The organism is Enterobacter sp. UPMP701 (assembly GCF_053709515.1).
In genome coordinates, this window is the sequence record NZ_JBSKJN010000008.1 from 1 (window position 1) to 205035 (window position 205035).

Consider the following 205035-nt stretch of genomic DNA (forward strand, 5'->3'; position numbering starts at 1 on the left):
CTTCGGCGGGGTTTTTGCTTTCTGGTCATCTGGCCATGTGGGCAAATGATACCAATTATCAAAATTGCGACACTAAGCACATTTCACTGTTTATGTGGTTAATGAATCAGTTCATTTACCATATACGATCCAAATCACAAAATTTCACGCTAAAAAATAACGATTTCTCAGTGTTGTTAATTTGTTGCTGATGTTGCGGTAATGGTGTTTATAGTTTTCACATTTGATATGTGAATATTGAATTCAAAAACATTCCCAGTGTGGATGTGTGATGTATTCGACCCTTTTGTATATCATTATTGTTCTATTTGATAAAACACAAAAATGTTTTAAATAGAAAATGGTTGTTTATTAGCCGTTAATTGTCTGAAAGATAGTCTTTATTGATATTTCAAAATACAAAAAATCCACCGTGGTTATCACCATAAAATAAATTTATTACCGCCATTTTTGTTGATCAATATCAGCGTATTGGTGTGTTTTTATATTATTAAATAATTGATATTTAAGTATTTTAATTGTGTTTCGTGGAACCCAATAATGATGCGAAAAGTCAAATTGTGAGTAACAGCACATACCCCCTGAAACACTATTAGGTAGAATTCGCTCCGTCATAGGGAAATAAGCGCAGAATATTATGAACACTATTATTCTACCGAAAACACAGCACCTCGTGGTATTTCAGGAAGTCATTAAAAGTGGCTCCATAGGTTCTGCGGCAAGACAGTTGGGCCTGACGCAACCGGCCGTCAGCAAAATCATCAGCGATATCGAGTCCTACTTCGGTGTTGAAGTGATGGTTCGTAAAAACACGGGCGTTAAGTTGACCGCAGCAGGCCAGGTTCTGCTCTCGTATTCAGAGTCGATCACCCGCGAAATGAAAAACATGGTGAGCGAGATCAACAGCCTCAGTTTTAGCACCGTTATGGACGTCTCCTTTGGCTATCCGTCGCTGATAGGCTTCACTTTCCTGTCTGAGATGATCAAAAAATTCAAGGAAGTGTTCCCGAAAGCGCGCGTCTCGATGTACGAAGCACAGCTCTCTTCGTTCCTGCCCGCTATCCGCGACGGCCGACTGGATTTTGCCATCGGTACGTTAAGCGATGAAATGCTGCTGCAGGACCTGCACGTCGAGCCGCTGTTTGAGTCCGAGTTTGTGCTGGTCGCCAGCAAATCACGAACGTGCACCGGCCCGACGACACTGGCATCGCTCACGCACGAGCAGTGGGTGATGCCGCAAACCGATATGGGCTACTACAAAGAACTTCTCACCACCCTGCAAGACAACCACATCAGCATTGAAAACATCGTCCAGACCGATTCCGTCGTCACCATCTATAACCTTGTCCTCAATGCCGATTACCTGACGGTGATCCCCCGCGACATGATTGCACCGTTCGGTTCTGACCAGTTTATTGTCCTGCCGGTGGAAGATGAATTACCCGTGGCGCGTTATGCCGCCGTGTGGTCGAAAAATTACAGAATTAAAAAATCGGCGTCGGTATTAGTTGAGCTGGCAAAACAATATGCCTCAATGACCAGCGAAAGACGACGATGAAATATTAATTCCCTGGAATGTATTTAACCATTTTAAAAAACACCCAGAGTTTGTTTTTTTATGCTCCGATACCCTGACTTTGCCTGAAAACAATGAATTATTATAACGAGGATATTATGCACATTACTTACGATCTCCCGGTAACGATTGAAGATATTCAGGATGCCAGAAAACGCCTGGCAGGAAAAATCTATAAAACCGGTATGCCGCGCTCAAATTATCTCAGCGAACGTTGTAAAGGAGAGATATTCCTGAAATTTGAAAACATGCAGCGCACCGGCTCGTTTAAAATTCGCGGTGCGTTTAATAAGTTAAGCTCGCTGACCGACGCGGAAAAACGCAAAGGCGTGGTTGCCTGCTCCGCAGGGAACCACGCGCAGGGCGTATCGCTTTCCTGTGCCATGCTCGGTATCGACGGCAAAGTGGTGATGCCGATGGGCGCGCCGAAATCTAAGGTCGCCGCCACGCGCGACTACTCCGCTGAAGTGGTGCTGCACGGCGAGAATTTTAACGACACCATCGCCAAAGTGAGCGAAATCGTCGAGATGGAAGGGCGCATATTTATCCCGCCTTATGATGACCCGAAAGTGATCGCCGGCCAGGGCACCATCGGCCTGGAAATTCTCGAAGATTTATACGACGTGGATAACGTGATTGTACCCATCGGCGGTGGCGGATTAATTGCCGGTATTGCGACAGCAATTAAATCCATCAACCCGACCATTAATATTATCGGCGTACAGTCTGAAAACGTTCACGGGATGGCGGCTTCTTATCAGGCTGGAGAAATAACCAATCATCGCGTTTCCGGCACATTAGCCGACGGCTGCGACGTGTCTCGTCCGGGTAAATTAACCTTCGAAATTGTTCGTGAATTAGTTGACGACATTGTGCTGGTCAGCGAAGACGATATTCGCAACAGCATGATCGCACTTATTCAGCGAAATAAAGTGGTCACGGAAGGTGCTGGCGCGCTGGCCTGTGCGGCGTTATTAAGCGGCAAGCTTGACCACTATATTCAGGGCCGTAAAACCGTCTGCATTATTTCCGGCGGCAATATCGATCTCTCCCGTGTTTCCCAAATTACCGGCTTCGTTGACGCATAAAGGTGACCTATGAGCAACACAGAAAGCATTATCGTTGGCCAGACAAAAACGTCCTCCTGGCGTAAGTCTGACACCACATGGACGCTTGGCCTGTTTGGTACCGCCATTGGCGCAGGCGTGCTGTTCTTCCCCATTCGCGCAGGCTTTGGCGGCTTGATCCCCATCCTGCTGATGCTGGCACTCGCCTTCCCGATTGCGTTTTACTGCCACCGCGCGCTGGCGCGCCTGTGTCTGTCTGGCAGTAACGTCTCCGGTAACATCACCGAAACGGTGGAAGAGCACTTTGGTAAGACCGGCGGGGTGGTAATCACTTTCCTCTACTTCTTTGCGATTTGCCCGCTGCTGTGGATTTACGGCGTCACCATTACCAACACCTTTATGACCTTCTGGGAAAACCAGCTCCAGATGCCCGCGCTGAACCGCGGCGTAGTGGCGCTGTTCCTGCTGTTGCTGATGGCCTTTGTTATCTGGTTCGGTAAAGACCTGATGGTGAAGGTGATGAGCTACCTGGTGTTCCCGTTCATCGCCAGTCTGGTGCTGATTTCCCTGTCGCTGATCCCATACTGGAACTCGGCGGTAATCGACCAGGTCAACCTGAGCGATATCGCCTTCACCGGTCATGACGGCATTCTGGTCACGGTGTGGCTGGGGATCTCCATCATGGTCTTCTCCTTCAACTTCTCGCCTATCGTCTCCTCGTTCGTGGTCTCCAAGCGCGAAGAGTACGAGCCGGAGTTCGGGAAAGAATTCACCGAGCAGAAATGTTCCAAAATCATCGGTCGCGCCAGCATGCTGATGGTGGCCGTGGTGATGTTCTTCGCCTTCAGCTGCCTGTTTACGCTCTCTCCGCAGAACATGGCGGACGCCAAAGCGCAGAACATTCCGGTGCTCTCTTACCTGGCGAACCACTTCGCGTCGATGTCAGGCACTAAATCTACCTTCGCGACGGTATTGGAATACGGCGCGTCCATCATTGCGCTGGTTGCTATCTTCAAATCCTTCTTCGGGCACTACCTGGGCACGCTGGAAGGGCTGAATGGTCTGATCCTCAAGTTCGGCTACAAGGGCGACAAGAAGAAAGTCTCTGTTGGCAAGCTGAACACCATCAGCATGGTGTTCATCATGGGCTCCACATGGGTCGTGGCCTACGCCAACCCGAACATTCTGGACCTTATTGAAGCCATGGGCGCGCCAATCATTGCCTCTCTGCTGTGCCTGCTGCCGATGTATGCCATCCGCAAGGCGCCTGCGCTGGCGAAATACAAAGGCCGCACAGAGAACATCTTCGTTACCGTGGTTGGTCTGCTGACCATTCTGAATATCGTTTACAAACTGTTCTAACCCATTGCTCAGGAAGAGCGGAGTCACATGATGATTGAGTTTCCGGTAGTACTGGTTATTAACTGCGGATCGTCCTCTGTTAAGTTTTCGGTGCTTGACGCCAGCAGCTGCGATGCCCTGATGACGGGCATTGCAGACGGGATCAACACCGAGAAGGCCTTTATTTCCGTGAACGGGGGTGAGCCGGTTCGACTGGCTCACCAGGACTACGAAGGGGCGCTGGCTGCCATCGCCCTGGAGCTGGAGAAGCGTAACCTGATGAGCAGCGTGGCCTTAATTGGCCACCGCATTGCGCACGGTGGCGATCTCTTCAGCGAGTCGACCCTGATCACGGAAGAGGTGATTGAGCAGATCCGCCAGGTTTCCCCGCTGGCGCCGCTGCATAACTACGCCAACCTGAGCGGCGTGGAAGCCGCAGAGCGCCTGTTCCCGGGCGTGCAGCAGGTGGCGGTATTTGATACCAGCTTCCATCAGACCATGGCGCCGCAGGCGTATCTGTACGGCCTGCCGTACCGCTATTTTGAAGAGCTGGGCGTGCGCCGCTTCGGCTTCCACGGCACCTCTCACCGCTACGTGGCCGGGCAGGCGCACGCGCTTCTCGGGCTCTCTCCCGATGACAGCGGCCTGGTGATTGCCCATCTCGGCAACGGGGCGTCCATCTGCGCGGTGCGTAACGGCGTAAGCGTGGACACGTCCATGGGGATGACGCCGCTTGAAGGGCTGATGATGGGCACGCGCTGTGGCGACGTGGATTTCGGCGCGATGACGTGGATTGCCCGGCAGACCGGCCAGTCGTTCGAGGATCTGGAGCGCGTGGTCAACAAAGAGTCCGGGCTGCTGGGGATCTCCGGGATTTCTTCAGATCTGCGGGCATTAGAGAAGGCCTGGCACGAAGGTAATGAGCGGGCCGCGCTTGCGATACACACCTTCGTTCACCGCATTGCGCGGCACATTGCGGGGCATGCTGCGTCCCTGCATCGTCTGGATGGCGTGGTGTTTACCGGCGGGATCGGTGAGAACTCCGTGCTTATCCGCGCGCTGGTGGCGGACCACCTGAAGGTGTTTGGCATCATCCTCGACGAGTCCAAAAACGCCCTGCCGGGCAGCGCGGGTGAGCGCGTCATCTCCACCGAGTCGTCCCGCGTGGCCTGCGCGGTTATCCCTACCAATGAAGAAAAAATGATCGCGCTGGATGCCCTCCGTCTTGGGAAGGTTACCCCGGTCGCGGCTTACGCCTGATAAAGCGAGAAACACATGAAAGTAACAATCGATACGGGCGTCGCGCCTTACAGCGACGCATGGGCCGGGTTTCGCGGTGAAGAATGGAAAAACGCCATCAACGTGCGCGATTTTATTCAGCATAACTACACCCCTTATGAAGGCGATGAAACTTTCCTCGCGCAGGCGACGCCAGCAACGACGGCGCTGTGGCAGAAGGTAATGGTCGGCATTCGCCAGGAGAATGCCACCCACGCTCCGGTGGATTTCGACACCAACATTGCCACCACCATTACCGCCCACGGGCCGGGCTATATTGACCAGGCGCTGGAGACGATCGTCGGCCTGCAAACTGACAAACCGCTCAAGCGCGCCCTGCATCCGTACGGCGGGATCAACATGATCCGCAGCTCGTTCGAAGCCTATGGTCGCGAGATGGATCCGCAGTTCGAATACTTTTTTACCGACCTGCGCAAAACCCACAACCAGGGCGTGTTTGACGTCTATTCGCCGGAGATGATGCGCTGCCGTAAATCCGGCGTGCTGACCGGTCTGCCGGACGGCTACGGGCGCGGGCGCATCATCGGCGACTATCGCCGTGTGGCGCTGTACGGGATCGCTTATCTGGTGTGCGAGCGTGAGCTGCAGTTTGCCGATCTGCAGGGCTGGCTGGAGCGCGGTGACGATCTGGAAGCCACGATCCGCCTGCGCGAGGAGCTGGCGGAGCACAGGCGCGCGCTGCTGCAGATCCAGCAGATGGCGGCGAGCTACGGCTTTGATATTTCACGCCCGGCGATGAACGCTCAGGAAGCGGTGCAGTGGCTCTATTTTGCCTACCTGGCGGCGGTGAAATCCCAGAACGGCGGGGCGATGTCGCTGGGACGCACGGCCTCGTTCCTTGATATTTACATCGAACGCGACATGCAGGCGGGACGGCTGAACGAAGTTCAGGCGCAGGAGTTGATCGACCACTTCATCATGAAGATCCGCATGGTGCGCTTCCTGCGCACGCCGGAGTTCGATACGCTCTTCTCCGGCGATCCGATCTGGGCGACGGAAGTGATCGGCGGCATGGGGCTGGACGGGCGCACGCTGGTGACCAAAAACAGCTTCCGTTATCTGCACACTCTGCACACCATGGGGCCCGCGCCGGAGCCGAACCTGACGATCCTCTGGTCTGAACAACTGCCGATCGCGTTCAAGAAATACGCCGCGCAGGTGTCGATCGTCACCTCGTCGCTGCAGTATGAGAACGACGATCTGATGCGCGCGGACTTCAACAGCGACGACTACGCCATCGCCTGCTGCGTCAGCCCGATGGTGATCGGCAAGCAGATGCAGTTCTTCGGCGCGCGCGCCAACCTCGCCAAAACGCTGCTGTACGCGATCAACGGCGGGGTGGACGAGAAGCTGAAGATCCAGGTCGGCCCGAAAACCGAGCCGCTGCTGGATGAGGTGCTGGATTACGACACCGTGATGGCGAGTCTCGATCACTTTATGGACTGGCTGGCGGTGCAGTACATCAGCGCGCTGAATCTCATTCACTACATGCATGATAAGTACAGCTACGAAGCCTCGTTGATGGCGCTGCACGACCGGGACGTTTATCGCACCATGGCCTGCGGCATTGCCGGGCTGTCGGTGGCGGCGGATTCCCTGTCGGCGATTAAATACGCCACGGTGAAGCCGGTGCGCGACCATACCGGTCTGGCGGTCGATTTCGTGATTGAAGGGGACTATCCGCAGTACGGCAACAACGACGATCGCGTGGACAGCATCGCCTGCGATCTGGTGGAGCGCTTTATGAAGAAAATTCAGGCGCTGCCAACCTACCGCAACGCGGTGCCGACCCAGTCGATTCTGACCATCACCTCCAACGTGGTTTACGGCCAGAAGACCGGGAATACGCCGGACGGACGCCGCGGCGGCACGCCGTTTGCACCGGGGGCCAACCCGATGCATGGCCGCGACAGAAAAGGAGCCGTGGCGTCGTTAACCTCGGTCGCCAAGCTGCCGTTCACCTATGCCAAAGACGGGATCTCCTACACCTTCTCCATCGTGCCGCAGGCGCTGGGCAAGGACGAGCTGGTGCGCAAAACCAACCTTGTGGGCCTGCTGGACGGATACTTCCACCACGAAGCGACCATTGAGGGCGGGCAGCACCTGAACGTCAACGTGATGAACCGGGAGATGCTCCTGGATGCCATCGCGCATCCCGAGAATTACCCGAATCTGACGATCCGCGTGTCAGGCTATGCGGTGCGTTTTAATGCGCTGACGCGCGAGCAGCAGCAGGATGTGATTTCGCGAACGTTTACCCAGTCCATCTAAAAGAGAGTTCTCATGCCCCCTCATCGCAGGGGGCTTTTTTTGCCCTCTAAACATACAAAATTGTTTATATAATTATTCAAACATTTTCATCCGCTCCTGAAAAACAATGCTCCTGCTTTTTCCTATAACAAAATGTAAGGACTGTAAGATGATGAAAATGACTCGTATTGTTTTGGTTGTTGCGTCACTGGCGGCGTGCAGTTTTACGGCGCAGGCCGCGAACGTTGAGGCTGCCCCGTCTCCCTCGCAGGATCCGCTGGTACAGCACCTGAAGCTCAGCAATGAGCAGGTTAAGAAGATTAAAGATCTGCATAAGCAGCTGGAACAAAATGTCAGCAAGATCCCGATGACGGGCGTGAAGGACGGCGCGCTGATCGACATGTTCCAGGCGGGTAAATGGGACGAAAGCACGGTGAAAAACCAGCTTGCTGCCTTCAGCAAAATTGAAGAGCAGACCCGCTACTACCGCGTGAAATATTACTTTGACGTCAGTCGGGTATTGACGCCTGAACAGCGTAAGCAGATCAAAAAAGAGATGGCTAGCGCGCTGGCAGAGTGATCCAGGAATCTTTCATCTAAATGAAACCTCACAGAATCGCTTCAATTGGATTCTGTGAGGAATGATCCTGACTTTCATGCTGATGCCAGTTCATTCCATGCATCAGAGAATTGAATATTCCCGTCGCAATAGGTCCAGGTCGCTTTTTCGTAGCGCAATTGAATAGATTCAAGGTGGCCAGTACCAGGACAGTTACGAGTATCGTTAACAATAGGGGAGATAGAGACAACTTTCACACCTTCCAGCTCAGTTCTAAAATATTCAACCTCCCAACCTGCGTCATTAATTCGGTAATATTTAATCTCAACTTTCTTAAGTTTTGCCCTGTTGCTACCGCCTTATAAAGATAAGGAGATGAGCTATCAATTTCCTTCTCGAACAGGAAAGGCGCGTGTTTCCTCGTTCCGGTTAATCTTCCGGAGAGTGGATCGGTTGGAATACTCAAATTATGGGTTAAACCTCTAATTTCAACACTCCCTTCACGATCCTGAACATCACATGAACCTTTAATGAGTGAGCCACCATCGTCATAGAACCAAATGTGAACAGGTACGGCCATGATAAAAACTCCTTCTATAAATCAATCGTGTATCCATTTGCCTGCTTTTACCGCTTCGGCAAACATTCTTACCGTTAATGGCTTTGATATTTGCTTAACCGGTTCTTTAGTAAACCATTTCCTGAAAAACCAGGTTTGAGTCCAGGGGAAATAATTTTCAGTGTTAACTTCGATAAGATACTCTTTTTCGAATCTTTCAATGGCATACACGATATCATCCAGATCGGTGTAATCCTGTAAAACATCATCTATCTCAAGCGGGATTCTCTTGCCCGTAAATGTTCCTTGTTCTGGTAAATTGTCCCTGAAGAATTTTAAAACATCAGCTTCACTGTTCATCTTCACCAAATCCGGTCTTTTGGGTGAGCAATCGAATTATACCTTGAAAGCGTTTTGTAACTTATCATTGCAACATCTGCAGCAAGTATGGTTATCCCTAGTGCAGGTATCCATCGGCCGATGAACGCACCTAAATTTTTGGTATACATTGGTTTTCTGTATTTAAAGCTTGCAAGTGTAATTGTAGGTAATCGGTGTGGTAGCTGTACATTCAGTAGATCTCGCAGGTACTTAGATGCCACAGATGTGCCTATTGTAGCCGTTTCTGGCTTTGTTCTGGTTTCAAGTATAGGTAAACCAAGAATCATAGTGGCCATCATTACTGCATCCTTTAATCCGCCGAACTGTTCATCGGTGGCATCCAGAAAAATCCAAAAAAATAACTCAGATGCGGAGATGTTACATACACCTTTATAAAAGTATGTTCCATTGAGTTCTTCAACGGTGTCCATAGTATAACCATAATCATCAGGTGGTTTGTTGAGATGTCATCCTATAAAAAACAAAAGGTTGAGAGTAGGGCATTCATCTTTATAAATTCCGAAATATTCTTATTTTAAGGGTAATATGATTTTTTGAGCTGTATCACTTTTAGAAAATTTCATCTTCGTTTAAAGATATCATAGAATTTTTTACTCCTCGTAAAGAAAATCCACATAAAACTTGTGACTTTTTTCTCTCTCGCTCCGGCTATGATTTTCTCACACCAACAATAACCACCTGCTGCTCTCTGAATCGCAATCGCTGGCGATCGGAACCTAATAAAAACAACTATTTACCCTACAAAATAAGCGAGTGCCCAATGAATACGGCAACAAACAGCAGTGTGATTGTGAATGATTCCCCTGCGGCAAGGCGGGCGGGAATGAGCGAAAGCGAATGGCGAGAGGCGATTAAATTCGACAGCACCGACACGGGTTGGGTCATCATGAGTATCGGGATGGCTATCGGCGCGGGGATTGTTTTTCTCCCGGTGCAGGTGGGATTAATGGGCCTGTGGGTATTTTTACTCTCTTCAGTTATTGGTTATCCGGCCATGTATCTGTTCCAGCGTCTGTTTATTAATACGCTGGCGGAATCGCCGGAATGCAAAGACTACCCGAGCGTGATTAGCGGTTATTTGGGTAAGAACTGGGGCATCTTATTAGGTGCACTCTATTTCGTAATGCTGGTGATCTGGATGTTCGTCTATTCCACGGCCATCACTAACGACAGCGCCTCGTATTTGCACACCTTCGGCGTGACCGACGGTTTGTTATCTGAAAATCCGTTCTACGGTTTATTCCTGATCTGCATTCTGGTCGCCATTTCGTCGCGTGGTGAAAAGCTGCTGTTTAAAGTGTCCAGCCTGATGGTGCTGACCAAATTATTTGTGGTAGCGGCGCTGGGTCTGTCGATGATTGGTCTCTGGCATTTAGCTCACGTCGGTATGCTGCCGCCGATGGGGCTGCTGATTAAAAATGCCATTATTACGCTGCCCTTTACCTTAACCTCCATTCTGTTTATTCAGACCTTAAGCCCGATGGTGATTTCCTATCGCTCGCGGGAAAAATCCGTTGAAGTCGCGCGCCACAAGGCGCTGCGGGCGATGAATATTGCCTTCGGCGTACTGTTTGTCACGGTCTTCTTCTACGCGGTCTCATTCACCCTGGCGATGGGGCACGACGAGGCGGTTAAAGCCTACGAGCAGAATATTTCTGCCCTGGCGATTGCGGCGCAGTTTATCAGCGGCGACGGCGCGGGCTGGGTCAAAATCGTCAGCGTGATCCTCGACATCTTCGCCGTGATGACCGCGTTCTTCGGCGTCTACCTCGGCTTTCGTGAGGCCACGCAGGGTATCGTGATGAATATCCTGCGCCGCAGAATGCCGGCAGAGAAAATCAATGAAAGCACCGTCCAGCGTGGGATTATGCTGTTTGCCATCCTGCTGGCCTGGAGCGCGATTGTGTTAAACGCGCCGGTGCTGAGCTTCACTTCTATCTGTAGCCCCATCTTCGGCATGGTGGGCTGCCTGATCCCTGCATGGCTGGTCTACAAGGTACCGGCGCTGCATAAATATAAAGGCGTATCTCTGGTGATTATTGTCATTACCGGGCTGCTGCTTTGTGTTTCTCCTTTCCTCGCGTTTTCCTGAGGACACATAAGGTCGTAACGATGTCTGAGCAAACTCATCCTTTATGGAATCAATTTATTCGCGTGGTGCAGGAAGAAGTTAAGCCTGCACTGGGGTGTACCGAGCCGGTATCTCTGGCCCTGGCCTGCGCAATTGCTGCAGAGCAACTGCCTGGCGACGTTACGCAGATTGAGGCGTGGGTATCGCCAAACCTGATGAAAAACGGGCTTGGCGTAACGGTGCCCGGCACCGGTATGGTCGGGCTGCCTGTTGCGGCGGCGCTGGGTGCCATCGGTGGCAATGCGCAGGCGGGGCTGGAGGTGCTGAAAGATGTCACCGCCGATGCGCTGACACGCGCCAAAGCGATGCTGAACGCGGGCCTGGTGCAGGTGAAATTGCAGGAGCCGTGCGATGAGATCCTCTATTCGCGAGCCTGCGTTTACGCCGGAGATGCCTCGGCCATGGTGACCATTGCGGGCGGACATACCCGCGTGGTGGAGGTGGTTTGCCAGGGCGAAACGCGCTTCACGCTGGACGATCGGCAGCGCCAGACAAACGACGATCCGCTTGCCGTGCTCTCCACCGCCACGCTGTCGCAGATCCTGGCGTTTGTCGAGCAGGTACCGTTCGATGCGATCCGCTTTATCCTGGATGCGGGGCGTCTGAACGATGCGCTCTCCCGTGAAGGATTAGGCGGAAACTGGGGGCTGCACATTGGCGCGACGCTCAACAAACAGCGCACACGCGGATGGATAGCGCAGGATCTGGGTTCAGACATTGTGATCCGCACCAGCGCGGCCTCGGATGCCCGCATGGGCGGTGCGACGCTGCCGGCGATGAGCAACTCTGGCTCCGGGAATCAGGGGATTACCGCCACGCTGCCGGTGGTGGTGGTGGCTGAGCACGTTCAGGCTGATGACGGACGGCTGGCGCGGGCGCTAATGCTCTCGCATCTGTCGGCGATCTATATTCATTATCAGCTTCCGCGTCTGTCCGCACTGTGTGCGGCGACAACGGCAGCGATGGGCGCTGCGGCGGGGATGGCGTGGCTGATGGGCGGTTCTTACCAGACCATTTCCATGGCGATCGGCAGTATGATCGGTGACGTCAGCGGAATGATCTGCGATGGCGCGTCTAACAGTTGTGCCATGAAAGTTTCAACCAGCGTCAGCTGCGCCTGGAAAGCGGTAATGATGGCGCTGGATGATACTGCCGTGACGGGCAACGAGGGCATTGTGGCGCACGACGTGGAGCAGTCGATCGCCAACCTGTGCGCACTGGCGTGTCGCTCAATGCAGGCTACCGATCGGCAGATTATTGAGATTATGGCGAGTAAGGTGTTGTGATTTAATCCAACCCGTTATCCCTCACCCTAACCCTCTCCCATAGGGAGAGGGAACCGATCGAGCGAGGGGGCGTGTTGATCTTAAACCGGCAAATCAATCAGCAGCGCGCGCAGCGGCGTATCGGCAACCAGGGTGATATTCGCTTCGTCACGAATAAACGCCCCGTCACCGCAGGTGAGCGCTTCTTTCTCTTCCGTATGCGTGACCGCATGCACCGTACCGTGAATGGACTGTAAATAGGCGCGCGGACCGTGCAGCTGGAAGCTCGCCTGTTCACCTTTCTTCAGTTCGATATGGTGTAACCACACCTGCTGACGCAGCTGCAGGCTGCCTTTGCTGCCGTCAGGCGAGGCGATCAGCTGCTGTTTATCGTCTTTCAGATCGATCTTTTGCACCAGCGGGTTTTCCCGCTCAGGGCAGGCGTCCAGCCACAGCTGCATGCGGGTCAGCGTTTTATCTTTGCTGAGGTTATGCTCGCTGTAGCTGATGCCCGGCTGCGTGGAAATTAACAACGCTTCGCCAGCCTTCGCCTGGACATGATTGCCCTCGCTGTCGCGGTATTCTGCCTCGCCTTCCAGGATCAGGTTCAGGATATCGACTTTCGGATACGTACGCGGCTGGAAGGACGCGCCCGGGGCGAGCACTTCCTGATTCAGTACGCGCAGTGAAGCGTAACCGAGGAGTTTCGGGTCAAAATAGTGTCCAAAGGAAAAGGTGTAGCGGGCCTGCAGCCAGCCGAAATCGGCTTGTCCGCACTGTTTAGCTGTTCTTGTCGTAATCATAAACTTGACCTCTCTTTACACTAAAACAATGGTAAAGGTATGGACGCTGCATTGTTAGCCAGATATTCTGCCCGGTATGTTCAAATTTCCTGAATGAGAACGAGATGGCTAAAGAGAGAGCATTGACGCTTGAGGCGCTTCGCGTCATGGACGCGATTGACCGACGCGGGAGTTTTGCTGCGGCAGCAGATGAGCTGGGGCGCGTTCCGTCTGCGCTGAGCTACACCATGCAGAAGCTGGAGGAAGAGCTGGACGTGGTGCTGTTTGACCGCTCCGGCCATCGAACAAAATTCACTAACGTTGGCCGCATGTTGCTGGAGCGCGGCCGCGTCCTGCTGGAAGCGGCGGACAAGCTGACGACGGATGCCGAAGCGCTGGCCCGCGGCTGGGAAACTCACCTGACGCTGGTCACGGAAGCGCTGGTGCCAACCGAAGCGCTGTTCCCGCTGGTGGATCGCCTGGCGGCGAAGGCCAACACGCAGCTGTCGATCATCACCGAGGTGCTGGCCGGGGCGTGGGAGCGTCTTGAGACGGGCAGGGCGGATATCGTCATTGCGCCGGATATGCACTTCCGCTCATCCTCGGAAATCAACTCCCGCAAGCTTTACAGTGTCATGAACGTCTACGTTGCCGCGCCGGATCACCCGATTCATCAGGAGCCGGAGCCGCTCTCTGAAGTGACGCGCGTGAAGTATCGCGGCGTGGCGGTGGCGGATACCGCGCGTGAACGTCCGGTGTTAACGGTGCAGCTACTGGATAAACAGCCGCGTTTAACCGTCACGTCGCTGGAAGATAAGCGTCAGGCGCTGCTGGCGGGGCTGGGCGTGGCCACTATGCCGTATCCGTTTGTTGAAAAAGATATTGCGGAAGGACGACTGCGGGTGGTGAGCCCGGAGTACACCAGTGAGGTGGATATTATTATGGCGTGGCGACGCGACAGCATGGGCGAAGCCAAATCGTGGTGCCTGCGCGAAATTCCAAAGCTCTTTGCGCAACACAACAAATAAGCGTGTAGGCCCGGTAAGCGTAAGCGCCACCGGGCATGAATTTACGCGCCGATCTTAGGATCCGGCCCAAAGCGGTTTTCGCCCGGCGTCCCGCTCTGACAGTTGAAAATCAAAATCACGATCCAGCCGACAAGCGGGATCAACAGCAACAGCAGCCACCATGCCGAACGATCGGTGTCATGAAGACGTCGGAACAGCACGGCCCATGAGGGCAGCAGAACCAGCAGACCATAAATCGTAGTGAGAACGCCCTCACCGCCCGCCCGTTCCCAGCCGAGAATTTTATCCACAATGCCCAGCACCATAATCAGGACGAAGTTCACCAGAACAAACATCCAGTACTCTTTGCGGCGGGCGCGGCCACCAAATCCAATGTAGTTGCGCAGTACTTTTAAATACCAGTCCATTTTTTCCTTGCCTCTCAGTCAGTCAATCACTTGTTTTCTAAGCGATCGAGGTAAGGATAGATGTATGTTGTGAATTAAAAAAGGGAATCAATAGATTCCCCAAATAATTATCCAAAGCGAACGTCGCGCCCGTGCGGTTCATCCAGGTCCTGCCATGGGCCCGTAGAGATAATGCCCGTCGGGTTGATGGTCTTATGGCTGCGGAAATAGTGGGTGCGAATATGGTTAAAATCGACCGTCTCCGCGATCCCTGGCATCTGATAGATGTCGCGCAGGAAGCCGTGCAGGTTCAGGTAGTCGCTGATGCGATGCTTGTCGCACTTGAAGTGGGTGACGTAAACCGGATCAAAGCGGATCAGCGTGGTCCACAGGCGGATGTCCGCCTCCGTCAGGCGGTCGCCCGTCAGATAGCGATGCTGGCCGAGGATCTGCTCCAGTCGTTCCAGGGATTCAAAGACTTTTCCGACCGCTTCGTCATACGCTTCCTGGCTGGTGGCAAATCCTGCTTTATAGACGCCGTTGTTGACGTTGTCGTAGATCCAGCCGTTCAGTTCGTCAATTTTATCGCGCAACTCGACCGGGTAATAATCCCCGGCGCGGGCACCGTGCGCGTCAAACGCGGTGTTGAACATGCGGATAATTTCCGCTGATTCATTGCTGACAATCGTCTGGTTTTTCTTGTCCCACAGCACCGGCACCGTAACGCGTCCGGTGTAGTGCGGATCGGCGCGCAGATAAAGCTGGTAAAGGAAATCGTGATGATACAGATCATCGCCGGTCGCGGCGGGGAAATCACTGTCGAACGTCCAGCCGTTCTCCAGCATCAGCGGGTTGACCACCGAAACCGGAATCAAGGATTCGAGACCTTTAAGTTTGCGTACAATCAGCGTGCGGTGCGCCCACGGGCAGGCGAGAGAAACGTAAAGGTGATAACGGTCTTTCTCGGCCGCGAAGCCGCCTTCACCGCTCGGGCCGGGAGCACCGTCGGCGGTCAGCCAGTTACGGAAGGCCGAAACAGAGCGCTTGAAGCGTCCGCCGGTGGATTTGGTGTCATACCAGACATCCTGCCAGACGCCGTCTACGAGTTGTCCCATTTTTTTCTCCTCCGTCAGATAGCAAAAGCGAGGAAATATTTCCTCGCTTTGTGTTCAGTCAGTATAGCGTGCTTACCACTTCTTATTCAGAAGGCGGTCGATGCTGTAAGCGCCTGGACCAGTGATAGCCAGCAGCAGGAAGCCACCCGCGATGGTCAGGTTTTTCATGAACATCAGTGAGTTCACGCCTTCAGCAAAGTTGCTGTGGAAGATGAACGCGGTCAGCAGGGTAAAGCCTGCGGTGAACAGCGCGGTAGTGCGGGTCAGGAAACCGAACAGAACCGCCAGGCCGCCGCCGAACTCAAGCAGGATGGTCAGTGGCAGCAGGAACCCCGGAACGCCCATGGCTTCCATGTACTGCTGGGTACCCGCGTAACCGGTGATTTTTCCCCAACCAGCCACGATGAACAGAACTGGCATCAGAATACGTGCGACCAGTACACCAACATCTTCTAATTTTTTCATTTTACTCTCCAGGAAACCACATGAGCGGCTGAACATTATTTGTCTGCAATTCCGGGTAGATACCGCGGCGCTGCTGTCGATGGAGAGGATAATAAACGGGGCGGGTGGCAATTGTTAGCAAGGAAAACTGTCAATCTTCTTCAAAGATATTGAGTAAGGGGGCGTGCGCGCTGGTGCCCTCACCCCAACCCTCTCCCACAGGGAGAGGGCGCAAAAACAAAAAACGGTAACCAGGGTTACCGTTTTGCTTTTATCACCGTAATTGCTGCTGACGGAGCGTCGCTTTCACCAGACGCCAGGCGCTCCAGGCACCAAAACCACGGCGTGCCCAGCGGATCAGCATATTCGGATGACGAACCGTCCAGATAGCCATCACGCTACTGCCGACCAGCGCCCATGAACGCAGGCTGAGGAACGTATTCCAGCCCCGGTCAAACCGCCGCGTCGCGTCAATCCAGTCGCGGCGGCTGGCAGACAAATCCAGCCGTTGCTGCTGGATCTGACTTAACAGGTACGCTTTTCGCTTCTGACGTTCCGCTTTATCGCTCACGGCTTGTCATCCTCCAGCAGGGCGCGATCGTTAGCCAGCTCCTGGCGCGTGTGGCGCAGGAAGGTAGACTTGCGCGCTTTACGCATCGTCCATATGCCGCCAATCAATGCCGCAACCAGCAGAACAACGGTGGTCGCGATCATAGCGTTCAGACGATACTGCGGGTCAATGGCCCAGATGATTAACACCATCAGGCTCATCAAACCAAATGCGGCGAAGAGCATGGTCAGCCCGAGCATCAGCAGCATCTGGAAGAGGTTCGCTTTCTCCTCTTCCAGCTCGACCACTGCAAGCCGGACGCGCGTTTCGGCAATCCCGACCAGCGTCGTTAAAATACGCTGGCCGATGCCGAGGACGTTGTTAGCAGGCCCTTGTGCGTGACGAGGATCTTCCATATCAACGACGCGTCAGAAGGACACCCAGTACCACACCGACTGCGGCACCAATTCCCACACCCGTCCATGGATTATCACGTACATATTCGTCCGCGCGCGCAGCCGCTTCACGGGTCTGCTTCGCCAGCGCATCACCGGTTTCACCCAGGCGATAACGGCTCTCTTTCAGCGCCTGCTCCGCTTTGCTGCGCAGCTTGCTGACTTCTTCTTTCGACTTATCGGCAGAGGAGTTCAGCACCTCTTCAAGGGTATCGGCCAGGGATTTCAGTTCAGCGCGCAGATGTTCAGACGTCGTATCTTTTGACATGATTCTCTCCTGTTGAGATTTCCGTTAACTCAATAATCGCGAGCTTCCAGCGCTTTCAGTTCGTCCTGCGCCTCTTGCAACTTCTTCTCGCGCTTGGCAATTTTTTCCGCATCCCCTTTCTCTTTCGCTTCCTGCAGGTCGTGACGGCGCTCGGCTATCTCGTCCTTCTGTTCAGCGATTTTCTTCTGGTGGTCAGCACGTAGCTTGCTGTCTGAACAGTTCGCCTTCACTTCGCTCAACGCTTTTTTAAGACCATCAACACGGTGCTGATTGTTATGCTTTTCGGCATAACCGATCTCACGCTGAATATCCTGTTCTTTCTCCTGACAGAGAGAGTTTGCGAAGGTCGCTGTGCTTAAAGAAAAAAGGGCCAGAGCCAGAGTCATGCGGAATTTCATTATCGAAACCTTCCATTGTGTTGCGGCGTAAGCCGCTATCCAAAATTATGCGGAGTACATTCGAGGGGTGCTCCGCGTACTTAAGCATAGTAAGTAAACGGGGGATTCACCAAAGTGAGTGAAAAGATTCGGAATCCTGGTAATTATCCAAACCGACGCGACGTATCGCGAATCAATGACAACCACGCGGCTGGCGGGTTGTCATCTTCCTGCTGGGCAATGATGTAGCCGTGCGGCAGCGTACGGTCAAGAACCGCCTTAGCAGCAGCGCTCTGCGCACGGGAATCAAACTTAATCAGTAAAACATCGTCCTGCGGGGTAATGCTTTTAAAGCGAATTCCGTTTGCATCCAGATGATGCCAGACAGAAAAACCGTCAGGCACGCCGATCCCCTGGTTTACCGGACGAATGGCAAGCGTAGCGTCCTGATGCGAAAGCGTATTCCAGGCCAGCAGTACGGTGCTGAGCATCACCAGTGCAACAAAGGCAAAGGCAAAGCGGCGCATGGCGAGCGGTGAGATAACCATCGTTAACCTCGCGCTCCGTATTTTTTCTTCCACAGCACAACCAGAGAGCCAATCAGGCCGAAGACCAGCAGAACAACAGGCAGCAGCATCAGGCAGGACATCAGCTGATCTTCATATTTCATGAAGACCGGCGTTTTACCCAGCGCGTAGCCCAGCGTCGTCAGGATCAGTACCCATAACAGACCGCTCATCCAGTTGAAGAATTGAAAGCGAGTGCTGCTCAACCCGGACAGCCCGGCAATGGTCGGCAGCAGGGTGCGGACAAAGGCGATAAAGCGGCCCATCAGCAGCGCGGAAAGCCCATGCTTATGGAAAAGATGGTGTGCCCGCTGGTGATAGTGTGCAGGCAGATGAGAGAGCCAGTTCTGGACGATTCGGGTATTGCCGAGCCATCTGCCCTGGATATAACTCACCCAGCAGCCAAGGCTGGCCGCGACGGTCAGTAATAAAATGGTCTGTGGGAACGCCATAGCGCCTTTGGCACACAAAACGCCGACAAGCACCAGCAAACTGTCTCCGGGTAAGAAGGCCGCAGGCAGCAAACCATTCTCAAGGAACAGGATCATAAATAAGACGAAGTAGAGCATGCCAATCATGGAAGGGTTGGCCAGCGTTTCAAAATCCTGCGCCCAGAGGGCATGCAGCAGTTGAGTCAAAAGTTCCATTCAGTGTTCCTGGAAATCGGTTAACGTCACGCCTGTTAGCCGGGACAAACAGCACGGCGACATTGTTGTGATTTCATTATGGTCGCTCGCGGACACATTGCGGTGTGGCCAACACTGTTCCCTGTTAATTGGCTGGTTAGCAAGCACTAACTTACAAAATAACGAAGTGAATCCAATTGTAACAAAGCCCAACGTTCTGCGTCACAGAATTTGCTGGGTAAAATGATTTTGGCGGAAGCTATGGAGGGGAGCGAGAGATTTTACAAAGGCTGACACTATATATGTTTTGCTTACCCACTTACGCTGGAAGGCGCAGCGAAGCGCCTGCCAGGCAGTAAGGCCACTTATTTTGCGGCATTCGGGACGGTATCGAGATGAACGACAGGATTATCAGCAAAAAGATAGCGGTCAGCGTTAAATTCGAAGTCGTCGCTGGTTTCATTGAACAGCATCTGTTTGGTGTTTTCCAGGTGCTGCCACATGGCCAGCTTCGCAGCGTGGGGGTCTTTACGAATCAGAGCCTTAAGGATTTGATCGTGGTCGTCACACCAGTTGTCCACGGTACGGGAGTCGATATGGTCATGCAGTTTTTTCCAGTACGGGTTGTGAACGCGCTGAGTCCACATTTTATCAACGATTGCTGCCAGCGCCGTATTTTGGGTTGCCAGGGCGACCTGAACGTGAAACTGCAGATCCCACTCTGAATCGCGGAAACATTTTTCCTTGCGGGCATTCTCCTGGATTTCCATCAATTTCATGATGTCCTGCTTGGTCACCTGCGTCGCCGCAAATTCCGCAATATTACTTTCGATCAGCTGGCGAGCCTGGAGCAGCTCAAACGGACCGTAGCTGGCGAATTCAAGGCTTTCGTCCGCCACCGGAGAGTGTTTCGGCTGATTTGAAATCACATGAATGCCCGAGCCTTTACGAACCTCAACGTAGCCTTCTACTTCCAGCATGATGATCGCTTCGCGTACCACGGTGCGGCTTACGCTTTTTTCATCCGCGATAAAGCGCTCGGCGGGGAGTTTATCACCGACAAGATAGACCCCTTGCTCGATGCGATCTTTCAGCTCGGCAGCAAGTTGTTGATATAAACGACGTGGTTCGGTGATTTCCATATGCGCTCCAGGCAGGGTACGGCAGATGATTTGTTATACCACTTTTGCAGGCTACTCTCCAGATTTTGCCATTAAAAAAGCCGCCCGGAGGCGGCTTCAGTGAAACGCATTTTCGCTAACTCTGCGTTGCCGGTTTCCCGAGCGACTCTTTCGCCAGTTCGTCTGCGGATTTGCTCTTCAGCACCGTCCAGATAACCACCGCACCCATCAGGTCGAAGACTGCCAGCACTGCGAACAGCGGGCTGAAGCCGATGGTATCCGCCAGTGCGCCGACTACCAGGGCAAACATGGTGCTCGCGGTCCAGGCGGCCATCCCGGTCAGGCCGTTTGCCGTTGCCACTTCGTTACGACCAAACACGTCAGAGGAGAGCGTAATTAGCGCGCCGGACAGAGACTGGTGAGCAAAGCCACCGATGCAAAGCAGGGCAATGGCGACGTATGGACTGGTGAACAGGCCGATCATACCCGGGCCGATCATCAGCAGCGCGCCCATGGTGACGACCATTTTACGGGAGACAATCAGATTCACGCCGAACCAGCGCTGGAACAGCGGTGGCAGGTAACCGCCCACGATACAGCCCAGGTCTGCGAACAGCATCGGCATCCACGCGAACATCGCGATCTCTTTCAGGTTAAAGCCGTAGACTTTGAACATGAACAATGGGATCCACGCGTTAAAGGTACCCCAGGCCGGTTCTGCCAGGAAACGCGGCAGGGCGATCCCCCAGAACTGACGAGTCCCCAGGATCTGCCAGACGGACATCTTCTTGCCATTGTTAGTCTGATGCTGCGCTTCCTGACCACCAATGATGTATTCGCGTTCTTCTTCGGAAAGCTTTTTCTGATCGCGCGGGTGTTTATAGAAAATCAGCCACGCCATTGCCCAGGCAAAGCTCAGTACGCCAGAGATGATGAACGCCATCTGCCAGCTGTGCATCACGATAGCCCACACCACCAGCGGTGGCGCAATCATTGCACCGATGGACGAGCCCACGTTGAAGTAACCGACCGCAATGGAACGCTCTTTTGCCGGGAACCACTCAGAGCTGGCTTTCAGGCCTGCCGGGATCATGGCGGCTTCTGCCGCACCGACCGCGCCACGCGCCAGCGCCAGGCCGCCCCAGCTGCCTGCCAGCGCCGTAGCACCGCAGAACACCGCCCAGGCGATAGCGAAGAAGGCATAGCCGATTTTGGTACCGAGAATATCAAGAACATAACCTGCAACAGGCTGCATGACGGTGTAAGCGGCAGAATACGCCGCGATGATGTAAGAGTATTGCTGCGTGGAGATATGCAGCTCTACCATCAACGTCGGCGCCGCGGCTGCCACGGTGTTACGTGTCAGGTAGCCCAGCACGGTGCCTAACGTCACCAGTGCGATCATATACCAACGTAACCCTTTAATTTTACGCATCTAAAACCTCATCGTTATGTTATTTCCGCGCCAGAGCACGGCAACCTCTCAACCGTTGCCGGGAGCAGTTGTGTAACGGGAGGGGCGTCGCCGGAAGTCTGTCCCGGAACGGCCCGAACCTTGCCAAAAGTAAGCGTGCATAAGTCGGTATCCGTACCGTTAAATCCGATGTCTCTCACACCGGTAATGCATTCCGTCGGCTGAGTGTTTACGACGGCGAAAAGATAACTTGTCATACAACTTTAAAAGGTGAGTGACATCACAAATGTATGATTCTTTGTGGGGACATTATTCGTTGCGGGGGAAGCCAGTGCTGGCGCGGCCTGTAGAAGTGTTTACCCCATTCTGGGTAATTTTTTTGTCGACGTTTATTGATCTGACTCACGAAAAAAACGTCGGCTAGTGGAAATTGGTGTGATAACTTTGCAGCATATGAACATACGCTTTCTGACGCTCCCGTAATGAGGAAGACGATAATGACGCCGTTTATGACCGACGATTTTCTGTTAGATACCGAATTTGCCCGCCGCCTGTACCACGACTACGCAAAAGACCAGCCGATTTTCGACTACCACTGCCACTTACCCCCGCAGCAGGTTGCCGAAAATTACCGCTTCAAAAACCTGTATGATATCTGGCTGAAGGGTGACCACTACAAATGGCGCGCGATGCGCACCAACGGCGTGGCCGAGCGCCTGTGCACCGGCGACGCCACCGACCGCGAGAAGTTTGACGCCTGGGCGGCCACCGTTCCGCACACCATCGGCAACCCGCTTTACCACTGGACGCACCTCGAACTGCGCCGTCCGTTTGGCATCACCGGCAAGCTGCTTTCTCCGGCCACGGCGGATGAGATCTGGGACCAGTGCAATGAACTGCTGGCGCAGGATCAGTTTTCCGCGCGCGGCATCATGAAGCAGATGAACGTGAAGATGGTGGGCACCACCGACGATCCTGTCGACTCGCTGGAACACCACGCGGTCGTCGCCAAAGATACCTCTTTCGACATCAAAGTGCTGCCAAGCTGGCGCCCTGACAAGGCCTTCAACATTGAGCAGGCCACCTTTACCGACTACATGGCGAAGCTGGCGGAAGTGTCCGATACCGATATTCGTCGTTTCGCCGATCTGCAAACCGCACTGACCAAACGCCTGGATCACTTTGCGGCGCACGGCTGTAAAGTCTCCGACCACGCCCTGGACGTCGTTCTGTTTGCGGAATCAAACGAAGCGGAACTGGACAGCATCCTGGCGCGTCGTCTGTCCGGTGAATTGCTTAGCGAACATGAAGTCGCACAGTTCAAAACCGCGGTGCTGGTATTCCTCGGCGCGGAATACGCCCGTCGCGGCTGGGTACAGCAGTACCACATCGGCGCGCTGCGTAATAACAACCAGCGCCAGTTCAAACTGCTGGGCGCGGACGTGGGCTTTGACTCCATCAACGACCGCCCGCTGGCGGAAGAGCTGTCCAGACTGCTGAGCAAACAGAACGAACAAAACCTGCTGCCAAAAACCATCCTGTACTGCCTGAACCCGCGCGATAACGAAGTGTTGGGTACCATGGTCGGCAACTTCCAGGGCGAAGGGATGCCGGGCAAGATGCAGTTCGGTTCCGGCTGGTGGTTCAACGATCAGAAAGACGGGATGGAGCGTCAGATGACGCAGCTGGCGCAGCTCGGCCTGCTGAGCCGCTTTGTCGGTATGCTGACCGACAGCCGCAGCTTCCTGTCCTATACCCGCCATGAATACTTCCGCCGCATTCTGTGCCAGATGATTGGCCGCTGGGTGCATGCGGGCGAAGCGCCAGCGGATATCCAGCTGCTGGGCGAAATGGTGAAAAACATCTGCTTTAACAATGCGCGTGACTACTTCGCCATTGAACTGAACTAAGGCCGTTTGAGGTTGATATGCAATACATCAAAATCCATTCGCTGGATAACGTTGCCGTCGCGCTGGCAGATTTAACCGAAGGCACGGAAGTGACCTTCGACAACCAGTCGGTGACGTTGCGCCAGGCCATTGGACGTGGACACAAGTTTGCCCTCATCCCCATTGCGAAAGGGGAGAATGTGGTGAAGTACGGTTTGCCCATCGGCCATGCGCTGGCGGATATTGCACCGGGTGAATACATCCACTCCCACAATACCCGTACCAATCTGAGCGATCTGGACGAGTACAGCTATCAACCTGATTTACAGGCAGAAGAAAGGCAGGCGGCGGATCGCGAAGTGCAGATCTACCGCCGCGCCAGCGGTGAGGTGGGGATCCGCAACGAGTTGTGGATCCTCCCGACCGTCGGCTGCGTGAACGGGATTGCGCGTCAGATTCAGACCCGTTTCCTGAAAGAGACCAACAATGCCGAAGGTACTGACGGCGTACATCTTTTCAGCCATACCTACGGCTGCTCCCAGCTGGGTGATGACCACATAAACACCCGCACCATGCTGCAAAACATGGTGCGCCACCCGAATGCGGGGGCGGTGCTGGTGATTGGCCTCGGCTGCGAGAACAACCAGGTCGATGCCTTCCGCGAGACGCTGGGTGAGTTTGACCCTGAGCGCGTGCATTTTATGGTGTGCCAGCATCAGGACGACGAGGTGGAAGCGGGCGTTGAACAGCTGCACCAGCTGTATGAGGTCATGCGCCATAACAAGCGCGAGCCGGGCAAGTTGAGCGAACTGAAGTTTGGTCTGGAGTGCGGCGGATCGGATGGTCTTTCCGGCATTACCGCCAACCCGATGCTGGGCCGCTTCTCAGATTACGTCATCGCCAACGGCGGCACCACGGTGCTGACCGAAGTGCCGGAGATGTTCGGCGCGGAGCGTATTCTGATGAGCCACTGCCGCGACGAAGAGACGTTTGAGAAGACCGTCACCATGGTGAACGACTTCAAACAGTACTTCATCGCTCACAACCAGCCGATTTACGAGAACCCGTCGCCGGGTAACAAGGCGGGCGGGATCACCACGCTGGAAGAGAAATCCCTCGGCTGTACCCAGAAAGCGGGTGCAAGCCAGGTGGTGGACGTACTCCGCTACGGTGAGCGTCTGAAAACCCATGGTCTGAACCTGTTGAGCGCACCGGGCAACGATGCGGTCGCCACCAGCGCGCTGGCAGGGGCGGGCTGTCACATGGTGCTGTTCAGTACCGGGCGCGGCACGCCGTACGGCGGGTTTGTGCCGACGGTGAAAATCGCCACCAACAGCGAGCTGGCGGCGAAGAAAAAGCACTGGATCGACTTTGATGCGGGCCAGCTGATCCACGGCAAAGCGATGCCGCAGCTGCTGGGCGAATTCGTGGACACGATTGTGGAATTTGCCAACGGCAGGCAGACCTGCAACGAGAAGAACGACTTCCGCGAGCTGGCGATCTTTAAGAGTGGTGTGACGCTTTAATTGGTGCGGGCTGGTGCCCTCACCCCGGCCCTCTCCCCGTGGGAGAGGGTACAAACACTAAAAACGGCAACCTCAGGGTTGCCGTTTTGCTGTTAACCTCGCAGGGCGTTCTTTGCTAAACGCGCGTCTTCCGCCTGACAGGCCGCTGCGGTAAACAGCACGTCGGTAGAGGAATTCAGCGCGGTTTCGCAGGAGTCCTGCAGCACGCCGATGATAAAGCCAACGGCCACAACCTGCATCGCGACCTCGTTCGGGATACCGAACATATTACAAGCCAGCGGGATCAGCAGCAGCGAACCACCCGCCACGCCGGAGGCGCCACAGGCACACAGCGACGCCACCACACTCAGCAGCAATGCGGTTGGCAGATCTACCGGAATACCCAGCGTATGTACCGCCGCCAGCGTCAGCACGGTGATGGTGATCGCCGCACCCGCCATGTTCACGGTTGCGCCCAGGGGAATCGACACCGAATAGGTATCGCGATCCAGATTCAGTTTCTCAGCCAGCGCCATGTTGACCGGAATGTTTGCCGCCGAGCTGCGGGTGAAGAAGGCGTACACGCCGCTCTCGCGCAGGCAGGTCAGCACTAGCGGATACGGGTTGCGGCGGATCTGCCAGAACACCAGCAGCGGGTTGATCACCAGCGCCACCAGCAGCATACAGCCGACCAGGACGACCAGCAGCTGCGCGTAGCCCCACAGTGCGTCGAAACCGGTGGTGGCCAGCGTCGAAGAAACCAGACCAAAGATACCAATTGGCGCAAAGCGAATCACCAGCTTCACCATGAAGGTCACGGCGTTCGACAAATCGTTGACCAGGTTTTTCGTGGTCTCATTACCATGACGCAGCGCGAAGCCAAGACCGATCGCCCAGACCAGGATGCCGATGTAGTTTCCGTTCATCAGTGCGGTGACAGGGTTAGAGACCATGCTCATCAGCAGACCGCGAAGCACTTCCACAATCCCAGATGGCGGAGTGATATCACCGGCCGCGCTGGTCAGGTGCAGCGTGGACGGAAACAGGAAGCTAAACACAACGGCCGTTAAGGCAGCAGAGAAGGTTCCCAGAAGATACAGGAACAGAATAGGGCGAATGTTGGTTTTTTGTCCGTGCTGGTGGTTAGCAATCGACGCCATCACCAGCATCAGAACCAGTACCGGTGCAACGGCCTTCAGTGCGCCCACGAACAGCGTCCCGAGCAGTCCCGTGGCTTCCGCAGCAGGTTTTGACACCATCGCCAGCAGAATACCCAGTACCAACCCGACCAGAATTTGTTTTACAAGACTGCCCTGCGCCAGGCGCGCGAACAGACCGCGTGATTGTGTGCTCATACGTTATTCCTGAGTGAAATTGCGTTCCATCCTGGATGTGCTCTAAGTCACATTTGTGTCCGGATGTAAGTATTTGTTTGCCTGGTTGAGTATCAGGGAAAGCAGCGAAAGGCGGAAGCGTAAAATGCTGGATTTTACGTGTTGCGTCATGTTTTTTAACTATTGGTTAACGAAAATGCCGGGTGGCGCTGCGCTTACCCGGCCTACATTGCATTTCCCCCTCTCCCTGTGGGCTGAGGGATCCCCAGTAATTTGAAAGCAAAAGCTATAACGTTGCCTCACAATAACTGAGGGCTTTCAGCGATGCCTCGGTCCGGCTGTAAATCGCTGAGGCGTTTCCTGTAGGCCGGGGCGAGGCGCAGGGATGCGCCGAGAGGGCGGGCTTTACAGGGATGTTACCTCCGCCCGTCCCCGATAAGCCGGAAGGAATAAGCCGAAGGCACCGCGAAGCGGCGATTTACCGCCGGAAGCCCGGGTCGCCAGGGTGGTGGCGACTGAGCCACCCTGGCACGTTCACCGGTCATGTCGTGACAGAGTAGTAAGGAACATAAAGTGAACGGAATGACCACCAGAGCCGTATGTTCCCCCTCACCCCGGCCCTCTCCCAGTGGGAGAGGGGGCCGTCTGTGCAGGCATTATTTTGTGGGCAACTCTCAGCCCCGTGGGAGAGGGTTGGGGTGAGGGCATCAGCCCGCACCGAACGTTGCACTAAGCCTGCTGCTTCTTATCGTGCTGGCGGTTAACCCAGGTATTGATAATCAGCGTCACCAGCAGAATGCCAAACACCACGCCGAGCGAAATGGCGATCGGAATATGGTAGAAATCGACGATCAGCATCTTGATACCGATAAACACCAGGATCACCGACAGGCCGTACTTCAGCATCGAGAAGCGCTCCGCCGCGCCTGCCAGCAGGAAATACATGGCACGCAGGCCGAGGATGGCAAACAGGTTAGAGGTCAGCACGATGAACGGGTCGGTGGTGACCGCAAAGATAGCCGGGATACTGTCCACCGCGAAAATCACGTCGCTCAGTTCGACAAGAATCAGCACCAGCAGCAGCGGTGTGGCGAACAGCAGGCCGTTCTTACGCACGAAGAAATGCTCGCTCTCAATCTTGTCCGTCATGCGCAGATGGCCGCGGATCCACTTCACCAGCGGCTTATCGCCGATACCGGTATCGTCTTCTTTCGCCAGCGCCATTTTGATACCGGTGAACAGCAGGAACGCGCCGAAGACATACAGCAGCCATTCGAACTGGGTAATCAGCCAGCTGCCGGCGAAGATCATGATGGTACGCAGGACAATGGCACCCAGCACGCCGTACACCAGCACGCGACGCTGCAGGGCTGCAGGCACGGCAAAGTAGCTGAACAGCATCAGCCAGACGAAGACGTTATCAACCGCCAGGGCTTTTTCAATCAGATAACCGGTGAGGAAGGCGAGCGCCTGAGGATCGGCCACCGCACGGCCTTCGGTCGAGGCCAGATACCACCAGAAGGCGGCGCAGAAAAGGAGTGAGAGACTAACCCAGACCAGCGACCAGACGGCGGCCTGCTTAACGCTCATGCCGTGCGCGCCGCGGCGACCCTGCAAAAAGAGGTCGATCGCCAGCATGATGAGCACGACAACCGCGAATCCGCCCCACAGCATTGGAGTGCCGACAGAATGCATACTATTTTCCTTACACATAAAAAACAAAAACGGCTATGGTCAGAAGACGATAGCCGTTAGCTTTTTATGCATAGACCTCGCCTTCCGGCAAGGTCTCACTTACAACCACGAGGGTTGCCCGGCGACCGGATGCGGTTTTGCACGCATCGTAATGACGATCCACCGGCGAAGAAGTTACTCCCCTTTGCAGGTAACAAAATATGTCAGACCATCGGTTTCGTCAATGGTCTGCGCCGTTTCATTACACAGCTTTACGCGATAACTTCCGCGCTCACGCCGTCTGCCGGGAACACTACGCCGGTCTGACGGCGGATCTCCGTTTGCAGCTTCGCCGTGGTGCGGCTTACCGCGAGGCCAGGGTGATTCACTTCATTGTCCTCGACCAGACGGGCAAAGACCTCTGCCTCATAGAGCATAGTGTTAATATGCTGAGGCTGCGTCAGCTCCTGCGCTTTGCCGCCGCGCGGCACGAAGCTCACCTTCTGGCATTCGGAGATTTTCTCGATGACCAGCGACCCGGCTTCGCCCTGAATTTCGCTCGGCAGTACGGAATCGCTCACCTTGGAGTGCTGTAGCGTGACGCTAAAATCACCGTAGTCCAGCACCACGACACCGTGTGCATCCACGCCGCTCTCCAGCAGGCTGGCGGTGGCCGTGACGCCGTGCGGTTCGCCCCACAGGGCCACGGCAGAGGCGAGGCAGTAAAAACCGATATCCATAATCGAGCCGTTCGAGAAGGCCGGGTTAAAGGTATTCGGGTTTTCACCGTCCAGATAGCGCTGATAGCGCGACGAATACTGGCAGTAGTTGATAAAGGCTTTACGCACTTTGCCAATTTTCGGCAGGGACTGCTGCAACACGAGGAAGTTCGGCAGGCTGGCGGTTTTGAACGCTTCAAAAAGCACCACCTGGTTTTCGCGCGCTAACGCAATGGCCGCTTCCACTTCTTCTATGTTCGAGGCTAGCGGCTTCTCGCAAATCACATGCTTTTTATGGCTGAGGAACAGCTTTGTTTGCGGGAAGTGCAGGGAGTTCGGGCTGGCGATATACACCGCGTCAATGGCGTCGCTTTGCGCCATTTCATCCAGGGAGGTGAAGAGATGCTCAACGAGATAGTCGTTGGCAAAACTCTGCGCCTGCTCAAGGCTGCGGGAATAGACTGCGGTAAGTTTTAGTTTGCCGGTTTCGTGGGCGGCGTCGACGAACTGGCGGGTGATCCAGTTCGTTCCAATGACTGCGAAACGTATCATAAACGTTTACGTACTCCGTAGCGGGGAACCTATAGCCACTGTAGCACGTCATCATGACAATTCGCGTGCGCTACTGCGCATTACTCTTTAACGATAAATGCGTCAGCCACAGGCGGGTATCAAACTCCAGCTGGTGGTACTGCGGCTCCATGTGACAGCACAGAGAGTAAAACGCTTTGTCGTGCTCTTTCTCTTTCAGGTGCGCCAGCTCATGTACCACGATCATCCGCAGAAACGCTTCCGGCGCGTTACGGAACACCGTCGCCACGCGGATCTCGGCTTTCGCCTTCAGCTTGCCGCCCTGCACGCGGGAAACGGCGGTATGCAGGCCGAGCGCGTTTTTCAGCACGTGGATCTTGTTGTCGTACATCACCTTGTTGATCGGCGGCGCGCTCTTCAGATATCGGTTTTTCAGATCCTGCGTATACTGCCAGAGCGCCTTATCGGTCGCGAAATCGTGCGTGCCGGGGTAACGTTTTTCCAGCACCGCGCCGAGCTTCTGTTCGGCAATCAGGCTGCGAACCTGGGAAAGTAAATGCTCCGGATAGCCCTGGAGATAAGTAAGTTGGTTCATCAACGCCCCAAATCGACAATAAAACGGGTATACTCACGCACCCTTTTCAGGGATACGCCAAATTTTACCATTCAGGAGGGCCGATGAGCCACTTAGACAACGGTTTCCGTTCACTCAACCTTAAACGTTTCCCGGAAACGGACGACGTTAACCCGCTTCAGGCGTGGGAAGCGGCGGATGAATATCTGCTGCAGCAGTTGGATGAGACTGAAATTCGCGGCCCGGTTTTGATCCTGAATGACGCGTTTGGCGCCCTCGGCTGTGCCCTGGCGGAACACACGCCTTACAGCATCGGCGATTCCTACCTGAGCGAGCTGGCGACGCGTGAAAACCTGCGCCATAACGACATCGACGAGTCCAGCGTGAAGTTCCTCGACAGCACCGCGGACTACCCGCAGGTGCCGGGCGTGGTGCTGATTAAAGTCCCCAAAACCATGGCGCTGCTGGAGCAGCAGCTGCGCGCGCTGCGTAAGGTCGTGACGCCGGAAACCCGCATCATCGCGGGGGCCAAAGCGCGCGATATTCACGCCTCAACGCTGGAGCTGTTCGAGAAGGTCCTTGGCCCAACCACCACAACGCTGGCCTGGAAAAAAGCGCGCCTGATCAACTGCACCTTCAGCGCACCGGAGCTGGCCGACGCGCCAGAGACCCTGAGCTGGAAACTGGAAGGCACCGACTGGACCATCCACAACCACGCGAACGTCTTCTCTCGTACCGGGCTGGATATCGGGGCGCGTTTCTTTATGGAACACCTGCCGGAAAATCTGGAAGGGGAAATTGTCGATCTGGGCTGCGGCAACGGCGTGATTGGCCTGACGCTGCTGGCGAAGAACCCGGACGCCAGCGTGGTGTTCAGCGACGAGTCGCCGATGGCGGTGGCCTCAAGCCGTCTGAACGTGGAAACCAACATGCCGGAAGCGCTGGATCGCTGCGAGTTTATGATCAACAACGCGCTGTCCGGCGTTGAGCCGTTCCGCTTCAACGCGGTGTTCTGCAATCCGCCGTTCCACCAGAAGCATGCCCTGACGGATAACGTCGCGTGGGAGATGTTCCACCACGCGCGCCGCTGCCTGAAAATCAACGGCGAGCTGTACATCGTGGCGAACCGCCACCTGGACTACTTCCACAAGCTGAAGAAGATTTTCGGCAACTGCGTCACCATTGCGACCAATAACAAGTTTGTGGTGCTGAAAGCGGTGAAGCTGGGGCGCCGTCGCTAAATAACCAGTGCAAGCTGGGTGCCCTGCGCAATCGCGCGCCGCGCATCCAGCTCCATCGCCACGTCGCATCCGCCGATCAAATGCACCGTTTTACCGGCCTCGCGCAGCGGATCCGCCAGATCGCGCTTCGGTTCTTGTCCGGCACATAAAATCACATGATCCACGCGCAGCAGCTGCGGCTCGCCGCCGATCGTGACGTGCAGTCCCTCGTCGTCGATCTTTTGGTAGCTCACCGCCGGGATCATCTTCACCCCGCGCGAGAGCAGGGTGGCGCGGTGGATCCAGCCCGTGGTTTTGCCCAGCCCTTCGCCCGGCTTGCTGGCCTTGCGCTGCAGCATCACGATCTGACGCGGGCTTTTCGGCAACTGCGGCCCTTCCGGGCGTAAACCGCCGGACTGCTTCAGGCTGGTGTCGATACCCCATTCCACGCAAAACTCGGCAATGTTCTGGCTGGTGGCTTCACCCGGCTGGCTTAAATACATCGCGGTATCAAAGCCGATCCCGCCGCAGCCGATAATCGCCACTTTCTCGCCAACCGGCGCTTTGTCCCTTAATACATCCAGATAGCTCAATACCTTCGGATGATCGATGCCCTCGATCGCAGGCGTGCGCGGTACGATCCCGCTTGCCAGGATCACTTCATCGAAACCGATCAGATCCGCCGCATTCACCCACTGGCTGAGCTGCAGCTCGACGCCCGTCAGTTCAATCATCCGGCGGTAGTAGCGCAGCGTTTCATAGAACTCCTCTTTGCCAGGGATCTGTTTGGCGATATTAAACTGCCCGCCAATCTCCGCCAGCGCATCAAACAGCGTCACGCTGTGCCCGCGGGAAGCGGCGTTCACCGCGAATGCCAGCCCCGCCGGACCAGCCCCCACTACGGCCAGACGTTTCTTGTTGGTCGCAGGAACGATCGGCATTTTGGTTTCATGGCAGGCGCGCGGGTTAACCAGGCAAGAGGTAACCTTGCCGACGAAGATCTGATCCAGACAGGCCTGGTTACAGCCGATGCAGGTGTTGATCTCATCCGCACGGCCGCTTTGTGCTTTGGACAGCAGCTCGGCATCCGCCAGGAACGGGCGCGCCATCGACACCATATCGGCGTCGCCGCGCGAAATCACATCCTCCGCCACCTGCGGATCGTTAATGCGGTTAGTGGTGACCAGTGGAACAGACACTTTGCCCTTCAGCCTGCGGGTTACCCAGCTGAACGCCGCGCGCGGCACCGGCGTGGCGATGGTCGGGATGCGCGCCTCGTGCCAGCCAATGCCGGTGTTGATAATTGTGGCACCTGCGGCTTCAATCGCCTGCGCCAGCTGCACGGTTTCGTCGAAGGTGCCGCCTCCCTCTACCAGGTCGAGCATCGACAGGCGGAAGATGATAATAAAGTCCGCGCCCGCACGCTCGCGCACCGCGCGCACCACTTCCACGGCAAAGCGCATCCGGCGGGCATAATCGCCGCCCCATTCGTCGTCGCGCTGGTTGGTGCGGGCGGCGAGGAATTCGTTAATCAAATAACCTTCGGAGCCCATCACCTCCACGCCGTCGTAGCCCGCCTCACGTGCCAGCGCAGCGCAACGGGCGAAGTCGTCAATCAACGCCAGAATCTCATCGTGGCTAAGGGCGTGAGGTTTAAAACGGTTAATCGGCGCCTGAATGGCCGAGGGCGCGACCAGGTTCGGCTGATAGCTGTAGCGTCCGGTGTGCAGAATTTGCAAGGCGATTTTACCGCCTTCCTTATGCACCGCGTCGGTCACTATGCGGTGGTGCGGCAGCTGCGACGCATCGTTCAGAACCGCGCCGCCCTCCATCGTCACGCCTGTGGGCGCGGGCGCTACACCGCCGGTCACAATCAGTGCCACCCCGTGGCGTGCGCGTTCGGCATAGAAGGCCGCCAGACGTTCAGCCCCGTCCGGACGCTCCTCCAGCCCGGTGTGCATCGAGCCCATCAACACGCGGTTTTTGAGTGTGGTGAACCCCAGATCGAGGGGGGCGAATAACGACGGGTAGCGGCTCATAGTCTCTTCCAGTGTAAAATTATTGTTATGTGGTCGGATGAGTTACTAATTTAGCCAGCGGCAGCGGAAAGGTAAAAGCGGGATCGAATGATTGTGATAGATCTCAAAGAACTTCGCCCCTCACCCTAGCCCTCTCCCCGGAGGGGAGAGGGGACTGCCTGGTGCGGTCTTAAAGAACTCGCTCGATCTGGTTTTTTCCCTCTCCCCTTAGGGGAGAGGGGCAGGGTGAGGGGTGTGGGTTTTTACCAGCCCCGGTGCCTGCCACATCGACGTGGTCAGACCGCTGTCCACCAGCCCGAGCTGGTCGGCGTACACCGCCTGCCATTTCTGCATCATGCCGTCGTACAGTTCCCGGTGCTGAGGGTCTGGCGTGAACTCGCGGCTCCACTTCACCAGCCGCTCGCCCGTCGAGGCCATATCCGCAAACAGCCCCGCGCCTGTTCCGGCCGCGATCGCGCAGCCGAGCGCCGTTGCCTCTTTGACTTCCGGCACGCGCACCGGCAGCCCGGTAACGTCGCTTAAAATCTGGCTCCACAGGGCGCCTTTGGCCCCGCCACCCGCAAACACCAGGCTCTCAAACGTCACGCCGGAGAAGCGCGAAATCTGCGCCAGGTTGCAGGCCGAAACGATCGCCGCGTTCTCCTCCAGGGCGCGGAACAGCGTCGCTTTGTTGCACTTTTCCGGGTCGATGGAGAGGTTAATAAACGACGGCGCGGCGTGGTACCACTGCTTAAAATGCATCGCGTCGGAGAAGATCGGCATCACCCCATGAGAGCCCGCCGGGACGCGGCTCGCCATTTCTTCGAGCAGGGAGTAGGTGTCCATCCCCATCCGTTCGGCAATCAGTTTCTCCTCGGCGCAGAAGGCGTCGCGGAACCAGCGCATGGTCAGCCCGGTGAAGAAGCTGATCGACTCCGCCTGCGCCATACCGGGGATAACGTGCGGGTTCACGCGGATGTTCATGTCGGGGTCGGTACGCACCTGCGGCAGGTTTACGACCTGCTGCCAGAAGGTGCCGCCCAGCACCGCGGTTTGCCCGGCGCGAACCACGCCCAGCCCCAGACAGCCCAGCTGCACGTCGCCGCCGCCCATCACCACCGGGGTACCTTCGCGCAGGCCGCTCTGCTGTGCGGCCTCTTTGGTGACAGCGCCCAGCACGGTGCCGGTCTCTTTCACCGGGGAGAGGATATCGGCGCGCAGCCCGGCCATGTCCAGCAGCGCCGGGCGCCAGTCGCGGGAGAAGAGATCCAGCATGCCCGTCGTGCCCGCGTTCGACGGATCAACCGCCAGTTCGCCGGAGAGCTTCGCCGCCAGCCAGTCGCTGATCATGGTGATGGTCGCGGCTTTGCGATATATATCCGGGCGATGGTGCGCCAGCCACAGGAGGCGCGGCATCGCGCTCAGGGCCAGCGTCTGGCCGGAGACGTCATATACTTCTGATTCAAAACGAAAGTCGTGGATCTCTTTGAGTTCGGCCACCTCGCGGCTGGCGCGGGCGTCGACGTTGGCGCAGGCCCAGATGGCCTCACCGTTGCGGTCATACAGCACGATCCCTTCGCGCATCGAGCAGCAGGCGACGGACCGAATATCCGCCGCGCTAAGCCGTGCGCGCTCCAGCGCCTGATGAATACACCGGCAGGCCAGCTGCCAGTTGGTCTCGAGGTCGAACTCCATCGACCCCGGCACGTTCTCCACGCTCAGGTGCTTCCACTCGGCCTGGCCGACGGCAACCTGGTTGCCCTGTAAATCGAAAATAACGGCGCGAACGCTGCCTGTCCCTGCATCTAACGCTAAAAGGTAACTCATGAGCTTGCCTCGTTGTTAGCGCAGGGCAACCCCGTTACGTCAGGGCCAGCACCGCGCGGGCTGTCGTCTCTTCCGTCACCAGGCCATTGATACGGCGACCTTTCAGTGCGGCATAAATCGCATCGGCTTTCTCTTCCCCTCCGGCCACGCCGACGATGGTGGGCAGTTGCGCCAGTTCATCGAGCGTGACGCCCAGTAATTCTTTGTGGATCTCCAGCTCCTCAACGCATTCCCCTTCGGCATTGAGGAAATAGCCGAGAATGTCGCCGACCGCGCCTTTACGGGCGTACATCAGCTGTTCACCTTCGCTGATATAGCCGGAGCGCAAAATCGTTGCGTCACGGCGCTGGTTCACCGAACCAATGCCGACCACCGCCACGTCAGCGGCGGTGGCGGCGAGGATCACGTCCCGCACGCTGGTTTCGCGCTTTAAGATCCCGGCGACTTCAGCGGATGACACGCGAAGCGGGGCGGGGATCATGCTCACGCTACAGGCCGCATCCAGCTGGCCGATACCGGTCATATACGGCCCGACACCGCCGGAGAGCGTCACCAGGCGGATCTGCTGCGAGCTGATAAAGCCGCTCAGGTGTTGCAGGCTGCTCATGGTGGTTTCACCAAACCCCACCGCCAGCAGCTGGCCGGGCTCCAGCACGCCCATTAGCGACTGCGCAGCGCCAATGCCGAGCCGCACGTTCATCGGCGGCGTATTCAGAGCGGGCATCACGCGCACCAGCTTCAGGCCAAAGCGCTGCTGTAGCTCGGTTTCCAGCGCCAGGCAGCCCTCGTAGCGGGAGTTGATCTGCACGCGGATCACCCCGGACTGGCGGCCCTTCTCCAGCAGGCGGGAGATCTTCAGGCGCGGCAGCCCGAGCCGCTCGCCAATGTCGTTCTGGGTTAATCCGTCGTGGTAGTAGCACCAGGCCACGCGCGCCACCAGCTCCTCTTCCGCCAGTGCCAGCCCGGCAAACCGTCCTTCTTCCGCAGTGCGTTTATCGCTCATAGTTGAACTCTTATAAAAATTTAGATCATATGTTCGTGATGGCGCGGAGGGAAAGTGTGAGCCACGCGACAAAACGGATCATTTCGATCGTTTCTGGTTTATCTGAATCTCAATCGATAAAACTGTGATCCCTGCACGGTTGTAAATATAGTTCACCGTCTACGCTTTTGAACATTATTAAATCTAAAAATCATTTGTTCAATAGCGGAGCGATGATGACACCACTTCTCGACGCGCGGAATATCAGCAAGCAGTTCTCAGGCGTGCCGGTTCTGAAAGGCATTGATTTCACTTTGCTTGCGGGGCAGGTGCACGCGCTGATGGGCGGTAACGGCGCGGGAAAATCGACGCTGATGAAGATCATCGCCGGGGTGGAAACGCCGGATGGCGGTGAACTTTCGGTCGCGGGGGAGTCTTTTGCACGGCTCACGCCCGCGCAGGCGCATAAGCTCGGCATTTATCTGGTGCCTCAGGAGCCGCTGCTGTTCCCCAACCTGACGGTGCGGGAAAACATTCTGTTTCGTCTGCCGCGAGAGCGCGATCGGGAAAAACACCTGGCGGAGAAACTCCATCAGCTGCAGTGCCAGCTTAACCTCGACGCCGCCGCCAGCACCCTGGAGGTGGCGGACCAGCAGATGGTGGAGATCCTGCGCGGGCTGATGCGTAACGCCAAAATTCTGATCCTTGATGAACCCACGGCCTCGCTGACGCCCGGTGAGACCGAGCGCCTGTTCCGCCAGATCCGCGCTTTGCAGGATCTCGGCGTCGGGATTGTTTTTATCTCGCACAAGCTGCCGGAGATTCGACAGCTGGCGAGTCACGTCTCAGTGATGCGCGACGGCGCGGTGGTGCTCAGCGGCGAAACTGCGCATTTTGACGATAACGCCCTGATCGCCGCCATGACGCCTGTAAGCCGGGAAGCATCCCTGAGCGATACGCAAAAGCTGTGGCTGGCGCTGCCGGGCAACCGCCGCACCCAGGCGCAGGATTTTCCCGTGCTGCGCGTGGAAGCGCTCACCGGGGAGGGCTTTATCGATCTCAGCCTTGAGATTTACGCCGGGGAGATCGTTGGTCTGGCCGGGCTGGTGGGGTCCGGGCGCACCGAGTTTGCCGAAACGCTCTACGGCCTGCGTCCGGTTCGCGGCGGGCGGGTGTGGCTGGAGAGCCAGGAGATCACCGCCGATCCGGTCAGTTCACGCCTGCAAAAAGGGCTGGTCTATCTGCCGGAAGACAGGCAGGTGTCCGGCCTGTTTCTCGACGCGCCGATCCGCTGGAACACCGTGGCGCTGAACGAGCCGTCGCTCTGGCAGCAGCGAAAGCGGGAGTCTGCGGTAGTGGAACGCTATCACCGGGCGCTGGGGATCAAGCTCAACCATGCGGATCAAACCGTGCGCACGCTCTCCGGTGGTAATCAGCAGAAGGTGCTGCTGGCGCGCTGTCTTGAGGCCAACCCGCTGCTGCTGATCGTCGATGAACCGACGCGCGGCGTGGACGTCTCGGCGCGCGCCGACATCTACCAGCTGATTAAAAGCGTGGCGGCGCAGAACGTGGCGGTGCTGATGATCTCAAGCGATCTCGATGAGTTTCCCAGCCTCGCGGATCGGGTGTTGGTAATGCATCAGGGCGTGCTCAGCGGCGAGCTGCCGCGCCACGCCGTCAGCCTCGACCGGATGATGGCGCTGGCGTTTGGAGGGCAATCATGAAGATCTTACTGAAAAATCGCGAGCTGAGCGCGTTTCTCGCCATTCTGGCACTGTTCGCCGTGCTGGTGGCGCTGAACCCGTCCTACCTGAGCTTACAGACGCTGGGGATGATCTTCGCCAGCTCGCAGATCCTGATCCTGCTGGCCATCGGCGCGGCGCTGGTGATGCTGACCCGCAATATCGACGTCTCAGTTGGCTCCACCGTCGGGCTGTCCGCCATCGCCGTCGGCGTGGCGCTCAATAGTGGCTACAGCCTGCTCGTTTCCATTCTCTTCGCGCTGTCGATCGGCGCGCTGGCGGGGGCATTCAACGGTTTTCTGGTGGTGGGGCTGCGCATTCCGGCGATTGTCGCCACCCTCGGCACGCTGGGGCTGTATCGCGGGGCAATGCTGCTGTGGACCGGCGGGAAGTGGATTGAAGGGCTGCCGCCGGGGCTGAAATCTCTCTCCGAGCCTGCCGCCGTCGGCATTTCGCCGCTCGGCATGCTGGTGTTGATTATTGCGGCCACAGGCGCGTGGACGCTGTCGCGCACCGCGTTCGGGCGTGATTTTTACGCCGTGGGGGATAACCTCGCCGCCGCGCGCCAGCTGGGCGTGGCGGTGAACCGCACCCGCATGATTGCTTTTACTCTGAACGGCATGCTGGCGGCCTGCGCCGGGATTGTCTTTGCCGCGCAGATTGGCTTTGTGCCGAACCAGACCGGCAGCGGGCTGGAGATGAAGGCCATCGCCGCCTGCGTGCTGGGCGGCATTTCGCTGCTGGGCGGCACCGGCACGCTGGTCGGTGCCTTCCTCGGCGCGTTCTTCCTCACCCAAATCGACACCGTGCTGGTGCTGTTCAGGCTGCCGGCGTGGTGGAACGATTTTATCGCCGGACTGGTGCTGCTGGGCGTGCTGGTGCTCGACGGGCGCCTGCGCCAGGCGCTGGCGCGCCATCAGCGGGCGCTGAAGTACGGCCGCTTCCAGCCGGGTAACAAAGGGGGAAAGCATGTCACCCCGTTTCCCAAACGCAAAAAAGAGGTGGCGTAAATGAGGCTTAACTGGGAAAGCGCGCTGCTGATTTTACTGGTGCTGGAGATCCTGCTCTTCGGCGCCATCAACCCGCGCATGCTCGACGTTAACATACTGCTTTTCAGCACCAGCGACTTCATCTGCATTGGTATTGTGGCGCTGCCGCTAACGCTGGTCATCATCAGCGGCGGGATCGACATTTCCCTCGGCTCAACCATTGGACTGTGCGCCATCGCGCTGGGGGTGATGATGCAGGCAGGGTGGCCGATGGCGGTCGCTATTCCGCTGACGCTGCTGCTCGGCCTGCTGTGCGGATTATTTAATGCCGCGCTGATCCACTACACCGGCATTAGCCCTCTGGTGATTACCCTCGGCACGCTCTACCTCTACGGCGGCGGGGCGCTGCTGCTCTCCGGCATGGCGGGGGCGACGGGCTACGAGGGGATCGGCGGCTTCCCGGATGGCTTCACGGCGTTCGCTAACCTCACGGTGTTGGGTATGCCGATCCCGCTGGTGCTGTTCGCGGTGATTACGTTTTTTTTCTGGCTGATTACCCACCGCGGGCGCTTTGGTCGTCACCTGTTTTTAATCGGCCAGAATCCTCGCGCGGCGCGCTATGCGGCGCTGTCGGTGAACGGCATGCCCTACGCGCTGTACGGCCTGGTGGGCGTGGCCTCGGCGGTTGCCGCGCTGGTGATGGTCTCCTATTTCGGCTCCGCGCGTTCGGATCTGGGGCGCGATTTACTGATGCCAGCGCTCACTGCCGCCGTGCTCGGCGGGGCCAATATCTACGGCGGGTCAGGTTCGGTTGTCGGTACGGCGCTGGCGGCGCTGCTGGTGGGCTACCTGCAACAGGGTTTACAGATGGTTGGTATCCCTAACCAGGTGTCGAGCGCGCTGTCAGGGGCGCTGCTGGTTGTGGTGGTGATGGGACGTTCGCTGAGTCTGCACCGCGAGTGGGTGCGTTCTCTCTTCAGAAAACTATCCGGAGCGTAAGATGAAAACAAAACTGTTCGTCCTGGCAATGGCCCTCAGCTTCGCCTCGGCGCAGGCGGCGGACCGCATTGCCTTTATCCCGAAGCTGGTAGGCGTGGGCTTCTTCACCAGCGGCGGCAACGGCGCGAAAGAGGCGGGGAAAGATCTCGGCGTGGACGTGACCTACGACGGCCCGACCGAGCCGAGCGTCTCCGGCCAGGTGCAGCTTATCAATAACTTCGTCAACCAGGGCTATAACGCCATCATCGTCTCCGCGGTGTCGCCGGACGGTCTCTGTCCGGCGCTCAAGCGCGCGATGCAGCGCGGCGTGAAGGTCCTGACCTGGGACTCCGACACCAAACCGGAGTGCCGCAGTATCTACATCAACCAGGGCACGCCGGAACAGCTGGGCGGCCTGCTGGTGGAGATGGCAGGCAAGCAGGTCACCAAACCGAATGCCAAAGTAGCGTTCTTCTACTCCAGCCCCACCGTCACCGACCAGAACCAGTGGGTGAAAGAGGCGAAGGCCAAAATCGAGAAAGATCACCCTCAGTGGCAGATCGTCACCACCCAGTTTGGCTATAACGACGCCACCAAATCTCTGCAAACCGCCGAGGGGATCTTAAAAGCGTATCCGGATCTGGATGCGATTATCGCCCCGGACGCCAATGCGCTGCCTGCGGCGGCGCAGGCGGCGGAAAACCTGAAGCGGGAGGGGGTAACGATTGTCGGGTTTAGCACGCCGAACGTGATGCGCCCGTACGTTGAGCGCGGCACGGTGAAAGCCTTCGGCCTGTGGGACGTGGTGCAACAGGGCAAAATTGCGGTCAATGTCGCCGATCGCCTGCTGAAAAAAGGCGATCTTAACGTCGGCGACAGCGTGGATGTAAAAGACATCGGCGCGCTGAAGGTCGAGCCGAACAGCGTGCAGGGCTACCAGTATGAGGCGAAGGGCAATGGCATTGTGCTGCTGCCGGAGCGGGTGGTGTTCACCAAAGAGAACATCAACAAATACGATTTCTGACGGGGGAGAAAATGGCTGATTTAGACGACATCAAAGACGGCAAGGATTTTGGCATCGGTACGCCGCAGCAGAATGTGCCGTACACCCTGAAGGGCTGCGGTTCGCTGGACTGGGGCATGCAGTCCAGGCTTTCGCGCATCTTCAACCCGCAGAGCAACCGCACGGTGATGCTGGCCTTTGACCACGGCTACTTTCAGGGGCCGACCACCGGCCTTGAGCGCATCGACCTCTCCATCGCGCCGCTGTTTGGCGAAACCGACGTGCTGATGTGCACCCGCGGTATTCTGCGAAGCCAGGTTCCCGCCGCGACGAACAAACCGGTGGTGCTGCGCGCCTCCGGCGGTAACTCGATTCTGGGCGAGCTGTCGAACGAGTGTGTGGCGGTGGCGATGGAGGACGCCCTGCGCCTGAACGTCTGCGCGGTGGCGGCGCAGGTCTATATCGGCAGCGAATTTGAACATCAGTCGATCAACAACATCATCAAGCTGGTGGACGCGGGCGCGCGCTACGGCATGCCGACGCTGGCGGTGACGGGCGTCGGCAAGGAGATGGCGCGCGACGCGCGTTATTTCTCGCTGGCCAGCCGCATCGCGGCCGAAATGGGGGCGCAGTTCGTCAAAACCTATTACGTGGACGAGGGTTTTGAAAAAGTGACCGCCAGCTGCCCGGTGCCGATTGTGATCGCCGGGGGCAAAAAGCTGCCGGAGCACGAGGCGCTGGAGATGTGCTGGCGCGCGATCGATCAGGGTGCGTCCGGCGTGGACATGGGGCGCAATATCTTCCAGTCCAGCGCGCCGCTCGCGATGCTGAAGGCAGTGAAAAAAGTGGTACACGAGAACATGAGCGCGCGGGACGCGTTCCAGTTCTGGCAGGAAGAGAAACAAGGAGAAGCAAAATGAACGTGACGTTAGTGGAGATCAACATCAAGCCCGAGCGGGTGGACGAGTTTCTGGAGGTATTTCGCGCCAACCACGAGGGGGCAATCAGGGAGCCGGGGAATCTGCGCTTTGACGTCTTGCAGGATCCAAGGGTGAAAACCCGGTTCTTTATCTACGAAGCCTATAAAGACGAAGAGGCGGTGCTGGCGCACAAGCAAACGCCGCACTATCTGGCGTGCGTAGATAAGCTTGAGGAGCTGATGTCGGAGCCGCGCAAAAAACGCAGTTTTGTGGGATTATTGCCGGAGTAACAGGCTTTTTAGGCCGGGTAAGCGCAGCGCCACCCGGCATTTTTCAGGCAAGTTCCAGAGCCGTAAGTATCCGGGCTAGCGCTTCACGCGGCTCACCCTGAACCGCCTGTAACGGAAATGGCAATGCAGGTGCAGTCACTTTTCCCATCATCTCTGCCGCCGCCGCGATAACCCGTAAGCTGCCGTATCGACGGAACAATTCCCATAGCGGCTCTAACCGCTCGGATTGTGCCGCCTCTTTCGAACGGATAATCGCCAGCGCTGTCTGCGGAAACAACCCGCCAACCACCGAGTACCAGACGTCAAACCCGGCCTGCAGGGCGGAGGCCGCTCGCCAGTCACCGGCGATGCCCAGCGTGACGGTATCAGGAAGACGAGCGCGTACCTGCGACAGGTCCTCCGGCACGCGGCCAAGCTTTATGGACCCTATATTCGGCAGGGCCGAGGCGGCAAATAACAGTTCATCGCTAAACGAAAAACCGGTCGTGGCGGGATTATCGTAAATGCACAGCGGTACGGAGAGCTGGCGGGTCACCGTTTCATACAGATTAAACACTTCGTCTTCCGTTAATAGCTGGTACGACACGGGTGCCAGCAGCACGCCAGAAGCACCTGCCGCTTGCGCGTCGTCAGCCAGACGCAGAATATCGTCCAGCCGTAATGCGCCGATGCTGACGATGACCGGAATGTCATCAGCATGCGCCACCGCGCAGTGTGCGATCCGGCCGCGCTCTTCAACGGTCAGATAGGCATAACTTCCCGTTGAGCCCAAAATGCCCAGTGAATCCACGCCAGCCTCGACTACGGGGCGCAGAAGATTGATAAAGGACTGTTCGTCAAACGTCCCCTCTTTCAGGGGCGTTAACGGAAACGCGCTTAACCCGTGAAACATTTTTTGTCCTCTTACAGTTTCAGCAGCTGCATCTGTGCTGTTGCTCCGGGCATCAGCCGCTGCAGGTTGTTGACCAGCTCTTCTCCTGCCTCTTCCAGTGCCGCAAGCGGCATCGACGGCAGACTTTCAAGAATAAACCACATGGATTGCGCCTGGCTGTCCAGACGAGTCCGTATTCCCTGGCGCCAGTTCCACCGACGGCAGGTGACGCCGAGGGCGTCGCGCCAGATAACCTCGCCAGCATCCGGATATTCCACCACTGGCTCTCCCTCTTTAAAGGTATCAAACGGCTCGCTGCTGTCGGCCAGCGTCAGACGTGGCGCACCCGAATAAGCCGCGATATTTTCACCTCCCACCGGAATGGCATAGCGAATACTCACCGCGTTATAGATATCCACGACCGGATCCAGCGACGGCAGCGAACCGTCTTTCAGTACCCGCTTGCGCAGGGCTGCGGCGGAACAGGGCGTGCGTTTCGGTTTCGCGCCGAAGGCTTTAAACACCTCATCCCAGTCTGAAAGGTGTGCATCAGCCCACGGCACATCATCATTCAACATCTGCTGGCAGGCCTGCGCCAGCGCGGCGGGGGCAACCTCCGGGTGGGTAATCGGCGCGGCTTCAACCAGAATGCTCAGAGCCCGAAAGCCTGGGGCGATTGCGGCAAGTCGCGAATCTATTGACGGCGTAACGAGAGACATAAATAATCCTGTATTGACTGTTTTATACCATGGTAGTGACCAATGACTGATAAAGTCAATATAATGACTGCACAGGGTGCCGATGTTGCCCAGGTAAGCCTGGCCGTGGCGAACCGCATTCGCAACTGGCGGAAAGAGAAAAAACTTTCGCTGGACGAGCTGTCCCGCCGGGCCAGCGTCAGCAAAGGGATGCTGGTGGAGATCGAAAAGGGCGCAGCCAACCCCAGCATTGCCATTTTGTGCAAGCTGGCCGCCGCGCTTGGCATCTCCGTGGCGGATATCGTCAACGTCTCCAGCGAGCCGCTGGTGCACATTATTGAAGAAGCGGCGATCCCGGTGCTGTGGCAGGGCGCACAGGGTGGTTATGCCAGGCTGCTGGCAGGGGCCGCGGGCCCGGACATGATTGAGCTGTGGCAGTGGGAGATGCATCCGGGGGAGTATTTCACCTCGACAGGGCATCCGGCGGGAACCTTTGAGCTGCTGCATGTGAACGAAGGCGTATTAACACTGACGGTGGACGAGACGGTGACGCAGGTGAATGCTGGCGCGTCGGCGGTGGCGAAAACGGAAGCGGCGCACGGCTACGCCAATGAAGGCGATACCGTGCTTCGCTTCACCATGACGGTGGCGGAGTTTCACCGATAAAAAGTAGGCCGGGTAAGCGTAGCGCCACCCGGCGTTGATTACGCCTCTTCCACGCTCACCCGCAGTGCCGCCAGCGCTGTACGCGCCGCCTTCAGCACCTGCTCGCACTGCTCAATCGTCAGCGTCAGCGGCGGTTCTATGCGGATAGTTTTCGAGTTGTTGAGCGTGCCAGCCACCAGCACCCGCTGGCGGAACATCTCGCTCGCGAAGCTGTAGCCGGTTTCGTTATCGACAAACTCAATTGCCATCAGCATCCCTTTGCCACGCGCGTCCTGTACCAGGTCCGGGTACTCACGCCCCAGCTGGCGGAAGCCATCCAGCAGCATGTCGCCTTTCTGCTCCGCCTGCGCAGGCAGGTTTTGCTCCAGCAGCACGTTGATGGTGGCCAGCGCGGCCGCACAGGCCAGCGGGTTACCGCCAAAGGTGGTGGTATGCAGGAACGGGTTGTCGAACAGCACCGAGAACACCTCCTCGGTGGCAATCGTGGCACCAATCGGCATCACGCCGCCGCCGAGCGCTTTCGCCAGACACAGGATGTCAGGCTGAACGTTCTCGTGCTCGCAGGCAAACATCTTGCCGGTGCGCCCCATCCCGGTCTGCACTTCGTCGAGGATCAGCAGCGCGCCAAACTCATCGCACAGCTGACGCACGGCGGGCAGATAGCCCTGTGGAGGCAGGATCACGCCGCCTTCGCCCTGAATCGGCTCCAGGATCACCGCCGCCACGTCGTCGCCGGTTTTACGGCATTCGCTCAGCACGGTGCGCATGGCGTTAATGTCGCCAAACGGCACGTGGCGGAAGCCCGGCAGCAGCGGCATAAACGGTTTTCGGAAGGTGGATTTAGCGGTCGCCGACAGTGCGCCCAGGGATTTTCCGTGGAACGCGCCGCTGGTGGCAATGAAGGTGAATTTCCCGCGCGGCGACTGGTACGCTTTGGCGAGCTTGATCGCCGCCTCGACCGACTCGGTGCCGCTGTTGCTGAAGAAGCTGTATTTCAGCTTGCCGGGCGTTAAGGCTGCCAGCGTTTTTGCGAGCATGGCGCGAAGTGGGTCGAGCAGTTCCTGGCTATGGAGAGGTTGTTTCGCAAGTTGATTCTGTACGGCGGAAACCACTACTGGATTACGGTGCCCCACGTTGAAGATACCAAAACCACCCAGGCAATCGATAAACTCCTGTCCCTGGGTGTCGACAAGCGTGTTCAGACTTCCCGCTTGCCACTCTACGGCTCCGTAATCCCCGCCGGCGGTAACAGATTTGCGATACTCCAGAAAACCAGGATTCACATGCTCTTTAAAGTAATCAATGACCTCTCGGTTAAGTTGTTTCATCTCCTCATGATCGAGCGTTCGCTTCTCAATGAGATTCAGTGCGTGCGCGGTACAGGCAAGAGCCGAGGCGCTGGAAGGTAACCTGTTCAAAATATGCTCCCGGGGATCGCGTATCACATGATACTGAGATAAGTATTGCAGGGATTACGCCACTTCAGATGACTTAACGAAAATCGGGATAAACGCCAGGTTAAAATTATGTTGCGCAATATTTAATCATGCCGGAGCAACCGAAACGGGATTTAGCGGTACAGCGCAAGGGGCACCGGAAAGGGGGATTCGGCTCAGTTGCACTACCGGAGTGCATCGCCTGCTGCTTAAGTGGGCATTAACAGTTCATGCTTTGTAGGTAATTTCTTACCGAAAGTATGTGAAATCAATAGATTATAAAATCTCACAAAAAGTGCGGTTTAAGTGAAATCTGCGATCTCTATCAAGTTTAACAACTAAAGATAAATTGTTTACCGCCGAAAAAACAATAAACCACAAAATTAACATTCGAATAACCTGCAAGGAATGCCCGTCATGTCTTCTCCTTCCTTTGTCACCCAGAATAACTATCCTCTGGACGATGACACCACCTTAATGTCGACCACCGACATCCACAGCTATATGACTCATGCAAACGACACCTTTGTGCAGGTGAGCGGCTATCAGCTTGATGAGCTGATGGGGCAGCCGCACAATCTGGTGCGTCATCCCGATATGCCGAAAGCGGCGTTTGCCGATATGTGGTACACCCTGCAACAGGGTGAGCCGTGGAGCGGGATTGTCAAAAACCGACGTAAAAATGGCGATCATTACTGGGTGCGCGCGAATGCGGTGCCGATGGTGCGAAACGGGCAGGTGACGGGGTATATGTCGATCCGCACCCGGGCCAAAGAGGAAGAGATTGCCGCCGTAGAGCCGCTCTACCGGGCGCTGAATAACGGGAACTGTAAAAAGCGTATCCACAAAGGACTGGTGGTGCGTAAAGGGTGGCTGGGTAAGCTTCCGGGCATGCCGCTGCGCTGGCGCGTACGCAGCGTGATGGCGGCGCTTTTTGCCGTGCTTACCGCGACCCTGGTGACCACCTCCGCAGGCTGGGTGCCGCTCGCAGCCGCCGCAGTGGTGATGCTGCTGGGAACGCTGCTGTTTGAGCAGCAAATTGTCCGCCCGATCGAAAACGTCGCGCGTCAGGCGCTGAAGGTGGCGACCGGCGAGCGCAACAGCGTGCAGCATCTGAACCGCAGCGACGAGCTGGGGCTGACCCTGCGCGCGGTAGGACAGCTGGGGCTGATGTGCCGCTGGCTGATCAATGACGTGTCGAGTCAGGTGGTGAGCGTCCGTGACGGTAGCGACAGGCTGGCGCAGGGGAATGAAGAGCTGAACGATCGCACGCGGCAGACCGTGGCGAATGTGCAGCAAACCGTCGCAACAATGAACCAGATGGCCGCTTCCGTTCAGAGCAACTCTGAAACTGCCGCCGAAGTGGACAAACTCTCCGTGGCCGCGAGCAGCGCGGCCACGAAAGGCGGTAACGCGATGCAGACCGTGGTGAAAACGATGGATGATATCGCCGACAGCACGCAGCGTATTGGTTCGATTACCTCCCTGATTAACGACATCGCTTTCCAGACCAATATCCTGGCGCTGAATGCGGCGGTGGAGGCCGCAAGGGCCGGCGAGCAGGGGAAAGGTTTTGCCGTGGTCGCAGGTGAAGTTCGCCACCTTGCCAGCCGCAGCGCGAATGCGGCGAACGATATCCGCAAGCTGATTGATGCCAGCGCCAGCAAGGTGCAGTCCGGCTCCGAGCAGGTACATGCCGCAGGTCGCACGATGGATGATATTGTCGAGCAGGTGAAAAACGTCACGCAGCTCATCGCGCACATCAGCCACTCGACGTCCGAACAGGCGACCGGGTTGTCTGAGTTAACCCGCGCGGTGGCGGAACTCGACAGTATCACGCAGAAAAATGCCGACCTGGTCGAGGAGAGCGCCCACATTTCTGCGATGGTGAAGCATCGCGCCGGACGGCTTAAGGATGCGGTGACGGTTCTCCACTGAGTCAGTAATGTTCCAGAAAGCCGTTTATTTCGCAGGGAATAAACGGCTTTATCATTTTCTGATTGTAATTATTAATGTATTTTATTGTTAATTTTATATTAAATAACTAAAAAAACTTCCTCAGTTATTTGTTCCTGCCTAAGTCAATTTCCCGCGATGCTATTTTGCAAAACTCTACTCTGGTGGTCTGGTAACGATCAATGGAGCAATATTAATAGCCTGTACCTATCCATTGTGATAATTATGAAATAAAAAAACGATCAAAGTCATAAAGTTAGCGAGTGGGTTACCGATAACAGCGATCGTCTGAGAAATAATCACATCGATGGAGAAAATATGTTCTTACATGACGTAAAGATCGGCACGAAATTATTTCTGGCGTTTGGGTTCTTTATTGTCCTTATGGTGGTCAGCGCCAGTTTATCCTTGCTGAGTCTGAACCGGGCGAATAACGGGATGCAATCCATCATTACCGATGATTATCCCACCACGGTAAAAGCGAACCAGTTAATCGACAACTTCCAGGAATTTATTAGCACTCAGCAGCTCATGTTACTGGATGAACAGGGAACGTACACGGCGCAGTCGCAGCAGAATCTTAAAGCGATAAGCGAGCATATTACGGTGATCCTGGGTGAACTGAACAGTGCGCTGCAGGACCCGAAATCACAGCAGGTCCTTGCCGAGATCCGCGACGTCCGTCAGCAGTATCTGGACTCGCGCTATCGCATTTTGCAGGCGGTTCAGCACAACGATCGTGCGGGCGCTATTCAGGAAATGATGACCAACACTCTGACCGTGCAGCAGGCCTATAAAGCCAAAGTGCAGGAACTGATTGCGATTCAGAACCAGGAGATGCAGAGCGCCGGGGCGCAGGTGGAAGGCGACTTCAAATCTAACCGGCTGATGCTGATCCTGATCACCCTCTTTAGCGTCGCGGCTGGCAGCCTGATTGGCTGGTTTATCGTGCGCGCTATCACTCGTCCGCTCGGCGAGGCGGTGAATTTTGCCAATGCCATTTCAGAGGGGGATCTGACGGGCAGTATCACGCCGCACGGCAAAGACGAAACGGGCCTGTTGCTGCACGCGCTGATGGAGATGAAAAACCGCCTGCTGGACATTGTGCAGCAGGTGCAAACCGGCTCGGAGAATATCTCCAGCGCGGCCGCGCAGATTGTCGCCGGGAACCAGGATCTCGCCGCGCGCACGGAAGAGCAGGCAAGTTCCGTTGAACAGACCGCCGCCTCGATGGAGCAAATTACCGCGACGGTGAAAAACACGGCCTCGCACACCGGGGAAGCGACCAACCTCTCGGCCGATGCCGCCACGGTGGTCAAAAACAACGGCGAGATGATGAAGCAGGTCACCAGCAAAATGCGCCTGATTAACGAAACATCGAACCGGATGTCCGACATTATCGACCTGATCGACGCCATTGCCTTCCAGACCAACATTCTGGCGCTGAACGCGGCGGTGGAAGCGGCTCGTGCGGGCGAACACGGCCGCGGCTTCGCGGTGGTGGCGGGCGAGGTGCGCCAGCTTGCTCAGAAGAGCGCGTCGTCTGCCAGTGAAATCCGCGAGCTGATTGAGAGTTCCACCAGCCAGACACAGGACGGGATGAACCTGGTCGAAAAAGCGAGCGCGTTGATCAACGGCATGGTCGGTAACGTGGAAGAGATGGACGTGATCCTGCGCGAGATCCGCCAGGCCAGCCACGAGCAGACGGAGGGGATCTCGCAGATCAACAGTGCGATTGGCCTGATTGATGCCACCACCCAGCAGAACTCTGCGCTGGTGGAGGAGTCTGTGGCAGCGGCGGCATCGCTTAACGAACAGGCGATGCACCTGAAAGAGCTGGTACGCGTCTTCCGTGTGAATGAGCACGCGCCGGCTTAATCCAGCTGGGAGATCTCCAGCGCCGCGCGGTCGATTACGCCGATAATCTGCTTGAGCTGCGCGTCGCTGAGCTCTCCCTGATTCACCTTCAGGTCTAATACCGCTTTAAAGTTATCCAGCGCCCGCTTCATCTGCGGATTTTTGCGCAGTTGAAAGCCGACGCTGCGCGCTTTAATACGCACCTGGATTTGTTCCAGCTGTTCCCGGTTTTCGTCCAGCCAGCGTTGTCCTTCAGCGGTAATCGCAATCTTCTTACGACCGTTCTCTTCTTCCGTGATGGTGATAAAGCTCTGATCCTGAAGATAATCCAGGGTCGGGTAGATCACGCCGGGGCTAGGGGTGTAGTTCCCCTGAGTCAGGTTCTCGATCTCTTTGATCAGCTCATACCCGTGGCTCGCGTTGCGGGTCAGGATATCCAGAATCACCAGCCGCAGATCGCCGTGACCGAAAAAGCGCGGTCGGCGTCCGCCGCCTTCGTGTTCGTGTCGCATAGTATGCCCTTTGAATTGATATATCTAAACTATATCTAAGATATATTCAGATGCAATCTAAAAGATCTTGCATTTTTACTGATTAGTAATCATTATCATTTAAAAATGAATTTAGATATATCGTAATCATCAGAGAAGAGGCTAAAAATGGCATCTACCCGTTACCCACAGCGCGTGCGTAATGACCTGCGTTTTCGCGAGCTGACGGTGCTCCGCGTTGAGCGCATCAGCGCAGGCTTCCAGCGCATTGTTTTAGGCGGCGAGGCCCTGGAGGGCTTTTGCTCTCGCGGTTTCGACGACCACAGCAAAGTCTTTTTTCCGGCACCTGGCGCCACGTTTGTCCCGCCGGTGGTCACCGATGAAGGCATCGACTGGGGCGACGGCGTGCGCCCACAGGCGCGCGACTATACGCCGCTGTACGATGAAGAGAACCATGAGCTGGCGCTCGATTTCTTCGTTCACGACGGGGGTATTGCCAGCAGTTGGGCGGTCGAAGCGAAAGCGGGGGACAGGCTGACCATTGGCGGCCCTCGCGGTTCGCTGGTGGTACCGGAAGATTACGCCTGGCAGTTGTACGTATGCGATGAATCTGGCATGCCCGCGCTGCGTCGACGTTTAGAGGGCATTGCAAAACTGCCGGTGCGCCCGGACGTTCATGCGGTGGTGACCGTGGCTGATGAATCTTATAAGGACTATCTGGCGCACCTGAGTGAATTCAACATCACCTGGGTGGTGGGCCACAGCGAGCAGGCGGTGGCTGCCCGTCTGGCAGCGTTGACCGTTCCGGCGGAGGATTACTTTATCTGGCTGACCGGAGAAGGGAAGGTGGTAAAAAGCCTGAGCCGCCAGTTTGAAACCGACGCGATTGACCAGCAGCTGGTGCGTGCCAGCGCATACTGGCACGCTAAATAATCAGGCTGCGGAGTCGAGCTGCGCTTCGCTGACCTGATGTTCGAGCGAGGCGCATACCTCTTTCAGCGCTTTCTCCTGCTGGGCAAAGTACGCTTCCATATTGCTAAGCGACGAGACCAGCAGCCAGGACTCTTCTTTTTCCAGCTCCGCCAGCTCGTTCACCAGGGTGTCGATTTGCTCGCGGACCTGCGCCATTTTTTTGCGGATACGCTCCAGATCGTTCAGCCTGTCGCTCGCCATCAGCGGCTCAAAGCCCTGCTGCAGACGGGCCACCAGTGAGCGAATGGCTTTCACATCTCCGCGCTGCTTCGCCTGGTTGAGCTGCACCATCATGCTGTTGGCCTCTTCTTTCAGATCGTCCGCCACCAGATCCGGGTGGCAGAGCTTACTCGCCTGCCGCCAGAGACGCTTCAGCTCGTTCCGATCTTCTTCCGAAAGATCCTTGCCTTTGCGCAATCGCACCTCGGCATCGTAATGCTGCTCGCGATACTTCTCGTACTCTTCGTTGGCCTCGTCGCGCGCCTGACGCGCTGGCTCCTCTTCGCGCGTTAAGCCGCTCTCCAGCTCAAGCGCTTCGGCCAGCAGGTTAGCGATCAGATTGCTTTGCTGCTCCAGATGCTTACGCGCCTCAGCGGCCTGTACGGAGTCAGCCGGGAGATCGCGCCAGCGCTGGGTGAGCGTCGCCAGCACCTCTACCGCCTGCGCCATATAGCGCTGGCAGCGACGGTAATCTTCCTCGCGACGACGCGCTTCCGCCTGCTGACGACGCAGGTTCAGCTCCGCCAGCGTTTTACGCAGGGCGAGGATCTGCTGCATCAGCGGCCCGAGGCGGGAGAAATAGAGATCGTTAAACTCATCAAGCTGCTGCACGCGCGCGTTGCGGCGGTCAATCAGATCGCGCAGACGTTCTTCCAGCGCCTTCAGCTCCAGCTTGCTGGCCGCCACCTGCGGATCGCGCCACGGGGTCACGGCGCGCTGCCCCTGCAGCCAGGCGGTTATAGCCGCCATCGCCGCGGTGTAGTTCTTTTGCTCAAGCGCCACGACGATTGCCTGTAGCTCATCGTCAAACGCTTCATTTTTCAGGCGTGTCAGCTGGCTCTGGATGATGTCGTCATCTTCCAGTTCAATGGCATTTTTAATGATTTCTAGCCGTTTGATCGGTGTGCTCATGATGCCTTTCGCTTTGGCGCTTAAGTATTTGAGTTAAGGGTAGTTGTTGTAAAAGCTACAGGAAATAATACACACGGATGATGATCGGCGCGATGGGGGATTTCTTTAGTTTTGCAATTTGTGAAGACGTGCGGAGGGTGATGGCCTTCGCGCAGCTCGCCGAAAGGGCTCGTTTTAATCTATTGAAATAACGATTAATGACTAAAAAAACAAGACCAATCCCTACGTAAAATTACCAGGTAAAACCCGTAATCGCCCGAATAGTTTGCCTGTGCCGGGCTGCTTATTATCCCTCTCACTGACTGTTTTCCTGACATCGGCGGACGACCGTTCGACGAGCGGAATATTTTTTCAACGGAGTAGAGATGAATATGAAAGCTATTTTAGCCGCCCTGCCGATCGCGATGATTCCGGCTACTGTTCTGGCAGCAAATACTGAGGAAGGGTATTACGGTTCCGCAAAATATCTCCAGGTTGAACAGCGTGCAAAGGAGATGGATACCAGCGCACGTCCTGGGGTAGGGCAGTTTGTCGGCGGTAAAGAGAAAGAGCACTTCGGTGGCGCGGCGATTGCTGCGGGCTATCAGTTTGGTAACGGCTGGCGTACAGAGGGTGAATATACCTTTAAGCAGAAGGCCGAATATACCAGCGGCTCCAGTACCTTTGCCAACAGCTATAACCACCTGAAAACTGAAACCGAGCGCCTGATGGTTAACGTTTATCGCGATTATGAGCTGGGCTATGGCGTTTCCCTGTACGGTACGGCAGGTCTGGGTGTGAGCAAGATTAAAGCCAACGGCTGGCAGGGTAATTCGAGCCGCGAATACGCTTCTACCACGCAAAGCAACCTGACCTACGCTTTAGGGGCTGGCGTGAGCTATACGCCGGTTGAACGCCTGTATGTTGACCTGGGCTACCGTTATATCGATATGGGCAAGATCGAAAGTGGATATAACGACTTCGCTAACGCCCGTGGTTTAAAAGACGAACAGATGAAAGCGCACATCGTGTCTAATGAATTTACCCTTGGCATGCGTTATGTCTTTTAACCTGTTGTAAGTGTCATTTTTTTTAAAAACAGGGCCAACGCCGCAGGAATGCGGGGTTGGCTTTTTTGTGGGGTTTTAAAAATCATGTTTCAGACTCTTGCGGGACTCTAAACTTTAACCCGGAGAGATAAGTACAGACAAGTTGAAGTGCCTATCACTGTATTAATAGCATTTTATGTAAATTGCTGAATAAACAAACAGAATTAATGAACCAACAAAACACCATTTTGAACCAACCGTTAAACGACAAAATAAGGGCATCCCACGATGGCCGAAAGCGTTTAAATCAATGAAGGCCTGACAATTACCGATGAAGTTGCGGAGGCTCTTGAAAAGAGGGGCTTCTGGAGGCATTCCGCAACGCGCTGGCTTGAGGTGATGTATTTGCCTGACCAGACCGACAGTACGCGCGCAGCGGCAGCGATACGCCGCAATAACTGCCAGAGAATGCTTAACAGCATTAAGCATGACTAAAATACCCCAAACGTGTAAGAAGTGCGGAGGGGAGGCTACGTGCTGGCAGACCCGGGGGCGAAAGAATTGGCACTTAAAACAATATAGGGCGGATTAACCGCCCTTTTTTTACGCTGTAACCCGCTCGTTCCACGCATCCGAGTATTGGACGTTCCCATCGCAATACTTCCAGGTGATCCGCTCATAGCGGAGCTGTATTCCCTCATTATGATTGTGTATCTGTAACGCTGGCTCTTTACAGTTATGCATGACGGGGTTAATGCTGATTAGCGGTTTCTCTCCCATGCCGTACAGCTGAAAACGGCGAAGCAGTTATGTGGTTGGGGGTAACGGCGTTTGGAAAGCAGGCCGACGCGCTGGCATGCTACCAGAAAGGCGATCTGATAAGCGTGGCGGGTGTGCTGCAGGTCAATCAGTGGACCGGGCAGAACGGCGGAACACAAAGCGGTTATGCGCTGGTGGCCGACAGTGTGATCGGGGCAAAATCAGCCAGACCAGGAGGAAAGGCGGGGAAGCGCACCAGGAACGGCCAGACAGCACCAGGTGATGAAATACCGTCTTGAAAGTCAGGATGGAACAGGCCCGCTACAGCGCAATGCGGGCTTTTTTATTACGGTGCTAACCGGATGCTATTTTTTCATGTCCTGTAATGCTTGATTTGCTGCACTTCCGATTTTTACGCAGAATTTACCATCACTACCAGGGCATTTATCCGTTGCATTTTTGACAATAATTTCTAAATCTAGATCGTCTACGGTGGTATCAATATGATTAAGCACCCATGATTCAAAAGTCTTATCTTTATCTGTTATTTTCTCCAGTTGGCCAGATGTTTCCCACCGATAGGCGAGAAGGCTTACGACAGTGGCGGAAACTCCCTCAGAGATTGAGCCATCATCACATTGCCTAAAATGGCTGTAAAAAGAGTTAACGTCCGTCCAGTCATGGATTTCACTGATGGCAGCGTCAGCGGCGTCCATTTCTTCAACGGTTTCACATCCAGCGGCATGAGCCACGCCCGATAAAAACACCATTGCAATGAGGGTCGATTTTATTTTCATATTAAATTCATGCCGGGCGGAATATAAATATTTTCGTATTTCTGTGTTGCGCTCAGGGCTTCGCAACCACTGTTATTGGTAACGGTAATTGTTGAAAGTGATGATTTTACCATATTCTCTTTTATCTTTTTCATTGCTTCGTCAGTGGTGCGTATACATCCCTTTGTGGCGTGTTCCGGTCCGGGCTGGTAAGAGGCATGCGCCCGCCCTGAGTGAACACCTACGCCGGGATGTCCTGAATAATTAAAACGGATAATTCCGTACGAACCGTAAGAGCCATCCTCGCTGTCTCCTGGGTGTAGATGCGGTTTTGATTTGTCCTGTATCTCATACGTTCCGTTCTCAACGTGGCTGAAAGTAGCCCGGCGATCAACATGATTGTAGGCGGTCCATGTGCCGATAGTCGAACCATCATCACCCAGCAATTTAAGCGTATGGGCACATCCATCAAAAGAAAGTGTAGACATAGCCTGTCCTTATGCAGTCTTCCGTTCGTTCCATGCATCAGAATGAACTAAATTTCCGTCGAGAAATTTCCAGGTAATTTTTTCATATCTGAGATCGACAATTTCCATATGGTTAAGGTGCTGGCTGTTTGGGTCTTTGCAATTAGCCATCACAGGAGTTACAGAAACCACCCTGACATTTTCCAAAAACATATTAAAATATTCAACTTCCTGCCCGGCATCGTTAATGCGATACCATTTCAACTCGGCAGACTTTAACAATTGACCTGTGGATACAGCCTTGTAGAGATAGGTTGATGAGCTATCGAACTCCTTACCGATAGTAAATGAGCCATGAACGCGTGTTCCGGTTTGCTTTCCTGTATTACCATCAACGGGAATATGTAGGCCATGGCTGAAGCTGATAACTTCTATGCTTCCTTCCCGGTTTTGTACATCGGACGATCCTTTAATCATTGCACCGCCGTCATCAGTCAAAAATAAGTGGGATGGGATAGGCATTCTGGTTGACTCCATTTAGTTGAGAAATTATCCAAACATTACTCCTTCATTGTTTTTCTGTTTGTAATATTTTATTCCACCATTGTTATCTATATTTACCCATTCAATAAATCAATAAAAAATATAAATTCCAAATATGTAAGTGATTTACTTTTGATGTGCGTCATAAGCCCAATCAAAACCGTTACGGCATTGCAATAATTGCAATGTTTTTTGTAGGCGTTGCGTTTTTTGCGATTAAGCTTGCTACTGTGATTACATCCAGTAGGAGACTGGGGACACCATGAAGAAAAATTCTAAAACCCGCGTCATTCTCATAACTGCCGAGCAGTTTCCGCAATTGAGCGCCTGCAGCAGCAGGAGCAGGAGCGCAGCCCACTCGGTACGGCACCAACCATTCACGCTATCGCCCGCGCATTGTTCGACAAAGCGTTATCCACCACCAGCCAGGAGAAAACAGCATGACTACCAATACCGGAGAATTAACAGCGAATATCAACACCGCAGAAGCTGGCGCCACCAGCAGTTCGTCTGAAATCACGCAGAACCAGATCGAGCTGCAGCGCGAAAGTTTCCGCCATGGTTGTGCCGCCCTGTTAAACGACATCAATCACGCCGCACGGGCAGATGATTTATTGCACCGCACCCGCCGGGCAGAGGTTGAGTTAAAAATGCTTGCCAGTTATCTGGAGGGGCAGGTTAACGGGAGCAATATTTCTGAGCTGCTGGCGATGACAGCAGGGGATAAAAAGTTTTTTTTGGTTCGGGCTGAATTATGTCCAGATTGTCCGGCTCGATGCCGCCCCGCATTTTGCGGCTCGCCCGCTATCGCTTTCAGGGAACTGGCACAGAATGCGGCTGGAATCCACGGCAACGGCGTTTAATGGTCAGCGCTGGTGGTACGTCTGCCCGGAATGCGGTAAGCGCAGCGCCGCGATGTACTGGCGCCCGGATAAGTTAGCATGTCGCAAGTGCATGGGGCTGCGTTATCAGAGCCAGTACGAAACGTTTTCGAGCGAGTTCGAGCGGCTTTGTCACCGTATCAGGAAAGAGCGGATCGCAATCTGGGGGCCGAATGAGCCTGATGTCGAATTCCTGATGCGCAAACCCAGCAGCTTTAAACGTCCAAAGGGTATTCGTAAAAAGACCTTTCGCCGGAAGCTGGAACGCCTGCAGACGCTTGAAGTTTTATGGTCTGGGTTAGCGCTCAGGCATCTTAATTCCTGGAAGGATGAGGAGTGAACCAACTTTTACAGGCCTGAACTAACCTCAATTTATCGTATGTTGGTTCGCATAAATCCAGTGCTGGCGCGGCTTACAGAGCCGTGAACCAACTGAACCGACAGTTTTTCTGTGTCTATATATGCGTTTTTATTGTGTCTGAATTGGCTGGTGAGCGGGGAACCACCAGCGCTGGTGGTAAGGGGGGTAGGATAATCCCAGCAGGGTACCGATCGCCATACGGCCAGCTTCATCGAATTTTTACACCCGCGAAAATAAAAAATTGGGGTGAGATGGTGTTATCGGTCATAAATTAACCATAAATCACTATGGCTACCGTTTGAAAGAATCCCCGAACTATCCCCGAAAAAGAAAAGGGCCAGCGCGTATAGCGCCAGCCCTTGCGGTGTCTGGTGGCCCCTGCTGGACTTGAACCAGCGACCAAGCGATTATGAGTCGCCTGCTCTAACCACTGAGCTAAGGGGCCGTGGCGGTGAATTATAAAGTAACTCCCCGCAGCAATCCAGCCATTCACTCCTGCTTGCTGTTTTTATAAACAACGCATAATCAATCCTTTATACTTCCATAACGATGTATTAGTGGGAGTAAAGATGATCAACGATATTCTTGCACCTGGCCTGCGGGTGGTGTTTTGCGGTATCAACCCGGGCAAGTCCTCAGCGCACACCGGTTTTCACTTTGCCCATCCGGGGAATCGCTTCTGGAAAGTGATCTACCAGGCCGGGTTTACGGACAGGTTACTCAAGCCTGAAGAGGAGCAGCACCTGCTGGATACGCGCTGCGGTATTACCATGCTGGTTGAGCGGCCTACGGTACAGGCGAGCGAGGTCAACCTGCATGAACTGCGCAGCGGCGGGCGAGAGTTGATCAGGAAAATTGAAGACTACCAGCCAGCCGCGCTGGCGATCCTTGGTAAGCAGGCCTACGAACAGGCGTTCAGTCAGCGCGGTACTAAGTGGGGTAAGCAGAACATTACTATCGGCGTGACGCAGGTGTGGGTGCTGCCGAATCCAAGTGGGCTGAACAGGGCGACGCTGGATAAGCTGGTTGAGGCGTATCGGGAGCTTGATGAGGCGCTGATGGTGCGGGGACTTTAGCGGCTCTGCGGCTAGATGCCGTCACCCTGACTCTCAGCCACAGGGAGAGGGAATAAACAAAAAAGCTCCCCGAAGGGAGCTTTTTCACGTTCAGAACAGCTTAGTCGTCCAGGAAGCTACGCAGCACTTCAGAGCGGCTTGGGTGACGCAGCTTACGCAGCGCCTTCGCTTCGATCTGACGGATACGTTCGCGGGTAACATCGAACTGTTTACCCACTTCTTCCAGCGTGTGGTCGGTGTTCATATCGATACCGAAACGCATACGCAGGACTTTTGCTTCACGGGCGGTCAGGCCAGCCAGTACGTCGTGCGTCGCAGCACGCAGGCTCTCGGTGGTCGCAGAGTCCAGCGGCAGCTCAAGGGTGGTATCCTCGATGAAATCACCCAGATGCGAATCTTCATCGTCACCGATTGGTGTTTCCATGGAGATTGGCTCTTTGGCGATCTTCAGCACTTTACGGATCTTGTCTTCCGGCATCAGCATGCGCTCGGCCAGCTCTTCCGGCGTCGGCTCGCGGCCCATCTCCTGCAGCATCTGGCGGGAAATACGGTTGAGCTTGTTGATGGTCTCAATCATATGCACCGGAATACGGATGGTGCGCGCCTGGTCTGCGATAGAACGGGTGATTGCCTGACGGATCCACCATGTGGCGTAAGTGGAGAACTTGTAACCACGACGGTATTCAAACTTATCTACCGCTTTCATCAGACCGATGTTGCCTTCCTGAATCAGATCCAGGAACTGCAGACCGCGGTTGGTGTATTTCTTGGCGATAGAGATAACCAGACGCAAGTTCGCTTCAACCATCTCTTTTTTCGCACGGCGGGCTTTCGCTTCACCGATGGACATACGACGGTTGATGTCTTTTACCTGCTCGATGGTCAGGCCGGTCTCTTCTTCAATCTGCTGCAGCTTCTGCAGACCGCGGTAGACATCGTCCTTCACGTCGTGCAGTTTTTCAGACCACGGCTTGTTCATCGCGATAGCCGCGTTGAACCAGGTTTCGCTGGTTTCGTTACCGGTGAAGAGGGTGATGAAGTTCTTCTTCGGCATTTTGCACTGTTCAACGCACAGCTTCATGATGATGCGTTCCTGGGTGCGTACGCGATCCATCATCACGCGCATGCTGTTTACCAGGTAGTCGAACTGTTTTGGCACCAGGCGGAACTGTTTGAACACTTCAGACAGCTTCAGGATCTCTTCCTGAGCGGCAGCATGGCTGCGGCCTTTCGCTTTAATGGTGTCACGCGTTACTTCGTACTGGGTACGCAGTTCGGCAAACTTCTCACGTGCCAGTTCCGGGTCGATGCTGTTGTCATCGTCCGCGCTGTCGTCGTCTTCTTCCTCATCTTCGTCTTCGTCGTCATCCATCTCTTCCTGAGACAGCTCAGAACCGACGTGAGTGGCGGTTGGCGCCATATCTTCTTCAGCGTTCGGGTCGACAAAACCGGTGATCAGATCGGACAGGCGCGCTTCTTCCGCTTCAACACGATCGTACTGCTCCAGCAGATAGGTGATCGCTTCCGGGTACTCGGCGACAGAGCACTGAACCTGGTTGATCCCGTCTTCGATGCGTTTTGCGATGTCAATTTCGCCTTCGCGGGTCAACAGTTCAACGGTACCCATTTCGCGCATGTACATGCGGACCGGGTCAGTGGTACGCCCGATTTCAGATTCCACGCTGGACAGTACCTGTGCAGCAGCTTCTTCCGCATCTTCGTCAGTGTTGTTGGAGGTTTCAGCCAGCAACAGATCATCGGCATCCGGTGCTTCTTCCATCACCTGAATGCCCATGTCATTGATCATTTGGATGATGTCTTCGATTTGATCTGAATCGACGATATCTTCCGGCAGATGGTCATTGACCTCGGCATAGGTCAGATAGCCTTGCTCCTTACCGCGTTGGACAAGAAGTTTCAGCTGTGACTGCGGGTTTTGCTCCATAAGACGGTATCCACACTTAATTCGTTTGATTGGTGTCGGCGATGGGGCTGCCAACCTTTAAAGCGAGGGCGTACTTATATTTTTGCCGCTGCCTCTCAGTGCGGCTGCCGGGGGCTTCCCGATCGATATTCGGCACTTAAGCCGTTAAATTTTTTATTTCTTCGCCAGTTCCTGGTTAATCATCCAGAGCTCCCGGCGTTCTTCGCTGCTTAAGCCGTGTGTGCGCTCGCGAGCTATCAACTCTTCCTGGCGCAACTCAAGCATCGAATCAAACATATGGTTGAGCGAGTCGGTGAACGTTTTTTCTGCAATATCCTTATCTGCTATATCGTCCCACATCGACAGTTTTTCAAGGGTAGCGGCCTCTTTTGTGCCGCGATAATGCTCTAAAAGTTGTCCGGTGGTCAGACCTGGCTGAGACAAACAAGTGTTGACCAGTTCTGAAAATAAGCCAAGCCCGGGCAACTTTTCGTGGTTCAAACCCGCCAGCGACGGCACCTGTGGCGCCAGTTCGGGGTTTTGCACCAGCAACCCTATCAGTATACGCATGGTTGTGCGTTTTAGCTGAGGCGCGGCGCGAACCGTGCCGTTTTCAGCGTGTTTAGGCATTAAACGTTCAAGCTGGCTGTCATCCAGAATGCCGAGCTTGTTGCCTAATTCCTGACGCAGATAGATGCGCAGCGTTTCGCCGGGCACCTGGCTGATTAACGGCAGCGCCAGCGTACTGAGCTGTGCGCGCCCGTCAGGGGTACTCAAATCAACCTGCGGCATCAGGCTGTTAAACAGAAACGTGGAGAGCGGCTGTGCCTGCTCCATCCGCGCTTCAAACGCCGCTTTGCCCTCTTTACGCACCAGCGTATCCGGGTCTTCACCGTCGGGCAGAAACATAAAGCGCAGCTGTCGCCCGTCGGTCATATACGGCAGCGCGGTTTCCAGCGCGCGCCAGGCGGCGTCGCGTCCTGCACGGTCACCGTCGTAACAACAAATCACATTGTTCGTCACGCGGAACAGCAGCTGGATATGATCCGCCGTGGTGGACGTGCCTAATGACGCAACCGCGTAGTTAATGTCGTACTGCGCCAGCGCGACAACATCCATATAGCCTTCGACGACCAGAAGCCGCGGAGGTTCCGCATTATCCTGCTGCGCCTCATAAAGACCGTAAAGCTGGCGGCCCTTATGGAAAATATCGGTTTCCGGGGAGTTAAGGTATTTCGGCAGGGCATCACCCAGCACGCGACCACCAAAACCAATTACCCGGCCACGCTTGTCGCGGATCGGGAACATCACCCGTTCACGGAAGCGGTCGTAGCTTCGTCCCTGGTCGTTAGTGACCAGCATGCCTGCATCGATGAGAGACTTACGATCTTCGCTATTGCCGCCAAAACGTTTTAACACGTTGTCCCAGCCGGGCGGGGCGTAACCAATAGCGAAACGCGCAATGACATCGTCGCTCAGTCCGCGCTTGTTCAGATACTGACGCGCAGGCTCAGCCGCAGAGTGCTTAAGAGACTGTTGATAAAACGAATTCAGGCCATCCATCAGTTGATACAGCGTTTGCCGTTGATGGCGCTCGATCTGACTTGGCCCACTGCCTGCTTCATACGGCACTTCAAGGTTATGCATCGCCGCCAGCTCTTCGACGGTTTCAACGAACTCGAGCTTGTCGTAGTTCATTAAAAAATCGACGGCATTACCGTGTGCGCCACAGCCGAAGCAATGGTAAAACTGCTTTTCACCGTTTACGGTGAAGGAGGGGGTTTTTTCGTTATGGAACGGACAGCACGCATGGTAGTTCTTGCCCTGCTTTTTCAGCTTTACCCGCGCGTCGATGAGATCGACGATGTCGGTTCTGGCGAGCAGGTCATTGATGAAAACGCGTGGGATTCTTCCGGCCATATGCCCCAAAAATTTAAGCGACTTATAAACGAAAACAAGCCGCGCATTCCTTCCGGAAGCACGGCCTTACGACTACTACTCTGTCTGTCAATTGAGGGCGTTGGCCCTCAAGAGATTAGTACAGACGAGTACGGCGTGCGTTTTCGCGAGCCAGTTTCTTCGCGTGACGTTTCACAGCGGAAGCTTTAGCGCGCTTACGTTCGGTCGTTGGTTTTTCATAAAACTCACGACGACGAACTTCAGCCAGAACACCTGCTTTCTCGCATGAACGTTTGAAGCGACGCAGTGCTACGTCGAACGGCTCGTTTTCACGTACTTTAATTACCGGCATGTAACTCTCACCTTTAATAAATTCGGTTTGCCGCTGGCATCAACGCCAGCTTATTTCAAAATGGTGCGGAATTTTACTGCAAATGCTGCTGCTTTGTAAAGCACCGATGCGATTTTGAAAGGGACTTTAATAAGGGTGAGGAGTATACACGAGCCTTCTTCCTGGGGCGAACAAAGTTTTACATCAACCCGCCCAGGCTCTACACTGCGCGGTATTGAAACGAGGTAAAACAAGTCATGCGTGTACTGGGTATTGAAACATCCTGCGATGAAACCGGCATCGCCATTTACGACGACGAAAAAGGGCTTCTGGCCAACCAGCTGTATAGTCAGGTGAAATTGCACGCTGACTACGGCGGCGTCGTGCCGGAACTGGCCTCTCGTGACCACGTGCGTAAAACGGTTCCCCTGATTCAGGCGGCGCTGAAAGAGGCTGGATTAAGCTCAACCGATATTGACGCCGTAGCCTATACCGCGGGGCCAGGCCTGGTCGGCGCGCTGCTGGTTGGCGCGACGGTTGGCCGTTCACTGGCGTTCGCGTGGGATGTGCCGGCCATTCCGGTTCACCATATGGAAGGGCACCTTCTGGCGCCGATGCTGGAAGACAATCCGCCCGAATTCCCGTTTGTGGCGCTGCTGGTTTCGGGTGGGCATACCCAGCTGATTAGCGTAACGGGTATTGGCAAGTACGAGCTGCTGGGTGAGTCGATCGACGACGCCGCCGGTGAAGCCTTCGACAAAACCGCCAAGCTGCTGGGACTGGATTATCCGGGCGGCCCGATGCTCTCTAAAATGGCGGCGCAGGGAACGGAAGGGCGCTTTGTCTTCCCACGCCCGATGACCGACCGTCCAGGGCTGGACTTCAGCTTCTCCGGGCTGAAAACCTTCGCGGCGAATACTATCCGCAATAACGACGACAGCGAGCAGACCCGCGCCGATATTGCGCGTGCGTTTGAAGATGCGGTGGTGGATACGCTGATGATCAAGTGCAAGCGCGCGCTGGATCAGACCGGCTTTAAGCGTCTGGTGATGGCCGGTGGCGTGAGCGCTAACCGCACGCTGCGCGCCAGGCTTGCGGAGATGATGCAAAAGCGTCGCGGAGACGTGTTCTACGCCCGCCCGGAATTTTGTACCGATAACGGGGCGATGATTGCTTACGCGGGTATGGTGCGCCTGAATGCGGGCGCAACGTCCGACCTGAGCGTGTCCGTGCGTCCGCGCTGGCCGCTGGCGGAACTGCCGGAGGCGTAACCCTCACCCTAACCCTCTCCCTATGGGAGAGGGGATCATGGCTCTACACCCGCAACATTCCTTTCTCTTCCAGAAACGCAATAATCGTTGCCAGGCCGTCACCCGTTTTAAGATTGGTAAACGTCCACGGACGCTCGCCGCGCATGCGGTTAGTGTCGCGCTCCATCACCTCCAGCGACGCCCCCACGTACGGCGCGAGATCGGTTTTATTGATCACCAGAAAATCGGATTTGGTGATCCCCGGCCCGCCCTTGCGCGGGATTTTTTCCCCTTCGGCCACGTCGATCACGTAAATGGTTAGATCCGCCAGCTCCGGGCTGAAGGTCGCGCTCAGGTTGTCGCCGCCGCTTTCCACGAAGATCAGATCCAGATTGCCGAACTTCTCACTTAACGCTTCCACCGCCGCCAGGTTCATCGAGGCATCTTCGCGGATGGCGGTATGCGGGCAGCCGCCCGTCTCCACGCCCACGATGCGCTCCGGCTCCAGTGCGCCCGCCTCGGTGAGGATGCGCTGATCCTCTTTGGTGTAGATATCGTTAGTCACCACCGCCAGGTGATACGTGTCGCGCATTGCCTTGCAGAGCGCTTCCAGCAGGGCGGTTTTGCCCGACCCTACCGGGCCACCCACGCCCACGCGCAGGGGATGTTTGTAATCAGCCATGTTGACTCCTCAGGAACGGAATAATCGTGAATATTGGGTTTCGTGGCGCGCGGAGGCGATGGCAGAGAGCGGCGTAGCTGCCCCCAGCGCGTCGTCGCCACGTAAAAAGGCCTGTTCAAACCCGGTGGCAAAATGGTCGCTCAACTCGATAATCAGCTGCTGCGCCGCCTGTTGCCCAAACGGCACCAGCTTGACGCCCGCCATCACCGCGCTCTCAATCCAGCTGTAGCCGAGGCTCAGCGCCAGCTCGCGCGCGCTAATGCCCCAGCGCACGCCGAGCCACGCCATGCCGCTAAGCTGGCTTTGCATAAACAGCGGCAGCCACGGGGCCGGACAGTCAGGCTCCCAGCTTTTGATGAGCCGCGTAAAGGCCGCCCCGCGGTTACGCTCCTCTTCGCGCAGCTCGCGCGTTTCCCGGCAGGCGAGCAGGTATGCCGTCCAGCGTTTCGCATTTGTAAGATCGCTACGCTCACAGGCCTGATAAAGACGGATAAACAGCGGCAGATCCACGCAGAAAAAGCTCTGCTCCATCTGCTGAATTTGCCAGCGTTTGAAGGCCCCGGCGTCCGTGACCCAGCCTGCTTCCACGGCCCACTCCAGCCCCTGCGACCAGGTAAACGACCCGACCGGCAGGCTGCTGCTGGAGAGCTGCATCAGGCGCAGCCTCTGACGGGCGTGCTCCATCAGCTCATCAGCGCCAGCAGGGCGGAGACAATCAGCCCGCCGCCGAAGGTTTTACGCAGGCCGTCGTGATGGCGCAGCAGCAGCCCCGCGGCAAAGCTGGCGCACAGCACCGTGGCGCTGGCGAGCATAAACCCGCTGGTGAAGAGCCAGAAGCTGTGGTCGGACATCTCCACGCCGTGCGCCCAGCCGTGGAACATCGCCAGGGCAGGCACCGCCAGCAGCAGGCGTTTTTCTGTCTTAAACATCATCACGCCGGATACCGCCAGCGAGGCGATAATCAGCATTTCCATGCCGGTAAAGCCGCCGAGCAGGCTGCCCGCAACGGCGCCAGCAAGCATCATTCCGAGGGTGGCAAACGGCAGCAGGAGTTTGCGGCCGCTCAGCGCCGAGAGCACGCCTGCGCCTGCCAGCATCAGCAGGTGATCGAGCCCGGTCAGCGGGTGGAGAAAACCGGCCTGAAAGCTGTCGGCGCCGTGGCCGGGATGTGCGAGCGCGGGAACGGAAAAAGCCAGCAGTAACAGCGGTAAATACTTGCGCATGATGAATCCTTAATGTGAATGAGCGTGAGAATGGCTGTGGCTGTGGGCATCGCTGGCATACGCGCCCGCTTCCGGTTCAAACGGCAGGCTGGCGAAGGCCACCTCCAGCCCGAACTGACGCAGCATGTCGTCGAGGACGTGATCGTGGTGGTAGCGCAGCTCGCCGGGCATGATTTGCAGCGGCACGTGACGGTTGCCCAGGTGGTAGCAGGCGCGGGCGAGCAGGAACGGGTCGGCGCAGCGCACCACGGAGACGGACTCTGCTGCTGCGATTACTTCGACAATCTCGCTACCGTCGTCGGTACTCAGCAGATCCCCGCTGCGCAGTAGCAGGCCGCGCGGTAGCATCAGCCCGGCTTCGCGGCCGTCGTTCAGCGCCACGCGGGCGCGGCTTTTTACCCGTACGTCAATCGGCAGCGTGACGCTGGCGGTAATCGGGTGCGCATGGTCCAGGCGTTGAGTTAAATAGATCATCATCACTCCTTAAAACAGGAAATAGCGTTGCGCCATCGGCAGAACGTCAGCCGGTTCGCTGGTTATCAGTTCACCGTCGACGCGTACCTCATAGGTTTGCGAGTCAACGGTGATATTCGGCTGCAGGCCGTTGTGGATCATGTCCGCCTTTTTCACCGTCCGGCAGCCTTTTACCACCGCGGTGGCGCTTTGCAGGTTGAGCTGCTGCGGGATGCCGTTCGCACTGGCGGCCTGCGAGATAAACGTCAGGCGGGTAGCGTGACGCGCGGCACCCAGCGATCCAAACATCGGGCGGTAATGCACTGGCTGCGGTGTGGGGATCGAGGCGTTGATGTCGCCCATCGGGGCGCAGGCGATCATCCCGCCTTTGACGATGGTGGCGGGTTTGACGCCAAAGAACGCCGGGGACCAGACCACCAGATCCGCCAGCTTGCCCGCCTCAATCGAACCGACTTCATGGGCAATGCCGTGGGTCAGCGCCGGGTTGATGGTGTATTTGGCGACATAGCGCTTCACGCGGAAGTTATCGTTATCGCCCGTCTCTTCCGGCAGGGCGCCGCGCTGCACCTTCATGCGGTGCGCCACCTGCCAGGTGCGGATAATCACTTCCCCGACGCGGCCCATGGCCTGCGAATCTGACGAGGTGAGCGAGAACGCGCCGATATCGTGCAGCACGTCTTCGGCGGCGATGGTTTCACGACGAATGCGGGATTCGGCAAACGCCACGTCCTCGGCGATATCCGGGTCGAGATGATGACAGACCATCAGCATGTCGAGATGCTCGTCGATGGTGTTCACCGTGTAGGGCAAGGTCGGGTTGGTGGAAGAGGGCAGAATATTCGGGTGCGCGCAGGCGGTGATGATATCCGGCGCATGGCCGCCGCCCGCGCCTTCGGTGTGGAAGGTGTGTATGGTGCGCCCGGCGATCGCCGCCAGCGTGTCTTCGACAAAACCAGACTCGTTCAGCGTGTCGCTGTGCAGCGCCACCTGAATATCCATTTCGTCAGCGACCTCCAGCGAGCAATTGATGGCGGCGGGCGTTGCGCCCCAGTCTTCGTGGATCTTGAGCCCGATAGCACCGGCGGCAATCTGCTCGCGCAGGGCGTCAGGGTTGGAGCCGTTACCCTTGCCGAGCAGGCCAATATTCACCGGCAGCGTATCGGCAGCCTGAAGCATGCGGGCGATATACCACGGCCCCGGCGTGCAGGTGGTGGCGTTTGTGCCTGCCGCGGGGCCGGTGCCGCCGCCGATCATGGTTGTTACGCCAGACACCAGCGCCTCTTCCGCCTGCTGCGGGCAGATCCAGTGGATGTGGGTGTCGATCCCGCCGGCGGTGACGATCTTCCCTTCTGCAGCGATGACTTCCGTCGCGGCACCGATCGGGATCGTCACCCCAGGCTGAATGTCCGGGTTCCCGGCTTTGCCGACGGCGAAGATCCGCCCGTCCTTGACGCCGATATCCGCTTTAACGATCCCCCAGTGATCGACGATCAGCGCGTTAGTCAGCACCAGATCCACGCAGCCGTCGGCGGTCATCTGCCCCTGCCCCATCCCGTCGCGGATCACCTTTCCGCCGCCGAATTTGACCTCTTCGCCGTAGACCGTGAGATCGTTCTCCACTTCGATCCACAGCTCGCTGTCCGCCAGCCGCACTTTATCCCCGGTGGTGGGGCCGAACATGTCGGCATACGTCCGGCGTGAAATCTCAGCCATGTTTCACCTCTCCCATCACATCGCCGCGAAAACCGAAAATGCGCTGCGCACCTTCGACCTGAACCAGCGTCACTTCGCGCTTCTGGCCGGGCTCGAAGCGCACGGCGGTGCCCGCCGGGATGTTCAGCCGGTAGCCTTTGGTGGCTTCCCGGTCAAACTTCAGCGCCGGGTTGACCTCGTAAAAGTGGTAGTGCGATCCGACCTGGATCGGCCTGTCGCCGTGGTTTTCAACTATCACGCGTTGGATTTCCCGCCCGACGTTGAGGGCAATCGTGCCGGGCTGGATCTGATATTCTCCTGGGATCATCACGCGCTCCTTAGACGATCGGATTGTGGACGGTGACGAGCTTGGAACCGTCCGGGAAGGTGGCTTCCACCTGAATATCCGGGATCATCTCCGGGACACCCTCCATGACCTGATCGCGCCTCAGGACGTGGCGGCCTGCCTCCATCAGCGAGGCGACGGTTTCTCCATCGCGTGCGCCTTCAATAATAAAGGCGCTGATCAGCGCGACCGATTCCGGGTAATTGAGCTTTACCCCGCGTGCGAGGCGACGTTCGGCAACTAGCGCGGCGGTGAACAGCAACAGTTTGTCTTTTTCTCTGGGAGTCAGTTCCATAGCGTTTCTCTTATGTCTGCCAGATGCGCGGCGAACAGGCGGGTTTGGTGGTGAGAAGCGGGCGAAGCGACTGCCAGATGTCGCGCATCACCCGCTGGCAAATCAGGTTGTCGTGGGAGAGAAAACGCACCGACAGCAGATCGTCGGTGAGCGTTGCGCCTGCAAAATTTTCCAGCGGCGCGAGCAGCGTGCGCACCGTGTCGAGATGATCTTCCCGGGCCGGATAGAACAGCAGGGTGCCGATCCACGGGTGTCCGGCGACGGGCGTGAGATCGCCGTTGCTGAGATGCTGGCGCTCTATCAGGCGCGGCTCGTCGTCTACCCATACTTCAAGGCGGCTCTCCAGCGTGCCGTGGCTGAAGGTCTCACCGATTACCGGGCGGCCCAGGCAGTACAGCTCCCATGCCAGCAGTGTGCTGGAAGCCTTCAGGTGGAAGACGGAACGCAGCGCAGCGTTCGCGCCGGGAAAGATAATGGTGTCCTGCGGCAGCCACTCCAGCGTGGCGTCTTCATCGAGGTAAAAATGCTGGCTCAGACGCGCCTGCGCGCCGCTGCTGCGATAGAACTTGCTGGCGCCGGGCATGGTGATAAGCGCGTGGCTTTTGGCGTTTAACCGAACGGAAATATCAAGCGTATCGCCGCCCACAACGCCGCCGGGCGGGTGCAGCAGATAGAGGTGGCAGGTCTCGCCTTCAGGGTAAAACGGCCGCTGAACCGTAAGCGGCCCGACGTGGTGCGCGGAATGCAGGAGGGTTTTCTCAGGGGCGTGACAAAACTGCAGGGCAAGCGATGCCTGCCAGCCTTTATACGTATTATCAGTGACCTGAGCTGCTAACATGGTGCTTCCATTCGCGCGCCAGAGGGATACTTTTCAGTATGCCCTGGCGGAAATGAAGGCTGTCATATGACTCGCTTATGGATAAGGACGCTGTTGCTGACGTCGCGCGCTTTATTCTGGCTCTTTTTTCTTTCTTTTGAGCTTTGTCCAGATCTTCGTTTCCTGACGACGCCACAGGCGCTGGATATTGTCGTGATGACGCAGCAGGATCAGGCAGGAGAGCATCGATACCGGGAAGGTGAACTGGGGCTTGAACCACCAGACATAAAACGGGGCGATCAGCGCGCTGACGATAGCACCCAGCGACGAATAACCGCTCAGCAGAATGGTCAGCAGCCAGGTCCCGGCCATGACACCGGTTAAGTCCCAGCCGATGGGCGCAATGGCACCAAAGGCGGTAGCCACGCCTTTGCCGCCTTTAAAACCGAAGAATACGGGCCAGATATGGCCGACGCAGGCGGCAATCGCAATGAGCCCCAGCCAGAACGGCGTGACGCCCAGCGCATAGGCGCCCCAGACGGGTAGCATCCCTTTCAGAACATCAAAAATCAAAACCGCTACGGCTGCTCCCTTGCCGCCAATTCGAAGCACGTTGGTCGCTCCCGGATTCCCGGAGCCACTTTCACGCGGGTCAGGTAACCCGGCAATGCGGCAGACCAGAATGGCGCTGGAGATTGAGCCGCAAAGATAGGCGAGGAGGATCATTCCAGGCGCGATTGCACTCATAACGCTGTTCCGTTTTGAAAATGTATCTGTATTCTCAGCATCTGTGGATAATACGCATAATTCGCCGGAAGTGGTATCCGGTTTAGCCAAAAAGCAGGCAGGTCGTGATGGATATTGTATTTATAGAGCAACTTTCGGTAATCACCACTATTGGTGTTTACGACTGGGAACAGACCATCGAGCAGAAACTGGTGTTCGATATCGAAATGGGCTGGGATAACCGCAAATCGGCAAAAAGCGATGATGTGAATGATTGTCTGAGCTATGCCGACATCAGCGAAGCGGTTATCGGCCATGTAGAAGGGCAGCGTTTTGCGCTGGTGGAACGCGTGGCGGAAGAGGTGGCGGACCTGCTGCTGACCAGATTCAACTCGCCATGGGTACGTATCAAGCTGAGCAAGCCGGGGGCAGTGGCGCGCGCGGCCAACGTAGGTGTGATTATCGAGCGTGGCACAAATCTGAAAGGGAAGATTTAACGTCATAATTGCTAAACCATTTTAGGTTATATCGGTCTTAAGGCTGTATCTTTCACGGTGGTCCGCGTGGACACCGTTTTTTATATCTTTTTTTAGGGGTTTATAGATGAGCGATATGCACTCGCTGCTGGTGGCGGCAATTCTGGGTGTGGTCGAAGGATTGACGGAGTTTTTGCCGGTTTCCAGTACGGGCCATATGATTATCGTTGGCCATCTGCTGGGCTTTGAAGGCGATACCGCAAAGACGTTTGAGGTGGTGATTCAGCTGGGCTCTATCCTGGCGGTGGTGGTGATGTTCTGGCGTCGTCTGTTTGGCCTGATCGGCATCCATTTTGGCCGCCTGCCGCAGCGTGAAGGTGAAAGCAAGGGCCGCCTGACGCTGATTCATATCCTGCTCGGGATGATCCCGGCGGTGGTGCTGGGGCTGGTATTCCACGACACCATTAAATCGCTGTTTAACCCGATTAACGTCATGTACGCGCTGGTGGTGGGGGGCTTCTTGTTGATTGCCGCGGAAGTGCTGAAGCCAAAAGTCCCGCGTGCGGAAGGTCTGGATGACATGACCTACCGTCAGGCGTTTATCATTGGCTGCTTCCAGTGTCTGGCGCTGTGGCCGGGCTTCTCCCGTTCAGGGGCCACGATTTCAGGCGGGATGCTGATGGGCGTGAGCCGTTACGCCGCGTCTGAGTTCTCGTTCCTGCTGGCGGTGCCGATGATGATGGGCGCCACCGTACTCGACGTCTATAAGAGTTATCACTTCCTGACCACCGGCGACATTCCGATGTTTGCCGTGGGCTTTATCACCGCGTTTATCGTGGCGTTGATTGCCATCAAAACCTTCCTGCAGCTGATCAAGCGTATCTCGTTCATTCCGTTCGCGATCTACCGTTTTATCGTCGCCGCTGCGGTGTACGTGGTCTTCTTCTGATGGCGGGTTGCCCTCACTCTTTCGGCTGAGGGCAACGTTTTTCCTTCCACGCGGCTACCGCATCAATCCGCCGTTTTGTCAGCTCCTCGCGAATCTCCGGCCCTTTAAATCCTGCCTCGACCACGTCTTTCGTCGGCACCGCTTTTGCGACGTCCCACGCTTCACGCAGCAAGCGCCCCTGCGGGTAATCAGAGGCTTCAAACCCGGTGCGGCCGCGTACGTCGGCTTCGCTGGTGAGTGCGATCTGCTCCACGCGCTGCGGCTTGCGCCAGGCGTCGATATTATCGAACAGCTTAACGATAGTGGCGGGCTTCAGGATCGGGAAGGTGTGGATCAGGTCGTGGAATTCGGCGACCAGCTTTGCCAGATCGCGGATGTCATTCGGTACGCGCAGGCGCTGGCAGAGCCCGTCAACCAGTTTTACGCCCGCAGGGCCGTGCCCGTGATGGCGCGGCCAGAATTCTTTCGGCGTTAAGCCTTTGCCGAGATCGTGACACAGGGTGGAAAAACGCACGTCCACCTCAGGGCTGAGCATGGCGGCCATGCTTAGCGTCATCAGCGTGTGCACGCCGGTATCAATTTCAGGGTGCCATTTTGCCGGCGCGGGGACGCCAAACAGCGCGTCGATTTCCGGGAACAGCACCTTTAGTGCGCCGCAGTCGCGCAGCACCTGGAAAAAGACCTGCGGGTTACGGGTGGTCAGGGCGTTTTCTGTCTCTTTCCAGACGCGCTCCGGCGTCAGGTGTTCCAGCTCGCCCGCCTCGGTCATGGCCGTCATCAATGCCATCGTTTCATCGGCAATACGGAAGCTAAGATGGGCATAACGCGCGGCAAAGCGCGCCACGCGCAGGACGCGGAGCGGATCTTCAGAAAATGCCGGGGAGATATGGCGCAAAAGACGGTCGCGCAGGTCATCCTGCCCACCGTAGGCGTCGATGATATGCCCGTTTTCGTCCTGGGCCAGGGCGTTAATGGTGAGATCGCGGCGCAGCAAATCCTGCTCCAGCGTCACATCCGGTGCGGCGTAACAGGTGAATCCCGTGTAGCCGGAACCGGATTTCCGCTCGGTGCGCGCCAGGGCGTACTCTTCCCGGCTTTTCGGGTGCAGAAACACGGGAAAATCGCGGCCTACCTGCTGGTAGCCCGCGTCGAGCATCTCTTCCGGGGTGGCGCCCACCACCACCCAGTCTTTATCTTTGACCGGCAGACCTAACAACGCATCACGTACCGCACCACCGACCAGATAACTCTTCACGCCCAACTCTCCCGTTTTCTCTTTTCCAGAATGATACGTAAGTCTGGCAGAGAAGACGAATTAGTTCATCCAGCGATCTTTACGCTTACGGCTTGGGATCAGATGTGGCAGAACCAGACCCAGTACCAGACCCACGCCCAGCACGCCGCCGCCATACATAAACCACTGCATGATGATGGTGCGCTGTTTGTCATCAAGCTGCAGATTCGCGGCGTTCACTTTTTTCTGCGCGACGATCAGCTCGTTTTTGAGTTTTTGATTCTCTTCTTTCAGACCATTGATCACGCCGTCGCTCTGCGCCACTTTCTGCTGCATTTCGGCGGTGCGCTGGTTCCAGGTGCCGTCGATGTTGTTCAGCTTGTCGGTCAGCGTTTTCACCTGGTTTTCCAGATCCGGTACGCGGGTGCGCAGGCTTGGCACGGTGCTCAGCTCTTTCATCGGGATCCAGGAGGTACGGCCGGTACTGTCGCGAACCTGACCGTAATTGGTCTCCGCGTTGGTCTGTAACAGGGTGACTTCCTCGCCGGCATTCACCGTGCCCACGAGGCGATAATTATCTCCGGGGCCACTGCGTACCCAGGTGTTCAGTTCGTCAGAAACGTAACGCTTCTCTTCAGCGTGCACTGCGGTTGCGGCGCTAAAAGCGAGTAAAGTAAGTCCAATCAGGCGTAATTTAAGCATCATTAGTCGTTATTTTCATAAATAGTGGAACGATAGTAGTGGCAACAGTGTCTCTACGCAAAGCATTCGTCAGCAATCAGAATCATCTGTGTCACGACTCTACACATTTACGCCCGACAAATTGCTCATTGCATGGCAATTTGGCGCAAAATACTATGTACTGACAAACAAATGGCGAGGAAGTTCGCCCTCATTGACGCGTCTGTGACGCCCGCAAAAGTACAAGGCTATGGCTCAGGAAATCGAATTAAAATTTATCGTCGAAAAAGACAGCGTTGACGCGCTCCGCCAGCATCTGAATACGCTCTCCGGCGAGCACCATGAACCCGTACCGTTGCTCAACATCTACTACGAAACGCCGGACAACTGGCTGCGCAACCACGATATGGGGCTGCGCATCCGCGGCGCGAACGGACGCTACGAGATGACTATGAAAACCGCCGGCCGCGTGGTCGGCGGTTTGCACCAGCGCCCGGAATACAATATCGACATCAGTAAGCCAGAACTTGAGCTCGAACGTTTCCCGGCGGAAGTCTGGCCGGAAGGCGAACTGCCCGCCACGCTGGCAGGGCAGGTGCAGCCGCTGTTCAGCACCGATTTCTCCCGTGAGAAATGGCTGGTGACGGAAGGCAAGAGCCGCATTGAAATCGCGCTGGATTTAGGTGAGGTGAAGGCGGGTGAGTTCCAGGAGCCGATCTGTGAGCTGGAGCTGGAACTGCTGGAAGGCGATGCGAGCGACGTGCTGAAGCTGGCGCGCAAGCTGGTGAGCCAGCCGGGTTTACGTCAGGGCAGCCTGAGCAAAGCGGCGCGCGGCTATCACCTGGCTGCCGGAAATGCGCCACGCGTGCTGAGAGAGACCCCGATTCTGCGCGTCGTGCCGAAAGCCAGCATTGAACAGGGCATGGAAGCGGCGCTGGGGCTGGCGCTCTCTCAGTGGCAGTACCATGAAGAACTGTGGGCGCGTAACATCAAAAATGCCAAAAAACAGGTGCTCGCCGCCATCGGGCTGGTGCGTCATACCCTGACGCTGTTTGGCGGTATCGTTCCACGTAAAGCTAGCGCTCACTTACGCGATCTGCTGACCCAGACCGAAACGCTGCTGCTTTCCGACGTGTCGGCGCAAACTGCGCTTTACAGCCCGCAAAATGCCGCTGCAAAACTGGCGCTGACCGAGTTTCTGGTGACGCGCGGCTGGCGCGCCTTCCTGGATGCGAAAGCGCAGACCAAAATCGCGGATAACTTTAAACGCTTCGCGGATATCCATCTTTCCCGCCACGCCGCTGAGCTGAGGACCACCTTCGCGCATCCGCTGGGCGACCAGTATGGCGACCAGCTTCCCCGTCTGGCGCGTAATATCGACAGCATGTTGCTCCTGTCGGGAGCATATGAGGGCGCGAAGGCACAGGCCTGGCTGGAGAACTGGCAGGGACTTAAGCATGCCATTGAGACCCGTCAGCAGATTGAGATCGAGCATTTCCGCAACGAAGCCATTTCGCAGGATCCGTACTGGCTGCACAGCGGAAAACGTTAATTCTGGCAAGGAACCCCTGATATGCCGCTTTCTTCGCAGTTACAGCAGCACTGGCAGACCGTTTGCGAACGTCTGCCCGAGTCGTTACCCGCGTCATCGTTAAGCGAGCAGGCGAAAAGCGTGCTCACGTTCAGTGATTTTGTGCAGGAGAGCGTCAGCGCCAACCCGGACTGGCTGGCGGAGCTGGAAAGCGCGCCGCCGCAGGCTGACGAGTGGCGACATTATGCTGGCTGGCTGCAAACCGCGCTGGCAGAGGTGGCGGATGAAGCCACGCTAATGCGCGTTCTGCGTCAGTTCCGCCGCCGGGTGATGGTGCGCATTGCCTGGGCGCAGGCGCTGGAGCTGGTGAGCGAAGAGAGCACTTTGCAGCAGCTGAGCGAGCTGGCGCAGACGCTGATTGTCGCCGCGCGGGACTGGCTCTACGACGCCTGCTGTAAAGAGTGGGGCACGCCGTGCAACGACGAAGGGGTTCCGCAACCACTGTTGATTCTGGGGATGGGCAAGCTGGGCGGCTGCGAGCTGAACTTCTCCTCCGATATCGACCTGATCTTTGCCTGGCCGGAGAACGGCTCCACGCGCGGCGGTCGTCGCGAGCTGGATAACGCGCAGTTCTTTACTCGCCTCGGCCAGCGTCTGATTAAGGCGCTGGACCAGCCGACGCAGGACGGCTTTGTCTACCGCGTGGACATGCGCCTGCGCCCGTTTGGCGACAGCGGCCCGCTGGTGTTGAGCTTCGCCGCGCTGGAAGATTATTACCAGGAGCAGGGACGTGACTGGGAACGCTACGCGATGGTCAAAGCGCGGATCATGGGTGACGGCGACGACACCTGGGCTAACGAGCTGCGCGCCATGCTGCGCCCGTTCGTGTTCCGCCGCTACATCGACTTCAGCGTGATCCAGTCCCTGCGCAATATGAAAGGGATGATTGCCCGCGAGGTGCGCCGCCGCGGCCTGAAGGACAACATCAAGCTTGGTGCGGGGGGCATCCGCGAAATTGAATTTATCGTCCAGGTCTTCCAGCTGATCCGCGGCGGGCGTGAGCCGTCGCTGCAGTCTCGTTCGCTGCTGCCGACGCTGTCCGCCATTGAGCAGCTGCACCTGCTGCCGGACGGTGACGCGCAAACGCTGCGCGAGGCCTATCTTTTCCTGCGCCGTCTGGAGAATTTGCTGCAAAGCATTAACGACGAACAGACCCAGACCTTGCCGGGTGACGAGTTAAACCGGGCGCGTCTGGCCTGGGGGATGCGCGTGGACGACTGGGCGGCGTTGACCGAAAAGCTGGACGTTCACATGGCGGGCGTGCGCCGTATCTTCAACGATCTGATTGGCGACGACGAAAGTGAGTCACCGGACGATGCGCTTTCCGAGCACTGGCGCGAGCTGTGGCAGGATGCGCTTCAGGAAGATGACACCACGCCGGTGCTGACGCACTTAAGCGACGATGCCCGCCATCGCGTGGTGGCGCTGATCGCGGACTTCCGTCTTGAGCTTAACAAGCGCGCCATTGGCCCGCGCGGACGTCAGGTCCTGGATCACCTGATGCCGCATCTGCTGAGCGAGGTGTGCTCGCGCGAGGACGCGCCGGTGCCGCTGTCGCGCATGATGCCGCTGCTGAGCGGGATTATCACGCGTACCACCTACCTTGAACTGTTAAGCGAGTTTCCGGGGGCACTGAAGCACCTGATTACCCTCTGCGCCGCGTCGCCGATGGTGGCCAACAAGCTGGCGCGCTACCCGCTGCTGCTGGATGAGCTGCTCGACCCGAACACGCTCTACCAGCCAACGGCGACGGATGCCTACCGCGACGAGCTGCGTCAGTATCTGCTGCGCGTACCGGAAGAGGACGAAGAGCAACAGCTGGAGGCGCTGCGTCAGTTTAAGCAGGCGCAGATGTTGCGCGTGGCAGCGGCAGACATCGCCGGTACGCTGCCGGTGATGAAAGTGAGCGATCACTTAACCTGGCTGGCAGAGGCGATCATCGACGCGGTTGTCCATCAGGCGTGGGTGCAGATGGTGGCCCGCTATGGCCAGCCAAAACATCTTGCCGACCGTGAAGGCCGTGGTTTTGCGGTGGTGGGTTACGGCAAGCTTGGCGGCTGGGAGCTGGGCTACAGCTCCGATCTGGATCTGATCTTCCTGCACGACTGTCCGGCCGACGTGATAACCGACGGCGAGCGTGAAATCGACGGGCGTCAGTTCTACCTCCGCCTGGCCCAGCGCATCATGCACCTGTTCAGCACCCGTACCTCGTCAGGCATTCTGTATGAAGTGGATGCGCGTCTGCGCCCGTCCGGCGCGGCAGGCATGCTGGTCACCTCAACGGAATCCTTCGCCGATTACCAGAAGAATGAAGCCTGGACGTGGGAGCATCAGGCGCTGGTGCGTGCACGCGTGGTGTATGGCGATCCGCAGTTAAAAACGCAGTTTGACGTCATCCGCAAGGAGGTCATGACCACCCCGCGTGACGGCAGTACGTTGCAGACCGAAGTGCGCGAAATGCGCGAGAAAATGCGTGCGCACTTAGGCAATAAACATCGCGATCGCTTTGATATTAAAGCCGACGAGGGCGGGATTACCGATATTGAGTTTATTACCCAGTATCTGGTGCTGCTGCACGCTCACGATAAACCGAAGCTGACGCGCTGGTCCGATAACGTGCGCATTCTGGAACTGCTGGCGCAGAACGACATTATGGATGAGCAGGAGGCGCAGGCCTTAACCCGCGCCTACACGACGCTGCGCGATGAGCTTCATCACCTGGCGCTGCAGGAACAGCCGGGGCACGTGGCGCTGGACTGTTTTGCTCATGAACGTGCCCAGGTAAAGGCCAGCTGGCAGAAGTGGCTGGTGGAACCGTGCGTAACAAATCAAGTGTGATATTATCGCGCGCAAATTGTGAATCTTTCTGGAGTCAGGAATGAAAGTAACACTGCCAGAGTTTGAACGTGCTGGAGTTATGGTTGTCGGGGATGTGATGCTGGACCGCTACTGGTATGGGCCGACCAGCCGTATCTCACCGGAAGCACCGGTGCCGGTGGTCAAGGTCGATACCATTGAAGAGCGTCCTGGCGGCGCGGCAAACGTGGCGATGAACATTGCCTCTCTGGGCGCGCATTCGCGTCTGGTGGGCCTGACCGGCATTGATGATGCGGCGCGCGCCCTAAGCCAGTCGCTGGCGGACGTGAACGTGAAGTGCGACTTCGTTTCTGTTCCGACCCACCCGACCATCACCAAGCTGCGCGTGTTGTCGCGTAACCAGCAGCTGATCCGCCTCGACTTTGAAGAAGGGTTCGAAGGCGTTGATCCCGAGCCGCTGCACGAGCGTATCAATCAGGCGCTGGGCAATATCGGTGCGCTGGTGCTGTCTGATTACGCCAAAGGCGCGCTGGCAAGCGTGCAGACGATGATTCAGCTGGCGCGTAAAGCCGGTGTGCCGGTACTGATCGACCCGAAAGGCACCGATTTTGAACGCTATCGCGGCGCAACCCTGCTGACGCCAAACCTCTCTGAGTTCGAAGCGGTGGCGGGCAAGTGCAAAACTGAAGAAGAGCTGGTTGAGCGCGGCATGAAGATCATCGCTGATTTCGAGCTGTCCGCGCTGCTGGTGACACGTTCCGAGCAGGGGATGACGCTGCTGCAGCCGGGCAAAGCGCCGTTGCATATGCCAACCCAGGCGCAGGAAGTGTACGACGTGACCGGCGCCGGTGATACGGTGATCGGCGTGCTGGCGGCAACGCTGGCTGCGGGGAACTCCCTGGAAGAGGCCTGCTACTTCGCTAACGCCGCGGCGGGTGTGGTCGTCGGTAAACTCGGGACCTCCACCGTTTCGCCAATCGAGCTGGAAAATGCGGTGCGTGGGCGTGCGGATACCGGCTTTGGCGTCATGACCGAAGACGAGCTGAAAGTGGCCGTTGCTGCCGCGCGCAAACGCGGTGAAAAAGTGGTGATGACTAACGGCGTGTTCGACATCCTGCACGCGGGCCACGTTTCGTATCTGGCGAATGCGCGCAAGCTGGGCGATCGCCTGATTGTGGCGGTCAACAGCGATGCGTCGACGAAGCGCCTGAAGGGTGAAACGCGTCCGGTGAACCCGCTGGAGCAGCGCATGATCGTGCTCGGCGCGCTGGAAGCGGTGGACTGGGTGGTGTCGTTTGAAGAAGACACGCCGCAGCGCCTGATTGCAGGTATTCTGCCAGATCTGCTGGTGAAAGGTGGGGACTACAAACCGGAGCAAATAGCGGGGAGCGAAGATGTCTGGGCCAACGGCGGTGAAGTGATGGTGCTCAACTTTGAGGACGGGTGCTCAACCACCAACATCATTAAGAAGATCCAGAAAGACAGTCAGTAAAAAAACGGGCCTGTTGGCCCGTTCGTTTTTCACCCTCAACCCCGTGGGTGAGGGCACCAGGCCACACTTACTCCTGGTCATCCACCGGTGGAATGGCCGGTGCTGGCTTCACTTCTTCCGGCGCATTGCGGTTTTCCAGCTCGGTCAAACGCTGTTCCAGCAGCGCCAGCTTCTCGCGGGTGCGCAGCAGAACCTGGGTCTGCACGTCAAATTCTTCACGGCTGACTAAATCAAGGCGAACCAACTGCGCCTGCAGCGTCTGGCGGATTTTCTTCTCTACGTCATCACCAAATTCACGAATGCCCTTCGGCATGGATTCATGAACCTGACGCGCGATCTGCTCAATTTTCTTTGGGTCAATCATTGTCGTTTCCCTTGATGAAAAGGTGTTAGTGCCTATTGTAGCGCGTCATGCCGCGGGTTAAACAAAATTGTTTGAAGCTTATGCATTGCCCAGGGTAATCAATAGCGTTATAGTTATCTCGCTTATTCTCAGGGCGGGGCGAAATTCCCCACCGGCGGTAAATCAGCTTAACGCTGAAAGCCCGCGAGCGCTTTGGGTGAATTCTCAAAGGTCAGCAGATCCGGTGTAATTCCGGGGCCGACGGTTAGAGTCCGGATGGGAGAGAGTAACGATCCAGTCGGGCAAGGCCCGCTCACGTTATTTTTTTGCCGCTTGTACGGCGCTCCTAAGACTGCCCTGATTCTGGTAACCATAAAGTTAATGAGGTTTTTTTACCATGAATCAGACGCTACTTTCCTCTTTTGGTACTTCAATTCAACGTGTTGAACACGCACTGGATGCACTGCGCGAAGGCCGCGGTGTGATGGTGCTTGACGATGAAAACCGTGAAAACGAAGGCGACATGATTTTTGCCGCCGAGAACATGACCGTTGAGCAGATGGCGCTGACCATCCGTCACGGTAGCGGCATCGTATGCCTGTGCATCACCGAAGAACGTCGTCAGCAGCTTGATCTGCCGATGATGGTTGAAAACAACACCAGCGCCTTTGGTACCGGCTTCACCGTGACCATTGAAGCGGCGCACGGCGTAACTACCGGCGTGTCGGCGGCTGACCGCCTGACCACCGTGCGTGCAGCGATTGCCGACGGCGCGAAACCCTCCGATCTGCACCGCCCTGGTCACGTCTTCCCGCTGCGCGCGCAGCCGGGCGGCGTGCTGACCCGTGGTGGTCATACCGAAGCGACCATCGATCTGGTCACGCTGGCGGGCTTCAAGCCTGCAGGCGTACTGTGCGAACTGACTAACGATGATGGCACCATGGCGCGCGCGCCGGAGTGCATCACCTTTGCGCGTCTGCACAACATGCCGGTGGTAACGATCGAAGATCTGGTTGAGTATCGCCAGGCGCACGAGCGCAAAGCCAGCTGAAATGGCTGATGTGAAAAAGCCGGGGAAACCCGGCTTTTTTGTGTCTAGTGATAGTTAATTTTGAACAGCACTACCGTTTCGAACGGGCCGGACTGAATGGCTTGACCCTCTACGGGCGATAGCTCTGCCGTGTAGGTTTGCTCATATTGCAACGTGCTGCCCGTAAAATCAGCATACTCTTCATAATGGTTGAAGGTGTAGGGCTGCTGCGTTTCGTTAAGGATCCGCAGCTTTAAGCCGTTCCCGACCAATAACGCCGTATCATCGGTGCTGAGTGACTCTGTGGTATAGAACGACGAATCCATTTTGAACCCATCTGAACATTGCGCATCCTGCACTTTGGTTGTTCGTACCGAAAATGTGCGATTGCGCGTCTGCTGATTCACAATGTCGCGCGCGCTAAACGTGCCGAAATCAATCTCCTGGTTCTCAGGGTAAATACTGAACGTCGCCCCGCAGTCCAGAACGGTAATATTTTGCAGACCGTTAATATGATATTTGAGGTTTTTCGCGTCCACCATCTGGTTAACCCCACCTTTTCCGTCAAACTGCACGACGATGTAATCCCCCAGAGAGCTGACGTAGCCGTGGGGCGGCATCGCTTTGATTTTGACGTATAAACGCAGGCGAGCGACAAAAGTTCGTGAAGTGTGGATATCGTCCGGGTTACCGGAACAGATGCGATTTTCCCATCCCATTTGTCGGATCTGGTCAGGGGTATAAATTGTGATGTTTTGGTTGTCCAGACATTGTCGGGTATCGACGCCGTTGGGCTGGCCTGTTGCATCGTAGTCTACCCCTTCATAGGTTACCCCAAGTTCATAATAGGGATCGGTAGCAGAAGGATAGGGGTTCACCCAGCCAAAAACGTCTTCAGGTTGAAAATTGCTCGTGACGTTGTGATCGCACGTCACCGGGATTTTGATGTCATCTGACTCCCAGATTTTTTCACCCACCTGCGCATTGCTGGGAATAGCAAACGGAGAGATCGTTTTGACCTCTTCAACGGGGCCGCCGGAACCGCCCAGGTAGCAGTCAAGCGCCAGCGCGTCTTTTAAAGGCAGCACTGAGAGCAGCAATATGAACAATACCTTAGCGAGATTTTGCATCTTTTTCGATCTTCCTTTCGCTGAGCGTGCACTGCGCCGTTCCCGCACACTGCACGTCGACCTTTTTCAGCGCACCGTAATCGTCGATGTAACCGATGCTGTAATAATTACCGTGATAGTCACCCGTAGACGTGGTTGCTGTCGCGAAAGGCGCGATCATCAGGCTGTCAAAGCCCGGGAGCATGGTCTTCGCATTCTTGCTGAGCCACGCGAGGGTGATGTAATACGGCGTGGGGTTATGCACAGTCAGCCCTTTGGCATTGGCTGAAATTTCCATGCGCATTTCCGCCAGCTCACCGGGCTTTTTGGTAATCGCTTTTGGACGCCAGAACAGTTTGATCCTGCTCTGCATCGCGACCTGCATGACGCTGCGTTCCTCGCTGGCGCTGCTGCTTTTCGGCGGCACTTCGCGCAGGTTGAAATAAAACAGGGATTCTCTGTCTTTCGGCAACTGGCTGGTGGCTGCTTGCTTAACGATCCTGATCTGCGACGCGGAACCCGCTTCAAGGCGTTGAATGGGAGGGAGCGCCATGAAATGCGTGTCTTCTTTCCGGCCTTTTTCATCTTCAATCCAGGAGAGCGCCAGATAAGGCAACGCCTTGCTCTGGTTTTCAACCTTCAGGCTGCTGGCTTTGTCGCTTTCCGGGAAGACAATGCGCGTGCGGTCGAGGTTTACGGCCGCGTGGGTGGTGAATGCTGCGCCGGCCAGCATCAGGCACAGGCTTTTGAGTAGGGTTAATTTCATCATGGTTTCTTACTGACATGGCAGTATCAACTGCATACTGTTTTCAAGGTGTGAAGGTAACGCGAAGCGACACTGCTGATTGTCTCCCCACGTTACGCGGAACTGTTGTTCTGGCTCTACGGCACCGAGCCAGACGTGGCCGTCATCGGCGACCATGGCAATCTGCCGGTCGTTTTCCTGCAGGCGAACAACCGCACCCAGCGGCGGCGTGCCGGAAGCGGTGCGTAAGATGCCTGCAATATCGTTGCCTGCACGCGTGGCAATCTGACGGAATCCAATCGCGCCTTCTGTCCAGGTTGAGGTGACGACGCGGGTGTCCACGTCCACGCCATCGGGCAGGTTGTTCATATTGACCTGCACGCTGGAGGGCGAATAGCTGGAGATGGACGGTAAAACGCCAATGCCAAACCGGTTTGTTTCATCCCGCGACATGTTCAGCGGGATGTTGCCTACGCCGTCGGTGCTGACCATCACGCGCGGTTCATTACCGTAGCTGCGGCGGTGCAGGGCGGCACCTTTCGCCGTTGCAGTAAACGAGCCGTTCCAGCTGGCGCTCAGGGAATTGTATTCATTAGCCTTATAGCTCCCGGAGAGATTCAGGTCGCCATAAGGGGAATAATGCTGATAGTTGCCGCTTACCTGTGCGCCGGCATCTGACTTCTCACTCTCGGTGCCTGCTGAAACGCCCCAGGTATTGTTGCGGTCTGATGTGTCATACCACGAGACGTTCTGGCTCAGGTTGTCGCTGTTGTGCAGGTCGTAATTCAGTCGATGATCGGGATCGAGCGGCACGCTCAATGAGAGATAGAACTGCGTATCGTCGTCTTCATCTTCATAATGCGTTTTACTCCACGACAGGGTGACGCCCAGGTTTTTCCAGCGACCCAGGTCAAAGTTGTAGCCAGCGGTCACGCTGCCCGTTGTGGAAGGCGAGTCGTTCCACCAGGTTTGACGCAGCATGTTGACATAGAGGTTAAGTGATAATGCCGAAATGTACTGGCTTGCCGTCACGCTGAGCGTCTGTTTTTCGGACTGCCGATCGTTGTTGTCATAATCCAGAAAACGGGCATAGCTCAGGAACTGTGGGTCTGAGTAGCGATAGCTGGCGAGCGTAAGCTGACTGCCGGTGGTATCGAAACGCTTACTGTAGTTAAAGCGGTAGCTGTAGCCCGTCTGGCTATTCTGATTGGGCAACTGGCTGGTAGCCTGTGTGACGTCAAAAGAGAGGGCACCCAGGTACGCCATGTTTTGTCCGATGCCGGCAGCGACGGATCGGTAATGGTCGCCATCGGCGAGCGTACCGCCATAGAGGGAGGTTTGTGACAGCATCCCCCACGAGAATTCACCGCTCAGAAACGCGTTATCTTCAACGTCATGCGAAGCGTCTTTGCGCGCTTTCCCGGTCGCCAGCTTGTAGCGAACCTGACCTTTTCGGGTTAAAAACGGCACCGATTCTGCGGAGACCTGGAAGGTGCTGACGCGCCCGTCTTCTTCCGTTACTTTGACATCCAGCGTACCCTGGACAGACTGGTTAAGATCCTGAATCACAAAGGGGCCGGGCGGGACTTTGCTCTGGTAAATCACGCGATCGGCAAGGCTGACGGTAACCGTGGCGTTGGTTTGCGCTATCCCGGTAATTTGTGGCGCGTAACCCCGTAGCGACCACGGCAGCATGCGCTCATCGCTAATCAGGGATGCACCGGTATAGGTGAAAGCATCAAAAATAGCGGACTGGAAATCTGTTTCCCCTAGCGTAAGTTTGGCACCGAGCGACGGGAGAGGGCGGAACATATAGACACGTGAAAAGCGACCATCATTTTCTGAACCCGTGTCAGTATGGGTTTGCGTGTACTGATAATCGCTGCGCAGCCGCCAGGCACCCATATTGGCACCCACCGTTCCGTAAGTGTTCGCATTGTCGGTACTGCTGCCATCATTTGGCTGATAATGGCTGGCAAAAACATTGTAATCCAGCAGCACGCCGGGCACGCCGTTTTCCCAGGTTGAGGGCGGCATCCAGTCGGCAGCGCGGTACTGTAGCCACGCCTGGGGGATAGTGACTTTTAATGTTTGGCTGGCTTGCTCAAAGGTAAATTTAATATCCGGTTTGGACGTAAAGTCGACGCACCCGTCTTTTTCAGGCAATGCGCTACGGATGGAGTCTTGAAGTGCAAACGTATCGGCCAGCTCGGGTGGAATACAGACTTGTATGCTATTTTTTATCTCCCGCCAACGAAGCTCCCAGCCGTTCGCCAGCGGAATATCATTAATTGAAACGCTAACGAAATAGTTGCCTGGCGTGACGGATATTTGATCTTTAAAAAGGGATAAGTCAACGCTACCGCGCTGATCTTTATCAATAGCATTTATGTTAAACTCAGTCGCGGCGGCAGTTTTCGTCATTAACAGGGACGTAATAATAATTATCCATTGTAATTTATATGTCATCGTCCTGTTACTCAAAAAAATATAGATTGCCGGCTGCATTAAATGCCAGCCGGTTTATACCGTGACGTGATGTTATTATTTGTACATCAGAATATAGTTGGCAGTTGCTTCAACCTGACCCGCCGTAGCGGTTTTGCCTGCAAGCACTTCCATTAACGCTTTGAAATGCAGCGTCTGGGTGGTTGAACCTGGCAGCAGATCAACTTCATTTTCTGCGCCCAGCGTGATGTTGGCCTCGGCGTTATCCAGCAGACGAACGCCGACATTTTGAGCACCACTTGCATAGGTGTTGCTCATGAGGCTGGTATCCGTCGCGTCTGTTGCGGCGCTGGTGAAGGTAACATCCACTTTGGTGATAGGGGTGTCTGTCTCATCACCAGGATCGTCCAGCTGGCAGTTTTCCAGGTTAATATCGACAGCCACAGGAGTGGACTTTTTGTTTGCATTAATCACCGCAGTGGTCACCTGGCCGAGATCAACTTCTTTATCAACGCTGTCTGGCGCAATGCTGCATGGAGCGTCGATCACCACGCCTTTAAATTTAATCTTTCCAGAACCCTGATCGTCAGCAAATGCAGAGCCCGAGATAATGGCCGCCATAGCAACGATTAACAGTGTTTTTTTGCCTGTATGCATGAAAATATCCTTTTTCAAATGAATTCATATTCTGAATGTTATTTTCCAGAATATTGCTCAGGCAGTATAACGATCGGCTTTCAGAAAATACGATTACTCATGCTGAAAATTGAATGTAGAAAAAATTAAATATAAAGGAAGCTAATCGTTAATATTGATTTCTAACGTGAAAGTAATGTCTGTACCGCGAGGGAGGAGCAAAAAGAATAGACCGTATTTCTCCAGTGTATCGCTTGATTATGTATGGTTTTTTCGCTAAGGCCTATAGCATTCCATTAATTGCACCATAAAAACACTACACAAGAAAGACCGGAGGAGCCCCGGTCTTTGTTGGGCGTTACTGATAGTTTATCTTCAGCACTACATCTTTACTGAATGGGCCAACGTCAATTTCCCGGTTGGGATTTTTGGTTAGCTTAGCCATGTAATTATGGGTGACCGTCGAGGCTCCCCCGTTCGGGTAATACGTTGCAAAGGGGTAATAGGTGTTCATTAACAGATCTTCCCCTAGCGTTTCGTCGCGGATCTGCATGAGTAACCCGTTTCCCATATCGACATGGCTGGTGTCGTACAGGTCGTCAGTGTTAAAACTCATGGTGACGTCAAACTGCTGTGAGCATGCTGCCGTGGCATCGCGTATTGTCGACACGCTAAAGGGCGCTTTCTGTGTCATGACGTCGATATTATTGACCTGACCAAAATCAACCGTCTGGTTTTCCGGGAATATTTGTATGTCCACGCCGCAGTCCAGGAAATGAACGTGGTCGAGACCGTCGATATTGTAACGCAAGTTTTTTGCATTTTTGGCAAGGTTGGCCCCACCCTGACCATCAAATTGCAGGACGTTGATGCTGCCGAAATCATAAACGGTGTCAGGATCGGTCGGGAAAGCTTTGAGTTTGACATATAAACGAAAACGGGATGGGAACGTGATGTCTTTCTGTAAGGTTGAACCATTACAGACCGGGTTGTGCCAGATGCCATCGTAATATTGTTCGAATTTATCCAGACAGGCGCCGGTATCAATCCCTTCATCGGTCATCTCATGGTCCACACCATTATAGGTTACGCCGAAGGTAAAATAGGGGTTATTTAACACGTCAGCGTTATTGACGGCCGAGAGTTTTATCCAGGCGAAAACATCTTCTGTTTGATTCGTTTTGGTCCAGCCCGCTGCATTATCACAATAAACCGTAATATTGACGTCAGAACTTTCCCATATTTTACTTCCAATTACCGCATTTGACGGAACCGTAAAGCTGGGTAAGTTGGCGGTGTAAGATAATGCCCCACCTTTAGTATTTTGATAACAGTCCACCGCCCATGAGGAAAATGAGCATAACAGCAGCAATATGCATGATAGCGAAACAAGATTTTTCATTATGACCCCTTCTTCACGGATTCGCTATGGCACACCGGCTGTACCGAGGTACAGCTGATCCTGAAGTTGTTTAAACCCCCGTAATCACCGATGTAGCCAATCTGGAACGTCCCAGGGAGGTTTTTTATCTCTGACTGGGTCTGAGAAAAGGGATCAACCATAAATCCTTTTGCGCCCTGCAATAACGTTTTACCGTCAATACCAATGTAACCGATGGTGATGTGATACGGGGTACCATTTTTTATCATCACGCCCGTCGCGGTGCGAGAAACCTCCACCTTATCCATTGGAACGGCCTGGCCCTCTTTTAGCACGATAGCTTTAGGACGCCAGAACACCTTGAGACGGCTTTGCATGGCGATTTGCATGATATTTTTTTGCGTGGAGCGCGGCGGGATCTCCCGCATGTTGTAATAGAAAAGTGATTCTCTGTCTGCCGGCAGCCGGGCAAGGCTTTGCTGGCCCATCAGGCGAATTTGGCTTTGTTCCTCTGCATCGAGACGGATTAAAGGGGGAAGGGGCGTCACATATTCGCGCGTTTTACGTCCCTCTTTATCTTCGATCCAGGACTGAGCCAGATAAGGCGTCGTTTTACTTTGGTTCGTCAATTTTATCGACACGCTTTTATCCGTTTCGTTAAAGATAATACGCGTCCTGTCCGGGGAGACTGTTGCATGGGCTACCGAGCACGCGCCGAGAAGAGCGACAATCCCTTTTAATAACAATGTTGGTTTCATTTTATTCATCCTGAATTAATGTGCTGTTTCACATGGCAAAATAATGGATTTACTGTCGGCATTACTTTGGTTCGGCGGTGATATCTCACAGCTATATTTGTCCCAGGTCAGACGTAGTTTGCTGTTTTCCTGAAGACCGCTGAGATAGACATACCCGTCTTCAGCCACTAAACCCACGTTTCTTCCGCTGGCGATATCAATGACATTGACGCCTAAGGGAGGATAGCGGCCATCAGCCAGTCGGATAACGGCCAGGATCTGATACCCTTTCGTTGCATTCAGCCTGGCGTAACCAATGGCCCCTTCCGTCAGGGTGGTATTCACGACGGAATTATTAATGTCGACGCCATCGGGCAATTTATTGCTTTCTACGCGCACCGTAGACGTTGTGTAGTCGCTCACCGAATTGGTGACGGCAATGCCCATGGCATTCGTTACCGTCCTGTTATCGCTAAGGGGAACGCCCGCGATGCCCTCGGCATCCACCATCATGCGTGAGTTATTGCCGCTGCTGTAATCGTGCAGCGCCATACCGTAGCGTGTGGCCGTGAATGACCCGTTCCAGCCAGCGGTCACGGAGTTATAGGCATTAGGCTGAACGCTACCGTTAATGTTCAGGCGGCCATAAGGCGAGTAGTGCTGATAGTTCCCGCGTATTGCAGGTTCAGCCTTGCGGAAGTCGCTTTCATCACCCGACGCAGAAATATTCCAGGTGTTGTTTCGGTCAGAGGAGTCATAGTAAGACAACGTTTGTGACATGCTATCACTGCCGTTTTTCTGCATGCTGTAGGAGAGACTGCGGCTTTGTTCCAGCGGGACGGTGAATGAGAGATAGTATTGCGTTTCGTCTTGATCGTCCCACTGGGTTTTACCTACCGATAATGAGGCCGAAATGCCTTTGAAATTCCCAATATCAATGTTTCGACTCAGTGAAAAGGTGTAATTGGTGCTGGCGCTGTCGTCCCAGTAGGTATTGCGCGTCAGGTTGATATACGCATTCAGCGCCAGTGGATCAAGATACTGGTTGAAGGAGAGGACGTAGCTCTCTTTCTCGTTACTGGTTGAGTCATCCCCGCTGCGGGCCGTCAGATATTCACTCATGGTGACGTATTCTTTATCTGAGAAACGATAACCCGCGAACGTTACCTGGCTCCCCGTTGATTCAAAACGCTTGGCATAGTTAACACGGTAGCTATAGCCGCTCTGCTTTTCATTTTTGTCTTCATTGTGCAGCGTTGCATCTGCGCGCGTCACGTCAAAGGAAAGCGAACCAAAACTGTTCATGTTAAAGCCCAGGCCGGTCGTAGCCGCCTGATAATCGTCGGCAGTGAGTAAAGCCCCGCCATACAGGGAGGTATTCCCCGTCCAGCCGAATGAGAACTCACCTGTCCAGAACAGAGGGTTATTCACATCCGTGTGACCCACAGATGTGGGTTTCCCGGTGGACGTTTTGTAGCGTAATTGCCCTTTACGCGTGAGAAAAGGAATCGATGAGGCACCTACCTGAAAGGTACTTTTACGCCCGTCTTCTTCTTCCACCGTGACATCCAGTTGCCCCTGGAAGGTGTCGCCAATATCCGTAATATTGAAAGGCCCTGGCGCGACGGTGGTTTGATAGACCATGCGCCCGTTTTGAGTGACGGTCACTTTTGCGTTGGTTTGCGCAATGCCGGTAATTTGCGGCGCATAACCCTGTAAATCCGGCGGCAACATATTGTCGTTACTTTCCAGAGACGCCCCGGTAAAGTGAAACGTATCAAAAATATCGGAGTTCAGATCGTACTGCCCTACGATGAGTTTTGATGAGAGTGAGGGGATCGGCCTGAAAAGATAAGTACGGTCCATGCTGCTGTTGCTTCCCATAGACTTACCGTCTTCGTAGGCGCGATCGTACTGATAATCTGAACGTAAACGCCATGCGCCGAGGTTAAAACCCAGCGTGCCGTAAGAGCTGATATCCTGGCTTTTTTCGCCGCTGTCGGGATCGTACTGGCTGGCGTAGACGTTGTAATCGAAAATGAAACCGGCGACCCCGTTGTCCCAGAATTCGGGAGGTGTCCAGTTTTTTGCCTGGTATTTCATCCACGCCTGCGGTGCGGTAATAGAGACCACCATCTCAGCTCTGTCGAGGTGAATGACCAGTTCAGGTTTGTCGGAGAGCGCAAGACAGCCCTGCTGATTAATAGTATGCAGTTGCTGGATAAACTCGTCGGCGAAACCAAACGCCGTTAAGTCCTCTTTCGTCAGGCAAACTTCAGAGCCGCTTTCGTTATCCGCTTTGATCCATTCAAAGGACCAGCTGTCAGGTAATTTGTTTTTATTGATTTCGACGCGCGCGATATATTGCCCTACGGGAATGAAACCCTTCTTCTCAAACTGGGTGAGGTCGATATTGGTTTTATCTTCTGCATCGATCATGTCGGTGTTAAATTGAACCGCATGGACCGGAGATATGACCATTGCGGTGAACAGAACCGGGTGCAGCGTTTTTTTAATGAAAAGGGATAATTTATTGAAATGAGATCTTTGAATGTTACGCATACAATCCCTTTTTTTAATAAAAATTCAAAAGCCGACGATTCCCTCATCGGCTTGAATCATTCAATTATCACTATCTAATAGATTACTCGTAGTCCAGCACGTAGTTAACATCCGTGGTGACGTTACCGGCGGTTGCTGTTTTATCTGGGGATTCCATGCGCGCTTTGAAATTCAGCACCTGATAAGAATTATCCGCCACCAGATCAACCGGTTGTTTAACACCCATTTGCACGATATCACGGCCTTCAGTCAGCAGACGGACACCCACGTTCGTTGCGCCGCCGTAGTTACCTTCCGCGGTGTTTTTCAGCAGGTTAGTGGTTGCATCTGCGTTGGCAGAGGTGAACGTCACGTTGGCTTTTGTGATGGTGTTTGTGCCATCTGTCAGGGTGCAATCCTGCAGGTGGATCTGCACATCTACCGGCAGTGAGTTTTTACCACCGTTCAGTGCGGAATCAGCCACTTGACCAAGATTGACGGTCTGGTTTTCATCGCCCGGGGCGATAGAGCATGGCGCGGTGATAACAATGCCTTCAAACGCAATTTTACCGTGGCCAGCATCGGCAGCAGAGGCGTTGAATGCAGCGCCAGACATCAGAGCGGTAGTGACAACAGCTAACAGTGTTTTATTCAACATGAAATATAATCCTTTACGATATTAAAAATTTGCTTGCCAGAATCATCACGCAGGCTGATAAGTCGCGCGATATGAGAAGATCACTCTTCGTCAATATGTATTGCGAAAAGAACGTTATCATGCAGAACGAACGAAGTTCCTTTTAGTTATACTAAAGGGCGTGTTTATTAAAATTGTTGTTATTTATTCAGGTGATGAATTAGGGTGAGGCGATGAAGAAATGAACGCGTGAAGTAAGTATTTTCTGAAAGTTGTTCGCTGGAATATTTTTTCGCTGTTTACCGTTTAAGGAAGGGTGTTATTATTTTTCTTCAGGAGCAAGTGACGGTAAATATAATTTTACTTATATGTAAGTGTATTTTACGCAGTAATAATTAAAATAATCAGTGCTGCATATTATTCGCTCCTATACAGGCATGATCCTTGACATAAAAACTTACACCTTTGAAGCATCGCCCCAAAGGTGTATATCCTGTCAGCCTATTCCGGCCGTCTGGAGTAACACCAGACTCAACCCCATGACCGACATTCCGCACAGCACGCCATAGCTGGGGTTGTTATTCGGATCGATCTCTTTCGCAAGCGGCATTAGCTCATCGACGGAGAGCGCAACCATGATCCCGGCAACCGCAGCCATAATGGCAGCCATCAAAACAGGGGAGACCAGACTTCCCAGGATTAACCACGCCAGCACGCCTCCAAGAATTTCGGCCATCCCGGAAATACCCGCCCAGAACACCGCGGTGCGTTTTGAGCCCGTGGCGGCATAAACCGGTCCGGCAACGGCCAGTCCTTCAGGGATATTGTGTAAGGCCACCGCCAGGGCGATGCCAAAGCCCATCTCCAGATTGCTGCTGGCCGTCACGTAGGTGGCGACCCCCTCCGGGAAGTTATGCAGGCTGATGCCGAGCGTCAGCAGAATGGCGGTACGCTTGATATTGCGTGGCAGGGGGGTAACGTTTTTCTGCATTAAATCCTGAGGGTGTGCGTGCGGCAACATACGGTCGAGCCCAAAATAGCCCAGCAGGCCAACGATGAACATGCCGTAGCCGAGTACCGGAGACATTCCCTCCGCATGAAGCGCTGCGGGCAGCATCTCCATCAGCGAGATAAGCAGCATAATACCGGCGGCGAAACCCAGCGAGAAAGCCAGAAGGCGATTGGAAGGCTTTTGACCAAGCACGCCGAGAAACGCACCGATAAAGGTCGCGGCACCCGCAAGTATGGTCAAAATCAAGGGTACTGACATGCACTCTCCTTAAGCAGTATCTGACATTCAAATTTCCTGATGATGATCTTCACGGTTATCTGCGTTCATCTTCACCTGAATGCGCGTAATGTAGAACCATCAAATTGACACCTTCTCTAAGGATATCACCATGTCTTCTTCTCGTATGCCAGCACTGTTTTTAGGCCATGGCAGCCCAATGAACGTTCTGGAAGATAACGTCTATACCCGCGCCTGGCGTCATCTGGGCGAGACGTTGCCGCGACCGAAGGCGATTGTGGTGGTGTCCGCGCACTGGTTCACCCGTGGCACTGGCGTGACGGCCATGGAAGCGCCTAAGACTATTCATGATTTCGGCGGTTTCCCGCAGGCGCTGTATGACACGCATTATCCGGCTCCCGGCTCGCCTGCGCTGGCACAGCGGCTGGTAGAGCTGCTCGCACCTGTTCCGGTGGCGCTGGACAAAGAAGCCTGGGGCTTTGACCATGGCTCGTGGGGCGTGCTGATTAAGATGTACCCGGATGCCGATATCCCAATGGTGCAGTTGAGCATCGACAGCACCAAACCTGCCGCCTGGCATCTGGAGATGGGCCGCAAGCTGGCAACCCTGCGTGATGAAGGCATCATGCTGGTGGCGAGTGGCAACGTGGTGCATAACCTGCGTACGGCACGCTGGCACGGTGAGAACACGCCGTACCCGTGGGCAACCTCGTTTAACGACTACGTCAAAGCAAACCTGACGTGGCAAGGCCCGAGTGAGGCGCATCCGCTGGTGAACTATCTGGATCACGAAGGCGGCTCGCTCTCTAACCCGACGGCGGAACACTTCCTGCCGCTGCTTTATGTATTAGGCGCATGGGACGGTCAGGAGCCGATTACCATTCCGGTTGATGGTATTGAGATGGGGAGCTTGAGTATGCTGTCGGTGCAGGTGGGGTAAAAACATGCCGGGTGGCGGCTTCGCCTTACCCGGCCTACATGTCGCGCGTAGGCCCGGTAAGCGTAGCGCCACCGGGCAAGTCTTACTCAATAAAAATATGCGGATAAAACCGCGACAGATCCTGGGTGATCAGCGCGCGATCTTCGCGAATGCCAATCCCGGCAGGCCGATCGTTAATCAGCCAGCTACCGATCAGCGTATAGCTGTCACCAAACTTCGGCAGCTGATAAAACTCCTGGACAATCATCCCTTCTTCGCCATACGGCCCTTCAACGGCTTCCAGCGTTTTACCGTTTTCTATGATGGAGACGTTTGCCCCTTCGCGGGAGAAAATCGGCTTAACGACGTATTTCTCCATCGGCGGGAATTCATCTTCGGCAAAATACGCAGGCAGCAGGTTCGGGTGGTTCGGGAACATCTCCCACAGCATCGGCAGCAGGGCTTTATTGGAGATAATGCTCTTCCACGCCGGTTCCAGCCAGCGCACGCCCGCGTCTTCCAGTTTGGTAGAAAACATCTCGCGCAGCATGTATTCCCACGGATAGAGCTTGAACAGGTTGCTGATCACCTGATCCTGCATGTCCGTAAACTGACCTTTTTCACCCAGACCGATATCTTCGATATAGAGGAATTCAGTCGCCACTTCCGCTTCGGCAGCGCAGTCCTGCAGATACTGAACCGTACCGCGATCTTCTTCCGTGTCACGACAGCAGGCAAGATGCAGCAGGTTGAAGCCAAACTGCTCGCGCAGCTCGACAAAACGCTCAATCAGCTTTTCCTGCAGGCTATTGAACTGGTCGCTGCCTTCCGGCAGGTTTCCGGCGTTCATCTGATCTTCCAGCCAAATCCACTGGAAGAACGCCGCTTCGTAAAGCGAGGTTGGCGTATCCGCGTTGTTTTCCAGAAGCTTAGGTTCACCCACGCCGTCCCACGCCAGATCCAGGCGAGAGTAGAGCGAAGGCTGATTCGTTTTCCACGACTGACGGACGAAGCTCCAGGTGTGCTTAGGAATGCGGAATTTGGTCATCAGTTCATCGCTGTTGATGACTTTTTCCACCACTTTCAGGCACATCTGGTGCAATTCTGCTGTCACCTCTTCAAGCTTTTCCACCTGAGCGAGCGTGAGCTTGTAGTAAGCATCTTCACACCAGTACGGCTCGCCGTACATAGTGTGAAAGTTAAAACCGTATTCGGTGGCTTTCTCGCGCCAGTCCGGGCGCTCGGTGATACTGACTCGTTCCATGATCAGCCGCCCATTGAGCGAGTAGAAGTGCCTGCTGCACTACGCTGCATGCTGGTCTGTTTCGCCACAGACTCACCGAACCCACCGCGGGTGATGGTGCTGGTGGTTGCAGGCTTCGGCGCCATTGCGGTTTTCGGCACGGTCGTTGTGCGGCCAGGCGTTGCTGCGCCGTAGCTTTTACCGCTGGCGTCGGTGTATTTACCGTAAGCAGGGCTGTTAGGGTTTTTCGAGCTAAAGAGCGGCTGCTGCTGGTAGCCCGCGCCGCCGCTCATCAGACGGCCCATCATATAACCCGCCATTAACGGCATCCAGAAGCTACCGCTGGACTGTGCCTGCGCCTGATTTTCTGGTGCCATGCCCGCCTGAGCAGGAGTCTGCTGGCACTGGCCTTCACCGAACTCCGCTACGCAATCTTCACGTGATGCATATTTTGGCGCGGTACGTTCCGCTTCTTTCAGGGCGCTGTTATACGCAGTCGTACACTCTGCGGCTTTACCGGTGGCAGCCGAACAGTCGTCCGCGTTTTGGTACATCGAGACCGTTTCGTCGCTCTGCTCACAGCCCGCCAGCATAAACACAGCGGTGATCGCAAATGCGACAGGGGTGAGATGGCGTGCGTTCCAGCTTTTGCGGAACGACGCGTGATTAATCATTTTTGTCCGTTTCATATTTGTCTTCCAGGACCCAGTGGTAATAACGCTCAGGATAGAGGATGAGTGGTTGAAAATGAAGCGAAGAGGGGTGGAATCAGGGGGATCTTTACGTTGGCTTACGTTCGGGTGTGATTTAGATGCGCCCTCTCCTGGTGAGAGAGGGCGTGATAACAATCTTAGTTACGGAACGGATTAGTGCCTTTGCTGGCGGACGTAGTGGTACGTGCTGCCGCTGGCTGTGCAGCTGGCGCGCTGCCGTTTGCATTGAAGTTATCAACGGCGGCAACCTGATCCGGGTTCTCTGGCGCGACGCTTTCTGGCGACGTTGAAACCGGTTTGCCCAGCGTGCTGTTCAGCATCTGCAGATCCTGCTCGTTCAGTGTACCCAGAGCCTGCTTGATATTCAGCTGGTTAATCAGGTACTGGTAACGCGCGCTGGAGAGCTGCTGTTTCGCGTTGTACAGCGTGGTGGTCGCGTCCAGCACGTCAACGATAGTACGTGTACCGACGGAGTAACCGGCTTCCATCGCGTCCAGAGAGCTCTGTGCAGACACCACGGCCTGTTTATAGGCGTTGATGCTGCTGATTGAAGCGTTCACGTTGTTGAAGGAAGAACGCACGGTTTGCACCACATTACGATGTGCGCTTTCCAGCTGCTCGCTCGCGCCAACAAAGTTGTACTGCGCCTGTTTCACCTGGGAATTCACCATACCGCCCTGGTACAGCGGCAGGGAGAAGCTCAGACCCACTTTGTTCTGACCAACATTGCTGTCGTCATATTGTTGGGAAGAGTTGGTTTTAGAGCCGCTATAGCTGGTATCAGAGACACCGGTTGACGCGCTCAGGCTCAGGGTCGGCAGGTGGCCGTCCTGCGCCTGACGAATTTGCTCGCGTGCCAGGTCCTGGCTCAGACGCGCCTGCAGCAACGTCAGGTTGCGGTTTTCCGCCTCTTTCAGCAGGGCGTTAACAGCCTGCGGTTTATCCGTTTTGAAGCTGTCCACATTCAGGGACGCCAGCTCAGGGTAGTAGTTACCGGTGACCTGACGCAGGGATTCCAGCGCGTTGTCGAGGTTGTTACGCGCAGTTACCTCGTTAGCCAGCACGGTGTCGTACTGTGAACGGGCGTTCTGCACGTCGGTGATCGCCACCAGGCCCACGTTGAAGCGCTGGGTGGTTTGATCTAACTGGCGGTAAATGGCCTGTTTCTGCGCTTCGGTGTAAGAGAGCGCGTCAATGGCGCTCAGCACGTTGAAGTATGCGGTGGCCGTGTTCAGGATCAGCGTCTGCTGGTCGGTCTGATAGGTCACATCCTGGATGCCCGCGGTCTTTTCCTGCAGGGTCAGGGTACGCCATTTAGACATATCAAACAGCGTCTGTGTTAATTGCAGTGAGGCGCTGGTAGCATTGGAGTTAACGCCGTTAGCGTCGCGGAAACCATTGCTGTAGGTATAATCTGCACCTAAACCTAACTGCGGCAGCAGCGGGCTACGCGCTTCGTTAATCTTTTCAAACGCAGCATCACGATCGGCCGCTGATTTACGTAAATCAGGGTTGCCCAGACGTGCCTGCTGGTAGACCTGTAACAGGTTTTCCGCCTGGCTCATTGCACTGAAGCCCGTCAGGCTCAGGCCGATAAGGATGGGGAGCAATTTCTTCATTTGCATTCCTTGTTGTGAAGCAGTATTAGCGCTGATCTAATTAAAAAATAATTGCCGATTCTAACAGAATCATCCACACCAAAAGGTTGGCGTTACGTGCCATCTGGCGGTAATTTGCACCAATCTACCATATAGCCTTACAAACGGCAGCCAAACAGCCTTGAAATTCACAATTTCATCACCATTGCTACCAGGACTCGACTCATGCAAAAACCAGAAAAGTTGCCCGTGACATTCGCCAAAAACGATGTAGAAATTATTGCACGAGAAACGCTTTATAGCGGTTTTTTTTCAATGGATCTTTACCGTTTCAGGCATCGCCTGTTTAACGGTGAAATGAGCGGCGAAATCCGACGTGAAATATTTGAGCGCGGGCATGCGGCTGTCTTGCTACCCTTTGACCCAGTGCGAGATGAAGTGGTCCTGGTGGAGCAGATCCGTATCGCCGCGTATGACACCAGCGAAAGCCCGTGGTTACTGGAGATGGTGGCCGGGATGATTGAAGAGGGCGAGTCGGTCGAAGATGTCGCCCGTCGCGAGGCGCTGGAAGAGGCCGGGCTGGTGGTGGGCCGCACAAAGCCGGTGTTGAGTTATCTGGCAAGCCCCGGAGGCACCAGCGAGCGCTTGTCCATTATGGTGGGCGAAGTGGACGCCACGACGGCGGAAGGGATTCATGGTCTGGCTGATGAAAACGAAGATATTCGGGTTCATGTGGTGAGCCGGGAACAGGCTTATCAGTGGGTAGAAGAGGGGAAAATCGACAACGCAGCATCTGTCATCGCCCTGCAATGGCTGCAGCTGCATTATCAGACATTACGACACGAGTGGAAAAAATGAAGCGCTATACGCCTGACTTCCCAGAAATGATGCGCCTGTGCGAAACCAATTTTGCACAGTTGCGCCGCCTGCTGCCGAGAAACGACGCACCCGGCGAAACGGTAAGCTATCAGGTGAGCAACGCGCAGTATCGGTTAACGATAACAGAATCAACGCGCTACACTACGCTGGTGGAAATAGAACAAACAGCGCCCAGCATTAGCTACTGGAGCCTGCCGTCAATGACGGTGCGCCTCTATCATGACGCGATGGTCGCTGAAGTGTGTTCAAGTCAGCAGATCTTTCGCTTCAAGGCGCGGTATGATTACCCGAATAAAAAGTTGCATCAACGCGACGAAAAGCATCAAATTAACCAGTTTTTAGCCGACTGGCTAAGATATTGTTTAGCACATGGAGCAATGGCGATTCCGGTTTGTTAGCGTCATAAACCTACCTAAGGACACCATTTGGAAAGCCTGTTGAACCTGACTGTTGCTGGTGGGGCGCCAGTCAGGATATTACAAATCACCGATACCCACCTTTTTGCCGAAAAGCATGAGACTTTGCTGGGGGTCAACACCTGGGAGAGTTATCAGGCGGTACTAAGCGCCATTCACGCTGAAAACCGTGCATGCGATCTGATTGTCGCAACGGGCGATCTGGCGCAGGACCAGTCCTCCGCGGCCTACCAGCATTTTGCTGAAGGCATCGCGAGCTTTAGCGTGCCTTGCGTCTGGCTGCCCGGAAACCACGATTTCCAGCCTGCAATGTACAGCTCCCTGCAGGATGCGGGGATTTCTCCGGCAAAATGCGTATTTGCAGGTGAACAGTGGCAGATCCTGCTGCTGGACAGCCAGGTATTTGGCGTCCCGCACGGTGAGTTAAGCGAGTTCCAGCTCGACTGGCTGGAGACCAAACTGGCTGCCGAACCTGAACGTCACACACTGCTGTTGCTCCATCATCATCCGCTGCCGGCGGGCTGCAGCTGGCTCGATCAGCACAGCCTGCGTAACTCTGCGGCGCTGGATAGCGTGCTGGCCAAATACCCGCGGGTGAAAAATCTGCTGTGCGGACACATTCATCAGGAACAGGATCTCGACTGGAACGGACGCCGCATGCTGGCGACGCCGTCAACCTGCGTGCAGTTTAAACCGCACTGCGCCAACTTTACGCTGGATACTATCGCGCCAGGCTGGCGCTGGCTGGAACTGCATGCCGACGGCACGCTGACCACGGAAGTCTGCCGTCTGGCAGGCGCAGAGTTCCGCCCGGATACCGCTTCAGAAGGCTACTGATGTCTACGCTCCTTTATCTGCACGGATTCAACAGCTCGCCGCGCTCCGCAAAAGCGACACAGTTTCGCCAGTGGCTGAGCGAGCATCACCCCCACGTTGAGATGATTATCCCGCAGCTGCCGCCTTATCCGGCGGAGGCGGCGGAAATGCTCGAATCGATCGTGCTTGAGCACGGCGGTGAATCCTTTGGTGTGGTCGGCTCGTCGCTGGGTGGATACTACGCCACCTGGCTCTCGCAATGCTTTATGCTGCCCGCGGTTGTGGTTAATCCGGCGGTACGGCCATTTGAGCTGCTGAGGGACTTTCTTGGCGAAAACGAGAACCCCTACACCGGGCAGCAATATGTGCTAGAGTCACGCCATATTTACGATCTCAAAGTTATGCAGGTCGACCCGCTTGAAGCGCCGGATCTCATCTGGCTGCTGCAACAGACGGGTGATGAAGTGCTGGATTACCGCCAGGCAGTGGCGTATTACGCCTCCTGCCGCCAGACTATAGAAGAGGGCGGAAATCATGCTTTCACGGGCTTTGAGGATCATTTCACCCAGATTGTCGATTTTCTTGGACTGCACAGCCACTGACAATCAATGCGAATTGCTAGTTTAAATCATGACGCAAACCTATAACGCTGATGCCATTGAGGTCCTCACCGGGCTTGAGCCGGTTCGCCGCCGCCCGGGGATGTACACCGATACGACGCGCCCAAACCATCTGGGCCAGGAAGTTATTGATAACAGTGTGGACGAAGCGCTGGCGGGCCATGCCAAACGCGTTGACGTTATCCTGCATGCCGATCAGTCGCTGGAAGTCATCGACGACGGCCGCGGCATGCCGGTGGATATCCACCCGGAAGAGGGCGTGCCTGCCGTTGAGCTGATCCTCTGCCGTCTGCATGCGGGCGGTAAGTTCTCCAACAAAAACTACCAGTTCTCCGGCGGCTTGCACGGCGTGGGGATCTCCGTGGTTAACGCCCTGTCAAAGCGCGTGGAAGTGAACGTCCGTCGTGACGGCCAGGTCTACAACATTGCGTTTGAAAACGGCGAGAAGGTGCAGGATCTGCAGGTTGTCGGCACGTGCGGCAAACGCAACACCGGCACCAGCGTCCACTTCTGGCCTGACGAAAGCTTTTTCGACAGCCCGCGCTTTTCCGTTTCTCGCCTGACGCACCTGCTGAAAGCCAAAGCGGTGCTGTGCCCGGGCGTGGAAATCACGTTTAAAGACCACGTTAATAATACCGAACAAACCTGGTGCTACGCCGATGGTCTGAACGACTACCTGTGCGAAGCGGTAAACGGCCTGCCAACGCTGCCGGAAAAACCGTTCGTCGGTAACTTTAACGGCGATACCGAAGCCGTAGACTGGGCGCTGCTGTGGCTGCCGGAAGGCGGCGAGCTGCTGACCGAAAGCTACGTCAACCTGATCCCAACCATGCTCGGCGGTACGCACGTCAACGGCCTGCGTCAGGGGCTGCTGGACGCGATGCGCGAGTTCTGCGAATACCGCAACATTCTGCCGCGCGGCGTCAAGCTGTCGGCGGAAGATATCTGGGACCGCTGCGCCTACGTCCTTTCCGTGAAGATGCAGGATCCGCAGTTTGCCGGGCAGACCAAAGAGCGTCTGTCATCGCGCCAGTGCGCGGCGTTCGTCTCCGGCGTGGTGAAAGATGCGTTTACCCTGTGGCTGAACCAGAACGTCCAGGCGGCAGAGATGCTGGCGGAAATGGCGATCTCCAGCGCTCAGCGTCGTCTGCGTGCCGCCAAGAAAGTGGTGCGTAAAAAGCTGACCAGCGGCCCTGCGCTGCCGGGCAAGCTGGCGGACTGTACCGCGCAGGATCTCAACCGTACCGAGCTGTTCCTCGTGGAAGGGGATTCGGCGGGCGGATCGGCCAAGCAGGCGCGCGATCGTGAATATCAGGCGATCATGCCGCTCAAGGGTAAGATCCTGAACACCTGGGAAGTTTCTTCAGACGAAGTGCTGGCCTCGCAGGAAGTGCATGATATCTCGGTGGCTATCGGTATCGATCCGGACAGCGACGATCTGAGCCAGCTGCGCTACGGCAAGATCTGTATTCTCGCGGATGCGGACTCCGATGGTCTGCACATCGCCACGCTGCTGTGCGCGCTGTTCGTGAAGCACTTCCGCACGCTGGTGAAAAACGGTCACGTCCACGTGGCGCTGCCACCGCTCTACCGTATCGACCTTGGCAAAGAGGTTTACTACGCGCTGACGGAAGAAGAGAAAGCGGGCGTGCTGGAGCAGCTCAAGCGTAAGAAGGGCAAACCAAACGTGCAGCGCTTTAAAGGGCTGGGCGAGATGAACCCGATGCAGCTGCGTGAAACGACGCTGGATCCGAACACGCGCCGCCTGGTACAGCTGACCATCAGTGACGAAGACGAGCAGCAAACCAACGCCATGATGGATATGCTCCTTGCCAAGAAGCGTTCTGAAGACCGACGTAACTGGCTGCAGGAGAAAGGCGATATGGCGGATATTGAGGCCTGATGTCCCCTCACCCTAACCCTCTCCCCAAAGGGGAGAGGGGACTTAAAACACCCTCTCCCCTTTGGGGAGAGGGCTGGGGTGAGGGGAACACCCCGGACTGACATCAAAACTCCATCTTCACCGTCAGCTGCACTTCGCGCGGATCGCCAATCTGGTTGCCCAGGTTGTTGGTCGCGATAGACGAGGTGTAGTAAGTCTTATCAAACAGGTTTTTCACGTTCACCTGCAGCGTCACCGGATACTGCAGCTTCATCTTATACGCCGCAAACGCATCCGCCACGAAATAGCCCGGCAGATAATAATCCGCCCCGTTGGTCGCTGAGCGACGGCTCACGCCGTGCCCGCCGCCGCCGAGCGTCAGGGTATTTCCGGCAAACGCATTGTGAATATCGTAGGTCAGGAACAGGGAGCCAGTATGGCGCGGCACGTTCGGCAGCGGTTTGCCGGCATAGTCCGGATCTTCCAGCACCTTCGCGTCGGTATAGCCGTAGCTGGCAATAATATTGGTGTTTTCGGTCAATGACCCTGCAACATCCACCTCCACGCCCTGAGAGCGCACGCGGCCTGCCGTTTTGGCGATGGTCTCACCCCCGATGCTTTCGTTATACAGCACGTTGCGCTTGTGAATATCAAACAGCGCGATGTTGGCAGTAATGCCGTCGAACAGGTCAAATTTTGCGCCCACTTCGTACGCGTTTGAAGTTTCCGGCGGCAGGTCGCCAATGTAGCTCGCAATGGACGACTGCGGCATAAACGTCTGGGAATAGTTGGCAAACAGCGAGACGGATGGCGTCAGTTTGTAAACCAGCCCCAGCTTCGGCGTCCACTGCTCGTCGCGGCTGTCGGTATTGACGTTAAACGGGCGGCCTTTGCCCGCGTACTGGGTGTAATACTGGTAGCGCAGCCCGGCGACGGCGATCCATTTATCCGTCAGGTACAGGGCATCCTGGGCGTAGGCCGAGTAGCTCTCCTGCCTGAGCGTCTGGTCGCTGTCAGGGGCGGAGACGGTTGTACACTCGTCGAGTTTGCCGTAGACCGGATGGTAGATATTGAAGCCTTTAACGTTCTTACAGCGCATCATGTCCGTGCGCAGCAGATCGTAATTTTCATACGACACGCCGGTGAGGATCTCATTGTAAAAGCCCGCAATATCCACGTTGCCTTGAAGATCCGCACGGGTGCTGTGCATACGCTGGGTCGAGCCCTGGGTCGCATCCACGCGGCGGGTCAGGGTGCCGGTTTTTGAATCGTAGGCCATGACGCGGGCCTGGTTATCGTTGTATTTATCCTGGCTGTAGCTGTAGTCGAACTTTGCGGTCCACTGGCTGTTGAGGCGGTATTCCGCGTTGAGCTGAGCGAGATCGGACTGCCCGTCGGTCACGTTAAACGGCTCGTCAAAGCGGGTTTTGCGATCGACGTCGACGGCCTTTTTAGTGTTGAGATCGAAGATCGTTCCGCGATCGAACGGCGTTTTATAGTCGCGATGCGAATAGAGCACGGTCACGGTGGCATCGTCGCCGAACCACGTCAGCGACGGGGCGATAAATGTGCTGCGTTCATTGCCGAAGTCGCGCCAGTAATCCTCGTCCTGATATTCACCCGTCAGGCGATACGCCAGGCGCGTGCCGTCAATCGGGCCAGTAACATCAACCTGTCCGGTACCGCCGCCAAAGCTGGAAGAGGTGGCAGAAATCGAGCCGCCGAAGGTTTTCTCCGGGCGCTTCGTGACGACGTTAATCAGGCCGCCGGGATCGAGAATGCCATACAGCGTCGAGGCCGGGCCTTTCAGCACTTCCACGCGTTCGGTTGCGGCATTAAAGCTGCGCGGCAGGACGGTGCGCAGGCCGTTGGTCATGATCGAGCCGTCGCGGTTTGCGCCGAATCCGCGGCGCACAAAGGCATCCTGCGTGCCGCCCAGGGTGTTGGTCTGCACCACGTTGCTGACGTTATACAGCGCTTCATCCAGCGTGGTGGCGTGCTGATCCTCCAGCACCTTATCGCTGACGGTATTCACCACCTGCGGGATATCCAGCATCGGCATGTTGGTCAGCGTGGCGGTGGAGGTGTTCAGCGGCTGGTAACCGTGAGTGGCTTCCGTCGTAGCATTTGGATCGGCGGTGACGGTAAGCGTTTCGCCGTCTTTAGCCGTGGTGTCTGCTGCCTGCACCAGCGGCGCCATAAACAGCAGTGAGAAGAGCGCGCGCCCTTTTACCCCAGAGAGTGAAGGTGTGAACGTAGCCATTACATCTGTTATCCCGAAATATCCGTGAATCACCTTCACGGAAGAACGTGTGAGTCATTGCCCTTTAAGATCTGCTCGTTAGCCAGAGACGGCATCGAACATGTAATTGAGAATCATTCAATCATGCGGAAGTGTAGTAGTAAATGAAAAAAGCTAAAAATCGACTACATGAATTAAACGCAGCGGCGAAGTGCGAATTTAAATAACTATCTCTTTGATGAAATTGAAGTTATCTGTATGTTGCTTACCGTAGTCGTGCTTAGTTATCCCTGGTTTATTCAGGGTGTTTCTTCTCTTGACTACTACATGGCGCGGCCTCAAACTCTCAAAAGAGAATGATTTTTATTTATATTTGTTTCCCATTTTTATTACGTTGGCATGCACGTGGCTCACAACACGACAAAACCGGGGCTGGTTCTGGAGAATCTTTCTGCCGGTTATCAGAAAAAAATCATCGTCGATGATATCTCCCTTGCGATCCCACAGCAGAAAATCACCGTTCTGGTGGGCGCGAACGGCTGCGGAAAATCCACGCTGCTGAGCACCATTGCGCGTTTGCTCCAGCCGCTTGGCGGCGCGGCCATTCTCGACGGCAAGGCAATCCACGCGCAGCCGACCAAAGCCGTCGCCCGCCAGCTTGGCATCCTGCCGCAGTCTCCGCTGCTGCCGGAAGGGTTAACCGTTTTTGAGCTGGTCTCGCGCGGGCGTTTTCCCTGGCAGAACTTTATGCGCCAGTGGAGCGACGAGGACGAGCAGGCGGTGGAAGAGGCCCTGCGCCTGACCGGCACGGCTGAGTTTGCCCACATGCCCGTCGAAAGCCTCTCCGGCGGCCAGCGCCAGCGCTGCTGGATCGCCATGGCGCTGGCGCAGCAAACGCCGTACATCCTGCTGGATGAGCCCACGACGTTCCTCGATCTTCGCTACCAGGTAGAGATCCTCGAGCTGTTGCATACGCTGACGCGTGAGCACGGACGTACCGTGGTGGTGGTGCTGCACGATCTGAACTTCGCCGTGAACTACGGAGATTCGCTGGTCTTTTTACGCCAGGGAAAAGTGGAGGGCGTATTGCATGAGGGCGACGTCTGCACGCCGGAGCTGATTAAATCGGTGTTCGATGTCGACGTGCATATGTCCAACAATCCGCTGACCGGTAAACCATTCTTTATGCCGTTTCGCCAGAGCAACCCACAGCCATGATTCGCACCTCTCTGGCTTTCCTCATGTTCGCCCTGCTGCTGGTAACGGGCGCGATTGCCCATCTGGGGATCGGCGCACGCTTTATCGCCCCGCAAACGGTGGTGGAGGCTTTCCTCCACTTCGACCCGCGCAATTTCGACCATAACATCATCATCAAACTCAGACTGCTGCGCCTCTGCGCCGCGATGGTGACAGGCGCCGCGCTCGGCGTGGCGGGCGTGCTGCTGCAATCCGTGATCCGCAACCCGCTCGGCGAACCGCATATTCTGGGGCTTAACGCCGGGGCGGCGCTCGCGGTAGTGCTGACGAGCGCGCTGGGGATGACGCTGCCGTCTGGTCGCCCGCTGATTGCCGCAGCCGGAGCCGCGGCGCTGTTTCTGCTGGTACTCACGTTCTCCTCTTCCGGTCGCACCGGGCTGACGCCGATGAAAGTCACCCTGTGCGGCGTGGCGATGTCGGCGTTTGCTTCGTCGATTACCGCCACGGTGCTTATTCTTGATGAACAGACGCTGCTCACCATGCGCACCTGGCTGGCGGGGGATTTGGCGGGGGTTAGCGGCGAAACGATCGCCGCTGCCACAGGAGTGGCTTCCGTGGGTTTTGCGCTGGCGCTCTGGCTGTCGCCGTCGCTCAACATGCTGGCGCTGGGCGACAGGATGGCGCAGGGGCTTGGCGTATCGCTGCTTAAAATACGGCTGCTCGCCCTGCTGGCCATCGCGCTGCTCTGCGGTGCGGCGGTCTCCATCGCCGGGCCGATCGGCTTTATCGGCCTCGTGGTGCCGCAGCTCGTTCGCCGTCTGGTGTCGGTCGATCTGCGCGTGATGGTGCCGCTGTCTGCACTGTGCGGGGCGCTGGTTCTGCTGCTCGCGGATATCGCTGCCCGCACGCTGTTTTCGCCCTGGGAGCTGGCAACCGGCATCATGACCGCGCTGGTTGGCGCCCCGGTCTTTATCTTCATGGCCTCGAGGATGTTTAAATGAACCGCGCCGGACTTCGTGCGTTGCGCGTTGGCACCTTCTCGGCGCTGGTTCGTCCCGGGGCGCTGGCATGTCTGGTCATCCTGGCGCTGGCCGCCTGCCTGCTGACGGGGTTTGGCCTGACGCACGGCTCTCTGCCCATCCCCACTTCCGCCATTGGGCGCGCGCTGTTTTATCCAGAAACCCTGACGTCAGAGACGCGCTACATCGTGATGGATATCCGCCTGCCGCGCCTGCTGATGGCGGCGCTGTGCGGAGCGATGCTCGGCATGGCGGGGGCGGCGATGCAGTCTATTACCCGCAATGGCCTGGCCGATCCGGGGCTTATTGGCGTGAAAGAGGGCTGTAGCGCGGCGGTACTGCTGCTGATATTTCAGTTTCCGGCGCTGGGCCTGGCCTGGCGGCCGCTGGTCGGCATGGGCGGCGGGCTGCTCACCGCGCTGCTGGTGGTAGCCCTGGCGCGCGATATCTCACGTCCGCGATTCATCCTGATCGGCATCGGCGTGTCGTGGGCCTTTGCTGCCGCAATGGGCGTCTTTATGACCACGGCGGACGTGCGCGACGTGCAGACGGCGATGCTGTGGCTGGCGGGTAGCCTGCATGCGGCAAACTGGACGCTGGTGGGGTTAGCCGCGCTCTGGGCTGCCCCCGCGTTTGCGCTGCTGCTGTTTACCGCCCGCGCCGCGGACGTGGCGTTACTCGGCAACCACGCCGCAGCGGGCCTTGGTGTGCGCACAAACAGGCTGGCGCTGCTGCGCGTTCTCGCTCCGGTAGTGCTGACGGCGGCCTGCGTCTCCTGCGTGGGCAGTATTGGTTTTGTCGGACTCATTGCGCCGCATATGGCGCGCCTGCTGCTGCGAGGCGGACAAACCGCGCTCCTGACGGGAAGCGCCGTGCTGGGGGCGCTGCTGGTGCTGCTGGCGGATAACGTCGGGCGGCTGGCGTTTCTTCCGCTGCAGCTGCCGGCGGGAATTGTGATTTCACTGACTGGCGGACCGTTTTTCCTGCTGCTGCTCTGGCAGCGTCGGGACAGATTTTAGGGGATTAACATGCGCATACTGTTTTCAATGCTGTTGCTGGTGGGATTTGCTGCAAGCGCGGCGGAGCCAACGCAGACGTTTACTGACGATCTGAACCGTAAGGTGGTGGTGCCGGTGCATCCAAAACGGATCGTCTCGTTACACGATCTGGATATCACCATTCCGCTGATTGAGCTTGGCGTGCCGCCGGTGGCAAGCCATGGCCGCACGCGGCCGGACGGCAGCCATTTTCTGCGCTCCAGCGGCATGTTAACGGGCGTCGACTTCGATAATTCCGACATCAAATTTATCGGCACTGCCGATATCGACATAGAGGCCATCGCCGCCGCAAAACCGGACCTGATCGTTACCGAGCCGACCCGCAACACCCCGGTGGAACAGCTGGAGAAAATTGCCCCAACGGTGAGTATCGATCATCTCGACGGCGGCGCGCCGGAGATCTACCGCAAGCTGGCCCAGCTGACGGGAACGCAGGCGCGGTTCAGAGTTCTGGAGCGGCGCTATCAGGAGCAAATTAAGGCGCTGAAAGCGACTATCGATACCCGCAAGATAACCGTGTCGGTGATTCAGGCCAATCAGGGGAAAATCAACGCCATGCACAGCTACCACTCTCTCGGACGCGTGCTGCGTGATGCCGGGTTTTCTTTCCCGCCGCTCATTGAGTCCATCCCGGAAGGAGGGCGGATTGACGTCAGCGCCGAGCGCCTGCCGGAGCTGGATGCCGATTTCGTTTTCGCCACCTGGCGAGGGGATACCGGCGGCAAACCGCAGGATGAGCTGGCGGCGATGGAGGCGGTGATGCCGGGCTGGTGTCAGTTCCTGAATGCCTGCCGGACCGGGCACTACGTGCTGATCTCGCGTGAAGAGGCTATCTCGAACTCGTTCGCCTCGTTAGGGCTGATGGCCGCGCAGATTCAGTCGCAGATTGCCGGACGTCCGCTGCCGGAGGCGTCACGGTGAGCCGAAAAGTCGACATCTTTGGCGATCGCCTTCGCTCGCGATCGCACCAGCTCACGCCGCGCCTGCTGCAGGTGGCACGCTATATCAATGAAAATCGTGAAGCGGTGATGGAGCAGACGGCAATGGAGATCGCGACGCTGCTTAAAACGTCGGATGCCACCGTCGTTCGCGCCATCCAGGCGCTGGGTTTCGCCGGGCTGCGCGATCTCAAGCAGACGCTGGAGCAGTGGTTTGGCCCGGTCGTGACCTCCAGCGAAAAGATCTCCACCACGGTGAATACGCTGACCAGCGACGTCAATGCGAGCATTGATTTCGTGCTGGAGGGGCATCAGCACACCTGTGAAGTGTTGTCTGAACCCCACAACCGCTTCGCGATGGCGCAGGCGGTCTCCCTGCTGGCGCAGGCGAGGCAGGTTGCCATATTTGGGATTGGCGCGTCCGGCATTCTGGCCGACTACACCGCCAGGCTGTTCAGCCGGATGGGGCTACCCGCCACGCCGCTTAACCGTACCGGAATAGGGCTTGCCGAGCAGCTGATTGGGCTTCAGCGCGGGGATGTACTGATCATGATGGCGCAAAAATCCGCGCATCGGGAAGGACAAACCACGCTACGCGAAGCGAAACGGCTGGGGATCCCCACTATTTTGCTGACCAATGCCATCGACTCGCGATTCAGCAAAGAGGCCAGCGTGGTGATCCACGTCCCGCGTGGCGGCGAGAAGGGCAAAATCCCTCTCCACGGCACGGTGCTGCTGTGCCTGGAGATGATTGTTTTGTCCGTCGCCTCCACCGAGCCGCAGCGCACCATCAAGTCGATGAAGCGTATTAACGAGCTTCACCGTGGGTTAAAGCCGGGCAAGAAGAGCAGTTGATTGTCTCCCTCTCCTTTGAAGGAGAAGGCTGGGGTGAGGCGTCATACCGCACGATGGTTCTTCCGGTACTGCAGCGGCGTCTCACCAATCCCCTTCTTAAACGCGCTGATAAACCAGGTGACGTCAGAAAATCCCACCCGCGCGGAAACCTCACGCACGCTCGCGTCGCTGTGCAGCAGGTATTCGCACGCCTTACGCAGGCGGAGCGTGTTCAGATAGTGGTGGATTTTCTCCCCCGTCTCCGCATGGAATTTTCGCGACACATAGCTGCGAGATTTCCCCAGCTCCGCCGCCAGCGCGTCAAGGTGGAATTTCTCCTGATAATGCTCATCCAGCCAGAACATCACCTGGCTGGCGATCCCCTGGCTGCTGCCCGGTGCGCCGGAACGATCGTCAGGCAACATAGCGAACAGGCCGATCAGCAGCCCGGCGATGTTTTCGCTGGTCATCGGCGGCGGATAACAGCTGAACAGGTGATCGACATGGCTATGGCAGTGCGCCAGGTCAACCACCCACGCCTCTGAGCCGCGACGCGACAGTTTCTCCAGCCGCTGCTGCGTGTGGGGGAAATCACGCAACGCCTTTAGCACCGCATGGTGGTCGAGATGAATAATCGTGCGCCGGTAAATCGCTTCTGCCTGTTCGTCCACTCTCACTTTATGCAGGGTGAAGGGTGGAAAGAAAAACAGGCGTCCGGGGCGCATGGTGTAGTGACGATTATCGACAATCGCGACGCCAAACCCTTCTTCTACATACAGAATTTCCAGACACTGATGCCAGTGGTGGTAACGCACCGTGTTGGCAAACAGGCGGCTGAACGACGCTACTGTGTCGTTTAAGGTAATCAACTCAAGATGATCGGATGTTGGCGCGTTGTGCATAGTGCAATAAAACTCAACTTTTCCCCGTCGGTAGAGATTTATAAACCACCTTTTTAAATTTTATCAACCGCGGGTTTACTGAACATTCTCACCTGTGACATGGCTAACATTTCTCCACCTTACGCATTCACTATGCTTGGCCGCAATTGATGACGAGGGTGGAACTATGTGGGCGACAAACGACGAAAAATCAAATCCGTTGTCTTCACGCCAGGATGTCGTGGTGTCTCTGAATACCTTACTTGGCGCGCTGGATAAGAAATTCCCGGTAAATCATTCGCGGTTCTCGCTGGGTGAGACCTGCGCGCACTATCCGACGGATATCGCGCAGATGGAAGGGCTCTCCCGCGCGCTGTGGGGGCTGTTTCCGCTGTTGGCTTCGGGCGATGTTTCGCCGTTTAGCGAAAAGTACATAGAGGCCATCAGGATCGGCACCGATCCGCAAAGCTCAGGCTACTGGGGCGAAACCGGCCCGTACGATCAGCGTCTGGTCGAGATGGCATCCTACGGTCTGGGGCTCTCCCTGATGGGGAATAAACTCACCGATTTCTTCAGCGAGCGCGAAGTGATGAATCTGCACGCGTGGCTCAATCAGATTACCGATGCGCCGATGCCGGACAGCAACTGGAATTACTTCGCTATCATGGTCCAGCTTGGCTTTAAGCGCGCCGGGCTGCCCTATAACCAGGCCGCCATTGACCAGCGGTTTGCGCTGATGGAGGCCTATTATCTGGGCGACGGCTGGTATTCCGACGGTCCTGGCCGTCCGAAGGATTACTACATCTCCATGGCGTTCCACTTCTACGGTCTGATTTACGCCACTTTAAGCGGCGATGAGGCGAGGGCAGAGATGCTGCGCGAGCGTTCGAGGCGTTTCGCTGAAGATTTTATCTACTGGTCCGCCGCGGACGGCGCATCGGTACCGTTTGGCCGCAGCCTGACCTACCGTTTTGCGATGGTCGCCTTCTGGAGCGCGGTCGCTTTCTCCGAACTTGACGTGTACACGCCGGGCATCGTCAAAGGCATCGTGTTGCGCCATCTGCGCTGGTGGCAGCAGCAGCCGATAACCGACCGGGACGGCATTCTGACCCTCGGTTTTGCCTGTCCAAACCTCGCCATGTGTGAGGACTATAACTCTCCCGGCTCGCCCTACTGGGCGCTGAAAAGCTACCTGATTCTGGCGCTGCCGGAGACGCATCCGTTCTGGCAGGCAGAAGAACAGCCGCTGCCCGCGCTGGCGGAAAAGCGCGTCATCCCGCACGCGCAGCAGATCCTGATGCATTCGACGAACTCTCAGCACGCCATCATGCTCACCGCCGGTCAACTGGAGCTGAACAACTATGTTAACACCGAAGCGAAATACACCAAATTTGCCTACTCCAGCCGCTTTGGCTTCACCATTGAGCGCGGGCGCTTTGGCCTGAAGCATGCGGCCTGTGATTCTATGCTGCTGCTGGCGGACGGGGATAACTATTTCCGCGGCCGTCGCGAGTGCGACGTGGTGCGGGTGGATGAAAACTACATCTATTCACGCTGGTCGCCGTGGCACGATGTGCATATCGAAACCTGGCAAATTCCCTTCGGCGAGTGGCATTTGCGCCTGCACCGCATTAACAGCGCGCGCACGCTGCAAACGGCCGAGGGTGGTTTCGCCGTGATGAAAACCGGGCACCAAATCCGCGCGCGCGGCAGCTATCTGGCGGCAGAGAACGGCAGCAGCGCGATTGTCGATCTGTCGCCCTTCATTGAACGCCTTCCGGACAGCATCGTCACGCCGCCGAACAGCAGCATCATGTTCCCGGAGTGCGCCTCCATTCCGCTGTTAACAACCGATCTCCATCCGGGAGAGAGCTGGCTCTGTTGCGCCGTCATTGCCAGCGAAAAACACAACATTGTGGCCGCGCCGCACCTGGATATTACCCATAACCAGGTCGCGATCCGCGAACCTGGAGGCGAACGTCTGCTGTCGTTCACGTTATAAAAATTCTGACCCTACACGTCGGCGAGGATGCTATGAAAAAGACATCTACAACGAACAGAAGTGAATATTACAAAATCAGCAGCTTTATTTTTCTCTACTTTTTTACCTGGTCTGCCAGTATTGGCCTGCTGGCGATCTGGCTCGGCCAAAAAGCCCATCTCAGCGGTTCGGTAATTGGCACCGTCTTCGCGGTTAACGGTATTTTCTCCGTTATTCTGAAGCCGATTTATGGCTATATTCTCGATAAGATCGGCATGAGCAAATACCTGCTCTATTTTGTAGTGATCATGTCGGCCCTGATGGCGCCGTTTTTTATATACGTCTATCAGCCGCTGTTAATGTCCAATACCCTGCTGGGGATTATTATCGGCGCGCTCTATTTAAGCTTTGCCTGGTATGCGGGCGTCGCGGCGTGCGAATCCTATTCCGACCGCTTCAGCCGCTTAAACGGCATGGAGTTCGGGCAAATTCGTATGTGGGGATCGCTCGGCTGGGCGGTGGCGTCCTCTTTCTCCGGCCTGCTGTTTAACCTCTCTCCGGCGTATAACTTCATTCTCGGCAGCGTGGCGTCGGTGGTGATGCTGATTGTCCTGCTGAGCCTGAAAGTGAACACTAACTCCGCATACGCGGGCGAGGTGCTGACGAAAGAGAAAATCGCCCCGTCGGACGTGTATGCCCTGCTGCGTAACCGCAAATTCTGGGCTTTTTGCCTGTACGTGGCGGGCGTGGCGTGGATGATGTTTATCGCTGAGCAGCAGTTCTCACGTTATTTCGTCACCTTCTTCGATGATATTCATGAGGGCAACGCGGTGTTTGGCTATCTCGGCACCGTGCAGTCGGGCATGGAATTCGTCATGTATATGGTTGTTCCGCTGTTCGTGAACGTTATTGGCGCCAAACGCGGGCTGTTAATTGTCGGGCTGGTGGTAGGGGCGCGGCTGATTATTTCCGGGATGTGCGACTCGCACCTGTTAATTTCCGTTCTCAAGCCGCTTTACGGTCTGGAAATTTGTCTGCTGCTGGTGTCGGTATTTAAATATATCGCAGAGCATTTCGACAAGCGCGTGAACGCCACCATGTATTTACTCGGTTATCAGGCGATGCTCTATGTCGGCAACGTGGTGGTTTCCTCACCTGCCGGATATATGTATGACCGCATCGGTTTTGAGCAGACCTATATCATTATGGGCGCAACGGCGCTGACCTTTACCCTTATTTCTGCCTTTACGTTATCAGCCTGCCAGAGCAAATGGCGCGGCCCCCGTCCGCTGAACGTAGCAGAAACTTCATCACGCTGACCACAAGGAACCGAAATATGTTAAGTCGTATCAGAGAGGAACGCCTGTCTGCCATTCCTGTTCCCGTAGACTCGCGCCTGTTTAGCGATGAACTGACCTCCGCGCGCAGCCACGTCCTCGAGCTGATTAGCCGTCATTTAACGGTATTCGGAGAGCAGTTCCCGGCGGAAACCTGCCAGAACGGTTTTTACCCGCTGACGGACAACGTAGAGTGGACCACCAGCTTCTGGACTGGCCAGCTATGGCTGGCGTGGGAGATGAGCGGAGAGACAAAATTCCGCGCGATGGCGGAAAAGCACGTGCGCTCGTTCGGCCTGCGCATCGCCGGGCGCAGCGACACCAACACCCACGATCTGGGCTTCCTGTACACGCTCTCCTGCGTGGCGGCCTGGCGACTCACCGGCAGCCGCCAGGCGCGCGGCTTCTCCCTGCTGGCGGCGGAAGCCCTGCTGGAGCGCTTCCATGAGAAGGCGCAGATCATTCAGGCGTGGGGCGATCTTTCAGACCCGGAGCAGGCCGGGCGGATGATCATCGACTGCAACATGAACCTGCCGCTGCTCTACTGGGCAACGGAGCAGACGGGGGATCCGCGCTTTGCTGACGCCGCAAAATCGCACGTCATGCAGGCGGCGAGGTATCTCATCCGCGACGATGCCTCGACGTTCCACACCTATTACATGGATGTGCAGACCGGCGCGCCGCGCTATGGTAATACCCAGCAGGGGTATGCCGACGACTCCTGCTGGTCGCGCGGGCAGGCGTGGGGAATTTACGGCTTCCTGCTGAGCTATATCTATACCGGCGACGAGACGATGATCGCCCTGTCCAAACGGCTGGCGAACTACTTTCTCAACCGCCTGCCGGAGGATTATGTCTGCCACTGGGATCTGGCGCTGGTGGGGACCGACGCGCTGCGCGATTCGTCTTCTGCGGCAATTGCGGTGTGCGGGCTGCTGGAGCTGGTGAAGCATCTGCCGCTCACCGATCCAGACCGGGAGCGGTATCTGGAGTGGGCCAAAGGCATTATGTCGTCACTGACGAAGCACTACCTGATGGGCAAAGAGGAGAAGGGCACCGGGCTGCTGAAGCACTCGGTCTATCACCTGGCGAGCAACAAAGGCGTGGATGAGTGCGCAAGCTGGGGAGATTACTTCTACGTGGAGGCGCTGGTGCGCTTTACGCAGAGCTGGAAACTGTACTGGTAAAAACGGTCGGGGGGCGACCCCCGACTCGCGGATCACGCTTTCGGAATACGCAGCGTCTGGCCTGGGTAGATTTTATCCGGGCTGGAGAGCATCGGGCGGTTTGCCTCAAAGATCTTGTTGTACTGGTTGGCATCGCCGTACACGGTTTTGGAGATAGCGCTCAGGGTATCGCCGGATTTCACCGTGTAGTAGGTGGCTTCATCTTTGGCATCGGTCGTGGTGATGTTGTTTTCCACCTCGCTGACGCCCGCGATGTTGCCGACGGCGACCTGGATTTTTTCTTTCTGCTCCTGGGTCAGCCCGTCGCCCGTCACGCTGGCTTTGCCGTCGGTAACGTTAACCTGAACTTTGTCTGAACCGGGAATGTTGAGTTTCTTGAGGTGCTCGGTGATTTTGTCGCTCTGGCCTTTATGATCGGTCAGGTTATCCCATAGCTTTTCGCCTGCTTCTTTCACGAAGTTAAAAAGACCCATTCCATCCTCCTGTTAATCATGAAGTCAGAATAAGCATAGCAGGTCAGAGAGATTTCCCTCCCCGAAAGGAGAGGGAAGGCAGGTTTTTAAACCCCTTGCTCCAGAATACGGATATGGGTCTCCAGCACGTCACCTTTTACCGCATCGCTCCATGCCTTCATGTGCGCGGTCTGCAGGTGTGCTTCAAGGTGCGCGACGGTTTCCCACTGCTCAACCATGATAATGGAGTCTGGCGCAGTGGCCTGGAAGCTTGCGTCGGTAGCGGCATCCACCATCGGCGCGTAGCCGTGGCAGCCTTCTTCTTTCAGTACGGTTGGGATGATTTTCGCGAACTGATCCAGCACCGCCTGACGGTGATGTTGACCTGGACGAGTACGGATTTCTGCGATTACTGTAAGCATGGTTACTACTCCTTTAATTTCAGGCTACCAGTTAAGCAAAAATTTTCGCGAGATGCTTGCGATATTCTGCGATATAGCTCGGGACGTCAGGCATTTTAATCACGTCATTGACGATAAAGGTCGGCAGCGGATCCATCCCCAGGAACTGGTTCGCCTTGTGGAACGGCAGATACGCGCCGTCTACGCCCACGCCTTCAAAGAACTGATCTTTTTCGGTAAACGCTTCCAGAGGGGCGTTCCAGGTCAGGGAGAGCATATATTTTTTCCCCTGAATCAGGCCGCCGGAGCCGTATTTTTTAGAGGCATCTGAGCGGGTACGGCCGTCGCTGGCATACAGCGAACCGTGACCTTCGGTGAAGACGTCGTCCATGTACTTTTTCACGGTCCACGGCGCGCCCATCCACCAGCCCGGCATCTGCCAGACAACCACGTCGGCCCACAGGAAGTTCTGCACTTCGGCCTTCACGTCATAGTTGCTGTCCGCGCGCACGACCTTAACATCATGCCCGGCGTCGCGCAGGAAACCGTCCGCGACCTCGGTCAGGGTGTCATTCAGCTGGCCTTTAGAGTGCGCGAACGCTTTCGCGCCGTTGATAATCAGAATGTTGCTCATTTTTTGTCCTCGGTGATGAGAGTATGCCGGGTATTCTACGCGCGAGGACGGAGCGGAAAAATAAGCAAAATGTGCAAAGTCTTTTGCGCTCAGCGCAATAATTCCTACCAGCTGACATGCACCTCAAAGCCTCCTTCAGGCGCATTGCCGAGCGAGACGCGCATCCCATGTAACGCCGCGATACGCTTAACGATAGATAACCCCAGCCCGCTGCCCGTCGCAGTCTGACCCGGCGGGCGATAGAAACGCTCGCCGAGACGCGCCAGCGCATCGGGCGAAATGCCCGGGCCGTTGTCGCGCACGGTAAAGCTCCGGGGATTCAGCGTCACGTCTATCACGCTGCCGCGCGGGCTGTAACGGGTGGCGTTATCAAGCAGGTTACGCACCAGCAGGCTCAGAAGCAGCTGCTGACCCGTGCGGGTCACCTCTTGCGCATTGATGTGCAGACGAATATCAATACCCGCCTGCTGCGCCGGAGGGTAGATATCCATTACCGCTGACTGCAGCAGGTCCGCCATCGCTATCTGTTCTACGCCGTCCAGGCTATCCAGCGAATCCAGGCGCGACAGGGTAAGAAGTTGATCTACCAGCCGGGACGCGCGGTCGATACCCGCGTGCAGCTGCGCCAGCGCTTTTTCCTGCGCCTGCGGATCGTCCTGAGAAAGCTGCGCCACGTCGGTTTGCACCTTCAGCGCCGCCAGCGGGCTGCGCAGCTCGTGGGCGGCGTCGGAGGTGAAGCGGCGCTCGCGGGTCATCATCTCCTGGGTACGGGCAAAAAGATGGTTCAGCGAGTCCAGCAGGGGGCGCACTTCTGCGGGCACGCCCTGAGTGGGCAGGGCATCGGTGGCGTCCGGCGAGCGGGAGCGCAGGGTCTGGGCCAGCTTTTTCAGGGGCCTCAGCTCCCGGCTCAGCAGGACAATCAGCAACAGCAGCATTACCGGCAGCGCCACCAGCCACGGCGTGAGCTGCGAGCTGACCACATCCAGCGCCATATCCTGCCGGTACTCCCACTCCTGGCCGACAACGACGCGGTATTTTCCGTCTGGCGACGTCAGCCACAGGAAACGCCATTTGTCGTTATCATCCTGCAAACGACCATCGTCAAAGCCGTCCCGACGATAGTGATACGGGATGTCACGACCGTTCTCACCGTCGTTAAGCACCATGTTGCCGCCAGTGGTGAAGATGGCGAAGGCCAGCGCATCGTCGTCCAGATGCCCGTGTTTGGCCTTTTTCGGCACCTCGCGCATGCGGTCCGGCGCGCGGAGTTCGTCCAGATCCATCGTCAGCAGACGTTTGGCAAACAGCATCTGCTGGGTGTCGAACAGCTTATCGAGCTTGTGGGTGGTCTGCTGCCACGCCACCAGGCTGGCGGCAAACCAGGCCGTCAGAGACAGCGCTAAAAAAAGAAGCGTCAGGCGCAGCTTCAGGCTCAGTTTCATGCGTCACCCAGGGTGTAGCCGATGCCGTGCACGGTGCGGATAAACTCGCTCCCGAGCTTGCGGCGTAAATGATGAACATGGACTTCCACGGCGTTGCTGGAGACATCATCGTCCCAGGTATAAAGCTTTTCCTCGATCAGCTTGCGCGGCAGCACCCGGCCCGCGTTGCGCATCAGCAGCTCCAGCAGGGCAAACTCTTTGGGCTTGAGCGTCAGTGTTCCGCCCTCCAGCGTGGCGACGAGGCTTGTCGGATCGAGCGTCACCTTGCCGTGACGCAGCTCGCTGCGGGTCTGGCCGTGGCTGCGGCGCACCAGCGCTTCCAGACGGGCCGCCACTTCAATCAGCGCGAACGGCTTGCAGAGATAATCGTCCGCACCGAGGCGCAGTCCTTCAACGCGCTGGTTCAGCGCATCCCGCGCGGTCAGGATCAGTACCGGCTCGCTGCGCCCGCTTTCGCGCCACGCGCGCAGGATCTCCAGACCGTCAATTTCCGGTAGGGTCAGGTCAAGCACCACGGCATCATAGGGCGCAGAAGAGAGCGCGGCCTGCCCGGTTTTCCCGTCGGTAAACCAGTCCACGCTAAAACCCAGTTTGCCTAAGCCTGCTTTGATGCCATCGCCGATTAACCTGTCGTCTTCTACCAGTAAAATGCGCATGTTCCCTCCTTGATGCCGTCAGTAAACCCTCTGTAAGCATCTGCTGTACAGTAAAAATAAATAAATTTTCCCCTTAAGAAGTTGTTAAGGTTTACCCTGTTTAATGGACTGCGAAACGACATTAAAGGGAGAGATGAAGATGAAAAAATACGCTGCAATGGCTGCCATCATGATGATGACCACTGCCCCTGTTTTTGCTGCGCAGAGTGGTTTTCACGGCCCCTCAGCCAATGAACCTCATACACAAGTTCAGCAGGGCGGTTTTGTCGATAACAACGCCAACCTGACCACCGCGGCAAAAGTGAAAGACCTGAAAGACGACAGCTGGGTGAAGCTGCGCGGGAACATTACCGAGCGCCTGTCCGATGACCGCTACACCTTCCGCGATGAGACCGGTACGGTAGTGGTAGAGATTGACCACAAGCGCTGGAACGGCGTGAGCGTTACCCCGCAGGATAAAGTGGAACTGCAGGGGAAAGTCGATAAAGACTGGAACGAGTTTGAAATCGACGTGAAGCAGGTTATTAAGCTGAACAAATAACCCGAAAAGGGCCGCATACGCGGCCCTTTTTCTTTGTGACTCAATTCGTCAGATGAGGTAGTATCTGCGGCAATATTGCCTGAAACCCTTCGGTTTCTGAGTTGAGGAATCACACGTAATGAGCGATATGGCAGAGCGCCTCGCGCTACATGAATTCACGGAAAACGCCTACCTGAACTACTCCATGTACGTCATCATGGACAGGGCGTTGCCGTTTATCGGGGATGGCCTGAAGCCCGTTCAGCGCCGCATCGTCTACGCGATGTCCGAACTGGGGCTGAACGCCACCGCCAAGTTCAAGAAATCCGCCCGTACCGTCGGTGACGTACTGGGTAAATACCATCCGCACGGCGACAGCGCCTGCTATGAAGCGATGGTATTGATGGCCCAGCCGTTCTCTTACCGCTACCCGCTGGTAGACGGGCAGGGGAACTGGGGTGCGCCGGACGATCCAAAATCCTTCGCGGCGATGCGTTATACCGAATCCCGCCTGTCTAAATATGCCGAAGTGCTGCTGGGCGAGCTGGGTCAGGGAACCGTTGACTGGGTACCAAACTTCGACGGTACGCTGCAGGAGCCGAAGATGCTGCCTGCGCGTCTGCCAAACATCCTGCTGAACGGCACCACCGGTATCGCGGTCGGCATGGCGACGGACATTCCGCCGCACAACCTGCGTGAAGTGGCGAAAGCCGCCATCACCCTTATCGAGCAGCCGAAAACCTCGCTCGACGATCTGCTGGATATCGTACAGGGGCCGGATTTCCCGACCGAAGCTGAGATCATCACCTCGCGCGCGGAAATCCGCAAAATTTACCAGAACGGCCGTGGCTCCGTGCGCATGCGCGCCGTGTGGAATAAAGAGGACGGCGCCGTGGTGATCACCGCGCTGCCGCACCAGGTATCCGGTGCCAAAGTGCTGGAGCAGATCGCCTCCCAGATGCGCAATAAAAAGCTGCCGATGGTGGATGACCTGCGCGATGAATCGGATCACGAGAACCCGACCCGTCTGGTGATCGTGCCGCGCTCGAACCGCGTGGACATGGAGCAGGTGATGAACCACCTGTTCGCCACCACCGATCTGGAAAAAAGCTACCGCATCAACCTGAACATGATTGGCCTCGATGGTCGCCCGGCGGTGAAAAACCTGCTGGAGATCCTCTCCGAATGGCTGACATTCCGCCGCGATACGGTACGCCGCCGTCTGAATCATCGTCTGGAGAAAGTGCTTAAGCGCCTGCATATCCTCGAAGGTTTGCTGGTGGCGTTCCTCAATATCGACGAAGTGATTGAGATCATCCGCACCGAGGACGAGCCGAAGCCGGCCCTGATGTCGCGCTTTGGCATCAGCGAAACCCAGGCCGAAGCGATCCTCGAACTGAAGCTGCGCCATCTCGCCAAACTGGAAGAGATGAAGATCCGCGGCGAGCAGAACGATCTTGAAAAAGAGCGCGATCAGCTGCAGGCGATCCTCGCCTCCGAGCGCAAGATGAACAACCTGCTGAAGAAAGAGCTGCAGGCCGATGCCGACGCTTTCGGCGATGACCGTCGTTCTCCGCTGCACGAGCGCGAAGAAGCGAAGGCGATGAACGAGCACGACATGCAGCCGTCCGAGCCGGTGACCATTGTCCTGTCGCAGAGCGGCTGGGTGCGCAGCGCCAAAGGCCACGATATCGACGCGCCGGGGCTGAGCTACAAAGCGGGCGACAGCTTCAAAGCGGCGGTGAAAGGTAAGAGCAACCAGCCTGTGGCCTTTATTGATTCCACCGGCCGCAGCTACGCCATCGACCCGATCACGCTGCCTTCCGCGCGCGGGCAGGGCGAGCCGCTCACCGGCAAGCTGACGCTGCCGCCGGGCGCAACGGTTGACCATATGCTGATGGAGGCCGACGACCAGAAGCTGCTGATGGCTTCCGATGCGGGTTACGGCTTTATCTGTACCTTTAACGACCTCGTGTCGCGCAACCGTGCCGGTAAGGCGCTGATCAGCCTGCCGGACAACGCGCACGTGATGGCGCCGCTGGTGATCGAGAATGAAAGCGACATGCTGCTGGCGATCACCTCTGCCGGACGTATGCTGATGTTCCCGGTCAGCGATCTGCCGGAGCTGTCGAAAGGTAAAGGCAACAAGATCATCAACATCCCGTCGGCGGAAGCCGCGAAAGGCGAAGATAGCCTGGCGCACCTCTTCCTTCTGCCGCCGCAGAGCACGCTGACCATTCACGTTGGCAAGCGTAAGATCAAACTGCGTCCGGAAGAGCTGCAGAAAGTGGTGGGCGAGCGCGGTCGTCGCGGTTCGCTGATGCGCGGTCTGCAGCGTATCGACCGCGTGGAGATTGATTCGCCTGCGCGCAGCAGCGCGGGTGACAGCGAAGAGTAATGTCGTCACACCCCCTCTGTCCGGAGGGGGTATTTCAATAAAATTTCCCGTAAAATCGTTGTTAATTCGTGCGTTGCGATTAACAATACGCGCTCGTAATAAAGTCCTTACCTGGCCACAGGTGAAGTATAATTGTCAGCTGTCAGGGCTTCAGAGGTCGCTATGCTATATATTGTTCGTCTTATTCTTACCGTTATCTACTGCATTCTGGTCTGTATTTTCGGCTCTATTTACTGCCTGTTCAGCCCGCGTAATCCGAAGCATGTTGCCACCTTTGGCCATATGTTCGGTCGCCTTGCGCCGCTGTTTGGTCTGAAGGTTGAAAAGCGCCTGCCTGAAGGGGCGGAGAATTTCGGTAATGCCATCTATATCGCCAACCATCAGAACAATTACGATATGGTGACGGCCTCCAATATTGTTCTGCCGCCAACCGTGACGGTGGGGAAAAAAAGCCTGCTGTGGATCCCGTTTTTTGGACAGCTGTACTGGCTGACCGGTAACCTGCTGATCGACCGTAACAACCGTGCAAAAGCGCACGGCACGATTGCCGAAGTGGTGAATCACTTTAAGAAACGCAGAATCTCAATCTGGATGTTCCCGGAAGGGACGCGCAGCCGTGGTCGCGGCCTGCTGCCGTTTAAAACCGGCGCGTTTCATGCCGCAATTGCGGCAGGTGTTCCAATTATTCCCGTGTGCGTTTCCAATACTTCTAATAAGATTAATCTTAACCGCCTGAATAATGGTCTGGTGATTGTCGAAATGCTGCCACCTGTCGATACCAGCAAATACGGTAAAGACCAGGTACGCGAGCTGGCAGCGCACTGCCGTGAGCTGATGGCTCAGCATATTGCGCTGCTCGATAAAGAAGTCGCAGAAAGAGAAGCCGCCGGTAAGGTTTAATCCGGCGTTAAAGGGAAAACGAATTCCCGCGTTGTTAGTCGTTTCAGATGGAGCTTATATGTCACTCAGTCGGCGTCAGTTTATTCAGGCTTCGGGGATTGCCCTTTGTGCGGGTGCGATGCCGCTGACAGCCAGCGCCGCCGGGCAGCAACAGCCGCTGCCCATTCCGCCGTTGATCGAATCCCGTCGCGGGCAGCCGCTTTTCCTCACGCTTCAGCGCAGCCACTGGTCCTTTACCCAGGGCACGCGCGCGCCGGTGTGGGGCATTAACGGGCGCTACCTCGGGCCGACCATCCGCGTGTGGAACGGGGATGACGTTAAGCTCATTTACAGCAACCGTACAGCCGAAAATGTCGCCATGACCATCAGCGGCTTACAGGTTCCGGGTCCGCTGATTGGCGGCGCGGCGCGAATGATGTCCCCCAATGCCGACTGGGCGCCCGTCCTGCCGATCCGCCAGAGCGCGGCAACCCTGTGGTATCACGCCAACACCCCTAACCGTACGGCGCAGCAGGTCTATAACGGTCTGGCCGGCATGTGGCTGGTGGAAGATGAGATCAGTAAATCGCTGCCGATCCCGAACCACTACGGTGTGGATGATTTTCCGGTCATTATTCAGGACAAACGTCTGGATAACTTCGGCACGCCGGAGTACAGCGAGCCAGGCAGCGGTGGTTTTGTTGGCGATACGCTGCTGGTTAACGGCGCGCAAAGTCCGTATGTCGAAGTGTCCCGTGGCTGGGTGCGCCTGCGCCTGCTCAACGCCTCTAACTCGCGTCGCTATCAGCTGCAGATGAGCGATGGCCGTCCGCTGCACGTGATCTCCGGCGACCAGGGCTTTTTACCCGCGCCGGTCTCCGTGAAACAGCTGGCGCTGGCGCCGGGAGAGCGTCGTGAAATTCTCGTGGATATGACCAACGGGGATGAAGTCTCTGTGACCTGCGGCGAAGCGGCGAGCATCGTTGACCGTATTCGCGGGTTCTTTGAGCCATCGAGCATTCTGGTTTCCACGCTGGTGTTAACCCTGCGTCCAACCGGCCTGCTGCCGCTGGTCACCGATAGCCTGCCGATGCGTCTGCTGCCGCAGGAAATTATGAGCGGCTCACCGGTGCGCAGCCGTGATATCAGCCTGGGCGACGATCCGGGCATCAACGGCGCGTTGTGGGATGTGAACCGTATTGATATCACCGCTCAGCAGGGAACGTGGGAGCGCTGGACGGTGCGTTCAGATATGCCGCAGTCGTTCCATATTGAAGGGGTGTCATTCCTGATCCGCAACGTCAACGGCGCGATGCCGTTCCCGGAAGATCGCGGCTGGAAGGATACCGTCTGGGTGGATGGTCAGGTCGAACTGCTCGTCTACTACGGCCAGCCTTCCTGGCCGCACTTCCCGTTCCTGTTCCACAGCCAGACGCTGGAGATGATGGACAGGGGCTCGGTAGGGCAGATGCTGGTGAATCCGGCGCCGTAACGTGCTTTTCTCCCTCTCCCTGTGGGAGAGGGTTGGGGTGAGGGCAACAGCCCGCATAATACCCCTTCATTTCCCACAATGTTCCAGCGTATAATCCCCGCCCTTTTGTCTATTTTTTCTTCGGAAGCATTATGAGCGCAATTTCCCTGATCCAGCCGGATCGCGACCTCTTCTCCTGGCCCCAGTACTGGGCAGCCTGCTTTGGACCGGCGCCGTTCCTGCCGATGTCCCGGGAAGAGATGGATCAACTGGGCTGGGACAGCTGCGACATCATTCTGGTCACGGGCGATGCCTACGTTGACCACCCGAGCTTCGGCATGGCCATCTGTGGCCGTATGCTTGAAGCGCAGGGCTTCCGCGTGGGGATCATCTCCCAGCCTGACTGGAACAGCAAAGACGACTTTATGCGTCTGGGTAAACCCAACCTGTTCTTCGGTGTTACCGCAGGCAACATGGACTCGATGATCAACCGCTATACCGCCGACCGCAAGCTGCGCCATGACGACGCCTACACGCCGGATAACGTGGCGGGTAAACGCCCGGACCGCGCGACCCTGGTCTATACCCAGCGCTGTAAAGAAGCCTGGAAAGACGTGCCGGTGATTCTGGGCGGCATCGAGGCGAGCCTGCGCCGCACCGCGCACTACGACTACTGGTCAGATACCGTTCGCCGCTCGGTGCTGGTGGACTCCAAGGCCGACATGCTGATTTACGGTAACGGCGAGCGTCCGCTGGTGGAAGTGGCGCACCGTCTGTCGCAGGGCGAGCCGGTGAGCAGCATCCGCGACGTGCGCAATACCGCCATCATGGTGAAAGAGGCGCTGCCGGGCTGGCGCGGGGTGGATTCCCGTATCATCGATATGCCGGGCAAAATCGACCCGATCCCGCACCCGTACGGCGAAGATCTGCCGTGTGCGGATAACAAGCCGGTTGAGCCGAAAAAAGCGGAAGCGAAGGCTATCGTTGTGCAGCCGCCGCGCCCGAAGCCGTGGGAAAAGACCTACGTGCTGCTGCCGTCCTACGAGAAGGTGAAAGCCGACAAGGTGCTCTACGCGCACGCGTCCCGTATTCTGCATCATGAAACCAACCCGGGCTGTGCCCGCGCGCTGATGCAGAAGCACGGCGAGCGCTTCATCTGGATCAACCCGCCGGCGATCCCGCTCTCTACCGAAGAGATGGACAGCGTCTTTGCGCTGCCTTACAAGCGCGTGCCGCACCCGGCGTACGGCAACGCCCGTATCCCGGCGTATGAGATGATCCGCTTCTCGATCAACATCATGCGTGGCTGCTTCGGCGGCTGTTCCTTCTGCTCCATTACCGAGCACGAAGGGCGTATTATCCAGAGCCGCTCGGAAGATTCGATCATCAATGAGATCGAAGCGATTCGCGACTCGGTGCCGGGCTTTACCGGCGTGATCTCCGATCTCGGTGGTCCAACCGCCAACATGTATATGCTGCGCTGCAAGTCACCGCGCGCGGAGCAGACCTGCCGTCGTCTCTCCTGCGTCTACCCGAGCATTTGCGAGCACATGGACACCAACCACGAGCCGACGATCAACCTCTACCGCCGCGCGCGCGATCTGAAGGGCATCAAAAAGATCCTCATCGCCTCCGGGGTGCGTTACGACATCGCCGTGGAAGATCCGCGCTACATCAAAGAGCTGGCGACGCACCACGTTGGCGGCTATCTGAAGATTGCACCGGAACACACTGAAGAAGGCCCGCTGTCGAAGATGATGAAGCCGGGCATGGGCAGCTATGACCGCTTTAAAGAGCTGTTCGATACCTATTCGAAGCAGGCCGGTAAAGAGCAGTATCTGATCCCATACTTCATCTCCGCGCACCCTGGCACGCGCGATGAAGACATGGTGAACCTGGCGCTGTGGCTGAAGCAGCGTCGATTCCGTCTGGATCAGGTGCAGAACTTCTATCCGTCACCGCTCGCCAACTCGACGACCATGTACTACACCGGCAAAAACCCGCTGAGTAAGATTGGCTACAAGAGTGAAGAGGTGGTGGTGCCAAAAGGGGATAAACAGCGTCGCCTGCATAAGGCGCTGCTGCGTTACCACGATCCGAAAAACTGGCCGCTGATCCGTCAGGCGCTGGAAGAGATGGGTAAAAAACACCTGATCGGCTCGCGCCGCGACTGCCTGGTCCCGGCTCCGACGCTGGATGAGATGCGCGAAGCGCGTCGCCAGAACCGTAATACGCGCCCGGCGCTGACCAAACATACGCCGATTGTGCATCAGCGTTCGAACGGCGGTGCGACGGGGACGAAAAAAACGGGAAAACGTAAGATCGGATAACGATGTTGCCCTCACCCTTCACCCAGCCCTCTCCCCATAGGGGAGAGGGTGTTCAGGTTCCCTCTCCCCTATGGGGAGAGGGTTAGGGTGAGGGGGAAAACTAACCGCCAAACTGATCCGGGTCCGGCCCAAGCCGCTTGCCCTTATCCAGCTTCGCAATTTCACCCAGCTCATCTTTGTCCAGACGGAAATCCCAGACGTCGAAGTTCTCGGCGATACGCGACGGCGTGACCGATTTCGGGATCACCACCAGGCCATTGTCCAGATGCCAGCGAATGACGATCTGCGCTGGGGTTTTGCCGTATTTATCCGCCAGGTCGCGGATGATTTTCTGGTCGAAAACGCCTTCGCCGCCCTGAGCCAGCGGGCTCCAGGACTCGGTCTGGATCTTGTGGGTGGCATTCCAGGCGTGAAGCTGGCGTTGCTGCAACAGCGGGTGCAGCTCGATCTGGTTAATCACCGGGGCGACGCCCGTTTCGTCAATCAGACGCTGCAGGTGATGCACCTGGAAGTTACAGACGCCGATGCTTTTCACCAGCCCCTCTTTCTGTAATTCAATCATCCCTTTCCAGGCGTCAACATAGTGATCGATAGCCGGAACTGGCCAGTGCATCAGGTACAGATCGACGAAATCGAGCTGGAGTTTCTCCAGGCTCTCCTGCAATGCTTCGCGCGGGCGTTTTTGATCGTCGTTCCACAGTTTGGTGGTGATGAACAGCTCATCGCGGGAGACGCCGGCGCTGGCCAGTGCGGTCCCCACGCCGTCCTCGTTTTTGTACGCGGCGGCGGTATCAATCGACCGATAGCCGACTTCCAGGGCTTTATGAATGGCGGAGACGACCTCGTCGTTACCGGCTTTCCATACACCTAGCCCCAGTTGGGGCATCACGTTGCCGTCCTGCAGCTTGATTACGGTTTGGTTTGCCATTTTTCCTCCTTCAGGTGCGCATCGTCGGAGGGGGACTCCGACGATGGGGTGTGCATTAAGTCTGGACGAAATGTCAAAAAACGAAAGTCGGGAGGGCAAAAACGCTTAGCGTGCCGCTTCGTAGATCCGGCGGCTGACGTCCAGCGTAATGTCGCCGTGTTCGCCCAGCTGGGTCATGCCGTGTTCTTCGAGTTTCGCCAGCAGAGCAGGGATGGAGCTGCCGTCCAGGCCATAGCCAGACAGACGCGTTGGCACGCCCAGGCTCTCAAAGAAGTTACGGGTCGCTTCGATGGCGGCATCAATACGCGCGTCGTCAGAACCCTCGGTGATGTTCCATACGCGCTCGGCGTACTGCAGCAGTTTGGCACGCTTGGCGTCGCGTTTTTCGTTCCACAGCGCAGGCAGGACAACGGCCAGCGTCTGAGCGTGATCGAGGCCGTGCATTGCCGTCAGCTCGTGGCCCAGCATGTGGGTCGCCCAGTCCTGCGGTACGCCAGCGCCGATCAGGCCGTTCAGCGCCTGCGTTGCCGCCCACATGACGTTGGCACGCACGTCGTAGTTTTCCGGCTCTTTCAGCGCTTTCGGACCGTCTTCGACGAGCGTCAGCAGAATGCCTTCCGCGAAGCGATCCTGAATTTTGGCATTCACCGGATACGTTACGTATTGCTCAACGGTATGCACAAAGGCGTCGACCACCCCGTTCGCTACCTGACGCGCAGGCAGGGTGTAGGTGTACACCGGGTCCAGGATCGCGAACACGGGCTGAACGTGCTCGTTCATAAAGGCTTGTTTGTCGCCGGTGGTTTTGCGGGAAATAACCGCGCCCTTGTTAGATTCAGAGCCGGTCGCTGGCAGGGTCAGCACGGAGCCCATCGGGATCGCGCTTTTAATGTCACTGCCGCGGGTTTCCAGAATGTGCCACGGGTCAACGCCATCAGCGTAGTGCGCTGCCGCCGCGATGAACTTGGTGCCGTCCAGCACGGAGCCGCCGCCGACGGCGAGCAGGAAGGTAATGTTTTCTTCGCGGGCGATTTTCACCGCGTTCATCAGCGTTTCGTAAGAGGGGTTTGGCTCAATGCCACCGAACTCACGCACGTCCAGACCGTCCAGGGCGCTGTAAACCTGATCCAGCACGCCGGTTTTTTTCACGCTGCCGCCACCGTAGGTGATCAGTACGCGGGCATCAGCGGGGATTTGCGCGCGCAGATCGGCGATGGCGTCTTTACCAAACAGAATGCGGGTTGGGGTGTGAAGATTAAAGTTGTTCATTGCTCGTTCCCTTTAGTGGGTGAAAAACCGTGGTGGCGCGGGTGGCTACCTGATGCTGCTCATTGTGGCTGCCCGGGGCTATCCTCTCAATGCACATTCCTGCCGATGTCTTGCCCATTTCTACAGAGCGCTGGAGAAACTTCGGAAAAATGCGCAGACTGTGAGGGTCGGAAACCGTACCCGGAGTAATGCAATATGAACCGTGAAACCATCTGTCTTCAGCTCACTTCGCAAATTAAACATTTGATAGATAAGGAAAATGATGTGAGCAATCTGCTGCCAGACATTCGCCTGCTCTACGGCACGCAGCCCGGGACGCGTACGCCGGTGATGTACCAGCCGGGCATCGTTTTTCTCTTTTCGGGCCATAAAATTGGCTATATCAACGAGCGCGTGTTTCGCTACGACACCAATGAATACCTGCTCCTGACAGTACCTTTACCCTTCGAATGTGAAACCTTCGCGACAGAGGCGGTTCCGCTGGCCGGTATTCGCGTCAACGTCGATATTCTTCAATTGCAGGAGCTGCTGATGGAGATTGGCGAAGACGAGCTTTTCCAGCCGTCGATGGCCTCAAGCGGGATTAACTCGGCAACGCTGTCGGAAGAGATCCTCTGCGCGATAGAGCGTCTACTGGATGTAATGGAGAGGCCGCTGGACGCGCGTATTCTCGGCAAGCAGATTATCCGCGAAATTCTTTACCATGTGCTGCTGGGGCCGGGAGGCGGTGCGTTACTCGCGCTGGTGAGCCGACAGACCCACTTCAGCCTGATCAGCCGCGTGCTCAAGCGTATCGAAAGTCAGTACACGGAGAACCTCAGCGTTGACCAGCTGGCGGCGGAAGCGAACATGAGCGTTTCGGCGTTTCACCATAACTTTAAATCGGTGACCAGCACCTCGCCGTTGCAGTACCTCAAAACCTACCGGCTGCATAAGGCGCGGATGCTGATGATCCACGACGGCATGAAGGCCAGCGCGGCGGCAATGCGAGTAGGTTACGAAAGCGCGTCGCAGTTCAGTCGGGAGTTTAAGCGCTATTTCGGCGTCACGCCGGGAGAAGATGCGTCGCGCATCCGAACCATGCAGGGAGCTTAGGCTTTTTTCCCTCTCCCCTGCGGGGAGAGGGGAAGGGGTTCAGGCGCTGCAGTACTTTTTCTTAATCACCACCGCAATCGTCCCCACCAGGCCTGCGACCAGCAGGAAGATCGGCAGCACCATCAGGAAGGTCATCACCTGATCTTCATGGTGTTTCACAAAGGGGATCATGTTTAGCGCGTAGCCGAGCGTGGTCACCACGCCAACCCACAGCAGGGCGCTCAGCCAGTTGAAGAACTGGAAGCGGCGGTTGGACAGGCCGGAAATGCCAGCCATGGTAGGCAGAAGGGTGCGAACGAACGCGAGGAACCGCCCGGCCAGCAGCGCCAGCAGGCCATGCCTGTCGAACATGCAGGTCGCGCGCTGATGATACTTGTGCGGCAACTGCGCCAGCCAGCCTTTCACGACGCGCGTGTTACCCAGCCAGCGGCCCTGTAAATAGCTCAGCCAGCAGCCCAGGCTGGCGGCTGACGTGAGGATCACCATCGTTGGCGTGAAGTCCATCACCCCTTTACCGATTAACGCGCCTGCGAGCAGAAGCAGGCTATCACCGGGGAGGAACGAGGCTGGCAGTAATCCATTTTCCAGAAACAGCGTCGCGAACATCACGAAGTAAACAATCCCCACGACGTGCGGATCCGCCAGCGCGGCAAAATCGTGTTGCCAGAGCGCCGCAATAATATCTTGAATAACAGCCATGGACTTTCCTGTGGAACAGCAGATATAACGCTATTGTACTCCTGAATTGACCCGCTGGGGTTGATCGCGGACGCAACTCATGCAGACTTTTCTGCTTGCAGTGTTCACAAAAACGTCCAGGAGTACATTTTCAGCCTGCACTCTACACGATACGTTCAAACCCTGCTGACAAATCCGCAATTAAATCTTCCACACTTTCTAAACCGATATGCAATCTGATCAGCGTGCCGCTGAAATCGACCTCACCGCCGGGGCGCAGGGCTGCCATCTGCTCCGGCTGGTTAGGCAGGATCAGAGATTCAAAGCCGCCCCAGGAGTAGGCCATGCTGAAGAGGGTAAAGTTATCCAGATAGCTTGCCAGCTCGTCGTTATTAAGCCGTTTTTTAAGCACGAACGAGAACAGCCCGCTGCTGCCCGTAAAGTCACGTTGCCAGAATTCGTGTCCTTTGCTGCCTGGTAACGCGGGGTGATTCACGCGCTCAACCTGCGGATGCTGCGCCAGCCACTCAGCGATTTTCAGGCTACTTTCATGATGCTGACGCAGGCGAACCCCCAGCGTGCGGAGACCGCGGCTGGTCATATAGGCCGTGTCTGCGTCGACCATTTGCCCCATCAGATAGGCGTTTTCCCGCAGCTGGTCCCAGCAGCGCGCATTGGAGACTGCGGTGCCAATCATGCCGTCCGAATGGCCGATCAGGTATTTGGTTGCCGCCTGAATCGAGATATCAATGTCGAATTCCAGCGCCTTAAACAGCACGCCCGCCGCCCAGGTGTTATCGATCATGATGATGGCTTCTGGCGCTTTGCTGCGCACGGCCTTCACGATAGCGGGCACGTCGTGCACTTCCATGGTGATGGAGCCGGGAGACTCCAGGAACACAATGCGCGTGTTTGGCTGAATACGTTCGGCAATGTCTGCCCCAATTAGCGGGTCGAACCAGCCGGTGGTCACGCCGAGTTTGCTGAGGATTTTGGTGCAGAAGTCCTGGCTTGGCTCGTAGGCGGTGTTGGTCATCAGGATATGGTCACCCTGTTCCACAAACGCCAGAATAGTGTTAGCCACCGCCGCCGCGCCGCACGGGAACAGCGCGCAGCCTGCGCCGCCTTCCAGCTCGCACATCGCTTCCTGGAGTGAAAAATGGGTTAGCGTGCCGCGACGGCCATAAAACAGCCCACCTTTTGCGCGGTTACGCGTGGCGATTTTTTTATCCTCAACGGTGTCAAACACCAGCGAGGAGGCGCGTTGAATCACGCTGTTGACCGATCCCTGAGTGTATTTCTTGCTGCGTCCCGCCTGCACCAGCGTGGTATCAAGATGCTTTTTTGTCATGTTCGCTAATCCTGTTTTTATACGTCTGGACGTCCAGACTACCACGATTGTAAAAATCTGCACCCGCAGGCTTATCGAATAAGCAGAAAATATTAGCAAAAATCAGCATAAGAAATTTTTACTGCGTAAGCGCAAGGAAAGTGAACGAAAATTGCGGCACTATGTAAATACTAATGAGAACTACTATCAATTCGACGACGTTTTGATATTATTACGGTCAGAATTTGTGATTTGCGTCCTGGAGATACAGAGTGGGTAATAATTTGATGCAGACGGATCTCTCCGTTTGGGGCATGTACCATCATGCTGACATCGTGGTTAAGATTGTGATGATCGGCCTGATTCTGGCGTCCGTTGTCACCTGGGCTATTTTCTTCAGCAAAAGTGCCGAGCTGCTTTCACAGAAGCGTCGCCTCAAGCGGGAACAGCAGCAGCTGGCCGAAGCCCGCACCCTGGATCAGGCTTCTGATATGACCTCATCCTTCCACGCAAAAAGCCTGACCACTCTGTTAGTGAATGAAGCGCAGAACGAGCTGGAACTCTCCGCAGGCAGTGAAGATAACGAAGGCATTAAAGAGCGTACCGGCTTCCGCCTGGAGCGTCGCGTTGCGGCCGTTGGCCGACATATGGGGCGCGGGAATGGTTATCTGGCGACCATCGGGGCGATCTCGCCGTTTATCGGTCTTTTCGGTACCGTCTGGGGCATCATGAACAGCTTCATCGGCATCGCACAGACGCAGACTACCAACCTGGCGGTGGTTGCGCCGGGCATCGCAGAAGCGCTGCTGGCAACGGCGATCGGCCTGGTCGCGGCGATTCCGGCGGTGGTTATCTATAACATCTTCGCGCGTATGATTGGCAGCTACAAAGCGACCCTCGGCGACGTTGCCGCTCAGGTTCTGCTGCTGCAAAGCCGCGATCTTGACCTGAACGCCAGCGGCGCTAAGCCGGTGCACGCGGCGTCCAAACTGCGCGTAGGTTAATGTTATGGCGATGCGTCTAAACGAAAATCTGGACGATAACGGCGAAATGCATGAAATCAACGTGACGCCGTTTATCGACGTCATGCTGGTTCTGCTGATTATCTTTATGGTGGCAGCACCCCTGGCGACGGTCGACGTGAAGGTAAACCTGCCGGCCTCCTCCAGCCAGCCGCAGCCGCGCCCGGAAAAGCCTATCTATCTGTCGGTAAAAGCGGATAAATCAATGTTCCTGGGCAACGACCCGGTGACGGATGCTTCCGTTATTCCGGCGCTGGACCAGCTTACCGGCGGCAAGAAAGACACCACCGTTTTCTTCCGTGCGGACAAAACTGTCGATTACGAAACCATGATGAAGGTAATGGACACGCTGCATCAGGCGGGTTATCTGAAGATTGGGCTGGTCGGCGAAGAGAAAGCGGCCAAAAAATAGAAAAGAAGCTGGCGAAAGCCGGCTTTTTTGTTTGTTGTTACGCTAAATTTTTATTATTTTCTGCTGTATATCCTCACCCTTCATATTTCTTAATCAATAAAGCCACGATTAATAATCTGTTGATAGTTAAGTAAATATCAATATTCGGCTGCGCCATAAAAATATATCTTTTGCTTAAATGACGTCGTGGAATATACCCACTACGCTTAAAACAGATAATAAAAACATACCTTCTTTGAAGGGCTTAATTCACCTGCACAGCAAGAGACTCCCTATGGCTATCACGACAGGGCTGCGTCCTCACGCGCCATCACGCGATCTTATCTCCTTAACGGCAATCCGTCGGCGTGCCGACCGCTTAATTCTGGTTCTGGTCTGGGCGCTATGGGCAGTGTCGCTCGGGGTGGGCTATATGAATGACAATCTGGTTCAGGGGGCGGCGGCAGGGACTCTGCTGGCGCTCTTTTCCACGGTAATGACGCTATGGTTCCCCGGCGCCCTGCTGCTGCATCTGAGTTCTGCGTTTGTGCTGATGGCCTTTTCTGCGTTGCTGATCCAACTGGGGGAGGGGGAGACCGAATACCACTTCTCTGTTTTCGTCCTGCTCTCCGCATTGCTGGCCTGGCGGGACTGGCGGCCCCTGGTGATGGGGGCTGCGGTCATCGCATTACATCATTTGATATTTAACTACCTGCAGGAAAACGATCTCTACGGTGTCGTGGTTTTCACCCACACGGGCTTTCATATGGTGGTGTTTCACGGGCTGTTTGTGGTGGCTCAGACCGCTATCCTGGTTCTGCTGGCGGTGAGAATGGAGCAGGATGCCCGCTCGGCGAGCGAGGTGGCAAGCCTTGCGGGCGTGATCAACCGCGAACCGGGATATCTGACGCTCGCCGTCGATGCGATGCCCGCCGAGTCCCCTTTTGCGCGCACGTTTAGCCTGACGCTTGGCACTATGCGATCCACGCTTGAACAGGTCAGCGCTAACATTGGACAATTGCTGGAGGCGTCGCGTGCGCTGGGTCAGCGCAATAACGCGCTGTCGGAACGCACCGAACATCAGGCCAGTTCGCTGGCAACGGCAGCCAGCGCTATGGAACAGCTCAGAGCGGTTGCCACCCTGACCAGCGAAAAGGCCAGCCTTGTCAGAGAGGTCGCGCTCAGCACCAGTCACGTGGCAGAGCAGGGCGGCAACAACGTACGTCAGGCGATCGCGGCGATGGAGCAGATCCGCGAGGAGTCGCAGCGCATCTACGCCATTCTGGAGATGATTGACGGCATCGCGTTCCAGACGAATATTCTGTCGCTCAACGCCTCGGTCGAAGCTGCCAGAGCGGGTGAGCACGGCAAAGGGTTTGCGGTGGTGGCCTCTGAAGTGCGCATGCTGGCCCAGCGCAGTGAGGGGGCGGCAAAAGATATCCGTCAGCTTCTGACCGCATCGCAGGCAACCACCCAGCATGGCGTCGAGCAGGTGGAGCACGCCGGGTTAACGATGAGGTCGATCATTGAGAGCATCGAAGGGCTTCGCTCCCTGCTGGAGGAGCTTTCGCAGATGAGTGAACAACAGCGGGCGAGCATCGCACAGATGAACGACAGCATTGCCAGCATTGATGCCAGCGTGCAGGAGAACGTGCGTCACGTAGCGCAAACATTGCAGGTTGCGGAGCAGCAGCGTCAGCAGACGGGTCAGTTAAAAGAGGCGATTGCCGTATTCAGATTTAATTAGCTTTGCGGTGTTGAGGAGGCGCTGGCGTCAACTGCCAGCGCGTCTTCATCGAGCGCAACGCAGGTGACGTTTGACGTACGGTACTTTCCCTCTGACAGTTTGCGCGTCAGGCGCAGGGTGGCGATTTCTCTGGCAAGCAGATACTGATAGTTGGCCTCAAGGCGCCCCAGTAGCTTCTCTTTCAGCTCGGGTCGTTGCTCAATGATGGCATTCATCACGGCACCGTAAATCTCTTCTTTGACCTGCAGGGGATAAATCTCGCGGCGATTCTGCCATTTCAGACGCACCAGCGTGGCCGGGATCGATACCAGATCCTGGGTAATACGCGTCATCTCGTCATTTTTAGTGTTTCTTAAGGCTTCGAGATTTTGCTTTAAGATAAATTCATCACTTTTTTTATCATCTAAAGTCAAATAAACGTCGTTATCTTTAACTTCTTTCACGTTAATCTTCCCCCAGGGTATAAAAAATAGGGTTGTTTTTCTCGCGTGTAATTAGATTAAGCCAAATTTCATTGCCCGCTTCATTTATTTCTTTCGTTTTTTCGGCCATTATTTGACTGAGTTTCTGGGCATCTATTTCGCCTTCAGCCTGCAGGTCATTCAGCAGATGGACTAACGCTTCAATTTTGATGGCGCGAAATAAGCGATCTTTTATATGGCGGTCGTGCTCTTCCAGCAACATATTACGGGATTTGCCGGTGCTGGAGACGCCAATTAATATATCAGGTTCGAAATCAGAGAGTTTTCTTTTCCCCTGAGTGAAACTCGCCTTTTTTTCTGCTTCCGTCGGTTGCTGTTCCACAGGCGCAATGTGGTACTTAGCCGGGACGAGATTGTCGGGCAGCATTTTTAATTTCCTTTAATTTCAACAGGGTGGGGTTGGTAAAGGCGTGAGATTCGTTGACAATATCATGAGGCAATTTTAAAATCAAAAAAAATGGAGCCAACCCATGAACAGCATCTTTTTTACGGTCATCGTATTACTATTACTGACCGCTGGTGTGCTTTTATTGATGCAGGATTTCAATAAAACCAAAGCCTCGAAGGACACCAGTGAAGCCCCGCAACCTGAGTTGATGACAAAAGAGGAAGGAGAGGACCATTTCTCCGTTTTGATGAACTCGGTAACACCCGTTTGGTACTGGCGGGTGAATCACGAATATATCGACTTCTTACATGCGACAATTAAGCGCATGAATATGTCGGAAATTAATGACACGCCCGGTCTGTTTGAGGCGCAGCGTCGTTGTAGCGACCTGAATTCAGCGGTTTATAAATATTATGACAATATCAAAAAGCGCTGTCTTAACGGTGAGAAAGTCTCCTGTGCCGATCTGGACGTATTAAATCTTCGTCAGTGTTTTCGCGAGTTCAGCCTGGAGGCCTACCCGGAACTGGTGGCGCTGGTCTGGCCGCAGTATGCGCGTCCGGAGGTTAACCCGGACAACGTCTGAGCAACACACTGGTTAGTTCTTGCAAACAGTCAGCGCCGTTGGGATATACTGGGCGCTGGTTTCTTTTGCAAACAGGACTTTATGGAACGCTTCTTCGAAAACGCCATGTACGCCTCTCGCTGGATACTGGCCCCCGTCTATTTTGGCCTTTCGCTGGCGCTGATCGCGCTGACGATTAAGTTCTTCCAGGAAATCTTCCATGTTCTGCCGAACATTTTTTCCGTCGCCGAAGCGGACCTGATTCTGGTTCTGCTGTCACTGGTGGATATGACGCTGGTGGGTGGTTTGCTGGTGATGGTGATGTTTTCCGGCTATGAGAATTTTGTCTCCCAGCTTGATATCGACGAGCGCAAGGAGAAGCTCAACTGGTTGGGCAAAATGGACGCCTCGTCGCTGAAGAATAAAGTGGCCGCCTCGATTGTGGCAATCTCCTCTATCCACCTGTTACGCGTGTTTATGGACGCGAAAAACGTCCCGGATAACAAACTGATGTGGTACGTGATCATCCATCTGACGTTTGTGCTGTCGGCGTTTGTGATGGGGTATCTGGATAAGATCAGTAAGAAATAGAGTAGACCTTACCCCTCACCCTGCCCCCTCCCCGGAGGGGAGAGGGTTAGGGTGAGGGGAAAAGCATCAACCGCACTATTTATCCGACGACGCCTGCCACAAATTCAGCTCACCATCCGCCACGTGCTGGTCAATTCGCGTGAGTTCTTCCTCAGTAAAGTGCAGGTTATCCAGTGCCCGAACGTTCTCAGCAAGCTGTTCCGGGCGGCTTGCGCCAATCAGCACTGACGTCACGCGCGTATCTTTCAGCAACCAGCTCAACGCCATTTGCGCCATGGTCTGCCCGCGCGCCTGCGCCATCTCATTCAGCAGACGAAGACTTTTCAGGTTGGCGTCGGTCAGCATTTTCTGCGTCAGCCCGCGCACTTTATTGCCTTCACGCTCCATGCGTGAACCTTCCGGAATACCGTTCAGGTATTTTCCGGTCAGCAGACCCTGCGCGAGCGGGGTAAAGGCGATGCAGCCCGTGCCGTTCGCTTCCAGCGCATCCAGCAAGCCGGTCTTATCAACCCAGCGGTTAAGCAGGTTATAGGACGGCTGGTGGATCAGCAGCGGGATTTTCCATTCCCGCAGCAGCTCGGCCATTTTTTGCGTGCGCCCGGTAGAGTAGGAGGAGATGCCCACGTACAGCGCTTTCCCGCTCTGAACCGCATGGGCCAGCGCAGAAGCCGTCTCTTCCATTGGCGTATTTTCATCCACGCGGTGGGAATAGAAGATATCAACGTATTCCAGACCCATGCGCTTCAGGCTCTGATCGAGACTGGCGAGCAGATATTTACGTGAACCACCGGACCCATAAGGCCCGGGCCACATGTCGTAACCGGCTTTGGTGGAGATAATCAGCTCGTCGCGATACCCGGCAAAGTCCTCACGGAGCAGGCGGCCAAAGTTCTCTTCCGCGCTACCCGCAGGCGGGCCATAGTTGTTGGCAAGATCGAAATGGGTAATCCCGAGGTCGAAGGCTTTACGCAGCAGCGCGCGCTGGGAATCAAGAGGCTGAACGTGGCCGAAGCTGTGCCACAGGCCCAGCGACAGGGCAGGCAGGCGCAGGCCGCTCTTTCCGCAGTAGCGGTACTGCATGTTTTCGTAGCGGGTAGCGTCAGGGTACCAGGACATGATGTCTCCTTTCTTATTTAATGAATTTTCGAAACAACGTTTTTATTCTGCGTTTATCAAATCATAAATTGTGCGGAGAAGCGATGGCATGGCCTTTTCACATCATGCTGAAACGTGACGATTAACCATGACTGTGTCACCTGTGAAGCCACGCTAATCAAAAATAATCACAAAAGGTTATAATTTCCGCCCAGCCTGCCGATAACGAGAGTAGCACTCGCCTCTGGGCGAATTTACCCTCACGGCAAGGAAGATTTATGAATATGCTGCGTAATTTCACGATCCGTTTCGTCATGCTGACGATTCTCGGGATCTTTTGTTTAATGTGGGCAGGCGTTGGGCTGTACAGCACCTGGTCCCTGTCACGGGTATCAGATGGCAATGAAGTCGATCGCCAGCTGGTGAAACAGATGACGGTGCTCAGCCAGGGCAACGATCAATATTTCCGCTTTGTCACCCGCCTGAGCCGCGCAATGGAAGTTAAGGCCGCTGGCGGCACGCCGGATTTGTCCTCTGCCCAACAGGCGCTGGACAACATGGGTAAGAAACTGGCCGAAATGAAGGCGATCTCGCCTGGCCCAATGGATGAGCAGGTCTCTGCGCAGGTGATAGGTGCCTGGCAGGCGCTGCTTGAACAGGGCGTCACGCCGCAAATGGAGCAGGCAAAGCAGGCCTCCCTTGAGGGCTATCGTCAGCAGGCCAATAACGTCACGCCGCCGCTGAGCCGCGCGTTTGGTGCCGCTGCCGAGAACTTCAACAACGCCGCCGCGAAGGCGCTCGACAGTACCCGTGTGATCGTGGACGGCCTGACCAGCATGACCCGCACGGTGATTATCGTCGCGACGATTATCGGTCTGCTGATCCTGCTCTTCACCGATCGTTACCTGGTCGCGATGCTGGTTAAACCGCTGGATCGCATTCGCCAGCAGTTCCGCCAGATTGCCCAGGGCGATCTCAGCCAGCCCATTGAGCCGTTCGGTCGCAACTGCGTGGGACAGCTGGTGCCGCTGCTAAGCGCCATGCAGGATAGCCTGCGTGAAGCGGTCAGCACCATTCGCTCCGGCAGTGAGAATATCTGGCGCGGCGCGACGGAAATCTCCAGCGGTAATAACGATCTCTCTTCCCGTACCGAAGAGCAGGCTGCCGCGCTGGAAGAGACGGCGGCCAGCATGGAACAGTTGACCGCCACCGTGAAGCTGAACGCGGAAAGCGCGCGTCAGGCCAGCCAGCTTGCCGATGTGGCCTCAACCACCGCCAGCCGCGGCGGTTCTCTGGTGGAAGAGGTGGTCACCACCATGAGCGGTATTTCGGAAAGCTCGAAGAAAATTGCTGAAATTACCAACGTGATCAACAGCATCGCCTTCCAGACCAATATTCTGGCGCTCAATGCGGCCGTTGAAGCGGCGCGCGCGGGCGAGCAGGGGCGTGGGTTCGCCGTGGTGGCGGGTGAAGTCCGTAATCTGGCAAGCCGAAGCGCCAATGCGGCAAAAGAAATTGAGGGTCTGATTACCGATTCCGTGACCCGCGTAGAGCAGGGTGCGCAGCTGGTGAGCGACACCGGCACCACCATGGATGCGATTTTGCGCGACGTGACGGAAGTGACGACCATTATGAAGCAAATCGCTTCCGCCTCTGAAGAGCAAAGCAAGGGCATTTCGCAGGTCGGGATTGCCATTACGCAGATGGATGGCGTTACCCAGCAGAACGCCTCGCTGGTAGAAGAGGTTTCCGCGGCGGCCGCTGCGCTGGAACGTCAGACCGAAGAGCTTCAGCGTTCGGTGCAGAAGTTCCGCCTGACGGCATAGCACAACGTTACAGGGCCGCCTGGTGCGGCCTTGTATTATCATTTGACCCTGCTGTTGCAATTCGGGATATCGGGTATCCCGTTGCAGATGCCACTTCTGCGATACGCTTAAATGAGGGGTTACCGTTTGGGGAAAGTGATTTGTAGAGTGATTCGCGAGAAATGCCTGCGCGTTTTGCAATGACAGTCATCCCGCCAGAGGCTTCAATAACATGCCGTAAAGCCAGCATGAATGCTTCATAACCCCCGGGCTCGTCAATTTCAATGAAAGCCTGATGAAGATATACGGGCGCGAAATCCGGAGAATCTTTCAAAAGTTTTACCATTGCGTCATCATGAAGTACTGATTTAGCCATTGCGATTTCCTCTTATATCCTGCGCATGTAGTCGTTGAGATACTCAACTGCCCTGCCAATATCTGCATTTTGCTTTTTTTTCGTTCCAGTCAATAGCACCAGACTCACTGTTCCATCAGCCGGGTCGAAGACTTCACTGAAATAGACACGGTAACCCGGCCCCTGGTCAATTCTGAGCTCTGAAATGCCCTCTCTGCACGGTTTGCAATCACCAAAGTTACCCGTTGACATTCTGGCGACACGTGTAGCAATCATGGCTTTTGCTAGGGGATCTTTCATACTTCGCAGATATGCGTCAAAAGGGTCATATCCATCTGCGGTAATGTAATGTTTAACCTTAGCCATTATTGTAGCCTGTAGTTTACGATAATCAAATGTATTGTAATCTTCAGGCTACAACAGGCAATTGTTTACATCGTTTCAAAAGAGGGGAAGATGTTACTTCGGAAAGCAGATCGCAAAAAAATTGAGATTTGATGCGGGGTTATTACTGAACAACAATGAGGCCGGGCACGCCTGGTGCTGCCCGGCTGTACTTATCAGTGCGTCGCTTCACCAATCAGCGCACCTGTGCCCGCACCCACGGCTGCGCCTTTCAGCACGCTATTACCCGTCACCGCAGCCGCGCCCGCGCCAACGACAGCACCTACGGCGCCGCCCTTACGTGCGTCTTTGCCTTTTTCGCCGTTTTTGAACATTGCACCCGTGCCTGCGCCAACGACGGCGCCACCAACGGTTGATTTCAGATCTTTGCCCGTGGCTGCGCCAATAGCTGCACCTGCTACTGCACCGGCAGCGGTTTTGTCGATGGCCATTCCCGAGGTGGAAAAAATGAGGGCGCTGATAACCAGCGTTGTTTTAATAAGTTTCATAACAGATCCTTTGTGACTGCTGTCAGTTGATACGTCGTTTCTCACTTTCGCACGCGAGAAAAACGGCCAGATAGTGCCAGCAATACCGGCTCAACCTTTAGGCTAATCATGCCCTGGGCAAGGATCTCAGTTGCCGGGCGGGGAGCCGCCCGGCGGAATATTACGCCTGACGCTTGTCTTCCGTATTGGTATCGAAGTCGCTCGCCGCATGGCGTTCGTGGAGCTGCTCGTTCAGCTCGCCGCTGGTGCGGTTAACGATGCGTCCGCGCTTGACGGCATGGCGGTTCGCCACGTCTTTTGCCCAGCGCTGGACGTTGGTGTACTTTTCAACGTCGAGGAACTCGGCGGCGTTGTATACGCTGCCCAGCGCCACGCAGCCGAACCACGGCCAGATCGCCATATCCGCAATGGTGTACTCCTCACCCGCCACGTAGCGACCGCGCGCCAGCTGTTTATCCAGCACGTCGAACAGGCGCTTGGCTTCCATGGTGAAGCGGTCAATCGCGTACTCGATTTTTACCGGCGCGTAGTTATAGAAGTGACCAAAACCGCCGCCGAGGAACGGTGCCGCCCCCTGCAGCCAGAACAGCCAGTTCAGAGTTTCGGTGCGGCCTGCCGGATCTTTTGGCAGGAAGTGGCCAAATTTTTCTGCCAGATAAAGCAGGATGCTGCCGGATTCAAATACGCGCGTTGGCGGGTTCGTGGAGTGGTCACGAAGCGCCGGTATTTTCGAGTTCGGGTTCACCTCAACAAACCCGCTGGAGAACTGGTCGCCCTCGCCGATGCGGATCAACCACGCGTCGTATTCCGCGCCCGTCACGCCCAGCGCCAGCAGCTCTTCGAGCATGATGGTCACTTTCTGGCCGTTGGGTGTTCCCAGGGAGTAGAGCTGTAGCGGGTGGGTACCCACGGGCAGATCTTTCTCGTGCGTCGCGCCGGAAATCGGGCGGTTAATATTGGCGAACGCGCCGCCGTTGTTCTTTTTCCATTCCCACACTTTCGGTGGCTGATAGGTGTTTTCTTCTGACATGTTGGCCTGCCTTTTCGGTGTTGTGTTGAGGCAGTGTAGCAGGTGGCAGGGGAAGCGTTTAACGATGCGAGCGTAATGCACAGGGCGGGTGTATGATAAATCCACCTCTGTCAGGTTCATTACAACGTGCAGACGACGACAACCCCTCAAAAAATTGCCGCCTGCCTGTTTTAGGTTGGATACATGCGTAAAGGAAAGTTAAGCAGTGACGCGCCATTCGGGACGTTGTTAGGCTATGCGCCGGGTGGCGTGGCGATTTACTCATCAAATTACGGCAGTCTGGATCCGCGCAACTACCCGGAAGAGGCGGATTTCCGCAGCTATATCGGCAACGAATACATGGGCCACAAGTGGCAATGCGTCGAGTTTGCCCGCCGTTTCCTGTTCCTCAATTATGGCTTCGTGTTTACCGACGTCGGCATGGCGTGGGAGATTTTTTCCCTGCGCTTTTTACGCCAGGTGGTGAACGATAACATTCTGCCGCTTCAGGCGTTTGCCAACGGCTCGAAACGCGCGCCGCGCGCCGGGGCACTGCTCATCTGGCAAAAGGGCGGCGAGTTTCATGAGACCGGCCACGTGGCGGTGATTACCCAGCTTCTGGATGATAAGGTGCGCATCGCGGAGCAGAACGTCATTCACTCCCCGCTGCCGCTCGGACAGCAGTGGACGCGCGAGCTGCGCATGACCGTCGAGAACGGCTGTTACACCCTTCATGACACCTTCAGCGATACCGAAATCCTCGGCTGGATGATCCAGACGGACGACACGGAGCACAGCATTCCCCAGCCTGAACCGGACGGTGAACTGCTGAAAATTCGCGGTGCGCGGTTGAAAAACAAGCGTCAGTTTGACGGAAAATGGCTGAACGAAAATGACGCGCTGCAGCAGGCGTATATCCGCGCGAACGGCCATGTGATCAACAAAGATCCCTGCCAGTACTTCACGATTACCGAAAGTGCCGAGCAGGAGCTGATCAAGGCCACCAACGAACTGCACCTGATGTACCTGCACGCCACCGACAAAGTGCTGAAAGACGACAGCCTGCTGGCGCTCTTCGACATCCCGAAAATTCTCTGGCCGCGCCTGCGCCTCTCCTGGCAGTGGCGTCGCCACCATATGATCACCGGTCGTATGGATTTCTGCATGGACGAGCGCGGCATCAAGGTTTACGAGTACAACGCCGATTCCGCGTCCTGCCATACCGAGGGCGGACTCATACTCGAAGAGTGGGTGAAAAATGGCTATCGCGGCAACGGGCATAACCCGGCGGAAGGGCTGCTGGAAGAGCTGACCGGCGCATGGAAGCACAGCCACGCGCGGCCATTCGTCCACATCATGCAGGACAATGACGTTGAAGAAGATTATCACGCGCTCTTTATTCAGCGTTCGCTAATGCAGGCCGGGTTTGAAACCAAAATCCTGCACGGGCTGGAGGCGCTGAGCTGGGATGCCGCCGGGCAGCTGATTGACGACGAAGGTCGCCACGTCAACTGCGTGTGGAAAACCTGGGCGTGGGAAACGGCGATTGAGCAGATCCGCGAGGTCAGCGAAACCGAATACGCCGCCGTGCCGATCCGCACCGGTCACCCTGAAGGCGAAGTGCGCCTGATAGACGTCCTGCTGCGTCCGGAAGTGCTGGTCTTTGAACCACTGTGGACGGTGATCCCCGGCAACAAGGCTATCCTGCCGGTGCTGTGGCAGTTGTTCCCGAACCACCGTTACCTGCTTGATACCGATTTTGAGGTTAACGATCTGCTGAAACAGACCGGCTATGCCGTTAAGCCGATTGCTGGCCGCTGCGGCAGCAATATCGACCTGATCAGCGCGCAGGACGAACTGCTGGATAAATCCAGCGGCAAGTTTGTCGACCGCAAAAACATCTACCAGCAGCTGTGGTGTCTGCCGAACGTGGACGGCAAATACATTCAGGTTTGTACTTTCACCGTGGGCGGGAACTACGGCGGGACCTGCCTGCGCGGCGATGACTCGCTGGTGGTGAAAAAAGAGAGCGATATTGAGCCGCTGATTGTGGTGAAAGATAAGTAACGAGCACCTGCTCTAAAAAAAGCCCCCGCAGGGTATTCTCTGTGGGGGCTTTTTGTTACTGCGCTTCCTCGTCCTGCTGAGCGCTGGTTTTCAATTCGATGATGCGTCCAATCTGGTCATGATAAACCGTCAGCAGGTTGTGCTGGCTCATCTCAGAGATGAGTTGCGGTGAGACGTTAAAGCTGCGGGCAAGTTCGTCATGATGCAACAAACCCGGACGACGGCGTCTCACGTGCGCGCGGCGGCGATTGTACTGATACCACAAAATCAGCAGCCAGCCGTTGAGCGCGGCGAGCAGAAAATAGATCAATACTGTGTTAAAGGAAGCAATAATGGCTCCCCAGCGGTAGTCGCTCTCTTCGGTCAGGTGCATCCACAGCCTGGCGTACAGGAAAAACAGAAACCCTCCCCACGCCAGCAGCGTTAACGCTGCATCGAAAAGACGCGGCAATAGCCGATGTTCCGTCAAAATTAAGGTATTTTCGTTCATTGAATGCTTCCTTTTCCCCGGTCCGGGCTGATCCAGCGCGCGCGGGCGCGCTGGCGTTTAAGCATGACTTTTGGAAATGCGACGAGGGTGGTGAACAGGCCAATCATCCAGTACACCATCGGGAACCAAATCACCCAAAAAAGCGAGCTGGCCACTTTCCGCTCATAGCGCCGCTCAATGTACAAACTGACCAGGAACTGCAGCAGGCACATCACCCCCAGCAGCAGCCCGGTAAACTCTGGCGGGAACAGCGTTTCAACGGTCAGATTGGCCGGAAGCGGAACAATATGCCCGATGGCGAACAGCAGCACGGTTATCGCGTAAGCGAATGCCCACAGCGTTGACAGCGCGTACTCCAGAAACAAAGGCCACATGCGATGGTGTTCCCAGCGCACCATCTTGCGCAGGTTGACCAGAAACACCTCCGCGCCCCCCTGCGCCCAGCGTAAACGCTGTTTCCACAGGCCTCTGAGCGTCTCCGGCATCAGGATCCAGCACAGCGCGCGCGGCTCGAAAAAGATATCCCAGTGGCGCAGCTGGAGCTTCCAGCTGATGTCGATGTCCTCCGTGATCATGTCCGGGCTCCAGTACCCGACGTCCGCCAGCGCCTGTCGGCGAAAGGCGGCGATGACGCCGGAGACGGTAAACACCCGGCCATAGATCCGCTGCGTCCGCTTGATGAGCCCAATAATGGATGAGAACTCGCCTACCTGAATGCGGCCAATCAGCGTGGAGCGCGTGCGAATGCGCGGGTTCCCGGTGACCGCCCCGACGTGGGGATACTGAATCAGCGGGGCCACCAGATAAGCGGCGGTGTCGCGGTCGAGCAGGGCGTCGCCGTCGATGCAGACCAGCAGATCGCCCCGCGCCGCCGCCGCCCCGGCTTTGAGCGCCACGGCTTTCCCCTGGTTTTCCGCGAGGTTAATCACCCGCAGGCGCGGCTGCTCCAGCGCCAACTGGTGCAGCACCTGCGCGGTGTTGTCAGACGAGCCGTCGTTAATGGCGATCACTTCTACATTCTGGTACCGCTGAGCCAGCGCAGCGCTGACGGTCTCTCTGGCGTTTCTTTCCTCATTGAAGCAGGGGATCAGAATGGATATAAGCGGCTCGCCGGTAAGCGTCGGGGCGGGCGTGTCTTTATCCCATGACCAGTGGCGTTCAAGCTGAAACCAGAAATAGAGGCCGCCGGTGACCCAAAGCACGGACATAAACAGCGGCCAGAAGAAGACAAAATCCAGAATCAGTTCGCCGGTAAAGAGGGCGGCCACGCCTAATGGCAGCCCGAATACCAGACATAAAATTGAAAAGGCGATTAAGCGATCAGTCATTGTCAGGGTACCAGTACGAAGAAAATACGGGCCTGATGCGCGAGATATCAGGCTGGTTATTGATAAAGTCGTCGGGGTAGTAGCCGTAGTGTTTAATGCCGTTCAGCTGGAGCACGCGCATCCACGCCGCGAGCTGGCTGTCGGAGACGGCGCGCTGCGGTTTTTGCTCCCAGTCCCTGGCCTGCAGCTCGAAAATGGTTTTATCCAGCGCGCCGGGCCGCGCGGCGACGGCTTTGATCAAACGCGTCAGCCACGCATTGCTCTCGTTCGCCGGAACGGACTCCATCAGCGGCATCGCCATCGGCACCGTCCAGTCATAGGCCGCCAGAAAATCATCAAGATTCTGCGCAAACCATGCTTCGCTCTCGGGCTGCAGAATGGGTAAGACGAACATATTGCGCGCGGTTTTTATCTGCGGGCCGCGGATGTGCTTCACCGCCTGGCTCAGAGCGCGGGTAAATCCGATAAGTATCCGGCTTTTCTGGCGGGTCGTGTCCTGCATGGCATCGTCAACGTCCGTCAGCACCGCATCGTCATGGAACAGGATCCCGTTGAAGCTGGCGTAGCGGGCCAGATCTTCATAGATGTCCGTCACCTGCTGGCGCACCTGCGGATCCCACGGGGAGAGCCGGATATAGGGCTCGGTGGCCTCGCGCAGCTGTCCTGTCCGATCATCCCGGCGCTGCACGCGCGGCAGGGCAGGATCGAGATCGAACGAGAGTACCGGCATCCACGCGTAGACTTTCACCCCCGCGCGGGTTTGTAGCTGCCAGGAGACAAAGTTAAAGAGATCGGCCCGAACCGGCAGCCGACGGTTGGGGAAATAGAGTGCTTTAATCCTGCCGTCGCCCTGCGGGTCGGCAAACGCCTGCAGGAAGACGTGACTGATCTTCATGTCGTAGACCCGCTGGATCAGCCTGTTGATGTTTTGGGTCTGCTGCGCCGGATCGGGATCGTAAACGTAGTCGAGATCGACGTGCATCACCCGTACGGGGTCGCGCTCCTGAACCTGGCTGACCGTACTGGCAAACGCTTTGAGCGAGGGGTTACCGGCGATCAGCAAACGGGGAATGCTACCGAGATTGCGCACGTCACCCAGCCCGTCCTCCAGGGTAAAGGCCAGCTGGTAACCCTGTTGTCTGGCGATGGCGAGCGACGTACCGCTGGCGGCCCCGTAAGGCCAGACCCAGGCGCGCGGCGCCTTACCCGTCACCTGCGCGATTTTTTCGGTCACCTTACGCACGTCATCGCCGATCCGCTGGCTGAACTGTTGGTCAGTTTCATAGCGCCCCGTTGCTTTATCATAAAAACGGTTGGCAATGGCCGGTTCACGGCTTCCCTGCGGGTTGGCAACAATGCCGTAATGCGAGGCCCAGGTATGCGAGCCGATCTCAACCAGCGGAGACTGGCTTAATTCGCGCACCATGTCCCACGTCGCAAAGCGATCCCGGGGCGTCATCAGGCCGCCAAAATTCACCTTCAGGTTTGCTGGCGTATCCACCCAACTGCCCACCGGCGCCCAGAGCGCAGGCACGTTCCAGGCCTGAAGCAGTGGCCAGACGCGGGTGTAGAAGCTGCTGTAGCCGTCGTCAAAGCTGAGCAGAACGGCTTTCGGCGGCAGCGTTTTTTTCCCGTCATGCGCATCGAGAATGTCCTGCACGCTGATGGCGTGATAGCCGTTGTGCAAAAGCCAGCTTATCTGCTCGTTTAAAGCGCTGGTGCGCACGGAGAGGTAGCGCTGGTCGGCGGCATCGTCTTCGACGTCGTGGTAGGCCAGCACCAGGAACTGATTCTTCGGCCAGGGCTTACTCGCCTCCGGCTGCGGCCGCTCGCTGGGCGCAATGAACGAGATAGCCTGCGCGCAGACGCCCGCGCTGAGGCAGAGCCAGCCGATGAGTATCAGGCTCACGGAAAAACGTGTGTTCAGCATATTCATCCTTAAAAGCGTAAAGTCGCATCAAGCGTGACGGAGAGGTTGCTCTCGCGTTTGCCGTCGTAAGGGCGTTTATCCCAGTTCAGCATCACGCCGGTATCAACAACGTTGTTCCACTGAACGCGTTGTCCATAGCCCAGCAGGGCAATAGCGCCAGCGGACTGGTTTTTCTGCCAGTAGCTGCCACTCCCCGCCACGAACTGCTGACTCCAGAGGGTGTCGTAATGGCGGTATATCTCATGGTCTGCGGACAGGGCGGCCGTCACGGACAGATCCCGCGCCGGGTTGTAATAGAGCGTGTTGCGCAGGCTGTTTTTACTGGCGGCGATCCCCGGTTCCAGATCCAGCGTCAGGGTCGGGGTCTGCCAGAGACGCTCCTTACCCGTAAGGGTGTATTCCTGTCGGCGGTTATGGTCTGAAAAGCGGCTGACGGCGGCGCTGAACTGGTACTCACGGCGCTCGTTTTGATACCAGCGCACGCCAGCTTCACCCCGGTTAGCGCTGATCCCGTTGCGTAATGCCCGTAGCGGCGTGGTGCGGGATAAGCGCTCAAGGCTGCCGCTGACCTGCCAGTTATCATTGAGAAAGTACGAGGTTGAGAGACGAGCACCCGGCTTGTTTTCACCGTGATAGCGGTTGCTGGATAGCTCAGCTTCGAGCTGGAGGTCGCGAGGCCGCCACTCGACGCCGCCCAACAGGTGGCGGCTGGTGCCTTTGCCTTCATCGAAATTACCCTGCGCATAGCGGGTGCCGGCAAACAGCCGCCAGCTATCCGCTACCGGCGGACCATAGAGCGTGGCGTCCCAGGTGAGGTCGTGCGTCCCGCTGACGGGGTTATCGGAGTGCAAACCTTTGCCCGCGTTGAGGCGCAGCTCGGACATATGGTGGACGGTTCGGAGCCTGTCCAGACGCCGGGCGCTGCGGTCAACGGGCGCACGGGCAAGCACGTCGTCGGCCAGCAGGTCCATCTGTCGCCACTCCTGCAGATCCATGGCGACGTAAGCCTGCTGTTGTTCCAGCTCCAGGTTCGATGGCTCCAGCGCCTCCGCCCTTTTTAACGTTTGCTCGGCCGCGCGCGGCAGGCCCCGCGCCTGCAGCAGCGTGGCATAGTCAATCTGCAATCCCTGGTTGCCCGGCGCCGTTGACGCCAGACGGTGCGCCAGCGTTTCGGCTTCCGGCAGGGCGTTGGTCGCCAGCAAATAGTTAAACTTAAGCGACTGCCCGGTAAGCCACCGATCGTTGGGCTGCGGAGTGGTCGAGCCGAAATCGTAGCGGGTCCACGGAACGCTGCGGGTCTGGCGCTCTACGTACTGGCGAGCGGCCTGGCACTGCCCCGTGTCCAGCAAGGCATAGAAAAGCGCATGCTCCTCGTCCTGCGGATCGGCGGCGTATTGCGGATAGCGTTGCAGAAGCGAGAAGGCGGCAGCAGCGTTTTTCTCCTGAAGATACGCGGAGATCGGCCAGCCGATGGCCCAGCCCGGCACCGGATGCTGCGCCGCCGTCAGCGCCTGATATTCACCGATGACCTGCGGGTAATCGCCATGCGCGTACAGCGCGCCAAGCCTGTCGATGCGCGCCAGGATGACGTCCTCCGCCGCCTGAGGCTCGTGTTGCCAGCGGGAGAGCAGGGCGTCGTAACGATTCAGTGCCGTTTGCGCCAGCTGCAGGCGCTCCTTTTCCGTTTTGCCCGGCACATCGGCAAGGCGGACGAGTTCGGCGGCGGCATTACGCTCAAGAAGACGACGCTGCGCGGGGGGCAGCGTTACCCCTTGTGACAGCTGTAGCGCGGGGGTATTTACCCGGCTATCCGTTAGCGCGTCGATCTGCTCGCTGAGGCGCGCTTTATTCTCCGGCGCGAGGGTCAGCGCGCGCGTGTCGGCTAAAAGCCGATCCCAGCTTTTACCCTGCCGTAGCCAGACGTACGACAGCGTCTGAAGGTGTGCCTGAGAGGGATTTTCCGCAACCAGCCGTCGGGATTCCTGCAGCGCGAGCGTATCCATACGGGCATCGGCCAGGGTTTTGATATAGCCGATACGATAATCGTCGTTATCCGGCGCAAGGCTACGCGCCTCCTTCCAGAGCGATAAGGCTGGCTGCCACGCTTTTTGATTTCTCCTCGCCTGTGCGACGGCGGCAACACCCCGGGCGGGCAGCGGCATATAAACGCCATAACGCTGCCAGACCTGAATAACCTCGTCATCGCGGCCTGCCCAGGACGCAACCTGTAACCAGTCTGCCACCTGCCCGGACGTCAGCGCATTCTTTTGCTGATAATGCTGAACATAATTGAGAAACGGCATGTAATTACCGTTACGCGCCTGTTGAATCTGCTTTTCATAAACGGATTCCGTCGCCTGAACCAGAACAGGAAAGAGTAATAACAGAAACAATAACCCTGGGGCGCGATAAAAGAATAACGTTTTGAAACGAAGCGATCTTTCCATATCTATTTGCCATTTGTTTATCATGAATCCATTGCATAACACGGCTGCCTTTTAACTCTGCGTTAAAGGCCATAAATGAGAACATTAAATCTGAAAGCGATGATGTTATGGGGTACTTACTTAAAGGTAATTATGGATCCTTATCTCGGTGAACTGGATGGAAGGTAATGTACACCTGATATGTTGCTGGATAAATATGTTGAAAAGCGGGTGGGTAGTTTTGAGATAATTCTGTAATGGGACGTTTTTGATGATTATTTTGAATTGCGGAGTTATTTGTAACTGATTGACTGTAATGTGGTTTATTTTTATTGTGAAGAATTTGTTTATATTCTTAATGTGGTTTATCTGTGCCAATTAAAGTACTTTCTGGTACATGTTTGGGAAGTTTCATGACAAAAATTCTTAATGTTTGGCGAAGCGTCTTTTCTGAGGTTGTTTTTTATTTATAATTAATATCAGCCATTGAATGATAGTCTACAGAAAGTATAACGCATTAATGCGTGCATTGAGGGATGATCAAAGCCGGAATACATGTGTCGTTAATATAAATACGCTATAAAACGAAGGCGCTCTTCTTTCAGAGGAGGCGTTCTTGCTTTAATCTAAAAGGGATGGTTAGTGGCAACTTCAATAGTGTTAGTGACTCAGGATCGCTATCTTGTCAGGGGGATGAGGCTATTTTTTCCGGATATTATCCTGCTCGATTCGATTGACAGAAACATATTTGATAACGGTGCAGATGAATATTCTGTGTTGATTGATAGTCGTTCTCCGCTCCGTTTATATGATTACCTGATACGCCATCCGGCCAGAACGAAAAAAACGATCTGCTGCGTTATGCTGGATATGCGCCATCGTGAGGAGAATCTACTCAGTATGAAGTTGTTTATGAACACGTCGCTCACGGCGCCGGATATGGCGTCGTTGTTTAACCTGGTGCTCAATATGAAGGGCAGGCGTCTGACCACCAAATGGCTGCTTAACTTACGGCTTAGCACGCACGAAGCGATCATGCTGCGGTTGCTGAGGGCAGGGATGTCGATGGAAGCCATTGCCGATGAGCTGAATACGTCGGTCAAAAGCCTCTACCGTAAACGCGCGGCGCTGTCGGAACGGTTGGGAGCGGAAAACTTCAACGAGGCGTGTTTGTTTATCTTTAAAAACAAACTGCTGGACGCAGGTGGGAACGATCCCTGAATTTCTGAGTGCCCAAAAGCAAGAACCCGCCACAAGGGCGGGTTCGTTTAATAGAAATAATTCAGAACGACCAGCGCAGATTAGCGTTAACGGAGTTGACGCGGGTATCCGCACCATATTGCCCCTGATAACCCACATCCAGCGTCGCCGCACGCGACAGCTGGACGCTCACACCGATATCACCCACCATCACGTCCTCATCCACGGCCTGCCCCTGAGTAATGAACGCGTCGCTGCCTGCAAACGCCATGCGCGAAGAGGTACTCTTATCGCCATAGGCGTGCTGCCAGCCCAACGAACCGTAGAGGTTAACGTTCTTCGGTAGCTCGGTCACACCGCGCACCCCGAGAGTGGAATAGAAGGTGTTCATCGTTTCGTTACGTACATTCAGCGCGGCGGCACCGCCGTCTTCCCTGAAGCTGTCGGTATGCAGTCGGACGTACGATAAATTGACGAACGGTTCAATGTTCATATCAGGCTGGCCGAAACGGTAGCCCGCTTCGGTGAACGCCAGCAGCGAGTTGGCGTCGTAATCCGACTTCAGACGATCCGAGAAGCCGCTGAAATCAACATTGCGCTCGCCTTCGATCTTGTGCCAGGTATAACCCAGCGCGCCGCGCAGGGAAAACGCATCCTGTTGTCCCGCCGCATACAGGCCAAGATGGTAGTTGTCGGTATCCGTTGAGGAATGACGGCTGTCGACGTCGTAATCACCTCGGCTGTAGCCGAAGTAGCCACCGACACGCACGTTATGGTCCGCCAGCTTGTGATCGGCCCCCAGCAGGAAACCGGTAGTGTTGCCGTCCAGCTTGCCCACGTTACCGTCGCCGTTGTTTCGGCTCCATGAACTGAAGGTCTGGCCCCAGACGCCATTGTTTTGCGGCTCCGGCTGCTGCACCAGCGACATCGCTAACGGTGGTATCGGCAGGCTGTCGTTATCAAACGCGCGCTGCATACGCTGGTTTAAGACGTTAAACACCTGCGTGCTGCCGGCAATCAGGTTGGACTGTATTGACGGATAAACTTCACCGGACAGTTGGTTGAATGCCTCGCGCGCTTCCGGCGCGCTCAGCACCAGCAGCGAGTTGTACAGCGCCAGCGACGGGCCGCCTTGCGTCAACGTGGAGAGCGCGCCGGCGGTATTCCACTGGTTGCTGCTGTTGGCCACGGTCTGGAAAATTCCCGGCTTGCCGCTGCCCGGATTTTCTCCGCCCGGGTTCCCACCGCCAGGGTTCTCACCGCCTGGGTTTCCTCCTCCTGGATTCTCACCTCCGGTCTCTTTCTGCGCGATGGTCAGATCGACGGCGTTGGTGCTCTGGTTGAGCGCCACGTCCAGGAAGGCGGATTTGGACATCGCCCCTGCAAACTGACCGTCAATTCCTCCGTCAGAGGTTAAAATGCGATAGCTTTGGCCCGTTCTGTAGCTGGTTTGCGGATCCAGCGCGGTGACCTGTACCTGAGCCCGATCGCTGATGGTCGTTTTGCCTGCTACCAGCAGCTGATCGCTACGACCATCACCGGCGATATCGACGTCATAGAAAGACTCACCCACAAAATTCAGATAGCGTTTTAGCGTCAGCGTGCCGATACCGCCATCCCCTGGTGAGATATGCCCGCCGGACAAGATCTCGGTCTGGCCCAGCGTGCCGTTCCCCCCCAGCGTGCCGCCCGCTTTAATTGACGCGGCGCTGCTGTAGCCCAGCCCGTTGCTAACGTCGGATCCCGCCGTCGCGTTGAGGATCAGCGTCCCGCCGTTCTCGGCGCTAAGGGTTTGAATATCAAAAATATCGTCTTCTGGCTGGGTATTGATGTTGCTGGCAATAATGACTTTGCCACCGCGCGCGGTCACGTTCGCCTGCAGGGCAGAAAGATCGCCGTTCAGCGTTGTCTGTCCGGAGGTATTGATCACCTCGCCTTCGCCGCTCATCTTGTTGCTGAAGATGTAATTTCCGTCGGTATGGTTGAAGTAGACATAGCTGCCGAACAGCCCGCCGCGCAGGCTGATTGCCGTATTCGCATCGAGGGTACCCGCGCCGCCTGCCGTACCAGGCGTAGGCTCAGTTATACCGGTGCCGGTGTCCATGTTGCCGCGGCTGCCGATGATGAGCGCACCCCGGTTCGAGCCGGAACCCGAAGTCCCCACGATCAGCGTATTGCTGCCAGCTGAAAATGAACCGCCGTCAATCACAGACAGCACGCCATTGCCGTAATCGCCCACGCTCACGCTGCTGCCGCTGGCAAAGCGCGAGTCTTTGCCCGCAATAACCAGCTCGGCGGTTTTACCTGCCCCGGAGACGCCCGCCACCTGCACGCCGCCAACGTTAACCGTTCCGCCGTTCAGCACGTCCAGGTCGCCATAAAGCGTCAATGTACGGCCAACATTCCACTGTGAGCCGCTCCCCGTAACGGTGGCTTTCGGGCTCAGTGCGTCAGTTTCACCCGGCCCGGTACCGTTGCCGATGCGCGCATCGTAGGCGGTGCTGAGCGCCGCGCCGTCTTCAACCGCCAGCGTGGAGCGTGCCCCGAGATCGGTGCCTACGCTGAGAAAATTACTGGTCACGCGAGAACCGGCGCCCGTGGCGATGAGGTGACTGTCGTAGCCGCGGGTGGTGCCGACAACGATCTCCTTCGCGCTCGCCAGCGCGCCCTCTTCGACACGCAGGGTGCCGAGGCCAAGATTCAGGTCACCGCGCAGAACGTACTGATCGTTCACCGCGTTAAGCTCAGCGTTTGGCCCACGAACCGTGACCACGCTTTCATAAATCTGGCCGTCGAACAGACGACCGATATTGATGTTATAGGCGGTGATTTTGCCATTATCGATCAGCAGGTTTCCGCGTTGGTTACGTCCAACGTAAACATCTCCGGTGTAACCCAGCGTTTCGGTAATACGCGCGTCGCCATCAAAAAATGCATCGGCTGCACGTGCGAAATCGGCAGGTGAAAGCAGTAACAGCGGCGCGGAAAATAGAGCGAGGTAAAGTCTGGAAAGCGGCGTCTTAACCGCTAAAGCATGCGATATAGAGTTATTCACGGGCTATCTCCGTACTCATTAGCGTGATGTCTGGAAAATCGTTTTTATGAAAACTCAGATACGTCAGAAAATATAAAAGGCGTTATTTATGTACGCCTTTTGATTTGAAGTTAATTATTTATGCGTGACAACAGGGGTACAGGTTGGCGCGCTGAGCGTCGGTGCGGATCCTAAAATCCCCGGCATCATCATTGATGAGCAATCGAAAATACGCCCTTTTTCCGTCGTAGCGCGATAAGAGAGCTTTTGTCCGCCCAATGCGTCCGGTTGGGCGCCATTAACATTGGTCACGGTTATTTCATCTGATGAACCCAGCCCCAGCATTTTAGCGGTCTCCGCCTGCAGAAGTGGAATAGCCTGATCGGTTTTCAGCGTGGAACAACCGGCTAGCATCAACGTAACGGTTAAAAAGACGAGAGGTTTTTTCATAAATTATCCTTGATATCCAATCAGTTAATTTCACTGATTGTATTTATGTTTTCATTTACTCAAATCAGCGAATAATATATTTCCCTTTCCTAATCGAAAAAACCCTCCTAAAGTAGGGTGGGTAGATAATAATTCATCTGTATTCTCAGATATGCGAAGGTTAAAGGAGGACCCTTTGGGACAGAATTATGCGTTGGTCGTTGATGACCATCCATTGGTAGCAAGCGGCATCGCCAATTTTCTGATTACACATTGCCAATTTAAGCAGGCGTGTGTGGTGACGAATGAAGACGATTGCTACCGTCAAATTAGGGATAATGGCCCGCCACGCTTGCTGGTAATCGATTTTTGGCTCTCCTCCGGAACGGCGTTGAAATTACTCAAAGAAGTGAAACAACTTTACCCACAGGTACGACTCCTGGTGGTCAGCGGGGATGACAATAATGATCTCTGGCGGAAAGTTCATGCCGCCGGGGGGCATGGTTTTGTATTGAAAAGCGAACCGCCTGAAATGTTCTCACAGGCCGTTTGCGCACTCACTAATAATTTGACCTGGTTTCCTGATGGAAGCGAAATTTCCGTTAAGTCGAATAATGAGAAGTTAAGTAAATTTAACTTAACGCCGCGACAAATAGACGTGTTAAATATGATTATGCGCGGCCTGCCAAATAAAAGAATCGCCGCACAGCTTTCAATTTCTGAGCCCACGGTCAAAGAACACATCAGCAATATATTGAAAAAGATAGGTGTTAACAGTCGGGTAGAGGCTATCACGCTTCTGCATGGCAAGCAGGAACCGTCGGAATGAGTTTTTTCCAGAGCTTACAGAACGATGGTATCTCTCCTCCGGCGCAGATCCGTTTGCTAAACAACACCTTTCTGCGGCTGGTGTTTAGCTTTAGCGCAGTGCCCTTTGTCGGGATTCCTTTCGCCATCTGGATTTATATGCTTGGGGATGACCTCGGCCCAACGATTACCTGGATAATCATTTATCTGCTGTGTGCTGTGGCGATACGAATATTGCATCGACGCTACCAGCGCGAAGCGAAAGACAATATTGAAAAGGACGTGCTGCGACGCTGGCTTCCGCGTATTAATAATATCGCCTTTGTTCACGGGCTGGGCATCTCATCACTCTATTTAATTACCCCGCAGACGCAGAACTTTGACTTTTTCCTGCTCCTTAATATCAGCATCGCCGCTATCGTCGCCGCCAATGCGACGCATCTGACGCCGGTCATCAGCACCTTTACGCGCTTTTTCTTCGCCTCCTGGGGGGTGCTGAACCTTGGTATTATCTGGCGACTGGATGAGTTGATGTTCATCGTGCTCATGCTGAATCTGCTTTACGGCTTCGCGATCTACCGCCATGCATTAACGTCACACGCATTCTTTATACAGCAAGCGCTTCTTGAGGAAAAAAGCTCGCGCCTGGCGGAACAGTTTCGTCAGGCTAAAGAGGACGCGGAGCAGGCTCTGCTGGATAAAAATCAGTTTCTGACAACCGCCAGCCACGATCTGCGCCAGCCCGTGCACGCCATGGGTTTTCTGATCGAAGCCATTCTCCACCGAAACCGGGACGACAGCCTGACGCCGCAACTCCTTGACCTGCAGCAGAGCGTTCGTTCGGTACATTTAATGCTCAACTCTCTGCTCGATCTCAGCAAAATTGAATCCGGGAATGTACTTTCTGCCCCGACCAAAGTGGATATTGGCGCTCTGCTTGACTCTGTGATCACGCTGTTTCGCGAAGAGGCCAACAGCCGTGCCCTGCGGCTGTCTACCCGTCGACCCAAACGCCGCATCTACGTGACAGGCGATCCGCTGCTGGTGCGACAATCCCTGATTAACCTGATTCAAAACGCCCTTCGCTACACGCTAAAGGGGGGCGTGCTGGTCGCCATCCGACCACGCGGTGACGAGTGTATGGTTGAGGTGTGGGACACGGGGGTCGGTATCGCCGATGACGAGAAAGGTAAAATCTTCTCACCTTACTACCGCCCCGAGCTGGCCTGGAAGATAGACAGCGCCGGACACGGGCTGGGACTGGCCGTAGTGGCCCGTTGTGCCAAGCTGATGAAGGTGAAGTACGGGATGCAATCCATTGAAGGTAAAGGCTCACGCTTCTGGATGCGCTTCACTCAATATGCTGGCGAAGACATCGCGCTGGACACCCCGTCCGCCTGCGACAACACCGCCACGCCGGTACGCTATGCACCGCTGCACGGTTCCTGCCTGGTCGTCGATGACGACCCGCTGGTGACGTCTGCCTGGGAGAGCCTGATGAGCGTATGGGGAATCAACGTGCGCTGTGCGGCTTCTGCTGAAGAAGCGTTCGCCATTATTGATGACGGCTTCATGCCGTTCGCTGTGCTGTGCGACCAGCGCCTGCGATCCGGCGAAAGCGGCTTCGACGTCCTGAAAGCGCTTTTTGAACGTCTGCCGGATATGAGCGGCGCGATAGTCAGCGGCGAATTTAATTCACCGGTTCTGCTGGAGGCAGAACAGGAAGGGTACCTGGTGCTGCGCAAGCCTCTGGAGCCAGCTAAATTGTATGCGCTGCTGACGCAGTGGTCCGGGAGTCGCTAAGGGAGTGTAGAAGTGTTGATTCTGGCGGGCTCAGAATGCAAAAACGGACCTCCGTGGAGGTCCGTTAATATAAATTTTGGTGCCCGGACTCGGAATCGAACCAAGGACACGGGGATTTTCAATCCCCTGCTCTACCGACTGAGCTATCCGGGCAACGGGGCGCATTAAACCCGATCTGCCCGTTGCCGTCAACGAAAAATGTTGTTTTCGTTACAGACTGCGCATTCTCTCGCCATTTCGCCGCACTCTTAAGCGAAAAAGTGCGTCCAGAGCGCGGAGAGCGGCATGGCGAGCAGCAGTGCGGGCAGCATGTTCACCACGGCAAACATTTTGATCCCGCAGATGCGCAGCCCGGTCGCCAGCAGCAGCAGGCCGCCGACGGCGGTAAAGTCTGCCATCATCGCCGGCGTGGTCAGCGGCAGAATCAACGTGGCGCAGGTGGCGAGTGCGAGCTGGATCAGCAGCATCGGCACGCAAATCGCCGCCACGGCAACGCCGAGCGTGGTGGCGAAAATGGTGGCGGTAAAGAAATCGAGAAATGCTTTCGCAATCAATATGCTCGGGTCGCCGGTCATGCCTTCCTGCATTGAACCGAATATCCCGGTGCCGCTTGCGCAAAACAGAATGATGATGGCGACATAGTTTTGAATAAACGACTCATGCGTACCGTGTTTCGCCTTGCCTGGACGGGCAATCAGGTTTTTAGCTTTGCCCACCGCGCTATTAATGCCTTTTTCCAGATAGCAAAATTCACCGATCAGCGCGCCGAGCAGGGTGGCGAGCACCATCACCGGCAGGTTGGCGCATTTGATCACTAAAAGGATGCCGATACCTAACGATGCCAGGCCGAATATGGAGGGCATGGATGAGCGAATACGCTCCGGCAGCCGCTGACTCAACACAGCGCCCAGTACGCCGCCCAGTAATACGGCTCCGGCGTTAATAAATGGCCCGATAACCAAAGTTAACTCCTGTTATTTACTCATTGATATTGCATTATTATGGCACGTCATGGCTGCGCGGGCCTTAGCTTTGGGTGGTTTCGTGCATACTGATTCCTTCTTGCACCTCAAAATAAAAGGTGACATTATTGCGCGAATTTTCTCCTCCCTGTCTCACCGTTCGGTGAGGGTAACTGCGTCTATGAAAACCATGAAAATTGCCGTCAGCCGCGAGCTGCTCTCCACTGTCTCTACGCACCGTGAAAAGGTGACGCTGGACAGCACTGATTTTACCGATGTGGCGGCAGTCGTCATCACACTAGCCGAAAGTCGCAGCGGTATTCTTATGTTGCTGAAGCGTACGGGCTTTCATTTGCCGGTGTTTATTTTCTCTCAGGATCCAGCGGATGTGCCTGACGGTGCCACCGCGGTCATCTCGGGCAAAGCTCAGGAGTTCCTGGAACTGGAGAGCGCCGCCTGCCGTTACGAAGAGGATCTGCTGCCGCCTTTTTTCGACACCCTGAGCCAGTATGTGGAGATGGGCAACAGCACCTTCGCCTGTCCGGGCCACCAGCATGGGGCATTTTTCAAAAAACACCCGGCAGGGCGACAGTTCTATGATTTCTTCGGTGAGAACGTGTTTCGCGCCGACATGTGCAATGCCGACGTTAAGCTGGGCGATCTGCTGATCCACGAAGGCTCCGCCAAGCACGCGCAAAAGTTCGCGGCGAAAGTGTTCAACGCGGACAAAACCTACTTCGTGCTGAACGGCACGTCGGCGGCCAACAAGGTGGTGACCAACGCACTGCTGACGCGCGGCGACCTGGTGCTGTTCGACCGCAACAACCACAAATCCAACCACCACGGGGCGCTGATCCAGGCGGGCGCCACGCCGGTTTATCTTGAAGCGGCGCGTAACCCGTTTGGCTTTATTGGCGGGATTGACGACCATTGCTTTGACGATGAGTATCTGCGGGAGCTGATCCGCGAGGCAGCGCCGGAAAAGGCCGACGAGGCGCGACCGTTCCGCCTGGCGATCATTCAGCTTGGCACCTACGACGGGACGATCTACAACGCCCGCCAGGTGATCGACAAGATCGGCCATCTCTGCGACTACATCCTCTTTGACTCCGCCTGGGTGGGCTACGAGCAGTTTATCCCGATGATGGCGGAAACGTCTCCGCTGTTGCTGGAGCTGAACGAGAACGATCCGGGGATTTTCGTGACCCAGTCGGTGCACAAACAGCAGGCCGGGTTCTCGCAAACGTCGCAGATCCATAAAAAGGATAATCACATTCGCGGTCAGGCGCGTTTCTGCCCGCACAAGCGGCTGAACAATGCGTTTATGCTGCATGCTTCCACCAGCCCGTTTTATCCGCTGTTTGCGGCGCTGGACGTGAACGCCAAGATCCACGAAGGGGAGAGCGGTCGCAGGCTGTGGGCGGAGTGCGTCGAGCTGGGCATTGAGGCGCGAAAGGCAATCATTGCCAACTGTCATATGATCAAACCGTTTATCCCACCGGTGGTGGCGGGGCGGCCATGGCAGGATCATCCGACGCACGCTATCGCCAGCGAGCTTCGCTTCTTCAGCTTCGAGCCGGGGGCCAAATGGCACGGCTTTGAGGGCTATGCCCGCGAGCAGTATTTTGTCGACCCGTGCAAGCTGCTGCTGACCACGCCGGGCATTGATGCTGAAACCGGGGAGTACACGGACTTCGGGATCCCGGCGACGATTCTGGCGCACTACCTGCGTGAAAACGGCATTGTGCCGGAGAAGTGCGACCTCAACTCAATCCTGTTCCTGCTGACGCCTGCCGAAAGCAGCGAGAAGCTGGCGCAGCTGGTGGCGATGCTGGGCCAGTTTGAGCAGCACATTGAAGACGACACGCCGCTGGCGGACGTGCTGCCGACCATCTATCAGAAATACCCGGTGCGCTATCGTGATTATACGATTCGCCAGCTGTGTCAGGAGATGCACGATCTTTACGTCAGCTTTAACGTGAAGGATTTACAGAAGGCGATGTTCCGTCAGGAGAGCCTGCCCGCCGTGGTGATGAACCCGCAGGATGCCAACCAGGAGTACATTCGCGGGAACGTCGAACTGGTGCGTATTCGTGACGCCGAAGGACGCATTGCCGCCGAAGGTGCGCTGCCATACCCGCCAGGCGTGCTGTGTGTGGTGCCGGGGGAAGTCTGGGGGGGAGCAGTACAGCGCTACTTCCTGGCGCTGGAAGAGGGCATTAATATGCTGCCGGGCTTCTCGCCGGAGTTACAGGGCGTGTACAGTGAAAAGGATGCCGACGGGATTAAGCGGCTGTATGGGTATGTATTAAAGTAGAACCCCTCACCCTAACCCTCTCCCCAAAGGGGAGAGGGGATTGCACGGGGCCGTCTTTTCACCCTCGCCCCTTTGGGGAGAGGGCCGGGGTGAGGGGGAGAATTACATCAAACCGCACTACGCTTGTACATCCTCCTCGGATGCCCAATCTTGCCGTATAGCATCTCCACCGTCAGAAAGCCCGCCTCTACGCAGTGTTCCAGATAGCGCCGGGTGGTGGTTTTGCTCAATCCCGTTTCGCTCACCACCTCATCCACGGTGAAGCAGTGCGTCGCCTTGTCGTTAAACAGCGTCTGCACGCGCGCCAGCGTATTTTCTTCAATGCCTTTGCTGCCGTTGTCCTGGCGGTAGTTTTTCGCCTGTAGCTGATAGAGCGAATCGACGTTTTGCTGGTCGACAATCTTCCAGACCCGCTGCTGTTCGGCAAACTGCACAAAGCGCTCCAGCGACTGGCTGAGCCGCTTCCAGGAGACCGGCTTGAGGATGTAGTCGAACGCGCCGTTACGGATCGCCTGGCTGCAGGTATCCATATCGCTGGCGGCGGTGATAAAAATCACCGAGCAGTTGGCGCGGGCCAGCATCGGGTTACTGATAAGGGTGATGCCTTTGCCGTCCGGCAGATAGTTATCCAGCAGCATCAGCTGCGGCTGTTTACTCTCAAGCTGAAACTGCGCGTCGGCCAGCGACGAGGCAATCCCGACCAGCCTCAGGTGCGGGTGTTTACTTATCAGCTCCGCGTGCAGCTGTGCCAGTTCGTTCTCGTCTTCAACAATCAGTACGTCGATAAGTTCATGTTGCATAGTCGGTATCTTCCAGTTGCCGGACGGTTCCCGAGGCCGGGATAAAAAGTGAGAAAATGGCACCGCGCGGGGTATTATCGGCAACTTCAATTGTGCCGCCAGCCTGCGTGACGTAGCTTTCGATCAGATACAGACCAATCCCATGATCGCCGCGCGTTTTGGTGGTGATGCCGCGTTCAAAGATCCGGTCACGGATCGTCGGTGTAATGCCAACGCCCTGGTCGGCCACTTCAATAATCAGTTCCTGTTCGCTGAGTTTTATCAGCACTTCCACCGGCGCATGGGGAAGCGGCGACCGCTGTGTCGCTTCGATGGCGTTGTCCAGCAGGTTGCCAATTATTGAAATCAGCTCTTGCTCCCCCAGCGGCAGGAACGGTTTGTCCAGCCGACATGCCGGGTCGAAACTCAGCTCGACGCCTTTCTCCCGCGCGCGGGCGGCTTTCCCCAGCAGCAGGCCGCAAAGTGTCGGGGAGCTGAAGCGGGAGGATATAAAGTCCAGCAGCTCCTGAGCATGCTCCGACTGCGCCTGAATATAGCGAATGGCCTCTTCATAGCGGCCCATATGCAGCAGGCCGGAGAGGGTGGTCATCCGGTTCAACTGCTCATGACGCATGATGCGCAGGTTATCGACATAGCGCTTCACCTGGCTGAGCTGGGCGCTAAGCGAGTCGATCTCGTTGCGATCGCGGAAAGTGATCACCCAGCCCTGGAGCGAATCTTCCAGCATGATCCGCACCCGGCTGGCAATTACGGTGAGGTCGTTAAAGCGGCAGATCTCATCGTGGGTATCTTTCGCCAGCATGGTCTGGGGAGTGAAGAACGGCACCGGATCGATCACCTGGCTTATCAACTGCCCCCGAAGTTCGCGAGCAGGCTGGCGTAATCCCAATAATTTACGCGCCGCCTGGTTGATCACCTCAATGCGCAGATCGTCGTCGATGGCGATCACCCCTTCGTAGATGGACTCCATCATCGCTTTCTGCTGTCGCACCAGCAGGCCGATCTCGCGTGGTTCCAGAGAGAAGATCTGCTTCTTAATACTGCGGGTGAAGAACCAGGAGAAGATAAACAGGGCGATCAACAGCAGCACGGCCGCAATCAGGATGTTGACCACTTTGTTAACGGTGATGGTATCCAGATAACTCGTGAGATAGCCCACCGAGACAATCCCAACCACCTGCCCGGCATCGTTGAAAATGGGCGCTTTGCTGCGCAGTGAAATGCCCAACCCGCCTTTACGGATGGTTGTCGTGCTTTTCCCCTGCAGTACGGCTTCATTGTCGCCGCCGACCAGCGTCGTGCCCACCCTGTCGGCAAAGACGGAATGAAAAAGATGTCGTCCCGTATTATCGCCAATGACAATAAAGCTGGCGTCGCTGTGCGCAGCCATTTTCTGCATAAAATCATGAATGGCGTTGATATCTTTTTGTTCAACTTCAGTGCGCAATGACGGAATAAGCGCAATCTCTTCCGCCTGTATTTTAGCGCGTGCGCTCATTTCCTGATAAAGCTGTTTTCCGACATCGGCATAATAATATCCGCCCAGAAGCGCAAAAAGCACTGAGAAAAAGGCAACCAGCGAAATAAACAGCTTAATCTGGAAAGAGACTCTCATAACTATCACGCAAAGTAGCGGCAAAGATCGTCAATATATCATCTTTTTTCATGCGAATGTCCGCTTTGCGGGGAACTTGTGATCCCTTGCACAGCAGGGGCTGTAAATGATTTATCCTGAAGGCTTACGTACTTCATGCCGCTAAGTTAAATGTTACTTGCTTGTTCAATTCAGAAAAGAAACCATAAAAACCACGATAATAAATAAGGCGTAAATCACATTAAATAAAAGAAACCATTAAAACCATAGCTGCCATTAAAACTTCGCTTTTAATATGCCATCCCTCACATAAAGTAAGCCTTTGTGACTCTAAGCTGAACGCACAAAATAACTAAGGGGCTTATTATGAGCACAACTGACGATTCATTCTCTGTTACCCACGACCCGATTGAAATTCAGCGACCTTCGCTCAAAGAGCGCTGGTGGCATATTATGGATACCTGGAAAATCGGGATTATCCCTCTGCCGTTGTTCGTTCTGGCGGGCGCGCTGATTGCGATTGACTGCCTGGGCGGAAAGCTGCCGAGCGACATCGTGGTGATGGTCGCCACGCTGGCCTTCTTTGGCTTTGCCTGCGGCGAGTTTGGCAAACGCCTGCCGATTGTCGGCAAGCTCGGCGCGGCGGCGATTTGCGCCACCTTTATCCCTTCCGCGCTGGTTTACTATGGCCTGCTGCCGGACGTGGTGGTTGAGTCCACCACGAAGTTCTACAAATCCACCAACATTCTCTACCTCTACATCTGCTGCATTATCGTCGGCAGCATCATGAGCATGAACCGCACGGTGCTGATTCAGGGCTTCCTGCGCATCTTCTTCCCGATGCTGTGCGGTGAAATCGTCGGCATGCTGGTGGGGATGGGCGTTGGCCTGGCACTGGGCCTGGAGCCGTTCCAGATCTTCTTCTTTATCATTCTGCCGATTATGGCGGGCGGCGTCGGGGAAGGGGCAATCCCGCTTTCAATCGGCTATGCCACCCTGCTGCACATGGATCAGGGCGTGGCGCTCGGCCGCGTGCTGCCGATGGTGATGCTCGGCGGTCTGACGGCAATCATCATCTCCGGCTGCCTGAACCAGCTCGGGAAACGCTACCCGCACCTGACCGGTGAAGGCCAGCTGATGCCGAACCGCGCGAATGCCGATACCACCGTCTCTCAGCCTGCGTTTTCCGGCAAAGCGGACGTGACCACCATCGCCTCCGGCGCGCTGCTGGCGGTGCTGCTCTATATGCTCGGCATGCTCGGCCACAAGCTGATTGGTCTGCCTGCTCCGGTCGGCATGCTGTTTATGGCGGTGCTGGTGAAGCTCTGCAACGGCGCCTCTCCGCGCCTGCTGGAAGGTTCCCAGGTGGTGTACAAATTCTTCCAGACCTCCGTGACCTACCCAATCCTCTTCGCCGTCGGCGTGGCTATCACCCCGTGGCATGAACTGGTGGCGGCGTTCACCGTCAGCAACCTGCTGGTGATTGTCAGCACCGTTTCCGCGCTGGTGGCGACCGGATTCTTCGTTGGCAAAAAGATTGGTATGCACCCGATTGATGTCGCCATCGTCTCCTGCTGTCAGAGCGGGCAGGGCGGCACCGGTGACGTGGCGATCCTGACCGCAGGCAACCGCATGAGCCTGATGCCATTCGCCCAGATTGCTACCCGTATCGGCGGCGCGATTAACGTCTCTGTCTCACTGCTGATTCTGGGCAACTTCCTCGTTTAAGTTTTCAGGAAAGAACAATGAAACTCGCAAGCTTTTTATACCAGGGAAAACGCAGCTACGGCATCGTACAGGCCGAAGGCGTGATTGATTTGGGCCGCCGCCTGGGCGACCGCTATGGCGACCTTAAAGCGCTGTTGCAGGGGAACGGGCTGGCGCAGGCCACCCGTTTTCTGAACGACGCGGTGGATATACCGCTGAATGCCATCACCTTCTTACCGGTGATTGTCCAGCCGGAAAAAATCCTCTGCGTGGGCATGAACTATGCCGACAAGCGCAAGGAGTTTGACCAGCACAACCCGGCCCCGACGCTGTTTGTCCGCTTCCCGGATTCACAGACCGGCCACAACGAGCCGGTGCTGAAGCCGCGCCACTCCAGCGAGTTCGACTACGAAGGCGAGCTGGCGGTGATCATCGGCAAAGACGGGGAGAACATCAGCCGCGACGACGCCCTGCGCCACGTGGCGGGCTACAGCTGTTACATGGACGGCTCCGCCCGCGACTGGCAGCACACCTGGTTCACCGCCGGGAAAAACTGGCGCCAGACCGGAGCGTTCGGCCCGTGGATGGCGACGGCGGATGAGATCCCGGACCCGCACAGCCTGGCGATCCGCACCTGGCTGAACGGCCGCATGGTGCAGGAGGACAACACCAGCAGCATGATCCACAAGGTGTCGGAGCTGATCGAGTACATCAGCACCTTCACCCGTCTCAGCCCGGGCGACGTGATCATCACCGGCTCGCCTGGCGGCGTGGGTAAAAAGCGCAACCCGCCGCTGTTTATGAAGGAGGGGGATCGCATTGAGGTGGAGATCGAGCATATCGGTCATCTGAGCAACGTGATCGTGGAAGCGCCAGCCGTCGGGCTCGCGGCATCGCACTGAGTAAGGCGGCAGCATGCAATCGCAACCCATTGATTTTCGGCACACCGTTGTGGCGAAACACCCGGAACGCTTAAGCCAGATCCGCTACCTGCTGGCAGACAGCGGCCTCGGCCTGGACAACGACATCACGCTGTTTGTCGAAGCCTGGTCCGGCGCGCAGCTGGTGGGTTGCGCCGGGCTGGCTGCCAACGTCATCAAATGCGTGGCGGTCAACGAGCAGCTTCGTGGGGAAAACCTCAGCGCGCGCCTGCTGGCAGAGGTGGAAAATGCGGCGCTGGAGCGCGGCCATTTTCACCTCTTCCTCTGCACGCGACCGTGCAATAAGGAGCGCTTTGGCCGCAGCGGTTTCTGGCCGATTGCCCAGAGCGGGAACAACGCGGTGTTAATGGAGAACACCCCGCAGGGGATCGCGCGCTACTGCCGTACCTTAAGCCGGATGCGAAAGGACGGGAAGAAAACAGGCGCGATAGTGATGAACGCCAATCCCTTCACCCTCGGCCACCGTCATCTGGTGGAGCAGGCGGCGGCGCAGTGCGATGCCCTGCATCTGTTTGTGGTGCGTGAAGACGCCTCGTTCTTCCCGTTCAGCGCGCGCCTTGAGATGGTGCGTGCGGGCGTGGCGCATCTGCCGAACGTGGTGGTGCATGAAGGCTCGCAGTACATCATCTCCCGCGCCACCTTCCCGGCCTACTTCCTGAAGGAGACCGGCAAAGTGCAGCAGGCGTGGAGCGAGATCGACGTGCTGATCTTCCGGGACTATATCGCCCCGGCGCTGGGCATCACGCACCGCTTCATCGGCTCGGAGCCGTTCTGCGACATCACCCGCCAGTACAACCAGACGCTGCACGACCTGCTGGCCTCGCACATCGACGTGGTGGAAATGCCGCGCATCAAGGCCACCGGCAACGCCATTTCGGCCTCGGAAGTGCGCCGTTTACTCAAGACACAGCAGTTTTCCCGGATCCGGGAGATTGTCCCGGACTCCACCTTCGCGCATCTCGAAACGCATTACCGTGCGAGTGCGGAAGTCGCATAACTATCAGGAATTTATCATGAATATTGTAAGGGAGGCGCTGGCCGGAACGCAGGAGTCCAGCGACCTGATGGTGAAAATCGCCCCGGCTCACGGCGAGCTGGAGATAGTCATCCACAGCGAAGTGATTAAGCAGTTTGGCGATCAAATTCGCCAGGTGGTCAACGACACATTGCGCGCCATGAACGTGCACCAGGGACTCATCATTATTGAAGACAAAGGGGCGCTGGACTGTGTGATCCGCGCCCGCCTGCAAAGCGCGCTTCTGCGCGCTGCCGATGAACAGGCCATCAACTGGGGGGCGCTGAAATGAGCAAACTCCGCCGCAGTATGCTGTTCCTGCCGGGCGCCAACGCCGCCATGCTCTCTACCGCCTTTATCTACCGCCCCGACTCCATCATGTTTGACCTTGAGGACGCCGTGGCCCTGCGTGAGAAGGATACCGCGCGCATGCTGGTGTTCCACGCCCTACAGCACCCGATGTATCAGGATATCGAAACCGTGGTGCGCATTAACCCGCTCAGCACGCCGTTTGGCCTGCTGGATCTGGAGGCCGCCGTGCGCGCGGGCGTGGACGTTATTCGCCTGCCGAAAACCGACACCCCGGACGATATCTACGAGCTGGAAAGCCACCTCGAGCGCATTGAGCAGGAGTGCGGCCGCGAGGTCGGCTCCACCCGCGTGATGGCGGCGATTGAATCGGCCATTGGCGTTATCAACGCCGTGGCGATTGCCCGCAGCTCTCCGCGTCTGATCGGCATCGCGCTGGCCGCCTTTGACTACGTGATGGACATGCAAACCGAGCGCGGCGACGGCACCGAGCTGTTCTACGCCCGCTGCGCCGTGCTGCACGCCGCCCGCGCGGCGGGCATCGACGCCTTCGACGTGGTGTGGTCAGACGTTAACGACGAGGCCGGGTTCCTGCGCGAGGTCGATCTGATCCGCAAGATGGGCTTTAACGGCAAATCGCTGATTAACCCGCGCCAGATTGACCTGCTGCACAACGCCTACGCCCCGACTCAGGAAGAGGTGGATCACGCCAAAAGGGTGATTGAGGCGGCAGAAGAGGGCGAGCGTAACGGCCTGGGCGTGGTGTCGCTCAACGGCAAAATGGTGGATGCACCGATTATTAACCACGCGCAGGTGGTGCTGGAGCGCGCGGCGGCCTCCGGCGTGCGTCGGTAAGGATGAGATGATGAATCAGACAGAACTTCTTCACGTGAATTTTCCCCATCTGCGGGACTTAAAACCGTTTGATACTGCCCACAGCGCGACGCCGTGGCTGGCGGACTGCGACGCGAAACACAGCCGCAAGCTCTGTGCCTCTGTTGAAGAAGCGGTTAAGCGCTGCGGCCTGCAGGACGGGATGACCATCTCCTTTCACCATGCGTTTCGCGAAGGCGACCGGGTGATCAACACCGTCGTGGCGCTGCTGGCGCGGATGGGCTTCAAAAACCTGACGCTGGCCTCCAGCTCGCTGATGACCTGCAACGACGCGCTGATCGAGCATATCGAAAGCGGCGTCATCACCCGGATTTACACCTCCGGCATGCGCGGCAGGCTGGCGGATGCCATCTCCCACGGGCTGATGGACGAGCCGGTGCAAATTCACTCCCACGGCGGGCGCGTGAAGCTGCTTCAGGACGGCGAGCTGAACATCGACGTGGCGTTTCTCGGCGTGCCGTGCAGCGATGAGTTTGGCAATGCCAACGGCACGCACGGTAAATCGTGCTGCGGCTCGCTCGGCTACGCGATGGTGGACGCGCACTTTGCCCGCAAGGTGGTGCTGTTGACGGAAGAACTGGTGCCGTTCCCCAATATGCCCGCCAGCGTTGTGCAGGATCAGGTGGATTACATTGTGCAGGTGGAGAGCGTGGGCGACCCGGCGAAAATCAGCGTCGGCGCGGCGCGCGTCACCAGCAACCCGCGCGAGCTGATGATCGCCCGCTACGCAGCGGACGTGATTGAACACTCCGGCTACTTTAAACCGGGCTTCTCGATGCAGACCGGCTCCGGCGCGGCGGCGACCGCCTGTACGCGCTTTATGGAAGAGAAGATGGAGCGCAGCGGCGTGAGGGCGCGCTTTGCGCTCGGCGGCATCACCGGCAGCCTGGTGGATTTGCACGAGAAGGGGCTCATCGAAAAGCTGCTCGACACCCAGTGCTTTGACGGCCAGGCGGCGGCTTCGCTGGCGCGCAACCCGAACCACGTGGAGATCTCTACCAACGTTTACGCCAACCCTGGCAGTAAAGCGGCAAGCTGCGACCAGCTCGATGTGGTGATCCTCAGCGCGCTGGAAATCGACGTTGATTTCAACGTCAACGTCATCACCGGCTCCGACGGCGTGATGCGCGGTGCGTCCGGCGGACACTGCGACGTGGCCGCCGCGGCAAACCTGACCATTGTCGTCGCGCCGCTGCTGCGCAGCCGCATTCCGACGGTCGTGAAGCGCGTCACCACGCGACTTACGCCGGGTGAGAGTATCGACGTGCTGGTCACCGACCACGGCATTGCGGTCAACCCGGCGCGCCCGGAGATCCGCGAGCGACTCATGGAAGCAGGGCTGAAGGTTGTAGATATCAACGCGCTCTATGAGCGAGCGATTTCCCTGACAGGCGTACCGAAACCGATTGAGTTCACCGACAAAATCGTCGGGGTGATCCGCTACCGCGACGGCAGCGTGATCGACACCGTTCGACAGGTAAAGGAGTGAATATGACTATTGCGACACCCGTGCGGGCGGGTGTCAGCCTGGAGGAACTGCTGGCGGCGAAAGATCGCCGCGCAGCGCGCCAGGCTGACATGCTTGAGCACTATCAACAACCGGTAATCTCCCTCACGCTGGTCACGCCGGGGGAAATTAAGGACAGCCTGCGCTATCGCAACACCATGGGCGTGGCGCTGCAGATGTGCGACCAGCTGCTGTGGGAGAACCGCTGGCAGGTGCTGGACCGTCAGGTGCTGTGGCTCCCGACCGGGCCTGAGGCCATCTGGTGCGTGGCCCATCCCGCGGCGGAAATCAAAGCCCACTGTGCGGATCTGGAGCAGACGCATCCGCTCGGCAGGCTGTGGGATCTGGACGTGATCTGCCCTCAGCACGGCCACGTCGGGCGTCAGTCGCTGGGGGCGAATCTCAGACGCTGCCTGATTTGCGATGAACCAGCCCACGCCTGTTCCCGTTCGCGCAATCATCCCGTTGAGCAAGTGGTTTCCCGCGTGGAGAAGATGATTGATGACTGGTTTGCTCGCGACTAAGCCGTGTGCAGCTGACGTGCCTGCGCTTGCCGAAGCGGCGCTGTGGCAGGAGCTGGAGCTGACGCCCAAGCCGGGGCTGGTGGACAAGCTCAACAACGGTTCCCATCGCGATATGGACCACGCGCTGTTCGTCCGCAGCATTGCGGCGATTACGCCGTGGTTTTCGCGCTTTGCTGAACTCGGTAACGTGCATGCCGATAAACCCGCTGACGCACAGTTACGGATCCTCCGCCCGATGGGGATGGCCTGTGAGCAGGCGATGTACGCCGCGACGAACGGCGTGAACACGCACAAGGGCGGGATTTTTGCCCTGGGTTTACTGTGCTTCGCCGCCGGGCGTGTGAAAAGTATCTCCGCAGGCAGCCTCTGTTGTGAAGTGAGTAACATCTGCCGCGGGCTGGTGTCGCGGGAGCTGGCCGCACGCAGCGGACAGGCGACGGCGGGCGAGCGGCAGTTTCAGCAGTACGGCCTAACCGGCGCGCGCGGCGAGGCGGAGAGTGGCTTCGCGACGGTGCGTAAGGCTTTGGATGCATGGAGCGGACAGTCGCTGCACGGGCTGCTGTTGCGCCTGATGGCGAACAATCAGGACAGCAATCTGGTGTCGCGCGGCGGCATTGAAGGGCTGCGCTACGTTCAGGGCTACGCGCGGGAATTACTGGCTAACGGCTGGGATCGCGAGGCGTTGCTAAAGATGGATAACGCATTGATTGAACGCAACCTGAGCCCCGGAGGCAGCGCGGATTTGCTGTCGGTAGGGTGGGTGCTTTCTGCAATAAAATAGCCCGGTAAGCGCAGCGCCACCGGGCACAATAATCAATGCGCGACTGGCTGTGCACCATTCGGCACGCGAACATGCTTGTACTTGAACAGCGCGATAAACGCGAAGAACAGCACCAGCGAGTACGCCGCGAAGATCAGCCACACCGGCTGCCAGTCTGTAATGCCGTTGGTGGTGTACATCTCAACCACTTTCCCGCTCACCACGCCGCCCAGAATACAGCCGAAGCCGTTGGTCATCATCAGGAACATACCCTGCGCGCTGGCGCGGATTTCAGGCTTCACTTCTTTTTCTACAAACACCGAACCGGAGATGTTGAAGAAGTCGAAGGCGCAGCCGTAAACGATCATCGACAGCACCAGCAGCACGGTGCCGAACGCGCTCGGGTCGCCGTAGGCGAACAGGCCGAAGCGCAGCATCCACGCGGCGATACTGATCAGCATAACGTTCTTGATGCCGTAGCGGCTCAGGAAGAACGGGATGGTCAGGATGAACAGCGTCTCAGAGATCTGAGAGATGGACATCATCACCGACGCGTGCTCAACGATAAAGCTACCGGAGAACAGCGGGTTGTTATCGAAGCTGTGCAGGAAGGTGTTGCCGAACATGTTGGTGATCTGCAGCTCCGCGCCCAGCAGCATGGAGAAGATAAAGAAGATCGCCATGCGTTTGTTTTTGAACAGCGCGAAGGCGTCCAGGCCGAGCATGGTGCTCCAGCTCTGGTTTTTCTGCTGGTTAGACACTGGAATGGTTGGCAGCGTCAGGGTGAACAGCGCCAGCAGCACGGAGAGCGCTGCGCCGATGTAGAGCTGCATATGGCTCAGTTCGAAGCCCGCGAAGCTCACGCCCCACATCGCCATAATAAAGCCGATGGTGCCCCAGATACGGATAGGCGGGAAGTCGGTGACGATATCCAGGCCGGCAGATTTCAGACGGTAGTAGGAGATGGTGTTGATCAGGCCAAGCGTTGGCATATAGGCCAGCGAGTTAAGCAGGATCACCATGAACATCGCCCCCGGCGTGGTCACTTCGGCCGCCATAAACAGCGTCCCCGCACCCACCAGATGGCAAAGCATGTACAGCCATTTCGCACTTAACCATTTATCCGCCACGATACCGAGCAGCGTTGGCATGAAGACAGCCGCAATACCCAGCGAGCTGTAAACGGCACCGATCGACGCACCATCGAACTTGAGCGTCACAAACATATAGGAGCCGAGTGTAGTCAGCCAGCTACCCCACAGGCAGAACTGCAGAAACGACAATATTTTAAGCTGCAGCTTAAGGTTCATGTTACTTTCCTCACAAGTGAGCGGGAGATATGTTGTTTTCGAAACATTCAGGGTTGTTATTTGATGCAATTCTATCAGTTGGCAACGATATGTTTTGTTACCTCCCGCAAAAAAATGCAATCCACATTAATTTGCAGTCTGGATTGTGATGCAAATAACATTTTCGTATGGATGGGGTGAGATGGGTGCGGTCTGATGTCCCCTCCCCCTAACCCTCTCCCCTTTGGGGAGAGGGTTAGGGGGAGGGGTGTTGGTTTTAGCGGCGACGATAGTTCTTCTGCGCCGTATTTACCTTATACAGATAGCGGCGGGATTCCGCAGAAGGGTGACGGGTAGTGAGGGTTGAGTAGACATCCCCCGGCGCCATACTGTTGATGATGTTCGCGGCCTGCACTTTGTCACTCGAGAACACGCGCAGCACGCTGCCCGCACCACCGTTATAGGCGGTGATTACCGCGTAGCGGCGTGAAGTCGGGTTATCAATTCCGCCAAGATAGACATTGTTCAGCATCGCCAGGTAGGCCGTACCGGTATCAATGTTACTCTGCGGGTCGAACAGGTAGCTGCGGCTCGGCGTGCCGGATTTCCCCTGCGCGCGGAACACGTCTTTACCCGCGCTGTGCTGCACAACCTGCATCAGCCCCAGGGCGTCGGAACGGCTGACCGCGTACGGGTTAAATGACGATTCAGTCTGCATTATCGCCAGGATCAGCGACTCATCCACGCCGTACTTACGTGAGGCCTGGCGTACCATGCCCAGATATTTATGCGCACGCTTGTCGAGGTGGTTCGGCACGAGGTTAATGGTAACGCTGTAGATAATCTTCAGGCCGTTAGAACGGCTTTTCAGGCGCGTCTGCAGCAGGTAGTCGGCAAATTTCGTGGCGCGGCCTTCCCAGCGGATCGGCTGTCCGGTTTGATCGACAACCTGACCATACAGGAACGGTTCTTTCGAGATAGTAATGTCGTCGGCATCGGAGTAGAGATCGATAGATCCCGGATCGTCACCCATCAGCAGGGTTTTGATAATCGCCTGACGCAGCCGTGCCGCAGGGTCGGTGCCTGCGATGGTCTCAATGGTGATCGTACCCTCATCAAAGTTGATGTGGCTACGGGTCAGATAGGCGTCGGTATACTTAACGTAGTCCTTCGGTCCGGCAATAAGAACTTCGTTAAATCCCCATATGTTCTCGATGTTGTGGGCAAACTGCCCCATCAAAATGTCAAAACCGTTGGTGTCCTTGACCCAGGCTTCGTTGTATTCATCGCCTTTTTTGGAAGAACAAGACACAAGCAACGGCGCAACAAGGGCTAGCGCTAAAAGTTTTTTCATCATTCCGGGAGTGCGTGTTGTGTTTGCTTTAACGGCGGGGTTTCCCCCGCACGCTGTTATTTTTCCGGTGGCGTATAGCCTTCGATGTGCACGTCTTTACCTTCGAACAGGAAGCTCACCATCTCCTGCTCCAGCAGCTTGCGGTGTTCCGGGTTCATCATGCTGAGTTTTTTCTCGTTGATCAGCATGGTCTGCTTTTTCTGCCACTGTCCCCAGGCTTCTTTGGAGATCTCGTTATAGATGCGCTTACCCAGGTCGCCCGGGTAGAGCTGGAAATCCTGGCCTTCAGCGTCGCGCTGCAGGAAAGTACAAAAAATGGTTCTGGCCATACTCATTCCTCTTTGTGTTGCCGATGCTAAACCATTGCACCGACACGTAATTGCTGTAACAGGCGCTCCACGGGAGCCGCCAGCCCGACTGATGGCGGTTGCGCTAAGTTATACCAGAGAGCGGTGCCTTCATCCATGCACGAGGTGAATGAGGACACGGGAAGCCACATCGGTACAATATCCAGATGGAAGTGGCTGAAAGTGTGGCGGAACGCGTTGAGTTGCGTCAGGGTATCGGCCGCAATGCCGCGCTGTTCAAGCCATTCCCGAAGCGACGCTTCGTCTTCAAACTGTGGGAAGCAGTATAGACCACCCCACAGGCCGCTCGGCGGACGCTGGGCGAGAAACACCTCGTCGCCGTGCTGCATCAGCAGCATATAGCCGGTACGCTCCGGCAGCGTCTGCCTGGGTTTTTTACCTGGATACTGCGCCCACGAATGGTTGGCATACGCCACGCAGAGGTTGTTCACCGGGCAGAGTTCGCATTTCGGTTTGGAGCGCGTGCAGACCATCGCGCCGAGATCCATCATTGCCTGGTTAAAACGCTCGACGCCTTTCGCCGGAGTGACCGCGTCGCTGATCTCCCACAGGCGTTTTTCTACGTCCTTCTTCCCCGGCCAGCCGTCAACGGCATAGCAGCGCGCGAGCACGCGCTTGACGTTGCCGTCGAGGATCGGGAAATGTTTGCCTAAGGACAGGGAGAGAATGGCGCCTGCGGTTGAACGTCCGACGCCGGGTAAATCGGCCACTTCGTCAAAGGTTTCCGGGAATTTACCGTTATGACGCGTCGCGACCTGCTGTGCGGCCTTGTGCAGGTTACGCGCACGGGCGTAGTAGCCGAGCCCGGTCCACAGGTGTAGCACCTCATCTAACGGCGCGTTGGCCAGATCGGTCACCGTCGGGAAGCGCGCCATAAAACGCTCAAAGTAAGGGATCACCGTGGCGACCTGCGTTTGTTGCAACATCACCTCGGAGAGCCATACTTTGTACGGCGTTTTTTCAATTTGCCAGGGCAGGGTTTTACGCCCGTATTTGTCGTACCAGTCCAGCACCTGGGCTGAAAATTGAGAGGCTTGCATGGTCATCGATTCGCTTAATCAGGGACGCAGATTGCAGCACAGCGTCAATCTGCTGTAAACCGGATCTTTCCCATGCTTGCATAGAAGCCTTAACTTTGGATAATGCCCGTTTCCCGAACATTCTCACAAGCAGACAACTCTTTTATGAAAAACGACGTCATTTCACCGGAATTTGATGAAAACGGTCGCCCGCTGCGCCGTATTCGCAGCTTTGTCCGCCGTCAGGGCCGCCTGACAAAAGGGCAGCAACACGCGCTGGATAACTACTGGCCGGTGATGGGCGTTGAGTTCAGCGAGCAGCCGCTCGACTTTACCGACCTGTTTGGCCGCGACGCCCCCGTCACGCTGGAGATCGGTTTTGGTATGGGCACCTCGCTGGTGACCATGGCGAAGGCACGTCCGGAGCAGAATTTCCTCGGCATTGAAGTGCACTCGCCGGGTGTGGGCGCTTGTCTCGCAACGGCTCATGAAGAGGGCGTTGAGAACCTGCGCGTGATGTGTCACGACGCGGTGGAAGTACTGCACAAAATGATTCCTGACAATTCTTTGAACATGGTTCAGCTCTTTTTCCCTGACCCGTGGCACAAAGCACGTCATAATAAACGCCGTATCGTTCAGGCGCCGTTTGCCGAGCTGGTGAAAAGTAAGCTTAAACTGGGCGGCGTCTTCCATATGGCGACCGACTGGGAACCGTATGCGGAACATATGCTGGAAGTGATGTCGTCGCTGGATGGGTATAAAAACCAGTCTGCGAGTAACGACTATGTACCGCGTCCGGAATCGCGTCCGGTAACGAAATTTGAACAGCGTGGCCATCGTCTTGGTCACGGTGTATGGGACTTAATGTTCGAGAGGGTGAAATAATGGCAAAGAATCGTAGCCGTCGTCTGCGTAAAAAGATGCACATCGAAGAATTCCAGGAAGTGGGCTTCTCCGTCGCGTGGCGTTTCCCGGAAGGCACCAGCGTAGAACAGATCGATCAGGACGTGGATGCGTTCATCAACGAGGTGATCGAGCCAAACAAGCTGGCCTTCGACGGTAGCGGCTACCTGGCATGGGAAGGTCTGATCTGCACCCAGGAAGTCGGTAAGTGCACCGAAGAACATCAGGCGCTGGTTCGCAAATGGCTTGAAGAGCACAAGCTGGAAGATGTCCGCGTCAGCGAACTTTTCGACGTTTGGTGGGACTAATAAAGCAGTAAGCGGGCCAGCATTAGCTGGCCCATTTTGTCTGAGGGAGTGTTAAAGATGCGCAAAACGTTGCTGGCTGTTGCTTTGATGGCAACCGGATTCACCGCCCATGCGGATTATCAATGTAGCGTCACCCCGCGTGATGACGTGGTGTTAAGCCCGCAAACCGTGCAGGTCAAAGGCGAGAACGGCAATCTGGTGATTACGCCGGAAGGGAACGTCACCTTTAACGGTAAACCACAGAACCTGACTGCCGCCCAGCGCGAGCAGGCGAAAGATTACCAGGCTGATTTGCGAACCGCGCTGCCGTGGATTAACGAAGGCGCGCTGACGCGCGTTGAGAAAAGCCGCGTCGCGCTGGATAAGATCATCACCAAAGAGGTGGGGGAGAGCAGCAATATGCGCACCCGCCTGACGAAGCTCGATAAGCAGCTTAAAGAGCAGATGAACCGCATTATCGAGACGCGCTCTGACGGCCTGACGTTCCACTACAAGGCGATCGATCAGGTTCGTGCTGACGGACAGCAGCTGGTGAATCAGGCGATGGGCGGTATCCTGCAGGACAGCATCAACGAGATGGGCGCCAAAGCCGTGCTGAAAGGCGGTGGTAACCCGCTGCAGGGCGTGCTGGGCAGTCTGGGCGGCTTGCAGACTTCCATTCAGAACGAGTGGAAGAACCAGGAAGATGATTTCCAGCAGTTCGGCAAAGACGTGTGTAAACGCGTGGTGTCGCTGGAGGATAGCCGGAAGGAGCTGGTGGGGACGCTGAAGTAATGCACTTCGCCCCTCACCCTAACCCTCTCCCTAAAGGGGCGAGGGGATGGTTTGCGCCCTCACATTAACCCTTTTCCTAAAGGGGCGAGGGGATGGTTTGCCCCCTCTCCCTTTCAGGGAGAGGGCCGGGGTGAGGGTTGCAGCGCTTGCAGCGTTTCAAGGATCCTTTCTAACACCGCCTCTTCGTTATTCCAGAGTTCGTTGTTCCAGAATCGAATAACGTGCCAGCCCTTATGGTTTAACCATAATGTCCTTTGTCGATCGTATTCCTGATTTTCATCATGTTGTCCGCCATCCAGCTCAACGGCCAGGCGAGCCGCGCAACAGGCGAAATCCAGAATGTAGTGACCTACCGGGTGCTGTCGGCGAAATTTATAATTTTCGAAACGGCGGCTGCGCAGTAAATACCAAAGCCGCCTTTCTTCCTGTGTCAGCTCGCGTCTGAGCTGCTTTGCGTATGAACGAATTGTTTCCATCCCCACACTCTGCCAGCCTTTCCCTCAGCCGGCAGAACGGGATGCAAAATCCTGAATCAGCCTTCAGGATCTTCAGCGAGGAACAGCTCAAGAAGGGAGTTTAAGAACAGTTTGCCGTGCTCGGTGATCTGCCAGTATTCCTCACATTCCGTGAGATACCCCTTTGCCAGCGCTTCGTCAATCTGCGGACGAATCACCGATTCCGCCAGGCCGGTGTACAGCGCAAACTCCGCGCGCGGGGCGGCTTCCAGCAGACGGAAGCGGTTCATAAAGAACTCAAACGGCTTATCCGCCACCTCAACGTCGTGCTGACGCTCAAGGTAGCGGCCTTCCATATACCCGCGCGGGTGGCGGGTTTTAGCCGTGCGCAGAATGCGCCCGTCCGGGAAGGTCACTTTGCCGTGCGCGCCGCAGCCGATGCCCAGATAGTCACCAAAGCGCCAGTAGTTCAGGTTGTGCTGGCACTGGTAGCCCGGCTTCGCATAGGCCGAAGTTTCATACTGCTGGTAGCCCGCAGCGGTTAACAACTGGTGGCCCTGCTCGAAGATATCCCACAGCGCATCGTCGTCCGGCAGCACCGGAGGGCGGGAGCCGAACAGGGTGTTGGGCTCTATGGTGAGCTGGTACCACGACAGATGCGGCGGGTTCAGTTCAATCGCCTGACGCAAATCGTCCAGCGCTTCTTCAAGCGACTGATCCGGCAGGCCGTGCATTAAATCGAGGTTAAAGCTGCGTAGCCCAAGTCCCGTTGCCAGGTTCGCCGCGCGCTTTGCCTCTTCCGGGCCGTGAATGCGCCCCAGACGCTTCAGCTTCGGCTCGCTAAAGCTCTGCACGCCGATGGAGATACGGTTCACGCCCGCGCGCTGATACTCGACAAAACGGTCGGCCTCAACGGTGCCGGGGTTGGCTTCCATCGTAATTTCAGCATCCGCCGCCAGGTTCAGGCGCGCACGCACGCCGTCCAGCAGCGTTTGCATCGCCGGGCCTGACAGCAGGCTCGGCGTACCGCCACCAATGAAAATGGTCTTAACTTCACGTCCCTGTGCGTAAGGTGCATCGACGTCCAGGTCGGCCAGCAGATGCGCAACGTAGTCATCGTGCGGCACTTCGCCCTTCAGCGCGTGCGAATTGAAATCGCAGTACGGGCATTTCTGCACGCACCACGGGATGTGAATATACAGACTCAGAGGCGGCAAATTAGCCATTACGCAGTGCTTCCAGTAACAGTTTCAGCGCGCGTCCACGGTGGGAAATCGCGCTTTTCTCTTCGCGGGTCAGTTCCGCAGCGGTTTTGCCCTCGGTCGGGACAAAGAAAATCGGATCGTAGCCAAAGCCGCCGTTGCCCGCCGCTTCACGGGTAATTACGCCCGGCCAGCTGCCGTGGCAGACGATCGGCGTCGGGTCTTCCGCGTGACGCATATAAACCAGCACGCAGTGGAACTGCGCGGTGCGCTGTTCGTCCGGCACGTCTTTCAGGGCCACAAGCAGCTTTTCCAGATTCTGCTGGTCAGTTGCATCAACGCCGGAATAGCGCGCAGAGTAGATGCCCGGCGCGCCGCCGAGAAAATCGACCGCCAGACCAGAGTCATCGGCAATCGCGGGCAGGCCGGTAATCTGAGCGGCGTGTCGCGCTTTCAGAATGGCGTTTTCGATAAACGTCAGACCCGTCTCTTCGGCGGACTCCACATCAAGATCGGTCTGAGCCACCACGTCCAGCCCAAAATCATTTAATAGCGAGGCCAGCTCGCGTACTTTACCGGCGTTGCCGGTCGCGAGAACAACTTTCTGCATGGTTTAGTCCTGTTCTTTCAGAGCCGCGACTTCCGTCGGGATAGATTGCGGATTAAGGATTTTTACCTGTTTATGTCGCCCAAGTTCACCTTTCTCAATGATGACCTGGCTTTTGGCGACGCGAAACTGTTTAGCCAGATATTTGGTCAGATGCGCGTTCGCCTGGCCGTCAACCGGCGGGGCGGTGATGGCGACTTTTAGCTCGTCGCCATGCCGCCCAACAATACTGTCGCGGCTGGCTTTCGGCTGAATATACAGCCGCAAAACCAGCCCGTCGGCGCAGGTACTTACTGCACTCATAGCGCCATCCACAGCCCCGGCAGCAGCATATCGCCCGTAGACTGCAGCAGCTCAGCGATCCCCATGTTGACCACATAAAGCAGCAGCACCAGGATCATCGGGGAGAAGTCGATACCGCCCATAGACGGAAGCAGGTTACGGATCGGACGCAGTAGCGGCTCGGCCAGCTGAATCAAGGCGTACTCCACCGGGCTACGCCCCTGGCTCACCCAGCTCATGATCGCCATCACCAGCAGCACCCAGAAAATCAGCAGGCCGACGGTTTTGATCAGAATCAGGACCGCGGCAATCCAGATAATCGGCTGGAAGGTGATAACCATAAACAGCATGATGGCTTTGATCACGCTCAGAATAAACGCCACCAGCAGTGACGCGCTGTCGATGGGGCCCATGGCCGGGATAATACGGCGCAGCGGCCCTACAACAGGCTGCGTGATTTTCACCACAAACTGGGAGAACGGATTGTAAAAGTCACAGCGGGCCCACTGCATCCAGACGCGCAGCAAAAGCGCCATCGTATACAGCTCAAGCACAGTTGAGAGCAGGAAAGTCAACGTCTTCATGGCGTTCCTCAGGTTTCCTTATTATTTTGAGTAGTCGCGCGCACCGAAAATGGCGGTACCGATGCGCACCATAGTGCTGCCTGCCGCGATGGCGGCTTCCATATCATCCGACATGCCCAGTGAAAGCGTGTCTACCGTTTCATAGCGCGCTTTAAGCGCCTCAAATGCTACAGCCATTTGCTGTGCCACGGCAAACTGCCTTTCATAACTTGACTCAGGCGCTGGAATGGCCATCAGCCCGCGCAGGGTTAAGCGCGGCAGTTCGGCCACCTCTGCGGCCAGCACATCCAGCTCGCTCAGCGCAATGCCGGACTTGCTGTTTTCATCGCTGATGTTGACCTGAATAAGCACGTTAAGCGCTGGCATTTCAGCCGGACGCTGGTCATTCAGACGGGAAGCAATACGCAGACGGTCGATGGTATGGCACCAGTCGAAGTGCTCTGCCACCAGACGGCTTTTGTTCGACTGCAGCGGGCCAATAAAGTGCCACTGCAGATCTGAAGTCCTCTGCTCCTGAAAGTAGCGAATTTTATCCACGCCTTCCTGCACGTAGTTTTCACCAAACGCCCGCTGGCCTGCAGCAATGGCTTCTGCGATGGCGCTCGCAGGCTTCGTTTTGCTGACTGCAAGTAACGTAATTTCTTCTGAAGCACGGCCGCAACGCGTTGCAGCGGCTGAGATTTTGTCCCGGACCTGTGCCAGGTTATGCGCAATGTCGTTCATTTTCCGAGGAGTAGTCTATGGATGTGGAAGAAATTGTGGCCCTTAGTGTAAAGCATAACGTCTCCGATCTACACCTGTGCAGTGATTCACCACCCCGCTGGCGTAGACTAGGCCGGCTTGAGCCTGCTCCCTTTCCGCCGCCTGACGTCGGGGCGTTGCTAAAAGCGTGGCTGAACGACGAACAGCAGGGCGCATGGTGGGCAAACGGGCAGGTCGATTTTGCCGTGACGGTCGCAGGAAACCAGCGTCTGCGTGGCAGTGCATTTAAGCAGATGAAGGGCGTCTCCGTTACCCTGCGGCTGTTGCCGCGTACCTGCCCGCAGCTCACTTCGCTGGGCGCGCCGCGGGCAATCCCGGAACTGTTATCCAATGACGCCGGGCTGATTCTGGTGACAGGGGCAACCGGCAGCGGTAAATCCACTACGCTGGCGGCGATGGTCGATTTTCTTAACCGCCATGCTGACGGCCATATCCTCACGCTTGAAGATCCGGTGGAGTTTATCTACCAGAGCGAGCGTTGCCTGATCCAGCAGCGGGAGATAGGCCAGCACAGCCCGTCATTTGCCGAAGCGCTGCGCGGTGCATTACGTGAGGACCCGGACGTTATTTTGCTGGGAGAGCTGCGCGACAGCGAAACGATCCGCCTGGCGCTGACGGCGGCGGAGACCGGGCATCTGGTGCTGGCGACGCTGCACACGCGCGGGGCATCACAGGCGATTGAGCGGCTGGTCGACACGTTCCCGGCGCAGGAGAAAGATCCGGTGCGTAACCAGCTGGCCGGCAGCCTGCGGGCAGTGCTGGCGCAAAAGCTGCTTCCCGATCTTCAGGGCGGGCGCGTCGCGCTGTATGAACTGCTGGTAAACACCGCTGCGGCGGCGAATCTGATTCGTGAAGGGAAGACGTGGCAACTGCCCGGCATTATCCAAACCGGTCAGCAGGCGGGAATGCAGAACTTTGACCAGAGCCTGGCGGAGAGACGGGCGCAGGGGCGGCTGTAGGCCCCTGAGTTTAAAAGCCCTGTTCGAAATAGCTTTCGAGGATGATGACGGCTGAAGCGGAGTCCACGCTGCCCTTGTTGAGCGCCCGGAACCCGCCGTGCTCGAACAGGCCCGCACGCGCTTCGACGGTGCTGAGACGCTCGTCGTGAAGCTTCACGGAGACGCCAAAGCGCCCATGGATTTTATTGGCGAACTTACGCGCCCGGGCGGTAAGCGGCTGTTCTGTGCCGTCCATATTCAGCGGCAGCCCAACGATAACGTCATCCGGCTGCCACTCTTTGAGCAAGCGCTCAATAAGGTTCCAGTCTGGCGTGCCGTCGTTGGCCTTCAGGGCCGTGAGCGGACGCGCGGTACCGGTGATGCGCTGGCCCACGGCGACGCCGATGCTTTTGGTGCCAAAATCGAAGGCCAGCAGTGTTCCGCTCATCAGGCGTGCCCCGCTACGCCAGGCATTGTCAGGATATCGATGCCAATCAGTTTTGCCGCGTCACGCCAGCGATCGGCAATAGGGGTTTTAAACAGAATATTCATGTCCGCAGGTGCGGTAAGCCAGGCATTATCGAGGATCTCTTGCTCAAGCTGGCCTTTCTCCCACGACGAATAGCCCAGCGCCACCAGCACTTCCGAAGGCTGCTCAGCGGTACCCAGCGTTTCGAGCACGTCGCGCGAGGTGGTGATCACGGTGTTGTCGGAGATGCGAATACTGGAAGAGAATACCGGCGGGGTATGCAGGATAAAGCCGCGATCTTCGGCAAGAGGTCCACCCAGCATCACCGGTTTATCAAGCCGGATTTCCGGCAGGCGCGCTTCAGCCGGGATTTTCAGCTTGTCCAGAATCCCTTCAACCTGCAGGTTTTCCAGCGGTTTGTTGATGATAATACCCATCGCGCCGTCTTCATTGTATTCACAAATATAAACCACGGCGCGGCGAAAAATCGGATCCTGGAGAGCAGGCATGGCAATAAGAAAGTGATGCTGTAAATTCATTGTCAGAGGTACTGTTTCCTGGTTTAAAAAGCGACAGCGCCCAGTATGGGGATAAACACAGGCGCTGTCACAGGTTATTTCTGTAAACGTTTTTCGATAGCGTCCATCAGCATTCCGGTGATCGAGATCGGGAACTCCGCTTCAATTTCACGAATGCAGGTTGGGCTGGTAACGTTCACTTCGGTCAGGCGATCGCCGATGATATCCAGGCCAACGAAGATCAGGCCTTTGGCTTTCAGCGTTGGGCCGACGCGGCGGGCAATTTCCCAGTCGCTTTCGGTTAGTGGACGCGGTTCGCCACGACCACCGGCCGCCAGGTTACCGCGCGTTTCGCCACCCTGCGGAATACGCGCGAGGCAGTAAGGTACCGGCTCGCCATCCACGACCAGCACGCGCTTATCACCGTCTTTAATCGCCGGAATATAGTTCTGCGCCATACAGTAACGGGTGCCCAGCTCGGTCAACGTTTCGGCGATCACGCCAATATTCGGGTCGCCCTCTTTCACGCGGAAAATTGACGCGCCGCCCATGCCGTCCAGCGGCTTCATGATGATGTCGCCGTGCTTCTGCCAGAACGCTTTCAGCTGCGCTTTGCTGCGGGTCACCAGCGTTTCCGGCGTCAGGTCTGAGAACCAGGCGGTGTAGAGCTTCTCGTTACAGTCGCGCAGGCTCTGCGGCTTGTTGACGATCAGCGTCCCTTTCTCTTCTGCACGCTCAAGGATATAGGTGCTATAGATGTATTCGGTGTCGAACGGCGGGTCTTTACGCATCAGGATAACGTTGAGGTCGGCCAGGGCAATGTCCTGCTCGGTGCCGAATTCGTACCATTTGTCGTAGTTCTGCTCGACGTTAACGATGCGGGTGCGTGCGCGGGCTTCACCGTTGATCAGGTAAAGATCGTTCATCTCCATATAGTGGAGTTCATAGCCGCGACGCTGCGCTTCCAGCAGCATGGCGAAGCTGGAATCTTTCTTGATGTTAATGTTTGCGATGGGATCCATCACGATGCCGAGCTTTATCATGTTCTTCTCCGTTTATACTTCAACCCAGATCGCCAAACCGTACCTGTAGCGCGGTAATGGCCGTGAGTGCCGTTGTCTCAGTGCGCAGAACGCGAGGTCCCAACAGAATATCAGTAAACTGGTAACGCGCCGTCATGGCAATTTCGTCAGCTGACAGACCGCCTTCCGGCCCAATCAGCAGGCGTACGCGCTCAACGGGCAGCGGCAGCGTATTGATGCTGGCGCTGGCGCGCGGATGAAGATTGAGCTTCAACCCGCTCTCCTCTTCTGCACACCAGTCCTCCAGATCCATCGCCGGACGGATCTCCGGAATACGGTTGCGGCCACTCTGTTCGCAGGCCGCAATGGCGATTTTCTGCCACTGCTGGATCTTTTTGTTCAGACGTTCCGCATCCAGTTTAACGCCACAGCGCTCGGAAAAAAGTGGCGTAATGAGGCTTACACCCAGCTCAATGGATTTCTGAATGGTGAACTCCATCTTTTCCCCGCGTGACATCACCTGTCCCAGATGAATGTGCAGCGGCGATTCACGGTCGTCCACTTCACCGCGCAATACATTTACATGCACGCTTTTTTTATCCGCCCGCGTGATTTCCGCGTCGAAAACCTGATTAGAGCCGTCGAACAGCTGGATGGCCTGGCCTGCGCCCATGCGCAGAACGCGGCCAACGTGGTTAGCAGCATCGTCAGACAGGGCGATTTCGCGGCCTGCGGTAATCAGTTCAGGGTGGTAAATGCGGGGAATGCGCATAGTCAAAAATTCCATATGTCATGCGGTGTAAGCGAATTGCCGTAGTGTAGGTTAGCTCTTTTGCGCCTGGCAAGCCCGCTGGACGTAAGGGTTGTGATTCCCCTGGACTCTGGCGATGCGTTCGTCACGCTGGCATTCCCACTCGGTTACCGGATATTGCTTGTTCCAGGCATTGAACAACTGCGTCTGCTGGCGTGAAAGGTTGAGGTCATAACGGTCACGCATGTAGAAGTAGGTGCGGGCGATACTGCCGCGCGCGCGGGCAGGGGGCTCGGCGACTTTCTCTTTGAAATCCACCTTCATGCCGCACTGGCCGTACTGGCCTTCGCCACCGTTCCACTGGCTGTACATAAAGTTGCCGCGATCGCCATTCACTTCGCCTACCGCAGGCTGCAGGTTATGCATGTCGCTTTCCATCTGGCGATAAACCGGGTCTTTGGCGCAGTTTTTACGTCCGCCGTCCTGCCAGCACTGGCGTTGGTGGCCAAACTGCCACGCCGGGACCACATGTTCCCACTCGATGCGGCTGGCGCGGTTTTCGTTTTTACGCACCTTATAACCGCAGGATTCGAGGTCAACGACCCCTTTTTTGCCCTCCCAGTTAATTTTGCAGCCGCAGTAGAAATCGCCCGGCACATCGGCGTTCACCTTCACGCCTGCTGCCTTAGCCTGGGAAAAACTGTTGATACCGTCGGCCAGAGCATGGCCTGAGAGCGCCGTCGTCAGAAAGGCGACCGCGAGAGAAACATTACGGGACATCTTACACTCCGTGTCAAAACGAGCCCGCAACGTAACGAATGTTGTTCCTGTATGCAATCAGTCAGATCAGGAAAGTTCCTGAAAGTTCAGCTGGTTATTCCGCGACCAGCGGTTCGCCGCATTTCACGCAGCGGTAGGTGGCTTCGCCGCGCACCACGCGATTATGACGACGGACGGTGAGCTGGTGCTGCTGGCACTGGCAGCGGTAGGGGAAGGTGTTGCGGCGCACCGATTCCAGCTCGAACTGATGTGTGCGTCGAGCCGGAACGCCGAGCACAGCTTCCATCATCCACTTCCACTCTTTTCCGTGCGGCGCGACGCGGCCAAAGTGCTTCCACACCAGAAGGTGCGCCAGCTCGTGCGGCACTACCTCTTCAATAAACGCCTGCTGATTTTCCATCATCAGCACCGGATTCAGGCGGATCTCATACGATTCCAGCCAGGCGGTGCCGGCTGCAGTGCCGCGCTGCTGATAAACCAGCTTCGGTTCAGGATAGTTGCGGCCGAGTTTCAGGTTGGCCTGGGCGAGTTTTTCCCGCAGGCTGCGCATAACGGCTTGCTGAATGGCGATGGGGAGACGGGGAGCTTTCATAGGGGCAGAGCATAAAGCGGGAAGCGGGGAGGCGCAAGGGGCGCCTCCCGCATATGGATCAGTCGTGGGCGCCGATCTCGCGCAGCGGACGACCTTTCATCAGGTTACGTTCAATATGTTCCAGCGAAACGTGCTTGGTTTCTGGAACCAGCCAGATGGTCAGCACAATAAAGAAGATATTCAGACCGGCATAAACCCAGAAGGTGTTCGCATTGCCCAGAGTATTGAGCATGGTCAGGAATGTAGCGCCGACGATCATGTTGGCAATCCAGTTGGTTGCGGTAGAGCAGGTGATACCAAAATCACGCCCCTTCAGCGGCTGGATCTCAGAGCACAGCACCCAAATCAGCGGACCGGCGCTCATCGCAAACCCGACGATAAACATCAGCAGCATGCCCACCGCGAAGTACTGGGCGGTTGGCGAGTGGATGCCCACATGCATCATCGTACCGAGAACGCCCATACCCGCCGCCATCACCAGGAAGCCCAGCGTCAGGGTTGGCTTACGGCCCCAGCGGTCCACCAGACCGATGGCGATAAAGGTTGCCAGTACGTTAGTCAGACCGACGATAACGGTCCCCCACATCTGTTCGGTGGTGTTGGTGTAGCCCGCCAGTTCAAAGATTTTTGGTGCGTAGTACATGATGACGTTCATCCCGGTGAACTGCTGCATCACCTGCAGCAGCACGCCGAGGAATACCGCGCGGCGGAAGTTGCTGTTCTCTTTAAACAGCGCCCAGCCGGACTGTTTTACCTTCAGGCTTTCGCGGATCTCATCCAGCTCGTTTTTTGCCTCCGCGCTGGTATCACGCAGGCGGAGCAGAACGCGTTCGGCGTCATGGAAGCGGCGCTTCGCGGCAAACCAGCGCGGGCTGTCCGGCAGGAAGAAGACGCCGATCAGCAGCAGAATGGCCGGGATGATGATCACGCCAAGCATCCAGCGCCATGCGCCGCTGTAGCTGAAGGCGGTATCGGAAAGGTAAGCACCGAGAATACCGATGGTGATCATCAGCTGGTACATGGAAATCATGCTCCCGCGGATTTTCTCTGGTGCAATTTCAGAGAGGTACAGCGGAGCGGTATAAGACGCCACGCCCACCGCAAGGCCCAGCAGCACGCGGGAGAGGATCAGCACTTCAACGTTAGGTGCTGCTGCAGAGAAGAGTGAACCGGCGACGAAGAGGATCGCGCCAATCATCAGGCTCTTTTTACGTCCGAGCTTGAAAGAGAGCCAGCCGCTGCCGACGGCCCCGACGGCGGCACCGAACATCATGGAGCTAACCACCCATTCCTGGGTATGCGCGTTAATCTGGAATTCGTCTGCGATGAAGGGAAGAGCGCCGGCAATAACGCCGATATCCAGGCCAAAGAGTAATCCTGCCAGGGCAGCGAGGAAGCAGACGAAGAATGTCATCGCCTTGTTGGACGTACGCCCCTGTTTTTTATTGTCAGGCATTATGCCCTCCAGTTGGGTTATCAGTTTTAATGATGTAAAGGGTAGGTGAGCGACCCGTAAAAATATGTGAGATTTATCACAATGGTGTAATCGGTTACACTAACGTGAAACCGTAAAAATTATTAAAGCTTTGAAAATATAGAGGTAAACGAGGTGATGCGCATCGCGTTTGTTTGAATTTCAGACTTAACTGAAAGGAAATGTAACAGCAGAAGAAAGGCGATCATGCAAAGAGAATATTCTGAAAGCGGGATATATCCGGTGCGGTGTAATCGGTTTCAAACTTTGCCATCCGACACAAAAAAGGCCAGCACTTGGGCTGGCCTTTTTAACGGTGTCAGTCGATTACTTCAGACCGGCAGCTTCACGCAGCAGAGCGGCTTTGTCGGTTTTTTCCCATGGGAAATGTTCACGACCAAAGTGACCGTATGCAGCGGTTTCTTTGTAGATTGGGTGCAGCAGATCCAGCATCTGAATCAGGCCGTATGGACGCAGGTCGAAGAACTCGCGCACCAGCAGGGTCAGCTGTTCTGAAGGCACTTTCTCGGTACCGAAGGTTTCCACCATGATGGAGGTTGGCTCAGCCACGCCGATGGCGTAGGAGACCTGAATCTCACAGCGGTCAGCCAGTCCGGCAGCAACGATGTTTTTCGCCACATAACGTGCAGCGTACGCGGCAGAACGGTCAACTTTAGACGGATCTTTACCGGAGAACGCGCCGCCACCGTGACGCGCCATGCCGCCGTAGGTATCAACGATAATTTTACGACCGGTCAGGCCGCAATCGCCCATTGGGCCGCCGATAACAAAGCGTCCGGTTGGGTTGATGAAGAATTTGGTTGCAGAGCTCAGCCATTCGGTTGGCAGAACCGGCTTGATGATCTCTTCCATCACTGCTTCCTGCAGGGATTTCTGATCGATCTCTTCGGAATGCTGGGTAGACAGCACTACCGCATCGATGCCGACGATTTTGCCGTCGTCGTACTGGAAGGTCACCTGGCTTTTCGCATCCGGACGCAGCCACGGCAGGGTGCCGTTTTTACGCACTTCAGCCTGACGCTGCACCAGACGGTGTGCGTAGGTTACCGGGGCTGGCATCAGTACATCGGTTTCGTTGGTTGCATAGCCGAACATCAGGCCCTGATCGCCCGCGCCCTGTTCCAGCGGATCGGCACGGTCAACGCCCTGGTTGATGTCAGGAGACTGTTTGCCAATTGCGCTCAGTACCGCGCAGGAGTTGGCATCAAAGCCCATATCAGAATGCACATAGCCGATCTCACGCACCGTGTTACGGGTGATCTCTTCGATATCAACCCATGCGCTGGTGGTGATCTCACCGCCAACCAGAACCATGCCGGTTTTGACATAGGTTTCACACGCTACGCGGGCTTTTGGATCCTGCGCCAGGATCGCATCCAGCACCGCATCGGAGATTTGGTCAGCAATTTTATCAGGATGTCCTTCTGATACGGACTCGGACGTAAACAGGTGTTTTGCCATGTTTTATTTCACCTAAGAGGAATTTGGTTAGCTCAAGCTGCTGTGTGGAATAGCCAAAGGAGATAATTCTACCAAGGCCTGCAGGTTTTTGACACTGGCAGTATGAGTGTTAATCAGTATAGATGGATTAACATCTGGATGGCTATTTTAGGTCACTTCTTCGCCCGATTTCCAGTTTTTTTTGATTCGTCTCTCACTGCGTTGAAATGGCTGCTGGAAATTTTTCCTGACGCTGCTGGCAACACGCGCATTTTTGTTTTGCTTTTTAGCCCCCTTCTCGGTATAAAACGCGGCGCGCGGCTCATACAAAAAGCGCTCGATGAACTCATCGTGTCGCCACTTCCAGCCGGGTTAAGCAGTGAACTGTTAGCTTTGGCTTGAGGTCCGTTTCAGCAGAGGCGGCCGTGGAGGTGATACGAGATAATGAACCATCGTTTTCCGCTAATTCAGCGCAGCCGTTCTGGCACGCATTTGATTCCCGCAACCCGCATTTCTAGTCTGCAAACCTGCCGATGTTATACCCATCTCGGCGCTTCTCAGGATTCAAGGGCCGGTTACGCTCTGTGAAAACTGAACAAGGGCGCTCTTGTTAATACAAGAGTTTTCTCGTGGTTTCGCCGAACCTTGTCATACAGAGTTCGGATACGTGTTTTACAATGATATGAATAAGAAACCGGTCGCACGGTCTGGATTTCAGCATACTCTGCTGGGAAACGGAGCCGTTTGTGGGTTGTTATCGCCGTATAACGCTGCGATAGTAGTCAACTGTTTTACACTTAATACAAAGAGTTGAGGTTCGCTATGTCTGACGACATGTCTTCTTTTTCGCCTTCGTCAGCGGGCGAACAGGGTGTACTACGTTCTATGCAGGAGGTTGCGATGAGCTCCCAGGAAGCCAGCAAGATGCTGCGCACTTACAATATTGCCTGGTGGGGCAATAACTACTATGACGTCAACGAGCTGGGCCACATCAGCGTCTGCCCGGATCCGGACGTCCCTGAAGCGCGCGTGGATCTCGCTAAGCTGGTGAAAGCCCGTGAAGCACAGGGTCAGCGTTTGCCTGCACTATTCTGCTTCCCGCAGATCCTGCAACATCGCCTGCGTTCCATTAACGCCGCGTTCAAGCGCGCGCGTGAGTCCTACGGCTATAAAGGCGACTATTTTCTGGTTTACCCGATCAAGGTAAACCAGCACCGCCGCGTGATTGAATCCCTGATCCACTCCGGCGAACCACTGGGTCTGGAAGCGGGCTCTAAAGCGGAGCTGATGGCGGTCCTCGCGCATGCGGGCATGACCCGTTCGGTGATCGTCTGCAACGGTTATAAAGACCGTGAATACATTCGTCTGGCGCTGATTGGCGAGAAGATGGGCCACAAGGTCTATCTGGTGATCGAGAAGATGACCGAAATCGCGATCGTGCTGGAAGAGGCCGAGCGTCTGAACGTTATCCCTCGCCTTGGCGTGCGTGCGCGTCTGGCATCGCAGGGTTCCGGTAAGTGGCAGTCCTCCGGCGGTGAAAAATCCAAGTTCGGCCTCGCAGCGAACCAGGTGCTGCAACTGGTGGAAATTCTGCGCGAACGCGGTCGTCTCGACAGCATTCAACTGCTGCACTTCCACCTCGGCTCGCAGATGGCGAATATTCGCGACATCGCCACGGGCGTGCGCGAATCGGCGCGTTTCTACGTTGAGTTGCACAAGCTTGGCGTGAACATCCAGTGCTTTGACGTGGGCGGCGGCCTGGGCGTGGACTACGAAGGGACTCGCTCACAGTCTGACTGCTCGGTGAACTACGGCCTGAACGAATATGCCAACAACATCATCTGGGCGATTGGCGATGCCTGTGAAGAGCACGGCCTGCCGCACCCGACGGTGATCACCGAATCCGGCCGCGCGGTTACCGCGCACCATACGGTGCTGGTCTCGAACATCATCGGCGTTGAGCGTAGCGAAATCACCGAAGCGACGCCTCCGGCAGACGATGCCCCGCGTTCCCTGCAAAGCATGTGGGAAACCTGGCAGGAGATGCACGAGCCGGGCACGCGCCGTTCCCTGCGCGAATGGCTGCACGACAGCCAGATGGATCTGCACGATATTCACGTCGGCTACTCGTCAGGCACCTTTAGCCTGCAGGAGCGCGCGTGGGCGGAGCAGCTCTATCTGAATATGTGCCATGAAGTGCAGAAACAGCTCGACCCGAGCAACCGCGCGCACCGTCCGATTATCGATGAACTGCAGGAGCGTATGGCGGATAAGATTTACGTCAACTTCTCGCTGTTCCAGTCGATGCCGGATGCCTGGGGTATCGACCAGCTGTTCCCGGTTCTGCCGCTGGAAGGGCTGAACCACGCCCCGGAACGCCGTGCGGTGCTGCTGGACATCACCTGTGATTCCGATGGCGCGATTGACCACTACGTGGACGGCGACGGTATCGCAACGACGATGCCAATGCCGGAGTACGATCCGGAGAACCCGCCAATGCTGGGCTTCTTTATGGTCGGCGCGTATCAGGAGATCCTCGGCAACATGCACAACCTGTTCGGTGATACCGAAGCGGTTGACGTGTTTGTCTTCCCTGACGGCAACGTGGAAGTTGAGCTCTCTGACGAAGGGGACACGGTGGCGGACATGCTCGAATACGTTCAGCTCGATCCGAAAAAACTGCTCACCCAGTTCCGCGATCAGGTGAAAAACACCGGTCTGGACGATGTATTGCAGCAGCAGTTCCTGGAAGAGTTTGAAGCGGGTCTGTACGGGTACACTTACCTGGAAGACGAGTAGCCGCCAATGCCCGGTGGCGCTGCGCTTACCGGGCCTACGAATGTAGGCCGGATAAGGCGAAGCCGCCATCCGGCAGAATGCTATACTCACTTGAACCCGTATGCATTACCGGCGATAATTCGCCCCAATAAGCGATTTACAAAGCAATCCCTTCCTCGTCGGGTTTAACGACGCGGAGGGGATTTTTTTTCATCTGTTTTTAATGTATCGACTTTATAAGAGGTCAGGACATGAGCACTTTAGGTCATCAGTACGATAACTCTCTGGTATCTAACGCGTTTGGTTTTTTACGCCTTCCGATGAACTTCCAGCCGTACGACAGTGACGCTGACTGGGTAATCACCGGCGTACCGTTCGATATGGCGACCTCTGGCCGCGCGGGCGGTCGTCACGGCCCGGCAGCGATCCGTCAGGTTTCTACCAACCTGGCCTGGGAGCACAACCGCTTCCCGTGGAACTTCGACATGCGCGAGCGTCTGAACGTGGTGGACTGTGGTGATCTGGTGTACGCCTTCGGCGACGCGCGCGAGATGAGTGAAAAGCTGCAGGCCCATGCCGAGAAGCTGCTGGCAGCCGGCAAGCGCATGCTCTCCTTCGGCGGCGACCACTTCGTGACCCTGCCGCTGCTGCGTGCCCATGCGAAACACTTCGGTAAAATGGCGCTGGTGCATTTTGATGCGCATACCGACACCTACGCGAACGGCTGCGAGTTCGACCACGGCACCATGTTTTATACCGCGCCGAACGAAGGTCTGATCGACCCGAACCACTCCGTGCAGATCGGTATTCGCACCGAGTTCGACAAAGACAACGGCTTCACCGTGCTGGACGCGTGCCAGGTCAACGATCGTGGCGTGGACGATATCATCGCGCAGGTTAAGCAGATCGTCGGTGATATGCCTGTTTATCTGACCTTTGATATCGATTGCCTGGATCCGGCTTTTGCGCCGGGTACCGGTACGCCGGTGATCGGCGGCCTGACGTCCGATCGCGCCATCAAGCTGGTGCGCGGTCTGAAGGATCTGAACATCGTGGGTATGGACGTGGTGGAAGTGGCCCCGGCTTATGACCAGTCTGAGATCACTGCGCTGGCCGCAGCGACCCTGGCGCTGGAAATGCTCTACATTCAGGCGGCCAAAAAAGGCGAGTAAGCCTCGCCTGGTGTGAAAAAAAACCTCTCTCTTGAGAGGTTTTTTATTGTCTTCAGAACACGTTAAACGGGTATTCCACGTAAGCGCGGATCTCGTCCCCGCCCACGTTATAGTCGCTGGCGTTGCTGGAGACGCGCAGCACGGAATAGCGCAGTTTCAGTTTCAGATCCTTCGCCGGACCGTTCTGCACCTGGTACTGGATCTGGTTAAACCACTCGTGCTCTTTGCCGTTGCTGGTTTCAGACGTCTTAATGTTGTCGCCGCGCACGTAGGCCGTGGTCCAGCTCAGGCCCGGCAGGCCGAGGCCGCCGAAGTCCAGGCCGTATGACGCCTGCCAGGAACGTTCATCTTCGCCGTTAAAATCAGACCAGTAAGAGTTTGCCAGCCAGATGGTGTTGCCGCCGTCACCCACGCCGCCCTTGTCGCGGTAGCCGCCGTAGTTGTAGCCAGTGCTGCCGCTGCTCTGCTGGTATGCCACTTTGAACGTGTGAATATCCCAGATGTAGCTCGCCGCCAGGCTCCAGATGGTGTTGCTGCGGCCCGTGTCGAGGCTGTCAGCGTAGCCCTGATCCAGACGCGAGTTATAACCATTGAAGTCGAGTACCAGCTGCTGTCCGGTGCTGAATGGTTGTTTGAAGTTCAGTCCCAGGTACTGTTTGTTCATCACCTCTTCGTTATGAGAGGCATACAGCGCGCCGCTGAACTGGTCGTTGAACTGGTAGCTTGCGCCACCGAAGGTCAGGCTTTTCAGGCCGCTGTCGTGGCGGTCGTCGCTTTTACGCTGCTCGTCGGTGAAATAACCGGCATTCACTTCCAGCCCATCGATCTCTTTCGAGGTCAGCATGGCGCCGGTGTAGCTTTCAAACAGCAGGCGGGAGCTGTCGGCATTAACAATTGGCAACTCAGGACGCTGATTGCCGTAGCTCAGTACGGTATTAGAGATGCGCATTTTGGCCGTCGCGCCAAACTTTGCCAGATCGGATTTGGCCCGGCCATCATCTTCCTGTTTAAAGAAGTCGATGCCGCCCGCGCCGCTCTTGCCGCGACCGCCGTCCAGGCGCACGCCGTACTGTGCGATGCCGTCCACGCCAAAGCCCACCAGCCCTTCGGTATAGCCGGATTCAAAGGTGGCGATGATGCCCTGACCCCATTCGGCTTTATCCTGCTGGCCCTGATGGTAGTCGCGGCTGATATACGCATTGCGTAAAAACAGGTCTAAATGGCTGTCGTCGATAAAACCCTGGCTGTCAGATTGCTGGCTGGCAGCGGCAGGTAATGTGACGAATAAACTTAAAGCAATTGACGATAATTCTTTTTTCACGGAGGGAACGTCTCTGTCTTAATATATTAAATTGAATTACTGCGCGTTTGATAATTACCGGAATGGTTAACGATTGCAATAAATATGTGACCAGACATTTCAATAGGGAAGGACTGATTTGATGCGGCTTTCAGAGGTGTTACCGATACGTGCGATTAATTTAGCAATTCATGCGAAATAAAAAGGAGGCAAAATTGCCTCCTTTCAATATTATTTAATTCCGTCAGCGGCCATACGGTCGCGAATATGCTGCGCGCGCGCTTCTGAGGCCGGGTGATCGTCAAACATGGAGCTTTGGCGTCCCGCTTCCAGTTTGGCCAGTTTTTCGAAGCTGGTGGCTAAACCTGATGGGTTAATGCCGCGTTTGCGCAACAGATCGTAGGAGTAGTCGTCCGCTTCGGATTCCTGACGCTGTGAGAACTGGGAGTTAACCAGCTTTTCGCCTACGTCACCAAGCTGCGACTGGGACAGGCTGCCAACGATACCGCCCGCAGAGGCCGCCGCCGCGCGGATGGCATTGGTGCCTAAGGCAACCTGCATCCCTTTCTTGACGTGGCCGAGCGCAACGTGGCCCATTTCGTGGCCGATCACCGCTTCGACTTCGTTGTCGGTCATCATGTCCATCAGGCCGCTATAAACGCGGATACAGCCGTTTGCCATTGCGAAGGCGTTGACGTCTTTCGCCATGTAAACCTTGTAGTTCACGGGCTGACCGTTGATGTTATCGCCAAGCGCGGAAGCAATCTTATTCAGACGCTGTGTGTAGGTACTGTTAGCCGGGGCAAGCGTGGCTTTTCCGTCCATATCTTTACAGGCCTGATCGCTCAGCGCTTTCACCTGCGCGTCGCTCAGAGAATAGGCCTGAAAGGCTTCTGCGCCTGACGTCATCAGACCGTTAGAATCCATATTCTGACAGCCGCTCAGCAGGAGCGTCGTACCCAGGGCCAGCACTATTGCACGCATTTTCATGAGGTTGCTTCCGTACTCGTTAATCTGAATAAAATCCGAAAAGTGCACCGTCAGCGAAGCCGGTGTCGGGCTAAGTATAAGGAATATCTACAGGGGCGGGCGAGCAGATTGCGCAACATGCGAGCATGATCCAGAGATTTCTTAAGCTGCAAAAGAATGGTCCATGTACATGCCCTGCGGCTTGGGTTACATTGTTGGCACTTTTTTCCGGCGTAGCCCAAAACGCGCTGTCGTCAAGGGCATGGCCTTTAACAGTCCGATCTGGAGTTAAAATGTCCTCACGTAAAGAGCTTGCTAATGCTATTCGTGCGCTGAGCATGGACGCAGTACAGAAAGCCAAGTCCGGCCACCCGGGTGCCCCTATGGGTATGGCTGATATCGCCGAAGTCCTGTGGCGTGATTTCCTTAACCACAACCCGCAGAACCCGGCATGGGCTGACCGCGACCGTTTCGTGCTGTCTAACGGCCACGGCTCTATGCTGATCTACAGCCTGCTGCACCTCACCGGCTACGATCTGCCAATCGAAGAGCTGAAAAACTTCCGTCAGCTGCACTCCAAAACTCCAGGTCACCCGGAAGTGGGTTACACCGCTGGCGTAGAAACCACCACCGGCCCGCTGGGTCAGGGCATCGCTAACGCTGTAGGTATGGCGATTGCCGAGAAGACCCTGGCGGCGCAGTTCAACCGTCCTGGCCACGACATCGTTGACCACTTCACCTACGCGTTCCTTGGCGACGGCTGCATGATGGAAGGCATTTCTCACGAAGTGTGCTCCCTGGCCGGTACCCTGAAGCTGGGCAAACTGGTTGCGTTCTACGACGACAACGGTATCTCCATCGACGGTCACGTTGAAGGCTGGTTCACTGACGACACCGCAGCTCGTTTCGAAGCCTACGGCTGGCACGTTGTGCGTGGCGTTGATGGCCACGATGCTGACTCGATTAAACGTGCAGTAGAAGAAGCGCGTGCTGTGACTGACAAACCGTCCCTGCTGATGTGCAAAACCATCATTGGCTTCGGTTCGCCGAACAAAGCCGGTACTCACGACTCCCACGGCGCACCGCTGGGCGATGCGGAAATCGCACTGACCCGTGAAGCGCTGGGCTGGAAACACCCTGCATTCGAAATTCCATCAGAGATCTACGCTCAGTGGGATGCGAAAGAAGTGGGCCAGGCGAAAGAAGCGGCCTGGAACGAGAAATTCGCGGCTTATGCGAAAGCCTTCCCTCAGGAAGCGGCTGAATTCACTCGTCGTATGAAAGGTGACATGCCGTCTGACTTCGACGCGAAAGCCAACGAGTTCATCGCTAAGCTGCAGGCGAACCCGTCTAAAATCGCGAGCCGTAAAGCGTCTCAGAATGCGATTGAAGCGTTTGGTCCGTTGCTTCCAGAATTCCTGGGCGGCTCCGCTGACCTGGCGCCGTCTAACCTGACCCTGTGGTCTGGTTCGAAGCCAATCAACGAAGATACTGCCGGTAACTACATCCATTACGGTGTACGTGAGTTCGGTATGACCGCGATTGCCAACGGTATCTCTCTGCACGGTGGTTTCCTGCCGTACACCTCCACCTTCCTGATGTTTGTGGAATATGCACGTAACGCCGTGCGTATGGCTGCGCTGATGAAACAGCGTCAGGTGATGGTCTACACCCACGACTCCATCGGTCTGGGCGAAGATGGTCCAACTCACCAGCCGGTAGAGCAGGTGGCTTCCCTGCGCGTGACCCCGAACATGAGCACATGGCGCCCATGTGACCAGGTGGAATCCGCGGTGGCGTGGAAGTACGGCGTTGAGCGTCAGGACGGTCCAACCGCGCTGATCCTCTCCCGTCAGAACCTGGCGCAGCAGGAGCGTACTCCAGAGCAGCTGGCGAACATCGCGCGCGGTGGTTACGTGCTGAAAGATTGCGCGGGCCAGCCTGAGCTGATCTTCATCGCCACCGGTTCTGAAGTTGAGCTGGCTGTTGCTGCATGGGAAAAACTGACTGCCGAAGGCGTGAAAGCGCGCGTAGTCTCCATGCCGTCTACCGATGCGTTCGACAAGCAGGATGCGGCTTACCGTGAATCCGTACTGCCTAAAGCGGTTTCCGCTCGCGTGGCTGTGGAAGCGGGTATTGCTGACTACTGGTTCAAATACGTGGGTCTGAACGGCGCTATCGTCGGTATGACCACGTTTGGTGAGTCTGCGCCAGCTGAACAGCTGTTTGAAGAGTTCGGCTTCACCGTTGAGAACGTTGTCGCTAAGGCGAAAGAACTGCTGTAATTGTTTGTACGGTGCGGGCTGATGCCCTCACCCCACCCTCTCCCACCGGGAAAGGGTGCAAACACTAAAAACGGTAACCCTCGGGTTGCCGTTTTGCTTTTCCCTCGCCGTGAATTATTCCACCTAAAATGTGACGCAAGTCATATAGCTCGCTTATTCATCTGGACAACCATTCCTTTTATTCCGCGATTCGCTTATTCTTGCTGAAGCGTTTCAGTCGATTAAATGTTCGACAATTGACCAATCAATCGCAGTTTGTGACAGCAAGGATTCCCCTTCGGGCGTCGCTGGATTACTCTTTCAGCCACCTCAAACTCAGGGATAGCTTTGCAGGAGATCTATGACCGTACGCGTAGCGATTAATGGCTTCGGTCGCATCGGGCGTAACGTGGTTCGTGCTTTATATGAATCCGGGCGTCGTGCGGAAATAACCGTGGTAGCAATCAACGAACTGGCGGATGCTGCGGGCATGGCGCATTTGTTGAAATATGACACCAGCCACGGCCGCTTTGCCTGGGATGTTCGCCAGGAAAGAGATCAGCTGTTTGTCGGCGACGATGCCATCCGCGTACTGCATGAGAGCAGCATTGCAGGGCTACCGTGGCGTGAACTGGGTGTGGATGTGGTGCTGGACTGTACCGGCGTGTACGGCAGCCGCGAACATGGCGAAGCACATCTGGCTGCAGGTGCAAAAAAAGTTCTTTTTTCTCATCCCGGCAGTAACGACCTCGACGCGACCGTCGTGTTTGGCGTCAATCAGCATGAGCTGCAGGCCGAACACCGTATTGTCTCTAACGCCTCCTGCACCACCAACTGCATTATTCCGGTCATCAAACTGTTAGACGATGCGTATGGCATTGAATCCGGCACCGTGACCACGATTCACTCTGCCATGCACGATCAGCAGGTTATCGACGCCTATCACCCGGATTTGCGACGCACTCGCGCGGCGAGCCAGTCGATCATCCCGGTGGATACAAAATTGGCTGCCGGGATCACCCGAATTTTCCCGCAGTTTAACGACCGTTTTGAAGCGATTGCCGTGCGTGTTCCCACGATAAACGTCACCGCAATTGATCTCAGCGTAACGGTGAAAAAACCGGTAAAAGCCTGTGAAGTCAACCTGTTGCTGCAAAAAGCGGCACAGGGGGCATTTCATGGTATAGTTGACTATACGGAATTACCGTTGGTCTCAGTAGATTTTAACCACGACCCGCACAGCGCTATCGTCGATGGCACACAAACGCGCGTCAGTGGGGCACACCTTATCAAGACGCTGGTCTGGTGTGATAACGAATGGGGCTTTGCTAACCGAATGCTCGACACCACGTTAGCAATGGCCGCTCAAGGTTTCAGGTAAGACGCATCGTGCGTCTGCAAAACTTTAAGAATCAACGAGAGGATTCACCATGTCTGTAATTAAGATGACCGATCTGGATCTGGCTGGTAAACGCGTTTTCATCCGTGCCGATCTGAACGTACCGGTTAAAGATGGCAAAGTGACCAGCGACGCGCGTATCCGTGCATCTCTGCCAACCATCGAACTGGCTCTGAAGCAGGGCGCTAAAGTGATGGTCACCTCCCACCTGGGCCGTCCAACCGAAGGCGAGTACAACGAAGAGTTCTCTCTGCTGCCAGTTGTTAATTACCTGAAAGACAAACTGTCCAACCCGGTTCGCCTGGTGAAAGATTACCTCGACGGCGTTGAAGTCGCTGCCGGTGAACTGGTTGTTCTGGAAAACGTTCGCTTCAACAAAGGCGAGAAGAAAGACGACGAAACCCTGTCCAAAAAATACGCTGCTCTGTGCGACGTATTCGTCATGGATGCCTTCGGTACGGCTCACCGTGCGCAGGCGTCTACTCACGGCATCGGTAAATTCGCCGACGTCGCGTGCGCGGGTCCTCTGCTGGCTGACGAACTGGAAGCGCTGGGTAAAGCGCTGAAAGAACCTGCTCGCCCAATGGTCGCTATCGTTGGTGGTTCTAAAGTGTCTACCAAACTGACCGTTCTGGATTCTCTGTCTAAAATCGCTGACCAGCTGATCGTTGGCGGTGGTATCGCGAACACCTTCGTTGCCGCTCAGGGCCACAACGTGGGTAAATCCCTGTACGAAGCAGACCTGGTTGACGAAGCCAAACGCCTGCTGGGCACCTGTGATATCCCGGTTCCAACTGACGTTCGCGTGGCGACCGAGTTCTCTGAAACCGCAACCGCGACCCTGAAATCTGTTAGCGACATCAAAGATGAAGAGCAGATCCTGGACCTGGGCGACGTTTCTGCACAGAAACTGGCTGAAATCCTGAAAAACGCAAAAACTATCCTGTGGAATGGTCCTGTCGGCGTGTTCGAATTCCCGAACTTCCGTAAAGGGACTGAAATCGTTGCTAACGCTATCGCAGACAGCGAAGCGTTCTCTATCGCAGGCGGTGGTGACACCCTGGCAGCAATCGACCTGTTCGGTATCGCTGACAAAATCTCCTACATCTCCACTGGTGGCGGTGCATTCCTCGAGTTCGTGGAAGGCAAAGTTCTGCCAGCAGTAGCAATGCTCGAAGAGCGCGCTAAGAAGTAAGCCATTCAAGGGCAGGGAAACCTGCCCAATTTTCAGCGCGCTTATAAGAGCTCGCACCTTTTCTAACGGCCGAAGATACAGGACTAAGCAACATGTCTAAAATTTTTGATTTCGTAAAACCTGGCGTTATCACTGGTGATGACGTACAGAAAGTGTTCCAGGTAGCTAAAGAAAACAACTTCGCTCTGCCAGCAGTTAACTGCGTGGGTACCGACTCCATCAACGCCGTACTGGAAACTGCTGCTAAAGTTAAAGCGCCAGTTATCGTTCAGTTCTCTAACGGTGGTGCAGCGTTCATCGCAGGTAAAGGCGTGAAAACTGATGTTCCTCAGGGTGCTGCAATCCTGGGTGCTATCTCTGGTGCGCACCACGTACACCAGATGGCTGAGCACTACGGTGTGCCAGTTATCCTGCACACTGACCACTGCGCGAAGAAACTGCTGCCATGGATCGACGGTCTGCTGGACGCAGGTGAAAAACACTTCGCAGCAACCGGTAAGCCACTGTTCTCTTCTCACATGATCGACCTGTCTGAAGAGTCACTGCACGAAAACATCGAAATCTGCTCTAAATACCTGGCGCGCATGGCCAAAATGGACATGACCCTGGAAATCGAACTGGGCTGCACCGGTGGCGAAGAAGACGGCGTGGACAACAGCCACATGGACGCTTCTGCTCTGTACACTCAGCCAGAAGACGTTGATTACGCTTACACCGAGCTGAGCAAAATCAGCCCACGCTTCACCATCGCAGCGTCCTTCGGTAACGTACACGGCGTTTACAAACCAGGCAACGTGGTTCTGACCCCGACCATCCTGCGTGATTCTCAGGAATACGTGTCTAAGAAACACAACCTGCCGCACAACAGCCTGAACTTCGTCTTCCACGGCGGTTCCGGTTCTTCTGCTCAGGAAATCAAAGACTCCGTAAGCTACGGCGTAGTGAAAATGAACATCGATACCGACACCCAGTGGGCAACCTGGGACGGTATCCTGCAGTACTACAAAGCGAACGAAGCTTACCTGCAGGGTCAGCTGGGCAACCCGAAAGGCGAAGACCAGCCGAACAAGAAATACTACGATCCACGCGTATGGCTGCGCGCTGCACAGACGTCCATGGTGACCCGTCTGGAGCAGGCATTCAAAGAACTGAACGCGATCGATGTTCTGTAATTTGAGCTGCTAACAGCATCAGAAGGCCCGCAAATGCGGGCCTTTTTTTCGCGTTTTCAACATGCTGCAACATCTGCTTTTGTGATCTGTTTGGCAATATTTGCGCTTTTTGTTTACCCTTTACTGACCTGCCTGTCTCCATGGGGGATGGATTTTGTGTTTTGGTTTAACAAAAGGAAGAATAAATGGAACAACTCGATGTTGTAGACAGCATCAATCACGCCGGTAACTGGCTGGTGCGCAACCAGGCGCTGCTGCTGAGCTACGCCGTGAACATCGTCGCGGCGATTGCCATCATCATCGTCGGGATGATCGTGGCGCGTATCGTATCGAACGCGGTCAACCGCGTGATGCTGGCCCGTCACATTGACGCCACGGTGGCTGATTTCCTCTCCGCACTGGTGCGTTATGGCATCATCGCCTTTACGCTGATTGCGGCGCTGGGTCGCGTGGGCGTGCAGACGGCATCCGTCATCGCCGTGCTCGGTGCGGCTGGTCTGGCTATTGGTCTGGCGCTGCAGGGCTCACTTTCAAACCTGGCGGCAGGCGTTCTGCTGGTCACCTTCCGTCCGTTCCGCTCGGGTGAATACGTTGACCTTGGCGGCATTGCCGGAACCGTGCTGCAGGTGCAGATTTTCTCAACCACCCTGCGTACCGTCGATGGCCGTATCGTGGTGGTACCGAACGGGAAAATCATCGCGGGCAACATCATTAACTTCTCCCGTGAACCGGTGCGCCGTAATGAGCTGATTATCAGCGTGGCCTATGATTCCGACATCGATCAGGTAAAATCGCTGATTAGCAATATCATTGCTTCAGACGATCGCATTCTGAAAGATAAAGAGCAGACGGTTCGCCTCAACGAGCTGGGCGCGTCATCCATTAACTTCGTGGTGCGTATCTGGAGCAAGAGCAGCGATCTGCAAAACGTGTACTGGGACGTGCTGGAACGCATCAAGCGCGACTTCGACGCCAACGGCATCAGCTTCCCGTACCCGCAGATGGACGTAAACGTCAAAAAAGTAAAAGAAGCCGAATAACGTCTCCCGTAGGCCCGGTAAGCGCTAGCGCCACCGGGCTTTTATTTTATTAGCCATGCTAATACCCAATTAATATTATCAATTTCCTCTAATGGCATTCTCACAGTATAGTCTGCTCCAAAGACAATTCTGAGAGATTTACGTCATGTTATCCTATTACTTTCAAGGTCTTGCACTAGGTGCGGCCATGATCCTCCCTCTCGGTCCACAAAATGCGTTCGTGATGAACCAGGGCATCCGCCGCCAGTATCATCTGATGATCGCGTTGCTGTGTGCTGTCAGTGACTTGCTGCTGATCTGCGCCGGGATTTTTGGCGGCAGCGCCCTGTTGATGCAGTCGCCGTGGCTACTGGCGCTGGTTACCTGGGGCGGCGTGGCGTTTCTGTTATGGTACGGATTCGGCGCTCTGAAAACGGCGATGAGCAGCAATCTTGAGCTGGCGAGCGCCGAAGTCATGAAACAGGGCCGCTGGAAAATTATCGTCACCATGCTCGCCGTGACGTGGCTAAACCCGCACGTCTACCTTGATACCTTTGTGGTGCTGGGCAGCCTGGGTGGACAGCTGGACGTTGAGCCGAAACGCTGGTTTGCGCTCGGTACGGTCAGCGCCTCTTTCCTCTGGTTCTTCGGCCTGGCAATCCTGGCGGCGTGGCTGGCTCCGCGCCTTCGGACTGCCAAAGCGCAGCGCATCATTAATACGCTGGTGGGGCTGGTGATGTGGTTTATCGCTTTCCAGCTGGCGAAAGAGGGGATTCATCACGTACAGGGATTGTTCAACTAAGCGTTTGTCTTATGGACATCTGAACAAGACCCGCTAAGCTTGCTGGCATGCGCCCTGTTGATGGGGCACTCTTCGCAACATGGAGGAATGACAGTGAAGTTTAAAGTGATGGCCCTGGCGGCATTAGTAAGTTTTGGTGCGGTGTCGGTGCAGGCAAGTGAACTGCCGGATGGCCCGCACATCGTCACGTCAGGCACCGCAAGCGTGGACGCGGTACCGGATGTTGCAACCCTGGCAATTGAAGTGAATGTGGCTGCGAAAGATGCCGCTTCCGCCAAAAAACAGGCAGACGATCGTGTTGCGCAATATCTCTCTTTCCTGGAACAGAACGGTGTCGCTAAAAAAGACATTAGCTCTGCGAATCTGCGTACCCAGCCCGATTACGACTACCAGAACGGCAAAAGCATCCTGAAAGGCTATCGCGCCGTGCGCACTGTGGAAGTGACCGTGCGCCAGCTGGACAAGCTGAATTCCCTGCTGGATGGCGCGCTGAAGGCTGGCCTGAACGAAATCCGTTCTGTGTCGCTGGGCGTTGCGCAACCGGAGAAATACAAAGACGAAGCGCGTAAAGCCGCGATTGATGATGCAATCCATCAGGCGGAGCAGCTGGCTTCTGGCTTTAAGAGCAAGCTCGGCCCGGTTTACAGCGTGCGTTACCACGTCTCTAACTACCAGCCAAGCCCGATGGTGCGGATGATGAAGGCGGATGCCGCCCCGGTTTCTGCTCAGGAAACCTACGAGCAGCCAACCATTCAGTTCGACGATCAGGTAGATGTGGTCTTCCAGCTGGAACCCGTTGCAGCACAGCCGAAACCTGCACAATAATCAGTAGGCCGGGTAAGGCGTAGCTGCCACCCGGCTTTTCTTTTTAATCCTGCCTCAAAACCTTATGACCAAATGCCAGCAGCGCGTCGGTGACGTTGCGCATCATGCGGCTTTCCGGCGCAAAGCGGTGCCAGTACAGCATCCGGCGCTGATAGAGCCCCGGGGTTAAATCAATCAGCTCACCGCTTTTTAACTCTTTCTCTATCTGCAGGTGCGGGATCATGCAGCAGGTGGTGCCCTGGCGTGCCAGCTGCACAAAGGCTTCGGACGAGTTAACGATATGGCACGGCACGCTGCCCGGCGGCAGGTCGAAATTCTGCTGCAGGAAGGCCTGATGCATATCGTCCAGATGGTCGAACGCGACGGCAGGTGCTTTCAGCAGCGCGGCGCGGGTCACGCCGTTCGGGAAGTAGCGCTCGGCAAAGGCTTTAGAACCGACAAACAGGTAGTCCAGCGCGCCCAGTTGATCGACCAGACAGCTCGGCAGCGCCTGAGGCTGAATACTGACCGCCCCAACCACTTCACCGCGACGCAGGCGTTCCTGGGTGCGGGTTTCATCTTCAACCTGGAGATTCAGGCGGATGGGGGAGTCGGCCAGCACTGGCGCAAGGGCCGGCAGCAGCCAGGTCGCCAGACTGTCGGCGTTGACCGCCAGCGAGAGCAGCAGCGGCGTGGAACCCGTTTGTTCGTCACCCAGCCACTCGTCTTCCAGCAGTTCAACCTGACGCAGCAGGGCGAGAAGTTTTTGTCCTTGCTCCGTCGGACGCGGCGGCACGGTACGCACCAGCAGCGGCTGCCCGAACATGTTTTCAAGCTGTTTGATACGCTGTGATACGGCGGACTGGGTGATGCACAGCTTTTGCGCCGCGCGCTCAAAACCGCGTTCACGAATAACTGCATCAAGTGCCTGTAGTGTTCTGTAGTCCGGACGTTTCATTGCTCTGGCTGACTCCTTAATTTTGCTTAATCTGCACTATGACACAATTTTCCCTTCGTGGCAGACGAAATCCATTCGACGTGTTCTATAATGCGCCCTGAGTTTTCACACCACAGGCAAAACGATCATGACGCAGGATGAACTGAAAAAAGCAGTAGGATGGGCCGCTCTCCAGTACGTACAGCCGGGTACCATTGTCGGTGTTGGTACGGGGTCGACGGCGGCACACTTTATCGATGCGCTGGGCACGATGAAGGGGCAAATCGAGGGCGCGGTATCCAGCTCCGATGCCTCCACGGAAAAGCTGAAAAGCCTCGGCATTACCGTTTTCGATCTCAACGAAGTGGACCGTCTGGGGATTTACGTTGATGGCGCGGATGAAATCAACGGCCACATGCAGATGATCAAAGGCGGCGGCGCGGCGCTTACGCGCGAGAAGATCATTGCCTCCGTTGCGGATAAGTTCATCTGCATCGCGGACGCCTCCAAGCAGGTTGATATTCTGGGTAATTTCCCGCTGCCGGTCGAAGTGATCCCGATGGCGCGCAGCGCGGTTGCGCGTCAGTTGGTGAAGCTGGGTGGTCGCCCGGAATATCGTCAGGGTGTGGTGACCGACAACGGTAACGTGATCCTCGACGTTCATGGCCTGGAAATCCTCGACGCGATTGCGCTGGAAAATGCCATCAATGGCATTCCCGGCGTCGTCACCGTAGGGTTATTTGCCAACCGCGGCGCGGATGTGGCGCTGATCGGCACCGCTGACGGCGTGAAAACCATCGTAAAATGATCTGACGGGGGGAGCTCTTCCCCCGCTAAAAAATTTTTGAAAAGCTAAATTCGGTGACTTGTGTCACGTTTTTCCGCCTCTTTTGCCGATCCTGCCACGTTCATAAATTTCCGCAGCATTTTCCTCTGCCATTTTGCCCTGTATGACTTTTCTTCAGAGTGCCGACGCAAACGTTCATATTGCTGCAATAGTTTTTTTTGATATGTTGGCTACAGCGGATTTCAATCCAGCACAACATCAGTTCAGATAAAAACAGGGTCGGGGAAATGGCAAAGGTATCACTGGAGAAAGACAAAATTAAATTCCTGCTGGTCGAGGGCGTGCATCAAAAAGCAATCGATAGCCTTCGTGCAGCAGGTTACACCAACATCGAATTTCACAAAGGCGCGCTCGATACTGAAGAGCTGAAAGCGGCTATCCGTGATGCCCATTTCATTGGCCTGCGATCCCGTACTCACCTGACTGAAGATGTGATTGCCGCGGCGGAGAAGCTGGTTGCCATTGGCTGCTTCTGCATCGGCACCAACCAGGTTGATCTGAACGCTGCCGCAAAACGCGGTATCCCGGTCTTTAACGCGCCGTTCTCCAACACCCGTTCCGTGGCGGAGCTGGTGATTGGCGAACTGCTGCTGCTGCTGCGCGGTATCCCGGAAGCTAACGCCAAAGCGCACCGCGGCGTGTGGAATAAGCTGGCCGCGGGCTCCTACGAAGCGCGTGGTAAAAAGCTCGGGATTATCGGTTACGGCCATATCGGTACGCAGCTCGGTATTCTGGCGGAATCCCTCGGCATGCACGTGTTTTTCTACGATATCGAAAGCAAGCTGCCGCTGGGTAACGCGACGCAGGTGCAGCATCTTTCAGACCTGCTGAACATGAGCGACGTGGTGAGCCTGCACGTGCCGGAAAATGCCTCCACCAAAAACATGATGGGTGCGGAAGAGCTGGCGCTGATGAAGCCGGGCTCTCTGCTGATCAACGCCGCGCGCGGTACGGTGGTCGATATTCCTGCGCTGTGCGATGCGCTGAAGCGTAAGCATCTGGCGGGGGCGGCCATCGACGTGTTCCCGACGGAACCGGCCACCAACAGCGATCCGTTTAACTCTCCGCTGTGTGAATTCGACAACGTGATCCTGACGCCGCACATCGGCGGCTCGACTCAGGAAGCGCAGGAAAATATCGGCCTGGAAGTGGCGGGCAAGCTGAGCAAATATTCCGACAACGGTTCAACGCTCTCTGCGGTGAACTTCCCGGAAGTCTCTCTGCCGCTGCACGGTGGGCGTCGTCTGCTGCACATCCACGAAAACCGTCCTGGCGTGCTGACCGCCATCAACCAGATCTTTGCCGAGCAGAGCGTTAACATTGCCGCGCAGTATCTGCAAACCAACTCGCAGATGGGTTATGTGGTCATTGATATCGAAGCGGATGAAGACGTGGCTGAAAAAGCGCTGCAGAGCATGAAGGCTATTCCGGGGACGATTCGCGCGCGCCTGCTGTACTGATGGTGCGAGGTAAATGCAAAACGGTAACGATAGTTACCGTTTTTTATGTTTTCACCCTCTCCCTGTGGGAGAGGG

General features: G+C 56.1%; 195 protein-coding genes, 2 tRNA genes, 3 pseudogenes and 1 riboswitch. Of the genes and pseudogenes, 92 read left to right on the forward strand and 108 right to left on the reverse strand.

What is annotated here, in order from left to right:
- The first annotated feature begins 637 nt into the window (after nucleotides 1–637).
- From tdcA to ACWKXT_RS16530, 6 genes are all read left to right on the forward strand, one after another.
- Nucleotides 638–1558: a transcriptional regulator TdcA gene (gene tdcA, locus ACWKXT_RS16505; protein ID WP_454532932.1), complete on the forward strand. Its 921-nt coding sequence runs from the start codon at nucleotides 638–640 to the stop codon at nucleotides 1556–1558.
- Nucleotides 1559–1674: 116 nt separating this feature from the next.
- Complete coding sequence (gene tdcB, locus ACWKXT_RS16510) at nucleotides 1675–2664, forward strand: bifunctional threonine ammonia-lyase/L-serine ammonia-lyase TdcB (protein WP_454527620.1); 990 nt, start codon at nucleotides 1675–1677, stop codon at nucleotides 2662–2664.
- A 9-nt stretch (nucleotides 2665–2673) separates the two neighbouring features.
- Nucleotides 2674–4005 (forward strand): threonine/serine transporter TdcC, encoded by a 1332-nt coding sequence (tdcC, locus tag ACWKXT_RS16515; protein WP_454532933.1) that lies wholly within the window; start codon nucleotides 2674–2676, stop codon nucleotides 4003–4005.
- Nucleotides 4006–4035: 30 nt separating this feature from the next.
- A complete protein-coding gene (gene tdcD / locus ACWKXT_RS16520) occupies nucleotides 4036–5244 on the forward strand; it encodes a propionate kinase (protein ID WP_454527699.1) in 1209 nt (402 codons plus the stop codon).
- 15 nt (nucleotides 5245–5259) lie between these two features.
- Nucleotides 5260–7554 carry a formate C-acetyltransferase gene (gene pflB / locus ACWKXT_RS16525; RefSeq protein WP_454532934.1) on the forward strand — a complete coding sequence of 765 codons (2295 nt, stop codon included), beginning with the start codon at nucleotides 5260–5262 and terminating at the stop codon, nucleotides 7552–7554.
- Between the two features lie 148 nt (nucleotides 7555–7702).
- The gene (locus ACWKXT_RS16530) at nucleotides 7703–8113 is read left to right on the forward strand and encodes a Spy/CpxP family protein refolding chaperone (RefSeq protein ID WP_454532935.1); all 411 of its coding nucleotides are present in this window, start codon (nucleotides 7703–7705) and stop codon (nucleotides 8111–8113) included.
- Between the two features lie 149 nt (nucleotides 8114–8262).
- Here the strand turns inward: ACWKXT_RS16530 and ACWKXT_RS16535 are convergent.
- The 3 genes and pseudogenes from ACWKXT_RS16535 to ACWKXT_RS16545 all read right to left on the reverse strand — a co-directional run.
- Nucleotides 8263–8672: pseudogene (locus ACWKXT_RS16535) on the reverse strand (Hcp family type VI secretion system effector); the annotation flags it as partial.
- A 21-nt stretch (nucleotides 8673–8693) separates the two neighbouring features.
- Nucleotides 8694–9011 carry a DUF1493 family protein gene (locus tag ACWKXT_RS16540; RefSeq protein ID WP_047364687.1) on the reverse strand — a complete coding sequence of 106 codons (318 nt, stop codon included), beginning with the start codon at nucleotides 9009–9011 and terminating at the stop codon, nucleotides 8694–8696.
- Between the two features lie 2 nt (nucleotides 9012–9013).
- Nucleotides 9014–9463 (reverse strand): STM2901 family protein, encoded by a 450-nt coding sequence (locus tag ACWKXT_RS16545; protein ID WP_454532936.1) that lies wholly within the window; start codon nucleotides 9461–9463, stop codon nucleotides 9014–9016.
- Nucleotides 9464–9813: 350 nt separating this feature from the next.
- On the opposite strand from ACWKXT_RS16545, the gene ACWKXT_RS16550 reads away from it, so the two are divergent.
- A complete protein-coding gene (locus ACWKXT_RS16550; protein ID WP_454532937.1) occupies nucleotides 9814–11145 on the forward strand; it encodes a hypothetical protein in 1332 nt (443 codons plus the stop codon).
- Nucleotides 11146–11165: 20 nt separating this feature from the next.
- Nucleotides 11166–12470, forward strand: a complete 1305-nt coding sequence (locus tag ACWKXT_RS16555) for an L-cysteine desulfidase family protein (protein ID WP_454532938.1) — start codon at nucleotides 11166–11168, stop codon at nucleotides 12468–12470.
- Nucleotides 12471–12550: 80 nt separating this feature from the next.
- Here ACWKXT_RS16555 and ACWKXT_RS16560 read toward each other — a convergent pair whose 3' ends face one another.
- On the reverse strand, nucleotides 12551–13252 hold the full coding sequence (locus ACWKXT_RS16560) for a pirin family protein (protein ID WP_454532939.1): 702 nt from the start codon (nucleotides 13250–13252) through the stop codon (nucleotides 12551–12553).
- 104 nt (nucleotides 13253–13356) lie between these two features.
- On the opposite strand from ACWKXT_RS16560, the gene yhaJ reads away from it, so the two are divergent.
- Nucleotides 13357–14259 (forward strand): DNA-binding transcriptional regulator YhaJ, encoded by a 903-nt coding sequence (yhaJ, locus tag ACWKXT_RS16565; protein WP_454527611.1) that lies wholly within the window; start codon nucleotides 13357–13359, stop codon nucleotides 14257–14259.
- A 41-nt stretch (nucleotides 14260–14300) separates the two neighbouring features.
- Here the strand turns inward: yhaJ and ACWKXT_RS16570 are convergent, their stop codons facing one another.
- The 11 genes from ACWKXT_RS16570 to ACWKXT_RS16620 all read right to left on the reverse strand — a co-directional run bounded on the left by ACWKXT_RS16570 (nucleotide 14301) and on the right by ACWKXT_RS16620 (nucleotide 21602).
- On the reverse strand, nucleotides 14301–14666 hold the full coding sequence (locus tag ACWKXT_RS16570; RefSeq protein ID WP_061096989.1) for a DUF805 domain-containing protein: 366 nt from the start codon (nucleotides 14664–14666) through the stop codon (nucleotides 14301–14303).
- 107 nt (nucleotides 14667–14773) lie between these two features.
- Nucleotides 14774–15760 (reverse strand): glutathione S-transferase family protein, encoded by a 987-nt coding sequence (locus ACWKXT_RS16575; RefSeq protein ID WP_454532940.1) that lies wholly within the window; start codon nucleotides 15758–15760, stop codon nucleotides 14774–14776.
- Nucleotides 15761–15832: 72 nt separating this feature from the next.
- The gene (locus ACWKXT_RS16580) at nucleotides 15833–16225 is read right to left on the reverse strand and encodes a DoxX family protein (RefSeq protein WP_454532941.1); all 393 of its coding nucleotides are present in this window, start codon (nucleotides 16223–16225) and stop codon (nucleotides 15833–15835) included.
- 253 nt (nucleotides 16226–16478) lie between these two features.
- The gene (locus ACWKXT_RS16585; protein ID WP_014885330.1) at nucleotides 16479–16775 is read right to left on the reverse strand and encodes a YqjK-like family protein; all 297 of its coding nucleotides are present in this window, start codon (nucleotides 16773–16775) and stop codon (nucleotides 16479–16481) included.
- Nucleotides 16772–17170, reverse strand: coding sequence for a phage holin family protein (locus ACWKXT_RS16590; protein WP_013098867.1), 399 nt, complete (start codon nucleotides 17168–17170; stop codon nucleotides 16772–16774). The genes ACWKXT_RS16585 and ACWKXT_RS16590 overlap by 4 nt, the downstream gene beginning before the upstream one ends.
- Nucleotide 17171: 1 nt before the next feature.
- Nucleotides 17172–17477, reverse strand: a complete 306-nt coding sequence (locus tag ACWKXT_RS16595) for a DUF883 family protein (RefSeq protein WP_008503141.1) — start codon at nucleotides 17475–17477, stop codon at nucleotides 17172–17174.
- A gap of 29 nt (nucleotides 17478–17506) precedes the next feature.
- The gene (locus tag ACWKXT_RS16600) at nucleotides 17507–17875 is read right to left on the reverse strand and encodes a DUF1090 domain-containing protein (protein ID WP_454527607.1); all 369 of its coding nucleotides are present in this window, start codon (nucleotides 17873–17875) and stop codon (nucleotides 17507–17509) included.
- A gap of 143 nt (nucleotides 17876–18018) precedes the next feature.
- Entirely contained in the window at nucleotides 18019–18402 is a 384-nt protein-coding gene (mzrA, locus tag ACWKXT_RS16605; protein ID WP_454527606.1) for an EnvZ/OmpR regulon moderator MzrA, read from the reverse strand.
- A 2-nt stretch (nucleotides 18403–18404) separates the two neighbouring features.
- The gene (yqjA, locus tag ACWKXT_RS16610; RefSeq protein WP_454527605.1) at nucleotides 18405–19067 is read right to left on the reverse strand and encodes a DedA family general envelope maintenance protein YqjA; all 663 of its coding nucleotides are present in this window, start codon (nucleotides 19065–19067) and stop codon (nucleotides 18405–18407) included.
- Nucleotides 19068–19411: 344 nt separating this feature from the next.
- Nucleotides 19412–20188 (reverse strand): transcriptional regulator ExuR, encoded by a 777-nt coding sequence (gene exuR / locus ACWKXT_RS16615; RefSeq protein ID WP_454532942.1) that lies wholly within the window; start codon nucleotides 20186–20188, stop codon nucleotides 19412–19414.
- 115 nt (nucleotides 20189–20303) lie between these two features.
- Complete coding sequence (locus tag ACWKXT_RS16620) at nucleotides 20304–21602, reverse strand: MFS transporter (protein WP_454532943.1); 1299 nt, start codon at nucleotides 21600–21602, stop codon at nucleotides 20304–20306.
- 476 nt (nucleotides 21603–22078) lie between these two features.
- Between ACWKXT_RS16620 and uxaC the strand changes: the two genes are divergently transcribed.
- Nucleotides 22079–23491, forward strand: a complete 1413-nt coding sequence (gene uxaC, locus ACWKXT_RS16625) for a glucuronate isomerase (RefSeq protein WP_454527602.1) — start codon at nucleotides 22079–22081, stop codon at nucleotides 23489–23491.
- A gap of 17 nt (nucleotides 23492–23508) precedes the next feature.
- Nucleotides 23509–24996, forward strand: a complete 1488-nt coding sequence (locus ACWKXT_RS16630) for a UxaA family hydrolase (protein WP_454532944.1) — start codon at nucleotides 23509–23511, stop codon at nucleotides 24994–24996.
- Nucleotides 24997–25088: 92 nt separating this feature from the next.
- Here the strand turns inward: ACWKXT_RS16630 and sstT are convergent, their stop codons facing one another.
- The 4 genes from sstT to ACWKXT_RS16650 all read right to left on the reverse strand — a co-directional run bounded on the left by sstT (nucleotide 25089) and on the right by ACWKXT_RS16650 (nucleotide 29828).
- Nucleotides 25089–26330 carry a serine/threonine transporter SstT gene (gene sstT, locus ACWKXT_RS16635; protein ID WP_454527600.1) on the reverse strand — a complete coding sequence of 414 codons (1242 nt, stop codon included), beginning with the start codon at nucleotides 26328–26330 and terminating at the stop codon, nucleotides 25089–25091.
- A gap of 708 nt (nucleotides 26331–27038) precedes the next feature.
- Nucleotides 27039–28004 (reverse strand): TerC family protein, encoded by a 966-nt coding sequence (locus ACWKXT_RS16640; protein WP_454527599.1) that lies wholly within the window; start codon nucleotides 28002–28004, stop codon nucleotides 27039–27041.
- A 251-nt stretch (nucleotides 28005–28255) separates the two neighbouring features.
- A complete protein-coding gene (locus ACWKXT_RS16645) occupies nucleotides 28256–29254 on the reverse strand; it encodes a Gfo/Idh/MocA family protein (RefSeq protein WP_454527598.1) in 999 nt (332 codons plus the stop codon).
- Nucleotides 29255–29324: 70 nt separating this feature from the next.
- On the reverse strand, nucleotides 29325–29828 hold the full coding sequence (locus ACWKXT_RS16650; RefSeq protein ID WP_080328269.1) for a YgjP-like metallopeptidase domain-containing protein: 504 nt from the start codon (nucleotides 29826–29828) through the stop codon (nucleotides 29325–29327).
- A gap of 83 nt (nucleotides 29829–29911) precedes the next feature.
- Here ACWKXT_RS16650 and rlmG point away from each other — a divergent pair, with 83 nt between their 5' ends.
- On the forward strand, nucleotides 29912–31048 hold the full coding sequence (rlmG, locus tag ACWKXT_RS16655; RefSeq protein WP_454532945.1) for a 23S rRNA (guanine(1835)-N(2))-methyltransferase RlmG: 1137 nt from the start codon (nucleotides 29912–29914) through the stop codon (nucleotides 31046–31048).
- On the opposite strand, the gene ACWKXT_RS16660 is transcribed toward rlmG, so the two are convergent.
- The 3 genes from ACWKXT_RS16660 to lsrR form a co-directional block, all read right to left on the reverse strand.
- Nucleotides 31045–33066 (reverse strand): oxidoreductase, encoded by a 2022-nt coding sequence (locus tag ACWKXT_RS16660; RefSeq protein ID WP_454532946.1) that lies wholly within the window; start codon nucleotides 33064–33066, stop codon nucleotides 31045–31047. The genes rlmG and ACWKXT_RS16660 overlap by 4 nt on opposite strands.
- 207 nt (nucleotides 33067–33273) lie before the next feature.
- On the reverse strand, nucleotides 33274–34872 hold the full coding sequence (gene lsrK, locus ACWKXT_RS16665; RefSeq protein WP_454532947.1) for an autoinducer-2 kinase: 1599 nt from the start codon (nucleotides 34870–34872) through the stop codon (nucleotides 33274–33276).
- Between the two features lie 34 nt (nucleotides 34873–34906).
- Nucleotides 34907–35875 (reverse strand): transcriptional regulator LsrR, encoded by a 969-nt coding sequence (lsrR, locus tag ACWKXT_RS16670; RefSeq protein ID WP_010435856.1) that lies wholly within the window; start codon nucleotides 35873–35875, stop codon nucleotides 34907–34909.
- A 215-nt stretch (nucleotides 35876–36090) separates the two neighbouring features.
- Here lsrR and lsrA point away from each other — a divergent pair, with 215 nt between their 5' ends.
- Genes lsrA through lsrG form a run of 6 tightly spaced genes read left to right on the forward strand, consistent with a single transcriptional unit; the run spans nucleotide 36091 to nucleotide 41776 of the window.
- Complete coding sequence (gene lsrA, locus ACWKXT_RS16675) at nucleotides 36091–37578, forward strand: autoinducer 2 ABC transporter ATP-binding protein LsrA (RefSeq protein ID WP_454533013.1); 1488 nt, start codon at nucleotides 36091–36093, stop codon at nucleotides 37576–37578.
- Entirely contained in the window at nucleotides 37575–38606 is a 1032-nt protein-coding gene (lsrC, locus tag ACWKXT_RS16680) for an autoinducer 2 ABC transporter permease LsrC (RefSeq protein WP_454532948.1), read from the forward strand. Before lsrA ends, lsrC begins: the two co-directional genes overlap by 4 nt.
- Nucleotides 38607–39584, forward strand: a complete 978-nt coding sequence (gene lsrD / locus ACWKXT_RS16685) for an autoinducer 2 ABC transporter permease LsrD (protein ID WP_454532949.1) — start codon at nucleotides 38607–38609, stop codon at nucleotides 39582–39584.
- A 1-nt stretch (nucleotide 39585) separates the two neighbouring features.
- Nucleotides 39586–40587 (forward strand): autoinducer 2 ABC transporter substrate-binding protein LsrB, encoded by a 1002-nt coding sequence (lsrB, locus tag ACWKXT_RS16690; protein ID WP_454532950.1) that lies wholly within the window; start codon nucleotides 39586–39588, stop codon nucleotides 40585–40587.
- Nucleotides 40588–40598: 11 nt separating this feature from the next.
- A complete protein-coding gene (lsrF, locus tag ACWKXT_RS16695) occupies nucleotides 40599–41486 on the forward strand; it encodes a 3-hydroxy-5-phosphonooxypentane-2,4-dione thiolase (RefSeq protein ID WP_323343793.1) in 888 nt (295 codons plus the stop codon).
- Entirely contained in the window at nucleotides 41483–41776 is a 294-nt protein-coding gene (lsrG, locus tag ACWKXT_RS16700; RefSeq protein WP_044597614.1) for a (4S)-4-hydroxy-5-phosphonooxypentane-2,3-dione isomerase, read from the forward strand. Before lsrF ends, lsrG begins: the two co-directional genes overlap by 4 nt.
- Nucleotides 41777–41819: 43 nt before the next feature.
- Here lsrG and ACWKXT_RS16705 read toward each other — a convergent pair whose 3' ends face one another.
- Entirely contained in the window at nucleotides 41820–42668 is an 849-nt protein-coding gene (locus tag ACWKXT_RS16705; RefSeq protein WP_454532951.1) for a dihydrodipicolinate synthase family protein, read from the reverse strand.
- 11 nt (nucleotides 42669–42679) lie between these two features.
- The gene (locus tag ACWKXT_RS16710; RefSeq protein WP_454527590.1) at nucleotides 42680–43366 is read right to left on the reverse strand and encodes a B3/B4 domain-containing protein; all 687 of its coding nucleotides are present in this window, start codon (nucleotides 43364–43366) and stop codon (nucleotides 42680–42682) included.
- Nucleotides 43367–43408: 42 nt separating this feature from the next.
- On the opposite strand from ACWKXT_RS16710, the gene ACWKXT_RS16715 reads away from it, so the two are divergent.
- Nucleotides 43409–44011, forward strand: a complete 603-nt coding sequence (locus ACWKXT_RS16715) for a helix-turn-helix domain-containing protein (RefSeq protein WP_454532952.1) — start codon at nucleotides 43409–43411, stop codon at nucleotides 44009–44011.
- Nucleotides 44012–44049: 38 nt separating this feature from the next.
- Here ACWKXT_RS16715 and ygjG read toward each other — a convergent pair whose 3' ends face one another.
- On the reverse strand, nucleotides 44050–45429 hold the full coding sequence (gene ygjG / locus ACWKXT_RS16720; protein ID WP_454532953.1) for a putrescine aminotransferase: 1380 nt from the start codon (nucleotides 45427–45429) through the stop codon (nucleotides 44050–44052).
- A gap of 435 nt (nucleotides 45430–45864) precedes the next feature.
- Between ygjG and ACWKXT_RS16725 the strand changes: the two genes are divergently transcribed.
- Nucleotides 45865–47385: a methyl-accepting chemotaxis protein gene (locus ACWKXT_RS16725; RefSeq protein WP_454532954.1), complete on the forward strand. Its 1521-nt coding sequence runs from the start codon at nucleotides 45865–45867 to the stop codon at nucleotides 47383–47385.
- A gap of 336 nt (nucleotides 47386–47721) precedes the next feature.
- On the forward strand, nucleotides 47722–49281 hold the full coding sequence (locus tag ACWKXT_RS16730) for a methyl-accepting chemotaxis protein (RefSeq protein ID WP_454532955.1): 1560 nt from the start codon (nucleotides 47722–47724) through the stop codon (nucleotides 49279–49281).
- On the opposite strand, the gene ACWKXT_RS16735 is transcribed toward ACWKXT_RS16730, so the two are convergent.
- Nucleotides 49278–49772, reverse strand: a complete 495-nt coding sequence (locus tag ACWKXT_RS16735) for a PadR family transcriptional regulator (protein ID WP_454527585.1) — start codon at nucleotides 49770–49772, stop codon at nucleotides 49278–49280. The two genes, ACWKXT_RS16730 and ACWKXT_RS16735, sit on opposite strands and share 4 nt — an antisense overlap.
- Before the next feature lie 147 nt (nucleotides 49773–49919).
- Here ACWKXT_RS16735 and ACWKXT_RS16740 point away from each other — a divergent pair, with 147 nt between their 5' ends.
- The gene (locus ACWKXT_RS16740) at nucleotides 49920–50684 is read left to right on the forward strand and encodes a siderophore-interacting protein (protein WP_454527584.1); all 765 of its coding nucleotides are present in this window, start codon (nucleotides 49920–49922) and stop codon (nucleotides 50682–50684) included.
- Here ACWKXT_RS16740 and ACWKXT_RS16745 read toward each other — a convergent pair whose 3' ends face one another.
- Nucleotides 50685–51854, reverse strand: coding sequence for a DNA repair protein (locus tag ACWKXT_RS16745; RefSeq protein ID WP_454527583.1), 1170 nt, complete (start codon nucleotides 51852–51854; stop codon nucleotides 50685–50687).
- Between the two features lie 365 nt (nucleotides 51855–52219).
- Here ACWKXT_RS16745 and ACWKXT_RS16750 point away from each other — a divergent pair, with 365 nt between their 5' ends.
- Entirely contained in the window at nucleotides 52220–52903 is a 684-nt protein-coding gene (locus tag ACWKXT_RS16750) for an outer membrane protein (RefSeq protein WP_454527582.1), read from the forward strand.
- Nucleotides 52904–53206: 303 nt separating this feature from the next.
- A complete protein-coding gene (locus ACWKXT_RS16755) occupies nucleotides 53207–53377 on the forward strand; it encodes a PerC family transcriptional regulator (RefSeq protein WP_454533014.1) in 171 nt (56 codons plus the stop codon).
- Nucleotides 53378–53485: 108 nt separating this feature from the next.
- Here the strand turns inward: ACWKXT_RS16755 and ACWKXT_RS16760 are convergent.
- A pseudogene (locus tag ACWKXT_RS16760) lies at nucleotides 53486–53647 on the reverse strand (type VI secretion system tube protein Hcp); the annotation flags it as partial.
- Here ACWKXT_RS16760 and ACWKXT_RS16765 point away from each other — a divergent pair.
- Nucleotides 53644–53940 (forward strand): annotated as a pseudogene (locus ACWKXT_RS16765) (single-stranded DNA-binding protein); the annotation flags it as partial. The pseudogenes ACWKXT_RS16760 and ACWKXT_RS16765 overlap by 4 nt on opposite strands.
- A gap of 66 nt (nucleotides 53941–54006) precedes the next feature.
- Here the strand turns inward: ACWKXT_RS16765 and ACWKXT_RS16770 are convergent.
- The 3 genes from ACWKXT_RS16770 to ACWKXT_RS16780 are packed head-to-tail and all read right to left on the reverse strand — an operon-like array spanning nucleotide 54007 to nucleotide 55406.
- Entirely contained in the window at nucleotides 54007–54438 is a 432-nt protein-coding gene (locus ACWKXT_RS16770) for a hypothetical protein (RefSeq protein ID WP_454532956.1), read from the reverse strand.
- Nucleotides 54435–54905, reverse strand: a complete 471-nt coding sequence (locus ACWKXT_RS16775) for a L,D-transpeptidase family protein (protein ID WP_454532957.1) — start codon at nucleotides 54903–54905, stop codon at nucleotides 54435–54437. Before ACWKXT_RS16775 ends, ACWKXT_RS16770 begins: the two co-directional genes overlap by 4 nt.
- 9 nt (nucleotides 54906–54914) lie before the next feature.
- Nucleotides 54915–55406 carry an Hcp family type VI secretion system effector gene (locus tag ACWKXT_RS16780; RefSeq protein WP_454532958.1) on the reverse strand — a complete coding sequence of 164 codons (492 nt, stop codon included), beginning with the start codon at nucleotides 55404–55406 and terminating at the stop codon, nucleotides 54915–54917.
- A 461-nt stretch (nucleotides 55407–55867) separates the two neighbouring features.
- Here ACWKXT_RS16780 and ACWKXT_RS16785 point away from each other — a divergent pair, with 461 nt between their 5' ends.
- Both ACWKXT_RS16785 and ACWKXT_RS16790 read left to right on the forward strand, forming a co-directional pair.
- Nucleotides 55868–56290 carry a hypothetical protein gene (locus ACWKXT_RS16785; protein ID WP_454532959.1) on the forward strand — a complete coding sequence of 141 codons (423 nt, stop codon included), beginning with the start codon at nucleotides 55868–55870 and terminating at the stop codon, nucleotides 56288–56290.
- A complete protein-coding gene (locus ACWKXT_RS16790; protein ID WP_454532960.1) occupies nucleotides 56259–56648 on the forward strand; it encodes a hypothetical protein in 390 nt (129 codons plus the stop codon). The genes ACWKXT_RS16785 and ACWKXT_RS16790 overlap by 32 nt, the downstream gene beginning before the upstream one ends.
- Before the next feature lie 390 nt (nucleotides 56649–57038).
- Here ACWKXT_RS16790 and ACWKXT_RS16795 read toward each other — a convergent pair.
- A tRNA-Ile gene (locus ACWKXT_RS16795) sits at nucleotides 57039–57114 on the reverse strand.
- Between the two features lie 124 nt (nucleotides 57115–57238).
- Here ACWKXT_RS16795 and mug point away from each other — a divergent pair.
- Nucleotides 57239–57745, forward strand: a complete 507-nt coding sequence (gene mug, locus ACWKXT_RS16800) for a G/U mismatch-specific DNA glycosylase (protein WP_454527572.1) — start codon at nucleotides 57239–57241, stop codon at nucleotides 57743–57745.
- A gap of 100 nt (nucleotides 57746–57845) precedes the next feature.
- On the opposite strand, the gene rpoD is transcribed toward mug, so the two are convergent.
- From rpoD to rpsU, 3 genes are all read right to left on the reverse strand, one after another.
- The gene (gene rpoD, locus ACWKXT_RS16805) at nucleotides 57846–59690 is read right to left on the reverse strand and encodes an RNA polymerase sigma factor RpoD (RefSeq protein ID WP_028014473.1); all 1845 of its coding nucleotides are present in this window, start codon (nucleotides 59688–59690) and stop codon (nucleotides 57846–57848) included.
- 153 nt (nucleotides 59691–59843) lie between these two features.
- The gene (gene dnaG, locus ACWKXT_RS16810) at nucleotides 59844–61589 is read right to left on the reverse strand and encodes a DNA primase (protein WP_134348700.1); all 1746 of its coding nucleotides are present in this window, start codon (nucleotides 61587–61589) and stop codon (nucleotides 59844–59846) included.
- Nucleotides 61590–61704: 115 nt separating this feature from the next.
- Nucleotides 61705–61920 carry a 30S ribosomal protein S21 gene (rpsU, locus tag ACWKXT_RS16815; protein WP_001144069.1) on the reverse strand — a complete coding sequence of 72 codons (216 nt, stop codon included), beginning with the start codon at nucleotides 61918–61920 and terminating at the stop codon, nucleotides 61705–61707.
- Nucleotides 61921–62156: 236 nt separating this feature from the next.
- On the opposite strand from rpsU, the gene tsaD reads away from it, so the two are divergent.
- Nucleotides 62157–63170 (forward strand): tRNA (adenosine(37)-N6)-threonylcarbamoyltransferase complex transferase subunit TsaD, encoded by a 1014-nt coding sequence (tsaD, locus tag ACWKXT_RS16820; RefSeq protein WP_454527571.1) that lies wholly within the window; start codon nucleotides 62157–62159, stop codon nucleotides 63168–63170.
- Between the two features lie 43 nt (nucleotides 63171–63213).
- Here the strand turns inward: tsaD and ureG are convergent, their stop codons facing one another.
- The 9 genes from ureG to plsY form a co-directional block, all read right to left on the reverse strand.
- On the reverse strand, nucleotides 63214–63831 hold the full coding sequence (gene ureG / locus ACWKXT_RS16825; RefSeq protein ID WP_246946674.1) for an urease accessory protein UreG: 618 nt from the start codon (nucleotides 63829–63831) through the stop codon (nucleotides 63214–63216).
- Between the two features lie 9 nt (nucleotides 63832–63840).
- Entirely contained in the window at nucleotides 63841–64515 is a 675-nt protein-coding gene (locus ACWKXT_RS16830; RefSeq protein WP_454527570.1) for an urease accessory protein UreF, read from the reverse strand.
- Nucleotides 64515–65054, reverse strand: a complete 540-nt coding sequence (locus ACWKXT_RS16835) for a HupE/UreJ family protein (protein WP_454532961.1) — start codon at nucleotides 65052–65054, stop codon at nucleotides 64515–64517. Before ACWKXT_RS16835 ends, ACWKXT_RS16830 begins: the two co-directional genes overlap by 1 nt.
- Before the next feature lie 9 nt (nucleotides 65055–65063).
- Nucleotides 65064–65528 (reverse strand): urease accessory protein UreE, encoded by a 465-nt coding sequence (ureE, locus tag ACWKXT_RS16840; protein WP_454532962.1) that lies wholly within the window; start codon nucleotides 65526–65528, stop codon nucleotides 65064–65066.
- 9 nt (nucleotides 65529–65537) lie between these two features.
- A complete protein-coding gene (gene ureC / locus ACWKXT_RS16845; protein ID WP_454532963.1) occupies nucleotides 65538–67241 on the reverse strand; it encodes an urease subunit alpha in 1704 nt (567 codons plus the stop codon).
- Nucleotides 67234–67548: an urease subunit beta gene (locus ACWKXT_RS16850; RefSeq protein WP_454532964.1), complete on the reverse strand. Its 315-nt coding sequence runs from the start codon at nucleotides 67546–67548 to the stop codon at nucleotides 67234–67236. Before ACWKXT_RS16850 ends, ureC begins: the two co-directional genes overlap by 8 nt.
- Nucleotides 67549–67558: 10 nt before the next feature.
- Nucleotides 67559–67861 (reverse strand): urease subunit gamma, encoded by a 303-nt coding sequence (locus tag ACWKXT_RS16855; RefSeq protein ID WP_454532965.1) that lies wholly within the window; start codon nucleotides 67859–67861, stop codon nucleotides 67559–67561.
- Between the two features lie 10 nt (nucleotides 67862–67871).
- Nucleotides 67872–68699 (reverse strand): urease accessory protein UreD, encoded by an 828-nt coding sequence (locus ACWKXT_RS16860; protein ID WP_454532966.1) that lies wholly within the window; start codon nucleotides 68697–68699, stop codon nucleotides 67872–67874.
- A 111-nt stretch (nucleotides 68700–68810) separates the two neighbouring features.
- On the reverse strand, nucleotides 68811–69425 hold the full coding sequence (gene plsY / locus ACWKXT_RS16865) for a glycerol-3-phosphate 1-O-acyltransferase PlsY (RefSeq protein WP_028017138.1): 615 nt from the start codon (nucleotides 69423–69425) through the stop codon (nucleotides 68811–68813).
- A gap of 107 nt (nucleotides 69426–69532) precedes the next feature.
- Here plsY and folB point away from each other — a divergent pair, with 107 nt between their 5' ends.
- Together folB and bacA are read left to right on the forward strand one after the other, a co-directional pair.
- Nucleotides 69533–69901 (forward strand): bifunctional dihydroneopterin aldolase/7,8-dihydroneopterin epimerase, encoded by a 369-nt coding sequence (gene folB, locus ACWKXT_RS16870; protein WP_454527564.1) that lies wholly within the window; start codon nucleotides 69533–69535, stop codon nucleotides 69899–69901.
- Between the two features lie 106 nt (nucleotides 69902–70007).
- A complete protein-coding gene (bacA, locus tag ACWKXT_RS16875) occupies nucleotides 70008–70829 on the forward strand; it encodes an undecaprenyl-diphosphate phosphatase (RefSeq protein WP_080328237.1) in 822 nt (273 codons plus the stop codon).
- Nucleotides 70830–70842: 13 nt separating this feature from the next.
- On the opposite strand, the gene ACWKXT_RS16880 is transcribed toward bacA, so the two are convergent.
- Both ACWKXT_RS16880 and ACWKXT_RS16885 read right to left on the reverse strand, forming a co-directional pair.
- The gene (locus ACWKXT_RS16880; RefSeq protein WP_454532967.1) at nucleotides 70843–72084 is read right to left on the reverse strand and encodes a multifunctional CCA addition/repair protein; all 1242 of its coding nucleotides are present in this window, start codon (nucleotides 72082–72084) and stop codon (nucleotides 70843–70845) included.
- A 60-nt stretch (nucleotides 72085–72144) separates the two neighbouring features.
- The gene (locus ACWKXT_RS16885) at nucleotides 72145–72765 is read right to left on the reverse strand and encodes a TIGR04211 family SH3 domain-containing protein (RefSeq protein WP_454527696.1); all 621 of its coding nucleotides are present in this window, start codon (nucleotides 72763–72765) and stop codon (nucleotides 72145–72147) included.
- 229 nt (nucleotides 72766–72994) lie between these two features.
- Between ACWKXT_RS16885 and ACWKXT_RS16890 the strand changes: the two genes are divergently transcribed.
- The 3 genes from ACWKXT_RS16890 to hldE are packed head-to-tail and all read left to right on the forward strand — an operon-like array spanning nucleotide 72995 to nucleotide 78644.
- Nucleotides 72995–74296, forward strand: coding sequence for a CYTH domain-containing protein (locus ACWKXT_RS16890; RefSeq protein WP_454532968.1), 1302 nt, complete (start codon nucleotides 72995–72997; stop codon nucleotides 74294–74296).
- Between the two features lie 21 nt (nucleotides 74297–74317).
- Complete coding sequence (gene glnE / locus ACWKXT_RS16895; protein WP_454532969.1) at nucleotides 74318–77173, forward strand: bifunctional [glutamate--ammonia ligase]-adenylyl-L-tyrosine phosphorylase/[glutamate--ammonia-ligase] adenylyltransferase; 2856 nt, start codon at nucleotides 74318–74320, stop codon at nucleotides 77171–77173.
- A gap of 40 nt (nucleotides 77174–77213) precedes the next feature.
- On the forward strand, nucleotides 77214–78644 hold the full coding sequence (gene hldE, locus ACWKXT_RS16900; protein WP_454532970.1) for a bifunctional D-glycero-beta-D-manno-heptose-7-phosphate kinase/D-glycero-beta-D-manno-heptose 1-phosphate adenylyltransferase HldE: 1431 nt from the start codon (nucleotides 77214–77216) through the stop codon (nucleotides 78642–78644).
- 67 nt (nucleotides 78645–78711) lie between these two features.
- Here hldE and ubiK read toward each other — a convergent pair whose 3' ends face one another.
- Nucleotides 78712–79008 (reverse strand): ubiquinone biosynthesis accessory factor UbiK, encoded by a 297-nt coding sequence (gene ubiK, locus ACWKXT_RS16905; protein WP_014071796.1) that lies wholly within the window; start codon nucleotides 79006–79008, stop codon nucleotides 78712–78714.
- A 120-nt stretch (nucleotides 79009–79128) separates the two neighbouring features.
- A riboswitch (FMN riboswitch) is annotated at nucleotides 79129–79279 on the forward strand.
- A gap of 105 nt (nucleotides 79280–79384) precedes the next feature.
- Here ubiK and ribB point away from each other — a divergent pair.
- Nucleotides 79385–80038, forward strand: coding sequence for a 3,4-dihydroxy-2-butanone-4-phosphate synthase (ribB, locus tag ACWKXT_RS16910; protein ID WP_454527558.1), 654 nt, complete (start codon nucleotides 79385–79387; stop codon nucleotides 80036–80038).
- A 44-nt stretch (nucleotides 80039–80082) separates the two neighbouring features.
- Here the strand turns inward: ribB and ACWKXT_RS16915 are convergent, their stop codons facing one another.
- From ACWKXT_RS16915 to zupT, 9 genes are all read right to left on the reverse strand, one after another.
- Complete coding sequence (locus ACWKXT_RS16915; RefSeq protein ID WP_454527557.1) at nucleotides 80083–81147, reverse strand: fimbrial protein; 1065 nt, start codon at nucleotides 81145–81147, stop codon at nucleotides 80083–80085.
- Nucleotides 81131–81892, reverse strand: a complete 762-nt coding sequence (locus ACWKXT_RS16920; protein WP_120158613.1) for a fimbrial biogenesis chaperone — start codon at nucleotides 81890–81892, stop codon at nucleotides 81131–81133. Before ACWKXT_RS16920 ends, ACWKXT_RS16915 begins: the two co-directional genes overlap by 17 nt.
- A gap of 9 nt (nucleotides 81893–81901) precedes the next feature.
- Nucleotides 81902–84340, reverse strand: a complete 2439-nt coding sequence (locus ACWKXT_RS16925) for a fimbria/pilus outer membrane usher protein (RefSeq protein ID WP_454532971.1) — start codon at nucleotides 84338–84340, stop codon at nucleotides 81902–81904.
- Between the two features lie 75 nt (nucleotides 84341–84415).
- Nucleotides 84416–84976, reverse strand: coding sequence for a fimbrial protein (locus tag ACWKXT_RS16930; protein ID WP_454527694.1), 561 nt, complete (start codon nucleotides 84974–84976; stop codon nucleotides 84416–84418).
- A gap of 337 nt (nucleotides 84977–85313) precedes the next feature.
- On the reverse strand, nucleotides 85314–86357 hold the full coding sequence (locus ACWKXT_RS16935; RefSeq protein ID WP_454527555.1) for a pilus assembly protein: 1044 nt from the start codon (nucleotides 86355–86357) through the stop codon (nucleotides 85314–85316).
- Nucleotides 86357–87094: a fimbrial biogenesis chaperone gene (locus ACWKXT_RS16940; RefSeq protein WP_454532972.1), complete on the reverse strand. Its 738-nt coding sequence runs from the start codon at nucleotides 87092–87094 to the stop codon at nucleotides 86357–86359. The genes ACWKXT_RS16935 and ACWKXT_RS16940 overlap by 1 nt, the downstream gene beginning before the upstream one ends.
- A 15-nt stretch (nucleotides 87095–87109) precedes the next feature.
- A complete protein-coding gene (locus tag ACWKXT_RS16945; RefSeq protein ID WP_454532973.1) occupies nucleotides 87110–89635 on the reverse strand; it encodes a fimbria/pilus outer membrane usher protein in 2526 nt (841 codons plus the stop codon).
- Nucleotides 89636–89717: 82 nt separating this feature from the next.
- Nucleotides 89718–90272, reverse strand: a complete 555-nt coding sequence (locus tag ACWKXT_RS16950) for a fimbrial-like protein (RefSeq protein WP_211446430.1) — start codon at nucleotides 90270–90272, stop codon at nucleotides 89718–89720.
- Between the two features lie 475 nt (nucleotides 90273–90747).
- A complete protein-coding gene (gene zupT, locus ACWKXT_RS16955) occupies nucleotides 90748–91521 on the reverse strand; it encodes a zinc transporter ZupT (protein ID WP_454527552.1) in 774 nt (257 codons plus the stop codon).
- Between the two features lie 130 nt (nucleotides 91522–91651).
- Between zupT and ygiD the strand changes: the two genes are divergently transcribed.
- Nucleotides 91652–92440 carry a 4,5-DOPA-extradiol-dioxygenase gene (gene ygiD, locus ACWKXT_RS16960; protein ID WP_454527551.1) on the forward strand — a complete coding sequence of 263 codons (789 nt, stop codon included), beginning with the start codon at nucleotides 91652–91654 and terminating at the stop codon, nucleotides 92438–92440.
- Nucleotides 92441–92522: 82 nt separating this feature from the next.
- Here the strand turns inward: ygiD and ACWKXT_RS16965 are convergent, their stop codons facing one another.
- The 3 genes from ACWKXT_RS16965 to tolC all read right to left on the reverse strand — a co-directional run bounded on the left by ACWKXT_RS16965 (nucleotide 92523) and on the right by tolC (nucleotide 95994).
- Complete coding sequence (locus ACWKXT_RS16965) at nucleotides 92523–93683, reverse strand: glutathionylspermidine synthase family protein (protein ID WP_454532974.1); 1161 nt, start codon at nucleotides 93681–93683, stop codon at nucleotides 92523–92525.
- A 2-nt stretch (nucleotides 93684–93685) separates the two neighbouring features.
- Nucleotides 93686–94351 carry a DUF1190 family protein gene (locus ACWKXT_RS16970; RefSeq protein ID WP_454527549.1) on the reverse strand — a complete coding sequence of 222 codons (666 nt, stop codon included), beginning with the start codon at nucleotides 94349–94351 and terminating at the stop codon, nucleotides 93686–93688.
- A 161-nt stretch (nucleotides 94352–94512) separates the two neighbouring features.
- Nucleotides 94513–95994: an outer membrane channel protein TolC gene (tolC, locus tag ACWKXT_RS16975; protein ID WP_454527548.1), complete on the reverse strand. Its 1482-nt coding sequence runs from the start codon at nucleotides 95992–95994 to the stop codon at nucleotides 94513–94515.
- A 204-nt stretch (nucleotides 95995–96198) separates the two neighbouring features.
- Here tolC and nudF point away from each other — a divergent pair, with 204 nt between their 5' ends.
- The 5 genes from nudF to parE are packed head-to-tail and all read left to right on the forward strand — an operon-like array spanning nucleotide 96199 to nucleotide 100607.
- Entirely contained in the window at nucleotides 96199–96831 is a 633-nt protein-coding gene (gene nudF, locus ACWKXT_RS16980) for an ADP-ribose diphosphatase (RefSeq protein ID WP_080328224.1), read from the forward strand.
- Nucleotides 96828–97250 (forward strand): DUF1249 family protein, encoded by a 423-nt coding sequence (locus ACWKXT_RS16985; protein ID WP_003862516.1) that lies wholly within the window; start codon nucleotides 96828–96830, stop codon nucleotides 97248–97250. The genes nudF and ACWKXT_RS16985 overlap by 4 nt, the downstream gene beginning before the upstream one ends.
- 27 nt (nucleotides 97251–97277) lie before the next feature.
- Entirely contained in the window at nucleotides 97278–98105 is an 828-nt protein-coding gene (cpdA, locus tag ACWKXT_RS16990) for a 3',5'-cyclic-AMP phosphodiesterase (RefSeq protein WP_080328223.1), read from the forward strand.
- Nucleotides 98105–98686, forward strand: coding sequence for an esterase YqiA (yqiA, locus tag ACWKXT_RS16995; RefSeq protein WP_041908103.1), 582 nt, complete (start codon nucleotides 98105–98107; stop codon nucleotides 98684–98686). The genes cpdA and yqiA overlap by 1 nt, the downstream gene beginning before the upstream one ends.
- A 28-nt stretch (nucleotides 98687–98714) precedes the next feature.
- On the forward strand, nucleotides 98715–100607 hold the full coding sequence (gene parE / locus ACWKXT_RS17000; RefSeq protein WP_454527547.1) for a DNA topoisomerase IV subunit B: 1893 nt from the start codon (nucleotides 98715–98717) through the stop codon (nucleotides 100605–100607).
- A gap of 103 nt (nucleotides 100608–100710) precedes the next feature.
- Here parE and ACWKXT_RS17005 read toward each other — a convergent pair whose 3' ends face one another.
- Nucleotides 100711–102849, reverse strand: a complete 2139-nt coding sequence (locus tag ACWKXT_RS17005; protein ID WP_454532975.1) for a TonB-dependent siderophore receptor — start codon at nucleotides 102847–102849, stop codon at nucleotides 100711–100713.
- A gap of 384 nt (nucleotides 102850–103233) precedes the next feature.
- Between ACWKXT_RS17005 and ACWKXT_RS17010 the strand changes: the two genes are divergently transcribed.
- From ACWKXT_RS17010 to ACWKXT_RS17030, 5 genes are read left to right on the forward strand one after another with little or no spacing between them, the layout of a single operon-like run.
- On the forward strand, nucleotides 103234–104046 hold the full coding sequence (locus ACWKXT_RS17010) for an ABC transporter ATP-binding protein (protein ID WP_454532976.1): 813 nt from the start codon (nucleotides 103234–103236) through the stop codon (nucleotides 104044–104046).
- Nucleotides 104043–105026 (forward strand): FecCD family ABC transporter permease, encoded by a 984-nt coding sequence (locus ACWKXT_RS17015; RefSeq protein WP_454532977.1) that lies wholly within the window; start codon nucleotides 104043–104045, stop codon nucleotides 105024–105026. Before ACWKXT_RS17010 ends, ACWKXT_RS17015 begins: the two co-directional genes overlap by 4 nt.
- Nucleotides 105023–106063 carry a FecCD family ABC transporter permease gene (locus ACWKXT_RS17020; RefSeq protein WP_454532978.1) on the forward strand — a complete coding sequence of 347 codons (1041 nt, stop codon included), beginning with the start codon at nucleotides 105023–105025 and terminating at the stop codon, nucleotides 106061–106063. The genes ACWKXT_RS17015 and ACWKXT_RS17020 overlap by 4 nt, the downstream gene beginning before the upstream one ends.
- A 9-nt stretch (nucleotides 106064–106072) precedes the next feature.
- Entirely contained in the window at nucleotides 106073–107023 is a 951-nt protein-coding gene (locus ACWKXT_RS17025) for an iron-siderophore ABC transporter substrate-binding protein (protein WP_454532979.1), read from the forward strand.
- Entirely contained in the window at nucleotides 107020–107895 is an 876-nt protein-coding gene (locus tag ACWKXT_RS17030; RefSeq protein ID WP_454527541.1) for a MurR/RpiR family transcriptional regulator, read from the forward strand. Before ACWKXT_RS17025 ends, ACWKXT_RS17030 begins: the two co-directional genes overlap by 4 nt.
- 41 nt (nucleotides 107896–107936) lie before the next feature.
- On the opposite strand, the gene ACWKXT_RS17035 is transcribed toward ACWKXT_RS17030, so the two are convergent.
- A complete protein-coding gene (locus tag ACWKXT_RS17035; RefSeq protein ID WP_454532980.1) occupies nucleotides 107937–108776 on the reverse strand; it encodes an AraC family transcriptional regulator in 840 nt (279 codons plus the stop codon).
- Between the two features lie 166 nt (nucleotides 108777–108942).
- On the opposite strand from ACWKXT_RS17035, the gene ACWKXT_RS17040 reads away from it, so the two are divergent.
- The 3 genes from ACWKXT_RS17040 to ACWKXT_RS17050 are packed head-to-tail and all read left to right on the forward strand — an operon-like array spanning nucleotide 108943 to nucleotide 113260.
- Entirely contained in the window at nucleotides 108943–110757 is a 1815-nt protein-coding gene (locus ACWKXT_RS17040) for a DUF2264 domain-containing protein (protein ID WP_454532981.1), read from the forward strand.
- 32 nt (nucleotides 110758–110789) lie between these two features.
- Nucleotides 110790–112055: an oligosaccharide MFS transporter gene (locus ACWKXT_RS17045; RefSeq protein ID WP_454532982.1), complete on the forward strand. Its 1266-nt coding sequence runs from the start codon at nucleotides 110790–110792 to the stop codon at nucleotides 112053–112055.
- Between the two features lie 17 nt (nucleotides 112056–112072).
- Entirely contained in the window at nucleotides 112073–113260 is a 1188-nt protein-coding gene (locus ACWKXT_RS17050; RefSeq protein WP_454532983.1) for a glycoside hydrolase family 88 protein, read from the forward strand.
- Nucleotides 113261–113292: 32 nt separating this feature from the next.
- Here ACWKXT_RS17050 and lysM read toward each other — a convergent pair whose 3' ends face one another.
- From lysM to qseB, 5 genes are all read right to left on the reverse strand, one after another.
- Nucleotides 113293–113733, reverse strand: coding sequence for a peptidoglycan-binding protein LysM (lysM, locus tag ACWKXT_RS17055; RefSeq protein WP_028014428.1), 441 nt, complete (start codon nucleotides 113731–113733; stop codon nucleotides 113293–113295).
- An 86-nt stretch (nucleotides 113734–113819) separates the two neighbouring features.
- Entirely contained in the window at nucleotides 113820–114134 is a 315-nt protein-coding gene (locus tag ACWKXT_RS17060; protein ID WP_008502984.1) for a putative quinol monooxygenase, read from the reverse strand.
- A gap of 31 nt (nucleotides 114135–114165) precedes the next feature.
- Nucleotides 114166–114747 (reverse strand): NAD(P)H-dependent oxidoreductase, encoded by a 582-nt coding sequence (locus ACWKXT_RS17065; protein ID WP_454527535.1) that lies wholly within the window; start codon nucleotides 114745–114747, stop codon nucleotides 114166–114168.
- A 104-nt stretch (nucleotides 114748–114851) separates the two neighbouring features.
- Nucleotides 114852–116189 (reverse strand): quorum sensing histidine kinase QseC, encoded by a 1338-nt coding sequence (gene qseC, locus ACWKXT_RS17070; protein WP_454527534.1) that lies wholly within the window; start codon nucleotides 116187–116189, stop codon nucleotides 114852–114854.
- Nucleotides 116186–116845 carry a quorum sensing response regulator transcription factor QseB gene (gene qseB, locus ACWKXT_RS17075; RefSeq protein ID WP_454527533.1) on the reverse strand — a complete coding sequence of 220 codons (660 nt, stop codon included), beginning with the start codon at nucleotides 116843–116845 and terminating at the stop codon, nucleotides 116186–116188. Before qseB ends, qseC begins: the two co-directional genes overlap by 4 nt.
- Before the next feature lie 139 nt (nucleotides 116846–116984).
- Here qseB and ACWKXT_RS17080 point away from each other — a divergent pair, with 139 nt between their 5' ends.
- The 5 genes from ACWKXT_RS17080 to ACWKXT_RS17100 all read left to right on the forward strand — a co-directional run bounded on the left by ACWKXT_RS17080 (nucleotide 116985) and on the right by ACWKXT_RS17100 (nucleotide 124443).
- A complete protein-coding gene (locus tag ACWKXT_RS17080) occupies nucleotides 116985–117386 on the forward strand; it encodes a YgiW/YdeI family stress tolerance OB fold protein (RefSeq protein ID WP_454527532.1) in 402 nt (133 codons plus the stop codon).
- Nucleotides 117387–117504: 118 nt separating this feature from the next.
- Nucleotides 117505–119763, forward strand: coding sequence for a DNA topoisomerase IV subunit A (gene parC / locus ACWKXT_RS17085; protein WP_454527531.1), 2259 nt, complete (start codon nucleotides 117505–117507; stop codon nucleotides 119761–119763).
- A gap of 162 nt (nucleotides 119764–119925) precedes the next feature.
- Nucleotides 119926–120663: a 1-acylglycerol-3-phosphate O-acyltransferase gene (gene plsC, locus ACWKXT_RS17090; RefSeq protein ID WP_028014424.1), complete on the forward strand. Its 738-nt coding sequence runs from the start codon at nucleotides 119926–119928 to the stop codon at nucleotides 120661–120663.
- Nucleotides 120664–120721: 58 nt separating this feature from the next.
- Complete coding sequence (ftsP, locus tag ACWKXT_RS17095; protein WP_080328206.1) at nucleotides 120722–122134, forward strand: cell division protein FtsP; 1413 nt, start codon at nucleotides 120722–120724, stop codon at nucleotides 122132–122134.
- A gap of 131 nt (nucleotides 122135–122265) precedes the next feature.
- Complete coding sequence (locus ACWKXT_RS17100; RefSeq protein ID WP_454527530.1) at nucleotides 122266–124443, forward strand: YgiQ family radical SAM protein; 2178 nt, start codon at nucleotides 122266–122268, stop codon at nucleotides 124441–124443.
- A 100-nt stretch (nucleotides 124444–124543) separates the two neighbouring features.
- On the opposite strand, the gene dkgA is transcribed toward ACWKXT_RS17100, so the two are convergent.
- Together dkgA and yqhD are read right to left on the reverse strand one after the other, a co-directional pair.
- Nucleotides 124544–125371: a 2,5-didehydrogluconate reductase DkgA gene (gene dkgA, locus ACWKXT_RS17105; protein WP_454532984.1), complete on the reverse strand. Its 828-nt coding sequence runs from the start codon at nucleotides 125369–125371 to the stop codon at nucleotides 124544–124546.
- Nucleotides 125372–125476: 105 nt separating this feature from the next.
- Complete coding sequence (yqhD, locus tag ACWKXT_RS17110) at nucleotides 125477–126640, reverse strand: alcohol dehydrogenase (RefSeq protein WP_454527528.1); 1164 nt, start codon at nucleotides 126638–126640, stop codon at nucleotides 125477–125479.
- Nucleotides 126641–126835: 195 nt separating this feature from the next.
- Between yqhD and ACWKXT_RS17115 the strand changes: the two genes are divergently transcribed.
- The gene (locus ACWKXT_RS17115) at nucleotides 126836–127735 is read left to right on the forward strand and encodes an AraC family transcriptional regulator (RefSeq protein WP_454527527.1); all 900 of its coding nucleotides are present in this window, start codon (nucleotides 126836–126838) and stop codon (nucleotides 127733–127735) included.
- 39 nt (nucleotides 127736–127774) lie between these two features.
- Here ACWKXT_RS17115 and yghB read toward each other — a convergent pair whose 3' ends face one another.
- A complete protein-coding gene (gene yghB / locus ACWKXT_RS17120) occupies nucleotides 127775–128434 on the reverse strand; it encodes a DedA family general envelope maintenance protein YghB (protein WP_080328201.1) in 660 nt (219 codons plus the stop codon).
- A gap of 142 nt (nucleotides 128435–128576) precedes the next feature.
- Nucleotides 128577–129764, reverse strand: coding sequence for a cystathionine beta-lyase (gene metC, locus ACWKXT_RS17125; RefSeq protein ID WP_454527526.1), 1188 nt, complete (start codon nucleotides 129762–129764; stop codon nucleotides 128577–128579).
- Between the two features lie 251 nt (nucleotides 129765–130015).
- Here metC and exbB point away from each other — a divergent pair, with 251 nt between their 5' ends.
- From exbB to ACWKXT_RS17140, 3 genes are all read left to right on the forward strand, one after another.
- Entirely contained in the window at nucleotides 130016–130747 is a 732-nt protein-coding gene (gene exbB / locus ACWKXT_RS17130) for a tol-pal system-associated acyl-CoA thioesterase (protein ID WP_119916383.1), read from the forward strand.
- A gap of 4 nt (nucleotides 130748–130751) precedes the next feature.
- Complete coding sequence (gene exbD / locus ACWKXT_RS17135; protein WP_014885232.1) at nucleotides 130752–131177, forward strand: TonB system transport protein ExbD; 426 nt, start codon at nucleotides 130752–130754, stop codon at nucleotides 131175–131177.
- Between the two features lie 274 nt (nucleotides 131178–131451).
- Nucleotides 131452–132903 (forward strand): methyl-accepting chemotaxis protein, encoded by a 1452-nt coding sequence (locus ACWKXT_RS17140; protein WP_454532985.1) that lies wholly within the window; start codon nucleotides 131452–131454, stop codon nucleotides 132901–132903.
- Here the strand turns inward: ACWKXT_RS17140 and ACWKXT_RS17145 are convergent.
- A complete protein-coding gene (locus tag ACWKXT_RS17145; protein WP_454527524.1) occupies nucleotides 132900–133346 on the reverse strand; it encodes a cytoplasmic protein in 447 nt (148 codons plus the stop codon). The two genes, ACWKXT_RS17140 and ACWKXT_RS17145, sit on opposite strands and share 4 nt — an antisense overlap.
- Before the next feature lies 1 nt (nucleotide 133347).
- Nucleotides 133348–133752, reverse strand: coding sequence for a hypothetical protein (locus ACWKXT_RS17150; protein WP_454527523.1), 405 nt, complete (start codon nucleotides 133750–133752; stop codon nucleotides 133348–133350).
- Nucleotides 133753–133855: 103 nt separating this feature from the next.
- Between ACWKXT_RS17150 and ACWKXT_RS17155 the strand changes: the two genes are divergently transcribed.
- Both ACWKXT_RS17155 and ACWKXT_RS17160 read left to right on the forward strand, forming a co-directional pair.
- Complete coding sequence (locus ACWKXT_RS17155; RefSeq protein ID WP_454527522.1) at nucleotides 133856–134359, forward strand: ESA_00282 family adhesion-associated protein; 504 nt, start codon at nucleotides 133856–133858, stop codon at nucleotides 134357–134359.
- Between the two features lie 81 nt (nucleotides 134360–134440).
- The gene (locus tag ACWKXT_RS17160) at nucleotides 134441–134929 is read left to right on the forward strand and encodes a TIGR00645 family protein (protein WP_080328194.1); all 489 of its coding nucleotides are present in this window, start codon (nucleotides 134441–134443) and stop codon (nucleotides 134927–134929) included.
- A gap of 75 nt (nucleotides 134930–135004) precedes the next feature.
- Here ACWKXT_RS17160 and ACWKXT_RS17165 read toward each other — a convergent pair whose 3' ends face one another.
- Entirely contained in the window at nucleotides 135005–136045 is a 1041-nt protein-coding gene (locus ACWKXT_RS17165; protein WP_454527521.1) for an aldo/keto reductase, read from the reverse strand.
- Nucleotides 136046–136302: 257 nt separating this feature from the next.
- Here ACWKXT_RS17165 and ACWKXT_RS17170 point away from each other — a divergent pair, with 257 nt between their 5' ends.
- On the forward strand, nucleotides 136303–137850 hold the full coding sequence (locus tag ACWKXT_RS17170; protein ID WP_454532986.1) for a methyl-accepting chemotaxis protein: 1548 nt from the start codon (nucleotides 136303–136305) through the stop codon (nucleotides 137848–137850).
- 7 nt (nucleotides 137851–137857) lie between these two features.
- On the opposite strand, the gene ACWKXT_RS17175 is transcribed toward ACWKXT_RS17170, so the two are convergent.
- From ACWKXT_RS17175 to yghU, 4 genes are all read right to left on the reverse strand, one after another.
- Entirely contained in the window at nucleotides 137858–138205 is a 348-nt protein-coding gene (locus tag ACWKXT_RS17175) for a helix-turn-helix domain-containing transcriptional regulator (protein WP_454527519.1), read from the reverse strand.
- 12 nt (nucleotides 138206–138217) lie between these two features.
- Entirely contained in the window at nucleotides 138218–138550 is a 333-nt protein-coding gene (locus ACWKXT_RS17180; RefSeq protein WP_454532987.1) for a type II toxin-antitoxin system RelE/ParE family toxin, read from the reverse strand.
- A gap of 194 nt (nucleotides 138551–138744) precedes the next feature.
- Entirely contained in the window at nucleotides 138745–139077 is a 333-nt protein-coding gene (locus ACWKXT_RS17185; protein ID WP_041908148.1) for a YMGG-like glycine zipper-containing protein, read from the reverse strand.
- A gap of 160 nt (nucleotides 139078–139237) precedes the next feature.
- Nucleotides 139238–140107, reverse strand: a complete 870-nt coding sequence (gene yghU / locus ACWKXT_RS17190) for a glutathione-dependent disulfide-bond oxidoreductase (RefSeq protein ID WP_454532988.1) — start codon at nucleotides 140105–140107, stop codon at nucleotides 139238–139240.
- A gap of 183 nt (nucleotides 140108–140290) precedes the next feature.
- On the opposite strand from yghU, the gene gss reads away from it, so the two are divergent.
- Nucleotides 140291–142153, forward strand: coding sequence for a bifunctional glutathionylspermidine amidase/synthase (gss, locus tag ACWKXT_RS17195; RefSeq protein WP_454527516.1), 1863 nt, complete (start codon nucleotides 140291–140293; stop codon nucleotides 142151–142153).
- Between the two features lie 55 nt (nucleotides 142154–142208).
- On the opposite strand, the gene pgaD is transcribed toward gss, so the two are convergent.
- From pgaD to pgaA, 4 genes are read right to left on the reverse strand one after another with little or no spacing between them, the layout of a single operon-like run.
- Nucleotides 142209–142643 (reverse strand): poly-beta-1,6-N-acetyl-D-glucosamine biosynthesis protein PgaD, encoded by a 435-nt coding sequence (gene pgaD / locus ACWKXT_RS17200; RefSeq protein ID WP_454532989.1) that lies wholly within the window; start codon nucleotides 142641–142643, stop codon nucleotides 142209–142211.
- Nucleotides 142640–143971, reverse strand: a complete 1332-nt coding sequence (gene pgaC, locus ACWKXT_RS17205) for a poly-beta-1,6-N-acetyl-D-glucosamine synthase (RefSeq protein ID WP_454527514.1) — start codon at nucleotides 143969–143971, stop codon at nucleotides 142640–142642. The genes pgaD and pgaC overlap by 4 nt, the downstream gene beginning before the upstream one ends.
- Nucleotides 143964–145901 (reverse strand): poly-beta-1,6-N-acetyl-D-glucosamine N-deacetylase PgaB, encoded by a 1938-nt coding sequence (gene pgaB / locus ACWKXT_RS17210; RefSeq protein ID WP_454532990.1) that lies wholly within the window; start codon nucleotides 145899–145901, stop codon nucleotides 143964–143966. Before pgaB ends, pgaC begins: the two co-directional genes overlap by 8 nt.
- A gap of 8 nt (nucleotides 145902–145909) precedes the next feature.
- Nucleotides 145910–148348 (reverse strand): poly-beta-1,6 N-acetyl-D-glucosamine export porin PgaA, encoded by a 2439-nt coding sequence (pgaA, locus tag ACWKXT_RS17215; protein ID WP_454532991.1) that lies wholly within the window; start codon nucleotides 148346–148348, stop codon nucleotides 145910–145912.
- A gap of 672 nt (nucleotides 148349–149020) precedes the next feature.
- Here pgaA and ACWKXT_RS17220 point away from each other — a divergent pair.
- Nucleotides 149021–149548 carry a helix-turn-helix domain-containing protein gene (locus ACWKXT_RS17220; protein ID WP_454533015.1) on the forward strand — a complete coding sequence of 176 codons (528 nt, stop codon included), beginning with the start codon at nucleotides 149021–149023 and terminating at the stop codon, nucleotides 149546–149548.
- 61 nt (nucleotides 149549–149609) lie between these two features.
- Here the strand turns inward: ACWKXT_RS17220 and ACWKXT_RS17225 are convergent, their stop codons facing one another.
- Together ACWKXT_RS17225 and ACWKXT_RS17230 are read right to left on the reverse strand one after the other, a co-directional pair.
- The gene (locus ACWKXT_RS17225; protein WP_454532992.1) at nucleotides 149610–152582 is read right to left on the reverse strand and encodes an autotransporter outer membrane beta-barrel domain-containing protein; all 2973 of its coding nucleotides are present in this window, start codon (nucleotides 152580–152582) and stop codon (nucleotides 149610–149612) included.
- 114 nt (nucleotides 152583–152696) lie between these two features.
- Nucleotides 152697–153011, reverse strand: a complete 315-nt coding sequence (locus tag ACWKXT_RS17230; RefSeq protein WP_061097082.1) for a lipoprotein — start codon at nucleotides 153009–153011, stop codon at nucleotides 152697–152699.
- A gap of 175 nt (nucleotides 153012–153186) precedes the next feature.
- Here ACWKXT_RS17230 and ACWKXT_RS17235 point away from each other — a divergent pair, with 175 nt between their 5' ends.
- The gene (locus ACWKXT_RS17235) at nucleotides 153187–153819 is read left to right on the forward strand and encodes a LuxR C-terminal-related transcriptional regulator (RefSeq protein ID WP_454527509.1); all 633 of its coding nucleotides are present in this window, start codon (nucleotides 153187–153189) and stop codon (nucleotides 153817–153819) included.
- Nucleotides 153816–155600, forward strand: a complete 1785-nt coding sequence (locus ACWKXT_RS17240) for an ATP-binding protein (RefSeq protein WP_454532993.1) — start codon at nucleotides 153816–153818, stop codon at nucleotides 155598–155600. Before ACWKXT_RS17235 ends, ACWKXT_RS17240 begins: the two co-directional genes overlap by 4 nt.
- Nucleotides 155601–155677: 77 nt before the next feature.
- Here the strand turns inward: ACWKXT_RS17240 and ACWKXT_RS17245 are convergent.
- Nucleotides 155678–155753, reverse strand: a tRNA-Phe gene (locus ACWKXT_RS17245).
- Nucleotides 155754–155848: 95 nt separating this feature from the next.
- Nucleotides 155849–156562: a DUF554 domain-containing protein gene (locus tag ACWKXT_RS17250; protein ID WP_028014391.1), complete on the reverse strand. Its 714-nt coding sequence runs from the start codon at nucleotides 156560–156562 to the stop codon at nucleotides 155849–155851.
- A gap of 181 nt (nucleotides 156563–156743) precedes the next feature.
- On the opposite strand from ACWKXT_RS17250, the gene ACWKXT_RS17255 reads away from it, so the two are divergent.
- Nucleotides 156744–158879, forward strand: coding sequence for an ornithine decarboxylase (locus ACWKXT_RS17255; protein ID WP_454532994.1), 2136 nt, complete (start codon nucleotides 156744–156746; stop codon nucleotides 158877–158879).
- Nucleotides 158880–158986: 107 nt separating this feature from the next.
- Here the strand turns inward: ACWKXT_RS17255 and ACWKXT_RS17260 are convergent, their stop codons facing one another.
- Entirely contained in the window at nucleotides 158987–159679 is a 693-nt protein-coding gene (locus ACWKXT_RS17260; protein ID WP_454532995.1) for a response regulator, read from the reverse strand.
- The gene (locus ACWKXT_RS17265; protein WP_454533016.1) at nucleotides 159669–161294 is read right to left on the reverse strand and encodes an ATP-binding protein; all 1626 of its coding nucleotides are present in this window, start codon (nucleotides 161292–161294) and stop codon (nucleotides 159669–159671) included. The genes ACWKXT_RS17260 and ACWKXT_RS17265 overlap by 11 nt, the downstream gene beginning before the upstream one ends.
- A gap of 345 nt (nucleotides 161295–161639) precedes the next feature.
- Here ACWKXT_RS17265 and ACWKXT_RS17270 point away from each other — a divergent pair, with 345 nt between their 5' ends.
- The 8 genes from ACWKXT_RS17270 to citG are packed head-to-tail and all read left to right on the forward strand — an operon-like array spanning nucleotide 161640 to nucleotide 168951.
- Nucleotides 161640–163001 (forward strand): 2-hydroxycarboxylate transporter family protein, encoded by a 1362-nt coding sequence (locus ACWKXT_RS17270; RefSeq protein ID WP_023337767.1) that lies wholly within the window; start codon nucleotides 161640–161642, stop codon nucleotides 162999–163001.
- A gap of 17 nt (nucleotides 163002–163018) precedes the next feature.
- On the forward strand, nucleotides 163019–163882 hold the full coding sequence (locus ACWKXT_RS17275; RefSeq protein ID WP_454532996.1) for a fumarylacetoacetate hydrolase family protein: 864 nt from the start codon (nucleotides 163019–163021) through the stop codon (nucleotides 163880–163882).
- A 13-nt stretch (nucleotides 163883–163895) separates the two neighbouring features.
- Complete coding sequence (gene citC, locus ACWKXT_RS17280; RefSeq protein WP_454532997.1) at nucleotides 163896–164918, forward strand: [citrate (pro-3S)-lyase] ligase; 1023 nt, start codon at nucleotides 163896–163898, stop codon at nucleotides 164916–164918.
- Between the two features lie 16 nt (nucleotides 164919–164934).
- Nucleotides 164935–165228 carry a citrate lyase acyl carrier protein gene (gene citD / locus ACWKXT_RS17285; RefSeq protein WP_454527486.1) on the forward strand — a complete coding sequence of 98 codons (294 nt, stop codon included), beginning with the start codon at nucleotides 164935–164937 and terminating at the stop codon, nucleotides 165226–165228.
- Nucleotides 165225–166100, forward strand: a complete 876-nt coding sequence (gene citE / locus ACWKXT_RS17290) for a citrate (pro-3S)-lyase subunit beta (protein ID WP_069303293.1) — start codon at nucleotides 165225–165227, stop codon at nucleotides 166098–166100. Before citD ends, citE begins: the two co-directional genes overlap by 4 nt.
- A gap of 10 nt (nucleotides 166101–166110) precedes the next feature.
- Nucleotides 166111–167628, forward strand: a complete 1518-nt coding sequence (gene citF / locus ACWKXT_RS17295) for a citrate lyase subunit alpha (RefSeq protein WP_454532998.1) — start codon at nucleotides 166111–166113, stop codon at nucleotides 167626–167628.
- A 2-nt stretch (nucleotides 167629–167630) separates the two neighbouring features.
- Nucleotides 167631–168170: a citrate lyase holo-[acyl-carrier protein] synthase gene (gene citX / locus ACWKXT_RS17300; RefSeq protein ID WP_454527485.1), complete on the forward strand. Its 540-nt coding sequence runs from the start codon at nucleotides 167631–167633 to the stop codon at nucleotides 168168–168170.
- Nucleotides 168148–168951 carry a triphosphoribosyl-dephospho-CoA synthase CitG gene (gene citG / locus ACWKXT_RS17305; protein ID WP_454532999.1) on the forward strand — a complete coding sequence of 268 codons (804 nt, stop codon included), beginning with the start codon at nucleotides 168148–168150 and terminating at the stop codon, nucleotides 168949–168951. The genes citX and citG overlap by 23 nt, the downstream gene beginning before the upstream one ends.
- 32 nt (nucleotides 168952–168983) lie before the next feature.
- On the opposite strand, the gene ACWKXT_RS17310 is transcribed toward citG, so the two are convergent.
- The 4 genes from ACWKXT_RS17310 to mutY form a co-directional block, all read right to left on the reverse strand.
- Nucleotides 168984–170240, reverse strand: a complete 1257-nt coding sequence (locus tag ACWKXT_RS17310; RefSeq protein ID WP_454527483.1) for a nucleoside permease — start codon at nucleotides 170238–170240, stop codon at nucleotides 168984–168986.
- A 256-nt stretch (nucleotides 170241–170496) separates the two neighbouring features.
- Entirely contained in the window at nucleotides 170497–171573 is a 1077-nt protein-coding gene (mltC, locus tag ACWKXT_RS17315) for a membrane-bound lytic murein transglycosylase MltC (protein ID WP_454527482.1), read from the reverse strand.
- Nucleotides 171574–171629: 56 nt separating this feature from the next.
- A complete protein-coding gene (locus ACWKXT_RS17320; RefSeq protein WP_023309138.1) occupies nucleotides 171630–171902 on the reverse strand; it encodes an oxidative damage protection protein in 273 nt (90 codons plus the stop codon).
- A 26-nt stretch (nucleotides 171903–171928) separates the two neighbouring features.
- Nucleotides 171929–172981 carry an A/G-specific adenine glycosylase gene (gene mutY / locus ACWKXT_RS17325; RefSeq protein WP_454533000.1) on the reverse strand — a complete coding sequence of 351 codons (1053 nt, stop codon included), beginning with the start codon at nucleotides 172979–172981 and terminating at the stop codon, nucleotides 171929–171931.
- 144 nt (nucleotides 172982–173125) lie between these two features.
- On the opposite strand from mutY, the gene trmB reads away from it, so the two are divergent.
- Genes trmB through ACWKXT_RS17340 form a run of 3 tightly spaced genes read left to right on the forward strand, consistent with a single transcriptional unit; the run spans nucleotide 173126 to nucleotide 174945 of the window.
- Nucleotides 173126–173845 (forward strand): tRNA (guanosine(46)-N7)-methyltransferase TrmB, encoded by a 720-nt coding sequence (trmB, locus tag ACWKXT_RS17330; protein WP_454527480.1) that lies wholly within the window; start codon nucleotides 173126–173128, stop codon nucleotides 173843–173845.
- Nucleotides 173845–174171, forward strand: a complete 327-nt coding sequence (locus ACWKXT_RS17335) for a YggL family protein (protein ID WP_028014375.1) — start codon at nucleotides 173845–173847, stop codon at nucleotides 174169–174171. Before trmB ends, ACWKXT_RS17335 begins: the two co-directional genes overlap by 1 nt.
- Nucleotides 174172–174228: 57 nt before the next feature.
- A complete protein-coding gene (locus ACWKXT_RS17340) occupies nucleotides 174229–174945 on the forward strand; it encodes a DUF2884 domain-containing protein (protein WP_454533001.1) in 717 nt (238 codons plus the stop codon).
- Between the two features lie 113 nt (nucleotides 174946–175058).
- Here the strand turns inward: ACWKXT_RS17340 and ACWKXT_RS17345 are convergent, their stop codons facing one another.
- From ACWKXT_RS17345 to ACWKXT_RS17370, 6 genes are read right to left on the reverse strand one after another with little or no spacing between them, the layout of a single operon-like run.
- A complete protein-coding gene (locus tag ACWKXT_RS17345; protein WP_074135713.1) occupies nucleotides 175059–175421 on the reverse strand; it encodes an endonuclease domain-containing protein in 363 nt (120 codons plus the stop codon).
- A gap of 56 nt (nucleotides 175422–175477) precedes the next feature.
- Nucleotides 175478–176626: a radical SAM family heme chaperone HemW gene (hemW, locus tag ACWKXT_RS17350; protein WP_454533002.1), complete on the reverse strand. Its 1149-nt coding sequence runs from the start codon at nucleotides 176624–176626 to the stop codon at nucleotides 175478–175480.
- Nucleotides 176619–177212: an XTP/dITP diphosphatase gene (locus tag ACWKXT_RS17355; protein ID WP_454533003.1), complete on the reverse strand. Its 594-nt coding sequence runs from the start codon at nucleotides 177210–177212 to the stop codon at nucleotides 176619–176621. Before ACWKXT_RS17355 ends, hemW begins: the two co-directional genes overlap by 8 nt.
- Nucleotides 177213–177215: 3 nt before the next feature.
- Nucleotides 177216–177512 (reverse strand): DUF167 family protein YggU, encoded by a 297-nt coding sequence (gene yggU / locus ACWKXT_RS17360; RefSeq protein WP_454533004.1) that lies wholly within the window; start codon nucleotides 177510–177512, stop codon nucleotides 177216–177218.
- Nucleotides 177509–178075 carry a YggT family protein gene (locus tag ACWKXT_RS17365; protein ID WP_454533005.1) on the reverse strand — a complete coding sequence of 189 codons (567 nt, stop codon included), beginning with the start codon at nucleotides 178073–178075 and terminating at the stop codon, nucleotides 177509–177511. Before ACWKXT_RS17365 ends, yggU begins: the two co-directional genes overlap by 4 nt.
- Nucleotides 178076–178096: 21 nt before the next feature.
- Complete coding sequence (locus ACWKXT_RS17370) at nucleotides 178097–178798, reverse strand: YggS family pyridoxal phosphate-dependent enzyme (protein WP_454533006.1); 702 nt, start codon at nucleotides 178796–178798, stop codon at nucleotides 178097–178099.
- A gap of 17 nt (nucleotides 178799–178815) precedes the next feature.
- Here ACWKXT_RS17370 and ACWKXT_RS17375 point away from each other — a divergent pair, with 17 nt between their 5' ends.
- Nucleotides 178816–179796 carry a type IV pilus twitching motility protein PilT gene (locus tag ACWKXT_RS17375; protein ID WP_454533007.1) on the forward strand — a complete coding sequence of 327 codons (981 nt, stop codon included), beginning with the start codon at nucleotides 178816–178818 and terminating at the stop codon, nucleotides 179794–179796.
- Nucleotides 179797–179806: 10 nt separating this feature from the next.
- Here ACWKXT_RS17375 and ruvX read toward each other — a convergent pair whose 3' ends face one another.
- The 8 genes from ruvX to metK all read right to left on the reverse strand — a co-directional run bounded on the left by ruvX (nucleotide 179807) and on the right by metK (nucleotide 186863).
- On the reverse strand, nucleotides 179807–180223 hold the full coding sequence (gene ruvX / locus ACWKXT_RS17380) for a Holliday junction resolvase RuvX (RefSeq protein ID WP_021242076.1): 417 nt from the start codon (nucleotides 180221–180223) through the stop codon (nucleotides 179807–179809).
- Nucleotides 180223–180783 (reverse strand): YqgE/AlgH family protein, encoded by a 561-nt coding sequence (locus ACWKXT_RS17385; RefSeq protein ID WP_008499752.1) that lies wholly within the window; start codon nucleotides 180781–180783, stop codon nucleotides 180223–180225. Before ACWKXT_RS17385 ends, ruvX begins: the two co-directional genes overlap by 1 nt.
- A 74-nt stretch (nucleotides 180784–180857) precedes the next feature.
- Nucleotides 180858–181805: a glutathione synthase gene (gene gshB, locus ACWKXT_RS17390; protein ID WP_010435454.1), complete on the reverse strand. Its 948-nt coding sequence runs from the start codon at nucleotides 181803–181805 to the stop codon at nucleotides 180858–180860.
- 19 nt (nucleotides 181806–181824) lie between these two features.
- On the reverse strand, nucleotides 181825–182556 hold the full coding sequence (rsmE, locus tag ACWKXT_RS17395; RefSeq protein WP_014833222.1) for a 16S rRNA (uracil(1498)-N(3))-methyltransferase: 732 nt from the start codon (nucleotides 182554–182556) through the stop codon (nucleotides 181825–181827).
- A gap of 51 nt (nucleotides 182557–182607) precedes the next feature.
- Complete coding sequence (endA, locus tag ACWKXT_RS17400; RefSeq protein WP_454533008.1) at nucleotides 182608–183315, reverse strand: deoxyribonuclease I; 708 nt, start codon at nucleotides 183313–183315, stop codon at nucleotides 182608–182610.
- Nucleotides 183316–183409: 94 nt separating this feature from the next.
- Nucleotides 183410–183907: a SprT family zinc-dependent metalloprotease gene (locus tag ACWKXT_RS17405; RefSeq protein WP_003860035.1), complete on the reverse strand. Its 498-nt coding sequence runs from the start codon at nucleotides 183905–183907 to the stop codon at nucleotides 183410–183412.
- A gap of 58 nt (nucleotides 183908–183965) precedes the next feature.
- Nucleotides 183966–185363, reverse strand: coding sequence for a galactose/proton symporter (gene galP, locus ACWKXT_RS17410; protein ID WP_119917088.1), 1398 nt, complete (start codon nucleotides 185361–185363; stop codon nucleotides 183966–183968).
- A gap of 345 nt (nucleotides 185364–185708) precedes the next feature.
- Nucleotides 185709–186863: a methionine adenosyltransferase gene (gene metK, locus ACWKXT_RS17415; protein ID WP_014885184.1), complete on the reverse strand. Its 1155-nt coding sequence runs from the start codon at nucleotides 186861–186863 to the stop codon at nucleotides 185709–185711.
- 138 nt (nucleotides 186864–187001) lie between these two features.
- Here metK and ACWKXT_RS17420 point away from each other — a divergent pair, with 138 nt between their 5' ends.
- From ACWKXT_RS17420 to speB, 5 genes are all read left to right on the forward strand, one after another.
- Complete coding sequence (locus ACWKXT_RS17420) at nucleotides 187002–187244, forward strand: hypothetical protein (RefSeq protein WP_454527473.1); 243 nt, start codon at nucleotides 187002–187004, stop codon at nucleotides 187242–187244.
- A 42-nt stretch (nucleotides 187245–187286) separates the two neighbouring features.
- Nucleotides 187287–187430 (forward strand): hypothetical protein, encoded by a 144-nt coding sequence (locus ACWKXT_RS17425; RefSeq protein ID WP_419179132.1) that lies wholly within the window; start codon nucleotides 187287–187289, stop codon nucleotides 187428–187430.
- Between the two features lie 94 nt (nucleotides 187431–187524).
- Entirely contained in the window at nucleotides 187525–187656 is a 132-nt protein-coding gene (yqgB, locus tag ACWKXT_RS17430; protein WP_454533009.1) for an acid stress response protein YqgB, read from the forward strand.
- Nucleotides 187657–187664: 8 nt separating this feature from the next.
- Nucleotides 187665–189641: a biosynthetic arginine decarboxylase gene (gene speA / locus ACWKXT_RS17435; RefSeq protein WP_454533010.1), complete on the forward strand. Its 1977-nt coding sequence runs from the start codon at nucleotides 187665–187667 to the stop codon at nucleotides 189639–189641.
- Nucleotides 189642–189871: 230 nt separating this feature from the next.
- Nucleotides 189872–190792: an agmatinase gene (gene speB, locus ACWKXT_RS17440; RefSeq protein ID WP_002434404.1), complete on the forward strand. Its 921-nt coding sequence runs from the start codon at nucleotides 189872–189874 to the stop codon at nucleotides 190790–190792.
- Nucleotides 190793–190844: 52 nt separating this feature from the next.
- Here speB and ACWKXT_RS17445 read toward each other — a convergent pair whose 3' ends face one another.
- Nucleotides 190845–192113, reverse strand: a complete 1269-nt coding sequence (locus tag ACWKXT_RS17445) for an OprD family outer membrane porin (protein WP_454533011.1) — start codon at nucleotides 192111–192113, stop codon at nucleotides 190845–190847.
- 210 nt (nucleotides 192114–192323) lie between these two features.
- Nucleotides 192324–193082 (reverse strand): metalloprotease LoiP, encoded by a 759-nt coding sequence (loiP, locus tag ACWKXT_RS17450; protein WP_248225861.1) that lies wholly within the window; start codon nucleotides 193080–193082, stop codon nucleotides 192324–192326.
- A gap of 272 nt (nucleotides 193083–193354) precedes the next feature.
- Between loiP and tkt the strand changes: the two genes are divergently transcribed.
- The 7 genes from tkt (at nucleotide 193355) to ACWKXT_RS17485 (ending at nucleotide 201737) form a co-directional block, all read left to right on the forward strand.
- The gene (gene tkt, locus ACWKXT_RS17455) at nucleotides 193355–195346 is read left to right on the forward strand and encodes a transketolase (protein WP_080330053.1); all 1992 of its coding nucleotides are present in this window, start codon (nucleotides 193355–193357) and stop codon (nucleotides 195344–195346) included.
- A 340-nt stretch (nucleotides 195347–195686) separates the two neighbouring features.
- On the forward strand, nucleotides 195687–196706 hold the full coding sequence (epd, locus tag ACWKXT_RS17460; RefSeq protein ID WP_080330054.1) for an erythrose-4-phosphate dehydrogenase: 1020 nt from the start codon (nucleotides 195687–195689) through the stop codon (nucleotides 196704–196706).
- A gap of 49 nt (nucleotides 196707–196755) precedes the next feature.
- A complete protein-coding gene (pgk, locus tag ACWKXT_RS17465) occupies nucleotides 196756–197919 on the forward strand; it encodes a phosphoglycerate kinase (RefSeq protein ID WP_454533012.1) in 1164 nt (387 codons plus the stop codon).
- A gap of 92 nt (nucleotides 197920–198011) precedes the next feature.
- Nucleotides 198012–199091: a class II fructose-bisphosphate aldolase gene (gene fbaA / locus ACWKXT_RS17470; protein WP_152082164.1), complete on the forward strand. Its 1080-nt coding sequence runs from the start codon at nucleotides 198012–198014 to the stop codon at nucleotides 199089–199091.
- Nucleotides 199092–199276: 185 nt separating this feature from the next.
- Nucleotides 199277–200131, forward strand: a complete 855-nt coding sequence (locus tag ACWKXT_RS17475) for a small-conductance mechanosensitive channel MscS (RefSeq protein ID WP_262187244.1) — start codon at nucleotides 199277–199279, stop codon at nucleotides 200129–200131.
- A 145-nt stretch (nucleotides 200132–200276) separates the two neighbouring features.
- Nucleotides 200277–200912 (forward strand): arginine exporter ArgO, encoded by a 636-nt coding sequence (gene argO / locus ACWKXT_RS17480; protein ID WP_003860085.1) that lies wholly within the window; start codon nucleotides 200277–200279, stop codon nucleotides 200910–200912.
- 93 nt (nucleotides 200913–201005) lie between these two features.
- Nucleotides 201006–201737 (forward strand): oxidative stress defense protein, encoded by a 732-nt coding sequence (locus tag ACWKXT_RS17485; protein ID WP_454527686.1) that lies wholly within the window; start codon nucleotides 201006–201008, stop codon nucleotides 201735–201737.
- A gap of 43 nt (nucleotides 201738–201780) precedes the next feature.
- On the opposite strand, the gene argP is transcribed toward ACWKXT_RS17485, so the two are convergent.
- Nucleotides 201781–202674 (reverse strand): DNA-binding transcriptional regulator ArgP, encoded by an 894-nt coding sequence (gene argP, locus ACWKXT_RS17490; RefSeq protein ID WP_003860089.1) that lies wholly within the window; start codon nucleotides 202672–202674, stop codon nucleotides 201781–201783.
- 127 nt (nucleotides 202675–202801) lie between these two features.
- On the opposite strand from argP, the gene rpiA reads away from it, so the two are divergent.
- Both rpiA and serA read left to right on the forward strand, forming a co-directional pair.
- A complete protein-coding gene (rpiA, locus tag ACWKXT_RS17495; RefSeq protein ID WP_003860091.1) occupies nucleotides 202802–203461 on the forward strand; it encodes a ribose-5-phosphate isomerase RpiA in 660 nt (219 codons plus the stop codon).
- A 266-nt stretch (nucleotides 203462–203727) separates the two neighbouring features.
- Nucleotides 203728–204960, forward strand: coding sequence for a phosphoglycerate dehydrogenase (gene serA / locus ACWKXT_RS17500; RefSeq protein WP_119917096.1), 1233 nt, complete (start codon nucleotides 203728–203730; stop codon nucleotides 204958–204960).
- Nucleotides 204961–205035 lie beyond the last annotated feature (75 nt).

Bases quoted from the DNA above. Each gene is read 5' to 3' on its own strand.
- ACWKXT_RS16945 (WP_454532973.1), bottom strand. From the start codon at position 89,635: ATGCGTAACATTCAAAGATCTCATTTCAATAAATTATCCCTTTTCATT.
- ACWKXT_RS16660 (WP_454532946.1), bottom strand. From the start codon at position 33,066: ATGAGCCGCTACCCGTCGTTATTCGCCCCCCTCGATCTGGGGTTCACC.
- ACWKXT_RS16950 (WP_211446430.1), bottom strand. From the start codon at position 90,272: ATGTTGAATAAAACACTGTTAGCTGTTGTCACTACCGCTCTGATGTCT.
- ACWKXT_RS17355 (WP_454533003.1), bottom strand. From the start codon at position 177,212: ATGCAGAAAGTTGTTCTCGCGACCGGCAACGCCGGTAAAGTACGCGAG.
- ACWKXT_RS17020 (WP_454532978.1), top strand. From the start codon at position 105,023: ATGAACCGCGCCGGACTTCGTGCGTTGCGCGTTGGCACCTTCTCGGCG.
- ACWKXT_RS17260 (WP_454532995.1), bottom strand. From the start codon at position 159,679: ATGCAACATGAACTTATCGACGTACTGATTGTTGAAGACGAGAACGAA.
- ACWKXT_RS16730 (WP_454532955.1), top strand. From the start codon at position 47,722: ATGTTCTTACATGACGTAAAGATCGGCACGAAATTATTTCTGGCGTTT.
- ACWKXT_RS17385 (WP_008499752.1), bottom strand. From the start codon at position 180,783: ATGAATTTACAGCATCACTTTCTTATTGCCATGCCTGCTCTCCAGGAT.
- ACWKXT_RS16545 (WP_454532936.1), bottom strand. From the start codon at position 9,463: ATGGACACCGTTGAAGAACTCAATGGAACATACTTTTATAAAGGTGTA.
- ACWKXT_RS16575 (WP_454532940.1), bottom strand. From the start codon at position 15,760: ATGGGACAACTCGTAGACGGCGTCTGGCAGGATGTCTGGTATGACACC.
- ACWKXT_RS17335 (WP_028014375.1), top strand. From the start codon at position 173,845: ATGGCAAAGAATCGTAGCCGTCGTCTGCGTAAAAAGATGCACATCGAA.
- ACWKXT_RS16855 (WP_454532965.1), bottom strand. From the start codon at position 67,861: ATGGAACTGACTCCCAGAGAAAAAGACAAACTGTTGCTGTTCACCGCC.
- rpiA (WP_003860091.1), top strand. From the start codon at position 202,802: ATGACGCAGGATGAACTGAAAAAAGCAGTAGGATGGGCCGCTCTCCAG.
- folB (WP_454527564.1), top strand. From the start codon at position 69,533: ATGGATATTGTATTTATAGAGCAACTTTCGGTAATCACCACTATTGGT.
- pgaB (WP_454532990.1), bottom strand. From the start codon at position 145,901: ATGCTGAACACACGTTTTTCCGTGAGCCTGATACTCATCGGCTGGCTC.
- ACWKXT_RS16920 (WP_120158613.1), bottom strand. From the start codon at position 81,892: ATGAAATTAACCCTACTCAAAAGCCTGTGCCTGATGCTGGCCGGCGCA.
- qseB (WP_454527533.1), bottom strand. From the start codon at position 116,845: ATGCGCATTTTACTGGTAGAAGACGACAGGTTAATCGGCGATGGCATC.
- serA (WP_119917096.1), top strand. From the start codon at position 203,728: ATGGCAAAGGTATCACTGGAGAAAGACAAAATTAAATTCCTGCTGGTC.
- ACWKXT_RS16530 (WP_454532935.1), top strand. From the start codon at position 7,703: ATGATGAAAATGACTCGTATTGTTTTGGTTGTTGCGTCACTGGCGGCG.
- ACWKXT_RS17175 (WP_454527519.1), bottom strand. From the start codon at position 138,205: ATGGCTAAATCAGTACTTCATGATGACGCAATGGTAAAACTTTTGAAA.
- epd (WP_080330054.1), top strand. From the start codon at position 195,687: ATGACCGTACGCGTAGCGATTAATGGCTTCGGTCGCATCGGGCGTAAC.
- ACWKXT_RS16835 (WP_454532961.1), bottom strand. From the start codon at position 65,054: ATGCGCAAGTATTTACCGCTGTTACTGCTGGCTTTTTCCGTTCCCGCG.
- ACWKXT_RS16705 (WP_454532951.1), bottom strand. From the start codon at position 42,668: ATGTTTCACGGGTTAAGCGCGTTTCCGTTAACGCCCCTGAAAGAGGGG.
- ACWKXT_RS16830 (WP_454527570.1), bottom strand. From the start codon at position 64,515: ATGGAGCACGCCCGTCAGAGGCTGCGCCTGATGCAGCTCTCCAGCAGC.
- rpoD (WP_028014473.1), bottom strand. From the start codon at position 59,690: ATGGAGCAAAACCCGCAGTCACAGCTGAAACTTCTTGTCCAACGCGGT.
- ubiK (WP_014071796.1), bottom strand. From the start codon at position 79,008: ATGATTGACCCAAAGAAAATTGAGCAGATCGCGCGTCAGGTTCATGAA.
- rsmE (WP_014833222.1), bottom strand. From the start codon at position 182,556: ATGCGCATTCCCCGCATTTACCACCCTGAACTGATTACCGCAGGCCGC.
- ACWKXT_RS16580 (WP_454532941.1), bottom strand. From the start codon at position 16,225: ATGAAAAAATTAGAAGATGTTGGTGTACTGGTCGCACGTATTCTGATG.
- yqgB (WP_454533009.1), top strand. From the start codon at position 187,525: ATGAATAAGAAACCGGTCGCACGGTCTGGATTTCAGCATACTCTGCTG.
- ACWKXT_RS16940 (WP_454532972.1), bottom strand. From the start codon at position 87,094: ATGAAACCAACATTGTTATTAAAAGGGATTGTCGCTCTTCTCGGCGCG.
- ACWKXT_RS17405 (WP_003860035.1), bottom strand. From the start codon at position 183,907: ATGAAAGCTCCCCGTCTCCCCATCGCCATTCAGCAAGCCGTTATGCGC.
- exuR (WP_454532942.1), bottom strand. From the start codon at position 20,188: ATGGAAATCACCGAACCACGTCGTTTATATCAACAACTTGCTGCCGAG.
- zupT (WP_454527552.1), bottom strand. From the start codon at position 91,521: ATGTCAGTACCCTTGATTTTGACCATACTTGCGGGTGCCGCGACCTTT.
- ACWKXT_RS16540 (WP_047364687.1), bottom strand. From the start codon at position 9,011: ATGAACAGTGAAGCTGATGTTTTAAAATTCTTCAGGGACAATTTACCA.
- ACWKXT_RS16620 (WP_454532943.1), bottom strand. From the start codon at position 21,602: ATGCGTAAAATTAAAGGGTTACGTTGGTATATGATCGCACTGGTGACG.
- tsaD (WP_454527571.1), top strand. From the start codon at position 62,157: ATGCGTGTACTGGGTATTGAAACATCCTGCGATGAAACCGGCATCGCC.
- plsC (WP_028014424.1), top strand. From the start codon at position 119,926: ATGCTATATATTGTTCGTCTTATTCTTACCGTTATCTACTGCATTCTG.
- tdcD (WP_454527699.1), top strand. From the start codon at position 4,036: ATGATTGAGTTTCCGGTAGTACTGGTTATTAACTGCGGATCGTCCTCT.
- citD (WP_454527486.1), top strand. From the start codon at position 164,935: ATGAATATTGTAAGGGAGGCGCTGGCCGGAACGCAGGAGTCCAGCGAC.
- ACWKXT_RS16785 (WP_454532959.1), top strand. From the start codon at position 55,868: ATGACTACCAATACCGGAGAATTAACAGCGAATATCAACACCGCAGAA.
- bacA (WP_080328237.1), top strand. From the start codon at position 70,008: ATGAGCGATATGCACTCGCTGCTGGTGGCGGCAATTCTGGGTGTGGTC.
- metC (WP_454527526.1), bottom strand. From the start codon at position 129,764: ATGACAAAAAAGCATCTTGATACCACGCTGGTGCAGGCGGGACGCAGC.
- ACWKXT_RS17140 (WP_454532985.1), top strand. From the start codon at position 131,452: ATGGCTATCACGACAGGGCTGCGTCCTCACGCGCCATCACGCGATCTT.
- parE (WP_454527547.1), top strand. From the start codon at position 98,715: ATGACGCAAACCTATAACGCTGATGCCATTGAGGTCCTCACCGGGCTT.
- ACWKXT_RS16885 (WP_454527696.1), bottom strand. From the start codon at position 72,765: ATGCTTAAATTACGCCTGATTGGACTTACTTTACTCGCTTTTAGCGCC.
- ACWKXT_RS17265 (WP_454533016.1), bottom strand. From the start codon at position 161,294: ATGAGAGTCTCTTTCCAGATTAAGCTGTTTATTTCGCTGGTTGCCTTT.
- mzrA (WP_454527606.1), bottom strand. From the start codon at position 18,402: ATGGTTATCTCACCGCTCGCCATGCGCCGCTTTGCCTTTGCCTTTGTT.
- ACWKXT_RS16915 (WP_454527557.1), bottom strand. From the start codon at position 81,147: ATGCAAAATCTCGCTAAGGTATTGTTCATATTGCTGCTCTCAGTGCTG.
- ACWKXT_RS16715 (WP_454532952.1), top strand. From the start codon at position 43,409: ATGACTGATAAAGTCAATATAATGACTGCACAGGGTGCCGATGTTGCC.
- ACWKXT_RS17035 (WP_454532980.1), bottom strand. From the start codon at position 108,776: ATGCACAACGCGCCAACATCCGATCATCTTGAGTTGATTACCTTAAAC.
- ACWKXT_RS17230 (WP_061097082.1), bottom strand. From the start codon at position 153,011: ATGAAAAAACCTCTCGTCTTTTTAACCGTTACGTTGATGCTAGCCGGT.
- ACWKXT_RS17340 (WP_454533001.1), top strand. From the start codon at position 174,229: ATGCGCAAAACGTTGCTGGCTGTTGCTTTGATGGCAACCGGATTCACC.
- ACWKXT_RS17040 (WP_454532981.1), top strand. From the start codon at position 108,943: ATGTGGGCGACAAACGACGAAAAATCAAATCCGTTGTCTTCACGCCAG.
- endA (WP_454533008.1), bottom strand. From the start codon at position 183,315: ATGTCCCGTAATGTTTCTCTCGCGGTCGCCTTTCTGACGACGGCGCTC.
- ACWKXT_RS16930 (WP_454527694.1), bottom strand. From the start codon at position 84,976: ATGCATACAGGCAAAAAAACACTGTTAATCGTTGCTATGGCGGCCATT.
- yghB (WP_080328201.1), bottom strand. From the start codon at position 128,434: ATGGCTGTTATTCAAGATATTATTGCGGCGCTCTGGCAACACGATTTT.
- lsrD (WP_454532949.1), top strand. From the start codon at position 38,607: ATGAGGCTTAACTGGGAAAGCGCGCTGCTGATTTTACTGGTGCTGGAG.
- ACWKXT_RS16590 (WP_013098867.1), bottom strand. From the start codon at position 17,170: ATGGAAGATCCTCGTCACGCACAAGGGCCTGCTAACAACGTCCTCGGC.
- ACWKXT_RS16555 (WP_454532938.1), top strand. From the start codon at position 11,166: ATGTCTGAGCAAACTCATCCTTTATGGAATCAATTTATTCGCGTGGTG.
- ACWKXT_RS17370 (WP_454533006.1), bottom strand. From the start codon at position 178,798: ATGAACGACATTGCGCATAACCTGGCACAGGTCCGGGACAAAATCTCA.
- ACWKXT_RS16640 (WP_454527599.1), bottom strand. From the start codon at position 28,004: ATGCATTCTGTCGGCACTCCAATGCTGTGGGGCGGATTCGCGGTTGTC.
- gshB (WP_010435454.1), bottom strand. From the start codon at position 181,805: ATGATAAAGCTCGGCATCGTGATGGATCCCATCGCAAACATTAACATC.
- ACWKXT_RS17420 (WP_454527473.1), top strand. From the start codon at position 187,002: ATGGCTATTTTAGGTCACTTCTTCGCCCGATTTCCAGTTTTTTTTGAT.
- lysM (WP_028014428.1), bottom strand. From the start codon at position 113,733: ATGGGTCTTTTTAACTTCGTGAAAGAAGCAGGCGAAAAGCTATGGGAT.
- lsrA (WP_454533013.1), top strand. From the start codon at position 36,091: ATGACACCACTTCTCGACGCGCGGAATATCAGCAAGCAGTTCTCAGGC.
- fbaA (WP_152082164.1), top strand. From the start codon at position 198,012: ATGTCTAAAATTTTTGATTTCGTAAAACCTGGCGTTATCACTGGTGAT.
- glnE (WP_454532969.1), top strand. From the start codon at position 74,318: ATGCCGCTTTCTTCGCAGTTACAGCAGCACTGGCAGACCGTTTGCGAA.
- pgaC (WP_454527514.1), bottom strand. From the start codon at position 143,971: ATGACTGATCGCTTAATCGCCTTTTCAATTTTATGTCTGGTATTCGGG.
- sstT (WP_454527600.1), bottom strand. From the start codon at position 26,330: ATGAGCACACAATCACGCGGTCTGTTCGCGCGCCTGGCGCAGGGCAGT.
- lsrK (WP_454532947.1), bottom strand. From the start codon at position 34,872: ATGAGTTACCTTTTAGCGTTAGATGCAGGGACAGGCAGCGTTCGCGCC.
- ACWKXT_RS17320 (WP_023309138.1), bottom strand. From the start codon at position 171,902: ATGGCCAGAACCATTTTTTGTACTTTCCTGCAGCGCGACGCTGAAGGC.
- tdcC (WP_454532933.1), top strand. From the start codon at position 2,674: ATGAGCAACACAGAAAGCATTATCGTTGGCCAGACAAAAACGTCCTCC.
- yggU (WP_454533004.1), bottom strand. From the start codon at position 177,512: ATGAGTGCAGTAAGTACCTGCGCCGACGGGCTGGTTTTGCGGCTGTAT.
- trmB (WP_454527480.1), top strand. From the start codon at position 173,126: ATGAAAAACGACGTCATTTCACCGGAATTTGATGAAAACGGTCGCCCG.
- ACWKXT_RS17045 (WP_454532982.1), top strand. From the start codon at position 110,790: ATGAAAAAGACATCTACAACGAACAGAAGTGAATATTACAAAATCAGC.
- lsrB (WP_454532950.1), top strand. From the start codon at position 39,586: ATGAAAACAAAACTGTTCGTCCTGGCAATGGCCCTCAGCTTCGCCTCG.
- yghU (WP_454532988.1), bottom strand. From the start codon at position 140,107: ATGTCAGAAGAAAACACCTATCAGCCACCGAAAGTGTGGGAATGGAAA.
- ACWKXT_RS17150 (WP_454527523.1), bottom strand. From the start codon at position 133,752: ATGCTGCCCGACAATCTCGTCCCGGCTAAGTACCACATTGCGCCTGTG.
- pgaD (WP_454532989.1), bottom strand. From the start codon at position 142,643: ATGAACGAAAATACCTTAATTTTGACGGAACATCGGCTATTGCCGCGT.
- ACWKXT_RS17345 (WP_074135713.1), bottom strand. From the start codon at position 175,421: ATGGAAACAATTCGTTCATACGCAAAGCAGCTCAGACGCGAGCTGACA.
- ribB (WP_454527558.1), top strand. From the start codon at position 79,385: ATGAATCAGACGCTACTTTCCTCTTTTGGTACTTCAATTCAACGTGTT.
- ACWKXT_RS16745 (WP_454527583.1), bottom strand. From the start codon at position 51,854: ATGAGCACACCGATCAAACGGCTAGAAATCATTAAAAATGCCATTGAA.
- ACWKXT_RS17365 (WP_454533005.1), bottom strand. From the start codon at position 178,075: ATGAAGACGTTGACTTTCCTGCTCTCAACTGTGCTTGAGCTGTATACG.
- dkgA (WP_454532984.1), bottom strand. From the start codon at position 125,371: ATGGCAAACCAAACCGTAATCAAGCTGCAGGACGGCAACGTGATGCCC.
- citX (WP_454527485.1), top strand. From the start codon at position 167,631: ATGACTATTGCGACACCCGTGCGGGCGGGTGTCAGCCTGGAGGAACTG.
- ACWKXT_RS17310 (WP_454527483.1), bottom strand. From the start codon at position 170,240: ATGAACCTTAAGCTGCAGCTTAAAATATTGTCGTTTCTGCAGTTCTGC.
- ACWKXT_RS16740 (WP_454527584.1), top strand. From the start codon at position 49,920: ATGGCATCTACCCGTTACCCACAGCGCGTGCGTAATGACCTGCGTTTT.
- speA (WP_454533010.1), top strand. From the start codon at position 187,665: ATGTCTGACGACATGTCTTCTTTTTCGCCTTCGTCAGCGGGCGAACAG.
- pgk (WP_454533012.1), top strand. From the start codon at position 196,756: ATGTCTGTAATTAAGATGACCGATCTGGATCTGGCTGGTAAACGCGTT.
- ACWKXT_RS17375 (WP_454533007.1), top strand. From the start codon at position 178,816: ATGGATGTGGAAGAAATTGTGGCCCTTAGTGTAAAGCATAACGTCTCC.
- ACWKXT_RS17115 (WP_454527527.1), top strand. From the start codon at position 126,836: ATGAACCGTGAAACCATCTGTCTTCAGCTCACTTCGCAAATTAAACAT.
- ACWKXT_RS16630 (WP_454532944.1), top strand. From the start codon at position 23,509: ATGCAATACATCAAAATCCATTCGCTGGATAACGTTGCCGTCGCGCTG.
- ACWKXT_RS17180 (WP_454532987.1), bottom strand. From the start codon at position 138,550: ATGGCTAAGGTTAAACATTACATTACCGCAGATGGATATGACCCTTTT.
- mug (WP_454527572.1), top strand. From the start codon at position 57,239: ATGATCAACGATATTCTTGCACCTGGCCTGCGGGTGGTGTTTTGCGGT.
- ACWKXT_RS16770 (WP_454532956.1), bottom strand. From the start codon at position 54,438: ATGAAAATAAAATCGACCCTCATTGCAATGGTGTTTTTATCGGGCGTG.
- ureE (WP_454532962.1), bottom strand. From the start codon at position 65,528: ATGATCTATTTAACTCAACGCCTGGACCATGCGCACCCGATTACCGCC.
- pgaA (WP_454532991.1), bottom strand. From the start codon at position 148,348: ATGGAAAGATCGCTTCGTTTCAAAACGTTATTCTTTTATCGCGCCCCA.
- ACWKXT_RS17160 (WP_080328194.1), top strand. From the start codon at position 134,441: ATGGAACGCTTCTTCGAAAACGCCATGTACGCCTCTCGCTGGATACTG.
- ACWKXT_RS17100 (WP_454527530.1), top strand. From the start codon at position 122,266: ATGAGCGCAATTTCCCTGATCCAGCCGGATCGCGACCTCTTCTCCTGG.
- uxaC (WP_454527602.1), top strand. From the start codon at position 22,079: ATGACGCCGTTTATGACCGACGATTTTCTGTTAGATACCGAATTTGCC.
- lsrR (WP_010435856.1), bottom strand. From the start codon at position 35,875: ATGAGCGATAAACGCACTGCGGAAGAAGGACGGTTTGCCGGGCTGGCA.
- ACWKXT_RS17270 (WP_023337767.1), top strand. From the start codon at position 161,640: ATGAGCACAACTGACGATTCATTCTCTGTTACCCACGACCCGATTGAA.
- ACWKXT_RS17255 (WP_454532994.1), top strand. From the start codon at position 156,744: ATGAAAACCATGAAAATTGCCGTCAGCCGCGAGCTGCTCTCCACTGTC.
- ACWKXT_RS16560 (WP_454532939.1), bottom strand. From the start codon at position 13,252: ATGATTACGACAAGAACAGCTAAACAGTGCGGACAAGCCGATTTCGGC.
- ureC (WP_454532963.1), bottom strand. From the start codon at position 67,241: ATGGCTGAGATTTCACGCCGGACGTATGCCGACATGTTCGGCCCCACC.
- ACWKXT_RS17050 (WP_454532983.1), top strand. From the start codon at position 112,073: ATGTTAAGTCGTATCAGAGAGGAACGCCTGTCTGCCATTCCTGTTCCC.
- tdcA (WP_454532932.1), top strand. From the start codon at position 638: ATGAACACTATTATTCTACCGAAAACACAGCACCTCGTGGTATTTCAG.
- hemW (WP_454533002.1), bottom strand. From the start codon at position 176,626: ATGGCTAATTTGCCGCCTCTGAGTCTGTATATTCACATCCCGTGGTGC.
- rlmG (WP_454532945.1), top strand. From the start codon at position 29,912: ATGAGCCACTTAGACAACGGTTTCCGTTCACTCAACCTTAAACGTTTC.
- ACWKXT_RS16570 (WP_061096989.1), bottom strand. From the start codon at position 14,666: ATGGACTGGTATTTAAAAGTACTGCGCAACTACATTGGATTTGGTGGC.
- ACWKXT_RS16970 (WP_454527549.1), bottom strand. From the start codon at position 94,351: ATGAAACGGACAAAAATGATTAATCACGCGTCGTTCCGCAAAAGCTGG.
- pflB (WP_454532934.1), top strand. From the start codon at position 5,260: ATGAAAGTAACAATCGATACGGGCGTCGCGCCTTACAGCGACGCATGG.
- yqhD (WP_454527528.1), bottom strand. From the start codon at position 126,640: ATGAACAACTTTAATCTTCACACCCCAACCCGCATTCTGTTTGGTAAA.
- yqiA (WP_041908103.1), top strand. From the start codon at position 98,105: ATGTCTACGCTCCTTTATCTGCACGGATTCAACAGCTCGCCGCGCTCC.
- ACWKXT_RS16750 (WP_454527582.1), top strand. From the start codon at position 52,220: ATGAATATGAAAGCTATTTTAGCCGCCCTGCCGATCGCGATGATTCCG.
- lsrG (WP_044597614.1), top strand. From the start codon at position 41,483: ATGAACGTGACGTTAGTGGAGATCAACATCAAGCCCGAGCGGGTGGAC.
- lsrF (WP_323343793.1), top strand. From the start codon at position 40,599: ATGGCTGATTTAGACGACATCAAAGACGGCAAGGATTTTGGCATCGGT.
- loiP (WP_248225861.1), bottom strand. From the start codon at position 193,082: ATGAAAATGCGTGCAATAGTGCTGGCCCTGGGTACGACGCTCCTGCTG.
- ACWKXT_RS16790 (WP_454532960.1), top strand. From the start codon at position 56,259: ATGCGGCTGGAATCCACGGCAACGGCGTTTAATGGTCAGCGCTGGTGG.
- ACWKXT_RS17275 (WP_454532996.1), top strand. From the start codon at position 163,019: ATGAAACTCGCAAGCTTTTTATACCAGGGAAAACGCAGCTACGGCATC.
- ACWKXT_RS17065 (WP_454527535.1), bottom strand. From the start codon at position 114,747: ATGAGCAACATTCTGATTATCAACGGCGCGAAAGCGTTCGCGCACTCT.
- ACWKXT_RS16890 (WP_454532968.1), top strand. From the start codon at position 72,995: ATGGCTCAGGAAATCGAATTAAAATTTATCGTCGAAAAAGACAGCGTT.
- gss (WP_454527516.1), top strand. From the start codon at position 140,291: ATGCGTAAAGGAAAGTTAAGCAGTGACGCGCCATTCGGGACGTTGTTA.
- ACWKXT_RS16780 (WP_454532958.1), bottom strand. From the start codon at position 55,406: ATGCCTATCCCATCCCACTTATTTTTGACTGATGACGGCGGTGCAATG.
- ACWKXT_RS17220 (WP_454533015.1), top strand. From the start codon at position 149,021: ATGAGGCTATTTTTTCCGGATATTATCCTGCTCGATTCGATTGACAGA.
- ACWKXT_RS16600 (WP_454527607.1), bottom strand. From the start codon at position 17,875: ATGAAATTCCGCATGACTCTGGCTCTGGCCCTTTTTTCTTTAAGCACA.
- ruvX (WP_021242076.1), bottom strand. From the start codon at position 180,223: ATGAGCGGAACACTGCTGGCCTTCGATTTTGGCACCAAAAGCATCGGC.
- ACWKXT_RS17425 (WP_419179132.1), top strand. From the start codon at position 187,287: ATGAACCATCGTTTTCCGCTAATTCAGCGCAGCCGTTCTGGCACGCAT.
- lsrC (WP_454532948.1), top strand. From the start codon at position 37,575: ATGAAGATCTTACTGAAAAATCGCGAGCTGAGCGCGTTTCTCGCCATT.
- ACWKXT_RS17060 (WP_008502984.1), bottom strand. From the start codon at position 114,134: ATGCTTACAGTAATCGCAGAAATCCGTACTCGTCCAGGTCAACATCAC.
- speB (WP_002434404.1), top strand. From the start codon at position 189,872: ATGAGCACTTTAGGTCATCAGTACGATAACTCTCTGGTATCTAACGCG.
- ACWKXT_RS17165 (WP_454527521.1), bottom strand. From the start codon at position 136,045: ATGTCCTGGTACCCTGACGCTACCCGCTACGAAAACATGCAGTACCGC.
- ACWKXT_RS16965 (WP_454532974.1), bottom strand. From the start codon at position 93,683: ATGGAACGAGTCAGTATCACCGAGCGCCCGGACTGGCGCGAGAAAGCC.
- yhaJ (WP_454527611.1), top strand. From the start codon at position 13,357: ATGGCTAAAGAGAGAGCATTGACGCTTGAGGCGCTTCGCGTCATGGAC.
- ureG (WP_246946674.1), bottom strand. From the start codon at position 63,831: ATGGCTGATTACAAACATCCCCTGCGCGTGGGCGTGGGTGGCCCGGTA.
- rpsU (WP_001144069.1), bottom strand. From the start codon at position 61,920: ATGCCGGTAATTAAAGTACGTGAAAACGAGCCGTTCGACGTAGCACTG.
- ACWKXT_RS16850 (WP_454532964.1), bottom strand. From the start codon at position 67,548: ATGATCCCAGGAGAATATCAGATCCAGCCCGGCACGATTGCCCTCAAC.
- exbD (WP_014885232.1), top strand. From the start codon at position 130,752: ATGGCGATGCGTCTAAACGAAAATCTGGACGATAACGGCGAAATGCAT.
- ACWKXT_RS17080 (WP_454527532.1), top strand. From the start codon at position 116,985: ATGAAAAAATACGCTGCAATGGCTGCCATCATGATGATGACCACTGCC.
- hldE (WP_454532970.1), top strand. From the start codon at position 77,214: ATGAAAGTAACACTGCCAGAGTTTGAACGTGCTGGAGTTATGGTTGTC.
- argP (WP_003860089.1), bottom strand. From the start codon at position 202,674: ATGAAACGTCCGGACTACAGAACACTACAGGCACTTGATGCAGTTATT.
- ACWKXT_RS17170 (WP_454532986.1), top strand. From the start codon at position 136,303: ATGAATATGCTGCGTAATTTCACGATCCGTTTCGTCATGCTGACGATT.
- ACWKXT_RS16775 (WP_454532957.1), bottom strand. From the start codon at position 54,905: ATGTCTACACTTTCTTTTGATGGATGTGCCCATACGCTTAAATTGCTG.
- citE (WP_069303293.1), top strand. From the start codon at position 165,225: ATGAGCAAACTCCGCCGCAGTATGCTGTTCCTGCCGGGCGCCAACGCC.
- ACWKXT_RS17475 (WP_262187244.1), top strand. From the start codon at position 199,277: ATGGAACAACTCGATGTTGTAGACAGCATCAATCACGCCGGTAACTGG.
- citC (WP_454532997.1), top strand. From the start codon at position 163,896: ATGCAATCGCAACCCATTGATTTTCGGCACACCGTTGTGGCGAAACAC.
- nudF (WP_080328224.1), top strand. From the start codon at position 96,199: ATGCAAAAACCAGAAAAGTTGCCCGTGACATTCGCCAAAAACGATGTA.
- ACWKXT_RS17015 (WP_454532977.1), top strand. From the start codon at position 104,043: ATGATTCGCACCTCTCTGGCTTTCCTCATGTTCGCCCTGCTGCTGGTA.
- ftsP (WP_080328206.1), top strand. From the start codon at position 120,722: ATGTCACTCAGTCGGCGTCAGTTTATTCAGGCTTCGGGGATTGCCCTT.
- ACWKXT_RS16860 (WP_454532966.1), bottom strand. From the start codon at position 68,699: ATGTTAGCAGCTCAGGTCACTGATAATACGTATAAAGGCTGGCAGGCA.
- tolC (WP_454527548.1), bottom strand. From the start codon at position 95,994: ATGAAGAAATTGCTCCCCATCCTTATCGGCCTGAGCCTGACGGGCTTC.
- ACWKXT_RS17240 (WP_454532993.1), top strand. From the start codon at position 153,816: ATGAGTTTTTTCCAGAGCTTACAGAACGATGGTATCTCTCCTCCGGCG.
- ACWKXT_RS16935 (WP_454527555.1), bottom strand. From the start codon at position 86,357: ATGAAAAATCTTGTTTCGCTATCATGCATATTGCTGCTGTTATGCTCA.
- citG (WP_454532999.1), top strand. From the start codon at position 168,148: ATGACTGGTTTGCTCGCGACTAAGCCGTGTGCAGCTGACGTGCCTGCG.
- ACWKXT_RS17185 (WP_041908148.1), bottom strand. From the start codon at position 139,077: ATGAAACTTATTAAAACAACGCTGGTTATCAGCGCCCTCATTTTTTCC.
- plsY (WP_028017138.1), bottom strand. From the start codon at position 69,425: ATGAGTGCAATCGCGCCTGGAATGATCCTCCTCGCCTATCTTTGCGGC.
- parC (WP_454527531.1), top strand. From the start codon at position 117,505: ATGAGCGATATGGCAGAGCGCCTCGCGCTACATGAATTCACGGAAAAC.
- ACWKXT_RS16550 (WP_454532937.1), top strand. From the start codon at position 9,814: ATGAATACGGCAACAAACAGCAGTGTGATTGTGAATGATTCCCCTGCG.
- metK (WP_014885184.1), bottom strand. From the start codon at position 186,863: ATGGCAAAACACCTGTTTACGTCCGAGTCCGTATCAGAAGGACATCCT.
- ACWKXT_RS16650 (WP_080328269.1), bottom strand. From the start codon at position 29,828: ATGAACCAACTTACTTATCTCCAGGGCTATCCGGAGCATTTACTTTCC.
- ACWKXT_RS16710 (WP_454527590.1), bottom strand. From the start codon at position 43,366: ATGTCTCTCGTTACGCCGTCAATAGATTCGCGACTTGCCGCAATCGCC.
- dnaG (WP_134348700.1), bottom strand. From the start codon at position 61,589: ATGGCCGGAAGAATCCCACGCGTTTTCATCAATGACCTGCTCGCCAGA.
- ACWKXT_RS17155 (WP_454527522.1), top strand. From the start codon at position 133,856: ATGAACAGCATCTTTTTTACGGTCATCGTATTACTATTACTGACCGCT.
- galP (WP_119917088.1), bottom strand. From the start codon at position 185,363: ATGCCTGACAATAAAAAACAGGGGCGTACGTCCAACAAGGCGATGACA.
- argO (WP_003860085.1), top strand. From the start codon at position 200,277: ATGTTATCCTATTACTTTCAAGGTCTTGCACTAGGTGCGGCCATGATC.
- ACWKXT_RS17025 (WP_454532979.1), top strand. From the start codon at position 106,073: ATGCGCATACTGTTTTCAATGCTGTTGCTGGTGGGATTTGCTGCAAGC.
- tdcB (WP_454527620.1), top strand. From the start codon at position 1,675: ATGCACATTACTTACGATCTCCCGGTAACGATTGAAGATATTCAGGAT.
- mltC (WP_454527482.1), bottom strand. From the start codon at position 171,573: ATGAAAAAACTTTTAGCGCTAGCCCTTGTTGCGCCGTTGCTTGTGTCT.
- ACWKXT_RS16925 (WP_454532971.1), bottom strand. From the start codon at position 84,340: ATGACATATAAATTACAATGGATAATTATTATTACGTCCCTGTTAATG.
- ACWKXT_RS16985 (WP_003862516.1), top strand. From the start codon at position 96,828: ATGAAGCGCTATACGCCTGACTTCCCAGAAATGATGCGCCTGTGCGAA.
- ACWKXT_RS16595 (WP_008503141.1), bottom strand. From the start codon at position 17,477: ATGTCAAAAGATACGACGTCTGAACATCTGCGCGCTGAACTGAAATCC.
- mutY (WP_454533000.1), bottom strand. From the start codon at position 172,981: ATGCAAGCCTCTCAATTTTCAGCCCAGGTGCTGGACTGGTACGACAAA.
- ygiD (WP_454527551.1), top strand. From the start codon at position 91,652: ATGTCTTCTTCTCGTATGCCAGCACTGTTTTTAGGCCATGGCAGCCCA.
- ACWKXT_RS16645 (WP_454527598.1), bottom strand. From the start codon at position 29,254: ATGATACGTTTCGCAGTCATTGGAACGAACTGGATCACCCGCCAGTTC.
- ACWKXT_RS16725 (WP_454532954.1), top strand. From the start codon at position 45,865: ATGTCTTCTCCTTCCTTTGTCACCCAGAATAACTATCCTCTGGACGAT.
- yqjA (WP_454527605.1), bottom strand. From the start codon at position 19,067: ATGGAACTTTTGACTCAACTGCTGCATGCCCTCTGGGCGCAGGATTTT.
- ACWKXT_RS16735 (WP_454527585.1), bottom strand. From the start codon at position 49,772: ATGCGACACGAACACGAAGGCGGCGGACGCCGACCGCGCTTTTTCGGT.
- ACWKXT_RS17005 (WP_454532975.1), bottom strand. From the start codon at position 102,849: ATGGCTACGTTCACACCTTCACTCTCTGGGGTAAAAGGGCGCGCGCTC.
- tkt (WP_080330053.1), top strand. From the start codon at position 193,355: ATGTCCTCACGTAAAGAGCTTGCTAATGCTATTCGTGCGCTGAGCATG.
- citF (WP_454532998.1), top strand. From the start codon at position 166,111: ATGAATCAGACAGAACTTCTTCACGTGAATTTTCCCCATCTGCGGGAC.
- qseC (WP_454527534.1), bottom strand. From the start codon at position 116,189: ATGAAACTGAGCCTGAAGCTGCGCCTGACGCTTCTTTTTTTAGCGCTG.